The 173185-nt window shown below is 71.2% G+C and carries 147 protein-coding genes and 6 pseudogenes; 76 read left to right on the top strand and 77 right to left on the bottom strand.

Annotation, left to right across the window (positions count from 1 at the left end; all coding sequences use genetic code 11):
* From kdpB to kdpF, 3 genes are all read right to left on the bottom strand, one after another.
* A partial coding sequence (gene kdpB / locus M1E25_RS06545) for a potassium-transporting ATPase subunit KdpB (RefSeq protein ID WP_251411051.1) occupies positions 1-1556 on the bottom strand: 1556 nt, incomplete at its 3' end.
* Positions 1553-3241 (bottom strand): potassium-transporting ATPase subunit KdpA, encoded by a 1689-nt coding sequence (gene kdpA, locus M1E25_RS06540; protein ID WP_251411048.1) that lies wholly within the window; start codon positions 3239-3241, stop codon positions 1553-1555. The genes kdpB and kdpA, both read right to left, overlap by 4 nt.
* Before the next feature lie 5 nt (positions 3242-3246).
* Positions 3247-3336, bottom strand: coding sequence for a K(+)-transporting ATPase subunit F (gene kdpF / locus M1E25_RS06535; RefSeq protein ID WP_251411045.1), 90 nt, complete (start codon positions 3334-3336; stop codon positions 3247-3249).
* Positions 3337-3765: 429 nt separating this feature from the next.
* Between kdpF and M1E25_RS06530 the strand changes: the two genes are divergently transcribed.
* The gene (locus M1E25_RS06530; protein WP_251411043.1) at positions 3766-4803 is read left to right on the top strand and encodes a magnesium and cobalt transport protein CorA; all 1038 of its coding nucleotides are present in this window, start codon (positions 3766-3768) and stop codon (positions 4801-4803) included.
* Positions 4804-4852: 49 nt separating this feature from the next.
* Here the strand turns inward: M1E25_RS06530 and M1E25_RS06525 are convergent, their stop codons facing one another.
* Entirely contained in the window at positions 4853-5605 is a 753-nt protein-coding gene (locus tag M1E25_RS06525) for a DUF4118 domain-containing protein (RefSeq protein WP_251411040.1), read from the bottom strand.
* Positions 5606-5716: 111 nt separating this feature from the next.
* Positions 5717-6259 (bottom strand): GNAT family N-acetyltransferase, encoded by a 543-nt coding sequence (locus M1E25_RS06520; protein ID WP_372500534.1) that lies wholly within the window; start codon positions 6257-6259, stop codon positions 5717-5719.
* A gap of 195 nt (positions 6260-6454) precedes the next feature.
* Between M1E25_RS06520 and M1E25_RS06515 the strand changes: the two genes are divergently transcribed.
* Genes M1E25_RS06515 through M1E25_RS06500 form a run of 4 tightly spaced genes read left to right on the top strand, consistent with a single transcriptional unit; the run spans position 6455 to position 10904 of the window.
* Complete coding sequence (locus tag M1E25_RS06515) at positions 6455-8998, top strand: ATP-binding protein (RefSeq protein ID WP_251411034.1); 2544 nt, start codon at positions 6455-6457, stop codon at positions 8996-8998.
* A 56-nt stretch (positions 8999-9054) separates the two neighbouring features.
* A complete protein-coding gene (locus tag M1E25_RS06510; RefSeq protein WP_251411031.1) occupies positions 9055-9741 on the top strand; it encodes a response regulator in 687 nt (228 codons plus the stop codon).
* A gap of 32 nt (positions 9742-9773) precedes the next feature.
* The gene (locus M1E25_RS06505) at positions 9774-10172 is read left to right on the top strand and encodes an OB-fold nucleic acid binding domain-containing protein (protein ID WP_251411029.1); all 399 of its coding nucleotides are present in this window, start codon (positions 9774-9776) and stop codon (positions 10170-10172) included.
* A gap of 3 nt (positions 10173-10175) precedes the next feature.
* A complete protein-coding gene (locus tag M1E25_RS06500; protein WP_251411026.1) occupies positions 10176-10904 on the top strand; it encodes a DUF3159 domain-containing protein in 729 nt (242 codons plus the stop codon).
* Between the two features lie 74 nt (positions 10905-10978).
* Here M1E25_RS06500 and M1E25_RS06495 read toward each other — a convergent pair whose 3' ends face one another.
* From M1E25_RS06495 to M1E25_RS06485, 3 genes are read right to left on the bottom strand one after another with little or no spacing between them, the layout of a single operon-like run.
* Positions 10979-11656 (bottom strand): potassium channel family protein, encoded by a 678-nt coding sequence (locus tag M1E25_RS06495; RefSeq protein ID WP_251411023.1) that lies wholly within the window; start codon positions 11654-11656, stop codon positions 10979-10981.
* The gene (locus tag M1E25_RS06490) at positions 11653-12321 is read right to left on the bottom strand and encodes a potassium channel family protein (protein ID WP_251411020.1); all 669 of its coding nucleotides are present in this window, start codon (positions 12319-12321) and stop codon (positions 11653-11655) included. Before M1E25_RS06490 ends, M1E25_RS06495 begins: the two co-directional genes overlap by 4 nt.
* Positions 12322-12376: 55 nt before the next feature.
* Positions 12377-13966, bottom strand: a complete 1590-nt coding sequence (locus M1E25_RS06485; RefSeq protein WP_251411017.1) for an SDR family oxidoreductase — start codon at positions 13964-13966, stop codon at positions 12377-12379.
* An 87-nt stretch (positions 13967-14053) separates the two neighbouring features.
* On the opposite strand from M1E25_RS06485, the gene M1E25_RS06480 reads away from it, so the two are divergent.
* The 5 genes from M1E25_RS06480 (at position 14054) to M1E25_RS06460 (ending at position 19406) form a co-directional block, all read left to right on the top strand.
* Complete coding sequence (locus M1E25_RS06480) at positions 14054-16093, top strand: APC family permease (RefSeq protein WP_251411012.1); 2040 nt, start codon at positions 14054-14056, stop codon at positions 16091-16093.
* Positions 16094-16192: 99 nt separating this feature from the next.
* Positions 16193-17521, top strand: a complete 1329-nt coding sequence (locus tag M1E25_RS06475; protein WP_251411009.1) for a class I SAM-dependent RNA methyltransferase — start codon at positions 16193-16195, stop codon at positions 17519-17521.
* 456 nt (positions 17522-17977) lie between these two features.
* Entirely contained in the window at positions 17978-18244 is a 267-nt protein-coding gene (locus M1E25_RS06470) for a ribbon-helix-helix domain-containing protein (RefSeq protein WP_251411006.1), read from the top strand.
* Positions 18241-18684: a PIN domain-containing protein gene (locus M1E25_RS06465; protein WP_251411003.1), complete on the top strand. Its 444-nt coding sequence runs from the start codon at positions 18241-18243 to the stop codon at positions 18682-18684. The genes M1E25_RS06470 and M1E25_RS06465 overlap by 4 nt, the downstream gene beginning before the upstream one ends.
* A gap of 260 nt (positions 18685-18944) precedes the next feature.
* Complete coding sequence (locus M1E25_RS06460) at positions 18945-19406, top strand: hypothetical protein (protein ID WP_251411000.1); 462 nt, start codon at positions 18945-18947, stop codon at positions 19404-19406.
* 31 nt (positions 19407-19437) lie between these two features.
* Here the strand turns inward: M1E25_RS06460 and M1E25_RS06455 are convergent, their stop codons facing one another.
* Complete coding sequence (locus tag M1E25_RS06455) at positions 19438-20460, bottom strand: translation initiation factor 2 (protein WP_251410997.1); 1023 nt, start codon at positions 20458-20460, stop codon at positions 19438-19440.
* A 248-nt stretch (positions 20461-20708) separates the two neighbouring features.
* Here M1E25_RS06455 and M1E25_RS06450 point away from each other — a divergent pair, with 248 nt between their 5' ends.
* From M1E25_RS06450 to M1E25_RS06435, 4 genes are all read left to right on the top strand, one after another.
* Positions 20709-25037, top strand: coding sequence for an NACHT domain-containing protein (locus M1E25_RS06450; protein ID WP_251410993.1), 4329 nt, complete (start codon positions 20709-20711; stop codon positions 25035-25037).
* Positions 25034-26413, top strand: coding sequence for an esterase/lipase family protein (locus M1E25_RS06445; protein ID WP_251410990.1), 1380 nt, complete (start codon positions 25034-25036; stop codon positions 26411-26413). The genes M1E25_RS06450 and M1E25_RS06445 overlap by 4 nt, the downstream gene beginning before the upstream one ends.
* 205 nt (positions 26414-26618) lie before the next feature.
* Positions 26619-27083 carry a low molecular weight protein-tyrosine-phosphatase gene (locus tag M1E25_RS06440; protein WP_251410987.1) on the top strand — a complete coding sequence of 155 codons (465 nt, stop codon included), beginning with the start codon at positions 26619-26621 and terminating at the stop codon, positions 27081-27083.
* Positions 27080-27961 (top strand): fructosamine kinase family protein, encoded by an 882-nt coding sequence (locus M1E25_RS06435; protein WP_251410984.1) that lies wholly within the window; start codon positions 27080-27082, stop codon positions 27959-27961. The genes M1E25_RS06440 and M1E25_RS06435 overlap by 4 nt, the downstream gene beginning before the upstream one ends.
* A gap of 229 nt (positions 27962-28190) precedes the next feature.
* On the opposite strand, the gene M1E25_RS06430 is transcribed toward M1E25_RS06435, so the two are convergent.
* From M1E25_RS06430 to M1E25_RS06410, 5 genes are all read right to left on the bottom strand, one after another.
* A complete protein-coding gene (locus M1E25_RS06430) occupies positions 28191-28610 on the bottom strand; it encodes a PPOX class F420-dependent oxidoreductase (RefSeq protein WP_251410981.1) in 420 nt (139 codons plus the stop codon).
* A gap of 169 nt (positions 28611-28779) precedes the next feature.
* Positions 28780-29433: a LutC/YkgG family protein gene (locus M1E25_RS06425; RefSeq protein WP_251410978.1), complete on the bottom strand. Its 654-nt coding sequence runs from the start codon at positions 29431-29433 to the stop codon at positions 28780-28782.
* On the bottom strand, positions 29430-30905 hold the full coding sequence (locus tag M1E25_RS06420) for a lactate utilization protein B (RefSeq protein ID WP_251410975.1): 1476 nt from the start codon (positions 30903-30905) through the stop codon (positions 29430-29432). Before M1E25_RS06420 ends, M1E25_RS06425 begins: the two co-directional genes overlap by 4 nt.
* The gene (locus M1E25_RS06415; protein ID WP_251410972.1) at positions 30902-31654 is read right to left on the bottom strand and encodes a (Fe-S)-binding protein; all 753 of its coding nucleotides are present in this window, start codon (positions 31652-31654) and stop codon (positions 30902-30904) included. The genes M1E25_RS06420 and M1E25_RS06415 overlap by 4 nt, the downstream gene beginning before the upstream one ends.
* Before the next feature lie 156 nt (positions 31655-31810).
* On the bottom strand, positions 31811-33418 hold the full coding sequence (locus M1E25_RS06410; RefSeq protein ID WP_251410969.1) for a penicillin-binding transpeptidase domain-containing protein: 1608 nt from the start codon (positions 33416-33418) through the stop codon (positions 31811-31813).
* 348 nt (positions 33419-33766) lie between these two features.
* Between M1E25_RS06410 and M1E25_RS06405 the strand changes: the two genes are divergently transcribed.
* From M1E25_RS06405 to M1E25_RS06360, 10 genes are all read left to right on the top strand, one after another.
* A complete protein-coding gene (locus tag M1E25_RS06405; protein ID WP_251410966.1) occupies positions 33767-34969 on the top strand; it encodes a saccharopine dehydrogenase family protein in 1203 nt (400 codons plus the stop codon).
* A 153-nt stretch (positions 34970-35122) separates the two neighbouring features.
* On the top strand, positions 35123-36274 hold the full coding sequence (locus M1E25_RS06400; RefSeq protein WP_251410963.1) for an AAA family ATPase: 1152 nt from the start codon (positions 35123-35125) through the stop codon (positions 36272-36274).
* The gene (locus tag M1E25_RS06395) at positions 36271-36633 is read left to right on the top strand and encodes a nucleotide pyrophosphohydrolase (RefSeq protein WP_251410960.1); all 363 of its coding nucleotides are present in this window, start codon (positions 36271-36273) and stop codon (positions 36631-36633) included. Before M1E25_RS06400 ends, M1E25_RS06395 begins: the two co-directional genes overlap by 4 nt.
* 116 nt (positions 36634-36749) lie before the next feature.
* Positions 36750-37313: a DUF6099 family protein gene (locus M1E25_RS06390; protein WP_308290396.1), complete on the top strand. Its 564-nt coding sequence runs from the start codon at positions 36750-36752 to the stop codon at positions 37311-37313.
* 63 nt (positions 37314-37376) lie between these two features.
* On the top strand, positions 37377-38300 hold the full coding sequence (locus tag M1E25_RS06385; RefSeq protein WP_251410957.1) for an LLM class F420-dependent oxidoreductase: 924 nt from the start codon (positions 37377-37379) through the stop codon (positions 38298-38300).
* Between the two features lie 17 nt (positions 38301-38317).
* Positions 38318-39226: a homocysteine S-methyltransferase gene (gene mmuM, locus M1E25_RS06380; protein ID WP_251410955.1), complete on the top strand. Its 909-nt coding sequence runs from the start codon at positions 38318-38320 to the stop codon at positions 39224-39226.
* Between the two features lie 117 nt (positions 39227-39343).
* A complete protein-coding gene (locus M1E25_RS06375; protein ID WP_251410952.1) occupies positions 39344-40576 on the top strand; it encodes an arginine deiminase in 1233 nt (410 codons plus the stop codon).
* 59 nt (positions 40577-40635) lie between these two features.
* A complete protein-coding gene (argF, locus tag M1E25_RS06370; protein WP_251410949.1) occupies positions 40636-41640 on the top strand; it encodes an ornithine carbamoyltransferase in 1005 nt (334 codons plus the stop codon).
* 153 nt (positions 41641-41793) lie between these two features.
* Complete coding sequence (locus M1E25_RS06365; protein ID WP_251410946.1) at positions 41794-42621, top strand: enoyl-CoA hydratase family protein; 828 nt, start codon at positions 41794-41796, stop codon at positions 42619-42621.
* Positions 42618-44939, top strand: a complete 2322-nt coding sequence (locus tag M1E25_RS06360) for a bifunctional salicylyl-CoA 5-hydroxylase/oxidoreductase (RefSeq protein WP_251410943.1) — start codon at positions 42618-42620, stop codon at positions 44937-44939. The genes M1E25_RS06365 and M1E25_RS06360 overlap by 4 nt, the downstream gene beginning before the upstream one ends.
* A gap of 61 nt (positions 44940-45000) precedes the next feature.
* On the opposite strand, the gene M1E25_RS06355 is transcribed toward M1E25_RS06360, so the two are convergent.
* Complete coding sequence (locus M1E25_RS06355; protein WP_251410940.1) at positions 45001-46650, bottom strand: AMP-binding protein; 1650 nt, start codon at positions 46648-46650, stop codon at positions 45001-45003.
* Between the two features lie 116 nt (positions 46651-46766).
* Between M1E25_RS06355 and M1E25_RS06350 the strand changes: the two genes are divergently transcribed.
* The 3 genes and pseudogenes from M1E25_RS06350 to M1E25_RS25585 form a co-directional block, all read left to right on the top strand.
* Positions 46767-47894 carry an acyl-CoA dehydrogenase family protein gene (locus M1E25_RS06350; RefSeq protein ID WP_251410937.1) on the top strand — a complete coding sequence of 376 codons (1128 nt, stop codon included), beginning with the start codon at positions 46767-46769 and terminating at the stop codon, positions 47892-47894.
* Positions 47891-48304, top strand: a complete 414-nt coding sequence (locus tag M1E25_RS06345) for a RidA family protein (RefSeq protein ID WP_251410934.1) — start codon at positions 47891-47893, stop codon at positions 48302-48304. Before M1E25_RS06350 ends, M1E25_RS06345 begins: the two co-directional genes overlap by 4 nt.
* 89 nt (positions 48305-48393) lie before the next feature.
* Positions 48394-48858, top strand: a pseudogene (locus M1E25_RS25585) (Orn/Lys/Arg family decarboxylase); the annotation flags it as partial.
* Between the two features lie 34 nt (positions 48859-48892).
* Here M1E25_RS25585 and M1E25_RS06335 read toward each other — a convergent pair.
* The 3 genes from M1E25_RS06335 to M1E25_RS06325 form a co-directional block, all read right to left on the bottom strand.
* Positions 48893-49858, bottom strand: a complete 966-nt coding sequence (locus M1E25_RS06335) for an LLM class F420-dependent oxidoreductase (protein ID WP_251410931.1) — start codon at positions 49856-49858, stop codon at positions 48893-48895.
* A gap of 220 nt (positions 49859-50078) precedes the next feature.
* The gene (ligD, locus tag M1E25_RS06330) at positions 50079-51107 is read right to left on the bottom strand and encodes a non-homologous end-joining DNA ligase (protein WP_251410928.1); all 1029 of its coding nucleotides are present in this window, start codon (positions 51105-51107) and stop codon (positions 50079-50081) included.
* Between the two features lie 6 nt (positions 51108-51113).
* Positions 51114-51722, bottom strand: a complete 609-nt coding sequence (locus M1E25_RS06325) for a DNA polymerase ligase N-terminal domain-containing protein (protein ID WP_251410925.1) — start codon at positions 51720-51722, stop codon at positions 51114-51116.
* A 104-nt stretch (positions 51723-51826) separates the two neighbouring features.
* On the opposite strand from M1E25_RS06325, the pseudogene M1E25_RS06320 reads away from it, so the two are divergent.
* Positions 51827-52059, top strand: a pseudogene (locus tag M1E25_RS06320) (nitrate reductase); the annotation flags it as partial.
* A 59-nt stretch (positions 52060-52118) separates the two neighbouring features.
* On the opposite strand, the gene M1E25_RS06315 reads toward M1E25_RS06320, so the two are convergent.
* Together M1E25_RS06315 and M1E25_RS06310 are read right to left on the bottom strand one after the other, a co-directional pair.
* Positions 52119-53648, bottom strand: coding sequence for a UDP-N-acetylglucosamine 1-carboxyvinyltransferase (locus M1E25_RS06315; protein ID WP_251410922.1), 1530 nt, complete (start codon positions 53646-53648; stop codon positions 52119-52121).
* A gap of 256 nt (positions 53649-53904) precedes the next feature.
* The gene (locus tag M1E25_RS06310) at positions 53905-55341 is read right to left on the bottom strand and encodes a condensation domain-containing protein (RefSeq protein ID WP_251410919.1); all 1437 of its coding nucleotides are present in this window, start codon (positions 55339-55341) and stop codon (positions 53905-53907) included.
* 295 nt (positions 55342-55636) lie between these two features.
* Here M1E25_RS06310 and polX point away from each other — a divergent pair.
* Positions 55637-57366 (top strand): annotated as a pseudogene (gene polX / locus M1E25_RS06305) (DNA polymerase/3'-5' exonuclease PolX).
* Between the two features lie 21 nt (positions 57367-57387).
* On the opposite strand, the gene M1E25_RS06300 reads toward polX, so the two are convergent.
* Genes M1E25_RS06300 through M1E25_RS06290 form a run of 3 tightly spaced genes read right to left on the bottom strand, consistent with a single transcriptional unit; the run spans position 57388 to position 59914 of the window.
* Positions 57388-58038 carry a protein-L-isoaspartate(D-aspartate) O-methyltransferase gene (locus M1E25_RS06300; protein ID WP_251410916.1) on the bottom strand — a complete coding sequence of 217 codons (651 nt, stop codon included), beginning with the start codon at positions 58036-58038 and terminating at the stop codon, positions 57388-57390.
* Entirely contained in the window at positions 58022-59155 is a 1134-nt protein-coding gene (locus tag M1E25_RS06295; RefSeq protein WP_251410913.1) for a CapA family protein, read from the bottom strand. The genes M1E25_RS06300 and M1E25_RS06295 overlap by 17 nt, the downstream gene beginning before the upstream one ends.
* Positions 59156-59164: 9 nt before the next feature.
* Positions 59165-59914, bottom strand: coding sequence for a class I SAM-dependent DNA methyltransferase (locus M1E25_RS06290; RefSeq protein ID WP_251410910.1), 750 nt, complete (start codon positions 59912-59914; stop codon positions 59165-59167).
* Between the two features lie 289 nt (positions 59915-60203).
* Between M1E25_RS06290 and acnA the strand changes: the two genes are divergently transcribed.
* A complete protein-coding gene (gene acnA / locus M1E25_RS06285; RefSeq protein ID WP_308290394.1) occupies positions 60204-62927 on the top strand; it encodes an aconitate hydratase AcnA in 2724 nt (907 codons plus the stop codon).
* A gap of 338 nt (positions 62928-63265) precedes the next feature.
* Here the strand turns inward: acnA and M1E25_RS06280 are convergent, their stop codons facing one another.
* Positions 63266-64570: a phospholipase D-like domain-containing protein gene (locus tag M1E25_RS06280; RefSeq protein WP_251410904.1), complete on the bottom strand. Its 1305-nt coding sequence runs from the start codon at positions 64568-64570 to the stop codon at positions 63266-63268.
* A gap of 1348 nt (positions 64571-65918) precedes the next feature.
* On the opposite strand from M1E25_RS06280, the gene ngcE reads away from it, so the two are divergent.
* From ngcE to M1E25_RS06230, 10 genes are all read left to right on the top strand, one after another.
* Positions 65919-67337: an N-acetylglucosamine/diacetylchitobiose ABC transporter substrate-binding protein gene (gene ngcE / locus M1E25_RS06275; protein WP_251410901.1), complete on the top strand. Its 1419-nt coding sequence runs from the start codon at positions 65919-65921 to the stop codon at positions 67335-67337.
* Between the two features lie 47 nt (positions 67338-67384).
* Entirely contained in the window at positions 67385-68401 is a 1017-nt protein-coding gene (locus tag M1E25_RS06270) for a carbohydrate ABC transporter permease (protein WP_251410898.1), read from the top strand.
* A 22-nt stretch (positions 68402-68423) separates the two neighbouring features.
* The gene (locus M1E25_RS06265) at positions 68424-69350 is read left to right on the top strand and encodes a carbohydrate ABC transporter permease (RefSeq protein WP_372500533.1); all 927 of its coding nucleotides are present in this window, start codon (positions 68424-68426) and stop codon (positions 69348-69350) included.
* A 204-nt stretch (positions 69351-69554) separates the two neighbouring features.
* Entirely contained in the window at positions 69555-70754 is a 1200-nt protein-coding gene (locus M1E25_RS06260) for an ROK family transcriptional regulator (RefSeq protein ID WP_251411069.1), read from the top strand.
* A gap of 121 nt (positions 70755-70875) precedes the next feature.
* Positions 70876-71970, top strand: a complete 1095-nt coding sequence (locus M1E25_RS06255) for a sugar ABC transporter substrate-binding protein (protein WP_251410895.1) — start codon at positions 70876-70878, stop codon at positions 71968-71970.
* A gap of 172 nt (positions 71971-72142) precedes the next feature.
* The gene (locus tag M1E25_RS06250) at positions 72143-72931 is read left to right on the top strand and encodes an ATP-binding cassette domain-containing protein (RefSeq protein WP_251410892.1); all 789 of its coding nucleotides are present in this window, start codon (positions 72143-72145) and stop codon (positions 72929-72931) included.
* A complete protein-coding gene (locus tag M1E25_RS06245; protein WP_251410889.1) occupies positions 72928-74208 on the top strand; it encodes a sugar ABC transporter permease in 1281 nt (426 codons plus the stop codon). The genes M1E25_RS06250 and M1E25_RS06245 overlap by 4 nt, the downstream gene beginning before the upstream one ends.
* Before the next feature lie 190 nt (positions 74209-74398).
* Entirely contained in the window at positions 74399-76318 is a 1920-nt protein-coding gene (gene dxs, locus M1E25_RS06240) for a 1-deoxy-D-xylulose-5-phosphate synthase (RefSeq protein ID WP_251410887.1), read from the top strand.
* Between the two features lie 153 nt (positions 76319-76471).
* Positions 76472-78019: an amino acid permease gene (locus tag M1E25_RS06235; RefSeq protein WP_251410884.1), complete on the top strand. Its 1548-nt coding sequence runs from the start codon at positions 76472-76474 to the stop codon at positions 78017-78019.
* Between the two features lie 15 nt (positions 78020-78034).
* Entirely contained in the window at positions 78035-79576 is a 1542-nt protein-coding gene (locus M1E25_RS06230; RefSeq protein WP_251410881.1) for a glycosyltransferase family 39 protein, read from the top strand.
* 60 nt (positions 79577-79636) lie between these two features.
* Here the strand turns inward: M1E25_RS06230 and M1E25_RS06225 are convergent, their stop codons facing one another.
* The 5 genes from M1E25_RS06225 to M1E25_RS06205 all read right to left on the bottom strand — a co-directional run bounded on the left by M1E25_RS06225 (position 79637) and on the right by M1E25_RS06205 (position 86181).
* Positions 79637-81769 (bottom strand): 3-hydroxyacyl-CoA dehydrogenase NAD-binding domain-containing protein, encoded by a 2133-nt coding sequence (locus M1E25_RS06225; protein ID WP_251410878.1) that lies wholly within the window; start codon positions 81767-81769, stop codon positions 79637-79639.
* Positions 81766-82986, bottom strand: a complete 1221-nt coding sequence (locus tag M1E25_RS06220) for a thiolase family protein (protein ID WP_251410875.1) — start codon at positions 82984-82986, stop codon at positions 81766-81768. Before M1E25_RS06220 ends, M1E25_RS06225 begins: the two co-directional genes overlap by 4 nt.
* A 322-nt stretch (positions 82987-83308) precedes the next feature.
* Complete coding sequence (locus M1E25_RS06215; RefSeq protein ID WP_251410872.1) at positions 83309-84601, bottom strand: HRDC domain-containing protein; 1293 nt, start codon at positions 84599-84601, stop codon at positions 83309-83311.
* An 83-nt stretch (positions 84602-84684) separates the two neighbouring features.
* Positions 84685-85347, bottom strand: coding sequence for a LuxR C-terminal-related transcriptional regulator (locus M1E25_RS06210; protein ID WP_251410868.1), 663 nt, complete (start codon positions 85345-85347; stop codon positions 84685-84687).
* 192 nt (positions 85348-85539) lie between these two features.
* Positions 85540-86181, bottom strand: coding sequence for a DUF3000 domain-containing protein (locus M1E25_RS06205; RefSeq protein WP_251410866.1), 642 nt, complete (start codon positions 86179-86181; stop codon positions 85540-85542).
* Between the two features lie 90 nt (positions 86182-86271).
* Between M1E25_RS06205 and hemE the strand changes: the two genes are divergently transcribed.
* The gene (hemE, locus tag M1E25_RS06200) at positions 86272-87342 is read left to right on the top strand and encodes a uroporphyrinogen decarboxylase (protein ID WP_251410863.1); all 1071 of its coding nucleotides are present in this window, start codon (positions 86272-86274) and stop codon (positions 87340-87342) included.
* Between the two features lie 100 nt (positions 87343-87442).
* Here hemE and M1E25_RS06195 read toward each other — a convergent pair whose 3' ends face one another.
* Positions 87443-88819 (bottom strand): FAD-dependent oxidoreductase, encoded by a 1377-nt coding sequence (locus tag M1E25_RS06195; RefSeq protein ID WP_251411065.1) that lies wholly within the window; start codon positions 88817-88819, stop codon positions 87443-87445.
* Positions 88820-88889: 70 nt separating this feature from the next.
* Complete coding sequence (locus M1E25_RS06190; RefSeq protein ID WP_251410859.1) at positions 88890-89885, bottom strand: DUF4349 domain-containing protein; 996 nt, start codon at positions 89883-89885, stop codon at positions 88890-88892.
* Between the two features lie 143 nt (positions 89886-90028).
* Here M1E25_RS06190 and hemG point away from each other — a divergent pair, with 143 nt between their 5' ends.
* Both hemG and hemQ read left to right on the top strand, forming a co-directional pair.
* On the top strand, positions 90029-91507 hold the full coding sequence (hemG, locus tag M1E25_RS06185; protein WP_251410856.1) for a protoporphyrinogen oxidase: 1479 nt from the start codon (positions 90029-90031) through the stop codon (positions 91505-91507).
* A complete protein-coding gene (gene hemQ / locus M1E25_RS06180) occupies positions 91495-92220 on the top strand; it encodes a hydrogen peroxide-dependent heme synthase (protein ID WP_251410853.1) in 726 nt (241 codons plus the stop codon). Before hemG ends, hemQ begins: the two co-directional genes overlap by 13 nt.
* Before the next feature lie 102 nt (positions 92221-92322).
* Here the strand turns inward: hemQ and M1E25_RS06175 are convergent, their stop codons facing one another.
* From M1E25_RS06175 to M1E25_RS06155, 5 genes are all read right to left on the bottom strand, one after another.
* On the bottom strand, positions 92323-93975 hold the full coding sequence (locus M1E25_RS06175) for an alpha/beta hydrolase (protein WP_251410850.1): 1653 nt from the start codon (positions 93973-93975) through the stop codon (positions 92323-92325).
* Positions 93976-94100: 125 nt separating this feature from the next.
* Positions 94101-95411 carry an MbnB/TglH/ChrH family RiPP precursor modification enzyme gene (locus M1E25_RS06170; RefSeq protein WP_251410846.1) on the bottom strand — a complete coding sequence of 437 codons (1311 nt, stop codon included), beginning with the start codon at positions 95409-95411 and terminating at the stop codon, positions 94101-94103.
* Positions 95412-95546: 135 nt separating this feature from the next.
* Positions 95547-96281 carry a peptidyl-tRNA hydrolase gene (locus M1E25_RS06165; RefSeq protein WP_251410844.1) on the bottom strand — a complete coding sequence of 245 codons (735 nt, stop codon included), beginning with the start codon at positions 96279-96281 and terminating at the stop codon, positions 95547-95549.
* An 88-nt stretch (positions 96282-96369) separates the two neighbouring features.
* Positions 96370-97248 (bottom strand): PPK2 family polyphosphate kinase, encoded by an 879-nt coding sequence (locus tag M1E25_RS06160; RefSeq protein WP_251410841.1) that lies wholly within the window; start codon positions 97246-97248, stop codon positions 96370-96372.
* 254 nt (positions 97249-97502) lie between these two features.
* Positions 97503-98867, bottom strand: a complete 1365-nt coding sequence (locus M1E25_RS06155) for an alkaline phosphatase PhoX (RefSeq protein WP_251410838.1) — start codon at positions 98865-98867, stop codon at positions 97503-97505.
* 423 nt (positions 98868-99290) lie between these two features.
* Here M1E25_RS06155 and M1E25_RS06150 point away from each other — a divergent pair, with 423 nt between their 5' ends.
* Positions 99291-100589, top strand: a complete 1299-nt coding sequence (locus M1E25_RS06150; RefSeq protein WP_251410835.1) for an MFS transporter — start codon at positions 99291-99293, stop codon at positions 100587-100589.
* A gap of 94 nt (positions 100590-100683) precedes the next feature.
* Positions 100684-101478 (top strand): putative hydro-lyase, encoded by a 795-nt coding sequence (locus M1E25_RS06145; RefSeq protein ID WP_251410832.1) that lies wholly within the window; start codon positions 100684-100686, stop codon positions 101476-101478.
* Between the two features lie 55 nt (positions 101479-101533).
* Here M1E25_RS06145 and zapE read toward each other — a convergent pair whose 3' ends face one another.
* Positions 101534-102604 carry a cell division protein ZapE gene (gene zapE / locus M1E25_RS06140; protein WP_251411062.1) on the bottom strand — a complete coding sequence of 357 codons (1071 nt, stop codon included), beginning with the start codon at positions 102602-102604 and terminating at the stop codon, positions 101534-101536.
* A gap of 124 nt (positions 102605-102728) precedes the next feature.
* Here zapE and M1E25_RS06135 point away from each other — a divergent pair, with 124 nt between their 5' ends.
* The 4 genes from M1E25_RS06135 (at position 102729) to msrB (ending at position 106024) form a co-directional block, all read left to right on the top strand.
* The gene (locus M1E25_RS06135; protein ID WP_251410829.1) at positions 102729-103511 is read left to right on the top strand and encodes a pyrimidine reductase family protein; all 783 of its coding nucleotides are present in this window, start codon (positions 102729-102731) and stop codon (positions 103509-103511) included.
* 136 nt (positions 103512-103647) lie between these two features.
* Entirely contained in the window at positions 103648-104115 is a 468-nt protein-coding gene (locus M1E25_RS06130) for an indole-3-glycerol phosphate synthase (RefSeq protein WP_251410826.1), read from the top strand.
* Positions 104116-104189: 74 nt separating this feature from the next.
* Entirely contained in the window at positions 104190-105584 is a 1395-nt protein-coding gene (gene murC, locus M1E25_RS06125) for a UDP-N-acetylmuramate--L-alanine ligase (protein WP_251410823.1), read from the top strand.
* A 32-nt stretch (positions 105585-105616) separates the two neighbouring features.
* Positions 105617-106024: a peptide-methionine (R)-S-oxide reductase MsrB gene (gene msrB, locus M1E25_RS06120; protein WP_251410820.1), complete on the top strand. Its 408-nt coding sequence runs from the start codon at positions 105617-105619 to the stop codon at positions 106022-106024.
* 22 nt (positions 106025-106046) lie between these two features.
* On the opposite strand, the gene M1E25_RS06115 is transcribed toward msrB, so the two are convergent.
* On the bottom strand, positions 106047-106358 hold the full coding sequence (locus M1E25_RS06115; RefSeq protein WP_251411078.1) for a hypothetical protein: 312 nt from the start codon (positions 106356-106358) through the stop codon (positions 106047-106049).
* Between M1E25_RS06115 and M1E25_RS06110 the strand changes: the two are divergent.
* Positions 106279-106677, top strand: a pseudogene (locus M1E25_RS06110) (LysE family translocator); the annotation flags it as partial. The gene M1E25_RS06115 and the pseudogene M1E25_RS06110 sit on opposite strands and share 80 nt — an antisense overlap.
* A 119-nt stretch (positions 106678-106796) precedes the next feature.
* On the opposite strand, the gene M1E25_RS06105 reads toward M1E25_RS06110, so the two are convergent.
* Positions 106797-108302 carry a recombinase family protein gene (locus M1E25_RS06105; protein WP_251410817.1) on the bottom strand — a complete coding sequence of 502 codons (1506 nt, stop codon included), beginning with the start codon at positions 108300-108302 and terminating at the stop codon, positions 106797-106799.
* A 63-nt stretch (positions 108303-108365) separates the two neighbouring features.
* Here M1E25_RS06105 and M1E25_RS06100 point away from each other — a divergent pair.
* Positions 108366-108563 (top strand): annotated as a pseudogene (locus M1E25_RS06100) (LysE family translocator); the annotation flags it as partial.
* A gap of 58 nt (positions 108564-108621) precedes the next feature.
* Here M1E25_RS06100 and M1E25_RS06095 read toward each other — a convergent pair.
* The 3 genes from M1E25_RS06095 to M1E25_RS06085 all read right to left on the bottom strand — a co-directional run bounded on the left by M1E25_RS06095 (position 108622) and on the right by M1E25_RS06085 (position 112685).
* Positions 108622-110145 carry an ABC transporter substrate-binding protein gene (locus tag M1E25_RS06095; RefSeq protein WP_251410814.1) on the bottom strand — a complete coding sequence of 508 codons (1524 nt, stop codon included), beginning with the start codon at positions 110143-110145 and terminating at the stop codon, positions 108622-108624.
* A 63-nt stretch (positions 110146-110208) separates the two neighbouring features.
* Positions 110209-112329, bottom strand: coding sequence for a hypothetical protein (locus tag M1E25_RS06090; protein WP_251410811.1), 2121 nt, complete (start codon positions 112327-112329; stop codon positions 110209-110211).
* Between the two features lie 155 nt (positions 112330-112484).
* Positions 112485-112685: a hypothetical protein gene (locus M1E25_RS06085; RefSeq protein ID WP_251411075.1), complete on the bottom strand. Its 201-nt coding sequence runs from the start codon at positions 112683-112685 to the stop codon at positions 112485-112487.
* Positions 112686-112853: 168 nt separating this feature from the next.
* Between M1E25_RS06085 and M1E25_RS06080 the strand changes: the two genes are divergently transcribed.
* Positions 112854-113330, top strand: coding sequence for a hypothetical protein (locus M1E25_RS06080; protein ID WP_251410808.1), 477 nt, complete (start codon positions 112854-112856; stop codon positions 113328-113330).
* The gene (locus M1E25_RS06075; RefSeq protein WP_251410805.1) at positions 113330-113659 is read left to right on the top strand and encodes a winged helix-turn-helix domain-containing protein; all 330 of its coding nucleotides are present in this window, start codon (positions 113330-113332) and stop codon (positions 113657-113659) included. The genes M1E25_RS06080 and M1E25_RS06075 overlap by 1 nt, the downstream gene beginning before the upstream one ends.
* Before the next feature lie 128 nt (positions 113660-113787).
* Here M1E25_RS06075 and M1E25_RS06070 read toward each other — a convergent pair whose 3' ends face one another.
* Complete coding sequence (locus M1E25_RS06070; RefSeq protein ID WP_251410802.1) at positions 113788-114705, bottom strand: GNAT family N-acetyltransferase; 918 nt, start codon at positions 114703-114705, stop codon at positions 113788-113790.
* 267 nt (positions 114706-114972) lie between these two features.
* Here M1E25_RS06070 and M1E25_RS06065 point away from each other — a divergent pair, with 267 nt between their 5' ends.
* Positions 114973-115464: an SRPBCC family protein gene (locus M1E25_RS06065; protein ID WP_251410799.1), complete on the top strand. Its 492-nt coding sequence runs from the start codon at positions 114973-114975 to the stop codon at positions 115462-115464.
* Positions 115465-115521: 57 nt separating this feature from the next.
* On the opposite strand, the gene treY is transcribed toward M1E25_RS06065, so the two are convergent.
* The 4 genes and pseudogenes from treY to M1E25_RS06045 all read right to left on the bottom strand — a co-directional run.
* A complete protein-coding gene (gene treY / locus M1E25_RS06060; protein WP_251410795.1) occupies positions 115522-117960 on the bottom strand; it encodes a malto-oligosyltrehalose synthase in 2439 nt (812 codons plus the stop codon).
* Between the two features lie 110 nt (positions 117961-118070).
* The gene (glgX, locus tag M1E25_RS06055; RefSeq protein ID WP_251410793.1) at positions 118071-120188 is read right to left on the bottom strand and encodes a glycogen debranching protein GlgX; all 2118 of its coding nucleotides are present in this window, start codon (positions 120186-120188) and stop codon (positions 118071-118073) included.
* A gap of 373 nt (positions 120189-120561) precedes the next feature.
* Positions 120562-121101 carry a GNAT family N-acetyltransferase gene (locus M1E25_RS06050; protein WP_251410790.1) on the bottom strand — a complete coding sequence of 180 codons (540 nt, stop codon included), beginning with the start codon at positions 121099-121101 and terminating at the stop codon, positions 120562-120564.
* Between the two features lie 299 nt (positions 121102-121400).
* Positions 121401-122279, bottom strand: a pseudogene (locus tag M1E25_RS06045) (LysR family transcriptional regulator); the annotation flags it as partial.
* 98 nt (positions 122280-122377) lie between these two features.
* On the opposite strand from M1E25_RS06045, the gene M1E25_RS06040 reads away from it, so the two are divergent.
* Positions 122378-122743: a YybH family protein gene (locus M1E25_RS06040; protein ID WP_053711987.1), complete on the top strand. Its 366-nt coding sequence runs from the start codon at positions 122378-122380 to the stop codon at positions 122741-122743.
* Between the two features lie 81 nt (positions 122744-122824).
* Here the strand turns inward: M1E25_RS06040 and M1E25_RS06035 are convergent, their stop codons facing one another.
* Genes M1E25_RS06035 through M1E25_RS06025 form a run of 3 tightly spaced genes read right to left on the bottom strand, consistent with a single transcriptional unit; the run spans position 122825 to position 125689 of the window.
* Complete coding sequence (locus tag M1E25_RS06035) at positions 122825-124435, bottom strand: site-specific integrase (protein WP_251410786.1); 1611 nt, start codon at positions 124433-124435, stop codon at positions 122825-122827.
* Between the two features lie 4 nt (positions 124436-124439).
* Complete coding sequence (locus M1E25_RS06030; protein ID WP_251410783.1) at positions 124440-124772, bottom strand: helix-turn-helix domain-containing protein; 333 nt, start codon at positions 124770-124772, stop codon at positions 124440-124442.
* Positions 124769-125689, bottom strand: a complete 921-nt coding sequence (locus tag M1E25_RS06025) for a tyrosine-type recombinase/integrase (RefSeq protein ID WP_251410780.1) — start codon at positions 125687-125689, stop codon at positions 124769-124771. Before M1E25_RS06025 ends, M1E25_RS06030 begins: the two co-directional genes overlap by 4 nt.
* 538 nt (positions 125690-126227) lie before the next feature.
* Here M1E25_RS06025 and M1E25_RS06020 point away from each other — a divergent pair.
* Both M1E25_RS06020 and M1E25_RS06015 read left to right on the top strand, forming a co-directional pair.
* Positions 126228-127475 carry a DUF5919 domain-containing protein gene (locus M1E25_RS06020; protein ID WP_251410777.1) on the top strand — a complete coding sequence of 416 codons (1248 nt, stop codon included), beginning with the start codon at positions 126228-126230 and terminating at the stop codon, positions 127473-127475.
* 150 nt (positions 127476-127625) lie between these two features.
* The gene (locus tag M1E25_RS06015; RefSeq protein ID WP_251410774.1) at positions 127626-128348 is read left to right on the top strand and encodes a 3'-5' exonuclease; all 723 of its coding nucleotides are present in this window, start codon (positions 127626-127628) and stop codon (positions 128346-128348) included.
* Between the two features lie 43 nt (positions 128349-128391).
* Here M1E25_RS06015 and M1E25_RS06010 read toward each other — a convergent pair whose 3' ends face one another.
* Positions 128392-129318, bottom strand: a complete 927-nt coding sequence (locus M1E25_RS06010; RefSeq protein ID WP_251410771.1) for a phosphotransferase enzyme family protein — start codon at positions 129316-129318, stop codon at positions 128392-128394.
* A 320-nt stretch (positions 129319-129638) separates the two neighbouring features.
* Between M1E25_RS06010 and M1E25_RS06005 the strand changes: the two genes are divergently transcribed.
* Positions 129639-130625 (top strand): CDP-alcohol phosphatidyltransferase family protein, encoded by a 987-nt coding sequence (locus M1E25_RS06005; protein ID WP_251410768.1) that lies wholly within the window; start codon positions 129639-129641, stop codon positions 130623-130625.
* A 368-nt stretch (positions 130626-130993) separates the two neighbouring features.
* Positions 130994-132190, top strand: coding sequence for a S8 family peptidase (locus tag M1E25_RS06000; RefSeq protein ID WP_251410765.1), 1197 nt, complete (start codon positions 130994-130996; stop codon positions 132188-132190).
* A 155-nt stretch (positions 132191-132345) separates the two neighbouring features.
* On the opposite strand, the gene M1E25_RS05995 is transcribed toward M1E25_RS06000, so the two are convergent.
* The 3 genes from M1E25_RS05995 to M1E25_RS05985 form a co-directional block, all read right to left on the bottom strand.
* Positions 132346-132570, bottom strand: a complete 225-nt coding sequence (locus M1E25_RS05995; protein WP_251410762.1) for a helix-turn-helix domain-containing protein — start codon at positions 132568-132570, stop codon at positions 132346-132348.
* The gene (locus tag M1E25_RS05990; RefSeq protein ID WP_251410759.1) at positions 132570-133214 is read right to left on the bottom strand and encodes a DUF2975 domain-containing protein; all 645 of its coding nucleotides are present in this window, start codon (positions 133212-133214) and stop codon (positions 132570-132572) included. Before M1E25_RS05990 ends, M1E25_RS05995 begins: the two co-directional genes overlap by 1 nt.
* A 262-nt stretch (positions 133215-133476) precedes the next feature.
* A complete protein-coding gene (locus M1E25_RS05985; RefSeq protein ID WP_251410756.1) occupies positions 133477-134025 on the bottom strand; it encodes a GNAT family N-acetyltransferase in 549 nt (182 codons plus the stop codon).
* Positions 134026-134086: 61 nt separating this feature from the next.
* Here M1E25_RS05985 and M1E25_RS05980 point away from each other — a divergent pair, with 61 nt between their 5' ends.
* The 3 genes from M1E25_RS05980 (at position 134087) to M1E25_RS05970 (ending at position 136108) form a co-directional block, all read left to right on the top strand.
* Positions 134087-134629: a DUF1697 domain-containing protein gene (locus tag M1E25_RS05980; protein WP_251410753.1), complete on the top strand. Its 543-nt coding sequence runs from the start codon at positions 134087-134089 to the stop codon at positions 134627-134629.
* Between the two features lie 68 nt (positions 134630-134697).
* Positions 134698-135045 (top strand): transposase, encoded by a 348-nt coding sequence (locus M1E25_RS05975; RefSeq protein ID WP_372500532.1) that lies wholly within the window; start codon positions 134698-134700, stop codon positions 135043-135045.
* A 139-nt stretch (positions 135046-135184) separates the two neighbouring features.
* Positions 135185-136108, top strand: coding sequence for an aminoglycoside phosphotransferase family protein (locus tag M1E25_RS05970; protein WP_251410750.1), 924 nt, complete (start codon positions 135185-135187; stop codon positions 136106-136108).
* A 196-nt stretch (positions 136109-136304) separates the two neighbouring features.
* Here M1E25_RS05970 and M1E25_RS05965 read toward each other — a convergent pair whose 3' ends face one another.
* From M1E25_RS05965 to M1E25_RS05905, 14 genes are all read right to left on the bottom strand, one after another.
* The gene (locus M1E25_RS05965; RefSeq protein ID WP_251410747.1) at positions 136305-137114 is read right to left on the bottom strand and encodes an SAM-dependent methyltransferase; all 810 of its coding nucleotides are present in this window, start codon (positions 137112-137114) and stop codon (positions 136305-136307) included.
* A 242-nt stretch (positions 137115-137356) separates the two neighbouring features.
* The gene (locus M1E25_RS05960) at positions 137357-138109 is read right to left on the bottom strand and encodes a sirohydrochlorin chelatase (protein ID WP_251410744.1); all 753 of its coding nucleotides are present in this window, start codon (positions 138107-138109) and stop codon (positions 137357-137359) included.
* 13 nt (positions 138110-138122) lie between these two features.
* Positions 138123-139067 (bottom strand): ABC transporter permease, encoded by a 945-nt coding sequence (locus tag M1E25_RS05955; RefSeq protein WP_251410741.1) that lies wholly within the window; start codon positions 139065-139067, stop codon positions 138123-138125.
* Entirely contained in the window at positions 139054-139899 is an 846-nt protein-coding gene (locus M1E25_RS05950) for an ABC transporter ATP-binding protein (protein ID WP_251410739.1), read from the bottom strand. Before M1E25_RS05950 ends, M1E25_RS05955 begins: the two co-directional genes overlap by 14 nt.
* Positions 139900-139904: 5 nt before the next feature.
* Positions 139905-141077 (bottom strand): ABC transporter substrate-binding protein, encoded by a 1173-nt coding sequence (locus M1E25_RS05945; protein WP_372500531.1) that lies wholly within the window; start codon positions 141075-141077, stop codon positions 139905-139907.
* Positions 141078-141324: 247 nt separating this feature from the next.
* Complete coding sequence (locus tag M1E25_RS05940) at positions 141325-142656, bottom strand: sulfate adenylyltransferase subunit 1 (protein WP_251410736.1); 1332 nt, start codon at positions 142654-142656, stop codon at positions 141325-141327.
* Complete coding sequence (gene cysD, locus M1E25_RS05935; RefSeq protein WP_251410733.1) at positions 142656-143591, bottom strand: sulfate adenylyltransferase subunit CysD; 936 nt, start codon at positions 143589-143591, stop codon at positions 142656-142658. Before cysD ends, M1E25_RS05940 begins: the two co-directional genes overlap by 1 nt.
* On the bottom strand, positions 143588-144133 hold the full coding sequence (gene cysC / locus M1E25_RS05930; protein ID WP_251410730.1) for an adenylyl-sulfate kinase: 546 nt from the start codon (positions 144131-144133) through the stop codon (positions 143588-143590). The genes cysD and cysC overlap by 4 nt, the downstream gene beginning before the upstream one ends.
* 29 nt (positions 144134-144162) lie before the next feature.
* Positions 144163-144870: a phosphoadenylyl-sulfate reductase gene (locus M1E25_RS05925; RefSeq protein ID WP_251410727.1), complete on the bottom strand. Its 708-nt coding sequence runs from the start codon at positions 144868-144870 to the stop codon at positions 144163-144165.
* Positions 144867-145079 (bottom strand): hypothetical protein, encoded by a 213-nt coding sequence (locus M1E25_RS05920; RefSeq protein WP_251410723.1) that lies wholly within the window; start codon positions 145077-145079, stop codon positions 144867-144869. The genes M1E25_RS05925 and M1E25_RS05920 overlap by 4 nt, the downstream gene beginning before the upstream one ends.
* The gene (locus M1E25_RS05915) at positions 145076-146773 is read right to left on the bottom strand and encodes a nitrite/sulfite reductase (RefSeq protein WP_251410720.1); all 1698 of its coding nucleotides are present in this window, start codon (positions 146771-146773) and stop codon (positions 145076-145078) included. Before M1E25_RS05915 ends, M1E25_RS05920 begins: the two co-directional genes overlap by 4 nt.
* A 172-nt stretch (positions 146774-146945) precedes the next feature.
* On the bottom strand, positions 146946-147029 hold the full coding sequence (locus tag M1E25_RS25875) for a putative leader peptide (RefSeq protein ID WP_359331488.1): 84 nt from the start codon (positions 147027-147029) through the stop codon (positions 146946-146948).
* Positions 147030-147142: 113 nt separating this feature from the next.
* Positions 147143-147715, bottom strand: coding sequence for a GNAT family N-acetyltransferase (locus M1E25_RS05910; protein WP_251410717.1), 573 nt, complete (start codon positions 147713-147715; stop codon positions 147143-147145).
* A gap of 146 nt (positions 147716-147861) precedes the next feature.
* Positions 147862-149499, bottom strand: a complete 1638-nt coding sequence (locus M1E25_RS05905; RefSeq protein ID WP_251410714.1) for an acyl-CoA dehydrogenase family protein — start codon at positions 149497-149499, stop codon at positions 147862-147864.
* 18 nt (positions 149500-149517) lie between these two features.
* Between M1E25_RS05905 and M1E25_RS05900 the strand changes: the two genes are divergently transcribed.
* Together M1E25_RS05900 and rsgA are read left to right on the top strand one after the other, a co-directional pair.
* Positions 149518-150741, top strand: a complete 1224-nt coding sequence (locus tag M1E25_RS05900) for a YihY/virulence factor BrkB family protein (RefSeq protein ID WP_251410711.1) — start codon at positions 149518-149520, stop codon at positions 150739-150741.
* 402 nt (positions 150742-151143) lie between these two features.
* Positions 151144-152310, top strand: a complete 1167-nt coding sequence (gene rsgA / locus M1E25_RS05895) for a ribosome small subunit-dependent GTPase A (RefSeq protein WP_251410708.1) — start codon at positions 151144-151146, stop codon at positions 152308-152310.
* Between the two features lie 48 nt (positions 152311-152358).
* Here rsgA and M1E25_RS05890 read toward each other — a convergent pair whose 3' ends face one another.
* From M1E25_RS05890 to M1E25_RS05880, 3 genes are all read right to left on the bottom strand, one after another.
* Positions 152359-152661, bottom strand: coding sequence for a PNPOx family protein (locus M1E25_RS05890; protein ID WP_251410705.1), 303 nt, complete (start codon positions 152659-152661; stop codon positions 152359-152361).
* Positions 152662-152838: 177 nt separating this feature from the next.
* Positions 152839-153321 (bottom strand): DUF456 domain-containing protein, encoded by a 483-nt coding sequence (locus tag M1E25_RS05885; RefSeq protein WP_251410702.1) that lies wholly within the window; start codon positions 153319-153321, stop codon positions 152839-152841.
* 57 nt (positions 153322-153378) lie between these two features.
* Positions 153379-154377 (bottom strand): helix-turn-helix domain-containing protein, encoded by a 999-nt coding sequence (locus M1E25_RS05880; protein WP_251410700.1) that lies wholly within the window; start codon positions 154375-154377, stop codon positions 153379-153381.
* Between the two features lie 131 nt (positions 154378-154508).
* Between M1E25_RS05880 and M1E25_RS05875 the strand changes: the two genes are divergently transcribed.
* Together M1E25_RS05875 and M1E25_RS05870 are read left to right on the top strand one after the other, a co-directional pair.
* Entirely contained in the window at positions 154509-155726 is a 1218-nt protein-coding gene (locus M1E25_RS05875) for a protein phosphatase 2C domain-containing protein (RefSeq protein WP_251410697.1), read from the top strand.
* Between the two features lie 414 nt (positions 155727-156140).
* A complete protein-coding gene (locus M1E25_RS05870; RefSeq protein ID WP_251410694.1) occupies positions 156141-156530 on the top strand; it encodes an ATP-binding protein in 390 nt (129 codons plus the stop codon).
* A gap of 38 nt (positions 156531-156568) precedes the next feature.
* On the opposite strand, the gene M1E25_RS05865 is transcribed toward M1E25_RS05870, so the two are convergent.
* Entirely contained in the window at positions 156569-157627 is a 1059-nt protein-coding gene (locus M1E25_RS05865) for a DUF2637 domain-containing protein (RefSeq protein WP_251410691.1), read from the bottom strand.
* 425 nt (positions 157628-158052) lie between these two features.
* On the opposite strand from M1E25_RS05865, the gene M1E25_RS05860 reads away from it, so the two are divergent.
* Complete coding sequence (locus M1E25_RS05860; RefSeq protein ID WP_372500529.1) at positions 158053-158856, top strand: GntR family transcriptional regulator; 804 nt, start codon at positions 158053-158055, stop codon at positions 158854-158856.
* A gap of 92 nt (positions 158857-158948) precedes the next feature.
* Here the strand turns inward: M1E25_RS05860 and M1E25_RS05855 are convergent, their stop codons facing one another.
* Positions 158949-159686, bottom strand: coding sequence for a maleylpyruvate isomerase family mycothiol-dependent enzyme (locus M1E25_RS05855; protein WP_251410685.1), 738 nt, complete (start codon positions 159684-159686; stop codon positions 158949-158951).
* Positions 159687-159954: 268 nt separating this feature from the next.
* On the opposite strand from M1E25_RS05855, the gene M1E25_RS05850 reads away from it, so the two are divergent.
* The 4 genes from M1E25_RS05850 (at position 159955) to M1E25_RS05840 (ending at position 162291) form a co-directional block, all read left to right on the top strand.
* Positions 159955-160467, top strand: coding sequence for a hypothetical protein (locus M1E25_RS05850; protein WP_251410682.1), 513 nt, complete (start codon positions 159955-159957; stop codon positions 160465-160467).
* Positions 160468-160524: 57 nt separating this feature from the next.
* A complete protein-coding gene (locus M1E25_RS25580) occupies positions 160525-160647 on the top strand; it encodes a hypothetical protein (RefSeq protein ID WP_285830435.1) in 123 nt (40 codons plus the stop codon).
* A gap of 40 nt (positions 160648-160687) precedes the next feature.
* A complete protein-coding gene (locus M1E25_RS05845) occupies positions 160688-161440 on the top strand; it encodes an HAD family hydrolase (protein WP_251410679.1) in 753 nt (250 codons plus the stop codon).
* A gap of 281 nt (positions 161441-161721) precedes the next feature.
* Positions 161722-162291: a class I SAM-dependent methyltransferase gene (locus M1E25_RS05840; RefSeq protein WP_251410676.1), complete on the top strand. Its 570-nt coding sequence runs from the start codon at positions 161722-161724 to the stop codon at positions 162289-162291.
* A gap of 63 nt (positions 162292-162354) precedes the next feature.
* On the opposite strand, the gene M1E25_RS05835 is transcribed toward M1E25_RS05840, so the two are convergent.
* Together M1E25_RS05835 and M1E25_RS05830 are read right to left on the bottom strand one after the other, a co-directional pair.
* On the bottom strand, positions 162355-163143 hold the full coding sequence (locus tag M1E25_RS05835; protein ID WP_251410673.1) for a hypothetical protein: 789 nt from the start codon (positions 163141-163143) through the stop codon (positions 162355-162357).
* Positions 163144-163295: 152 nt separating this feature from the next.
* The gene (locus tag M1E25_RS05830) at positions 163296-165029 is read right to left on the bottom strand and encodes a PucR family transcriptional regulator (protein WP_251411057.1); all 1734 of its coding nucleotides are present in this window, start codon (positions 165027-165029) and stop codon (positions 163296-163298) included.
* Positions 165030-165263: 234 nt separating this feature from the next.
* On the opposite strand from M1E25_RS05830, the gene M1E25_RS05825 reads away from it, so the two are divergent.
* The 4 genes from M1E25_RS05825 (at position 165264) to M1E25_RS05810 (ending at position 170464) form a co-directional block, all read left to right on the top strand.
* A complete protein-coding gene (locus M1E25_RS05825; protein ID WP_251410669.1) occupies positions 165264-166163 on the top strand; it encodes an FAD binding domain-containing protein in 900 nt (299 codons plus the stop codon).
* Positions 166154-166768 (top strand): (2Fe-2S)-binding protein, encoded by a 615-nt coding sequence (locus M1E25_RS05820; protein ID WP_251410666.1) that lies wholly within the window; start codon positions 166154-166156, stop codon positions 166766-166768. The genes M1E25_RS05825 and M1E25_RS05820 overlap by 10 nt, the downstream gene beginning before the upstream one ends.
* A 3-nt stretch (positions 166769-166771) precedes the next feature.
* Positions 166772-169213 carry a xanthine dehydrogenase subunit D gene (gene pucD / locus M1E25_RS05815; RefSeq protein ID WP_251410662.1) on the top strand — a complete coding sequence of 814 codons (2442 nt, stop codon included), beginning with the start codon at positions 166772-166774 and terminating at the stop codon, positions 169211-169213.
* A 90-nt stretch (positions 169214-169303) separates the two neighbouring features.
* Positions 169304-170464, top strand: coding sequence for an XdhC family protein (locus M1E25_RS05810; protein WP_251410658.1), 1161 nt, complete (start codon positions 169304-169306; stop codon positions 170462-170464).
* A 14-nt stretch (positions 170465-170478) separates the two neighbouring features.
* On the opposite strand, the gene M1E25_RS05805 is transcribed toward M1E25_RS05810, so the two are convergent.
* Complete coding sequence (locus tag M1E25_RS05805; RefSeq protein ID WP_372500527.1) at positions 170479-171312, bottom strand: DUF1206 domain-containing protein; 834 nt, start codon at positions 171310-171312, stop codon at positions 170479-170481.
* Positions 171313-171548: 236 nt separating this feature from the next.
* Here M1E25_RS05805 and M1E25_RS05800 point away from each other — a divergent pair, with 236 nt between their 5' ends.
* A complete protein-coding gene (locus M1E25_RS05800; RefSeq protein WP_251410656.1) occupies positions 171549-171986 on the top strand; it encodes a nitroreductase family deazaflavin-dependent oxidoreductase in 438 nt (145 codons plus the stop codon).
* Between the two features lie 33 nt (positions 171987-172019).
* Here M1E25_RS05800 and M1E25_RS05795 read toward each other — a convergent pair whose 3' ends face one another.
* Positions 172020-172982: a serine hydrolase domain-containing protein gene (locus tag M1E25_RS05795; protein ID WP_251410653.1), complete on the bottom strand. Its 963-nt coding sequence runs from the start codon at positions 172980-172982 to the stop codon at positions 172020-172022.
* Between the last annotated feature and the right edge of the window lie 203 nt (positions 172983-173185).

The following is a 173185-nucleotide window of genomic DNA, read 5'->3' as shown; positions in this document are numbered from 1 at the left end:
TCGGCGAGGAAGTCGTCCACGCCCGCCTCGGTCGCGATGGCCCTCGCGGTGAGCGGGTTGTCACCCGTGATCATCACCGTCCGGATCCCCATGCGCCGCAGCTCGGCGAAGCGCTCCCGCATGCCCTCCTTGACCACGTCCTTGAGGTGGACGACTCCGAGGACCCGCGACCCGGTGCCGTCCTCGACGGCGACGAGCAGCGGGGTGCCACCGGCCTCGGAGATCCGGTGCGCGATCCGGTCGGCGTCGTCCGTGACGGTGCCGCCCCGCTCCCGGACCCACGTGACGACCGAGGCGGTGGCTCCCTTGCGGACTCGCCGGCCGTCCAGGTCCACCCCGGACATGCGGGTCTGCGCCGTGAACGGGATCCATTCGGCCTGTTCCAGCTCTCCCTCCCGGCGTTCCCGCAGGCCGTACCGCTCCTTGGCAAGGACGACGACCGAGCGGCCCTCGGGGGTCTCGTCCGCGAGGGAGGACAGCTGGGCGGCGTCAGCCAGTTCCTCCTCCGAGATGCCCCCGACAGGGACGAACTCGGCGGCCTCACGGTTGCCGAGCGTGATGGTCCCGGTCTTGTCCAGGAGCAGGGTGGAGACGTCACCGGCGGCCTCGACGGCCCGACCCGACATGGCCAGCACGTTGCGCTGCACCAGCCGGTCCATCCCGGCGATGCCGATCGCCGACAGGAGGGCGCCGATGGTGGTCGGGATGAGGCAGACCAGGAGAGCGGTCAGCACGATCAGCGACTGCTCCGCCTTCGCGTAGATCGCGAACGGCTGCAGGGTGACCACGGCGAGCAGGAAGACGATCGTCAGCGACGCGAGGAGGATGTTCAGCGCGATCTCGTTCGGCGTCTTCTGCCGACTCGCCCCCTCGACCAGCGCGATCATCCGGTCGATGAACGTCTCTCCCGGCTTGGTGGTGATCCTGACGACGATCCGGTCGGACAGCACCTTCGTCCCTCCGGTGACCGCGCTGCGGTCACCGCCGGACTCGCGGATCACCGGGGCCGACTCGCCGGTGATGGCGGACTCGTCGACCGACGCGACGCCTTCGACGACGTCACCGTCACCGGGGATCACGTCACCCGCCTCGCAGACGACCAGATCGCCGACGCGCAGCTCCGTGCCCGATATCCGTTCTTCGTCCGTGCCCCGCAGGCGGCGTGCCACCGCATCGGTCTTGGCCTTGCGCAGGGTGTTCGCCTGGGCCTTGCCCCGGCCCTCGGCGACGGCTTCCGCGAGGTTCGCGAAGATCACGGTCAGCCACAGCCAGGCCGTGATCACCCAGCCGAACCAGTCGGACGGGTCCGCGACCGCCAGCACGGTGGTGAGCACCGAGCCGATCTCCACGACGAACATCACGGGGGACTTGGCCATCACCCGCGGGTCGAACTTGCGAAGGGCATCGGGGAGGGACCTGGTCAACTGCTGGGGGTCGGACAGGCCGCCTCCCACCCGGCCGGGCCCGGGCCCGGTGGTCGACTCCTCGTGAGGAGCCCGGTTCGGGGCAACGGTGGACATGGTGTCCTCTTGCTTCTTCTTGACGTCGGTGGTCATGAGGCCAGCCCTTCCGCGATCGGCCCCAGGGCGAGTGCCGGGAAGTAGGTCAGGCCGGTGACGATGACGATCGTGCCGACCAGGAGTCCGGCGAAGAGCGGCTTCTCGGTGCGCAGGGTGCCGGCCGTTTCCGGCACCGGCTTCTGCCCGGCGAGGGAGCCGGCGAGGGCGAGCACGAAGACCATCGGGACGAAGCGGCCCAGCAACATGGCCAGGCCGATCGTGGTGTTGAACCACTGGGTGTCGGCGTTCAGGCCGGCGAAGGCGGAGCCGTTGTTGTTGGCGCCCGAGGTGAAGGCGTACAGCACGTCGGAGAAGCCGTGCGCCCCGCTGCCCCCGACCGCGTTCTGGGCCGTGTTGTAGATCGAGCCCGGCGGCGTCGGCAGCACCATGGACAGTCCGGTGAAGACGAGCACGAGCGCCGGGGTGACGAGGATGTAGCAGGCGGCGAGCTTGATCTCACGGGGGCCGAGCTTCTTGCCCAGGTACTCGGGCGTGCGGCCGACCATCAGACCCGCGGTGAACACGGCGACGATCGCCATGACGAGCATGCCGTAGAGGCCGGACCCCACTCCACCGGGTGCGATCTCACCGAGCATCATGCCCAGCATCGTGATGCTCCCGCCGAAACCGGTGTAGGAGGAGTGGAAGGAGTCCACCGCACCGGTCGAGGTCAGGGTCGTGGAGACCGCGAAAATCGACGAAGCGCCGATGCCGAACCGGGTCTCCTTGCCCTCCATCGCACCGCCGGCCGCCTCGAGCGCCGGACCACCGCCGTGGAACTCGGTCCACATCATCAGGCCGACGAAGGCGAGCCAGATCGTGCCCATGGTCGCGAGGATCGCGTACCCCTGCTTCACGCTGCCGACCATCCTGCCGAAGGTGCGGGTCAGCGCGAACGGGATCAGGAGGATCAGGAAGATCTCGAAGAGGTTGGTGAAGGCGTTCGGGTTCTCGAAGGGGTGCGAGGAGTTGGCGTTGAAATAGCCGCCGCCGTTGGTACCCAGCTCCTTGATGACCTCCTGCGAGGCCACCGCACCACCGTTGATCTGCTGCGGACCACCGGTGAGCGTGCCCACCTCGTGAATGCCCGCGAAGTTCTGGATCGCCCCGCAGGCGACCAGGACGAGCGCGCCGACGACCGAGATCGGGACCAGGATCCGGACGGTGCCCCGCACGAGGTCCGCCCAGAAGTTGCCCAGCTCACCGGTCCGTGAGCGGGCGAAGCCGCGCACCAGCGCGACGGCGACCGCCATGCCCGTCGCCGCCGAGACGAAGTTCTGTACCGCGAGGCCACCGGTCTGCACGACGTGGCCCATGGCCTGCTCGCCGTAGTACGACTGCCAGTTGGTGTTCGACACGAACGACGCCGCCGTGTTGAACGCCTGGTCCGGGTCGATCGACACGAATCCCAGCGAACCGGGCAGGCTTCCCTGCAGTCGCTGCAGCAGGGAGAGGAACAGGACGCCGATGACCGAGAAGGCAAGAACGCCGCGCAGGTAGGCGGGCCAACGCATCTCGGCACTCGGATTGGCGCCGATCGCGCGGTAGATCCACCGCTCGACGCGCAGATGCCTGGTCGAGGAGTAGACCCCGGCCATGTAGTCGCCGAGGGGCCGGTAGGCCAGCGCCAGCGCCGCGACGAGCGCGAGCAACTGGAGTACGCCGGAGAGGACAGGGCTCATGGTGCTCAGAACCTCTCCGGAAAGACGAGGGCGACGACCAGGTAACCCAGGAGGGCCACGGCCACGAGCAGGCCGACAATGTTCTCGATGCTCACAGCTTCGCCACCCCCTTGGCTATGAACGCCACCAGCGCGAAGACCGCGATCGTGGTGACGGCGAAGGCCACGTCGGCCACCGGATGCTCCTAAAACTCAGGGGACGTGAAGAAGCGCTCAATCGTGAGCGCCTTGGAAGGGAAACACCTGCGCCGGCGGTCGTTCGCGATCTTGACGCCTTCCTGACGGCGCAGCTCGCGGCATTGACGGATTCCTGACGGGGAGCCGCCCGGAGGAGGAGCCTCCATCGCAGCCGTGGGACTGCCACGGGCAGAGCGGGACACCTCGCCGGCCGGGCCGGCGGAGGCCTGCGTCGCAGCCGGCGGTGGCCATCCCGGTACGACGCCCCTGCGCGGAAACGATGAGCGCAGCGCCCCGGACCCCTGCACCATGAGGGGGAGCAGGACGCCGAACCGCTCAGAGGTGCACATGACGGACGACGCGCAACCACCCGGATCCGACGACCGGCTCGTCCCCGTCGTGGACTGCGCCCTGTACCGGCACGGTGAGCGCCGCCCCGGAGTCCTGCCCCTGAACGAGGCCATGGACGCGGTCCACGGCAGCTCCGACAGCTTCGTCTGGATCGGACTGAGGGAGCCGACCGCAGAACAGCTCCAAGTGGTCGCCGACGCCTTCGACCTGCACCCGCTTGCCGTGGAGGACGCCGTCCACGCGCATCAGCGCGCCAAGCTCGAGCGGTACGGGGGGACGCTGTTCCTCGTCATGAGGACCGCCGTCTACGTCGAGCACGACCGCCTCACCCCGACGGCCCAGGTGGTCTCGACCGGAGAGATCATGATCTTCGCCGGACCGGACTTCGTCGTGGTCGTCCGGCACGGCGACTCGCCGGACCTCCGGGACCTGCGCCGCCAGCTCGAAGGCAGGCCGGACCTGCTGGCCCACGGCCCCGCCGCCGTCATGCACGGCATCGCCGACACCGTCGTCGACCAGTACCTGAAGGTGATCGACGCCGTCGAATCGGACGTGGAACAGCTGGAGGCCGACGTGTTCTCACCGGAACGGACGGACGAGGCGGGCCGCATCTACCAGCTGAGACGCGAAGTGCTGGAACTGCGGCAGGCCGTGCTCCCGCTCACGCTGCCGCTGCGGAAACTGGCCGAGGGCCGCGTCCCCGGGGTCAGCCCGGAGATCGCCACCTACATGCGGGACGTGAACGACGGTCTGACCCAGGCGTCGGAGCGCATCACGGCTTTCGGTGACGTCCTCGACGGCGTGCTGGCGGCGGGCCTCGCCCGGCTCAGTGTCCAGCAGAACACCGATCTGCGCCGGATCAGCGCCTGGGCGGCGATCATCGCCGTTCCCACCATGATCGCCGGCATCTACGGCATGAACTTCGAGCACATGCCCGAACTGCACTGGACCTTCGGGTATCCCCTGGTCCTGATCGTCATCGTCATCGCCTGCGCCCTGATCCACCGGGCGTTCCGCCGGAACGGCTGGCTGTGAGGAACCTCTGCCGAGGCACGCCCCCGTCGCGGCCTTCCCGCCGTCCCTGTCAGCCACTGCTCGGCGCGGATTGCGCCGTATCCAGCGCCGCACCGGCCTGATCGGCCAGAGTCACGGCAACGAGGCGCGCCTCCAGCGACGGAACTGATCCGGGCGTGGGCCGGAGCATGAACCGCCCGTAGTAGTGCCCCTTGGCGGACGCGCGCAACTCGACCTCCTCCTCAGGCAGCCCGAGCCGGTCGACGTCCCACTCCATACGGCTCTTGACGACCCTGCCGTCCGGCTCGAGGCGGGGCGGGCGGCCCAGGAGGTTCCCGTACTCGAACCGGCAGCCGTTCAGGTGCAGCAGGCCGACGAGTTGATCTCTGACCTGGTCGACCACGGCGTCCGGCGACGTGGACGAGCGTGCGACCTGGGCTGTGTGGTGGATCTGGGCCAGGTAGTCCGCGTCGGTGATGGCGAGAACGTGGAGCCGCCTGGCCCGCGCGGCGAGCTGCGAGACGACGAGCCCCACGGCCAGCAGGAGGATGGCCGTACCGACGTCCGAGGACTTGGTGATGGCGAAGGTCTCGTAGGGCCGGGTGAGGAAGAAGTCGAACCAGAGAGCCGCCCCCAGTGCCGCGACAGCCCCCGCGAACAGGTGCCCGATGGCGGCCACGGCGACCACGACAACGACGAGAATGAGCGCCAGATTCGCGCTGGAGATGTCGGTCCGGAACGGGATGAGGGCTGCGGAGACCGCGATGGGAGCCACGACAGCCGCGAGGATCGCCATGCGATCCCTCGTGAGGTGGAACGCCATGACGCACCTCCTGCTCTCCTGTCTAGCAGGGGCGGCTTCGGCGCGCGACCCACCCTGTGCGGTGCGGAACGGCCCAGGGCGGCTTCGCCGTCCGGCGGGCCGCCACCGGTTTCACCACACGTCGCCGTCGCGCCACTCGCAGACCAGGACGCCCTTCGGGTCCACGGACGTCGGCAGCGCGAGGACGTGCACGCTCTCGTCGTCCTCGGGCGTCCGCTCCATCCCCGACGGCGTGAGCACACAGGTCCGGCCCTGCCAGCGCTGCCATCCGCGCGCCTCGTAGAACGCTCCCGAACCGCCGGCCGCCGACAGCGCGCCCAGCACGTAGGCACCGCGCACCACGGCCTCCAGCGCCGCCATCACGGACGCGCCGTGCCCCCGGCCCCGCCGGTCGGGACGGACCGCGACGCCCTCCAGGTAGCCCGTGCGCAGCGCCCGGCCGCCGTGCAGCAGCCGCCGCTGCACCACGGCCCCATGGGCGACCGGCTCGCCGGCCTCCCACACCACCGCGTGCACACCACCGAGCGTGTGGTCCCAGTCCGTATCCGTGAAACCACCGTCGAAGGCGGCGTCGAGCAGGGACCGGAGGGCCTTGAGCTCACCCTCGTCCAGCTGCGCGGTGTGCGCGGTACGTACCTCTGTCATATCGATCATCCTGGCAGCGGCGGCGGCCGGACACGAGGGTGCTGCACGCGGTTTCCCGCCCTCCACGGGGGCGAACAGGGCGGCCGGGCGTCAGGGTTGCGTCAAGACGTGTCCCGTCTGCCCGTTCCGCCCACCTGCGTCGGGATCAGCGGTCGTAGAGTCGAAGCGCGGACTTCAACGCTCCTCACCGAAGACAATGAGGCCATGGCACGCGGCAGGCTCAGGATCTACCTCGGCGCTGCGCCGGGCGTGGGCAAGACGTACGACATGCTGGCGGAGGCGCACCGCCGGGTGGGGCGGGGCACCGATTGCGTCGTCGCCGTCGTCGAGCACCACGGGCGGCCGCGCACCGAGGTGCTGCTGCACGGCCTCGAGACGGTGCCCCGCCGTGAGATCGTCCACCGCGGTGCCCGGTTCACCGAGATGGACGTCGACGCGGTGCTGGAGCGCCGCCCGGCCGTGGCCCTGGTCGACGAACTGGCCCACACGAACGTCCCCGGCTCCCGCAACGCCAAGCGCTGGCAGGACGTCGAGGAACTGCTGCGGGCGGGGGTCGACGTCATCTCCACCCTCAACATCCAGCACCTCGAATCGCTGGGCGACGTCGTCGAGTCCATAACGGGCGTCCGGCAGCGCGAGACCGTACCCGACGAGGTGGTGCGCCGCGCCGACCAGATCGAACTGGTCGACATGTCGCCCCAGGCGCTGCGCCGCCGCATGGCCCACGGCAACATCTACACACCGGACAAGGTCGACGCGGCGCTGTCGAACTACTTCCGGCCCGGCAACCTCACCGCCCTGCGCGAGCTGGCCCTGCTGTGGACCGCGGACCGCGTCGACGAGTACCTCCAGCAGTACCGCCGCGACCACCACATCAGCTCCACCTGGCAGGCCCGCGAACGGATCGTCGTCGGTGTCACCGGAGGCCCGGAGGGCCGGACCCTCATCCGCCGCGCCGCCCGGATGGCGGCCAAGGGGGCAGGCGGTGAGCTCCTGGCCGTGTACATATCCCGCAGCGACGGGCTCACCTCGGCCTCGCCCGACGAACTGGCCGTCCAGCGCACCCTGGCCGAGGACCTCGGCGGCACCTTCCACCACGTCGTCGGCGACGACGTGCCGGACGCACTGCTCGAGTTCGCCCGCGGCGTCAACGCCACCCAGATCGTCCTCGGCTCCAGCCGCCGCAAGGCCTGGCAGTACGTGTTCGGACCCGGGGTCGGCGCCACGGTGGCCCGCGACTCGGGCCCCGACCTCGACGTCCACATCGTCACGCACGAGGAGGCCGCCAAGGGCCGCGGCCTGCCGATCGCCCGGGGAGCCCGGCTGGGCCGTTCCCGGATCGTCGCCGGCTGGCTGGTCGGAGTGCTCGGTCCGGTCCTGCTGACGCTGCTGCTGACCGCCCTCAGCTCCGGTCCGGGGCTCGCCAACGACGTCCTGCTGTTCCTCACCCTGACCGTCGCCGCCGCCCTGCTCGGCGGCCTGCTGCCGGCCGTGGCCTCGGTCGTCGTCGGGACCCTGCTGCTCAACTACTACTTCACCCCGCCGGTACACACCTGGACCGTCTCCGACCCCGAGAACATCGTTGCCATCGCGATCTTCTTCGCGGTCGCCGTGGCGGTGGCCTCGGTCGTCGACCTCGCCGCCCGGCGCACTGCCCAGGCGGCGCGGCTGCGGGCGGAGTCCGAGATCCTTTCCTTCCTCGCCGGAAGCGTGCTGCGCGGGGAGACCAGCCTCGAGGCCCTGCTGGAGCGGGTACGCGAAACCTTCGCCATGGAGTCCGCCGCCCTGCTGGAGCGGGGAAGTGAGGTGGAGCCGTGGACCTGCACGGCAGGAGTCGGGTCCCGGCTGCTGCTGCGCCCCGAGGACGCGGACGTCGACATGCCCGTGGGCGACCGTATGGCTCTGGCCCTGAGCGGGAGAGTGCTGCCCGCCGAGGACCGGCGGGTGCTGGCCGCCTTCGCCGCCCAGGCCGCCGTGGTGCTCGACCGGCAGCGCCTCCTCGGCGAGGCCGAGCAGGCCCGTGAACTGGCGGAGGGCAACCGCATCCGCACCGCACTGCTGGCAGCCGTTTCCCACGACCTGCGCACGCCGCTCGCCGGCATCAAGGCCGCGGTGACGTCCCTGCGTTCCGGCGATGTCGCCTGGTCGCCGGAGGACGAGGCCGAGTTGCTCGCCACCGTCGAGGAGGGCGCCGACCGCCTGGACCACCTCGTCGGCAACCTCCTCGACATGTCCCGGCTGCAGACCGGAACCGTGACGCCGCTGATCCGCGAGGCGGACCTCGACGAGGTGGTGCCGATGGCGCTCGGCGGTGTCCCGGAGGGCAGTGTCGACCTCGACATCCCCGAGAACCTGCCCATGGTCGCCGTCGACCCGGGGCTGCTCGAGCGCTGCGTGGCCAACCTCGTCGAGAACGCGGTCAAGCACGGTCCGCAGGACGAGAGGGTCCTGGTCTCCGCCAGTGCCCTGGGCGAGCGCGTCGAGGTCCGGGTGGTGGACCGCGGCCCCGGCGTTCCCGACGACGCCAAGGAGCGGATCTTCGAGCCGTTCCAGCGATACGGGGACGCCCCGCGCGGTGCGGGCGTCGGACTGGGGCTCGCCGTGGCGCGCGGCTTCGCCGAGGCCATGGGCGGCACGCTCACGGCGGAGGACACCCCCGGCGGTGGAATGACCATGGTGCTCACGCTCCGGGCCGCGGACGGCCGCCCAGCGGCAGCTCCCGGACTGCCGGGCGCGGCGACCGCATGACGACCGCAGCCCCGCAGCTTCCGTACGCCGGTCGCCGGCGAGAGGACAGGACACACATGACCCGGGTTCTGGTGGTGGAGGACGACGCGCAGATCGTGCGCGCGCTCGTCATCAACCTCAAGGCGCGCAAGTACGAGGTGGACGCCGCCCCGGACGGCGCGACCGCTCTCGCCCTCGCCGCAGCCCGCCGGCCCGACGTCGTCCTCCTCGACCTGGGGCTTCCCGACATGGACGGAACCGAGGTCATCAAGGGGCTCCGCGGCTGGACCCCGGTGCCGATCCTGGTGCTGTCCGCCCGGCAGACCTCCGACGAGAAGGTCGAGGCACTCGACGCGGGTGCCGACGACTACGTCACCAAGCCGTTCGGCATGGACGAGCTGCTCGCCCGGCTGCGGGCCGCCGTCCGCCGGGCGACGCCGACCGGACCGGTGGACGGCACGGCGGTCGTCTCCACCGAGCGGTTCACCGTCGATCTGGCGGCGAGGAAGGTCCGCCTCCAGGACGGCCGTGACGTCCGCCTCACCCCGACCGAATGGCATCTGCTCGAGGTCCTGGTGCGCAATCCCGGCCGGCTGATCGGGCAGAAACAGCTTCTCCAGGAGGTCTGGGGACCCTCGTACGGGACCGAGACCAACTATCTCCGTGTGTACATGGCACAACTGCGGCGCAAGCTCGAGAGCGATCCGTCGCACCCGCAGCATTTCGTCACCGAGCCCGGCATGGGGTACCGCTTCGAGCAGTGATCCGCCCAGCCCCCTCCCGGTACGCTTCGTGTATGAGTGCAGTGTCCCGTCACGACAAGCCCACCGGTCGGTTCCGCCGGTTGCTCGACCGCCTCTCCAGCACCCAGGAGGAGCTGCACGCCGACGAGCTGCAGCAGGACGCACAGGCCTCGGGATGCACCCCGATCGGCGAGTGCCACGACCGCGAGATCGTGAAGGTGACCGGAACGCTGCGCACGGTGACCCTGCGGCCCCGCGCCGGCGTGCCCGCACTCGAGGCCGAGCTGTTCGACGGTTCGGCCGCCGTCGACGTGGTGTGGCTCGGACGGCGCTCCATCGTCGGCATCGAGCCCGGCCGTAAGATCGTGGTCTCCGGCCGCATGTCAATGAGTCATGGGCGCCGGCTGCTGTTCAACCCCAAATACGAACTCCGACCGCTCGGACAGGAGTAGCCGGTGACCTCTCCGGACCGCCAGACCGACCAGGACCAGGACGCACATTCGAGAACCGTCACCGAGGCCGCGCTCTTCGAAGCGTTCGGCGGCGTCCGGGGCATGGTGGAGACCACCGTCCCCGGCCTGGTGTTCGTCGCGATCTACACCGTGAACCGTGACATCCAGCCGGCGGCCATCGCCGCGCTCGCCCTGTCGCTGGTGCTGGGCATCGCCCGGGTGGTGAGCAAGGGAACGCTCAAGCACGCCTTCGGCGGCGTCTTCGGCGTCGCCATCGGCGCCGCCTTCGCGATGATGTCCGGGGACGCCAAGAACTTCTACCTGCCCGGGATGCTGTACACCCTCGGTCTCGCGGTGGCCTACACCGTGTCGGCCATGGCCGGCTGGCCGCTGCTCGGAGTCATCCTCGGGCCGCTGTTCAAGGAGAACCTCTCCTGGCGCACCCGCAACCCGGGCCGCCGGGTGGCGTACACCAAGGCCAGCTGGGCGTGGGGACTGATCCTGCTCGCCAAGTCGGCGATCCTCTTCCCGCTCTACTGGTGGGGCGACGCAACCCAGCTGGGGTGGGTCAAGGTGGCGCTCGGCATTCCGCCGTTCCTGCTCTGCGTCTACTTCACCTGGATCTTCCTCGCCAAGGCACCGCCGCCGATCGACGTCTTCGCCGAGATGGAGGCCGAGGAGACCGAACGCCTCGAGAAGGAACGAGCAGCGCAGACGGCCACGGCCGACTGACGGGACCGCACCCGCACGATCGACGGCGAGGGGGCCGGAACCCAACGGTTCCGGCCCCCTCGCCGTGTCCGTTCTCAGCGCTCGGTCTCCGCGCGCCGGGTCGAGAGCAGGTCCTCCAGCTCCTGTTCCCGCGCCTGCGCCGCGACGAACAGCAGCTCGTCACCGGCCTCCAGCGCGTCGTCCCGGTCGGGGGTCAGCACCCGTGTGCCGCGGATGATGGTGACCAGCGAGGTGTCGTCCGGCCACTGCACATCGCCGACCCGGGTCCCGGTCAGGGCCGCCTCCGGCGGTAGGGTCAGCTCGACGAGGTTGGCGTCGCCGTGGCTGAAGCGCAGCAGCCGCACCAGGTCGCCGACGCTCACCGCCTCCTCGACCAGGGCCGACATCAGGCGGGGCGTGGACACGGCCACATCGACCCCCCACGACTCGTTGAACAGCCACTCGTTCTTCGGGTTGTTCACCCGCGCCACGACCCGCGGGACCGCGTACTCGGTCTTCGCCAGCAGCGAGATGACCAGGTTGACCTTGTCGTCCCCGGTGGCAGCGATGACCACGTTGCAGCGCTGCAGCGCGGCCTCGTCGAGCGAGGTGATCTCACAGGCGTCGGCCAGCAGCCACTCCGCCTGCGGCACCCGTTCAACGGAGATCGCGGTGGGCGCCTTGTCGATCAGCAGCACCTCGTGCCCGTTCTCCAGCAGCTCGCCGGCGATCGAACGCCCGACCGCGCCGGCCCCTCCGATGGCGACCCTCATCGCTGCGCCTCCTCGGGGCCTTCGGCGAACGCCGCCTCGACCTTCTCCATGTCCTCGCTGCGCATCATGACGTGCACCAGATCGCCTTCCTGCAGCACGGTGTCCGCCGTCGGCAGCACTGCTTCGCCCAGTCGGGTGAGGAACGCCACGCGCACGCCCGTCTCCTCCTGCATCCGGCTGATCCGGTGGCCGACCCAGGCCGTCGAGATGTGCACCTCGGCCAGCTGCACCGCGCCGCTCGGGTCACGCCACAGGGCCTCGGCTCCGGACGGCAGCAGCCGGCGGAGCATCTGGTCGGCCGTCCAGCGCACGGTGGCGACCGTCGGGATGCCGAGCCGCTGGTACACCTCGGCGCGCCGGGGGTCGTAGATGCGCGCGGCCACGTTCTCCACGTCGAACATCTCTCGCGCCACGCGGGCGGCGATGATGTTGGAGTTGTCGCCGCTGCTGACCGCGGCGAAGGCACCGGCCTCCTCGATGCCGGCCTCGCGCAGGGTGTCCTGGTCGAAGCCGATGCCGGTCACCCGGCGCCCGCCGAACCCGGAGCCCAGGCGGCGGAAGGCGGTGGGGTCCTGGTCGATGACGGCGACCGTGTGACCTTGTTGCTCCAGCGTGTACGCGAGGGCCGAGCCCACGCGTCCGCAGCCCATGATCACGATGTGCATGAGGCCTTTACCTCGCACCTTCCCTGAGCGCTATGACCTGTGCCGGCACCGTTCATCATCCTTCCGGGCCCCGGGCGGGGCCGCTGCTGGTTCGTTCGTCGCCGGTAACGCTACCCGCCGCCGCCGCTCGCGGACCCACCGCGGTTGACTCCGCCGTGGCCGCGATCCTCCGGGCCATCCCGCCGAAGACGACCGAGTGGAACGGCGAGACGCCCCACCAGTACGCGTGCCCGGCGAGACCGTGCGGATGGAACAGCGCCCGCTGCCGCAGCAGGCTGCCGCCCCGGCCGTCCGGCTCGACCCGCAGCTCCAGCCACGCCAGACCCGGCAGCCGCATCTCCGCGCGGAGCCGGAGCAGCCGGCCGTGCTCGACCTCCTCCACCCGCCAGAAGTCGAGCGAGTCCCCTACCCGCAGGTGCTCCGCGTCCCGGCGGCCGCGCCGCAGTCCCACGCCGCCGACCAGCCGGTCGAGCCAGCCCCGTACCGCCCAGGCCAGCGGGAACGAGTACCAGCCGTTGTCCCCGCCGATGCCCTCCACAACGCTCCACAGCGCGGCGGGCGGCGCCGCGACGGACTGGTCGCGGAAGTCGGTGTACAGGCTGCCGCCCGACCAGTCCGGGTCGGTGGGCAGCGGATCGCTGGGCGCACCGGGCACCGACGCCGACGACCAGCGCGTCGCCACGTCCGCGTCCTTGATCCGCTGCAGGGCCAGGCTCAGCGCCCGGTCGATGCCGAGCAGCCCGCCCGGCGGATCCGGCACGTAGCGGGCGATGTCGTGCTCGCCGCACACCACCTCGTGCCGCAGCGACTCCGCCAGCGGCCGGGCGATCGAGCCCGGAACCGGTGTGACCAGGCCGACCCAGTGGCTCGACAGCCGTGGCGTGAGGACCGGCACGGGAAGGATCAGCCGCTTCGGCAGGTCCGCCACAGCGGCGTAGCGCTGCATCATGTCGCGGTAGGTCAGAACATCGGGGCCGCCGATGTCGAACGACCGGTTCGCGTCCGGGGGCAGCGTGGCGCAGCCCACCAGGTAGCGCAGTACGTCCCGGATGGCGACCGGCTGGATCGCCGTGCGCACCCAGCTCGGTGTGATCATCAGGGGCAGACGCTCGGTCAGGTAGCGCAGCATCTCGAACGAGGCCGAACCGGAACCGATGATCACGGCCGCCCTGAGGACGGCCGTCGGCACCCCCGACTCCTCCAGGATGCGGCCCACCTCGGCGCGCGACCGCAGATGGGGCGAGAGCTCGCGCTCGGGTACGCCGGCCGGTGTCAGACCGCCGAGGTAGACGATCCGCCGGACACCCGCCGCCTTGGCCTGCTCGCCGAACAGCCGGGCCGCCTCCCGGTCGGTCTCCTCGAACCCCTTCCCGGTGCCCAGGGCGTGCACGAGGTAGTAGGCGACGTCCACGCCGTTCAGGGCGTCGCGCAGCGACTCCGCGTCCGTGACGTCGCCGCGCGCCACCTCCGCCTGCCCCGACCACGGATGGTCGCGCAGCTTCTCGGGGGTCCGGGCGAGGCAGCGCACACGGTGCCCGGCCGACAGCAGTTCCGGGACGAGCCTGCCGCCGATGTATCCCGTCGCGCCGGTGACCAGGCACGTCAGCGGTCCGCTCTCCGCGACGGGTGAGGATGCGGTTGTCATGCCCCCATGCTGGCCCGGCGGGGCGCGCTGAGCCAGTGAGACAGGGCGGGTGGGCCCCGTGGATATCGAACGCTTACGATCCTCTGCGTGCCGAAACTGACCGACCTGCCCAAGCGGATCCTGATCGGGCGGGCGCTGCGCAGCGACCGTCTCGGGGAGACCCTGCTCCCGAAGCGGATCGCCCTTCCCGTCTTCGCGTCGGACCCGCTGTCCTCCGTGGCGTACGCACCGGGCGAGGTGCTGCTCGTCCTCTCGCTGGCGGGGGTGTCGGCCTACCACTTCAGCCCGTGGATCGCCGTCGCGGTCGTCGTCCTGATGTTCACGGTCGTCGCGTCGTACCGGCAGAACGTGCACGCCTATCCCAGCGGTGGCGGCGACTACGAGGTGGCCAACGTCAACCTGGGGCCCCGGGCCGGGCTGACGGTGGCCAGCGCCCTGCTGGTGGACTACGTCCTGACCGTGGCGGTGTCGATCTCCTCGGGCGTGGAGAACCTGGGCTCGGCCATCCCGTTCGTCGTGGAGCACAAGACGCTTTCCGCCGTCGCCATAATCGTGCTGCTCACGCTGATGAACCTGCGCGGTGTCAAGGAGTCCGGCAAGCTCTTCGCCATCCCGACCTACGTGTTCGTGGCCGGCGTCTTCCTCATGATCCTCTGGGGGGCGTACCGCGGGATCGTCCTCGGCGACTCGATGAAGGCCCCGACGGCCGACCTCGAGATCAAGACCGAGCACACCGGTCTCGCCGGCTTCGCGCTGCTGTTCCTGCTGCTGCGCGCCTTCTCCTCGGGCTGTGCGGCGCTCACGGGCGTCGAGGCGATCAGCAACGGCGTACCCGCCTTCCGCAAGCCCAAGAGCCGGAACGCGGCAACCACCCTGGCGATGATGGGCGCTCTGGCCGTCACGATGTTCTGCGGGATCATCGGGCTGGCGTTGGCCACGGACGTCAGGATGGCCGAGTTCCCCGCCCGCGACCTGCTGGACAACGGGGAACCGGTAGGCCCCGGGTACACCCAGAACCCGGTCATCTCCCAGGTTGCGGCAGCGGTGTTCGGCGACGGCTCGTTCCTCTTCGTGATCCTGGCCGCGGCCACCGCGCTGGTCCTGTTCCTCGCCGCCAACACGGCGTACAACGGCTTCCCGCTGCTCGGCTCGATCCTGGCCCAGGACCGCTACCTGCCGCGGCAACTGCACACCCGCGGCGACCGGCTCGCCTTCTCCAACGGCATCGTGCTGCTCGCCGGCGCCGCCGCCGTCCTGGTGGGGATCTACGGCGCCGACTCCACCCGGCTGATCCAGCTCTACATCGTCGGCGTCTTCGTGTCGTTCACGCTCAGCCAGACCGGCATGGTCCGGCACTGGAACCGTCACCTGGCGGTCGAGAAGGACCCGACCGAGCGTCGCCGGATGATGCGCTCCCGGGCGATCAACACCTTCGGCGCCTTCTTCACCGGCGTCGTCCTCGTGGTGGTCCTGCTGACCAAGTTCAGCCACGGTGCCTGGGTCGCCCTGCTCGGCATGGCCATCTTCTACGTCACCATGACCGCGATCCGCCGCCACTACGACGGGGTGTCCTCGGAACTGGCCGCCGCCGAGGAGGCGGACGACGGGGTGCGCCCGTCCCGGGTGCACTCCATCGTGCTGGTGTCAAAGATCCACAAACCGACCCTGCGGGCCCTGTCGTACGCGAAGCTGATGCGCTCCGACACCCTCGAAGCGATCAGCATCAACGTGGACCCGGCCGAGACCAGGGCGCTCCAGCAGGAGTGGAACCGGCGGCGCCTCGACGTCCCGCTCAAGGTCCTCGACTCGCCCTACCGGGAGATCACCCGGCCCGTCATCGACTACGTGAAGGGCCTGCGGCGCACCAGCCCGCGCGACGTGGTCAGCGTCTACATCCCCGAGTACGTGGTCGGCCACTGGTACGAGCACCTGCTGCACAACCAGAGCGCCCTGCGGCTCAAGGGCCGGCTGCTGTTCACCCCCGGCGTGATGGTCACCTCCGTCCCGTACCAGCTCGAGTCGTCCGAGTTGGCGAGGACGCGTGCGAAGCGGCGGGCGGAGTGGAACGCCCCCGGCTCGGTGCGCCGTGGCCCGGTCGGCCCGTCCGGCCGGGACAGGAGCGCGTAACCGGCTGGGGTTCGGGCGACGTAGACTGAACGGCTGCTGTCGGACCCGTACCGCGCAGCTCCCCGCGCCCCGCACCCCATGCTCAGGAGCACCTCCGCTGTGACAACCGAACCCACCCAGTCGCTGGTCGGCCAGGAGTACGAGGTCGAGGTCGGCGCCGTGGCGCACGGAGGCCACTGCGTCGCCCGGACCTCCGAGGGCCAGGTGCTGTTCGTCCGGCACACCCTGCCCGGGGAGCGCGTGGTCGCCCGGGTCACGGACGGCGAGGAGGGCGCCCGCTTCCTGCGCGCCGACGCGGTGCGGGTGCTGGAGGCGTCCCCGGACCGGGTCGAGGCCCCGTGCCCCTACTCGGGGCCGGGCCGCTGCGGGGGCTGCGACTGGCAGCACGCGGCACCCGGAGCCCAGCGGCGCCTCAAGGTCTCCGTCATCGCCGAGCAGCTCTCCCGGCTCGCCGGGCTCACCCCCGAGGAAGTCGGCTGGGACGGCACCGTCGAGCCCGTACCGGGCGACAAGGTCGCCAAGGGTGAGGTCCCGGCCTGGCGCACGCGCGTCCAGTACGCCGTGGACGACGAGGGCCGGGCCGGTCTGCGGCGCCACCGCTCGCACGAGGTCGAGCCGGTCGACCGGTGCCTGATCGCGGCACCGGGCGTCAGTGAGCTGGGCATCGAGCAGCGGCAGTGGCCGCAGATCGACACCGTCGAGGCCGTCGCGGCCACCGGCTCGAACGACCGCCAGGTCATCATCACGCCGAAGCCCGGCGGCCGGCTGCCCATCGTGGAGCTGGACAAGCCGGTCTCCCTGATGCGGGTCGACGAGAAGGACGGCGGGGTGCACCGGGTGCACGGGCGCCCCTTCGTACGGGAGCGGGCCGCGGGCCGGACCTGGCGGGTCGGCTCGGGCGGGTTCTGGCAGGTTCACACGAACGCCCCGGATCTGCTCGTCGAGGCCGTCATGCAGGGGCTCATGCCGCGCAAGGGGGATATGGCCCTCGATCTGTACTGCGGCGTCGGGCTGTTCGCGGGTGCGCTCGCGGAGCGGGTCGGCGACCAGGGGGCGGTGCTCGGCATCGAGTCGGGCAAGCGCGCGGCCGAGGACGCCCGCCACAACCTCCAGGACCTCGACCGGGTGCGCATCGAGCAGGGCAAGGTGGACCAGGTGCTGCCGCGCACCGGGATCACGGAGGCTGACCTCGTCGTACTGGACCCGCCCCGGGCCGGCGCAGGCAAGCGGACCGTCGAGCACGTCGCGGGCCTGGGTGCACGGCGCATCGCCTACGTCGCCTGCGACCCGGCCGCGCTGGCCCGCGACCTGAAGTACTTCCGCGAGGCCGGCTACCGGCCGCGCAAACTGCGGGCGTTCGATCTCTTTCCGATGACGCACCACGTGGAGTGCGTGGCGGTGCTCGAGCCAGCCGTGAAGGGATCCTGACCTGCGGGTTTGTAACTTGGGTGGCGCGCTCGACCTGTTTTCCTCCGCACAACGGCTCGAGCGGCCAGTGCGTCCATCGTGTATGCGCGGACCTGCGGCTCTGTAGCTGGGTGCGGTCTCGGCGGCCCGGGCGCCGTGGCATCGCTGAGAACTCTTGACGCTCAGATGACGCCCACTCAAGACGCACCACAGCATCATCTGCCCATGGCCGGGCGATACCAGCGCTGGGCATCCGTGAGGCCTTGCACCCGTCCTGCCCGCAGCCCTGTCCCTTGCCGCGCACGTCGACCCGACCTGCTCGCAACACCCGGCTCAACAACGTCGTCGCGTTGCCGAGGCTCTGGCGGTGCAAGAACGCCAGTCGTCGGCGGTGCGAGGCAGCCACCGTGCGTTCGTCGTGGAGTGTGCGGCCGCAACGGGCATACATCAATGTGGTACATAATCTAGCCTTGGTACATGTCTATGAAACGAACCAACGTCTACGCCGATCCGGAAGACCTCGCGATCATCAAGGAGGCCGCAAAGCGGCGCGGCATCAGCGAGGCCGAGATCATTCGGCAGGGCATCCATCTCGCGGCCATGGCCAACCGTGTCTGGGACGAACCGCTCTTCTCCCGCACCTTCCAGGGGGGAGGCCGCACCCCCAGTAGGCGTGAGGTGCGTGACACCGTGGCCGAAGCCGTGTGTCGCGAGACCGGGTCCGGGACCGGGACCGCTGCGTGATCATCGTCATCGCGGACACCTCCGGGCTCCTTGCGGCGCTCGACTCCGCCCATCCCGAGCATCAGGCGGCGAGCGAGGCGATCATGGCTGCCGGGCTTCTGGTGATGTCCCCGCTGCTGCTCGCGGAGATCGACCATGTCGCCACGCGCGAACTCGGCCGTGAAGCGGCGCTCAGTGCGGTCGACGACATCCGGCATTGGACGCGTCGAGGCCGTATCGCTCTGCCCCGGATCACGGAAGACCATCTGAGTGTCGCCCAGTCGGTGCGTGTCCGGTACCGCGACCTGGACCTGGACCTTGCGGATGCGGTGAACGTGGCTCTTGCTGCTGAGTACGACACCGACGCTGTACTCACGCTCGACCGTCGAGACTTCCGGGCCGTGTGCCCATGGGGCCGACACAAGGCGTTCCGGGTGCTGCCCGACGACCTTCCGATCTGATGTCGGACGGTGCCCCGGCCGTGTCGTCGATTCCGTCGGTCGTGACGCTCGTTTGACGCCTGCGGCACTCGTGGACTCTTCGGTAGGGCGGAAAAATCTGTCTGACCTGCAGTTTCTCGGATGCGATTCCGGCTGATCTCTTCCCGATGACCACACCGCGTGGAGTGCGCGGCGGTGCTCGAGCCGGTGAAAGGGGCGACTGACCCGCGGACTCCTCACCGGCTCCTCAGCCCGTGCTCCGGGTGCGAGGATGTCAAGTCGTGACAGGGACTTCGCTGGGGGGACGCATGGCCGAGGACGTTTCGGGGACCGTGGCGGAAGGCGAGCAGCGGGCAGTGGCTGAGCCCCTGCCCGGAGCACTCGTCGAGGAGATGGACAGGGAGATGCGAAGGTGGCGGATCGCCACCTTCAACTACGGTGTCACCTACTACGTCGGCCGGATTCTGCTCATTCTCACCAGCGCCGTGGTGGCAGCCGACCAGAACCTGGGGGACGGCCATGGAAGCTGGCTGATGGCGTGGGTCCCGGCCCTGGCACTGGTCGTCGCGGTGATGACAGCGGTGGACACCTGGCTGAAGCCGCAGCAGAAGTGGCGCGGCTTCATGGAGTCCCGGGACGCTCTTGCGGACCTGAGAATCCAGGCGGGCGGCCTGCCCGCTGATGAGGTGCGTGAGAAGTTCCTCGAGCTGCGCCGGCAGCACCGGGAGCGGAACATCTTCTGATGCGCAGCCCCGGTGCCACGGCCTGGCGGCACTACGTGCGGGCAGCGGACGTCGCGAGCCGCTCCACCGCCCGGCGCTCGGCGGCCTCGACGTCCAACCGGCCCGACCGGTCGCCGCCGCGCGCGATGACGGCGGCGCGGACCAGAGCCAGGTAGAAGAGGGCCGGTCCGCACGGTGTCCACTCGTCGGGCTTCTTCTGCAGGACGAAGTCGAGCACGTTGTCGGGATCGGCCGGGACGAATTCGAACCGGTCGTGCTCCCACTTGTCCTCGATGCCGCGGCTTCGGCGGGCCACGAGCTGGTCGGCCGTCAGGTCGGTGAGCACGGCCCGGTAGAAGGCGGCCCACTGGTGGTTGCGCACGTCGAGTGCGAAGACGAGCAGTTCGAGGTCGACCTCGTCCTCGTTCTGGACGGCGAGTTCCTCCCGGAGCGCACGACGGGCCACGGCGTGCAGGCTGATGGGGGATCCGTCCTCGGGGATGTCGTGGATGGCGGCGAGCCCTTCGTTGACCGAGGAGTTCCAGCGCACCTTGTTGTGGCCCTCCACCCGAACGCTTCGCCGTGCGAACACCATCTTCCGGTCGGGCCCCGTCTCCACCGCCACGTTGACGCCGAAGCTGCAAGAGAGGAACGCGGGCGCGGTCACCGGGTCGGCGTTCTCCAGGTACTGGGAGCGCAGGGTGGCGGGCTCCCCCTCGCGCAGCGGCTCGTCGAGGTTGACCGACGTGGCGAGGAAGTCGTAGTAGTCCGCATCGCACAGACCGATCTGCACCAAGGGCTCTTCGGTCTCGTCGCTCCGCGAGGCGATGATGCTCTCGACGGCGAAACGGGGGTTGTTCCAGGCGTACGGCTCGCCCGCTGCCTGTCGGCGCTGCATATCCGCCTCGATGTCCTCCCGCCACCGCTGGACCTCGACGGGAAGTTCCACCCGGCGGAGACCGGGTTCGTAAATGATCTGCACGTTCTCCTGCTGGATCGGGCGTGTGCCGTCCCCCTCGAAGATGTGGCAGTCCGTTACAAGATTTCCGATGACCATGCGGTCGCGCGGCTCCACGAGTCCTCCTCGGCCCGTTTCGAGTAACGTGAACAACACACTGGGTTGCGGTGCGGGAACGTCAGGTTTTCACAAACCGTCCTGTTGTGCGGCAGGGATGCGTGGCTGAACTCTGCGGAGGGGGAGTTCGGTTGGACCGGGGGCAGAAGCGTGACGGTGTGGTCGCGACCGTCGTTGTCGACAGGTACCGGGGTGACGCACGACGGTCCAGGGACCGCGTCCGGCTGCGGACGACGGCGTCACGTTTCGTGGAACAGGCCGTCCGGCTCGGGTTCGATGTTCCATCACTGGGCTTCAGCAGTACCGGCGGGGACGGCGGGGCGGAACTGTCCGCGGGACGCGAGCAGATCCGCGATCTGTTACTGCGGCTGAGGCAGCAGGCGGTGGACAGGAAGATTCTCTACTGGACCGGGCACGGCGAAGTGGTGTCCGGCGTCTTCTATCTCGCCTGTGAAGACAGTTACCAGAAGGGGGAGTTCGATCCCCGCCGGGCCGTTTCGGCCGAGGAACTGGTCTCCTGGCTCGCCGAGGACCCCACGGACACGCTTCTCGTCCTGGACGCCTGCTTCTCGGGCGAGGCGGTGCGCGAGGTCAGCCACCACGTCAAGGACGCACGGCTGCGAGCCGGTGTCGACGACGCGGAGGCCGGATTCGCCGTGGTCGCGACCGCCGGATCACGTCAGGAAGCGCTGGAGGGACACTGGGTCGACTGCCTGGAGCGGGTCCTTTCGGATCCGGAACAGGTCATCGACGGCAGTGTGCGGATCTTCCAACGGGAGAACGCCTTCGTTCCCTTCCAGCAGCTGATGAGCGCGATCAGGAGCCTGATCGACGATCAGGTCCCGTACTGGCAGGAGCCGCAGACGCTCCGCGCCTGGTTCCTGCCCAACCCGTACTGGTCCCCGCGGGCGCGGTCCGCGCTGCGCCCGCAGGACGACCGGTCATGGATCGGCAAGGAACTCGCCGGCGAGGAACTGCCGGTGTTCTCCGGCTCGGGCGAGAGCTGGCATCTGCGGGACTTCGCCTCGCGGCATCGGGTACTCGGCGACCTGATCAACTGGCTGCGCGTCCAGGAATCCGGGATGCTCACGGTCACGGGGGCATCCGGCGCGGGCAAGTCGACGCTCCTGGCGTATGTGGCGCATCTGACCGTCGAGCACTTCGTGTCCTCCCTCCCCGAGGACCGCCGCCCCCGGGTGCTGCCCGAACTCCGTTCGGTCAATGCCGCGCTCCACTGCCGCGGCAGGACACTGTCGACGCTGTGCGAGGAGCTGACCCGGGGCCTGACACCGCTCGGCCTGCACACGGCGGAGATCAAGCAGGGGTCCCCGCACAGCCTTGTGCAGGAGGTCGAGGCACTGGCCGAGCTCAAAGGCAGCCTCACACTGATGTTCGACGGGCTCGACGAGGCGGCGGCGGGGCATTCCTTCGACATCGCACGCGGTCTGCTCAACCCCCTCGCGGCCCTGCCCGGGGTGCGGGTGGTGGTCGCCACCCGGCCGAACGCCCGCCGCAGCCTTCCGGGTGATCTCCGCGCCGAAACACTGCTGGACGTGCTGCACTCCACCATCGTGATGGAGCTGGACCAGGAGGCCCGGACCGAGCAGGACATCGCCCGGCACGTCGAACGGCTGCTCGCCGAGGAGAACTCCCCCTACCGGCTGCCGCATGCGGCGCAGCAACGTGCCGCCGTCGCCCGGCAGATCGCGGCCGGCAGCAACGGCCTCTTTCTCGTGGCCACCCTGTGGGCCAGACATGTCGCCGAGCGACCGATGCCGTCGGACGCGGAGCAGCTGCGCAGGGAGCTACGCCAGGGGACGTCCGTCCTCGACGCCCTCCTGGCCGAGGAGCTGTTACGGCTCGACCCGCAGGACACCGCCCGGATCCGGGACTTCATGACCGCTCTCGCGCTGGCCCAGGGAGTCGGACTGCCCCAGCCCAGGGTGTGGCTGGCCGTGACCAACGCGGTGCGTGCTCCGGGGAGCAGGGAGTACGGGGAGGAGGACCTGCGCGACGTGATCCGCAGGGCCGCCGGCGTGACGATCACGAGGGATGTCGAGTCGGGTGAGGAGGTGTACCGCCTCCACCATCCCAGTTTCGGGGCCCATCTGCTCAGCGACGAGCTGGAGCAGCGGAGGATGCACCGGGCGATCCACCGGGCTCTGACTCCGCGCAGGGGCGAGGACTGGCGAACCACCGAAAACTATGTGAAGCACCACCTCACCGCGCATGCCGCACTGGGCGGGGACGACCTGCTCGCGGAGCTGGTGGACGACTGCCACTTCCTGGTCGCCGCATCGCCCGACGTCCTCGAGCCCCTGGTCGCCGCCCGGCTTTCGACCACCGCCCAGAGCGCGCTCTACCTGGGCGTGGCCGGGCACTTCCGCCGGCACCCGACGGAAGCGGCCAGATGGGCGATGCTCCGTGCCACCGCACTGGCCATGTTCTCGCGGGAGTTCCTCGCCGCCGTGCCGAAGCCGTCGTCCGTGTTCTGGGAGGACGTGTGGAGCAGTGCCGCACGGCTTCCCCTGCACAGGAGCTGGCCCGCCCCGCCGGGCGGGGCGCTCGCCGTGCACTGGGAGGCGCACGGCGACGGAATCATCCATGCGTCGGGCGCCGGTGAGGTCAAGTCGTGGACCGCGGAAGGACACGAGGTCCTGGGGAGGGACACCGGACCGGACACCTGGGCGGCTCCTCCACGGCAGCGGGGAGTGACGGCGTCGGGCCGGGGCGACAGCCGGGTGGTCGCCACGCATGACGGCCTGTGCGTGCGGATGTGGCACGGCAGCGGCAGGTACCCGGTGGAAGAGCTGTACTGGGGCGGGACTCCGGGCGCCGTCGACTCGGTGCGTTGGGGCAACGAGGTCCTGCTCGCCACCGTCGACGGTGACCGCCTGTGGCTGTGGCGGTGGGACAGCACCATGGAGTACTCCAGAGCCGAACTCCGCATGCACACCCTCGGCGTGCCGGTCCGCTGCGTTTCTCTCCTGGTGGCGGGCGGGAGGGCCGCCGTGGTGACCGGTGGGCCCACGGGGGTGAACGTGTGGGAGGTGCCCGGGCGGAAGACGATGAAGGAGCCGCTGCGTCGCGTCCGGTCACTGAGGGACGGCATCGAGTCGGTCATCGCGGTGTCGGCTCTGGTCCTGCCGGACGGTGGCGTGTCCGGGTCGGTGATCGGGGCGCTGGACGGTCGCGCGCTCCGTGCCTGGCGGATGGACGACCTCTTCCAGGGGGAGGCGCGCCCCCTGTTCAGCCCCGGCCCCGCGAGTGCCGGCCGTGCGGTCACCGTCGGGCGGGGCCCGCGTGGAGTGCTGACAGCGGTCGGGGAGGACGCCGCGGTCCGCATCTGGGATGAAAAGGGCGCGGAGTACGTTTCGTTGCCGTGCGATCACCATCACCAGTCCCTGGCGTTCGACCCTTCGGGGACAGGGCGTCTGGCGGTGGCGGACGAGACGCGGATCCGCGTCTGGGAGCCGCACGATGCACCGGCGGCGGGGGATGCGCCCGGCGCCCGCCACACCGGCCGGAGGGCGGTCGGCAGGACACGGCTGCGGGTAACGGGCGGAGGCCCCGGCGGAACCCTGCTGCTGAGCCGCTCGCAGGGCCCCGACGTGATGTTGAGCCTGCACTCCTCCGACGGGCAGACCGGCGAGGCGCTCCGGCTCGTGCACCCCGAGGAGGTGGAAGCGATCTCCGCGGCGAGGGTCGGTGACCGGTGGCTGACCGCGGCGGTCGGACGCAGGCGCGGTCAGCTCTGGACGCTCGGGCCGGGACTGGAACTGCTGGAGACCGAGAACTTCGTACTGCCGGGGCCGGCCGATCGACCGGTGCCTTCCCTGGCTCTCCACGCGACCGGAAAGGACCGGCTGCGGCTGCTGTGGCCGCACGGGCAGAGCGTGGTCACCTGGGAACGCGAGATGAAGGCCCGCGGTGCATGGGAGGAAGGGCGGACGTTCTGGATGGGAGCCGCCGGCGCCGTGCAGCGGATAGAGGCGGTGGGCCTTGCCTCTGGCCCCTCCTGGCTGTCGGCGTGGGGTGGCAACGCGGTACGGGTCTGGGACCTCACGGAGCCCGGGACGAAGCCGCAGCCGGTCAACGCCGTCAGGACCAGGGCAGTGGCCACGGGACTGTTGCAGCGCACGACGTCGCCGGTTCCGCTCATCGCGTTCACCACCGGGGAGACGGTGAAGTTCGCCGAGTGCGACGGGGGTTACGCCGTGCCGACCGTCCTGCCGCGGCAGTCCGGCGGAGCACTCGACGGTGTCGCTCTGGCGGGTCCGCCTCAGCGCCCTCTGCTCGTCGGCTGGAGCCGTGACTCCGGCCGCCTCAGGCTCTGGGACATCAGGCGGGAACGGGCCCTGGAGCCCGTGGAATCCCGGGGATACGACGTGACCGGCGTGGACTCGGCCTTCGACGGCGACGGCATCACCCTCATGGTCCAGGGCGTCGGCCAGAACAGTGTCCGCTGCGATCAGGTGTTCGTGCCATGGCCGGCCGGCCATCCGGTCTCCGGTCCCGAGGCCATCGGTCATCGGGTGGGGGAATCCGCTCGACGAGACATGAGGAGCGTCCTGTGAAGCACGATCTGGTCGTTCTCGTTCCGGGCATCATGGGCACGGCCCTGACCCGGAGCGGAGCCGATGTCTGGGATCTGACCCCGGAGGCGATGAGCGGACTCCTCCGGCCCGGGAGAACCAGGAAGATGCTCCAACTGCCCAAGGACATCGGGGACGACGACCCGGAGTCGCCGCACGCCCTGGAGTTGGGCGGCGTGATCCACGGGCCGCGTCTCCTTCCGGGGCTTGTCTCCAACATGGAATATCCGGACCTCCGCAGGCTGCTCGGCATCGAGGAGGAGCGATTCGCGGAGTTCCCCTACGACTGGCGCCTGAGCAACCGCAATTCGGCCGGGAAACTGAAACTCTTCGTCCAGGAGCGGTTGACCCGGTGGCAGGAGACGGCCGACCCCAAGCGGTTTCCGCGGGCCGGGGAGGCCAAGGTGATCTTCCTGTGCCGTTCCATGGGCGGTCTGGTGGTGCGGTACTACACCGAGGTGCTCGGGGGGTGGGAGCAGACCCGGTCGGTCGCCACGCTGGGCACGCCCTTCTCGGGGAGCGTCAAGGCGCTGCGGTTCCTGACCGGCCAGGTGCGGTGGGTGCCGAGCCCGTTCCGGGAGTGGATCCACGAGGTCTGCTCGACCTATCCCTCGCTCGGCCAGCTCATCCCCACCTACCGGGTGGTGGTCGACCCCCAGGAGGGCAGGTCCCGTCTCAAGGGGCAACCGGTCGAGGGGGTGGGCACCCGAATGATCGACGACTCCTTCGCCTTCTTCCAGGAGGTGCAGGACGCCATCGAGGAGAACGACGCGGTGCACGGGTCGAGGCGCTGCACGCTGGTTGCCCTGGGAGGCGACAAGCACCGGACCGACCAGGCGCTCTCCTTCTCGTCGGGGGGCAGGCCGAAGTTCCATCAGGACTTCTCGGATTCCGGGGATCCGGAAGACCGGGGTCTGCTGCTCCACGGTGACGGCACGGTGGCGGACTTCGCCCAGACGCCCCCCGAGTGGTCCGACACCGGTCAGACGGTGTGGCTCGACAGCAGGCATGCGGACCTCATCAACTCCGGGCACGCCCGCAAGCAGTTGAAGCGCATCTGCGATGGCCTCGCGCTGGCCGGGGTGCTGAGCGCCGGGGAACCCGTCGGAGTCGAGTTTCCCGACTTCGCACAGGCCGGAGAGCCCTTCGAGGTATGGGTGACGAACGCCGATCCCGCGATGGGACTGAGGGTCCGGCGTCTCGGCGGGGACGGCAGGTGTGTGTCCGACGAGGTGATGCAGCCGTCCGGAGGCGGGGGCTTCCGTGCCGAACTGCGTGCCGAATCCGGGCGCTGGACCCTGGAGGTCTACTCGAAGGCTCTCGGTTACTCATGCAGGGACGTGCTGCTGGTTGTCTAGCCGTCCCCGGCCGGCAGACGGACTTGCGCCGATGCGCGACCACCTGTGCGAGGTGCTCCCAGGGCCGCGAGGCCACGGCTCCGGCGCGCCGGGCGATGGCGGTTCTGCCAAAGCCGGGGATCGACGCCATTGCGCATGGGCACGCGCAGCGCGGGCAGGGCCGGGCGGGCCCGCCCGGCCCCGGCGCGGACGTACCCTCGTAGCCATGCACATCTGCTTCGTCTGCACCGGGAACATCTGCCGGTCGCCGTCCGCCGCGCTCGTCTTCGCCGAGCACCTGCGCCGGGCCGGGCTCGACGGCGACGTACGCGTCACCAGCGCCGGCATCGGCTCCTGGCACGTCGGCGGCCCCATCGACGAGCGGGCGGGCGAACTGCTGGCCCACCACGGCTACCCCGTCGAGCACGTCGCGGCTCAGGTCGGTACCGAGCACCTGGAAGCCGATCTGCTGCTGGCGATGGACCGCGGCCACGAGCAGGCGCTGCTCCGGCTGGTCGATTCCCCGTCCCGGGTCCGGATGCTGCGGTCCTTCGACCCGCACGCGACCGGCGACCTGGACGTGCCGGACCCGTACTACGGCGGCCCCGAGGGATTCGGCGAGGTGCTGGCCATGATCGAGGCCACGGTGCCGGGCCTGCTCACCTGGGCCCGCGAGAACGTGTGCGCATGACCAACCGCCCGGCAGCCGGAGACGCCGGAACCCCCGCCGGTGTGGCGGCCCGCCTCACCGGCCGGCCGGTGACCGGCGAACGTCCGCTGTCCCCGGCGCTCGCCGAAGTCACGCTCGACGACGGGCACCTGGTGATGGTCAAGCGCGCCGACGATCCCGGTGCGGCTCGGGCCGAGGCGGCGGGACTGCGCTGGCTGGCCGACGCCGGCACCGTCCGCGTCCCGACGGTGCAGGGGCACGACGACCACTGGCTGGTCACGGATCTGGTGCGGTCCGGCCCGCCGAGTACCGCAGCAGCCGTCCGGTTCGGACGGGACCTGGCCGCCCTGCACGCCGCGGGCGCGCCCGCGTTCGGCGCCCCGCCGCCCGGGGGGCTCGAGGACGCCTGGATCGGGCTCGCGCCCATGCGCAACGTGCCCGGCCCGGACTGGCCGCGCTGGTACGCCGGGCACCGGGTGCTCCCGTACCTGCGCCGCGCCGTCGACGACGGCATCGTCCGCGGCGCCGAGGCAGCCGTGGTCGAGCGTGCCTGTGAGCGGCTCCCCGAACTGGCCGGCCCCGCCGAGCCGCCGGCCCGCCTGCACGGCGATCTGTGGAACGGCAACGTGCTGTGGGGCGACGACGGACACGTCCGGCTGATCGATCCGGCCGCGCACGGCGGCCACCGGGAGACCGACCTGGCGATGCTGCGCCTCTTCGGCTGCCCGTACCTGGACCGGGTGATCGAGGGCTACCAGGACGGGGCGCCACTGGCGGACGGCTGGGCCGACCGCATCGGGCTGCACCAGCTCTTCCCGCTGTTGGTGCACGCGGTGCTGTTCGGCCGCTCCTACGCCGAGCAGGCGCTCACGGCGGCCCGGCGTACCCTGGCGCAGTGACCCCGGGACGGCTCGCACCGAGTCTTCCGGCACCGGGGGAGCCCCGGCGGAGCCCGCGCCGGAGAGACACCTGATGCGGCGGACGGGCGCGCGGGGGGACGGCCCGGACAGTGTCCGGTGAGCCACTTCCCGGCGGCCGGTGCGCAGTACGTCGTCCGGCAGTGCCCACCGGCCGGAGGACGGCCGGACGAACCGGCCGTCCTGTGAGGGGCCGGGGCCCCGGACGGGGTCAGCCCGCCTGGCTGCTGTCCTTCAGGGAGCCCCACCCGTGCCAGCGGTCGATCTCGATCCAGGCGCTGACGCGAGGGCGGTCCCGCTGCGGGTACGTCTTGCCCAGGTACTGGCGGGCGAGCCGGTCGATGTCGGTCAGGCCGTCGTCGTCCTTGAACTCGACGACGCGGCCGATGAGGCTGATGTGGGTGTACCAGTTGCCTTCGTCGAGCACGGTGAGCGTGACCCGGGGGTCGTTGCGCAGGTGCTGCAGCCGCTTGCGCCCCTCGTCCATGTTGACGAGGACCCGGCCGTCCTCCCAGAGGTACCAGGTGGCCGTGGACACGGGCTGACCGTCCGAGCGCAGGGTGGTGATGACGGCCGGGTTGGGCTTGACCAGCACGGTCACCGCGGATTCGGGAAGAGGTGGCCTGGACATCCTGGACTGCTCCTCAACTGTGTCGGCTGCTCGCCGTCCGTGCGGATGACGACCCGTCCAGCCTCACACATCCGTGGCGGGGGATCACGGTGGCGCACGCCCGGATGCGGTGACTGCGTGCAGGCGCCTCGGCCGGCTCCCCTGCTCGCCGCAGGAGCGGGCAGCCGGATCAGCCCGCGAGCAGGACGACTTCGAGGACGCGCGGACCGTGGACGCCCTCCACCCGGTCCAGTTCGATGTCACTGGTGGCGGACGGGCCGCTGATCCAGGTCAACGGACGGGTGGGGTCGAGCTGTTCGAGGGCCTGCGGCACCGAGTCCACCACCTGCTCGGGAACCCGTACGACACAGATGTGGTGGTCGGGCACGAGGGTGATTCGGCGGCGCCCCTGGCCCGCGCCTGCGTCCAGGACGAGCGTCCCGGTCTCGGCGACGGCCACCGCGCAGCCGGTGACGACGCTGTCGACCGCGTCGAGCCGGCGAGCCGTCACGTCCGGTGCGTCCGGCACCCGCTCCACGCCGTCCGCCACCGCCATCGCGAGCCAGCCTTCGGGCAGGCCCCCGGGAGCCACCACCGTGCGGGCACCCCGGTCGGCGAGGAGGCGTGCGACGAGTCCGGGCAGTTCGTCACCGGTGCAGTGGTGCACCAGCGCCCGGTAGTCCTCCAGGTTGTCGGCCAGCAGCGCGACGGTCCCGACGGCCGTCCGCTCGCCGTGGACACGCAGGTAGCTGCGCGGCACCGGGACATCCTGCGGCTGCTCGTCGTCGGGGACGTCCGCGAGCGCTTTGCGCACCCGGCTCAGCACCACGTCCTTGCTGCTCACGGGTTCCTCCCCTCGCCGCGGGTGCGTGCCCACCAGTCCCGGAAGGACTCGGCCGGCGCCGGGGGCAGGTCGCGCGAGTCCGTCCAGGCCCGGCCGGGACCGGGCATGCGCTTCGGGTGGAACCTGCGGCTACGGGACAGCGCACGTTGGCCCGCGCGCAGTGCACCGGGCCGGTCCAGCAGCCAGCGGGAGGCGCGCATCGCCGCGCGCTCGGCCGCGTGGCCCTTGGCAGGCTTGACCTTCACCCTGGTGCCGCGCCGCGTCACCTCGCCGCCCTCGGCGACCCGTTCCCGCAGATGGACGAGGACCTCCGGGATGTCGATGGCTACCGGGCACACCTCGTAGCAGGCGCCGCACAGGGTGGACGCGTAGGGCAGGGAGGCGTCCAATTCGCTGTCGGTGCCGCGTATCTGGGGCGTGAGGATCGCGCCGATCGGCCCCGGGTACGGGGAGCCGTATGCGTGACCGCCGGCCCGCTCGTACACCGGGCAGACGTTCAGGCACGCCGAGCAGCGGATGCAGCGCAGTGCCTGCCGGCCGACGGTGTCGGCCAGGGTGTCGGTGCGGCCGTTGTCGAGGAGCACGAGGTGGAACGTGCGGGGCCCGTCGTCGTCGGAGGTGCCCGTCCACATCGAGGTGTACGGATTCATGCGCTCCGCCGTGGACGAGCGGGGGAGAAGCTGCAGGAAGATCTCGAGGTCCTGCCAGGCCGGCACGATCTTCTCGATGCCGACGACGGAGATCAGTGTCTCGGGCAGGGTCAGGCACATCCGCCCGTTGCCCTCCGACTCGACGACGACCAGCGTCCCGGTCTCCGCGACGACGAAGTTGGCGCCGGAGATCCCCACCTTGGCGCGCAGGAACTTCTCGCGCAGATGCAGCCGGGCGGCCTCGGCGAGTTCGGCGGGGGTGTCGGTGAGACCGTCCGGTGCCGGGCGGCCCCAGTCGGCCATCCGGTCACGGAAGATCTCCCGGATCTCCGAGCGGTTGCGGTGGATCGCCGGCACGAGGATGTGGGAGGGGAGGTCGTCGCCGAGCTGGACGATGAGTTCGGCGAGGTCGGTCTCGCAGGCCGTGATGCCGGCCTCGGCGAGGGCGTCGTTGAGGCCGATCTCCTGCGTGGCCATGGACTTGACCTTGACGACCTCGGTCTCGCCGGTGGCCTGCACGAGCCCGGTGACGATCCGGTTGGCCTCGGCGGCGTCGGCCGCCCAGTGCACCTGACCGCCGGCCGCCGTCACCGCCGCCTCCACCTGCTCGAGATAGTGGTCGAGGTGGCGGAGGGTGCGGTTCTTGACGGCCGCGCCGGCCTCCCGGAGCCGGTCCCAGTCGGCGAGTTCGTCCACGGCCTTGGCCCGCTTGGCGCGAATGGTGTGGGTGGCGTGGCGCAGGTTGCCGCGCAGCGTCTTGTCCTGGGAGGAGAGGGCCGCCGCCCGGGGGAAGGCCGGCATCCCCAGATAGGTTCCGCTCATCGCACGTCCCCTTCGGTGCTCGCCAGGATCTCGGCGATGTGGACGGGGCGGACCGGTGACCCGAGCCGGGCCAGGGTGCCGCCGATGTGCATCAGGCAGGAGTTGTCCACCGTGCACACGGCCTGGGCGCCGGTCGTACCGATGCTGCGGGCCTTGTCGGCGCCCATGGCGGCGGAGACCGCCGGGTTCTTGACGGCGAAGGTGCCGCCGAAGCCGCAGCACTCCTCGGCGCCGGGCAGTTCGCGCAGCTCCAGCCCGCGGACGTTCTCCAGCAGGCGTCGCGGCCGGTCCCCGAGGCCGAGCATCCGCAGACCGTGGCAGGTCGGGTGGTAGGTGACGGCGTGCGGGTAGTACGCACCGACGTCCGTCACCTTCAGCACGTCGACGAGGAACTCCGTCAGTTCGTACGTCCGGGCCGCCGCGGCCGCAGCTGCTTCGGCCAGTTCGCCGTCCCGCCCCTCCTGCGCGGCCCTGTCGCCGACGCGCGGGTGGTTGTCGCGCACCATGGCCGCGCACGACCCGGAGGGGGTGACGATGTGGTCGTAGTCGCGGAACACGTCGGCGTAGCGACGCACCAACGGTTCACTCTCCCGGCGGTAGCCGGTGTTGAACTGGGGCTGGCCGCAGCAGCTCTGCGCCGCGGGAAATGCGACCTCGACGCCGAGCCGTTCGAGCAGGGTCACCACGGCCTGCCCGGTGCGCGGGTAGAGCGTGTCGTTGACACAGGTGACGAACAGGGCTACCCGCACACCGGCTCCCGCGGGCCGCTCGCTGCAGGGGCCCCGACCGGGTCCGTCGCCATGTGATCACCCATGAGCCCATGGTGCCGCAGGGGCCGCGTTTTGTGCAGGGGGAGGGGTGTCCGCAGGGCAGGGCGGCCCCCGTGACGCGGTCCGCCGAACGCGTCAGTCCGCGCCCAGCACCGCGGCGACCAGCGGCCCTGCCGCATCGCCGCCGTGTCCGCCCGACTGGACGACGGCCGCCGCCGCCAGGTCGTCCTGGAACGCGGTGAACCAGCTGTTGGCCTCGCCCTGCTGGTCCACCTCGGCCGAGCCCGTCTTGGCGCCCTTGTCGCCGCCGAGCCCGGACATGGCCCGGGCGCCCGTACCGCTCACGGCCGTCAGACGCATCATGTCCCTGAGTTGCCTGGCGACCTGGGGCGTCATCCGCCGTGCAGCCACGGCCAGTTGGCGTCCGTCCAGCGAAGGGTCCACGAGCACCGGCTGGTGGAAGACCCCCGACGCGGCGGTGGCGGTGACGGAGGCCATGTTGAGCGGGTTCATCGCGACCTGGCCCTGGCCTATGTACTCCGCGGCGGCCTCGCCGCCCGAGACCTCCGGGACACTGCCGTCGAAGGACGTCACGCCGGTCTTCCAGTCGAGACCGATCCCGAACACCTCCCGGGCGGTACGGGGCAGCGCCGCGTCGTCCCCCGTGTCGTCGATCAGCTTGATGAACGCCGTGTTGCAGGAGCGTGCGAAGGAGTCCGCGAAGCTGCGGCCGCTGGTGGAGAAGTGGTCCAGATTGCGGAAGGTCCTGCCCTGGTACATGACGGTCTTCGGGCACTCCGCCGTCCGGCCGGCGGCGGCCACCCCCTTCTCCATCAGCATGGCCGCCGTGACGATCTTCATCGTCGAGCCGGGGGCCAGCCTGCCCTCCATCGCCGCGTTGAACGCGTCCGTGCGGTGGTTCGCGACGGCCCTGATCTCTCCCGTGCTCGGCTGGATCGCCACCACCGACGACTGGGCGTAGCGGCGCACCGCCCGCTCGGCGGCCGCCTGTATCCGTGCGTCCACGGTGGTGCGCAGTCGGCCGGGTCTGCCCTGGGCGAGCGTCAGCAGGGTCCGGTGGGAGGCCGTGTCCGAGACGGTGCTCTCGATCTGTGTTGTGATGCCGGGCTTGCCGCCGGAGCGGTCCCCGTACCTCTCCCGCAGCGTGTCCAGCAGCGGTCCGAGCGACGGGTACTCCTTGCCTGTCAGCTCGACGCCGTTGCGGTCGACGGCTCGGATCGGCGGCGAGGCGGCCTCACCCGTCCGGATGCTCTCGCCCTTCTTCAACTCGGGGTGGATAACCGACGGTTGCCAGTCGACGAGCGCCCGGCCCGTCGTCACCCCGCGGACGATCCGCAGCGACGACGTGTACGACCACGGCTCGGTCTTCCCCCGATAGGAGACCTCCGCCCGGACGGTGTACCGCACGGTCGCACCGTTCGGCGTGCCCGGTTTGATCGTCGCCTTCGTCACGTGGGCGTCGGTGCGGTAGCCCGACAGCAGGACGCGTGCGTCCACCGCGTTGTCGGTGAGCTGCGCGGCGGCGTCCGCGTCCCCCTTCGCCCATGCGGCGAGGAACTTCGTCGCGGTGGTGCGGATCTCGTTCTCGTCCGGCGGTCCGGACTTCACCCGGGCCTGCGCCGCGCCACCGCTGAGCCCGTTCCAGATGTTGTACGCCCCGTAGCCGAGGCACCCCACCACGACCACGACCACTGCGCCGACGATGCCGGACTTCACCCGCATGTCCCCAGCCCTCCCCCTGAGCCACACTCCCCGTGAGCCGGACGATAACGGAATCCGGTGACAGGAGCGGTCGTCGTTACGAGAACGGGACGATGAGCATTCGAACGGGCAGATACCCGGCCGTATTCGACGGTGCCCGGTCCCGGCCACGTCCGGAGAGACGGCGTCCGGTGGTGCCCGTGCGGCATGCTGCACGGTTCGCTCACCCGTCCGGTCCAGACTGCGGGATGCCCGGTTGTCGCCCTCCTGGGTCCAGTGGATCATTCCGGTAGACCGCGCCGCCCGGCGTGCGCAGGCCACGATGGCGTCTGCCGCTGCCGGAACCCGAGAACGTAAGGACGGCACCGGATGAGGATTCTCCTGGTCGGAGCAGGCGGCGTCGGCAGCGCCGCAGTGGCGATCGCCGCCCGCCGGGGGTTCTTCGAGCACTTGGTGGTCGCCGACTACGTCCTGGAGCGGGCGCAGGATGCCGTCCGCGCCGTCGACGATCCGCGCTTCACGGCCGCCCGCGTCGACGCCTCCGACGAGGCCTCGGTGACCCGGCTGCTCACCGAGCACCGCTGCGACGTCCTGCTGAACGCGACCGATCCCCGGTTCGTCATGCCGCTGTTCCGTGCGGCTCTCACGGCGGGCAGCGACTACCTGGACATGGCGATGTCCCTGTCCAGGCCCCACCCGGAGCGCCCGTACGAGGAGTGCGGCGTCAAGCTCGGTGACGAACAGTTCGCCCTGGAGAACCAGTGGCGGGAGCTGGGCCGGCTCGCCCTGCTCGGGATCGGTGTAGAGCCGGGCCTGTCGGACGTCTTCGCACGGTACGCAGCCGACGAACTCTTCGACAGCATCGAGGAGATCGGCATCCGCGACGGAGCCGACCTGGAGGTCGAGGGGCTGGCTTTCGCCCCGTCGTTCTCGGTGTGGACCATGATCGAGGAGTGCCTGAACCCGCCTGTGATCTGGGAGGCGGGCCGCAGGTGGTTCACCACGCCTCCGTTCAGTGAGCCGGAGATCTTCGACTTCCCCGAGGGCATCGGCCCGCTCGAGTGCGTCAACGTCGAACACGAGGAGGTCATCCTGGTTCCGCGCCACCTGGACGTCGGGCGGGTCACCTTCAAGTACGGTCTGGGCAGCGAAGTCATCAACACCCTCAAGACTCTGCACCAGTTGGGCCTGGACCGGACGGACCCGGTCTCGGTCGGCGGTGTGGAGGTGTCCCCGCGCGACGTGGTGGCCGCCTGTCTGCCGGATCCGCTGACCCTCGGCGAACGCATGCACGGCAAGACCTGTGCGGGCACCTGGGTCAAGGGCGTCAAGGACGGCAGGCCGCGGGAGGTGTACCTCTACCATGTGGTCGACAACCAGTGGTCCATGAGCACGTACGGCTCCCAGGCCGTCGTGTGGCAGACCGCCGTCAACCCGGTGATCGCCCTGGAGCTGATGGCCGGGAAGGTGTGGGGCGGTGCGGGTGTGATGGGCCCCGAGGCCATGCCGCCGAAGCCGTTCCTCGACCTGCTCGTCGACTACGGATCGCCCTGGGGCATGCGGGAGCATTAGGGCGCACGGCGCAGCTCCGGACGCGTGCCCGGGTCCCGCCGGTCCGCGGTCCGGTGCCGGGTGCCGGGCCCGGAGCCGCGGCGTAACCCGATCGTGGGAACGGCGCACAGGCGTAACGGTTCGGCTCACCGGCCTCCGCCTACGGTCCGGCGCATGGATGCAACCAGCCCGAACACCCCCGGTCCCGTCCGCGTGCACCGCCCCTGTGTGACCGAACTGCGGCTCTCGGCTTACCGGTCGCACCGCGGGGCCGCGTTCCCGCTGGCGCCGGTGACCGTCTTCGCGGGGCCGAGCGGAAGCGGCAAGTCCGGTGCCCTGGAGGCGTTCGACTCCCTGGTACGTCTCTGCGGCGGCGACTCGCTCGGCGACGTCTTCCCGGATCCGTCGTCGTGCGTTCCGGAGCGGGCCCGCGCCGACGCCCAGGGCAGACGCGGGTTCCGCATCGGCTGCACCGTGGACGGCCCGGAGGGCGCCGTGCAGTTGGACGCCGCGATCCAGGCGGAGCCGGAGTTGCGCATCGTCGGCGAACGCCTCACCGCAGGCGGCCGGACCCTGCTGTCGACGGCACTGCGCGATCCCGGCCGGCGGACGGTACAGGCGGCCTGGCACACGGCGGGATCCGTCCCGGTGACGCGTGTTCCGCTGCCGGACGACCGGCTCGGGACGGCACTGCTGCCCTTACGGGTGGCGGGCCGTACCGACGGGGAACGGGAGGTGCTCGCGGCGGTGGAACAGGTCGTGGTGGCCCTGCGCTCGGTCTTCCCGTGCGACCCCCGGCCGTCGTCGATGCGGGCCCCGGTGCCGGTGGGGAAGGGCAGGCTGCTCCGGGACTGCTCGAACGTGGCGGACGTGCTGCGGCGCATCCGGGAAGAGTTCCCGATGCGTCACGCGGCCCTGGTCTCGGCACTCGGCGCGGGGTGCGCCGGGAGGGTCGACGACATCCGGGTGGAGGACCTCGCGGACGGCTCGGTCCGTGCGCTGCTGGACCGAGGGCCGCTCGGCGCCACACCCGCCGGACGGCTCGGTTCCGGCGAACTGCGCTACCTCGGGCTGGCGCTCGTCCTGCTGACCGGGCCGGGGGTACTGTCCATGGAGCCCGCGGCCGAGGTGCTGCCGGCCCGCCAGGCGCTGACGCTGCTGGCCGACGGGTTCGACCGGTCCCTCGATGCGCGGCAGGTGCGTGAACTGCTGGCGGTGGCCGTGCGCATGGGGGCGCGAGGCCATGTGCGGCTGGTGGGTGCGGCCCACGACGGCTCCGCCGCCGCGGCTGTCGACGGAGTGTCGGTGGTAGACCTGCGTCCGTGAATGAATCCGAGGAGCCGGCCCCCGGGGTCGCCGCGTTGCAGCGCAGACTGGCCGACTTCGCCGCCGCGCGTGACTGGCAGCCGTTCCACACCCCCAAGAACCTGGCGGCCGCGCTGAGCGTCGAGGCCTCGGAGCTGCTGGAGATCTTCCAATGGCTCACCCCCGGGGAATCGGGCCGGGTGATGGAGGACCCCGGAACGGCGGTGCGCGTCCGGGACGAGGTCGCCGACGTGCTGGCCTATCTGCTGCAGTTGTGCACCGTTCTCGGTGTCGACCCCCTCGCGGCGTTGACGGAGAAGATCGAGCGCAACGAGGAACGCTTCCCTCCACCCTCGAGGGGGTCTCACTCCATGGAGTGAGCAAGTTGTCCATTTTCCTCATCCTGTCCACAGATGTGCCCGTACCTCTGGCTTTTCCGTCCCGGAAATATCACGCTGGGTAGTGGAGTTTTCACGTGCGGTGAAGGGGTGGGTTGATGGAAGCGATGCGGCTGATCGAAGCCACTCGGTGCGCCCTGGTGCAGGCACGAGCCGCCGAGGATGTCGTGATCGAGGCGTTGCAGGTCCAGGCGCTGGCCGCGGCGGTCGGAGGCAGTCTCGCTGTCACGGGGCCGCCCGAGATGCGGGCGGACGTGCGGGGGCTGAGCGAGGCGGGGATGCGGGCGCACGAGGAGCTGCACCGTGGACTGGCCGGTGTGGGCGCGGTGCGCGCGGCGCAACTGTCCGAAGTGCAGGAACCGCGACGGGCGTTGACGGCTCTGTCGGCCCTGCTCGGAGAGGCGGGCGTGGCCCTGGTGGCCGTCGCCTGCTCCACGGAGGACGAGCGGATCTACTGGGAGTGCGTCGAGGCGATCGACACCGCGGACGAGTCCGGCGACCGGGTGCGGGCACTCCTGCGCAAGCTGGCTGCGAGGGACGGCCCACGGGAGGGGGTGCAGCCTGCGGGGGAGGACGCGCCGCAGGAGGGTTCCGGTCCTGATCCGGCGGCCGGTGGCGCCCGGAACGCCCAGGTCGGGGGCGGGCCGGTGGACGGGGGATAGCCGCAGCGGGGTGCGGTGGTGCGGGCCCCCGCCGGCCGGGTCGGGGAGGGGCAGTATGGAGGAATGGATCTGCGCATTTTCACCGAGCCCCAGCAGGGCGCCGACTACGACACCCTCCTCACCGTGGCGAAGGCGACGGAGGACCTGGGCTTCGATGCCTTCTTCCGCTCCGACCACTACCTCCGGATGGGGGGCGGGGACGGGCTGCCGGGCCCCACCGACGCATGGATCACTCTGGCCGGTCTTGCCCGTGAGACGAAGCGCATCCGCCTGGGCACCCTCATGTCGGCTGCCACGTTCCGGCTGCCGGGAGTGCTGGCGATCCAGGCGGCACAGGTCGACCGGATGTCCGGGGGGCGAGTCGAACTCGGCCTGGGGGCAGGGTGGTTCGAGGAGGAGCACCGCGCGTACGGCGTTCCGTTCCCGAAGGACAGGTTCGCCCGGCTCGAGGAGCAGCTGGCGGTCATCACCGGGCTCTGGGGCACGGCGCCGGGCGAGACTTTCGGCTACGAGGGCGAGCACTACCGGCTGGAGAAGTCCCCCGCTCTGCCCAAGCCGTACCAGTCCAGGGTGCCGGTGCTGATCGGCGGCCACGGTGCGGTCCGCACCCCGGCGCTCGCGGCGCGGTACGCGGACGAGTTCAACGTCCCGTTCGGCTCCCTCGAGGACACCGAGCGGCAGTTCGGACGGGTGCGAATGGCCGCAGAGGCCGGCGGACGACCCGCCGGTGAGCTCGTCTACTCCAACGCCCTGGTCACCTGCGTGGGCAGGAGCGACGCCGAGGTTGCCCGCCGGGCCGCCGCGATCGGCCGCGATGTGGCGGAGCTGAAGGCCAACGGCCTCGCGGGATCACCCGAGGAGGTCGTGGACAGGATCGGCCGTTACGCCGCCCTCGGCGCCTCCCGCATGTACCTCCAGATCCTCGACCTCCACGACCTGGACCACTTGGAGCTGATCTCCTCCCAGGTCCTCGGCCGGCTGGGCTGAGGGGGCGCGAACCGGCGATGCCCCGTCACGTCCCCTCCCTCTCCGACGCCCTCACGGCACGGGCCGTGGTCCTTGACGGCGGGCTGTCGAACCAGCTCGTCGACCAGGGCGCCGACCTGTCCGGTGAGCTCTGGTCGGCCCGGTTGCTGACGGAGGCCCCGGAAATGATCGAGGAAGCACATGCTGCCTACGTCCGTGCGGGCGCGCAGGTACTCATCACGGCGAGCTACCAGGCGACGTACGAGGGCTTCGCCCGGCGGGGGATCGGGCGTGCGGAGACCGGCCGGCTGCTGCGGCGCAGTGTGGAGCTGGCCCGGCGGGCCGCCGGAGCAGGGGAGGAGGTGTGGGTCGCGGCCTCGGTCGGCCCGTACGGCGCGATGCTCGCCGACGGCAGTGAGTACCGGGGCCGTTACGGGCTGACCGTGCGGGAGCTGGAGCGGTTCCACCTCCCGCGGATCGAGGCGCTCGCCGAAGCTGAGCCCGACGTCCTGGCGCTGGAGACCGTTCCCGACGCCACCGAGGCCGAGGCCATGCTGCGGGCTGCCGAGGGAACGGGTCTGCCGCTGTGGCTGTCGTTCACGGTGGCGAACGGAGCCACGCGTGCCGGACAGCCACTGGAGGAGGCGCTGGCACTGGTCCGCGGCAACGACCAGGTCATCGCCGCGGGCATCAACTGCTGTGATCCGGCCGATGCCGACTCCGCGGTCGCCGTCGCGGCGGACGTGACGGGCAAACCCGTCGTCGTCTATCCCAACAGCGGCGAGGTGTGGGACGCCCGGGCCAGAGCCTGGCGGGGCGGCACCGACTTCGATCCGGACCGTATCCACGCCTGGCAGGCGTCGGGCGCCCGGCTGATCGGGGGCTGTTGCCGGGTGGGCCCCGATGCCGTCCGCGAGCTGGCCCGGCGCATGTCGCCGGAAACCTGACCTTCCGCAGGGAACGGCGGGCTCGCGGAGACCGGCCGAGGTCACGGAAGGCCGCCCGGCGCACGGAATCTGCGTCCTTGCGCCGCGCGGACCGCTCTGATCGGCAAGGATGGAGGCATGGCGTTCCACGTGGATTCCGAGGCCGGGCGGCTCCGCCGCGTCATCCTGCACCGTCCGGACCTCGAGCTGAAGAGGCTCACACCGAGCAACAAGGACGCGTTGCTCTTCGACGACCTGCTGTGGGTGCGCCGCGCCCGCCAGGAGCACGACGGGTTCGCCGACGTGCTGCGCGACCGCGGCGTGGAGGTCCACCTGTTCGGAGATCTCCTCGCCGAGAGCCTCGCCGTTCCCCAGGCCCGCGCGCTGGTGCTGGACCGGGTCTTCGACGAGAAGGAGTACGGCCCGCTCGCCACTGGCCATCTGCGCGCGGCGTTCGAGGAGTTGCCCATCCCTCAGCTCGTCGAGGCACTGGTCGGCGGGATGACCAAGCGCGAGTTCCTGGAGGGCCATGCCGAGCCGACCTCGGTCCGTTTCCACGTGATGGACCTGGACGATTTCCTGCTGGCCCCACTGCCCAACCACCTCTTCACCCGCGACACCTCCGCCTGGGTCTACGACGGGGTGTCGATCAACGCCATGCGGTGGCCGGCCCGGCAGCGGGAGACCGTCCACTTCGAGGCCATCTACCGGCACCATCCGCTGTTCACGGGTGATCTCGCGGGCGACTTCCAGGTCTGGTCCGAGGGCCAGGAGGCCTACCCGTCGACGATCGAGGGCGGTGACGTGCTGGTCATCGGCAACGGTGCGGTCCTCATCGGCATGAGCGAGCGGACCACCCCGCAGGCGGTGGAGATGCTGGCGCGCGGCCTGTTCGACGCCGGTTCGGCTCGCACCATCGTGGCGCTCGACATGCCGAAGGGCCGTGCGTTCATGCACCTGGACACGGTGATGACCATGGTGGACGGGGACACGTTCACGCAGTACGCCGGCCTCGGGATGCTCCGCTCCTACACCATCGAGCCCGGTGCGGACCGCCAGGAGCTGAAGGTCACCGACCACCCGCCGGAGCACATGCACCGGGCGATCGCGGCGGCGCTCGGCCTGGACTCCATCCGGGTCCTCACCGCGACCCAGGACGTGCATGCCGCGGAGCGGGAGCAGTGGGACGACGGCTGCAACGTCCTCGCCGTTGAGCCCGGTGTGGTGATCGCCTACGAGCGGAACGCCACGACGAACACCTTCCTGCGCAAGCGCGGTATCGAGGTGATCGACATACCGGGGAGCGAGCTGGGGCGAGGCCGGGGAGGGCCGCGTTGCATGAGCTGTCCCGTCCAGCGTGATCCCGTATAAGAATACAAGGTCTCGTATATACTTCCGAGGTCCCCCATCATCGTGACCGAGGAGCCACCATGGCGATTGACCTCACGGGCCGCCACTTCCTCAAGGAGATCGACTTCACCGCCGAGGAGTTCCGTGGGCTCATCGGTCTGTCCGCAGAGCTGAAGGCCGCGAAGCGGGCGGGGAACGAGGTCAGGCGCCTCCAGGGGCGCAACATCGCGCTGGTCTTCGAGAAGACGTCCACCCGCACCCGCTGTGCCTTCGAGGTCGCGGCTGCCGATCAAGGTGCCTCGACCACCTATCTCGACCCGAGCGGGTCCCAGATCGGCCACAAGGAGTCGGTTCGGGACACCGCCCGGGTGCTCGGCCGGATGTTCGACGGCATCGAGTACCGGGGGCACAGCCACGAGACGGCCGAGGAACTCGCCGCCTACGCCGGAGTCCCGGTGTTCAACGGGCTGACCGACCGCTGGCACCCGACCCAGATGCTCGCCGACGTCCTCACCATGACCGAGCACGGCTCCGCCTCCCTCGACGAGACCGCGTTCGCCTACCTCGGCGACGCTCGCTACAACATGGGTAACTCGTACCTGGTCACCGGTGCACTGCTCGGCATGGACGTGCGGATCGTGGCGCCGAAGTGCCTGTGGCCCCAGGAGGACATCGTCGAGCGGGCCGAGGAACTCGCCGCCGCCAGCGGCGCACGGATCACGCTCACCGAGGACGTCGCCGAGGGCGTGCGCGGCGCCGGTTTCGTCGCCACCGACGTCTGGGTCTCCATGGGAGAGCCCAAGGAGGTGTGGGACGAGCGGATCGCGCTGCTCGGCCCCTACGCCGTGACCATGGACGTGCTGCGCGCCACCGGCCGCCCCGACGTCAAATTCCTGCACTGCCTGCCGGCGTTCCACGATCTCGGGACCGAGGTCGGGCGGGAGATCCACGCACGGCACGGCCTGAGCTCCCTCGAGGTGACGGACGAGGTCTTCGAGTCCGAGCACTCGGTGGTCTTCGACGAGGCCGAGAACCGGATGCACACCATCAAGGCGGTCCTGTTGGCGACCCTCGGCGCCGCCTGACCGCGCGTGGCGACAGGGCGGAGGAAGGGGCGGGGGAACAGGCGGACGCTCCACGGTCGTGCATCGCGTACTCGTGACGACAGTCACGCAGCAGTGATAGCTTCGCCGGGCAGCCAGGTACATCAGCCGTCCGGCTGGAGGAGGCCGAACTCCATGAGCCCGTTCACCGGTTCCACGCCCGCCACGGGGGAGTGGCAGCACATCCGCGTCACCCGGGACGAGGGCGTCGCCACCGTCACCCTCGCCCGCCCCGACAAGCTCAACGCCCTGACCTTCGGCGCCTACGCCGACCTGCGCGACCTGCTCGCCGAACTGTCCCGCGACCGGTCCGTCCGCGCGCTGGTCCTCAGCGGTGAGGGGCGGGGATTCTGCTCCGGCGGCGACGTCGACGAGATCATCGGCGAGACGATGTCGATGAACACGTCGGAGCTGCTGGACTTCAACCGGATGACCGGCCAGGTGGTGCGCGCCCTGCGCGAGTGCCCCTTCCCCGTCGTGGCCGCCGTGCACGGCGTCGCCGCCGGCGCAGGCGCGGTCCTCGCGCTCGCGGCCGACTTCCGGGTCGCGGATCCGTCCGCCCGTTTCGCCTTCCTCTTCACCAGGGTCGGGCTCTCCGGCGGCGACATGGGCGCCGCCTACCTGCTGCCCCGCGTGGTCGGCCTCGGCCACGCCACCCGGATCCTCATGCTCGGTGAACCCGTCCGCGCCCCCGAGGCCGAACGCATCGGACTCATCAGCGAACTCACCGACGAGGGCGAGGCCCAGAGCGCCGCGGCCGCGCTCGCCCGCCGCCTCGCCGACGGTCCGGCGCTCGCCCTCGCCCAGACCAAGGCGCTGCTCACCGCGGAACTCGACATGCCGCTCGCGGCAGCCGTCGAGATGGACGCCAACACCCAGGCGCTCCTGATGAACAGCGCGGACTACGCCGAGTTCCACGCGGCGTTCACCGAAAAGCGCGCCCCGAAGTGGCAGGGCCGGTGACCACCCCGCGGCCCCTGCGCGTCGCGGTCATCGGAGGCGGCCCGGGCGGCCTGTACGCCGCGGCGCTGCTCAAACGGCTCGACCCCACCCGCGACGTCACCGTCTGGGAACGCAACGCCCCCGACGACACGTTCGGTTTCGGCGTGGTGCTGTCCGACGAGACCCTCGGCGGCATCGAGGAAGCGGACCCCGTCGTCCACACCAGGCTCAGGGACGAGTTCGTCCGCTGGGACGCCATCGACATCGTGCACCGGGGTCGCACCCTGACCTCCGGTGGTCACGGCTTCTCCGCCCTCGGCCGCCGCCGGCTGCTGGCCGTCCTGCACGAGCGCTGCAGGGAACTCGGCGTGCGGCTGGAGTTCCGCACCGAGGCGCCCAGCGCCGCCGAACTCGCCGCCGACCACGACCTGGTGATCGCCGCCGACGGGGTGCACAGCGTGACCCGGCAGACCCACGCGGACGTCTTCCGTCCCCGGCCGGCCACCCACGCCTGCCGCTACATCTGGCTCGCCGCCGACTTCGCCTTCGACGCCTTCCGCTTCGACATCGCCGAGACCGAGCACGGCGTGATGCAGCTGCACGGCTACCCGTACACCCGCAGCGGCAGCGGCGAGGGGGCCACCGGCGAGAGCACCGTGATCGTCGAGATGCACGAGGACGTCTGGCGCAGCGCGGGATTCGACCGGTGCGACGAGCAGGAGTCCACCGAGCGCGGCGCGAAGATCTTCGCCGACGCCCTCGGCGGCCGGCCGCTGCGCGGCAACCGCTCCCAGTGGATCGCGTTCACGACCGTGGTCAACGAGCACTGGAGCCACGGCAACATCGTGCTGCTCGGCGACGCCGCCCACACCGCGCACTTCTCCATCGGCTCCGGCACCAAACTCGCCGTCGAGGACGCCCTGGCCCTCGCCGCCTGCATCGAGGAGCAGCCGGACATCCCGGCGGCGCTCGCCGCCTACGAGACGGAGCGGCGCCCGGTCGTCGAGTCGACCCAGCGGGCCGCCCGCGCCAGCCTCGAGTGGTTCGAGAATCTCGGAACCTACGTCGACCAGGCGCCCCACCAGTTCGCGTTCAACCTCCTCACCCGCAGCCGCCGCATCACCCACGACAACCTGCGGCTGCGCGACCGCGCCTTCACCGACACCGTCGAACGGGAGGTGCTGAGCGGCCGGGACGGCCTCCCGGCGGGCGTGCCGCCGATGTTCACCCCGTTCCGGCTGGGCAGGCTGAACCTGCGCAACCGTGTCGTGGTCTCACCGATGGACATGTACTCGGCTCTGGACGGCACCCCCGGCGACTTCCACCTCGTGCACCTGGGGGCGCGGGCCCTCGGCGGCGCCGGGCTGGTCATGACCGAGATGGTGTGCGTCAGCCCGGAGGGCCGGATCACCCCCGGCTGCGCGGGACTCTACGAGCCGGAGCACGAGGACGCCTGGCGCCGTATCGTCGGCTTCGCACACGACAGTTCGCCCGGCGTCGCGGTCGGTGTGCAGCTGGGGCACAGCGGACGCAAGGGCTCCACCCGGCTGATGTGGGAAGGCATCGACCAGCCGCTCACCGACGGCAACTGGCCGCTCGTCGCCGCCTCGCCGCTCCCCTACAGGCCGGGGGTCAACCAGGTGCCCCGGGAACTCGATCGGGCCGGACTCGCCGCGATCCGCGAGCAGTTCGTCCAGTCGGCGCACCGCGCGGCCCGCTGCGGCTTCGACCTGCTCGAACTCCATTGTGCGCACGGGTATCTGCTGTCCGGCTTCCTGTCTCCGCTCACCAACCACCGCACCGACGCCTACGGCGGTGACCTCGAGGGGCGGTTGCGCTACCCCCTCGAGGTGTTCGACGCGGTACGGCAGGTGTGGCCCGCGGACCGGCCGATGACCGTGCGGATCTCGGCCACCGACTGGGCGGACGGCGGGAACGGGGCCGAGGAGGCGGTGGAGATCGCGCGTGCCTTCGCCACTCACGGTGCGGACGCCATCGACGTCTCCACCGGTCAGGTGGTGCCCGAGGAACGCCCGGACTACGGCCGCTCCTACCAGACGCCGTTCGCCGACCGCATCCGCAACACCGTCGGTGTCCCCGTCATCGCGGTGGGGGCCATCTCCTCCTGGGACGACGTCAACTCCCTTATCCTGGCAGGCCGTGCCGACCTGTGCGCGCTGGCCCGGCCGCATCTGTACGACCCGCACTGGACCCTGCACGCCGCTGCCGAGCAGGACTACATCGGGCCGGGTGCTCCCTGGCCGCAGCAGTACCGGGCGGGCAGCCGCACCCCTCCGACCGGTCGCACGGACGCGCCGAAGCCGAGGCTCGCGTTGTAGAACGCCGGGGTTCTCCCGGGACGGCGGAACCGCTGCCCCCGGGAGGACCCCGTGTCGTCGATCAGGCCGGGGCGGCGGCGCCGGCCGCCCCCGGTTCGCCCTCCGCGGTCCGGAGCCGGAATCGCTGCAGTTTTCCGGTGGGCGTCCGGGGCAGTGCATCGAGGAAGACGATCTCGCGCGGGCACTTGTACGGGGCGATCACCGTCTTGACGAACTCCCGCAGGGCCTCGGCCGTGCCGGCGTCCCCGGGCACGCCCGGGCGCAGCACGGCGTAGGCCACGACCGCCATGCCGCGCCGCTCGTCGGGCCGGCCGACGACCGCCGCCTCGAGCACGTCGGGATGGCGCAGCAGGGCGTCCTCGACTTCGGGGCCCGCGATGTTGTAGCCGGCCGAGATGATCATGTCGTCGGCCCGGGCCACATACCGGAAATAGCCGTCGCTATCCCGGACATAGGTGTCGCCGGTCAGGTTCCATCGGTTCCGGACGTACTCGAGTTGCCGCTCGTCGGCGAGGTAGCGGCAACCCGTGGGGCCCTGCACGGCGAGCAGTCCCGGCTCGCCGTCGGGCACGGGGCTGCCGGACCGGTCCACGATGCGGGCGCGGAAGCCCGGCACCGGAATGCCGGTTGCGCCGGGCCGGATCGCCTCGTCGGCCGCCGAGATGAAGATGTGCAGCATCTCGGTGGCGCCGATGCCGTTGATGATCCGCAGGCCGGTGGCCTCGTGCCAGGCGCGCCAGGTCGCCTCGGGCAGGTTCTCCCCGGCGGAGACGCAACGCCGCAGCGAGGAAACGTCGTTGCCGTCGAGCACGTCGAGCATCGCTCGGTACGCCGTCGGCGCAGTGAACAGAACGGACACCCGGTGCTCGGCGATCGCGGGCAGCAACTGGCGCGGTCCCGCCTGCTCCAGCAGCAGCGTCGAGGCCCCCGCCCGCAGCGGAAAGATCACGAGCCCGCCCAGCCCGAACGTGAAGCCGAGCGGAGGACTGCCGGCGAACACGTCGTCGGGCTGCGGCCGGAGCACGTGCTGCGAGAACGTGTCGGCGATGGCGAGCACGTCCCGGTGGAAGTGCATGCACCCCTTGGGGCGCCCGGTGGTTCCCGAGGTGAAGGCGATCAGCGCCACGTCGTCCGCGGCGGTGTCAACGGCCCGGTAAGGGCCCCGCCCGGCCTGGGCCAGCCGGGTCAGGTCGTCGGGGGCGTCACCGCCGTACGCGGTGACCCGCAGCCCCGGCACCTCGGCCTTCGCCAGGTCGTCCACCGAGCGGATGTCGCACAGGGCGTGCCGCACCCGTGCGGTCTCGCAGATGCCGGCCAGTTCCTTCGGCCGCTGCGCGGCGAGCACGGTCACGGCCACGGCGCCGGCCTTCATCACCGCGAGCCAGCAGGCCGCGAGCCACGGGGTGGTGGGGCCGCGCAGCAGCACGCGGTTGCCCGGCACCACACCCAGGTCCGTGGTGAGGGCGTGTGCGATCCGGTCCACGCGCTCCAGCAACTCCCCGTAGGTCCAGGAAGGTCCGTCCGGCGAGTGGAGGGCGGGCCGGTCCGCGCCGAAGCGCTCCGCCGACCGGTCAAGCAGTTCGGCGCCGCAGTTGAGACGGTCCGGGTAGTCGAGTTCCGGAGTGTCGAAGACCAGTTCCGGCCACTGTTCGCGAGGCGGAAGGTTGTCCCGCGCGAAAGTGTCCACGTGAGCCGAAGGTGTGAGCTCCATGCGGATGCGCCCCTTTGCGCCGTCCTGGAAATGAGGTGGGTCCCGGCCGTGCGGTTGCGGTACGAGCGTAACGTGATGGTGACGACAGTCAACGGTCCGCGATAAGGAGGGGCTGGATGCCCGCATTCGCGCTGGACGCGGAGCAACGCTCATGGTGCGCACACGTGCGCGAACTGGCCGCGAAGCACCTTCGCCCGCTGGCCGAGGGGTCGGAACCGGGCCGGGTCAACCGCGCCCTGCTCGAAGCACTCGGCGAACTGGGCCTGCTGGAACGGGTCTTCCCCGCCGCCGGAGGGACGAGGGTCCCGGCGCTCGACCTCTGTCTGCTGCGCGAGTCCCTGGCGATGGAGTGCACCGAGGCCGAGACCGCGCTCGCCCTTCAGGGCCTCGGGACGTATCCCGTCGTCCAGTCGGGCACCCGGGAACAGCGGGAACGCTGGCTGCCGGAGGTCGTGGCGGGACGGGCCGTCGCCGCGTTCGCGCTGAGCGAGCCGGGTGCCGGTTCGGACGCCGCGGCGCTCGCGCTCGCCGCCGAACCGGACGGCGAGGGCTGGCGGTTGAGCGGTGAGAAGTGCTGGATCTCGAATGCGCCCGAGGCGGACTTCGCCACGGTCTTCGCGCGGACCGGGGAGGCGCCGGGGTCCCGGGGCGTCACCGCCTTCCTGGTCCCGGCCGACCGGCCGGGTCTGGGCGGCGAGCACCTGGACATGCTCAGCCCGCACCCCATCGGCACGCTGACCTTCGACGGCGTGCCCGTCACATCCACCGACGTGCTCGGCCGGCCCGGCGAGGGCTTCCGGGTCGCCATGCGTACGCTCGACCTCTTCCGCCCGAGCGTCGGGGCGTTCGCCGTCGGGATGGCACAGGCCGCGCTCGACGCGTCGATCGCCCATGCCGGTGTGCGGCAGGCGTTCGGCGGACCGCTCAAGGATCTGCAGGCAGTCGGTCACCGGCTCGCCGAGATGGCCACCCGGACCGAGGCCGCCCGACTGCTCGTCTATGCGGCGGCCGAGGCGTACGACAGCGGCTCTGCGGGTGTCGCCCGCAGTTCGGCGATGGCCAAGCTGCTCGCCACCGAGACGGCCCAGTACGTCGTCGACGCGGCGGTCCAACTGCACGGCGCCGCCGCGCTGGTGCGCGGACATCTCCTGGAGCACCTCTACCGCGAGGTCCGCGCGCCCCGCATCTACGAGGGCGCCACCGAGGTCCAGCGCACCATCATCGCAAAGGAGTTGTACCGGTGAAAAAGCCCTCCGCCCCGGTCGAGCGCGTGAATCCCCCGGAACTCGCGCCCGCGACCGGCTTCTCCCACGCGGTCGTCGCGACCGGCGGGCGCCTGGTCTTCCTGGCCGGCCAGACCTCGCTCGACGGGGAGGGCAAGGTCGTCGGGGACACCCTGCCCGAGCAGTTCGAGACAGCGCTGACCAACCTGTTGGCCGCCCTGCGTGCCGCGGGCGGCGAACCCGAGCACCTGGCCCGGGTCACCGTCTATCCCACCGACGTCGCCGATTACCGTTCGCACGTCGCCGAGTTGGGGCGGATCTGGCGGCGGCTGGCCGGGCGGGAGTACCCGGCCATGGCCGTCATCGGTGCGGTACGGCTCTGGGACGAACAGGCGATGGTGGAGATCGACGGAGTCGCCGTCCTGCCATGACGCCGGACGGCAGACGCCGCCCGCCGGGTGCCGGAGAGCCGCCGGTGGCGTCACCTCGGCTCTCCGTTCCGTTGCCACGACCCCTGTGCGGTCGGACACGTGCCGACTGGCTGCGCCGCCACCACGCGGTGGACATGCACCTGAGCGACCACCGGCGGATCAGCGCCCAGATCGCCCACGGCGACGACGACAGCACCGCGGGCCGGCTGCTGAGGGCGCTGGAGGACCTGGTGCGCCATGCACCGGATCTGCGCCCGGCTCCGAAGGTCCGTGTGCCGGACCCGGGAGGACTGCGACTCGAACAGGCCGCGCCGCCGCGTGACGCGTACTTCGCCCGCCACGAGGACGTCCCCCTCGACGCGGCGGAGGGCCGCGTCGCCGCCGTAATGATCACACCGTACCCGCCGGGCATCCCAGCAGTTCTGCCCGGTGAGCGGCTCACCGCACCGGTGCTCGAGTACTTGCGCTCCGGCGTCGACGCGGGGATGTACATCCCGGACGCCGCGGACAGCAGCCTGCGCACCGTGCGGGTCACGGCCGACGCGGCCCCCTGACCCCGTCGTCACCCGCCCGGCCGCCGGCCCGGGGTCAGAGTTCGCGGAGCGCGGGCAGGAGCTTGCGCTGTGACCAGTCGATGAAGGAGTCCTGGTGCGTCCCGCCGATCTGGACGAGCGCGACATCGGTGAACCCGGCCTCGGCGAACGGGCGGACGGCCTCCACGAACATGCCCACGTCGTCCCCGCAGGGGATGGCCTCGGCGACGTCCTCGCGGCGGACGTACTGCGTGGCGCCCGCGAATGCGGCGGTGCCGGGCAGCTCGGCGTTCACCTTCCACCCGCCGCCGAACCAGCGGAACTGGTCGTGGGCCCGCGCGACGGCGGCACGTCGATCGGGGTCGTAGCACACCGGCAGCTGCCCGATGCGGGGTTTGCCAGCGCCCCCGTGCGCGTCGAAGGCGGCGACGAGGTCGGCCCGGGGTTCGACGGCGATGAGCAGGTCGGCGAACCGTCCGGCCAGCGCGCAGGACTGTTCGCCGGACACGGCGACACCGATCGGCGGCGGCGTGTCCGGCAGATCCCACAGCTTGGCCGACTCGACGTCGAAGTGCCGGCCGCGGTGACGGACGTATCCGCCCCGGAAGAGGGCGCGGATGATCTCGCACGCCTCTGCCAGCATCTCGTGCCGGACGTCCACCGAGGGCCACCCCCCGCCCACGATGTGCTCGTTGAGGTTCTCCCCGGATCCCAGCCCCAGCCGGAACCTCCCCTCGCACAGCAACTGCATCGTCGCGGCCTTCTGGGCAACGACGGCAGGGTGGTAGCGGCGGGTCGGACAGGTCACGAAGGTCGTCAGCGGGATACGGGACGTGGCCTGCGCCGCGGCGCCCAGCACGCTCCACGCGTACGGGGAGTGCCCCTGCGAGTCCAGCCACGGGAAGGAGTGGTCGGAGGTGACGGTGAAGTCGAACCCCGCGGCCTCGGCCCGCACGGCGTGCCGCACCAGATCGCGGGGCCCGGCCTGTTCCGTCAGCATCGTGTAGCCGATCCGAACCATGGCAGCCGGGTGCCCTGCGGGCGCGGACGGAAACCGGCGCGTCCCGCCGGAGTGTGTCATGTGGTGCGGGGATGCCGGTGGGTGTGTCAGGCGCGCGTCACCTCGTCCAGCCTGTGGCGGGCGGGGCGCAGCGAATGTCCGGACGTCCTCGCGGGGAGGGGCGGGGCAGCGCGCCGCGGCCGTCGGCACATGTCCGTCTTCCCGGATCCCGGATGTTCATTCAGGATCGACCGCTTCCCTCCGGCCTCTCGCGTACGACGTCCTGCGGCCGCTTGTCGTCGCGCAGTCCGAGAAAGCGGGGGTGGCGCAGCAGGCCGTCCCGGGTCCACTCGGTGAAGCCGATCTCGGCGACGAGCCGCGGCCGTGCCCAGTGCACGCGGCGCTCGCGCACCGGATCCGCGAACGGGGACGCGGTCGTCTCCAGCGGGTCCAGAGCGGTGCGCAGCTCGCGCAGGGTCGCGGCCCGGAAGCCCGTGCCGACCTTGCCGGCGTAACGCAGCCGTCCCTGTTCGTAGTGCCCGAGCAGCAGGGCGCCCAGGCCCGTGCGGCTGCCCGTCGGCTCGGTCCAGCCGCCGACGACGAACTCCTGTCCGGCCGAGCAGTTGAGCTTCAGCCAGTCGTGGGACCGGCGCCGCACGTAACGGCCGTCCGCCCGCTTGGCGATCAACCCCTCCCAGCCCTTGGCGCACGCCTGTTCCAGCAGCTCGGGACCGCCTTCGTTGCGGTGCGGGGTCAGCCGTAGCGGTCCGTGGAAATCCAGCACCCGGCGCAGCAGCGACTTGCGGGTGCGCAGGGGGAGCCGGGTCAGGTCGACGCCGTCCAGACGCAGCAGGTCGAATACGTAGTAGGTGACGGCGACGCCGCTCGCCCGTGCCCGCGCCGGGTCCTCGATCTGCATGCGCTGCTGGAGCCGGGAGAAGTCGGTGCGGCCGCGGGAGATGGCCACGATCTCCCCGTCGACGGTGAAGCCGGAGCAGGCCTGGGCCGCGAGGGCGTCCAGAAGTTCGGGGTAGGAGCGATCCAGGGACCGGCCGCTGCGGGAGAGCAGGTGCGTGTTGGCGCCGTCGCGGACAGCGAGGGCACGGATGCCGTCGAGCTTGCGCTCGAAGATCCAGTTCTTGTCGAACGTCCGCCGGTCGCTGAGAACCGCGAGCATGGGGTTCCGCGCCGATTCCGCCGCATCCGGAGCCTCGAGCAGCAGCCGTTGCTGTTCGGGGGGCAGGGGGTCCAGGAGACCGTCCGCCGTCACGACGACTCAGCCCTCCTCGGCGGCGACCTGCCGCAGGGTGCGACCGGATTTCGCGGAGCGGGCGCGGGCCGGATCGGGGGTGCCGCGGCGTCCGGCGCGAGCGTCGTTCTCCTTGACCAGCAGCCACGACTCCCGGCCGGAGGAGGAGCCGCCCCCGCGGATGCGCGTCAGGGCGTATCCGCCGTGGAGCTTGCTCCCGTCCAGCCAGAACGAAAGGTGCCCCCTCCCCAGGGCCTGTGCCGCGGGCACCGGCGAGCCCTCGCGGTCGTGGGTGAGGATCCGGTAGGTGCCCTCGTCCCACACGATCGCCGTACCGGCGCCGTACTCGCCCACGGGGATGACGCCCTCGAACTCCCGGTACTCCAGCGGGTGGTCCTCGGTGGGGACGGCCAGCCGCTTGTCCCGGGGATCGTCGGACGGGCCCTTGGGCACCGACCAGGACTTGAGCACGCCGTCGGCCTCCAGGCGGAAGTCGAAGTGCAGCGTGCTCGCGTCGTGGATCTGCACCACGAAGGACGGGTTCTCGCCGAGGTCGGCGTTCCGGCCGCGCGGCTCCCGGGTGCGGGCGAAATCCCGCTTCTGCCGGTATTCCCGCAGGCTGTCCTTGCTGTTCACGGCGTACGTCCTCCCTCCGCGGGACCGGCGCGGCGCTGCCGTTGCGGGTACCCCCGCAGGCCGGCGGCACCCGCGCCCCGCCACAAGTGCCGGACGAGTCCACAGGTCGGCTGTTCCTCGAGGAGTCCTGCACCTGGCCGTACCGGCCCGCGCGGGTATCGGCACCCGCCACTTGGACGGGAACACCCTCTTGTGCACCTCCACTGCCGCCGAGGCGCTGAAGGAATCCTTCGGCGGCGACGGTCAGCCCGGCTCGTACGACGATTTCGACCATGCCGACGTCCTCGCGCTCGTCGGCCACAACATCGCGGAAACGCAGCCCGTACAGTGGATGCGCCCCTTCCTGCCCGCTGCATCGCAGGCAGGACGGAGTGCGGTGGTGGTTTCGACGGTGAGTCAGATGTCGCGGAACGTCTCGATCTGGGCGCCGACCGAGTTCAGCCGTTCCGCCAGCTCCTCGTAACCCCGGTTGATGACATAGACGTTGCGCAGCACCGAGGTGCCCTCCGCCGCCATCATGGCCAGCAGTACGACGACGGCCGGGCGCAGCGCCGGCGGGCACATCATCTCCGCCGCGCGCCAGCGGGTCGGGCCCTCCACCAGCACCCGGTGCGGGTCGAGGAGCTTGACGTTGGCGGCCAGCCGCGTCAGGTCGGTCAGGTAGATGGCGCGGTTGTCGTAGACCCAGTCGTGGATCAGGGTCGAGCCCTGGGCGGTGGCGGCGATGGCCGCGAAGAACGGCACGTTGTCGATGTTCAGCCCGGGGAAGGGCATCGGGTGGATCTTGTCGATCGGTGCCCGCAGCTTCGACGGCCGGACGGTGAGGTCGATCAGCCGGGTGCGTCCGTTGTTCGCCGGGTACTCGTCGCCGCGCTCGTGGTCGAGCCCCATCTCCTCGAGCACGGCCAGCTCGATCTCGAGGAACTCCACCGGAACACGGCGGATCGTCAGTTCGGACTCGGTGACCACGGCCGCGGCCAGCAGGCTCATCGCCTCGACCGGGTCCTCGGAGGGCGCGTAGTCGACATCCCTGTCGATCCGCGCGACGCCGTGGACGGTCAGGGTCGTCGAGCCCACGCCCTCGATCCGCACGCCCAGTTGCTCCAGGAAGAAGCACAGGTCCTGGACCATGTAGTTGGAGCTGGCGTTGCGGATGACGGTGACGCCGTCGTGCCGGGCGGCGGCGAGCAGCGCGTTCTCGGTGACGGTGTCGCCGCGTTCGGTCAGCACGATGGGACGGCTCGGTGAGATCCCGCGGTCGACCTGCGCGTGGTAGGTGCCGTCGGTGGCGGTGAGTTCGAGCCCGAAGTGCCGCAGCGCGGTCATGTGCGGTTCGACGGTGCGGGTTCCGAGGTCGCATCCGCCCGCGTACGGGATCCTGAAGCGGTCGGTGCGGTGCAGCAGCGGGCCCAGGAACATGATGACGCTGCGGGTCCGCCGGGCCGCCTCGGTGTCCATGGTGTCCAGGTCGAGCCGGTCCGGCGGGATGATCTCGAGGTCGTTGCCGTCGTTGATCCAGCGGGCGCGGACGCCGATGCTGCCGAGCACCTCGAGGATGCGGTAGACCTCCTCGATCCGGGCGACCCGGCGCAGCGTCGTGCGGCCGGAGTTGAGGAGTGACGCGCACAGCAGTGCCACGCACGCGTTCTTGCTGGTCTTGACGTCGATGCTGCCCGAAAGCCGGCGACCGCCGACCACGCGGAGATGCATGGGGCCGGAGTAGCCGAGGGAGACGATCTCGCTGTCCAAGGCTTCACCGATCCGGGCGATCATCTCAAGACTGATGTTCTGATTACCTCGCTCGATGCGGTTCACTGCGCTCTGACTCGTGTGCAGAGCATCGGCAAGCTGGGCCTGTGTCCAGCCTCGATGCTGACGGGCATCGCGGATGAGCTTACCGATTCGGGTGAGGTAGTCGTCTGCCATATGCGAGAGAATATCTCAAATATGAGATTCAAAGTATTCAACTCGTCTCGCTCGTAGGGCCGGTCGCTCCAGATTCGGCGCCGCGGCGACGCGCTGCAGGACGGGACGGCCCTGGTGGCCGTGGGCTTTTCTGCCCACGGGCCGTGCCCCCTCGGCCTTCTCGGGGCCCTCGGACGACCTCACCGCATTCGCCCGTTCGGGTCACCCCGACGGGGCGCCGGGCACAGCGGGCCGGCGCGGCAGCAGGGGGGCGGACTCACTCCCCGCCGCAGCCGCCCGCGGCAGCCTCCTCCGGCGCGATCCGGTACGCACCCGTCCTCGCGGTGGCCGTGAGCACCCGGCGCAGGTGCCGGACGAAGCGGGGAACGTTCTCCCGGCCCAGCCGGGTGTCGGGGAACCGGCAGGCCACGTAGACACCGTCGTGACCGCGGTTGATCCACATGCAGGCCTGGTCGCCGTACGAGGCCCGGCCGATCACGCACGCCTTCCACGCCTCCCAGGAGTCGGCTCCGGGGGCCACCCGCATATCGATGTAGGAGATGAAGGCGAACGGGTCCGGAGAGGTGATGGAGAGCGCCGGACCGAGGAATTCGCTCACCCGGAAGAACGGGACGTCGGCCATCGGCTTGGCCGCGCGCACCGCATCCTCGGCCGAGCGGACCGCCTCGTGGAACTCCTGGGCGCCCGAGAGATCGACGGTGATCGGGGCGACCCCGATGTACCAGCCCATCGATGCCACCCACTGGGCCTCGGACCTGGTGTGGAACGGGATGACGGACCGGTAGACCGGCTGGCGGCCCACCTCGCGGGCGACGATCCCGGCCGCCGCGAGCACACCCGAGAGAAACGTCCCCCCGCTCTTCCGGCACGCGGTGCCGAAGGCATCCGCGTCCGCCGCGTCCAGCAGCCACTCGCACAGGCTGCTCTGCCGGGGAAGCTCCTCGCCGTGCAGCACGCCCAGATCGAGCGGGAAGGAGGGCAGCCGGCCGCCGCACGCGTTCAGGAATCCGCGCCACCCGGCGACCGTCTCGTGGTCGTCGCCCACGGTGCCGGCCGACTCGCGCTCGCGGTGGCAGAAGTCGACGTAGCTTCCGACCGGGGGCAGTTCGGGCCCCCGGCCGGCCGCGGCGGCTTCGTAGAGTTCGACGACGTCGTACGTAGCCAGCGCCAGGGAGTAGGCGTCGATGTTGATGTGGTCGAAGGCGAGATAGACGGTCGCCGACTTCTCGCGCTCGATCACGACGAACGTGTAGTACGGCCACGCCAGCGGGTCCGTCGCCTTGCCGAAGCGTTCCTCGAGATGCGCGGTGACCTCGGCGGCGCTGCCCAGCAGCGGCCCGTCCGCCGCCTCGATGCAGATCGCGCCGGCGTCGAGTGTGAACCTTTCCAGCCTCTCGCCGCAGACCCGGAAGCCGCTGCGCAGCGTCTCGTGGCGGTCGATGAGCCGGAGGAACGCCGTCTCCAGCGCCGCCCGGTCGAGACGGCCGGCGATCTCGAAGGTCACCGCCAGCCAGGCCGGAATGTCGACGTGCAGCTCGCGCAGCACGAGCGCTGCTCTGAGGTGGGCCTCCTGGATGTGCGACGGAGGCCGGCTGTCGGGGCCGGAACGGTCTGCCGCTGCGACGGTGTCCGCGTGTACGCGCCACTCGACCGCCCGGCCGGGCAGCGCCTCGTGGTCGCGGATGTCCAGCATTCTGATGGCGGTGCTCCCTCCACGAGGGATCCGGACGGCCGGATCCCGGAGTCGCGCGCCGTTCCTCCGGAGGGATCGGGCACGAGACGTCACTGTAAGCCGCGCGGCGGCGAGCGCTCCGTAACACCACCGCCATGTGTCCGTGTCCCGTGGCGACACCGGGGCGGGCCTGCGGCCTGCCCGGCGCCCCGGTGCAGAGCGGTCGTGGCGGTGGGGCTCCCGGCGAACGAGTTCGCCGGGAGCCTCGCGCTCGCTCCTCGCGCCCGAACCGCGCACCGTTCCTAGAATTGAAGGCGTGGCCAGGCCCAACGAGGAGGTCGAGGCACTCCTGGAGGAGTACGCCGACCTCATCGCCATCACCCGGGGCGACGCTTACAAGGCGCGCGCCTACGAGAAGGCCGCCCGCGCGATCGGCGGGCACCCGGCCGACGTCTCCCACCTCGACGCCGCCGGCCTGCGCGAGATCCCCGGGGTGGGCAGGTCGATCGCCGACAAGGTCGTCGAGTACTTCCGCACCGGCGACATCACCGTGGTCGAGCAGGCCAGGGCGAGCATCCCCGCCGGCCTGCGCGAGCTCATCACGATCCCCACGCTGGGACCCAAGAAGGCGATGACCCTCTACGAGGATCTGCACATCTCCTCGGTCGACCAACTGGCCGACGCCATACGCGCCGAGAGGCTGCGCGGTCTGAAGGGGTTCGGCGAGAAGACCGAGGAGAACATCCTGCACGGCATCACGCTCATGCGTCAGGCGGGTGACCGGGTGGGGCTGGGGGCGGCCATGGAATCCGCCGAGGAGATCGTGGCCGAGCTCTCCGGCCTGTCCGGCTGCGAGCGCTGCACCTGTGCCGGTTCGCTGCGCCGCATGAAGGAGACCGTCGGCGACATCGATGTGCTCGTCGCGGCCGGCCGGTCGGCGCCCTTCATGGACGCGCTCACCGCGTTGCCCTCCACCGCCGAGGTCATCGCCCACGGCGGGAAGAAGACATCAGTCCGCGACGCGAAGGGGCTTCAGGTCGATCTTCGGGTGATTCCTCCGGAATCCTGGGGGGGGGCGGGCTCCAGTACTTCACCGGGTCGAAGGCGCACAACATCCGGACCCGCACGATCGCCGTCCACCGGGGACTGAAGCTGTCCGAGTACGGCCTGTTCGAGGCAGAGAGCGGGAAGCGGGTCGCCTCCACGACCGAGGAGGAGGTGTACGCCGGGCTCGGACTGCCGTGGATCCCGCCCACGCTGCGCGAGGACCGCGGCGAGGTCGAGGCCGCGGTGCGCGGTGAGCTGCCGGATGTCGTCGAGGAGGCGGACATCCGCGGCGACCTGCACACCCACACCGATCTCACCGACGGCCTCGCCCCGTTGGAGGACATGGTCCGCACCGCCGCGGAGCGCGGCTACCGCTACTACGCCGTCACCGACCACGCGCCGAACCTGTACATGCAGCGCATGACGGACGAGAAGATCCTCGCCCAGCGCGAGCGGGTGCGCGAGCTCGACGGCGCACACCACGGCATGCGCCTGCTGCACGGCACAGAGCTCAACATCGGACCGGACGGGGAGGTGGACTGGCCGGGGGAGTTCCTCGACGGTTTCGACATCTGCGTGGCCTCGGTCCACTCCCACTTCAATCTGAGCCGGAAGGCGATGACGCGACGGCTCGTACGCGCCTGCGAGAATCCCCATGTGAACGTCGTCGGCCACCCGACGACCCGGCTGATCGGCAGGCGGCACGGCCTCGACGCGGACTGGGACGAAGTCTTCGACGCCTGCGCCCGCACCGGCACCGCGCTCGAGGTCAACGCACAGCCCGACCGGCTCGACCTCGGGGGCGAGGACATTCTGAACGCCAAGCGGCGCGGCGCGAGGTTCGCCGTCAGCACCGACGCCCACTCCGTCATCCACCTCGGGTACCTGCGTTTCGGGATCGGCACGGCTCAGCGCGGCTGGCTGACCCCCGGCGACGTCATCAACACCTGGCCGCTGGCGCGGTTGCGCCGTTTCCTGCGGGACGGGCGTGCGCGCTGACCCCAGGTGCGGAGGCGGGACTCAGGTCCCGGTAGGGAAGCCGTACCGGCCGTGCAGACGGACGAAGCGGGCGGCGGTCAGGACATGTTCGTGCTCCAGGCCCCGAGCGGTGCGGCGGAAGCACACGACGTCCTCCTGGCCGCCGGGGCCCAGGGGCTGCACCAGCCGCCCGCCGACGCGCAACTGGTCGACCAACGGCGCCGGCACCTCCGGGAACGCCGCCGATACGATGACGGCGTCGTAGGGAGCGCGATCGGGCACGCCGCCGCTGCCGTCGCCGCTGCGCAACTCCACGTTGTGGACGCCGTGGCGGGTGAGGTTGAGCTGCGCCTGCCGGGCGAGATCCGCGTGCACCTCGACACTCACCACGTCCGCGGCCAGCTGTGCCAACAGGGCAGTCTGGAAACCGAGGCCGGTCCCCACTTCGAGGACGTGTTCGCTGCCCTCCAGGCCGAGGCTCTCGATCATCATCGCCGTCAGCGAGGGTTGTGTGGTGGTCTGGCCGTGCCCGATCGGGACGGGCACGTCGCGGTAGGCGGCCGCGGCCTCGTCCGGCGGCACGAAGCCTTCTCGCGGTGTCGCCCGAACGGCTCGGACGAGGCGCTCGTCCTCGATGCCGGCCGCTCGCAGCGCCCGTGCCAGGGCCTCGCGGGGATCAGCTGTTGCGTTCACGTACACCACCTCGGGCTGCTCGGAGCGTGAGCACACCGTCCGGTTCCCGGTCCACATGCGAGCCGAGGTCGCGGCCGATCCGGTCCAGGACACCGCGCAACCACTCGGCGTCCTCGTCCGAGGCGGCCACCAGCCGCATCCGGCGCGACTGCAGGGGCACCATCCGTACCCCGGGCGCGGTGCCGGGCCGCACGGTGACGCACCAGAGCAGGCGCAGGTCGTCGCGGTAGTGCTCGTGACCGGAGATGCCCTCGTAGTCGTCGACGAAGTCGCCGCAGCCGTAGAGAACGGTCCGGCCGCGGTGGATCTCGGCCGGGCGCGGATGGTGCGAGGAGTGGCCGAACACGACGTCCGCACCGCCGTCGGTGAGGGCGTGCGCGAAGCGGACCTCACCACGGGAGACGCGGTAACCCCAGTTGCCTCCCCAGTGGACGGAGACGATCACGACGTCCCCCGGCCGCCTCTCCCGACGGATGCGGTCGGTGATCGCTGACGCCGCGGCATCCGACGGCTCGGCGACGAAGTCCAGACCGGATCGGTCGTCGGTCGCCGCCCAGTCGTGCGGGACGCCGCTGGAAGGCATCGCGCAGGCGAACACGAGGACCCGGCCGCCACCGTCGAGGGGAACGACCGCGGGCCGTGCAGCCTCCGCGGCGTTCCGGCCGGCTCCGGCGGTCCTGAACCCGTGAGTGTGCAGCGCATCCAGCGTTTCCTCGAGTCCGCGACGGCCGAAGTCCAGGACGTGGTTGTTGGCCAGAACGCAGACATCGGGGTGGGCCGCCGCCAGGCAGGGCAGGTTGGCCGGGTTCATCCGGTAGTGCACGCCTTTGCCGGGCGCGAATGCGTCGTGCCGTGTGACGGAGGTTTCCAGGTTCAGCACCCTGACGTCCGGCGCCGTGGCGTCGAGCACCTGCAGGGCTTCGCCCCAGGGCCATGCGAAACCGGCCGGCCGGGGTACGCGGCCGTTGACCTTCTCCACCATCTCGACGTAGGCGCGGGCGTCCCGGACGTGCGATTCGCGCAGCTCCGCGTCACCGGGGTGCGGAAGGATCTGGTCCACGCCCCGGCCGAGCATGACGTCCCCGCAGAAGCACAGCGTGACATCGCTCTCGCCCATCTGCCCAGGTTAACGCCGGGGCCGGGAGGCTTCACCGGCCCGCGCGGCCCCGGACCGGGGCGTGGGAGGGCACCTGCGAGGGTGCTTGGCGAAGTCGCCGTCGGCGCCGGCCGGTGTGGCGGGGCGACGCGCGAAAAGGACCGCCCCTGGAATGCTCTCGTCGGGGTCGAGCAGCATGTGGGCCTCGACCGTGAACCCGGCATCGCGCAGCCGGGCCGCCACTTCGGCGGGCCGGCGGCGGTGGACGTGGACGTTCATCGGGTGACCGCCGTAGCCCTGTGTCTTCAGCCGGGACTCGTTGCCGGCGTGAAATCCGAGCAGCAGTGGTGCGCCGGGCCGCAGCACCCGCCAGAAGTGGCCGAAGACCGTGGGGACGGCAGCGTCGGGGATGTGGATCAACGACCAGGAAGCGAGCAGGCCGGCGACCGAAGCATCGGAGAGGCCGAGGTCCGTCATCGAGCCCACCTCGAACCGCAGGTGGGGGTGGTCACGCCGAGCGACGTCGATCATCACAGGGGAGAGGTCGATGCCGAAAGCATCCACACCCAGCTCATGGAGGTGAGCGGTGACGTGTCCGGGCCCGCAGCCCACGTCCGCCACCGGCCCGCCCCCGACGGCGTGCACCAGGTCTGCGAACAACGCCAGAGCCGCCCGAAGATACGGTGCCTCGGCCAGGGCGTCGCGTACGAGGGCGGCATAGTCGACCGCGACCGTGTCGTAGGAGGTCCGGGTCTCTGCCAGCCAGCGGTCCGCGTTCATGGCTGGCACAGTAACCGGCCGGGCACGGCTCGAACCGGGGGAAACGGATGGCGGACCGGAGCGTACTCGGGATGGGATCGGACCTTCGCTGCGAGAGATCACGGGTACCGGGCGAGCCTCGGAGGCAAGGATGTACTAGAGTTATCTCGACATCGAGATATCTGCGGAAGCGCGCACCGTCGCCACCACGGGTAAGGGCCACCTCAGTAAGCCTTGCCTCAGCGGATCGGCCGGACGCCGTGGCGGCAGGATCGTGGTAGTTACGCGCATATTGATGAAGGAGACTGTCGTGTCGGCGAACAGCTTCGACGCCCGCAGCACGCTGCGCGTGGGCGACGAGTCGTACGAGATTTTCCGGCTGGACAAGGTCGAGGGCGCCGCGCGCCTTCCCTACAGCCTGAAAGTGCTGCTGGAGAACCTGCTCCGCACCGAGGACGGCGCGAACATCACCGCCGACCACATCCGGGCCCTGGGCGACTGGGATGCGAGCGCGCAGCCGAGCCAGGAGATCCAGTTCACCCCGGCCCGCGTGATCATGCAGGACTTCACGGGCGTGCCCTGCGTGGTGGACCTCGCCACGATGCGCGAGGCCGTCAAGGCGCTGGGCGGCGACCCGGCGAAGATCAACCCGCTGGCACCGGCCGAACTGGTCATCGACCACTCCGTGATCGCCGACAAGTTCGGCACGCCGGACTCGTTCGCCCAGAACGTCGAGCTGGAGTACGGGCGCAACAAGGAGCGCTACCAGTTCCTGCGCTGGGGTCAGACCGCCTTCGACGAGTTCAAGGTCGTCCCGCCCGGCACCGGCATCGTCCACCAGGTCAACATCGAGCACCTGGCCCGCACCGTCATGGTCCGGAACGGTCAGGCCTACCCGGACACGCTCGTCGGCACCGACTCGCACACCACCATGGTCAACGGCCTGGGCGTGCTCGGCTGGGGCGTCGGCGGCATCGAGGCCGAGGCCGCGATGCTCGGCCAGCCGGTCTCCATGCTGATCCCGCGGGTCGTCGGCTTCAAGCTGACCGGTGAGCTGAAGCCCGGAACCACCGCCACCGACCTGGTGCTCACGATCACCGAGATGCTGCGCAAGCACGGCGTCGTCGGCAAGTTCGTCGAGTTCTACGGCGAGGGCGTCGCCGCCACCTCGCTCGCCAACCGCGCCACCATCGGCAACATGTCGCCGGAGTTCGGTTCCACCGCCGCGATCTTCCCGATCGACGACGAGACCATCAACTACCTGCGCCTGACCGGCCGTTCCGACCAGCAGCTCGCGCTCGTCGAGGCCTACGCCAAGGAGCAGGGCCTCTGGCTCGACCCGGCCGCCGAGCCCGACTTCTCCGAGAAGCTCGAGCTGGACCTGTCCACCGTCGTCCCGTCGATCGCCGGCCCGAAGCGCCCGCAGGACCGCATCGTCCTGGCCGAGGCCAAGCAGCAGTTCGAGCGGGACGTGCGCAACTACGTGTCCGACGCCGAGGACGCCGACGAGGCGGGCATCGAGTCCTTCCCGGCCTCCGACGCCCCGGCGGTCAGCAACGGCGCGCCGAGCAAGAAGGTCAAGGTCACCTCCCCCGACGGCACCGAGTACGAGATCGACCACGGCGCCGTCACCGTCGCCGCGATCACCTCCTGCACCAACACGTCGAACCCGTACGTCATGGTCGCCGCCGCCCTGGTGGCCAAGAAGGCGGTCGAGAAGGGCCTGAGCCGCAAGCCGTGGGTGAAGACCACGCTCGCCCCCGGGTCCAAGGTCGTCATGGACTACTACGACCGGGCCGGTCTGACGCCGTACCTCGACAAGATGGGCTTCAACCTCGTCGGCTACGGCTGCACCACCTGCATCGGCAACTCCGGTCCGCTTCCGGAGGAGGTCTCCAAGGCCGTCAACGACAACGACCTGGCCGTCACCTCGGTACTCTCCGGCAACCGCAACTTCGAGGGCCGGATCAACCCCGACGTCAAGATGAACTATCTGGCCTCCCCGCCGCTGGTCGTCGCGTACGCTATCGCCGGCTCCATGAGGACCGACATCACCACCGAGGCGCTCGGCACCGACTCCGATGGCCACCCGGTCTTCCTCAAGGACATCTGGCCGACCGAGGCCGAGGTCAACGAGGTCGTCGCCTCCGCGATCGGCCAGGACATGTTCTCCTCCTCCTACGAGGACGTCTTCGCCGGTGACGCCCAGTGGCAGTCGCTGCCGATCCCGACCGGTAACACCTTCGAGTGGGACGCCGAGTCCACCTACGTCCGCAAGCCCCCGTACTTCGAGGGCATGACGATGGACCCGGCCCCGGTCGAGGACATCGCCGGCGCCCGGGTGCTCGCCAAGCTCGGAGACTCGGTCACCACCGACCACATCTCCCCGGCCGGTGCGATCAAGGCCGACACTCCGGCCGGCAAGTACCTCACCGAGCACGGTGTGGAGCGTCGCGACTTCAACAGCTACGGCTCGCGCCGCGGGAACCACGAAGTCATGATCCGCGGCACGTTCGCCAACATCCGCCTGCGCAACCAGATCGCGCCGGGCACCGAGGGCGGTTACACCCGCGACTTCACCCAGCAGGACGGTCCGGTGTCGTTCATCTACGACGCCTCGCGCAACTACATGGCCGCCGGTACCCCGCTGGTCGTCCTCGCGGGCAAGGAGTACGGCTCCGGCTCGTCCCGTGACTGGGCGGCCAAGGGCACCGCGCTGCTCGGCGTCAAGGCCGTCATCGCGGAGTCGTACGAGCGCATCCACCGCTCGAACCTCATCGGCATGGGCGTTCTGCCGCTGCAGTTCCCCGAGGGCACCTCGGCCGAGTCCCTCGGCCTGACCGGCGAGGAGACCTTCTCCATCACCGGTGTTGCCGGCCTCAACGAGGGCGGCATCCCGGAGACCGTCAAGGTGACGACGGACAGCGGCGTCGAGTTCGACGCCAAGCTCCGCATCGACACCCCCGGCGAGGCGGACTACTACCGCAACGGCGGCATCCTGCAGTACGTGCTGCGCTCTCTGATCCGCAAGTAGGCGAACGGCTCCACCCGGACGGGCCGCACACCATTCGAGGTGTGCGGCCCGTCCGCGTCTCCGGTTCCGTCCGGCAGCCGTTCCCCGGCCCGGTGAGCCGTCCAGGAACACGAACACCTCGGTGGAAGCAGCCTTCTCACGGGCGAGGAAGCACAGCGCCGAGCCGGGCGGATCGACGCCGGCCGGGTGACGAGCACACGCAAGCTTCTGATGGACATGCGGTCTCGGTCGTGACCCCGTCCACCAGGAGCTTCTCCATGTCCGGATGCAGCCCACCCCGACTGTCCGCCGAATCGGCCGGGTCGGAAAGGCTCGCACACGGTCCGCACGGAGAATGCCTATTCCCGGGCTTGCCTCGGATCGATCGGAATCTCCCGAGCCGTATTCTCGGCGCGCTCCTCGGCGATCAACTGCCTTGCCGTGGTCCCGCAGCAGCGTTCGTACTGGTTCTGCCAGTCCGTCATGAACAAGTCGTAGGTGGACCGCCCGACCAGCCTCAGGTCCGACTCGTCGTTGTGCCAGATGCCGTTGCTCGTCCAGTTCGAGGAACCGACGAACACGATCCTGGAGTCGGCCGCCCCCGCGTAATTGCCGCTGACCATCATGTACTTGTTGTGCGTGTAGTGCAGGGCGTTGCCGTTGGCGTCGGTGCCGCGGCTGGTGTCGTGCACGTCGATGTTCGGCCGGTTCTTCAGGTAGTCCTGCACGCTGTCATCGACCATTCCGGCGGTGATCAGAATGTTGATCTTGACGCCGGTCCGGGCCAGGCTCACCAGCTTCTTCGGCAGCTCCAGATAGTTCCGGTCACCCGGCTTCCCGTGAGAGGTCCACTGGAACATGGCGATGTTGATCGTGGCCGGCGCCTTGATGTTGTCCAGGAAGTCGACCCAGGTGTCGCTCTTGCTGCGCGCCTTGGGCCACTGGTAGGAGTGCGGCGTGAGTTTCCTGGCGTCCTTGCCGCTGGTGGAGTTGTAGTAGTCGGGCGCCAACGGGCCCGGACCGCCCAATGCCCCCTTGGCCATGGCGGTGAAGTAGCGGACGTAGGAGTTGTACAGGGCGACGTTGCCCTTGACGGTGGCGCTGCTGTTCCACGCGGTGCTGACCTGGGCGGAGGTGGGGTTGGCGCTGCTGACGGTCACCGTCCTGTTCGCATCGGATCCGCCGCTGAGCATGTAGTACTTCGCGTGCAGGGAGGAGCCGCCGAAGTGGGACAGACAGCCGCCCGGGCACAGCGCGGCGAAGCTGGAGGCTCGCGGATCGTTGCCCAACTCGGTGACCATCGACTGCCAGGTCGTATTGTCGCTGTGGACGTCCATCAGCGCCTTGACGATGACTCCGCGCTGGTGGGCGGCGATCAGGGCGTTGGCGAAGTCCGGGCCCGGCTGTGCTTTGCCGATCGAGTACATGGCGACGCGTACGGTCTGCCCGCAGCCGGCGCTGTTGATCGACTCGATGATCGGGCCCATGATCTTCATCCGGGCGACGGGGTCCTCCGGGTCGCTGAAGCGCGGGCCCGGGCTGGACGTGAACGTCCGATGCTCGCAACTGAGCGGGGGCTTGGCCTTCTTGACCGCGGCCTGCGCCGTTGTCAGCGGCAGCATGGTGACGACCAGCGCGGTGATCAACGTGATCGTTCGCTTCATGGGCGGCCTTTCGGTGGGCTGTTGATGATGAAGAGTCGGGTCGCCACAAGGCCCACACGCGCGATGCCGCCGGAGGCGGGACCTCCTGCTGGGCCACCGATCGGCGCATCGCAGGATTCCTCGAGCAGGGTGGGCCAAGGGGCGTTGTTCTGCTGGTCGGCCGATGGACAGTCACCGTGGGGAGAGCGACGGCCGTCCGGCGTCGCGACCCCGTCCATGCCGTCGGGATGGCGCTCGTGCCCCTGCGGTCACCTGCCGCTGACACCTCCGCGGCCACGACTGCGGCGGCGCCTTCGCCCCCGGCAAAGCTGGGAAGGGCATACGAACTCTTTCGGGTTCGTGGATTTCGATTTCGCAGCGCGATCGCTCGCGCTGCGCCGAGACTGTCGCATCGATGGCGACAGCGGGATGACGAAACTTCAAGCCCCCGGAGTGTCCTGAAGATTGCCACGAGCGCCGATGGCGAGCGGCGCCTGCACCCCCCACTTCCCTTGCAGCGGACCGACGGGCAAGTGCCGAGCAGGCGCGCTCACAACTCGAACCGGCCCACTCTTCCTTCGGAAGATTACCACGTGAGCTTCACGTAAACTCTACAATCGCCCTAAGTGGGGATACCGAGGCTTTCCAGCCCGGTTGAGCCGCAAGTCCGTCGGCGCGGAACGCTGAGTGCTGAGTGTGGCGTGGGGCCACTGAGATCCAGATGGTTCTGACGGTGGAGAAGCTGCTGTTGGTCGTCGAGGCTGCAACCCCCCCGACCGGGCGATGGGTTGCCGGCCGTGGCCCGGCCACCTGACCCGATCGGGGCCGAGCGGCTCGTGCTCCGGCACGTCGAGGGACGCGTACGGGGATGGGCAAGGGCAGCTGCGCTGCGCGCTGCTCGACCAGGTCGGAAATGCCTCGCTCCCGGGCTTCCGGCGTTCCGACCCGAGGTGAGCCGTCGGCGAGGCGGGTTCCGGCGCTAGAAGCGATGCGCGAGCCACCTGAGGCCCAGGAACCGTGCGGAGCAAGCTGTTTCCGGTCCGTTGCCCGCCGGGGGAATTCCGGTGAGGTCTCAACTCGGGAAAGACTGCAGCCCAAACCTGTATTCGATGTTGCCCAGGTCGCGAGAAGTGGACTATACCTGTCGGCGTCCGAGCGGCCGCGCGACTGGGCCGTGGACCCGGGGGGAGATCGGGGGCGGGACGGCAGGGGCTCATGGTGTCCACTGCCGCGCCGGCCCGGCCCGAACCGGAGCACCAGGCACTACGCAGCTTCAAATGACCGCGGTGGCGGGGCCCTTCGCCGGAGGCGACTTCAGTCCGGGCGACCGGTACACCGCCTGAGTCCTGGAGAGGGCGAGGACTTGAGCATGGGATCCACCTCCGAATTCGGCCGTCGTGATCTGATCAAGAAGGCCGCGGCACTCGGCCTCGTTACTGTTCCGGCGATGAGCGCCCTCAGTGCGTGCGCCACGTCCGGTGGCGACGACCGGAAGGTCGAGAAGGGAAAGAAGACCGATTCCAATCCGTTCGGCGTGAACGAGAAGGCCGGATTGGAAGTGGTCATCTTCGACGGCGGCTTCGGCACGCAGTACGCCAAGGACGCGGCGAAGGACTACGAGAAGAAGTACGGCGCGGTCAAACTCAAGGCGACCCAGGACATTCAGCCGCTGCTCCAGCCACGGATGGTCGGCGGCACCCCGCCGGACCTGGTGGACAACTCCGGTGCCAAGGCGATGGACGCCGCGACCCTCATCGCCAAGGGCCAGATCGCCGATCTGACGCCGCTCCTCGACGCACCGTCGTACGACGATCCGGACAAGAAGGTCCGTGACATCCTCGTGCCCGGCACCATCGAGATGGGCCAGTACGGCGATGACAAGTGCTACCGCCTGAACTACGCGTTCACCACCTACGGTGTCTGGTATTCGAAGAAGACCCTCGAGGACAACGGCTGGGAGTATCCCAAGACCTGGGACGAGATGCTCGCCCTCTGCGCGAAGGCGAAGAAGAAGGGCATCGCGGGCTGGACGTACGCGGGCAAGTACCCGTACTACATCGCGTTCGCCCTGTACCCGTTCATCGCCAAGATCGGCGGTAGTGACGTCATCAAGGCGATCGACAACCTCGAGCCGAACGCCTGGAAGCACGACGCCGTCCTGAAGGCCTTCGAGGCCTACTACGAGCTGGAGGCCAAGGGGTACATCCTCAAGGGCACCCCCGGCCTGGATCACATTCAGTCGCAGACGCAGTGGACCAAGGGCAAGGCCCTGTTCATCCCCAACGGTTCCTGGGTGGAGAACGAGGCCAAGGCCACCACACCGAAGGACTTCGAGGTGACGATGGCGCCGCCGTCGAGCCTCGACTCCTCCGACAAGATGCCGTTCGAGACCATCTGGGCGAAGGCGGACGAGCCGTTCATCGTGCCGAAGCAGGCCAAGAACGTCGAGGGCGGCCTGGAAATGCTGCGCGTCATGCTCAGCAAGAAGGCCGCGCAGAATTTCGCCGAGCTGGTCTCGTCGCTGACCTGTGTCCAGGGTGCCACCGACGGCATGGACCTGCCGCCCGGCCTCGCGTCGTCGAGCCAGGCCCTGAAGGACGCCGGCGACAACGTGGTCAATCCCCGTATCCGGGACTGGTACCAGACCCTGGACAAGGAGAAGATCGGCGGCATCCTCGCCGAGATGATGGCGGGCCGCATGAAGCCCAAGGAGGCCGTCTCGGCCATCCAGAAGGCGGCCGACGAGACGGCCAAGGACGACTCGATCAAGAAGTACAAGCACAGCTGACGGCTGGGGTCCGGTCGGTCGGAGGACGAACATGGAACGGGGCGGGCATGGCGACTGACAGCCGTGTAGTGGCCGATGAGACCACGGCAGGTACGGCGAAGGGTCCGGGTGTCGGCGGCTTCGCCGCCTCCCGGCACTACCGGACCTTTGTCAAGTACCGCTTCATTGCGGGCTTCCTGGCGTTTCCGCTGGCCTTGTACGGTGTCTTCGTCATCTCGCCCTTCTTCCAGACGTTCTACTACTCGTTGACCGACTGGACCGGTTACAGCAGCGACTTCGCGTTCATCGGCCTCGACAACTTCGGCAGGCTGCTCGAGGACGGTCTGTTCTGGAAGGCGCTGGGCCACAACCTGGTCCTGCTCGTCTGCCTGCCGCTGCTGGCCCTCGGGCTCGGCCTGTTCTTCGCCTTCATGCTCAACGTCGGCGGTCGCCACGCCCGTGGCGAGGCTGCCGCCGGCGTCCGCGGGTCCCACATCTACAAGATTGTTTACTTCTTCCCGCAGGTGCTGTCCGTCGCCATCATCGCGGTCCTGTGGGGCAACATCTACAACCCGCAGGGCGGACTGCTCAACGGCGTGCTGAACGCGGTCGGCCTGTCCTCGCTCGAGCAGAACTGGCTGGGCGACCCCGGACTGGCCCTCTCGTGCGTGCTTGCGGTGATGGTGTGGGCGAACGTGGGCTTCTACGTGGTGCTGTTCTCGGCCGCCATGGGCTCGATCCCCCGGGACATCTACGAGGCCGTGCTGCTCGACGGCGCGAGCCGGATGACCACCTTCTTCCGGATCACCCTCCCGTTGATCCGGGACACCGTTCAGACCGGCTGGGTCTACGCGGGCATCATGGCGCTCGAGACGTGCTTCGCCTACGTCCACATCATGACGGTCAACCAGGGCGGACCGAATTACTCCACCCTGGTGCTTCCCGTCTACCTCTACAACAAGGCGTTCCGTGACGGGCAGGCCGGCTACGCCACCGCTGTCGGTGTCGCGTTGCTCCTGGTCACCATGCTGTTCGCAGTGGTGGCGATGGGGCTGGGCCGTCGTCGCGACCGCATCGAGTTCTGACGTGAGCGGGGAGAACGCAACGATGAGCACCGCACAGCCGGCCGAGATGTCCGGTACCACCCCGGCGGGAGTCCCGGCGGCGTCGCGCGCCTCCGCGGGCAGGTCCCCGGGCTCCCGGAGCGAAGGCCGGACCCTCGGCGTCTTCTCGCAGGGGTTCCTCGTCCTGTGGGCTTGCATGGCCGCAGGCCCCCTGCTCTGGGCAGCCATGAGCTCGCTCAAGACCGACGGGCAGATCCTGGAGAGCCCGTGGTCGCTGCCCACCTCGCTGAACTGGGAAAACTGGGTCCGCGCATGGAACGGCGCCCACATCGGCGAGTACACCCTGAACTCGCTGGTCGTGGTGATCCCGTCGGTGCTCGGCACGATGCTGCTGGGCTCGATGACCGCCTACGTCCTGGCGCGTTTCGAGTTCCCCGGCAACCGTTTCATCTATTACCTGTTCGTCGGGGGGATGACCTTCCCGGTCATCATGGCGATCGTGCCGCTGTTCTTCGTGATGAAGAACCTCTCCCTGCTCAGCACGCCGCATGGCCTGATCCTGGCCTACATCGCCTACTCGCTGCCGTTCACCACGTTCTTCATGACGGCGTTCTTCCGCACCCTGCCCGGTGCCATCGCCGAGGCGGCCATGATCGACGGGGCTTCGCACGCACGGGTCTTCTTCCAGGTCATGCTGCCCATGGCCAAGCCGGGGCTGGTGAGCATCGGCATCTTCAACTTTCTGGGTCAGTGGAACCAGTACCTGCTGCCGATCGCCCTGAACACCGAGGACCCCGACAAGGCCCTCCTCACGCAGGGCCTGGCGACCCTCGCGGTGAGCCAGGGGTACAAGGGCGACTGGTCGGGGCTGTTCGCGGGTCTGACCATCGCGACGCTTCCCGTGCTGGTCGTCTACACCGTCTTCCAGCGCCAGGTCCAGGCGGGACTGACGTCCGGCGCCCTGAAGTAGCGGTGCCCGGTCTTCCGGCGAGGCGGCCCCGACGGGGCCGCCTCGTTCGCCGCGGGGAGGCGTTCGACGAACGAATGGCTCGTCGCGACCCCTTGACGCGAGACAGTCTGTACGGCTGAGCTTAGAGTTCACATGTTGTAGACGGCGGGCCACACCGGGGCCCGGATGCGTCGTTTCTGGCCTGCTGGGAGTGATCAGACCGTGGTGGAGACTCCGGGATCGCAGTCGTCCCTGCACCGGGCCAACCTGGAGCGGGTCGTGCGCGCGGTACGGCTCGTCGGCTCGCTCACCCAGGCGGAGATCGCCCGCGCCACCGGGCTGTCGGCGGCGACGGTCTCGAACATCGTCCGTGAGCTCAAGGACCGCGGAACGGTCGAGGTCACCCCCACGTCGGCCGGCGGGCGGCGCGCCCGGAGCGTGTCGCTCAGCGGTGACGCCGGCGTCGTCGTCGGCGTCGACTTCGGCCATGCCCACCTGCGGGTCGCGGTCGGGAACCTCGCCCACCACGTGCTCGCCGAGGAGGCCGAGCCGCTGGATGTCGACGCCTCCGCCGCGCAGGGCTTCGACCGGGCGGAACGCCTGGTCAAACGACTGGTGGCGAGCACGGGCGCGGGAGCGGAGAAGGTCATCGGCGTCGGCCTCGGCGTCCCCGGGCCGATCGACGTGGAGACCGGCACGCTCGGCTCAACCGCCATCCTGCCGGGGTGGACCGGCATCAACCCGCGCGAGGAGCTCGCCGGCCGGCTCGGCGTTCCGGTGTACGTCGACAACGACGCCAACCTGGGCGCGCTCGGCGAGCTGGTCTGGGGCAGCGGTCGCGGCGTCAAGGACCTCGCGTACATCAAGGTCGCCAGTGGTGTCGGTGCCGGCCTGGTGATCAACGGCCGCATCTACCGGGGCCCCGGGGGGACCGCCGGAGAGATCGGGCACATCACGCTTGACGAGTCGGGGCCGGTGTGCCGCTGCGGCAACCGGGGCTGCCTCGAGACGTTCACCGCCGCGCGGTACGTCCTCGGGCTGTTGCAGGCCAGTCACGGTGCGGATCTCACCATGGAGCGCGTCGTCTCCCTCGCCCGTGAGGGAGACCCCGGCTGCAGGCGGGTCGTCGGCGACGTGGGTCGGCACATCGGCAGCGGCGTCGCGAACCTGTGCAACCTGCTGAACCCGAGCCGCGTGGTGCTCGGCGGCGACCTCGCGGACGCCGGGGAACTCGTCCTCGGTCCGATCCGCGATTCGGTCGCGCGCTACGCGATCCCCAGCGCCGCCCGCAGGCTCTCGGTGGTCCCCGGGGCGCTGGGTGGACGGGCCGAGGTACTCGGTGCACTCGCTCTGGTGCTCAGCGAGATGGGGGACTCGACCCTGCTCGACGGATCCCTTCGCGGGAAGACTCCTGCATTCATTTAGATAACGAATGGCACCGTTGCCGTCTCGATGACGTTTTACTTCTTGACGTGCCGTGCGGGGCCGAGTTGACTGCCAGCCACCTCGGCCGCAGGGGCGCGGCCTCGTCTGGGAGGTTTCACTCATGAACGCAACGATGCGTCGAGTCGTCATCGGTACGGCCGCGGTCTCGATGGCGCTGTCCGTAGCCGCCTGCGGCAAGGCCGGCAGCGACAACGCCGGCGACGGCGGAAGCGACAACAAGACCATCGGGCTTCTCCTTCCGGAGAACAAGACCACGCGCTACGAGACGTTCGACCGGCCGTTGATCGAGGGGAAGATCAAGTCCCTCTGCAAGGACTGCAAGGTCGCCTACAACAACGCCAGCCAGGACGCCGAGACGCAGAAGAAGCAGTTCGACGCCCTGATCACCAAGGGCGTCAAGGTGATCATCCTGGACGCGGTCGACGCCACCGCCACCCGGACCTGGGTCGACGCCGCGGCCGCCAAGGGCGTCAAGGTCGTCGCCTACGACCGGCTCGCCGAGGGCGACGTCTCCGCGTACGTCTCCTACGACAACGAGAAGATCGGTGAACTCCAGGGCCAGGGCGTGCTCGAAGCCCTCGGCGACAAGGCCGCCGACAGCCGTCTCGTGATGATCAACGGCTCGCCGACCGACCCGAACGCCGGCCTCTTCAAGAAGGGCGCGCACACGGTCCTCGACGGCAAGGTCAAGAAGATCGTCTACGAGCAGGACATCCCGGACTGGTCGCCGGACGAGGCCAACAAGAAGATGGCCGCCGCCATCAGCTCCCTCGGCAAGGACGGATTCGACGCCGTCTACTCGGCGAACGACGGCATGGCGGGCGGTATCGCCACCGCCCTCAAGTCGGCCGGTGTGAAGGGCGTTCCGGTGGGCGGCCAGGACGCCGAACTCGCCGGGCTGCAGCGGATCCTGGCCGGCACGCAGTCCTTCACCGTCTACAAGGGCATCAAGCCCGAGGCGGAGACCACCGCCGAGATCGCGGTGAAGCTGCTGAACGGCGACGACCCTGCCTCGCTCACCCCGCAGAAAGCCGACAGCAAGAGCGAGAAGGGCATCCCGACCAAGCTCTACACCGCGACGATCGTGACCAAGGACAACATCAAGGACACGATCATCAAGGACAAGGTCTACACCGCGGACCAGATCTGCACGAAGGACTTCGCCGACGCCTGCAAGAAGGCCGGCATCAAGTAGTCCCGCCGCGGGATCCCGGGCAGGTCCGGGATCCCGCCCGGCCGGCCCATCCGGCCCGTCCCGCCGGAACCCCGGCAGCTGTCCGGCCTCCTTTACCCGGGCAACTGCCGCGGGCCACCAACCCGTTCACCGCGCGCGGCGCGGTACCCCCGCCGGTCAGGCGGTGAAGGAGATGATTCACGTGTCCGCTGCGCCCGTGCTGGCGTTGCGCGGGGTCTCCAAACGGTTCGGCGCCGTCCAGGCGCTCACCGATGTCGATCTGGAGATCCGTGCCGGAGAAGTAGTCGCCCTCGTCGGCGACAACGGTGCCGGGAAGTCGACGCTCGTCAAGACGGTGGCGGGGGTCCACCCCATCGATGACGGAACCGTCGAGTGGAAAGGCCGGCCGGTCGAGATCAATCGGCCGCACGACGCCCAAGACCTCGGCATCGCGACCGTCTACCAGGACCTCGCGCTCTGCGACAACCTCGACGTCGTCGCCAACCTCTTCCTGGGGCGCGAGCTGCGCCGCGGCGGGGTCATCGACGAGGTCGCCATGGAGAAGCGCGCCAAGGAACTGCTGGACACCCTGTCCATCCGGATCCCCAGCGTCCGCATCCCGATCGCCTCGCTGTCCGGCGGTCAGCGCCAGGTCGTGGCCATCGCCCGCGCCCTCATCGGCGAGCCCGAGGTCGTCATCCTCGACGAGCCGACCGCGGCCCTCGGAGTCGAACAGACCGCCCAGGTCCTGGACCTGGTGGAACGGCTGCGCGAGCGAGGCCTCGGCGTGATTCTCATCAGCCACAACATGGCCGATGTGAAGGCCGTCGCCGACACGGTCGCCGTCCTGCGGCTCGGACGGAACAACGGCGTCTTCCCCGTGAAGGAGACCAGCCACGAGGAGATCATCGCCGCGATCACCGGGGCCACGGACAACGCCGTGACCCGTCGTCAGCAGCGCACCGCGGAGGCGGCATCATGACCGACACCGTCAAGAAGACGGACACCCCGCCGGCCCTCGACGACAGCGCCGCCCCCGCCCCGGTCACCGATCCCCGGCTGCTCGTCCGCGAACAGGGCTTCCGCGGCTACGTCACCGAGTTCAAGCGCAAGGTCCGCGGCGGAGAACTGGGCTCCATACCGGTGGTCCTCGGGCTGATCCTGATCGCCGTGATCTTCCAGTCGCAGGACAGCAGCTTCCTGTCCCCCGACAACCTCAGCAACATCGGCATCTACATCGCCGGCCCCGGGATCATGGCCGTAGGCGTCGTGTTCGTCCTGCTGCTCGGCGAGATAGACCTGTCCGTGGGGTCGGTCGCGGGCGTCGGTGCTGCCGTGTGGGCCGTACTGAGCACCGTGCACGGGATCGACGACGGCGTTGCGGTGCTGTGCGCCGTCGCCGCCGGTGCGGCGATCGGAACCGTCCACGGCTTCTTCTTCGCAAAGGTCGGGGTCCCCGCGTTCGTCGTGACCCTCGCCGGTTTCCTGGGCTGGAGCGGCCTGCAGATCTGGCTGATGGGCTCCGAGGGCACCATCAACACGCCCCGCGGCAGCCTGGTGGAGCAGCTCACCAACTTCTTCTTCGACGACATCGCCGCCGCCTACGGACTGGCGCTCGTGGCGGTGCTCGGCTACCTCGCGTCGATGCTGCTCGACAGCAGGCGCCGCAGGGAGGCGTCCCTGCCGTACCGACCGCTCAGCGAGGTCGCCCTGCGTACCGGCCTGCTCGCACTGGTCGCCTTCACCGCCGCCTACCAGCTCAACCAGGCCCGCGGGCTGCCGCTCGCCCTGGTGATCTTCCTCGCGGTGCTGGTGATCGCCGACTTCGTCTCCCGGCGGACCTCATACGGTCGGCAGATCTTCGCCTGCGGCGGCAGCACCGAAGCGGCCCGCCGGGCCGGTATCAACGTGGAGCGCGTGCGGATCACCGTTTTCATGATCGCCGGCACGCTGGCTGTCGTGGGCGGCCTGTTCATCGCCAGCCAGTCCGGTGGCGCGACGAAGAGCCTCGGGGCCGGAAACGTCCTGATGAACGTGATCGCCGCGGCCGTCATCGGAGGCACCAGCCTCTTCGGAGGCCGCGGAAAGATCTGGTCCGCCCTGCTCGGCATGCTGGTGATCCAGTCGATCATGCAGGGTCTGAACCTGCTGGGCATGGCCAGTGAGATCCAGTACATGATCACCGGTGCCGTCCTGCTCGCGGCCGTGGTCCTGGACTCGGTCTCGCGCCGGACCCAGAAGACGGCCGGCCGGGCCTGACCCGTACGACGTGTGCCCGGCGTGGGTCCTCCCGCGCCGGGCACACGTCCGTCCCGGCAGGTTCCCCGCCGGGGCTGAGCCGTTTGCGTGACATACATCGCACGGCCCGCCCGCCGGGCCCACGAGCGGAACACTAGACTCGGCGGACCGGCAAGTTCGTTTGGCGAAGCTCGACAGCAAGGAGGCACGGGTGGCGCTGCTGACCCGCATCAGGGGACCGCGCGATCTGGACCGGCTGGGCCCGGAGCAGCTGGAGCAGCTGGCCGGCGAGATCCGGACCTTCCTCGTCGACGCCGTGTCGAAGACCGGGGGCCACCTCGGACCCAACCTCGGTGTCGTCGAACTGACCATCGCTCTGCACCGCGTCTTCCACTCGCCCCAGGACAAGGTGCTCTTCGACACCGGCCACCAGAGCTACGTCCACAAGCTGCTCACGGGGCGTCAGGACTTCTCGAAGCTCAAGGGCAAGGGCGGCCTGTCGGGCTACCCGTCGCGCGCCGAGTCCGAGCACGACGTCATCGAGAACAGCCACGCCTCCACCGTGCTCGGCTGGGCGGACGGCCTGGCCAAGGCCAACGAGGTGCTGCGCCGCAACGACCACGTCGTCGCGGTCATCGGCGACGGCGCGCTCACCGGTGGCATGGCCTGGGAGGCACTCAACAACATCGCCGACGCCAAGGACCGTCCGCTCGTCATCGTCGTCAACGACAACGAGCGCTCCTACGCGCCCACCATCGGCGGTCTCGCCAACCACCTGGCCACGCTCCGCACCACCGACGGCTACGAGCGTTTCCTCGCCCGCGGCAAGGAGATGCTGCTGAACCGCACCCCCGTGGTCGGCAAACCGCTGTACGAGACGCTGCACGGCGCCAAGAAGGGCCTCAAGGACTTCATCGCCCCGCAGGGCATGTTCGAGGACCTCGGCCTGAAGTACGTCGGTCCGATCGACGGCCACGACATCGAGGCGCTGGAGTCCGCGCTGCAGCGCGCCAAGCGCTTCGGCGGTCCGGTCATCGTCCACTGCCTCACCCAGAAGGGCCGCGGCTACCAGCCCGCCGAGCAGGACGAGGCCGACCGTTTCCACGGCATCGGCAAGATCCACCCCGACACCGGCCTGCCGATCGCGGCCTCCGGCGCGGACTGGACCTCGGTCTTCAGCGAGGAGATGGTCGCACTCGGCCGGGAGCGCGAGGACATCGTCGCCATCACCGCAGCGATGATGCAGCCCGTGGGCCTCCAGGAGTTCGCCGACGAGTTCCCGGACCGCGTCTACGACGTGGGCATCGCCGAGCAGCACGCCGCCGTCTCCGCGGCCGGGCTGGCCACCGGCGGTCTGCACCCCGTCTTCGCCGTCTACGCCACCTTCCTCAACCGCGCCTTCGACCAGGTGCTGATGGACGTGGCCCTGCACAGGTGCGGGGTGACGTTCGTGCTCGATCGCGCCGGGGTCACCGGCACCGACGGCGCCTCGCACAACGGCATGTGGGACATGTCGATCCTGCAGGTCGTCCCGGGCCTGCGGATCGCTGCCCCGCGCGACGCCGACCAGGTGCGCGCCCAGTTGCGCGAGGCGGTCCGGGTCGACGACGCCCCCACGGTCGTGCGCTACTCCAAGGGCGCGGTCGGCCCGGCCGTCGAGGCGGTGGGCCGGATCGGCGGCATGGACGTCCTCAGCCGTCCGTCCGAGGGCACCCGTCCCGACGTCCTCCTGGTCTCGGTGGGCGCGCTCGCCCCGATGTGCCTGGAGATCGCCGATCTTCTCGACAAGCAGGGCTTCTCCACGACCGTGGTCGACCCGCGCTGGGTGAAGCCGGTCGACGAGCAGCTGCCCGCGCTCGCCGAGCAGCACCGCGTGGTGGTCACCGTCGAGGACAACATCCGTACCGGAGGCGTCGGTTCGGCGATCGCCCAGGCACTGCGGGACGCGGGCGTGGACGTGCCGCTGCGTGACTTCGGCATCCCGGAGCGGTTCCTCGACCATGCCAGCCGCAAGGAGATCCTCGCCGAGATCGGGCTGACCGCCCCGGACATCGCCCGGCAGATCACCGGGCTGGTCTCCAAGCTCGACGGCCGTTACGACAAGGAGCCCGCCGAGGCGGCGCGCGACTGACGTCGCATCCGCGTACTGCGCACCGGGCCGGTCGGATTCCCTCTCGAGGGTGGTCCGACCGGCCCATTCGTGGTTCCGGTCGGGCATCTGATCGGGTGAATCCCCGGGCCCGCTGCTGTGTGCGGACCCGGACGCACCTCCGCTGCGAGAACGATGACGCGGACGAAGACGCGTGGAGGTACGCCGGTGAGCATCGAGGACGACGCGAGCAGCCGATCCGGAGGCTGGCTCCGGACCAAGTCGGTCGAGCAGTCCATCAAGGACACCGAGGAGCCCGAGCACGCGCTGCGCCGGTCGCTCTCCGCCCTCGACCTCACGGTCTTCGGCGTCGGCGTCATCATCGGCACCGGCATCTTCGTCCTCACCGGTGCCGTGGCCAAGGAGAACGCAGGCCCGGCCACCGCGCTCGCGTTCGTCGTCGCAGGCATCGTGTGCGCTCTCGCCGCCCTCTGCTATGCCGAGTTCGCCTCCACCGTGCCCGTAGCCGGATCGGCGTACACGTTCTCCTACGCGTCCCTGGGAGAGCTTGCCGCCTGGATCATCGGCTGGGACCTGATCCTCGAGTTCGCGCTGGGCACCGCGGTGGTGGCCGTCGGCTGGTCGGGATACATCAGATCGCTGATGGACAACATCGGCTGGAGTCTTCCGCAGGCCCTGTCGGGTACCAGCGACGAGACAGGCTTCGGGTTCGATCTCCTCGCGTTCCTGCTGGTGCTGCTGCTGACCGGCATCCTCGTCGCGGGCATGAAGCTGTCCGCACGGGTCACCCAGGTCGTCGTCGCCATCAAGGTGACCGTCGTGCTGATCGTCATCGTCGCCGGTGCCTTCTTCATCGACAGCGCCAACTACGACCCGTTCGTCCCTCCGGCCAAGGGAACCGTCGAGGGGGCCGGGCTCCAGGCCCCGCTCATCCAGCTGATGTTCGGCTACGAGCCGACGAACTTCGGCGTGCAGGGCATCTTCACCGCCGCAGCCGTGGTCTTCTTCGCCTTCATCGGCTTCGACATCGTGGCGACGGCCGCGGAGGAGACCCGGAATCCGCAGCGCGACATGCCCCGCGGCATCCTCGGCTCGCTGTTCATCTGCACCGCGCTCTACGTGGCGGTGTCCATCGTCGTGACCGGCATGCAGAAGTACACCGAGCTCAGCGTCGACGCACCGCTCGCCGACGCCTTCAAGGCCACCGGGCACCCCTTCTACGCCGGTGTCATCAGCTTCGGCGCCGCGGTCGGCCTCACCACGGTGTGCCTGATCCTGCTGCTCGGGCAGACCCGGGTGTTCTTCGCCATGAGCCGCGACGGGCTGCTCCCGCGCTTCTTCTCCCGCGTGCACCCCCGGTTCGGCACGCCCTACCGCTCGACCATCCTGCTCGGCGGGATCATCGCCGTCATCGCGGGATTCACCAGCATCTCGGAACTGGCGGCCCTGGTGAACATCGGCACGCTCTTCGCGTTCGTCGTGGTGGCCGTCGGCGTCGTCATCCTGCGTCGCACCCGTCCGGAGCTGCCCCGGGCGTTCCGCACTCCGCTGGTGCCGCTGCTGCCCGCTCTCTCCGTCCTCGCCTCGCTCTGGCTGATGATCAACCTCCCGGCCGAGACCTGGGTGCGGTTCGGGATCTGGATGGTCATCGGCGTCCTTCTCTACTTCGTCTACGGGCGCAGCCACAGTCGGCTGAACCCACCGGCCGGGATCCACCGGTAACCCGGGCCGGAGGCCATGTCAGCGCCGCCTCTGCGCACCGTCACGACCCGAACGCCGGCGTCGGTCGCCGTTCCCGCCCCGCGTCCCGCCGTCCCGCGGCCGGCCGGGCGCCCTGCTTCCGGCGGGCGGCTCCGCTGGTCCCGGCTGCTGCCCCTCCTGGCCGCGGTGGCCCTGCTGACCCGGCTGCCGTCCTTCTTGCGGCAGGTGTGGAGCCCGGACGAGGGGTATCTCGCGACCCAGGCCCGGATGCTCGCCGCGGGGGGATCCCTGTACGACACGGTGGTCGACCGGAAGCCGCCCCTGCTTCCCTGGCTGTACCAGGGCGCGTTCGCGCTCTTCGGCGACGACTCGCTGCTGCCGCTGCGCGTTGCCGCGGTGTTCGCCCAGTTCGCCACTGCGGCACTGCTCGCGGCCGTCGCCCTGCACCGGTGGGGACCGCGGGCGGGCTGGGCTGCCGGGGTGCTGTTCCTGCTGGTCTCACTCGGTCTCAACCCGCAGGACACGCAGGCCGCGACGTTCGAGGTGTTCATACTTCCGTTCACCGTAGCGGCCGTCCGGTGCGCGGAACGCCGTCACTGGGCGGCTGCCGGGCTCTGTGTGGCAGCCGCCGCGCTCACCAAGCAGACCGGCGGGGCCGTGCTGCTTCCGGTGCTCTGGCTGCTCTGGCGGCAGACGGCTCCCGGGCGCCGTGCGCCGGCCGTCCGGCGGACAGCCTGCGGCCTGGTGCTTCCCGTGCTGGGCGCAGCGCTCGCCACCGAGCCGTCCGGCTTTCTGTTCTGGACCGTCACGGGCTCCGGGGAGTACGCCTCGTTCACCGGCTCGGAGATGCACGTGCTGCTGCGGGCCGTGGCCAGCGCCATGCTGCTGTCCGGCGCCGCGATCGGGCTTCTCGCGGCCCTGGCCGAGGCGGGCCGCCGGGCCTCCTCCGGCTGCCCGGCGGCCGGGGGGCGCGCTCCCGACCTGTGGCTGTGGCTGGTGGCGTCGGCGGTGGCCGTGGCGGCGGGCTTCCACTTCTTCGGCCACTACTACCTCCAGCTGGTCCCCCCGCTGGTCCTCCTCGGGACGGCCGCACTGGCCGCGCTGCCGCCCGTTCGCGCCGTCCGGAGAGCCCTGACGACTGTCGTCCCGTGTCTGGCCTTCCTCGTCTGGGGCCTGCTCGCGCCGCGGCCGGAGCTCGATCACGCGCGGCAGGTCGCGGCGGCGGTGCGGGCGCGCACGCCGGCCGGGGCGCGGGTGTTCATCTGGGGGATGCACCCCGAGCAGTACTGGCTGGCCGGGCGCACCCCCGCCAGCCGTTATCTGACGGCCGGTCTGCTCACCAACTTCAGTGGCGGCCGGGACGGTCCCCGGGTGGGCGAGAAGTACGCGGTGCGCGGCGGCTGGGCAGCCTTCCACGAGGAAATGCGCACCGGGCCACCCGAGTTGATCGTCGACGACTCGCGGGGCAAGCCCTACGCACCGGAGCGTGTGCCGCCCCTGAGGTCGTTGCTGCGGGCCCGCTACGAGCCGGTCGCCACGGTGGACGGGGCGGTTCTCTACGGGCCCCGGAAGGGCTGACCGGCGCAGCGGCGCCCGCCCTCCCCGAGGGGAGGACGGGCGCCGGTGTCCGAGGGAGGGTCAGGCGGACGGGACGCTCGCGACGCCCTGTTCCAGGAACCGCTTGCCGTTGACCCGCTCGGAGACTCCCTCACGGTCCAGGTACGGCGTGATGCCACCCAGGTGGAACGGCCAGCCGGCGCCGGTGATCAGGCACAGGTCGATGTCCTGTGCCTCGGCGACGACGCCCTCGTCGAGCATCAGGCCGATCTCCTGGGCGACGGCGTCGAGGACGCGGTCGCGCGCCTGCTCCTCCGTCAGAGCGGAGTCGCCCTGCTGCATGAGGGCCGCGACCTCGGGGTCGAGCTCGGGCTTCCCGGAGTCGTGGACGAAGAAGCCGCGCTTGCCCGCCTTGACGACGGCTGCCAGGTTCGCGGACACCGTGAAGCGGTCCGGGAACGCGCGGTTGAGCGTCTCCGACACGTGCAGCGCGACGGCCGGACCGACCAGCTCCAGCAGCTGGAGCGGCGACATCGGCAGGCCGAGCGGCTCGATCGCCTTCTCCGCGGTGGCAATCGGGGTGCCCTCGTCGATGACGTTCTGGATCTCGCCCATGAAGCGGGTCAGGATCCGGTTCACGACGAACGCCGGGGCGTCCTTGCACAGCACCGCGGTCTTCTTCAGCTTCTTCGCGACGGTGAAGGCCGTGGCCAGCGAGGCGTCGTCGGTCTTCTCGCCGCGCACGATCTCCAGCAGCGGGAGGATCGCGACCGGGTTGAAGAAGTGGAAGCCGACGACCCGCTCCGGGTGCTCGAGCTTCGAGGCCATCTCGGTGACGGACAGCGAGGAGGTGTTGGTGGCGAGGATCGCGTGGGCCGGGACGACTTCCTCGAGCTCCGCGAACACCTTCTGCTTGACGCCCATCTCCTCGAAGACGGCCTCGATGACGAAGTCCGCGTCGGCGAAGGCCACGGCCTTGTCGAGCGAGCCCGTGACCAGTGCCTTGAGGCGGTTGGCCTTGTCCTGGTTGACACGGCCCTTGAGCAGCAGCTTGTCGATCTCCTCGTGGACGTAGCCCACGCCCTTGTCGACGCGCTCCTGGTCGATGTCGGTGAGCACCACCGGCACCTCGAGGCGGCGCACGAACAGCATCGCCAGCTGCGAGGCCATCAGACCGGCGCCCACGACGCCCACCTTGCCGACCGGGCGGGCCAGGCTCTTGTCCGGAGCGCCGGCGGGCCGCTTGGCGCGCTTCTGCACCAGGTTGAAGGCGTAGATGCCGCTGCGCAGCTCGCCGCCCATGATCAGGTCCGCGAGGGCCCGGTCCTCGGCGTCGAAGCCGGCTCGCAGGTCGCCGTTCCTGGCCTGGGCGATGATGTCCAGGGCCCGGTAGGCGGCCGGGGCGGCGCCGTGCACCTTGGCATCGGCGATCGCCTTGCCGCGGGCGACGGCCTGCTCCCAGCCCTCACCGCGGTCGATCTCGGGGCGGGAGACCTCGATTTCGCCGCGCAGCACGGCCGATGTCCAGATCAGCGACTGCTCGAGGAAGTCGGCGCCCTCGAAGAGCGCGTCGGCGATCCCGAGTTCGAAGACCTTCTTGCCCTTGAGCTGCCGGTTCTGGTTGAGCGAGTTCTCGATGATCACGCTGACCGCGCGGTCGGCGCCGATCAGGTTCGGCAGGATCGCGCAGCCGCCCCAGCCCGGGACCAGGCCCAGGAAGACCTCGGGGAGGGAGAAGGCCGGCAGCGCGGCCGAGACGGTGCGGTAGGTGCAGTGCAGGCCGGCCTCGACGCCGCCGCCCATCGCCGCGCCGTTGTAGTAGGCGAACGTCGGCACGGCGAGCGAGGACAGACGCTTGAAGACGTCGTGGCCGCCCTTGCCGATGGCCAGCGCCTCCTCGTGGCGCTTCAGCAGCTCGACGCCCTTGAGGTCGGCGCCGACGGCGAAGATGAACGGCTTGCCGGTGAGGCCGACGCCGACGATTCCGCCCTCGGCGGCCTCCTTCTCGACCTGGTCGATAGCGGCGTTGAGGTTCGCCAGCGACTGCGGGCCGAAGGTGGTCGGCTTGGTGTGGTCGAAGCCGTTGTCCAGGGTGATGAGCGCGAAGCGCCCGGCGCCCTGGGGGAGGTCGAGGTGGCGTACGTGCGCCTGGGTCACGACCTCGTCGGGGAACAGCTCGGCCGCCCCCTTGAGAAGCTCTGCGGTCGTCGTCACTTGCTGCCTCCGTCGAAGTGCGGGTTCTCCCAGATCACGGTGCCGCCCATGCCGAAGCCGACGCACATGGTGGTCAGGCCGTAGCGGACGTGCGGCTGCTCCTCGAACTGCCGTGCCAGCTGCGTCATCAGGCGCACACCGGAGGATGCCAGCGGGTGGCCGAAGGCGATGGCGCCGCCGTACTGGTTGACGCGCGGGTCGTCGTCGGCGATGCCGTAGTGGTCGAGCAGGGCGAGCACCTGGACGGCGAACGCCTCGTTGATCTCGAACAGGCCGATGTCGTCGATGGTCAGGCCGGCCTGGGCCAGGGCCCTCTCGGTCGCCGGTACCGGGCCGACGCCCATGACCTCGGGCTCGACTCCGGCGAAGGAGTAGGCCACCAGACGCATCTTCACCGGCAGGCCGAGCTCTCGTGCCACGTCCTCGGCAGCGATGAGCGAGGCGGTGGCGCCGTCGTTGAGGCCGGCGGCGTTGCCCGCGGTCACCCGGCCGGCGGTGCGGAACGGCGTCTTGAGGCCGGCCAGGCTTTCCAGGGTGGTGCCCGGACGCATCGGCTCGTCGGCGGTGGCCAGGCCCCAGCCCGTCTCGCCCGCCTCGGGGCTGGTGCGGCGCACGGAGATCGGGACCAGGTCGGACTGGATCTTCCCGTCGGCGTAGGCCTTGGCGGCCTTCTCCTGGCTGCGCACGGCGAACTCGTCGGCGCGCTGCTTCGTCAGGTGCGGGAACCGGTCGTGCAGGTTCTCCGCGGTCATGCCCATGAACATCGCCGACTCGTCGACGAGCTTCTCCGACACGAAGCGCGGGTTGGGGTCGACGCCTTCACCCATCGGGTGGCGCCCCATGTGCTCGACGCCACCGGCGACCACGACGTCGTACGCGCCGAAGGCGATGGAGCCGGCCGTGGTCGTCACGGCGGTCATCGCGCCCGCGCACATGCGGTCGATGGAGTAGCCGGGAACCGACTGGGGCAGGCCCGCGAGGATGCTCGCGGTGCGGCCGAGGGTCAGGCCCTGGTCGCCGATCTGTGTCGTGGCGGCGAGGGCGACCTCGTCGATGCGCTCCGGCGGCAGGTCGGGGTTGCGGCGCAGCAGCTCACGGATGCACTTGACGACGAGGTCGTCGGCACGGGTCTCGTGGTAGATGCCCTTCGGGCCCGCCTTGCCGAACGGGGTGCGGACGCCGTCGACGAAGACGACGTCCCTAGCGGTACGAGGCACGTTGGCTCTCCTCCTGATGCGGAACGGGCACTGCACAGGGCCCACCGCGGGATTGCCCACGGCGGCGGCTCCTCCGTCATGCTACTTGTGGGTAACCAAGCTGCCCAGTCCTGACGCCGGGAGCGGTGCAGATCACATGGCAAAGCCTGCCGGGCGGCGCCGCCTCACGGGGGCCGCAACGGCGGGTGGCGCGAGGATTCCGCCGGGTCGCGTGACGGAGGGCCCGGCGGGCGGGCGCGGTGCGGTGCCCGACCGGTGCGGACGCAGTGCGGTCGGTGCGGACGCGGCGGCGAGCCGTCGCTTGGGCCGGTGCCGTGAGCCGTCAGTCCGACGTCGCCGTCAGCGCCCCGGCCAGCAGCGTGGACGTCTGCTCGACCTGCCAGGGGCGTGCGCCGTGCGCAGTGAGGAAGGCGGCGACCGCCTCGGTGCCGGGCTCGGCCGGGGGCTCCCAGCACAGCCGGCGCACCGTGTCGGGGGTGATCAGGTTCTCCTGCGGCAGGTTCAGCTGCTCGGCCAGGCCCGACACGGCGGCGCGTGCGGCGGACAGGCGGGCCGCCGCCACCGGATCCTTGTCGGCCCAGGCGCGCGGGGGCGGCGGGCCACCGGCCGGCGGCCCCGGCTGGGGCAGCTCTGACTCGGGCAGGGCACGCGCCCGGTCGATCGCCGACTGCCACTGCTCCAGCTGCCGGCGGCCGGTGCGCCCGAACCCGGGGAGGGAGGCGAGGGCCTGGACGTTCGCCGGGACGGACAGGGCCGCCTCGACGACGGCCGCGTCTCCCAGGACCTTGCCGGGGGAGACGTCCCGTCGCTGGGCGATGCGGTCGCGGACCGTCCACAGCTCCCGCACCACGGCCATCTGCCGGCGCCTGCGGATCTTGTGCATGCCGGAGGTCCGGCGCCAGGGGTCCTTGCGCGGCGCCGGGGGCGGGGTGCTCGCCACGGCTTCGAACTCCTGGAGGGCCCATTCGAGCTTGCCCTGCTCCCGGAGCTCCTCCTCGAGCGCATGGCGCAGGTCGATGAGCAGTTCGACGTCGAGAGCGGCGTAGCGCAGCCATGGTTCGGGCAGTGGCCGAGTGGACCAGTCGACCGCCGAGTGGCCCTTCTCGAGGGCGTAGCCGAGGACGTTCTCCACCATTGCGCCGAGGCCCACCCGGGCGAAGCCGGCGAGCCGGCCTGCCAGCTCGGTGTCGAAGAGACGGGTGGGGATCATGCCTATGTCCCGCAGGCAGGGCAGGTCCTGGCTCGCGGCGTGCAGTACCCACTCGGCGTCCGCGACGGCCCGGCCGAGCGCGGAGAAGTCGGGGCAGCCGACGGGGTCGATCAGGGCGCTGCCCGCACCGGCACGGCGCAGCTGGACGAGATAGGCGCGCTGGCCGTAGCGGTACCCCGAGGCGCGTTCGGCGTCCACGGCCAGCGGGCCGGTGCCCGCGGCGAAGTCCTCGACCAGTGCCTGGAAGTCCTCCGCTGTGGAGGTCACCGGGGGGATGCCCTCACGCGGCTCGAGCAGGGGGACCGGCGCCGGACGGTCGGATTCCGCAACGTCGGCGGTCGATGTCGCGGTCCCTCCGGAGGCTCGCAGTGTCGTCTCGGCTGCGGTTTCTTGGGCGTCGGTCACGCGTCAAGGGTATCGGTGCACGCAATGTGCCCGCCGACGGAAACGTTCCGTCGGCGGGCACCGGGCTCGAAGAGGGGGAGGATTCAGTGGATGATTCCGGTCCGCAGGGCGACGGCCACCATGCCCGCGCGGTCGCCGGTGCCGAGCTTGCGGGCGATCCGGGCGAGGTGGCTCTTCACCGTCAGGGCCGAGAGCCCCATGGAGACGCCGATGGCCTTGTTGGACTGGCCCTCCGCCACCAGCCGCAGCACCTCGACCTCCCGGCCGGACAGCTCGCGGTAGGCGCCCGGGTGGCCGGGGACACCCGGAGGCCGGCGCTGCATACGGGCTGCGGCGGCTCCGACCGGTGTGTGTCCGGGCCGGCCGGGGAGGCCGATGTTGGTCCGCGTCCCGGTGACGACGTACCCCTTGACGCCGCCGGCCAGAGCGTTGCGGACGGCGCCGATGTCGTCGGCTGCCGAGAGGGCGAGGCCGTTGGGCCAGCCTGCTGCCCTGGTCTCCGAGAGCAGGGTGAGGCCCGACCCGTCGGGCAGGTGGACATCGGCGACGCAGATGTCCCGGGGGTTGCCGACTCGGGGACGGGCCTCCGCGATCGACGACGCCTCGATCACGTCACGCACCCCGAGGGCCCACAGATGGCGGGTCACGGTGGAGCGGACGCGGGGGTCGGCCACGACCACCATGGCCGTCGGCTTGTTCGGGCGGTAGGCGACCAGGCTTGCGGGCTGCTCGAGGAGAACGGACACCAGGCCTCCTGGGGAGTGGCGTGACGGGGGCCGACCAGTGGGAAAGTCGGGGCGATCCGTACGGGAAGGTTTAATGACTCCTTCGGCAGCATCCTGTTGAGCCTTTAGGCAATGATCACGAATTGATGAGAGACATTTCGGGCAAATAGGACGCACGAGCGATCGCTGGGGACAGGTGTGTGACCCGCTTGGTCAGCGGGGCTGCGGCCCGCGCCGCTGGCGCAGGGACAGCACTGCCGCATCTCCGGAGTCCGCCGGCGGGAGCCCCGCGATCTGGCAGATCAGCTCGCACCAGGCGGTCAGGTGGGCCGCGGTGTCCGGCACCCCTCCGGGGCCCTCGGCCGGCGTCCAGGAGGCGCGGATCTCGATCTGGGTCGCGGGCGTGCGCGACGCCAGTGCTCCGAAGTAGTGCGATCCGGCCAGGGTCACCGTCGCGCTCGGTTCGCCGTGCTCGACTCCCCGGGACTCGAACGCTCCGGTCAGCCACGACCAGCACACCTCTGGCAGCAGCGGGTCTGCCGCCATTTCGGGCTCCAGCTCCGCCCGCACCAGCGTGACCAGGCGGAACGTCCCGTTCCATGCCTCGTGCCCATCGGGAGCGTGGAGGAGGACCAGCCGGCCGTCGGAGAGGTCCTCGCCGTCCTGGACGACAGCCGCCTCGAGCGCGTGGGTGAAGGGGGCGAGCCGCTGAGGCGGGCGGGTCGCCTCGACTTCGACCTCCGGCCGCAGCTGGGCGCCGTGCAGCGCCTCCACCGCACGCCGGAAGGGCAGCGGCGTGTCCTCGGCACCGTTCAGCATGTCCCCGCCGTCCCCGTGTTCTCGAGCCCCAGCCATGCCGGGAAGACTAGGCGGAACGGGCGCGCGCCGGGGGGAGGGACACCCGGGTGGACGCAGCCTGTCGGCCGCGCGTGCGAAGATTCTGGCGTGAGTGCCAACGACCGCCCCACGGGCCGACCGCAGACCAGTCCCGCAGCCGACTCGGTGTTTCTGAAGGCCTGCCGGCGGGAGCCCGTACCACACACCCCCGTGTGGTTCATGCGCCAGGCCGGGCGTTCGCTCCCGGAGTACCTCAAGGTGCGCGAGGGGATCGCCATGCTCGACTCCTGCATGCGCCCCGACCTCGTCACCGAGATCACGATGCAGCCGGTGCGCCGCCACAACGTCGATGCCGCCATCTTCTTCAGCGACATCGTCGTCCCGCTCAAGGCGATCGGGATCGACCTCGACATCAAGCCGGGTGTGGGGCCGGTGGTCGACCGGCCCGTCCGGACGCGCGCAGACCTCGAACGGCTCCGGCCGCTGGAGCCGGACGACGTCACGTACGTGACCGAGGCCGTCGGCATGCTGGTCCAGGAACTCGGCACCACCCCGCTCATCGGGTTCGCCGGGGCGCCGTTCACCCTGGCCAGCTATCTCGTCGAGGGCGGTCCGTCGCGCCACCACGAGCACACCAAGGCGATGATGTACGGCGACCCCGGGTTGTGGGCCGACCTGCTCGACCGGCTCGCGGGAATCACTTCAGCCTTCCTGAACGTGCAGATCGAGGCGGGCGCCTCCGCAGTCCAGCTGTTCGACTCGTGGGTCGGGGCACTGTCGCCCGCCGACTACCGCCGCTCGGTCATGCCGGCGTCGGCCAAGGTCTTCGATGCGGTGGCCGGCCGCGGTGTTCCCCGGTTCCACTTCGGGGTCGGCACCGGCGAGCTTCTCGGTCTCATGGGTGAGGCGGGCGCGGACGTCGTCGGCGTCGACTGGCGGGTGCCCCTCGACGAGGCAGCCCGCCGGATCGGTCCCGGCAAGGCCCTGCAGGGCAACCTCGACCCGGCCGTCCTGTTCGCGCCCCGCGAGGCCGTCGAGGCGAAGGCTCGTGAGGTGCTCGATGCCGCGAGCGGACTGCCCGGTCACATCTTCAACCTCGGCCACGGCGTGCTGCCGGCCACCGACCCGGACGCACTCACCCGGCTCGTCGCGTACGTGCACGAGCAGACCGCTCGTTAGGTCCTGTCCGGCAAGGAACGCCGTCCGCCGTGAGGCGGGGCCGGGGGCCGGGGCGTGCAGACCGTCGTCTCCATGAGCGCAACCGGGGAATGAAGCCGGCTCAGTCCGCGGACTCCAGGGCCGCCACCGCCTTGCGGGCGGCCACCTGAACCGGATCCCACACCGGCGAGAACGGCGGTGCGTACCCCAGGTCCAGGACTGTCATCTGCTGCACCGTCATCCCCGCCATGAGGGCGACGGCCGCGACGTCCACCCGCTTCCCGGCGCCCTCGCGGCCGACGATCTGCACCCCGAGCAGGCGCCCGGTCCCGCGTTCGGCCAGCATCCTCACCGTCATCGGCCGCGCCCCGGGGAAGTACCCGGCCCGGCTGGTCGACTCGGCCGTCACGACGGCGAAGCGGAACCCCGCGGCCTCGGCCTCGTCCTCCAACAGTCCGGTGCGGGCGATCTCCAGATCGCAGACCTTGCTGACGGCCGTGCCCACCACGCCCGGGAACGTCAGCCGGCCGCCGCCGATGTTCACACCGATGGTCCGGCCGTGCTTGTTCGCATGGGTGCCCAGGGCGACGTGCCGGGGCCGGCCCGAGACCAGGTCCAGCACCTCCACGCAGTCGCCGCCCGCCCAGACGTGCTCGTGACCGCGCACCCGCATCGACGGGTCGGTCAGCAGGCCGCCCGACGCGCCGAGCGGCAGGCCGGCGGCCTCCGCCAGGGACGTCTCCGGCCGCACCCCGAGACCCAGGACGACCACGTCCGCCGGATACTCCCGCTCGCCGGTCGCAACCGCGCACACCCGTCCGTCCTCACCGGTGACGATCCGGGTGACCTCGGTCCCGGTCACCGTCTCGATGCCCATCCCGGACATCGCATCGCGCACGAGAGCGCCCATGGAGGGGTCGAGCGTCGGCATCGGCTGGGGCCCGCGCTCCAGGACGGTCACCGCGCAGCCCCGGTTCAACAGGGCCTCGGCCATCTCGATGCCGATGTACCCGGCACCCACGACCACCGCTCGCCGCGGCGTCACGCCGTACCCCTCGAGGGCGTCGAAGAGCGCCTGCCCGTCGTCCAGGCTCTGCACCCCGTGCACGCCGGGGGCGTCGATGCCGGGCAGCGCGGGCCGCAGCGGGCGGGCGCCGGTGGCCAGCACGAGATCGTCGTAACCCGTCCACCGCCCGGGCCCGGCAGGGCGATCACCGACGCCGCGGAACCGCACGCGCCGGCCCTCGAGGTCGATCTCCGTCACCTCGGTGCGCGTCCGCACGTCGATGCCACGCGAACGGTGCTCATCGGGCGTACGGGCCACCAGCGCATCCGGCCCGTCGACCTCGCCGCCGACCCAGTACGGGATGCCGCACGCCGAGTACGACGTGAACGTTCCGCGCTCGAAAGCCACGATCTCCAGCTCGTCCGGTCCCCGGAGCCTGCGGGCCTGCGACGCGGCGGACATGCCCGCCGCGTCACCGCCGATGACCACCATGCGCCGTGCCGTCAAGGTCCCGCTCCCTCCGCAGCCTTGGCGCCCAACGCTACGGGAACGGGACGGGCCGTCACCTCTGCGCGGGCTCCTCGTCCGCGGCGCGCCCCTCGCCGTGGGCGGCGGGCCCGGGGACGGCGGGCGGGAACCCGCCGTGTCCGCCGCCCGTCCGCCCGCGCGTCGGGCGCCGGGGCAGCCGGTCGCGCACGACCCGCCACAGCGCGTAGAGCACCCCGCCCGCCGCGGCGAACGGCAGGATCGCCCCGAGGACGATCGCGACCCACCGCACCGTGGTCAGGAACGCCTGCCAGCCCCCGGCCAGAGCGTCGAGGAAGGTCGGCTCGCCGTCGTCCTGCGCGACGGCCGTTTCCGAGAGCAGCAGCGTGACGGTCGCCATGCCGGTCCGCTCCTTCAGCGACGCCTGCTGCGCCTGCAACGCCTCCAGGTCGGCCTGACGGGAGTTCAGCTCCCCCTCGAGGAGCACCACGTCCTCCAGTTCCGTGGCCCGGCCCATCAGCTTGCGCACCCGTTCCACGCTGGCCTTCTGCGAGCGGATCCGGCTCTCGACGTCGACCACCCGGTCGGTGACGTCCTTCGCGTCCACCTTCCGTCGCAGCACCGTGCCGCTGCCCGCAAGGTCGCCCAGGGTCTGCTCGTAGGAGTCCTGCGGCACACGCAGCACCATCCGGGAGCGCTCGTGGCCGTCCCGGTCGCGGTCGGTCGTCTCATCGCCGACGTAACCCCCCGCCTTCTCCGCCGCGGTGCGCGCGTCCTCCGCCGCCTCGGGCACCGACTTCACCCGCACGGTCAGAGATGCGGTACGGATGATGTGCGCGACGACCGGTTTCGGCGCCTTCGCGACGGCCGGTTCGCCGGCCCGCTGCTTCGCGTCACCACCCGCGGCGTTCCCGCCCCGCTGCGCGGACTCGGCCCGGTCCTGGCCCACGGCGGACTTGTCCGCGCTCGCATCGGGCGCCCCGCACCCGGTCGTCCCGAGTGCGAGCACCAGGACCGTGGCCGCCAGTGCGGCGGCGGGCCGCCACCGCGCGCCGGATGAACGATTCGACATGGTTCCCCCCTGTGGGCCGATGTGTGTCCGGCCGTTGGACGGTCGGCCGCCCGTCCTGGTTGCCCCTTCACCATCGCGGAAGGGTCACGATCCGGGCGATGGGCGACGGACACTGCCGTGTCCGGGTCTGAGACAGTGGTGCCATGGACGGGACGGACATCCGAGGCGGCCATGTGGTCGTCGTCGGAGGGGGTATCGCGGGGCTCGCGGCCGCGCACCGGCTGCTCGACGGCGGCGCTCGGGTGACGCTGCTCGAAGCCTCGGAGCGGCTCGGCGGGAAACTCCTGCCGGGGGAGATCGCGGGCGTTCCCGTCGACCTCGGCGCAGAGTCCATGCTCGCCAGACGGCCCGAAGGCGTGGACCTCGCCCGCGCGGTCGGGCTGGGGGACAGCCTGCAGCCGCCCGCCACCGCGAGCGCGTCCCTGTGGACCCGGGGCGCTCTGCGGCCGATGCCCAAGGGCCACCTGATGGGCGTGCCCGGTGACCCGGCCCTGCTGGCCGCCTCCGGGGTCGTCTCGCCGGCAGGTCTGGAGCGCATCGAACAGGACCGCGAACTCCCGCGCACGCCCGTGCGGGAGGACGTCGCCGTCGGCGAGTACGTGGCGGCCCGACTCGGCCGGGAGGTCGTCGACCGGCTCGTCGAACCCCTCCTCGGAGGGGTCTACGCGGGCGACTCCTACCGGATCTCGATGCGAGCGGCCGTCCCCCAGCTGTTCGACGCCGCCCGGGAGCACCGCTCACTGATCGAGGGTGTGCGGGCCGTCCAGCAGCGGGCGGCCGGGCACCGGCAGGACGGGCCCGTCTTCATGGGCATCGCCGGCGGTATCGGCCGGCTCCCGCTCGCCGTCGCCGAGTCGGTGCGTGCCGCCGGGGCGGACATCCGCCTGGGCTGCGCCGTGCGGGACGTGCGGCGGACGGCATCGGGCTGGGCCGTGTCGGCCGGTGACCTCGTGGTCGAGGCGGACGCGGTGGTCGTAGCGGCGCCCGCGGACGCCGCCTGCCGGCTGCTGGCCGGCGTGTCGCCCGGCGCGGCGGACCGGCTGGCCTCCGTCGAGTACGCCTCGATGGCCCTGGTGACCCTCGCCTTCCGCCGCCCGGACCTGCCGGGCCTGCCGGACGGCAGCGGTTTCCTGGTGCCGCCGGCCGACGGCCGCACGATCAAGGCGTCCACGTTCTCCAGCCGCAAGTGGGCCTGGGTGGCCGACGCCGATCCCGGCCTGTTCGTCCTGCGCACCTCGGTCGGCAGGTTCGGGGACGACAAGGACCTGGAACGGGACGACGCCGACCTGATCCGGCTCTCCCTCGACGACCTCCACGACGCCGTGGGTCTGAGCGCCGCCCCGGTCGCCGGCCGGGTGACGCGCTGGACGGGCGGACTGCCGCAGTACCCGGTGGGCCACCTCGACCGGGTGGCGGACATCCGGGGCCGGCTGGACGAGCTCCCGGGGCTGCGGGTGTGCGGCGCCGCCTATGACGGGGTCGGCATCCCGGCGTGCATTGCGAGCGCCCGTCGGGCGGCGGACGACATCCTCGGGGACCTCGGGCGGGACCGGCGCCGGGTCGACCGTGACCCCACCCTGGCTCGGGGCACCGGTGGGCAGGGGCGAGAATGGACAGCATGACTGGTGCTCCTGAAAAGATCCCGAACGCGGGCAAGAAGGCCCGTGACCTGAACGACGTCGTCCGCTACACGCTGTGGTCGGTCTTCCGGCTGCGGGACGTGCTGCCGGAGGACCGCACCGGTTTCGCCGGTGAGGTGGAGGAGCTGTTCGAGCAGCTCGCCGCGAAGGACGTCACCGTGCGCGGCACCTACGACGTGTCCGGGCTCCGGGCCGACGCCGACGTCATGATCTGGTGGCACTCCGAGACGGCCGACGCGCTGCAGGAGGCGTACAACCGCTTCCGCCGCACCCGGCTCGGGCGGGCGCTGGAGCCCGTGTGGTCGAACATGGCGCTGCACCGCCCCGCCGAGTTCAACAAGTCGCACATCCCGGCGTTCCTGGCCGACGAGGAACCGCGCCAGTACGTCTGCGTCTACCCCTTCATCCGGTCCTACGACTGGTACCTGCTGCCCGACGAGGACCGCCGTCGCATGCTCGCCGACCACGGCAAGATGGCGCGCGGCTTCCCCGACGTCCGCGCCAACACCGTCGCCTCGTTCGCGCTCGGCGACTACGAGTGGCTGCTGGCGTTCGAGGCCGACGAACTGCACCGGATCGTCGATCTGATGCGCCATCTGCGGGCATCCGAAGCGCGGCTGCACGTACGGGAAGAGGTGCCGTTCTACACCGGCCGCCGCAAGCCGTTGACGGAGCTGGTGGCCGGTCTGGCCTGAGTCCGGCTGGTGCCGTCCGCGGCCGGGCGGCGGTCGGCCCGGGGCCCGTTGCCGTGCCCGCCGCGGGACGACGGCAGGGTACGGGCGGCCGAGGCCCTCCTGCTACTCCTGCGGAGCGGCCTCGGGCGAGGCCGTCGGCGCACTCTTCGGCGGGGTCTCCCGGGAGGCGTCCGGCGCCGCCGGCTTCACCGCCTCGGGCCGGGGCTCGTCGTGCGGCTCGCACACCGCCCCGGGGCCCGGCACCGTGCCGCGCAGGAGATAGGTCTCCAGGTGCCGGTTGACGCATGCGTTCTCACCGCCCGCGATGCCGTGCGTACCGGCCTTCCGTTCGGTGACGAGGGACGACCCGTACAGCCGCGCGTGCAGGGACAGCGCACCGGCGTAGGGGGTGGCCGCGTCGCGCTGGGCGGCCAGGATCAGCACCGGCGGCAGCTCGCCGGGCGATGTCCGCACGTCGAGCGGGCGCTGCCGAGGCGCGGGCCAGTGGGCGCACGGCAGATTCATCCAGGCGTTGTCCCAGGTCTCGAACGGGGCGACGCCGGCCAGCATCGTGTTGTCCCGGTCCCACACCCGCCAGTCGCGGGGCCAGGCGGCGTCGTTGCACTCGACCGCCGTGTAGACGGCGTTGCTGTTCTCCGCCGCGGTCGCGTCCTGCGGCCTGGGGGCGGCCAGGGATACCAGGGGATCCGGGTCGTCCCGTCGCAGGTACGCGGACAGTGCCGCCGCCCGCTCCGCCCACGCCCCGTCGTAATAGCCGGTCTCGAGGAAAGCGGCGTGCAGCTGTGCCGAGCCCACCGTGCCGCCGGCCGGCTCGCGTTCGAGCCGCCGGCGAGCCTCGGTGTAGCTGCGCTGGACCTCCTCGGGGGTCCGGCCGAGCCGGTACGTGGCGTCGTGCCGGGCCACCCAGACCCGCCAGTCCTCCCAGCGTCCCTCGAAGGCGAGGGACTGCAGGAGGTTGTCCCGGTACCAGATCTTGCGCGGATCGGGGTCGACCGGGCTGTCCAGGACCATCCGCCGCACATGGCGGGGGAACAACTCGGCGTAGAGCGCGCCCAGATAGGTGCCGTAGGAGGAACCGAGGTAGGTGAGCCGCTGCTCGCCGAGGGCCGCCCGGATCACATCGAGGTCACGGGCGTTGTTCAGCGACGTGTAGTGGCGCAGGGACGGACCGGTCTTCTCCGCGCAGCCGCGGGCGTACTTCTCCGCCTGCTGCCGGAGGGCCGGCTTCTGCGCCTCCGTGGGATGCACCGGGACGTTCACCGGCGCTTTGGTGAACTCCTCGGGATCCTGGCAGGACAGGGGTGCCGACCGGCCGACGCCGCGGGGCGCGTAGCCGATGAAGTCGTAGGCGCGGGCGGTGCTGCGCCACTCCGGTGCCTCGGTGTAGAGGGGGAAGTCCATGCTGGAACCTCCCGGGCCGCCCGGGTTGTGCACCAGGGCTCCCTGGTGTTCGGTGGAACCGCCCGTGGCGTCGGCTTTGCTGACGGTCAATGAGATCGTCCCACCATCGGGACGCCGGTAGTCCAGCGGCACGGTGACGGTGCCGCAGGTGACGGACGACGGCAGGTTCTCCACCTCGGGGCAGGGGCCGAAGTCGATGCCGGCGGAGGCCGCCCGGGCCGCTGCTGCTGCGACTCCCTGTGCCTCGGCGACGCCGCGCGGGTCCGGCGGTGCGATGGTGCCGCCCGCCGGGGACGTCCCCAGGGCGGCGAGGATCAGCGAGCCGATGGTGCCGTACAGCGCTACTGCTCTCACAGGCCGTCCCTTCGCTGACTATCCGACAAAAAGAATGATTTGCACGTATTTCAGCGGAGTAAAGCAAGTGAGGGAATGTCGGTCCGATTGCCCCGCACACGGGTGACCCGGTCAGGAAGGCGCGCTCACCGCGAGAGGAACCGCCTCAGGACCTGTCCCGCACGCCCGCCCGGCAGGGGGGCGGGGCCCGAACGCTCACGCCACCAGAGCCGGATGCGGCGCAATGCGTCCGGGTCCGCAACCGGAGGGCCCGCCAGCAGGTGAGCTGCGAAGTCGAGCGCGTCGCGACGGTAACCGCCCGTCATCGGACGGCCGCGCGCGTAACCGGCGAAGGCCCGCCGGTAGCCGGACCCGAGGATCCCGGCGAGCTCCGGCGCCACCTTGGCCACAACATCGGCGCGCTTGGCAGCCAGTGCCCGGCTCTGGATGCGCAACTGCGCCCGGTCGAACCCCTCGGGCTGCGGCGTGCCCGCCACCAGCGCGGACAGCAGGGCGCCCTGCGCGAGCCCGAGCCGCAGCCGCGTCGCGTCGCCGGCGGTCCTCTCGGTGGATGCAACCTCGGCACCGGCCTCCCGGAGCGCCGTACGACGCGGGGCCGCGCACGGACGCCCCCGGTCGTCGGCCATCACGGCCCGGATCGCCTCGAGTTCACCGGCCAGCTCGCCGGCCGGAGGGAAGGCGTCGTCCCGCTCCAGCAGTACGCCGGGCGGTTCCGTGCGCGAGCAGAGGTCTGCCAGGACGTCGAGCACCGCCGAGGGCACCGGATGCGCATGTGTGTCGTGCCACACGCCGTCCCGCTCGACACCGCCTGCCACGTGCACGTACGCAATGGCCTCCGGCGGGAGTTCGGCGAGCGCGCCGGCGGGGTCCTCACCGCGGTTGACCCGGTTCGTGTGCAGGTTCGCCACGTCGATCAGCAGTCGCACACCGGTGCGCTCCACCAGTTCCGCCAGGAACCGGCCCTCCGTCAACTCCTCGTCCGGCCAGGAGAAAAGGGCCGCAATGTTCTCCAGGGCCAGCGGCACGGGCAGTGCCTCCTGCGCGATGCGCACGTTCTCGCACAGCACGTCGAGGGCGTCCCGGGTGCGCGGCACCGGCAGCAGATGACCCGCCTCGAGCCGGGCCGATGCCGTCAGCGCCCCGCCGGAACGGACGAACGCGAGGTGCTCGGTGACCAGCGGCGACCCCAGCGCCCCGGCCAGCTCCGCGAGCGCGGCGAGCCGGCCCGGGTCCGGCCGCTCCGCCCCGCCCAGCCCCAGCGACACCCCGTGCGGGACGACCACCGTGCCGCGCTCGCGCAGGCGCAGCAGGGACTCGGGGAGATGGCCCGGGCAGACGTTCTCGGCGACCACCTCGACCCAGTCGACGCCGGGCAGCTGCTCGACCGTGTCCGCGATCTCCGGCCGCCATCCGATCCCCGTACCCAGACGGTCCATGGCGCGTCTCCTCCCCGTCGTCCGCCGTACGGACTGTCAGGGTGATGACCCATCTGGCCCCGGCCAACCCCGCAGTCCGGAGTTCAGAGCTCGATTTGAGCTTCGTACCGGAAAGAGCCGGGGCAACGGCCGGGCTCAGTGACGGGCGTCCCGGCGGCGCAGCGCCGGATGGTCGGCGACGACCGTGCACGAGCCGGCGGCGATCTCGGTGAAGCCCGCGTCCCGGACCACCGGCAGGCCGCTGCCGGCCAGCCGGTCCCAGCGGTCGCGGCCGGCGGTCCGCACCGACAGGGCGAACCCCGACGCGCGCCAGGCGGCCCGTTCCCCCTCGGCCAGACCCCACCAGGCCAGCTGTGCACCGTGTCCGGCCTGCGCCATCGCCTTGCCCGCCGACATGGCGACGGACGGGTTGAGCCACAGCACCGGGGAGTCCGGTTCCGGTTCGCCGGGTGGCTCGGGATCGTCGAGTTCGGTGCCCGAGACCTGGAGTTTCGCCAGGTCCTTCGGCCATCCGTCCAGCGGAACCGGAGGGAACACCCGGACCTCGGCCGTCCGCCCGGTGACGGTGATGCCGTCGAGCGCCTCCGCCCGCCGCCACTCCGCTCCGCGGGCCCGGCGCACCACCTTGCGGATGCGCGCGTCCTCCCAGTCGCGGACCGCTACCGCCCATGCCCCGTCCACGGCCGTCGACCGCTCGTCGGACAGCAGGCTCAGCACCGCCCGGGCCGCGGTCTCCAGCGCGTCCGTGAGGGCGGGCGGCGCGGCGCGTTCGATGCGGGCCACCAGCGGCAGCACGTACTGCGGCGCGGTGTCGCGGTCGGCCGCGCGGTGCGCCGGGACGGACCCGGCGCCGGTCTCCGAGCTGTTCACCTGGAATCTCCGAGGATGCCCCGGCCTTCAGGCCGGGGAGGAATCGGACGGGCCCAAGTCTGCCAGCGGCACGGCAGAGGGCAGGGCATCAGCCGGTGGCCAGCCTGGCCCGGTAGACCTCCGGGTCGAAACGGGCCGGCGGGTACCGCGGGTCCATCTCCTCGAGCTGTTCCAGGAGCAGCCTGCTCACGGCCCAGTTGCGGTACCACTTGCGGTCGGCGGGCACGACGTACCAGGGCGCGGCGACGGTCGAGCAGCGCTCCAGCATGGCCTCGTAGGCATCGCGGTAGTGGTCCCACAGCTCGCGCTCCTCGACGTCGCCCGGGTCGAACTTCCAGTGCTTGGACGGGTCGTCGAGCCGCCGCAGCAACCGCCTGCGCTGCTCGGCGTGGCTGATGTGCAGGAACACCTTGACGAAGGCCACGCCGTCGTCGGTCAGCGCCTGCTCGAAGCGGTTGATCTCCGCGTACCGCGCGCTCCACTCCCCGGCCGGGACCAGCTCCCGGACCCGGGCGATGAGCACGTCCTCGTAGTGCGAGCGGTCGAAGATGCCGATCTCCCCGGGCCGGGGCAGCGCCCGCTCGATCCGCCACAGGAAGTGGTGTCTCCGCTCCTCGTCCGTCGGGGCTTTGAACGCGGTGATCCGGCACCCGGCCGGGTTGAGCATGCCGATCACGTGCTTGACCGTGCCGCCCTTGCCCGAGGTGTCCGTGCCCTGGAGCACGAGCAGCAGCCTGCGGCGGTCACCGGCCGTGGCCGCCGCATAGAGGCGTTCCTGGAGGGAGGCGAGGCGCTTTCCGGTCGCCAGGGCTTCCTCGCGCGCCTTCACCTTGTCCGGCGGGCCACCGGGCGTGGCAGCGGGATCGTACGAGCTGAGGTCGACCGGACTGCCGCCGGGCGGGATGCGCAGCTGCTCCCGCAGGCCTCGCGGAAGGCCGGACCGCTCCCCGTCTCGCTTCCTCGCCACCGGCGCCCCTTCCCGTGCAGTTGTGCCCCGATCCTGCGCGGGATCGGGGCACAGCGCTACCGGAGACCGGGGCCGGGGCCTAAGGCGTGTTGTGAAAGTCCCGTCTGGCTCGCGGCGCCTGGCACGCACATCCGCTGCGTTGTCGAATCGTCCGAGTAGCCCACTACGAGGCCGGCTCTCCGCCTTGCGGCTGCACGCACCAGACGCCGCCAGCCCCGCCCCAGGGGCGGACGACGCTACTTTCACAACAAGCCTTAACGCCAGGGGCCGGTGACGGCGAACGTGGTTCCCGGCGTGTAGCAGTTCACGTACATGGTGTCCCCGTCCGGGGAGAACGTCACGCCTGCGAACTCGCCCCACGCGGGCTCCTCCGGAGTGCCGATGTTCTGTCGTCCGCGGGCCATGGGGTAGACCTTGCCGCGTCGGGTCAGTCCGAAAACGTGCTGCGCGCCCTCGCCGTCCTCGCAGAGCATGAGGCCGCCGCCGGGGGCCAGCGTGATGTTGTCGGGCTCCTCGCCGGGCATCTGCACGTCGGTGTCCGGGCCGAAGACGATGACGAGGGTGAGCCGCTTGCGTTCCGGGTCGTAGCGCCAGACCTGTCCGTAGTGGTCGGCGGCCGAGCCATCGGCGCTCTTGGCGAAGCTGGAGACGAAGTACACGCACGACCCGCCCCAGTAACAGCCCTCGAGCTTCTGCGCGTGCGTGATGCCGCCGGGACCGAAGTCCTGGAAACGGATCGCGGTCTCCTTGGCGAGCGGGTCCGGGACGTCCACCCATTCGATGCCGTCGAACGAGGCGCCGGTCTCCTGGACCGCCGAGAGGTCGGCGACCCCGGGCACCCGCATGGCCTGGAGGGTGCCGCCGGCGTGCAGTGAGCCCGAACCGCCGAGCGGCCTCTTCGGCAGGAACCGGTAGAAGAGACCGAACGGGCGCTCGAAGGCGTCCTCGGTCTCGTAGACGATGCCGCGGCGCGGGTCGATCGCGATGGCCTCGTGCTGGAAGCGGCCCATGGCCTCGAGCGGCACCGGCCGGGTGCGGCGGGCGTCGTACGGGTCGACCTCGAAGATGAAGCCGTGGTCCTTGGTGTACCCGTTGGTTCCGGCCTTGTCTTCGGTTTCCTCGCAGGTGAGCCAGGTGTTCCACGGGGTGGGGCCGCCGGCGCAGTTGGTCGAGGTGCCCGCGATGGCCACCCGTTCGTGGAGCACGCGGTTGTGCTTGTCGAGTTCGAGTGCGGTGCAGCCGCCCATGCCCATCGGGTCGTACGTGAGGCCGCTGACGGCCGGCACCCGGATCTTCGCCGTCGGCCGGTTCTCGTGGTTGCGGACCAGGTTCACACCGCCGTTTCTGCCACGGAAGGCGGCCATGCCGTCGTGGTTGCTCGGGACCCGTCCCTCGCCGGAGCGGAGCGGGTCGCCCTCGCGCGAGAGAACCCGGTAGCGGAAGCCCTTGGGGAGATCGAGGAGGCCCTCGGGGTCGGGGACGAGGGGGCCGTAGCCCTCCCGGCCCACCTCCAGGGCCGAGGCCGTCCCTGCGAACAGTTCGGAGACGCTGCCGGCGAAGGCGATACCCGCCCCCAGTGCGCCGGATCGTGCCAGGACTTGACGTCGTGTCGCAGACATAGGGGCAACTCCGTGTTGGCGGACAGGAGATGTGACCTGCTTGTCGTATCACGGGCGGAGCCCGGCGGGAACCACGCGCGCCCGCGGGCCGTGCCCGGGACCCGACCGGGCGGCCCCGGAGCGGTGCCGTGGGTTGCCCGGCCGGACGACGGTGTGTCGCGCTTCACGCTATCCGCACCCCTTGGGCGGGTACGGCGATGTGCCGGGGCTCCGCTCGGAGCCGGCCCGCCCTCGACGGTTCCGACCGGGGCGGGGGAACGCCACCCGTGGTTCGGCGACGAACCAACGATCGCGCCCCTTGAAGGATCGTTGAACGATCCTCTAACTTGTGGCGAGCGCCGGGCGGCCCCTGTCCCCGGCCGTCCCTACGGCGTCCTCCCCGCAATTGCGATCGCGGCGCACTCCCCGTTCTGCGAGGTGCAGATGAGCACAACCCCCCCGACCCGGGTCACCACAACAGAGGAAGCCCAGGCCGGCGCCGCACCGGGTGGCGGCGGTGCCATGGGCTGGTACCGGGATCTGGGCCCGCGCGGACGCCGTGCCTTCGGCGGCGCTTTCGGCGGCTACGCCCTCGACTCCTACGACTTCTTCACACTGCCCCTCGGCATGGTCGCGATCGCGGCCTACTTCTCGCTCGACTCCGGGCAGACCGGCATGCTGGCCACGGTCACGCTGGTCGTCTCCGCCATCGGAGGTGCCGTCGCCGGCGTCCTCGCCGACCGCATCGGCCGCGTGAAGGCCCTGATGATCACGGTGATCACCTATGCGGTGTTCACCGTCGCCTGCGGGTTCGCACCGAACTACGAGGCGCTGCTGGTCTTCCGCGCCCTGCAGGGCCTGGGCTTCGGCGGCGAATGGGCCGTCGGCGCCATCCTGGTCGCCGAGTACGCCTCGGCCAAGAACCGCGGCCGCACCCTCGGCGTCATCCAGAGCTCGTGGGCCGTGGGCTGGGCGCTCGCCGTGATCGTCTACACCGTGGCCTTCCAGTTCCTCGACCCGGACGTCGCCTGGCGGGTGCTCTTCTTCACCGGCGCACTCCCCGCGCTGCTCATCGTCTGGATACGCCGCAGCGTCACCGACGCCCCGCAGAGCGTCGAGCGCCGGCAGGAGAGCTCGCAGAAGGGCTCCTTCACCGCGATCTTCAAGCGGGAGCACCTGCGCATCACCCTGTTCGGCGTCCTGCTGTCGACCGGTGTGCAGGGCGGCTACTACACCCTCGCCACCTGGGTGCCGACCTACCTGAAGACCGAGCGCGGCCTCAGCGTCGTCGGCACCGGCAGCTACCTGGTGTTCCTGATCTCCGGTGCCTTCATCGGCTACCTGGCCGGCGGCTACCTCACCGACAAGCTGGGCCGGAAGAACAACATCCTGCTGTTCGCGTTCCTCTCGGCTCTCTGCATCGTGGGGTACACGAACATCCCGACCGGGGCGGACACCCTGGTCCTGGTGCTCGGATTCCCGCTCGGCTTCTGCATGTCGGCGATCTTCAGCGGATTCGGCTCGTTCCTCAGCGAGCTCTACCCGACGGCCGTGCGCGGCACCGGTCAGGGCTTCACGTACAACACCGGTCGCGCCGTGGGGGCGTTCTTCCCGGCGCTGGTCGGCTTCATGGCCGCCACCTGGGGTGTCGGTGGCGCCCTGGTGTTCGGAGCCATCGGCTACGGCATCGCGGCCCTCGCGCTCATCGGTCTCCCCGAGACCCGTGGTCGCGAACTGGTCTGACGCCCGCGTCGCAGAGCGCAGCACCCCTCGTCCGGGCCGGTCCGCGTACCGGCCCGGACGAGCCCGTTCCCGGCCCCGAACAGGACGGATCACCATGTCCCTCACCTCCACCCCCGCGGACCTCGGCCCGCGCGAGGCCCGCGAGCACTTCCGGTCGGGTGCCGACGTACATACGGCCGGCTGGGCGCCGGGACGCACGCAGGCGAACCTCATCTCCGTACCCGCGGACTGGGCGTACGAGGTGCTGCTGTTCTGCCAGCGCAACCCGAAGCCGTGCCCGGTCCTGGACGTGACCGACGCCGGGGCGTGGACGACTCCGCTGGCGCCCGGCGCCGACCTGCGCACCGACATCCCGCGCTACCGCGTGTGGAAGGACGGTGAGCTGGCCGCCGAGCCCTCCGAGGTGACCGGTCTGTGGCGGTCCGACCTGGTCTCGTTCCTCATCGGGTGCAGCTTCACCTTCGAGGCGGAGCTAGCCGCCGCAGGCGTGCCGGTGCGCCACGTCGACCAGGGGCGCAACGTCCCCATGTACGTGACCGACCGCGCGTGCCGGGTGGCGGGACGCCTGCACGGACCGATGGTCGTCTCGATGCGGCCCGTCCCGGCGGAGCTGGTGGACCGGGCCCGGCAGGTGACCGGCCTGTTGCCCGCCGTGCACGGCGCCCCCGTGCACGCCGGCGACCCTGCTGACCTCGGCATCGGCGACCTCGGCCGGCCGGACTTCGGCGACCGCGTCGGCCTGCACCCGGGGGACGTACCGGTCTTCTGGGCGTGCGGGGTGACGCCGCAGGCCGCCGTGATGGCCTCACGGCCGCCGTTCGCGATCACGCACGCGCCCGGGCGGATGTTCGTGACGGACGTGCCGGACGCGCACTACCGCGTGGGGTGACGCCGGGGCCCGGCTGCCCGCACCACCCGTCCGGCGGTGCGGGCGGGCGGTGCCGTCAGGAGGCGACGAGGGAGCCCGCGTCGCGCGCCAGGGCCGTCAGCCGCGAGATGGCCCGGAAGTACTTCTTGCGGTAGCCGCCCTTCAGCATGTCCTCGCCGAACAGCCGGTCGAAGGGCAGGCCCGAGGCGAGCACCGGCACCTCGCGGTCGTACAGCCGGTCCGCCAGGACGACCAGCCGCAGCGCGGTGGACTGGTCCGGCACCGGGCCGACCCCGGTCAGGCAGACCGCCCGGACGCCGTCGCACAGCGCCCCGTAGCGGCTGGGGTGCACCCGCGACAGGTGGTCGAGCAGCGCGGGGAAGTCGTCCAGCGAGGCGCCCTCGGTGCGGTGCGCGGCCCGGGCGACCTCGTCCGCGGAGAAGGGCGCCGGAGCCTCCGGCAGACCGCGGTGACGGTAGTCGTCGCCGTCGATGCGCAGCGGCCGGAAGTGCGCCGAGAGGCCCTGGATCTCCCGCAGGAAGTCGGCGGCGGCGAAGCGGCCCTCGCCGAGCTTGCCGGGCAGGGTGTTGGAAGTGGCGGCGAGCGCCACGCCGGCCTCCACCAGGCGGCTGAGCAGCGACGACACCAGAACCGTGTCACCGGGGTCGTCCAGCTCGAACTCGTCGATGCACAGCAGCCGGTGGTCCTTGAGGGTGTCGACCGTCTGCCGGAACCCGAGGGCGCCGACGAGGTTCGTCAGCTCCACGAACGTGCCGAACGCCTTGCGCTCGGGGGCCGCGGGCGTCGCGTGCCACAGCGATGCGAGCAGGTGGGTCTTCCCGACGCCGTACCCGCCGTCCAGGTAGACGCCCCGGGGGCCGGCCGGGGCGGCGGGCCCGCGCCGGAACCAGCGGCGGCGGGAGCCGCCTGCTGCGCCCGCGCCGTCGAGCCCGGCGGCGAAGCCGCTCAGCACCTGCACGGCTTCGGCCTGGCTGGGCTGCGCCGGGTCCGGCACGTAGGTCTCGAAGCGGACCGAGTCGAAGCGCGGCGGCGGCACCATCTCGGCGACCAGCCGGTCGGCCGGTACGCGGGGCTCGCGGGAGCACAGCGAGGCCGGACCGGGCCGGCCGTTCGCGGAACCGTTCACCGGGCCGTTCGCGGACGCGGGGACGTGCGGGGAGGAACTGGAGGAGGACACAGGCGTTCAGGGTAGTCCCTTGCCTGCCGGGACCGACCGCCGCGGCCGGCACCCCCGTGCCAGACTGCACCCCATGCGACGCCTGTACCCCGCCCCCGGAGCGGCCGCGCCCGACCTGGCCGAGGACCGCCAATGGGGCCTCGACGAACTGGCCGACGCCTACGCCTACCCGGCGCCCGAGGCGGACGGCGGCTGGTGGCTGCGCGCCAACATGGTGTCCTCGCTCGACGGCGCCGCCCATCACGAGGGCCGCTCGCAGCCGCTGTCCTCGGACGCCGACATGCGCGTCTTCGGGGTGCTGCGCGGGCTGGCCGACGTGGTCGTGGTCGGCGCGGAGACCGTCCGGCAGGAGGGTTACCGCCCCGCCCGGGTGCGGGAGGCATTCGCCGCCCGGCGGGCGGAGACCGGGCAGACACCGGCCCCGGCCATCGCCGTGGTTACCGCGAGCCTGGACCTGGACTTCTCGCTCCCGCTGTTCCAGGAGCCCGCGGCGACCACCCTGGTGCTCACCGGCGCCCGCGCGCCGGCCGACCGGGTCCGTGCGGCCGAAGCCGCGCCGGGGACCGAGGTGGTGATCGCCGGAGAGCGTGCGGGCGCCGATCCGGCGGCGGTCGTCCGGCTGCTCGCCGAGCGCGGGCTGACCCGTCAGCTGACGGAGGGCGGGCCGCGGCTGCTCGGGCAGTTCGTGGCGGCCGGGGTCCTGGACGAGCTGTGTCTGACCCTGGCGCCCGTCCTGACGTCCGGGACGGCGCCCCGGATCGTGGACGGCCCGTCGCCCGCCGTGCCGGAACGATTCGCCCTGCGATCGCTACTGGAGGAGGACGGGTTCCTCTTCAGCCGCTACGGCCGGGACTGACGGGAGACGACCGGGTCGGAATTTGTAGTTCCGGTTCGCCTCGGCCGGGCACACTGGGATGTGCAGCCCCCGTGCGACAGCGGGGCGGAATGTTTCTGCAGGGTCCGCGCGGCCCGCCGGAAGAAGGGTTCCTGCCGTGTTCACGACCGTTCTCATGATCGAGAAACCGCTGGTGCCCACCGATGTGGAACTCCTCACCACACTGCACGGCGACGACCAGGTGTCCTTCGTCGTCCTGATGCAGCCCCACGGCGACCAGGACCGGCTGCTGCGCGCCCTCGACGACGTCGCGCTCGGCAACCTGGACGAAGCCGTCCACGAGGGCGACGAGCCGGAGGGCAACGCTGCACTGCAGCCGGCCGAGCGGGCCCTCAACCACTCGATCGAGGCGTTGCGGGCCGCCGGCAGCCAGGCCGTCGGCCAGATCGTCGAGAAGCACCCGCTGGACCTGCTGCGCAAGGTCGTCGAGCAGACCGAGGCCGACGAGGTGATCGTGCTGACCGCGCCGCACCTGGTCGAGGAGTTCTTCCACCGGGACTGGACGTCGCGCGCCCGGCACAAGGTCGGCGTCCCCGTGCTCAAGCTGTACGCCCACTCCGAATAGGCTGGGGGTCTGCCCGTCCGGGCAGCAGCCGCCCGCCCCGCGCGGCCGGACACCACCGACCTGGGAGAAACCGCATGCCACCGGCCGTCCCGTCCGCCATGGAACGACCTCACTTCATCGGCATCGGCGGCGCCGGGATGTCGGGCATCGCGAAGATCCTCGCCATGCGCGGCGCCCGGGTCGCGGGCAGCGACGCCCGGGAGTCCGCCACCGCGGAGGCGCTGCGCGGCCTCGGGGTCACCGTGCACGTCGGGCACGCCGCCGAGCACCTCGCGGACGACGCCGGCTGCGTCGTGGTCTCCAGCGCCATCCGCCCGGACAACCCCGAGATCGCCAAGGCCACGGAACTCGGGATTCCGGTGGTTCACCGGTCCGACGCCCTCGCCGCGCTCATGGACGGCAGGCGGCCGCTCGCCGTCGCCGGCACCCACGGCAAGACGACGACCACCTCGATGCTCGCGGTCGGCCTCGGCGCACTCGGCCTCGACCCGTCCTACGCCATCGGCGGCGACCTCGACGGCCCCGGGTCCAATGCCCGGCACGGCGACGGCGAGATCTTCGTCGCCGAGGCCGACGAGAGCGACCGGAGCTTCCACAAGTACGCGCCCGAGGTCGCGATCATCCTCAACGTGGAGCTCGACCACCACGCCAACTACGCCTCGATGGACGAGATCCACGAGTCCTTCGAGACCTTCGTCGGCCGGGTGCGCCCCGGGGGAACCCTGGTGGTGTCCGCCGACCACCCCGGCGCCCGCGACCTGACCGGCCGTGTCCGGGGCCGCGACGGCCTGCGCGTGGTGACCTACGGCGAGTCCGACGACGCCGACGTCCGCATCCTCAAGATCAACCCGCGCGGCCTCACCAGCGAGGTCACCGTGGTTCTGGACGGCCGGACGATCACCTTCGCCGTCTCCGTGCCGGGCCGCCACTACGCCTCCAACGCCGTAGCTGCCCTGGTTGCCGGACACGCCCTCGGAGTCCCGGCCCACAACCTGGCATCGGCGCTGGGCACGTACACCGGCGTCAAGCGCCGACTGCAGCTCAAGGGCACGGCCCGGGACGTCCAGGTCATCGACTCCTACGCGCACCACCCCACGGAGATCGCCGCCGATCTCGAGGCAATCCGGGGCGGAGCGGACGGGGGGCGGGTCCTCGTGGTCTTCCAGCCGCACCTGTTCAGCCGCACCCAGGAACTGGGCACCGAGATGGGCGAGGCGCTCACGCTGGCCGACGCGTCCGTCGTCCTCGACATCTACCCGGCCCGCGAGGACCCGGTCCCCGGCGTCACCAGCGCGCTGATCATCGACGCCGCTGCGGCGAAGGGCGCCGACGTCCGCGCGGAGCACGCCATGGACGCCGTCCCCGACGTGATCGCGGGAATGGCGAAGCCGGGCGATCTCGTTCTCACCATGGGAGCCGGTGACGTGACCGAGCTCGGTCCGCGCATCCTGGCCCGGCTTGACAGCTGAGACCGGAAAGAACCGAGAGGGGAGCCACGGGGATGGGCTACGAAGTCGAGAAGACGGACGATCAGTGGCGCGCGGAGTTGTCCCCGGAGGAATACCGGGTGCTCCGGAAGGCGGGCACCGAGCCGGCCTTCCGGGGTGAGTACACCGACACGACCGCGCCCGGTGTCTACTCCTGCCGGGCCTGCGGCGCTGAGCTGTTCCGTTCGGACACCAAGTTCGCCTCGCACTGCGGCTGGCCGTCCTTCTACGACCCGAAGGACTCGGATGCCGTCGAGCTGATCGAGGACCGGACGTTCGGCATGGTCCGCACCGAGGTCCGCTGCGCGCGCTGCGGATCGCACCTCGGTCACGTCTTCGAGGGCGAGGGCTATCCGACCCCGACGGACCAGCGGTACTGCATCAACTCCGTCTCCCTGCGGCTCGCACCCGACGGAGGCTGACGGAGGACCGTCCGGGCGGGCGTCAGTCCCCGTGATACAGGCGGTCCACGTCGACGAGCCGCACGGTCGCGTCGTCCGCGGCCGTACGGCGCAGATCGTCGGTGAAGCCCGCGGCGCTGTAGCACTGCAGACGGGTGGTGGGCAGCGTGGCCTCCCGGGCTGCCGGCAGTGAGCGGATGTGCCGGAGCCGTTCCAGTTGCTCAGACCGGGATATGCAGTTGCACGGGCACGCGCGTGACCGGAGCATGACGCCCATGCCCAGCACCCTGCTGCCCTTTCTGGGCGCCTGCCTGCTGACCGCCGCCTCGCCCGGGCCGAGCACCGTGCTGATCATCCGTCACTCGCTGGCGAGCAGGCGCGCCGGAATGATGACGGTGCTCGGCAACGAGACCGGCGTCTTCGTCTGGGGAGTGGTCGCGGCGTTCGGGCTCACTGCCCTCCTCGCCGCCTCACAGCTGGCCTACGACGTGATGCGCGTGGCCGGAGCGGTCGTGCTGATCACGTTCGGCGTCCAGGCCCTGCGTTCCGCCTGGCGGAAGCGGACAGCCGCGACGGGCCCGGAGACGCCGGAACCGCCCGCGGCCCGGGTGACGTCCGCCCGCGCCTACCGGGCCGGTCTGCTGATGAACCTCGCCAACCCCAAGGCGGCGGTCGGTGGCCCTGGCGGCGGAGTGCAACGTGGCCCAGGCCACCACCACGAAGGCCGTAGCCCAGCTCCGCCGAGAGGGACAGATCCGGACCGTGCTGGGTCTGGGGAGCTTCGTGGCGTAGCTCAGTCCACATCGGCCGCCACCGCCTCCATCCCCTCCACGATGGGCTCCAGGTGGCCCCAGTCCACGGAGCACCGGTCGGCGAGCGGCACCCGTGCGCGCTTCACGACGGGACGGGAGATAGCGAACCGGACCCCGGAGTCACGGAGCCACGTCCCCCGCTCCTCCGGCGACCACCGGGCCCAGGCGTCGTCCAGGTACTCCCCGGACGGGACGTACCGCCAGCCGGACTCCACGGCGGGGGTCGACTCCAGAGCCTTCAGGTCGGCCTCCGCTTCGGCGTATCGGCGGCGGAAGTCAGCCGTGCCCTCCGGCGTCGAGTAGAGCCCTGCCCGCCGGTCGTCCATCAACTCCGTCATGAAGGCCGTCAGCCGCTCCCTGTCGGCCGTGGAGTCGGTCCCGCCTACCCACTCCCGGGTCCCGTGCTGGGCCCCTCCCAGGGCCTTCAGGACGGCCCCCTGGACGTGCTCCTCGGCGTCCACGATCCGCACGGTTACGACGTCGTGGCGATCCTTGCCAGTGCCCAGGCACTTGAACATCGGGGACGTGGACCGGTACCCGGACGACGCGTGCATGTTCCGACCGCACGTCCCGCACGTGACCACGGCGTAGAGCCAGTGCTTCCCGGCGGGGGCGGCCTTCCCGGTCTGAGCAGGGAGAGCCGCGACGACCCGGGCACGTTCCGTCTCCGTCAGGACCGGCTCCCACATGATGTCTGGAGCGGCCCCGTCCCGGCGTAGACGGCCCGTGAGCGGGTCCATGGCGTGGCCCACGATGGACGGGTGCCCCAGGACATCCCGGATGGCGGACGACGACCAGGCGGCTGGCTTCGGGTTCGGACGGACGGACGTGTGGACCCTGGGCGACGGGACGCCACGGTCCTGGAGATCACGCGCAATCGCTGTGATGCCCTCCCCGGCGACGATCCGCCGGGCCACCTCCCGGATGATCTCCGCCGCTACGGCGTCGCGCACCAGCACCTTCCCGGTCCCGTCCGGGTGCGGAGCCACGGTCAGCCCGTACGGGATCCTCCCGCCGGTCCAGCGTCCCGTCTTCTGGAGCTGCCGACGGGTGGCGGAGACCCGGGAGCGGACCTGTTCCCTCTCGAACTCAGCGAACACCGCCAGGAGATGAGCGAGTAGACGGCCCTCCGCCGTGGACAGGTCGATACCGTCCCGGACGGTGGCGATAGCCACGCCTGCCTCTGTGGCGACCTGGGCCAACTCCAGGAACCGAAGGGTGGAGCGGGCCAGCCGGTCCAGCTTCCAGGCCAACACGACATCCCCAGGCTGCCACTGGGACATGAGACGGCCGAAGGCGGGACGGGAGGCAGGCTCAATCGCACCCGACACCCCGTCATCGGAGAACTCCAGGACCGGCACCCCCGGCCATCGGCTGGCGGCGTGGTCCCTGCCTTCGGTGAGCTGACGGGAGACGGACGTGGACTCTTCGGCGGAGCGGCTGACACGGGCGTAGAGGAGGACCCGGGTGGGTTTCATGGTCTGCATGATGCTGAGTAGTCTAAGGTAGTCCAGAGCGGAACGGGATGTCTTTCCTGCCGCAGTTGCGCGGGATCCGCCCAGTTGCCGACCATGATCGCGCTGGCTGCAACGTGGGCGGTGCTGGAGATCGGCTACTACGGCCTCTACGTCTGGTTCGTGGCCCGGATGAAGCGGATCCTGGGCCGCGCCGCGGTCCGCCGCCGGCTCGACGGGATCTCGGGTCTGGTGCGGCTGGCCCTCGGCGTCCGGCTGGCGCTCGAGAGCTGATCCGGGCGGAGCGGCCGGTCGCCCCGGTCGCCGTCCCCGGCCGGGCCGCACGGCGGTCTCAGCCGGCCAGGTCCTTCCTGGTGAGAGGGTCGCCTCCGTTGGCCGACACGGCGACGGTGCGCACGATGCCGTCCGAGCCGATCTCGATGACCGGTACGGCCTTGCGCTCCGGCGAGCCGTCGTTCTGCAACGAGATCAGCCCGCTCGCACCCGCCACCGCGTGGACGCCGTGCAGGGACTTCCACCGCTGGATCATCATCGAACCGTTGACCTTCTGGTCCGCAGCCGTTCCGCCCTCCAGCCGGATGGCGGAGACCGCCGTCGTCAGAGCGTCGTGGCCCATGATGGCCTGCCCGTCGTCGAGCCGGTCGTTCCTGAAGAACTTCCGGTAGCTCCCCTTCTCCCCGAACGCGCCATCGGTCGGGTAGGCGTTCTCGGCCAGCTCCCACGCGCCGGGGTGCGCCAGCCCGGTGTAGAGCAGCTCGACGTTGCCGTCCCGGAGGGTCTCCAGGATCTCGTCGAACCCCCGGGCCTGCGGGGACTGGGAGACGTCGTCGCCGGCGAAGACGGTCAGCGGCCGGTCGTTGCAGATCCGTGTCCGCAGCGGGGCCAGGAACTTGGGCAGGTCGACCCCGCGCCCCGCGAAATAGACGACATCGGGCTTGTAGGTGCACAGATTGGCCATCAGGGCCTTGAAGGTGGTCGCCGAACCGGCCTGGGACGAGTCGTACTGCTCGACGCGGGCGAATCGCCGCTTCTTCGGCAGGGCCTTGAGGAACGCCTGGCTCAGCGTCCGGGTGTACTGGTCGTCCGGCTTCGAGTCCTGGACCACCAGCACCCGCTTGTCCGCGTATTCCTTGCTCTGCAGGAACGCCGCCGCAGCGGCCGCCTCGTCCGAGTTGGTGGGTGCCACCCGGACGAGCCCCTCGACCTCGTCGAAGGTGTCGGCCGTCAGGACGGCACCCACCGCACCCAGTCCGAGCCCCCCGTCCGCCGCGGGCTTCGTGATGGTCCCGACCATCTCCTTGGTCGCGTTCGTGCTGGTGCCCAGGCCGGCGACCGCGACGATGCGGTCCGCCTCGGTGCGCTTGCGGATCTCGTCCAGCGCCGCCGACCGCTGCTCGGTGCTGCTTCCGCTGTTGCCCAGCAGCAGCTTGATCCGCGGCACGTCGCCGTTGCCGAAGTGGTGGTTCGCGTCGTACTGGGCGGCGTACGCGCCCTGGAGCTCGTGCCGCAGGGAGTCGACGGTGTTGGAGTCCTTCTCGTCCGGCATCATCGGCATGAGGTAGACGACGCTGACGTACGCGGTGCCGTGCTTCGCCTCCTCCTGCTCGACGGACCGGTTCTCCTTGAGTATCAGCTCGGAGATCTTGCCGAGGTTCTGTGTGAAGTGGTACTCCCCGTCGGTCACGCCGACGCACTGCCCGTCCGCGCCCACCCGCCGCACCCCGTCGGCGCACGAGGTGCTGAACAGCCACCACAGCAGTCCGCCCGCCAGGGCGATCAGCGATGCGCCGAACACCGCGTTCCACGGCCAGCGGGCCCACAAGGGGCGCTGCCGCACCCAGGATCCGTCAGTCACGGCGGCTGTCTCCTTCGTCGGTTCTGTCGGGTCGGGCCGGTCCGGAACGCGGCCGGCGCGGGATCAGTCCGCAAAGCGCGCGGCCTCGTCCAGCAGGGTGTCTGCGTCGGAATCGGCCGCCATGGCCAGCTGACGGAACATGGTCCCGATCTTGAAGTTCAGCTCGGGCGCTCCCGGGGGGAGCCGGTTGCGCGGGTCGCCGGCCAGCCACAGCGCCGCGCAGAGCTCGGCGAGCGGCCTGCTCGTCGTCCGGTCCGCGAACGCCGCTGGGGCATGACGGAGCGCCAGTTCGCGGGCTTCGTGGTGCGGCGTGTCGTCGGACAGCTGGGACCGGTACAGGGGGGCCGCGGTGACGTGGTACAACTCGCGCAGCCAGGGCCGCAGATCCGGGCCGGAGAGGCCTGCCGCGAAGTACTCGACGACGGCGTCCAGTTCGTCCAGCGCCAGCCGGTGGTAGAGCGTGTCGAGCGGCTGCTCGTGGCGATGGTGCCAGTCACGCAGCGTGCGGTGCGTGGTCTGCCAGTCCTCCAGCGAGCCCAGTGGACCGGACATCCGGTCGAGCAGCAGGAGCCGCAGCCACGGGTGCAGCACCGGACGGCCGTCGTACGTGGTGTCCGTCGCGGCCTCCGCCCCGCCGGGCGCCGGCCGCAGATAGCCCGAGGGCCCACGGCCGCCGCGGGTGTGGGCGTCTTCCGCTACCGGGTGGGTGAGCCAGAGCCGATGGCGCAGCTCGCGGATCACCGTGTCGCGGGCGTGCTCCGGCTGATCGCCGAGCAATCCGCAGTTGATCGCCGCCTTCGGGGTACGCGCCGCTGCGATCCGCATCGCCGCCAGCCGCTGGTCGTCCGTCAGGCCGCCGAGGAGATAGTCGTGGATGAGGAACGGGAGCTGCTGCCGGGGCCCGTCGTTGTCGGCGCTGTCCGGGCCCGGACCGTCGGAAGCGTCCGTTCCGTCGGCCGAGGCGTCCAGCAGACCGCGCAGGTCGTGGGAGTCCGGATGGCGTTCGGCGAGCCGGGCGATGGCCGCGTGCAGCTGCCGCACGCTCCACGGGTGACCGTAGGTGAGGCGGTGGACCAGTGGCGTGCTGTGGGCGAGCAGGCCGGTATCCGGCCGCCCGGTCCGCCGGGCGTTCTGCGTCTCGAACCGGGCGGCCTCCAGCGACACCTCCACCCGGTCCAGGTCACGCAGTCGCACCGGGTACCACCACTCCGACGGCGGCTCCCCGGCGCGGGCTCTCCACCGGGCGTGACACGCCGCCCCGGCCGTCTCCAGGTGCTGGTCGTCGGGGCCGCCGTCGCACGGGCCCGGTATCGCCTGCGCGGTGGCACTGGTGGCGACGATCAGCAGCGGGTCGAAAATCCTCGATCGGGCCGCTTCCGTGCGCAGCCGCAGCATGACCTTCAGGAACTCCGTGCCGCCGTGGCCGTGGTCGATGTTGTCCAGCAGCGCGAGGCAGTTCTGCTCGTGCCGGCCGCGGGTGAACCCGGCACGCGCGTCGTCGAGGAAGGCCCCGCACAGCCGCCGGTCGACGTACTCCCGGTCCGAGGCATTGCCACCGCGGCTGCGCCGGTTGAGCTCGACGAGCTCCTCGATGGCGTCGTTGCCCGCGACCCCGCCGGACGATCCGTAGGAAGCGAGCGCGCGGTTGAGGAACGCGCTGGCCGGCATGTGCTCGAACCCCCGGAGCAGGATGCCCACGATGATGTCGATGCCGGGGACGGGGGAGAGGCCCAGCACGTCGACGAGACCGGCGATGTTCTCGCCCGCCTCGGCCGCCGATCCGCTCCGGGCCCGTCGCAGCGCGCGCCGCAGTTCTCGGACCGCCTGCTTGCGGTCGGTCAGGGACAGTTCGGGCTGGACGGCGAGCAGGCCGATGAGGAGCCGGGGGAAGCGCAGCGGCCGGATGCCGGGGTGCCGGCGGGACAGCAGGAAGGCCAGATGCAGCGCTGCTTCGTGCGGTCGCTGGTCGGCGGCCTCGGCGAAGTCGATCCGGGCGACGGGTGTTCCCCGGGTGACGCTCTCCAAGTGCTCCAGCGCGAACGTCTTGCCGCTGCCGGGGCGGCCGAGCAGCGTGACCACGGGCAGCGGACGGTCGGGCTCGCCGGGGGGCCGCAGCCAGCACTCGTGGACCAGCGAGGCCACCTCGGCAAGTCCGGCGGGCGCGGCACTCGTCGCCTGCGACACTCTGGTCCCCCTCTTCGCCGTGATCCGGGCGCCACGGATGCTCCCCGAACGGTTCGGGCGAGCCGCAAGGTCAGCATGGTGTCACGTAACTCACATGGGTGATAAGAGAATTGGGGTAGCCAGTGATCACCGCCGTGCATGCCGCCCGGCCGGGGTCAGCGGTGGCCGGGCGGCATGCACGGCGCTCGGACGAGGCTGGTCCGTTCCTGGACGACCGGGTGTCCGGCCCGTGTGAACGCCGTGAACATCGGGTGGTTGTGCTGATCGGTCGCAGCGGCGACGGTGACGGCTCCTTCGGCGGCGAACTGGTGGGTGCACCCGGTGACAGCGGGACTCCCCTCGGGGGGCTTCTTCACCGGGTGCGTTCCGGGTGCCGGCGTACCTGTTGCCCGCTCCGCCGTGGTCGCGCCCGTCTGTGCCCCGGCCGCTGCGCAGTGCCGCCCCGCATCAAGTCACTTTCCTCCAAGGAAAGAAAGGGTTATACTTTCCTCACAGGAAAGTTCTGGGACGACGAGGAGCCACCCATGATTCCTGATGACGCGCAGGATTCGCTCGACACCATCCGCCGCCTCCAGAGCCGCAGCATCGACGAGTACGTCGATCACGGCTTCGCCCGCCCCTACGTGCTCCTTTCGGCGTTGGCGGTGTTCGTCATGTTCGCCTCGTTCGACCTGTCCGGCCCGTGGAGCACCTTCGCCGTCGCGCTCGGGCTCGGTCTGGCCGCAGCGGTGTCCTGGGTCTGGCAGCGGCGGGCCCGTGTCCACCGGAAACCCACCGGCCTGGAATTGCTGTACTACCTGGCCGCGGCGATCGTCTTCCTCGCGGCCTGTGTGGCGTTCCAGGTCGCCGCGGCGGTCGCCGCCCTGAAGCTCGGCATGCCCGCGCACCACACGGTCGCCGCCGCCGCAACGGCCCTCGCGGTCGTGGCCACGGCCCGCCCCGCCCGGAAGGTCCTCAAGGCAGTTGCCCGGCGCGCGGTCACGGGAGCGAAAAGCAGCTGATGGACCCGGATTTCGATGAGTTCCTGCACGTCCCGGCCCGGCTGTCGATTCTCGCGCTGCTGGCCCCGGCCGACCGGGTGGACTTCGGCTTCCTGCGAGACACGATCGGAACGAGCGACTCGGCTCTGTCCAAACACCTCTCCGCCTTGGCCGGCGCCGGGTACGTCTCCCTGCACAAGAGCCGGGACCAGGGAGCCCGGCGCACCCACGTCACTCTCACCCCGCAAGGCAGACGGGCGTTCCGACGACATGCCATGGCCCTCGAGAGAATCGTCGCCAGTGCACACGCGCCCCGGGAAGAACCCGGGCCGACCGACCGTTCGCGCTGAACGGCCGGACGGACTGCGATGCCAGGGCCGCCACGCTCCGGCAGGAAGAAGGCGAATGATGGTCGTCCGGTCGCAGTCGTGCACGCCGCCCGGCCGGGGTCAGCGGTGGCGGGGCGGCGTGACGGCACTCAGACGAGGTTGATCCGTTCCTGGACGACCGGGTATCCGGCCCGTGCGAACGCCGCGACCATCGGGTGGTTGTGCTGATCGGTCGCGGCGGCGATGGTGGTGGCTCCTTCGGCGGCGAGCTGGTGGGTGCACTCGGCGAGCAGTTCGTACGCGTAGCCGTTGCCGCGGTGTTCCGGCAGCACCCCGATGAAGCCGACGCAGGCGCCCGCGGAGTTCAGCGCCGGTACCTGGATCCCCGCGACGCGGCCGTCCGGCGTGTGGGCGAGCCGCCACCAGGAACGCGGCGACGGCAGCCGGGAGAGCAGGTCGAGCTCCTCCCGGGCGGCGGCCTCTTCGCCGTGCTCGTGGGCGGTGTGCCGGGTGTGGGCGTCCAGGCTGCCGTGGCCGACGCGGCGCAGGACGTCCAGGACGACCTCGTCGTCCGGCTCGGGGCGGAAGTCGAGCCGGCCCGGCCGGTCCGGCAGCCCGTGGCCGACTGTCCATTCGTAGCGGAAACGTTCGACGAGGAGCTTCATCCCGGCGGCCTCGGCCGCGTCGATCCTCGCCTGCGCGGCCGCGCGGACCGCAGGCAGGTCGCGCCAACCCGGAGGAACCAGCAGGTCGTACTCGGCGTACAGCGGCGCGGTGCGCAGCAGTTCGGTGGCTGTCGCCGCCTCGCCGTCGGCGAAGTCGAACCAGTCGAGTGCGTGGGGCTCCTGATCGCCGGGTGCGCCCCACCAGGCGGCGCGGGCGACGACCCTGCCCTCGCGCAGGGCGACCCAGGTCCAGTCCGGACGGTACTCGCCGCCCTGCCGGCGGGTCGCGTAGGTGCGGCCGACGAGGGTGCGACCGACGAGCCCGGGGTCGGGCAGCGTGTGGAAGAGGAATGCGTCGCTTTCGGTCAGAGCGCGGACGACCGTAGCGGTCGGTGCTGTCATGAGGGGTATCTCCTGAAGGAGGCAGGCGCTCCCGTTCAGCAGCGGGACGCCCGGTGGTCGGGGCGGGAGCGCAGGGTCGGCTGGATGAACACGGCTCTCGCCTCCTCTCACATCACGGGCGTCGACGGCAGGTTAGCCGGGCGCGCTCGGCCGGCGCCATCGTTTTTGCCGCCGGGGCCAGGGGTGCTGCCGGGTCCGGTGGCTGGCCGGGGAGGGATGCGTGAAGGCGGCCCGCCGAGGGGCGACCTGGGCCGAGGATGGGATGCTATGGCCGTTCTGAACATCCACGAACGTGCGCTCCCGGTGCCGGTGGCGGAGGCAGGCGCGCTCATCGACACCCTCGCCGGTGACGACGACCTGCTCTGGCCGGCCGGGCGCTGGCCCGCGATGCGCCTGGACGGTCCGCTGGAGGTGGGGGCACGCGGTGGGCACGGGCCGGTCCGCTACCGGGTGATCGCCGCGGTCCCCTCTCGCTGGGTGCGCTTCTCCTTCACGCGGCCCGTGGGCTTCCACGGTTTCCACGAGTTCGCCGTGTTCGACGCCACCGGCGGGTCGACGCTGCGGCACACCCTCGCCATGCGTACCCGCGGCCTCGCGCGTCTGCAGTGGCCGCTGCTCTACCGCCCGCTGCACGACGCGCTGCTGGAGGACTGCCTGGACCTGGCGGAACGCCGCCTCGCCGGGCGGACGTCGTACCCGGCCCGGTGGAGCCCGACGGTACGGATGCTGCGAGCCCTGGCGTCGGCGGGGCTCCGATGAACCGGTCGAGGCGAGCGTCGTGTTGCGCAGGCGGAGAGCAGATCCGGCCGCCGGCGCTCAGGCCCGGTCCGCGGCGAGCCGGGTCAGCAGGACGGCGGGGGCCGAGGCGAACAGCTCGGCCGTCCGCACCGGCCCGCCGTTGCGGGTGCGTCCGCCCATGCGGTCCCGCCATGTGCCCTGCGGCAGTTCGAGGACCGTGTTCCGCCAGCCGCCGGCCCGCGTCAGCCGCAGGGACAGCCGGGTGACCGCGGTGACCGCCGCGCCTCCCCGGCAGAACGCCACGCAGTGCTCCGCGGCCGGGCCTCGGGCCGTCAGCGGTGCGTAGTTCCCTGCCGCTCCGAACAGGTCCGGACGTTCCCGGCGCAACCTCAGTGCCTCGGCGGTGAGCCGGAGTTTGTCCTCTGCCGGGCCCTGCGGCGTGCCGCCCTCGTCGAGCCGGGCCAGGACGTCCGGCCGGAACCGGGGCGGCCTGCGGTTGTCGGGGTCGACCAGTGCCCGGAACTCCTCCTCGCTGCCCTGGTAGAGGTCCGGTACGCCCGGCACGGTGAGGTGGAGCAGCGCTGTCCCGAGGACGTTGGCGCGGACGTGCGTCTCCACCGTTCGTCCGTAGGCGGCGACCGCTGCGTACGGGGGGCCGCACGGACCGGCCTCGGCGAAGTGCGCCACCGCCTCCTCGTAGGCCGGTTCGGGATCCGTCCAGGAGGTGTGCAGCTCCGCCTCGCGCGCCGCCTTGAGCAGGGCGGGCACCACCCGCTCCGGGTCGGGGACGCCCAGCCCGAGGACCGTCTGCCAGGCGGTCCAGGCCAGGTGCGGATCGGGGGCTGGCCGGCCCGCCCGGGCCGTCTCCTTCGTCACCCGTTCCACCAGGTCGGCCCAGTCCTGCGGTGCCTCGGTCAGCACTGCGAGTCGGGCCCGGACGTCCGCGCTGCGCTTGGTGTCGTGCGTGGAAAGGACGGTCCCGGTGGCCGGCCAGGCCCGACGGATGCGGGCGCAGAAGGAGTGGAACGTGCCGGGGCTCACCGCCGGGCGGCCGGGGTCCCCGCCGACCTCACCGGCCGAGACCAGCGGCGTGTACCGGTAGAAGGCCTTGTCCTCCGCCGACTTGGCGCGCACGGCCGACGCGGTCTGCGCGAAGCGGAGGCAGAACGCCCGGTGGTCGGCGGAGCCCCCGAGCCCGCCGAGTGCGAGTGCGAGCACCACGTGAACCGCATCCGCCTCCTCCGGTACGGGGAAGGCGCTCCGCGCCTCTGCCGCTGCCCCCTCCAGCAGGGCCCGGTCGCCGTCGGGGGCCGGACGGCCCGGGGAGACGTACGGCCGGTAGACCGGGATACGGGCCAGCAGTTCGCAGACGGCTGTGCGCAGCGCCCACGGAGCATGGTCGCGCAGTGCGGGGGTACGCCGGCAGATCCGCTCCGCCGTGCGGGACAGGAAGGCGACCTCGGAGGCGAGTTCGTGCGTCACCACGCGCCGGACGGCCTCCCGCAGCGTGGCGTCCCAGTCCCCGCCGCGCTCGGCCGCCACCCCGGTGAAGGCCCGGTAGCGTGCGGCGAGTTCGCCCGCACCGGCCGGATCGAGGAAGAGGCCGTCGATGTGGCGCAGGGTGTCGTATCCGGTGGTTCCGGCGACCGGCCAGGCGGCGGGCAGCACTTCGCCGTCGGTGAGGATCTTTTCCACCACGGTCCACCGGGGCCCGCCGGCTTCCTCGCGGATCCGGCGGTCCAGCGTGCGCAGATAACCGCCGGGATCGGCGAGACCGTCCGGATGGTCGATGCGCAGCCCGTCGACGACTCCCTCGGCCACCAGCCGGAGCAGCAGGCCATGGGTGGACTCGAACACCTCGGGGTCCTCCACGCGGAGCCCGATGAGCCCGGAGACGGTGAAGAACCTGCGGTGGTTGAGCTCCGTCCGGGCGAGCCGCCACCAGCCGAGCCGGTACCACTGGGCGTCGAGCAGGTCCGGGAGCGGCAGGGTCTCGGTGCCGGGGCGCAGCGGGAGGACGTGATCGTGGTAGCGCAGCACCGCGCCGTCGCGGGTGAGGTGCATGAGTTCGCCGCCGAGCCGGCCGCGGAGGACGGGGAGCAGCACCTGTCCCGGAGCGTCGTCCGTCGCGCGGGCGTTCCAGTCGATGTCGAACCAGCGGGCGTAACGGGAGCGGGGTCCGTCCCGGAGCACCTCCCACAGCGGCCGGTTCAGGCTGAGCGGAACGGGCACCGCCATGTGGTTGGGGACGATGTCCACGACGATGCCGAGACCGTGCCGCCGGGCCGTGTACGCCAGGTGCCGCAGGCCGTCTTCGCCGCCCAGCTCCGCGCGGACCGTGTCGTGGGAGGTCACGTCGTACCCGTGCGCGGAGCCGGGGACGGCCTCGAGCACGGGGGAGAGGTGCAGATGGGAGACGCCGAGTGCGGCGAGGTGCGGCACGGCCCGGGCCGCGTGCGCGAAGGTGAAGTCCGGCTGGAGCTGGAGCCGGTACGTCGCGGTGGGAGCAGCGGTCACGGGACGGACCGCATCGGGCGTCGCGGGCGGGTGCGTGCCCGTCGTGGCCGGTTCCGTCCGTGGGGCCGGCGTATCGGGGTGATGCCACGGTGCCGGGCCGCGGGGGTGCGTCACCGGGGGCGGCGCAGCACCGTGAGGCTGTGGTGCGTCAGGGTCAGCCGGTCACCCGCCTTGACCCAGCGTCCCGCGCCCGGCTCGACGCCCTCCGGGACGGCGGTGTCGACGATCGTCTGCCACTGCAGGCCGTGTCCGGCGGGCACGGTGAACGCGGTTTCCTCCGGTCCGGCGTTGAACAGCAGCAGGAAGGAGTCGTCGGTGATCCGCTCGCCGCGTGGGCCGGGTTCGGAGATCGCGCGGCCGTTGAGGAAGACGGTGAGGGACCGGGCGTGGACGGCTTGCCAGTCCTGCTGTGTCATCTCCTCTCCGTCGGGGGTGAACCAGGCGATGTCGGAGAGGTCGTCGTGCGTGCCCTCGACCGGGCGGCCGTGGAAGAAGCGCCGGCGTCGGAAGACCGGGTGGTCACGGCGCAGCCAGACCATGGTCCGGGTGAACTTCAGGAAGGACCGGTCGTCGTCGGGACCGGTCGGCCAGTGCACCCACGACAACTCGCCGTCCTGGCAGTAGGCGTTGTTGTTGCCGTGCTGCGTCCGGCCGAACTCGTCGCCGTGGCTGATCATCGGTACGCCCTGGGAGAGCATCAGCGTCGCGATGAAGTTGCGGCGCTGGCGTGCCCGCAGGGCCAGCACGTCCGGGTCGTCGGTCGGCCCTTCGGCTCCGCAGTTCCAGGACCGGTTGTGGCTCTCGCCGTCCCGGTTGCCCTCGCCGTTGGCGTCGTTGTGCTTGCCGTCGTACGACACCAGGTCGGTGAGCGTGAATCCGTCGTGGCAGGTGACGAAGTTGATCGAGGCCAGCGGGCGCCGGCCGTCGTCCTGGTAGAGGTCGGAGGAGCCGGTCAGGCGGGAGGCGAACTCGGCCAGGGTGCGCGGTTCGCCGCGCCAGAGATCGCGCACGGTGTCGCGGTACATGCCGTTCCACTCGGTCCACAACGGCGGGAAGTTGCCTACCTGGTAGCCGCCCTCGCCGACGTCCCAGGGCTCGGCGATCAGCTTCACTCGGCTGACCACGGGATCCTGCTGCACCAGGTCGAAGAAGGACGAGAGCCGGTCCACCTCGTGGAACTGGCGGGCGAGGGTGGCGGCGAGGTCGAAGCGGAAGCCGTCGACGTGCATCTCGGTGACCCAGTAGCGCAGCGAGTCCATGATGAGTTGGAGTACCTGCGGGCTGCGCATGAGCAGGGAGTTCCCGGTGCCCGTGGTGTCCATGTAGTAGCGGGGGTCCTCGGTCAGCCGGTAGTACGAGGTGTTGTCGAGTCCCCGGAAGGACAGCGTCGGCCCCAGGTGGTTGCCCTCGGCCGTGTGGTTGTAGACCACGTCCAGGATCACCTCGATCCCGGCCTGATGGAGGGCCCGGACCGCGGACTTGAACTCGAGCACCTGCTGTCCCCGGTCGCCCCATGAGGCGTAGGCGTTGTGCGGGGCGAAGAAACCGATGGTGTTGTAGCCCCAGTAGTTCGCCAGGCCCGCGTCGGCGAGCCGGTGATCGGTGACGAACTGGTGCACGGGCATCAACTCGAGTGCGGTCACACCGAGTTCGGTCAGATGTTCGAGAACGGCGGGGTGGGCGAGGGCCGCGTACGTGCCGCGCAGCTCGTCGGGCAGCGCCGGATGGAGCATCGTCAGGCCCTTGACGTGCGCCTCGTACAGGACCGTGCGGTGGTAGTCGGTGCGCGGCGGCCGGTCGTCGCCCCAGTCGAAGTAGGGGTTCACCACCACGGACGCCATGGTGCGCGGCGCGGAGTCGAGGTCGTTGCGGTGGCCGGGACGGTCGAAATGGTAGCCGTAGACCGCCTCGTTCCAGTCGATCGTGCCGCTCATGGCCTTCGCGTACGGGTCGAGCAGCAGCTTCGCGGAGTTGCACCGCTGCCCGTACTCGGGCGCGTACGGGCCGTGCACCCGGAAGCCGTAGCGCTGACCGGGCATGATGCCCGGCAGGTAGGCGTGCCGCACGAAGGCGTCGGACTCCCGCAGCTCGACGGCCGTCTCGGAGCCGTCCTCGTGCAGCAGGCACAGCTCGATGCGCTCCGCGGCCTCGGAGAAGACCGCGAAGTTGGTGCCGGCGCCGTCGTACGTCGCACCGAGCGGATACGCCTGTCCCGGCCAGACCTGCATGTCGTCGACTCTTCCGTTTCCGTCCCGGGTCCCGCGGGGCCGGGGAGCCCCGGCCGAACAGGAACCTTCTCCACATCGGGTCAATCGGGAAGATCTTCCTCGAAAACCGGCGAATCTCCTACGGCAACGCTCCGCCCGGCGGGTGAGCCGGCCGGCGCCGGAGGCGTCACCGGTGAGTGGCCGAGGTTCGGAGTGCGCTGCTGATCGATCTCGGTCGGGCAGCATCCCGTCCGGCCGTTCCGGTGGGTTTCTGCTCCGTGCCGCAGGGTCGCCCGTCACGAACCGGTCCGCCCCGGTTTCGCGCAGAGCGACACGACATCAAGGAGGGGGACGTGCCCCGGTGCTGCCCGCTCGAGGGCCCACACCCTTGGGCTCAAGCGGAAGGCGTGACCGCGGGCCGCAGGCCGAGCCACTGCTCGGCGTCCCAGGCCCGGAACCGCTCGACCTCGGTGAACCCCAGCTTTGCCGCGAGGCGCATCGAGCCGACGTTGGCGGTCTGGGTGGTGAGCACGACCGGCTCGCCGGGAAGGAGGCCGTCGAACCAGTCCAGTGCGGCCGCGCACGCCTCGGCGGCGTATCCGAATCCCCACGCCCGCGGCAGGAACAGGTAGCCGAGATCGGCCTTCCCCTCAGCAGCCGGGCGACGGTGCCCCGTCGCTCTCCTGAGCAGGATCTGGCCGATCATCGCCCCGTCGAGAGTAACGACGAAACTCCCGGGCCACCGCTCGGGCACCCCGGGCATCTCGCGCTCGAGTTCGTCACGCGGCCGGGGGCCGCCGAGGTAGGTGTGCACCTCCGGCGACGCCAGCAGTTCGATGAATGCCGCACGGTCCCGTGCCTCGGGCTCGCGGAGCACGAGCCTCTCGGTCCTGATCGGATCAGGCGGCCAGGCGATGGGCCCCAGGTCTGACATGCGCGCAGGCTAACAGCCCGAGAAGCGCTGGAAACAGGTTCCCCGTCACCCGGTACACGCTCTACAACCACATCCCGGACCTGCGCGAGTTCCCCGCCGGCACCGCCCCCGCCTGCTCGAAGTGTCCCGCAGCAGGCGGACCGAGAAAGATCGATCTCAGCGGCGCTTCCGTACCGCAACTGCTCGCACCCGGTGAGGCTCGCGAGTTCGCGAAAACTGAAGGCACTTCGGTGGAACTCAAGGTCTGTCGCCCTGATGTCAGGGGTAGGCCCGTGGGTTCGCGGTGAAGTCGCGGGGTCGGGCTTGGTGAATGCTTGTCGGCTGTGCACAAGCAGTTCGCGCATCCCCGGGCTGTGCGTGTTCTTCCAGATCAGGGCGAGCAATGCGGGTGTATCGACATCATCGATGGTGCGGGCGGTGAGCCGGTCGCGGTAGCTCGCGGCCATGGAGTCGCTGAGGACGGCGACGGCGAGCCCGCGGGCGGCGAGGTCGGCAATGGCGTCCGCGGCGCTGGCCTGCAGAGTGATCGCGGGTTGGAGGCTCTGTGCAGCGCAGGCTTGGTCAAATACCGTGCGCAGGCCGGTGCCGGGCGGCATGCACACGATCGGGTAGGCGATCAGGTCGCGCAGGGTGACCCGCCGCTGTTTCGCCAAAGGGTGCCCGGCCGGGACTGCCGCGACGAGCCGCTCGCTGATGATGGTTAGCGCGTCCAGCCCGTCGGGGGTGGCGGTTGCTGCCCCGATGAGTGCCAGGTCGACGGTGCCGGTGCGCACCCCCTCGATGAGCCGGTCGGAGCTGTCCTCCAGCAGCGAGATCTCCACACCGGGATGTGCCTGGTGGAACGCGGCGAGGGCGTCGAACAGCGGGGTGAGGGTGCAGCCGATGACCATCCCGACGGTGAGGTGCCCCCGGATCAGGTCGGTCACCTCGCCCACCGCCTGGCCGACTGCCCCAGCGGCGGCGAGTGCGGCGCGGGCGTGTTCGAGTGCGGCCTTTCCCGCGACGGTGAGGGTGACGGTGCGGGCCGACCGGTCGAACAGCTCGGCTCCGAGTTCCCGTTCCAGCTGGCGGATCTGGGCGCTGACGCCGGACTGGCTGATGTGCACCCGCTCGGCTGCCCGGGTGAAGTTCTGCTCCTCGGCGACCGCGACGAAGTATTCCAGCTGCCTCAGTTCCATGACTGCGGATTCTAGTTTCCAGAAGATTCATCCGTTGGAATTCTGGCCAGTCGGCGGCCACGCTGGGAAGCATCGAAGCCCGACGTCAGGAGGAATTCGTGCCGGAGTACGAGAAGGCCATGCGGCCCGAGGACATCACCCGCTTGTTCGTCGAACGATCCAACGCCGGTGACGCGGCCGGGGTCGCCGCACTTTACGAAGAGGGTGCGGTGATGGCCTACCCACCCGGCGACCAGACGGTGGGCCGGGAGGCGATTCGTGCACTGTGGGAGAAGGTGCTGGCCAACCGTCCCCGTTTCGAGCAGGAACAACCGCTGCCGACGCTGATCAGTGGCGACATCGCCCTCACCTCGACTCCTCCGAAGGACGGGGCCGGTGCCCGGGCGCAGGTCGTCCGGCGCCAGCCTGATGGAAGCTGGCTGCGCCTGCTCGACCAGCCCGAGTTCGTCCCACCCACTCGCTGATCCCTCGCCTCCGTGAGTTCGCGGAACTGAAGGCTGTTGGGCGAAGCCCCGAGAGGTCGGTGCCCCCAGTGTGGGAGTTGCTCAGTCGGTTCGTGGTGAAGTTGCGGGGTCGGCTTCCAGGTGCCGTTCCATGAGAGCGCGAGCGGAGTTCGCGTAGCGGATCGCAGTCTTCTCGTCGAGGCCGAAGATCTCCGCGAGGTGGAGAGGGTCGGGGCCTTTGACCATGGCCTCTTCGAGTTGGCGGTCGACGCGGAGCCGCTCCAGGGTCGCGTCCTGTCCGCGCATCGGAGCGCTGATCCAGTGGTTGCTGGCGCGGCCAGTCGTGTTGGCGGTCTGGTTGTTGATCAGCAGGTGGAGGTTCGCTGTGTTCGGCCATCGGCTGCGTCGGTGCTCCAGCCAGTCCAGCAGCAGCTTCATGGTGAGGTCGTCGAGCGGGCGGACGCGTCCGGCGATGGTCAGCCGGCGGTTGCCGAGGTCGGCATCGTCGAGCATGAGGTTGGCGATCTGAGCGACCCGGGCGGCGTGGACCGCCGCGAGGGCGAGGATGAGCCGCGTCGCCGGGGCGGTGGCCGCCGCGACGGAGCGGTCGACCTGTTCGGGGAAGAGCGGTTGCAGCACGGCGTACTCGTATTGCCCGACCTTGATCCGGCTGGTGGGATTGCGGAAGATCAGTCCGTTCCGCTTGGCCCAGGAGAACAGCGAGCGCAGGGCGACGAGTTGCTCGTGTCGCTGATGGCCGTGCAGTGTCTTGATGTAGGTGAGGACGTCGGCGCGGGTCACTTCCCGCAGGTGGTCGTATCGGTTCGACCATTCCAGCAGGGCCGGGCGAACCCGGTTGAGGTAGAGCCAGACCGTGCCCTGTCGTCGCGGGAGACTGCGGGGGCCGCCGTTGCGCAGGATGTGGGTCCAGCGCTCGGCCTCCGAGCGGATGCCGGGTTCGAGACCCTCCAGCCTCTCGGCGAGCCAGCGTTCGAAGGAGGGTTCGCTGTCGTCCTCGAAGATCCCCATCTCTTCCAGGACCGTGACGGTGTGGCCGACCGGCAGGTCCAGGGCCCGCAGCCGGGCGAAGATCTCCGTGTGCCGGATGACATCGCCCTCGACGTAGCCGGTGAGGACGAGGGCCAGGCCGCGGTTGACGGCGAACCGGATGTTGCGCCCCCAGCCGCGGGCCTCGGCGAGCCGGTGGGCGAGGTACTTCGCCCAGGCCAGCCACGGGCTGGCCAGGTCGGAGTCGGCCAGGGCGAGCCGACTGTAGTCACGAGGGATCTGCTCGAACAGCGGCGGCTGCCGCGAGCCGGGATCCGGGCGCCGGGCCGGTGCAGGCGGCGGCTTGCGCGGGGCTCCCCGCCGTCCTCCGCGCCGCCGTGCCGAGGGCGTCGGCCGTCTGCGGTAGTGCATGCCGACGAAAAACAGCTGGTGGTGTCGGACGGCGGCGAGCCGGCCCCGCACGTCCGTCTCGTCCGTGAGCTGGCCGGCGACAGCCTTCGCGCTGAGGCGGGCCTGGCACCAGCACAGGCGGCAGTAGTTCCACTTCAGCGGCTGGATGCGGCGGCAGCCGGTGCATGCGGCCGCATCGTGGCCGCGGCCAAACATGTAGCAGGTGGGGCAGAGGCGGCCGCTGAAGTTTCCCCAGGCCAGGCAGCTGTCGCAGGAGTCGGTGGGCTTGACGTAGCCCTTCGGGAACCGTGCCACCGGCTCACTCCGGCGGCAGCGACCGGCCGCCCCGGCGCCTGGGGACCACCGCTCGTGTGGCGGTCCCCGCACCAACCGCGGCCCGTTCCGTCCCCTCCGCCTGCCCCGGGCGGCGGACCTTTTCCGGCTCGGGGATCAGCAGGTCGCCGATCTCGCAGCCAAGGACCACGCAGATGACGTCCAGGTCCTCCAGCTTGAGCGAGACCGGCTGGCCGGACCACAGCCCGGACATCTTCCCAGCCGAGATCACCAACCCGTGCTCGGCCAGGCTCCGCTGGAGCTCGGACGCCTTCCAGATACCCTTGTTCGCGGCCGTCAGCCGCAGGTTCCACCTCATCGGATCAGCCCTTCCAGCCGCTTCGGGGTCCGCTCGGTCCCGGCGACCCAGGCGTCCTCGACCCGGGTCTGCTGCACGTGGACGTATCGCATCGTCGTGGCGATCCATGAATGTCCGAGGACTTCCTGGATCGCGATCAGGTCGAGTCCGCCGAGATAGAGCTCCGACGCGCAAAAGTGCCGCAGGACGTGCGGCGTGAGCTTGTCGCCCCAGCCGGGCAGGTGAAATTTCGCCGCCTCGGCGAGCCCGCCTCGCAGGGCGTCGTCGCCGACCCGGCGGGCGGATCCGTCGGCGTTCTTCCGTTCCGAAGGGAACAGCGGGGCGCCGGGGCGGGCGTGGTCGTCGTCGAACTGGCCCCACACGTCCTCGATGAACCACCGCAGCGTTCGATCGGCGCCGTTGATCAGCGGAACCATCCGCTCACGCGGGCCCGAGCCGCGGGCGCCCTTGCCATGGCGGACGTGGAGCTTGCCGAACCGGCCCAAATCCCACTTGATGTCCGCCAGGTCGAGCTTGCACGCCTCACTGACCCGCAGGCCGACCTGGGACATCAGCTTCGAAGCAGTGTAATTTCGGGCAGTAGGGGCGAACTTGCGGCAACTCGCCAACTCGCCGCCCCAGCCGGTGAACAGCGTCCCGACATCCGGTTCGGTAGGCGAGATCCGCAGCTGGGCGTCCTTCGAGCCGCGCGGCCGGTTCATCTCGTCGATCGGGCACTCGACCACCCGGCCAGTCTTCCGGTGCAGCTCGACCTTGTGCCGCAGCTCCGGGAACAGGAAGTACGTCGTCAGCGCCTGCGACCGGGCCAGCCGGGTGCCGCTGGGCGAGTTCCGCAGCACCTTCCCGAAGTACGCGTCGGCGTCAGCCAGCTCCATGTCCCACAGCGGTCGGCCGAACCAGCTCCTGATCTGCTCCAAGTGCCCGACGTCTCCGCGGATCGTGCCATCCGCCAAGCCCGCTGAGACCCGCGCGAGAACGAACCAGCACGTCGGTCTCGAACCGCTCCAGCTCCTCCGCTGACGCAGGCGCCCAGTGATCACGCAGGTCCCGTACGACCGCCAGCGCCGCCAACCCGAGCCTCCTTGCCTTCGTTCCGACTGCGGATCGGTCGGACAAAGTGAGAACGCTTCAAGAACCCCGAAGTTACGTCACAGAGCCGCAGTGCACCCGAAGGAGGAAGAACCTCCTGGCCACAGGGTTAGGGACTCAGCCGAGCCCAGGAGAACTCACGGGATGTCGCACACACCCCGGCGCGCAGGGCGCCCGTGCAGCTGCGGGTTCCGGGACGACGAGGTAGTTGTTTTCGGCCGTATTCCGTTCATATCCGCCTCCGAGCGTCAACCATGCAGCTGCGAAAGGAGAGTTGGTGGAGAGCTGAACCATTGAGGGTGCAGCGGGCTCGGCCCGCGCAGTAGGCTTCCTTGATCAGCACAGGGGGCGGAAGGCGGTATGCACGTGGGCTCGGGAGGGCTGGAGCTACCCCCCGGTGAGGGCGGAGGGGAAGGGGGCTCCGCGGATATTCCGCCCGGTGCGGTGTCCCTGGCGCAGCCGGTGGAAATCGGTGCGGAACTGGACTGGGGGGCGGAGGCATGGGACGAGGTGCGCACCCGCGCCCGCCGCGCCGGCCGGGCCTACATCTGGCTGAATCTTGTCGAACAGCGGCTGCGGGCGGTCGTCGCCGGAGTGCTCCGCCCCGTGTACGAACCCGTGCACGGTGAGGACTGGGTGGTCGCCGCCGCCGGACCGGCCGGGCACGAATGGGTGCAGCGGGCGGTGGCGGTGCGCGAGGTCAGCCGGCGCAAGGGGTACCTGCTCGACCCGGCGGACGACAACGTGCTCAGCTTCCTCACCCTCCCCCAGTTGCGGGAACTGCTCGTCCAGCACTGGCCGTGCTTCGAGCCGTACCTCGACGACCGGCGCGACCTCGAACTCGCCCTCGACGAACTCGAGGTGAGCCGCAACGTCGTCTCCCGGAACCGGGCCCTTTCCCAGGTGGCGCTCGACCAGGCCGAGCGGGCCGCCACCCGCCTCCTCGAGATCCTGGGCAGCAGTTCGCGGACCCCGTCGGCCGACCGGCTTCCCGTCGATGCAGTGGAGGACCTGGTCGGAGACCGGTACGCGGACGTCGTCGGGGTGCATCCCGACCGGGTGCGGCTCCAGCGCCAGCTGCCGGCCGAGGACCTCTTCGGGGGCGCCCGGCGGCTCGACGCCATCGGCACAGGGCTGAACCTGCTCGTCCAGAACTTCTCCGGACGGCGCCTGGTGCGGCTCGCCGAGTCCGGCTGCCGGACCCGGCTGCTCTTCCTCAATCCGGCGAGCAGCGCCGTGCGGCGTCGCGAGCGTGAACTCAACCTCCGAAAAGGCGAGTTGAGCCGCTCGGTCGAGACGAACATCATGCACATGCGCCGAGTCCGCGACCGGTTGCGCGCTCCCCTCGACCAGGGCGGCGGCAGCTTCGAGATCCGCGTCTTCGACGAGACGCCGCGCTTCGCCGCCTACCTGGTGAACGGGGACCGCGCCGGCGGCCTGGCCGTCGTCCAGTCCTATCTCCGGCGGGCCCGCGGGATGGAGTCCCCGGTGTTCGTCCTGCGGTCACAGCGCCGTGACCTGGTGCACGGCGAAGGAGGGGGCGAGCCCGGTCTGTTCGAGACGTACCGGGAGGAGTTCGAGACCATCTGGGGCGATTCCCGGCCGGTGTCCTGATCGCGGCGCGCGGCAGGGACCGGTCTTCCGCAAGGCGGTGCCCCCGGGGGCGGGGCGCCGGCCGAAGAGGCACGGCCCGGGTGTCAGTGGTGCGTGCGAGGGTGTGACGCATTCAGGGGGAACGCACCACAAGAGCAGAGGAGCGCCGATATGGCCTGGTACCGGGAGCGGCTGACCGGTTTCGATCTGGAGACCACCGGGACGGATGTCGAGAACGACCGCATCGTCACCGCGGCGCTCGTCACCCTGGCGTCCGACGGCACCGCGCACGCCATGCGCCGCTGGCTGCTCGATCCCGGCGTCGACATTCCCGAGGGCGCGGGCGCCATCCACGGGATCTCCACCGAACAGGCCCGTGCGCACGGCATCCCGGCGCCGGACGGCATAGCACAGATCGCCGAAGCGGTTGCCGCGACGCTGCAAGGTGGCGAACCACTGGTCGTCATGAACGCCCGTTACGACCTGACGCTCCTCGACCGCGAGTGCCGGCGGCACGGCGTGCCGCCGCTCTCGGACCGCCTGGGCGAGGATCCCTTCCCAGTGATCGACCCGCTGGTCCTGGACAAGCACGTGGACCGCTACCGCAAGGGCCGGCGCAACCTGCAGGTCCTGTGTGCGCACTACGGCGTCCGGCTCGACACCGCGCACGAGGCGGGCGCCGACGCCGTGGCCGCCGCCCGGGTGGCCCGTAGCCTCGGGGAGCACCACCCGGCGATCGGCATTGCCGACCTGCGCGAACTCCACAAACTGCAGATCTGGGCCGCCGCCGACCAGGCCGCATCCTTCCAGCAGTACCTGCGCGAGACCACGGACCCGGCGGCCCGGATCGAACCGGCCTGGCCGCTGGTGCCCTACCAGCGCTGCCCGGTCTGACGCCGCCCGGAGGGCAGGCGCCGGGCCCCGCGGCCCCGGTGGGTCAGAAGGGGTACCAACGCACGTGGGTGTCCCCGTCGCGCAGTGAGCCGACGCGCCGCCGGAACTCGGCGAGCGCTGCCGGATTGCCCGGTGCGTTCTGGGCGACCCAGGCGCAGCTCGCGGTCTCACGGGCACCGCGCAGCAGGGCGAAACCGTCCCACTCGCGGACGTCCCAGCCGTAACCGCCGGTGAAGGCCGCGTACTGCTCGGCGGGCATCCCGTACCGGTCCAGGCCGAGGGCCATCACCACGAGGTCGTGCTCGCGCAGGTCCGACGAGAAGGTCTCCAGGTCGACGAGCACCGGGCCGTCGGGGCCGACGTGTACATTGCGCAGCAGAGCGTCCCCGTGGATCGGCCCCGGTGGCAGACGGGGGGTCAGCTCGGCGATGCCCGCGGCGATGTCGTCGCGGCGGGCGCGCAGGTAGTCCACGTCCGCCGGATCGACGGCCCCGCCGGCCAGCCGCAGCCAGCGTTCGACGCCGCCCAGCAGATCACGTCGCGGCAGTGGGAACGGGGGCGGGGCCAAGGCGTGCACGAGCCGCAGCAGACCGGCCAGATCGGCCCCGCCCGCCGGGCGGACGGACCGGGGCTGCTGCTCCCAGAAGGTCACCGTCCGGCCCTCGACCGCCATCGGCCCGTCCGTGCCGAAGCGCCGGTCGGGACGGACCGCGGGCACCTCGGCCGAGGCCAGCCACTCGGCGACCTGCAACTCCCGCCCCGCCCGGTCCCAGTACGCGAGGTCGCGTGAGATCCGCACCACCAGGGACAGGTCGTCCAGAGCGAAGACCGCGTTCTCGCCGAGCGCCAGCAGCCGCGCCCCGACGGCTCCCGACCCGAACGGCGGCACCGCGGCCGCCAGTACTGCGCGGGCCCGTTCCTCGGTGAGCGGGGCGACAGCCGCCTCCCCGCCCGGTTCCTGCTGTGCCACGTGTCCCTGCTCCCGCGGTGTCGCCGTGTTCGTCCAGCGCCGTCCCACCGGGCGCCGGCACGGCCATTCTCCCAGCAGCCGGGAGCGGGGTCGCCCTGCAAGCGGCAATCGTGGCGGAGGGCGGGGCCGGTCCGGGCGGCCGACCTCGTCGAGGCCGCACGCGCCGGAATGGGCGGCGCCGCCCTGAAGATGAGGCAAGGGCATTGACACGGACAACCTGAAAGACCGTTACCCAAGAGTAAAGGTTGTGCGCCCTGCCTCTGGATTCCTGTTGTTCACCCTCCTCAACATGGGGTGACCAGCCGAAAGAGGGAGAGAGCATGGCCGGCGACATACCACCCCTTGCGGAGGTACGCAGGATCACCGAGAAGAAGCGCGACGCCTGGTGGACCGTGCTGCTCGTCGATCCTGTCGCCACTCCGCTGGTCCGCTGGACCGCTCTGCGGGCACCGGGTGTCACCCCGAACGGGATCACCTGGTTCGCCCTGTTCCTCGGGCTCGCGGCGGCGGGCTGCTTCGCGTCGGGAAGCCCGGGGTGGCTGCTGGCGGGCGCGGCGCTCTACCACGCGAGCTTCGTCCTGGACTGCATGGACGGCAAGCTCGCCCGGCTGACCGGGACCGGCTCGGTGTTCGGTGCCTGGCTGGACTACGTCTTCGACCGGGTCCGCGTACTGGCCTGCGCCGTGGCGCTGATGGGCGGCCAGTTCGTCCGTACCGGGGACGTCGTCCACCTCTGGCTCGCGCTGGCCGTCGTCTTCCTCGACATGCTGCGCTACATCGACGCCCTGCAGATCTTCAAGATCCGTCACGGGATGCGCGCCCAGATCAAGGCGAGGGTGCGCGAGGCGCGGCGGGCCGAGGACATCGGGGAACTCGCCTTCATGGAAGACCTGCTGAGGAGCAATCCCGAGGCCGATCTCGACGCGGACCGAACTGTCGCCGACCCGGCCCCCGGGTCGGGCACGGCCGAGGAGGCCGAGCCCGGGCCCCGCCCCTTGGCGCCCGTCCTGTCGCTGCGCGGTGGCGGGAACGTGGTCGACCTGCACGAGGAGTTCCGGCACCGCTTTCCCTGGTACATCCGATTCCGTTCGCTGCTGCTCCGGCGCCGTATCCGTACGCACCTGGTCAGCGGGATCGAGTTCCAGATGGCCGTGTTCATCGTCGCCCCCGCGCTGGACGCGGTGATACCGGTGACCGTGGGGGCCGGGGCGCTGCTGCTGTTGTTCGAACTCGCGATCATCTACAAACTGTTGCTCTCCACCCGGGACTTCGGCCGGGCGATGAAGTCCTTCGAGCGGGCTGCCTGACGACATCGGCCGGTCCGCCGCGGCGGACCGGCCGATGTCGTGTCCGGGACCGCGGGCGGGCGTGGCCGTCTCCGCTCGCGGGGGAGTGCGTGGGGGTGGCGATCCGGGCACGCCGTCGTGCATCCCGGTTTGCCCGGAAAGGCCGTAGCTACTGGTCGGTTGACCTAACGCTCAAGTAACTTGTCTGTTTTTGTTGTTTCTTGTTCTTAAGAAGTCTTGAGGTGTCTGTAACGGCTCGCGCGGACCGTTGAATTCGACCGGTGGAGCGGCCAGGGTTTCGAGCACCCGGACCGCAGGTCTTCCTGTGGGACGGGGCGATTGCAACAACGCTTCAACCCCCCACACAGCACACGAGGAGACTTCTCTTCATGGCCAACCACAAGCGTTCCAGCAAGCGTTCGATGTTCCTGGGGATATCCGCGGCGGTGGCGGTCACCGCCGGCGCCACCCTGCTGACGCTCCCCGCGGGCGCCGCACCCGCCGAGGGCAAGGTCTACGGGACCCATGCCGAGACCGCCATCGCCGGCAGCTACATCGTCATGCTCGACCGGAAGACCGACAAGAAGGACCTGGCGCAGGAGTACGGCGGAAAGCTCCGCAAGAGCTACAACTCATCCGTCAACGGCTTCTCCGCCTCCGGCCTCACCGAGAGCGAGGCCGAACGGCTCGCTGCCGACCCGGCCGTCGACAAGGTCGTCCAGAACAAGAAGTTCAGCATCAACGCCACCCAGGACGCTCCTCCGTCCTGGGGTCTGGACCGGATCGACCAGGAGGACACCGCCGGGGACAAGAAGTACACCTACCCCGACAGCGGCGGCGAGGGCGTCACGGCCTACGTGATCGACACCGGAGTCCGCATCACCCACCAGGACTTCGAGGGCCGTGCCACCCACGGGTTCGACGCCGTCGACGGCGACGACTCGGCGGACGACGGCAACGGGCACGGCACCCACGTGGCCGGCACCATCGCAGGTGCCGCCCACGGCGTCGCGAAGAAGGCCGAGATCGTGGCCGTCCGGGTGCTCGACGACCAGGGCTCCGGCACCACCGAGCAGGTCGTCGCCGGCATCGACTGGGTGACGCAGAACCACCAGGGCCCGTCCGTTGCCAACATGAGCCTCGGCGGCGGCGCCGACGAGGCGCTCGACGCGGCCGTGCAGAAGGCCATCGCCTCCGGCGTGACCTTCGGTGTCGCGGCCGGCAACGAGTCGGCCGACGCGGGCCAGGGCTCCCCGGCGCGGGTGCCGGAAGCCATCACCGTCGCCTCCAGCACCATCGACGACCAGCAGTCCGACTTCTCGAACTTCGGCAGCGTCGTCGACCTCTACGCGCCCGGCTCGGACATCACGTCGGCCTGGAACGACAGCGACACCGGGACCAAGACCATCTCCGGCACCTCGATGGCCACCCCGCACGTCGTCGGGGCCGCCGCCGTCTACCTGGCCGGCCATCAGGACGCCACGCCGCAGCAGGTGGCGACCGCGCTGACCGAGGGCGCGACCGCCGACAAGATCAGCAACCCCTCCGAGGGCACCGCGAACAAGCTGCTGAAGGTCGTGGAGTAACCGCACCGGCTCGGTTCACCGGCCGTCGCGCTCACCCCTCGGGGCGCGGCGGCCGGCTGCGTGCCGTCGGGGCGTGCGAGCACCGCGTACGCGCTCCCCGCATCTGGAGGCAGTGAACGACGATCGGGCCCAGGACGTTCTTGCGGTGGGAACGGTCAGTCTTGACGGATGCTGAGCAGGTCGCCGGGCCGGCAGTTCAGCTCACGGCAGATCGCGGTGAGGGTGGAGAAGCGGATCGCCTTCGCCCGGTCGTTCTTGAGAACGGAGAGGTTGACCACGGTCACCCCGACCCTGGCCGCCAGTTCGGACAGGGTCATGCCGCGCTCGGCCAGCAGTCGGCCCAGGTGGACCTGGACCCGGTGCTCCTCCTCCGGTGGCATCAGACCAACCCCTCGGTATCGGCGCGCAGCTTCGTTCCGCGACGGAAGACTTCTCCCAGCGCCAGGACGAGGAAGGCCAGCAGTACGTACTCGCCGGTGAAGGTGACCGAGAACGGGACCTGTTCGGCCATAGGGGTGCCGCGCAACAGCATTTTCGTGGTGAGGGCCGGCAGCACCGGGGCCAGGACGGCCTGCACCAGCACCGTGAGTCCTATGGCGCTCAGGTGTCGGGCGTTCATCGGCACGAAGACGTCGCCGCCGCGCAGGGTCCGGGCCATCCTGAGAAGGAGGGCCAGGATGAGGAGCAGGAGCAGGCTGCCGACGATCTCCGGCAGGGCGAGCAGCAGGCGCTGCCCCAGGTCGGGGTCGGCGAAGACGAGATCCGCCCGGTGGTTGCCGGTGAGGGTCATGCCGTAGCCCGACACCGCGTCGGTCATGGTTCCCGGTACCCGGGTCGCCGCCTCGGCCTCAACCTCCCGGGTGTCCATCGGATCCATCAGGCCGGCCACTCCGAGGGTCGGAAGCAGCACCCCGAAGACGCCGACCAGCAGGACGGCGAGGCCCAGAGCTGCCTGCAGCAGCCGGCTGTCGGTCTGGCTCCACCAGGACTTGGCACCCATGGTCTCCCCCGTCCACTTCGGCATACGTATCGTTTATCGATAATATCGATAAACGATAGACTTCTTGTCAAGGGGATGCACCTGAGCAGCGAGCCGGTTCACACGGAAATTGCCGGCCATGGCTGGAGAGAAGGTTCACCCGGGCTGTAGACCGTCCGTCGATCCGGTCGCAAGACCACGCAGTTCGTCCCTACGCCGGCCGGCTGACGGATGAGCGCGGTGGCCTGGGACGACCCGCAGCGGAGGTCGGGCGGCCTGCCCGACCCCCTGCCGAAGCCGATGGGGTTCAGGTGCCCACGCCGTGTTCCGTTCCTGCGCTTCCGGGAGGGCCGGCGATCCGGGTCCGGGTCAGCACCCGGGTCGTACTGCCGTCGTCCTCGGCGATGTCCCGGACGTGTGCGAAGCCGATGCGTGTCAGCAGGGCCAGCGACGCCGTGTTCTGCGCTGCGACGGTGGCGTGCACCGTGTCCGCGCCGAGTTCCCGGAACCCGTACCCGACGAGGGCCTCGGCCAGTTCCGTGCCCAGACCCCGACCGTGGGCGTCCGGCACCAGGGCGTAGACGAGTTCGTAGCCGTCAACCGCATCGGTCCGCTTGATCTCCGCATGGCCCACCACCCTGCTGCCCCGGCGCACGGCCCACACGTCGAACAGCCCCTGCGCGTACACCTTCGAGAAGACCCGTCCGAAGAGGGCCCGGTCCTCCGCCTCGGACTGCGGTCCGTCGCCCATCCAGCGGGAGACCCGTTCGTCCTGGAACAGCGCGACGAAGTCCTCCTCGTCGGCGGGCGTGTACGGGGTCAGCAGCAGCCGGGAAGTGCGCAGTTCGGGGGGCACACCGACGGACGGTAGCCACGGCAGGCCCGCCGGGCAACGGGATTGCCACTAGGGTGAGTTCGTGACGACATATGCGGCCTTCCTGCGCGGCGTCAATGTGGGTGGGCACAACAAGGTGCCGATGGCCGCGCTGCGCGACCTGCTGAGCGGCCTCGGGTACGCCGACGTCCGCACCCTGCTCCAGAGCGGCAACGCCGTCTTCACGAGCACGGGGACCGACGCCTCCGCGATCGCCCTCGAACTGGAACGGGCCGTCGCGGACCGGTTCGGGTTCGACGTCCGCTGCACCGTGCGCACGGCCGCCGAGCTGCGTGCCGTCGCTGACCGTTGCCCCTTCCGCCCGGACGGTCATGACCCGGCCAAGCTCACCGTCACCTTCCTCGCCGGGCCGGCCGACCCCACGACCTGGGACCGGATCGACCCTGCTGCGTACGGGCCGGACGAGTTCCGGCTCGGGGAGCGGGAGATCTACGCCTACACTCCCGGCGGCCTCGGCCGGAGCAAGCTCATGCCGGTGATCGACCGGACCGGCCGGAACCTCGGTGCCACCACCCGGAACTGGAACACCGTCACCAAACTGATCGCGATGGCCGGGGACGGCTGACGGCGTCACCGGCGCAGATCCGGGCGGCCCTTCCGCACCGACCCACCGGGCCGTGCGCCCACCGGGCCGTGCGCCCGGTGGGACATCGCCGGAGGGCGGTCGAAGCACACGGCCTTTCATTGGGCACGATCACCACCGGCGGAAACCGCAACGACGTCACCCAACTGATCCCGCTGAGCGAGGCCGTCCCGCAGATTCGCGGCAAGTGCGGGCGACCGCTGCGGCGCCCGCGGCACCTCTACGCCGATCGCGGCTACGACGACGAAACCTACCGCGACCAGGTCCGGGTGCGGCGGATCACCCTGCACATCGCCCGGCGCGGTACCGAATATGGCTCCGGCCTCGGCCTCCACCGCTGGGTTGTGGAAGGCGTGCTCACGCTGCTGCATCGGTTCCGCCGCCTGCGCATCCGCTGAGAGACCCGCGACGACATCCACCACGTCCTCATCATCCTGGGCTGCGCCACCATCTGCTGGCGACGACTGAAGTGCTCACCCTGATCCAACTCGTAAATCGGTGGTCGCATAACCGACGGCTGTGGCAGGCTCCGTCTCTATGCCTGACGCCAAGGCCACCAAACTGCACGATGACGAAGTGGACATCGATGCCTCGCTGGCCGCGAGCTTGGTGGCCGACCAGTTCCCGCAGTGGGGCGGGCTGCAGGTTCGGCTGGTCGCCTCGTCGGGCACGGACAACGTGACGTTTCGCATGGGTACGGACCTGGCCGTACGCCTTCCGCGCACCGCATGGGCGCAAGGCCAGGTGGAGAAGGACCTGACGTGGCTGCCACGTCTTGCTCCCGCGCTGCCCTTGGCCATCCCCGAACCACTCGCCCTTGGGACACCGAACGAGGGCTACCCCTTCACCTGGGGTGTCTACCGTTGGCTGGACGGAACCCCCTTCCGGCACGATCAGCTGGCCGACCCGTCGGCTGCGGCGCGGGAACTGGCCGAGTTCGTCAACCGCCTGCAGGCAATCGACGCGACCGGAGCTCCACTTCCGCCGGATGATCCGTTCAGCCGTGGCACACCGCTGGCACCGCGTGACGAACTCTTCCGCGCGGCGCTCGAGGAGCTTCAAGACGAGTTCGACACCGGCCTGGTGCTCGCGGCATGGGAAACCTCGCTCGCGGTGGGCGCGTGGGACGGGCCGCCGCGGTGGATCCACGGAGACCTCCTGCCGGGCAACGTACTGGCGGCCGACGGCCGACTCACCGCAGTCATCGACTTCGCCACCGCACGCGCCGCCGACCCCGCCGGTGACCTGCTACCCGCCTGGTACCTGTTCAACGGCGAGTCACGCCGCGCGTTCCGCAACGTACTGGAGATCGACGAGCTCGCCTGGGTGCGCGCCCGCGGCTGGGCGCTGTCCCTGGAAATGATTGCGCTTCCCTATTACCGAGTTCGCAATCCGGCGGCAGTGCGCAACGCCCCCAGCCTCATCGCCGAGCTTCTGGCCGACTTCGCCGCGGAGCAGTAGGCCGCAACGAGTCTGCCATTATCCCATCTGGCAAGCAGCCACGGTACCTGCGCATCGACCTGGCCAGCCGCCGGTTCACCTTGTCACCCGTCCTTGGGCCCCGAACCCGGCTGCCCTCCTGCGCGGCCTGCGGCCCTCGCCTCGCGGCCCGGCCGGACCGGGCGAGGTCCCGGCCGTCCCGACCGCCGGATGTCCTTCAGTTCTTCCGGCCCACCGCGCCGAACTGGGCGACCTCCGGGCCGTTCTCGTCGTCCGGCCCCGGACGCCACCGCGCGCACGACACGATGCCCGGCTCCAGGATCTCCAGCGAACCGAAGAAGCCGGCCACCTCGTCCCTGGTGCGGGCCCTGATCGGGGGCTTCGCGTTCTCGTTCCAGAACCGCATGGCCTCCGCGTTCGCCTCGCCGCCGAGCTCCAGTGTGGGGTGCGTGAGGGCCAGGTGGCTGCCAGGGGCGAGCGGTTCCAGCAGACGGTCGACGATTCCCTGCGCCTCCTCCGTGTCCAGCACGAAGTTGAGGATGCCCAGCATCATCAGGGCGACCGGCCGGTCGAAGTCGAGCGTCCGGGCCGCGTGCTCCAGGATGAGGTCCGGGTCGTGCGCATCGGCGTCGACGTAGTCCGTGGCTCCCTCCGGCGAGGTCGTCAGCAGACTGCGGGCGTGCGCCAGCACGATGGGATCGTTGTCGACGTAGACGATCCGGGACTCCGGGGCCACCCGCTGCGCTATCTGGTGGGTGTTGTCCGCCGTCGGAAGGCCGGTGCCGACGTCGAGGAACTGACGGATCCCCGCCTCGCGCGCGAGGTGGGAGACGACCCGGCCGAGGAAGGACCGGTCCGCCCGCGCCACGTCCCCGATGCTGGGGTACATGCCCGTGACGTGGTCGCCGACCTTGCGGTCGACGACGTAGTTGTCCTTGCCGCCGAGCCAGTAGTTCCAGACCCGGGCGTTGTGCGCGACGCCCTGGCTCCTGGCGGCCTGCTCCGCGTATCCGCTGCTCCCGGTCACGTCCGCTCCTCGGTTCCGCGGCGCGAGCCCTGCCCGACCCGGGCGCCGTCAACTCCCCCCGCGTTCCGGCCGGTTGAACACCGGAACATCGGACCGCGGCCTCTTGATCGCGGAGTCTAGACCGCCCGGGCCGCCGCCGGAACCGGATCGGGCGCCCGGGCACACCGCCGGCCGGCCCGGCAACAAGGCCCTGCGCGCGGCCGGAGACGGAACCGGCGGCGCAACGGCCGCTGACCAAGCCGTCAGGCGGCGGACGCCAGCGGTCGCCGGCCCGCCGCGCTGTCGTAGCGCAGCAAAAGAAGCTGGGCCACCTCGGGAGCCGGTCCGAGGACATCGGCGACGACGTCCGCCCCCGCCTCTCGGGCGCCGTCGAAGATCCGGTCCGGGAGCCGGCCGGGCGCGATGACGTACGGCGCCACGGCGACCCGTCCCGCGCCCTCGGCGCGCAGGGCCCGTACCGCGTCCTCGGTACGGGGTGGAGCGGCGGAGGCGAACGCAGGCCGCGCGGCGCACCATCCGGTACGCCGCCACTCCCGCGCGATGTCAGCGATCACTGCGATCGCCTCCGGGTCGGAGGAGCCCGCCGAGGCCAGCACGACCCCGGTCGAGCCGCGGTCGCCGGGCCCGACCCCGGCTTCGGTGAGCCGCCGCTCCAGGGCGGCGGTCAGCAGGCCGGACGGGCCGAGCACGTCCGCCTGGCGGATGGTGAGCCACGGACGCAGCGCCCGGGCCGCGTCCAGGACAGTCGGCACGTCGGTCTTGGCGTGGAAGGCCCGGGTCAACAGCAGGGGCAGGGCGACGACGTCACGCACGCCCTCCGCAGCGAGCCGGTCCAGCACCTGTGGAACGCCCGGCGCGCAGAAGTCCAGGAACGCGGTCTCCACGCGCAGCCCCGGCCGCAGCGCGCGCACCTTCTCGGTGAGCGCGGTGACGGTCGCGGCGTGCCGGGGGTCGCGGCTGCCGTGGGCGACGACGAGCAGAGTGGGAGCGTTCATCGGAATCAGCCGTTCACCCGGCGTTGCCCAGCAGTCCGCGGCTGCGCAGCACCCGCCGCTCGAGCGGGGCGAACAGCAGCAGCTCGATGCCGATGCCGACGATCAGGACGAGCAGGATCGCCGCGAGGACGAGCGACATGTCCTGGAGTTCACGGGCCTGCTCCAGGAGCCGGCCGAGGCCGATGCCGAGCTCGGGGGAGCCGGCGATGAGTTCGGCGGCCATCAGCGAACGCCACGAGAACGCCCAGCCCTGCTTGAGCCCGGCGATGTACCCGGGCAGCGCGGCCGGCAGCAGGATGTGCCGGATGCCCCGCAGCCCGGTCGCCCCGATGGTGCGGCCCGCGCGCAGGAACAGCGGGGGCACCCGGTCGACCCCGGACACCAGGCCGTTCGCGATGGACGGCACGGCGCCCAGCAGCACCACCGTGTAGATGGTGGCGTCGGTGAGCCCGAACCAGATGATCGCCGCCGGAACCCAGGCCACGGACGGCAGTGACTGCAGGCCCGACAGGACGGGTCCGATCGCGGCCCGGACCGGCCGGACCCGGGCGACGAGCAGCCCGAGCGGGGTGCCGATCAGCACGGAGGCGGCGAAGCCCAGGGCACCCCGGGAGATGCTCGTCCACACGTAGGACAGGAGGGTGCCCTCCAGCCACATGTCGCGGAGTGCGCCCGCGACGTCCAGCGGGCCCGGGAGCTGGTAGCTCTCCTTGAGTTCGAAGTGGTGGGCGAGCTGCCACAGGACCAGGACCAGGACGACCGCGACGAGCGGGGGCACGGCCTTCTGCAGGAGCATCCTCCCCAGCGGGGTACGCGCGACGGGACGGGTCTCGAGGGCGTCCAGTCCGGCCTCGAGACCGGCGAGCGCGTCCGGTGACCCGGTCGTCCCGGTGTCGACGGTCGGTCCGGGCCCGCCCGGGCCGGCGTTCCCGGTGACCCGGGTGTCAGTGCTGGCCATGGCGGCGGATCTCCCCCCTCAGCTGCTCGGTGATCTCCACGGACAGGTCGGCCACCGCCGCGTCCTCGATGCGGCGTGGCTGCGGGATGTCGACCGACCACTCGCGGGCGATCCGTCCGGGTCGGGAGGACAGCAGCACCACGCGCTGGGCCAGGCGCACGGCCTCCCGGACGTTGTGGGTGACGAAGAGGACCGACAGGTTCGTCTCGCGCCAGATGCGGGTGAGTTCGTCGTGCAGCACGTCGCGGGTGATCGCGTCGAGGGCGGCGAACGGCTCGTCCATCAGCAGCAGGCCGCTGTCCTGGGCGAGCGCACGGGCCATGGCGACCCGCTGACGCATACCACCGGACAGCTCGTGCACGCGCTTGCCGTGCGCCTCCTTGAGCCGCACCAGCTCCAGCAGACGTTCGGCCTCCTCGCGGCGCTCGGCGCGCGGCACTCCGCGCATCCGCAGGGCCAGTTCGACGTTCCTGCCCGCGGTCAGCCACGGGAAGAGGGCGTGCTCCTGGAACATCAGCGCCGGACGGCAGTGCCCCGTGGTCTCGATGGTGCCGCTGGTGGGCCGGTCGAGTCCGGCGACCAGGTTCAGCAGCGTCGACTTGCCGCATCCCGAGGCGCCCAGGAGGCAGACGAACTCACCGGGGGCGACGTCCAGCGAGACGTCGTCCAGTACCTGCTGCCGGGCACCGTGCCGGCCGAAGCTCTTCGACACGTGGTCGAGCCGGGCGGCGTAGGGGACGGAGACGTCGGTGCCGTCGGCGTCGACGGTGTGGTCTGCGTTGTCTGCGTCATCCGGGCTGTTCTCGGTGTTCCTGATGAGTGCGGTGGCCATCGGTGTCACCTCCTGGGGGCGCGGGATTCGTGCGGTCGCGCGGGGCCGGTTGCCCAGGACGCGCCGAGTCCGGCGTCGTCGGCCGGCGGCCTGCCCGCGTCCTGCAGAACCTTGTTGAGCAGCCTCAGGTCGTAGATGCCCCTGAGATCGGGCTTGTCGAGGAGACCGACGCGAGCGGCGTGCGCGGCCTGGGTCCTGAGTGTCGCGGCCAGCGGGTCGTCGGTGACCTCGGTGGAGCGGAACGCCCGGTCCAGCACCTTCGTCGGCAGTGGCTTGCCGACCAGCTTCTCCAGCTGTGCGTTGACGGCCCGCTTCGCCTCGTCCGGGTGCTTCCCGATCCATGCGTTGGTCTTCACGGACCCGCGCAGCACCGCCTCGACCACGTCGGGGTGGGCCTTCAGGAACGTCGGTGAGACGACCAGGTTCGTGTTGACGAACCGGCCGTCCTTCCACTGCGTCCGCTCGTCGACCAGGACCCTGCCGCCGCGGGCGACCAGCTGGGAGGCGGTGGGCTCGGGCACCCAGGCGCCGTCGATGCTGCCCTGCTCGAAGGCGGCAGGCGTCACCTTGTTCTCGGTGCGGGCCACGGTGACGTCGCCCTCGCCGGTCCTCGCATCGACCCGGTAGCCCTTGCCGGCCAGGTAGTCGAGCAACGCCACGTCCTGGGTGTTGCCCAGCTGCGGGGTGGCGATCGTCCGCCCCTTCAGGTCACCGACGTTCTTGATCCGCTTCGGGTTCACGACCAGGGAGGCTCCGCCGGAGGCCGAGCCCGAGACGATGCGCAGCGCCTTCCCGCCGGACCGGGCCCAGCCGTTCACCGCGGGCGACGGGCCGAGCCAGGCCATGTCGACGGCGTCCGAGTTGAGGGCCTCGACCGCCGACGGGCCGGCGTTGAACACCTGCGGCTTCACCGCGGTGCCGCCCAGTTCCCTCTGGACGATGCCCGTCTCCATCCCCGCCAGCGCCGTGGCATGGGTGGTGTTGGCGAAGTAGCCGATCCGCACGTCGTCGGCGGAGAGTTTCGCGCCCTTCGCCTCGACGGGCGTGACGTCGGTCTGTGCGGCCCGCGACCCGTAGCCGCAGGCGCCCAGCGCGGTGATCAGCAGCGGCAGGACGCCGACGGCCGCGGCGAACCGGCGGCCGGCGCGGTGTACGCGGGTGGTGCGATCGGCAGGCAACGGAGGTGGTTTCCCCTCATCGGGGCCGGACCTGCACGCCGTGCGGCGCGTCCGGCTGGGCGGGGAGCCCCTCCCGGCACTGTCAGGGGGAGGCTCGTCGGAGCGGAGAGCGGGGCCGCGCATGTACGCGGGCCCGCCACGGCATCAGCCCGCACATCGGCCCACTCCGCCCTGCCCGCTGCCGAGGGCGCCGCTGCCCACCCGGCCGCCCTCCTTCGCGAAGGTCGAGAACACGTCCCCGGCCATGTCAGAAGTCCCAGCCGTCGTCGTCCGCCGGGGTCTCCACGGTGACGGGGGACGCGAACGCGGCGCCCGCCATGCCGGCCGTCAGTGTGGAACCGTCGGCCGGGTCGATCAGCAGGAAGGAACCGGTCCGCCGCGACTCGGCGTAGGCGTCGAGTGCCAGTGGCTCGGCCGTGCGCACGACCACCCGGCCGATGTCGTTGGCCACCAGCTCGCCCGGCGCGGGGTGCTGCGAGAGGTCGTCCAGCGTCAGCCGGGACGGGATGTCCTTGACGATCGCCTTCACCGTGCGCGTGGTGTGCTTCAGCAGGACCCGGTCACCCGGCTTCAGCGGCCGGTCGTGCAGGTGGCACACCGTCGCCTCGACGTCCTGAGAGGGCACCGGCGCCGACCCCGCGGGGGCGATGACGTCGCCGCGGGAGATGTCCAGGTCGTCCGCGAGACGCACCGTCACCGACTGCGGGAACCAGGCGCTGTCCACCGGCTCGCCGAGCGCGTCGATGCCCTCGATCGTGCTGGTCAGCCCGGAGGGGAGCACGGTCATCCGGTCGCCGACACGGAGCACGCCCGAGGCGATCTGGCCCGCGTAGCCGCGGTAGTCAGGGTGCTCGGCGGTCTGCGGCCGGATGACGCACTGCACCGGCAACCGGGCGGGGTCCTCGGACGGATCCGAGTCGACGACCACCGTCTCCAGGTGCTCCAGCACCGTGGGGCCGCCGTACCAGTCCATGTTCGCCGAGGGGGTCACCACGTTGTCCCCGGCCAGCGCGGAGATCGGGATCGTGGTGATCCCGGGGACGCCCAGGGACGCCGCGTAGGCGGTGAACTCCTCCGCGATCGCGGCGAAGACGGGCTCCGCGTAGTCCACGAGGTCCATCTTGTTGACCGCCAGCACGACGTGCGGCACACGCAGCAGGGCGGCCACGGCCGCGTGCCGGCGGGTCTGCTCGACCACGCCGTTGCGCGCGTCCACCAGTACCACGGCCAGCTGTGCGGTGGAGGCGCCGGTGACCATGTTGCGGGTGTACTGCACGTGCCCCGGGGTGTCGGCCAGGATGAAGCGGCGCCGGGGGGTGGCGAAGTAGCGGTACGCCACGTCGATGGTGATGCCCTGCTCGCGCTCGGCGCGCAGACCGTCGGTGAGCAGCGCGAGGTCGGGCGCCTCCTGGCCGCGGCGGCGGGAGGCCAGCTCGACCGCCTCCAGCTGGTCGCTCAGCACGGACTTGGAGTCGTGCAGCAGGCGGCCCACCAGGGTGGACTTGCCGTCGTCGACAGAGCCCGCGGTGGCGAATCGCAGCAGCGAGGTCATCGAGGTCCCGGACAGGATCGGACTCATCAGAAGTACCCCTCGCGCTTGCGGTCCTCCATGGCGGCCTCGGACAGCTTGTCGTCGGCCCGGGTCGCTCCCCGCTCGGTGAGCCGGGAGGCGGCGATTTCGGTGATGACCTGCTCGACCGTCTCGGCATCGGATTCGACCGCCCCGGTGCAGGACATGTCGCCCACCGTCCGGTAGCGGACCTTGCGGGTCTCGATCCGCTCGCCGTCCTTCGGGCCGCCCCACTCGCCCGGGGCCAGCCACATGCCGCTGCGGGCGAACACCTCGCGCTCGTGCGCGTAGTAGATCGACGGCAGCTCTATCCGCTCCCGGGCGATGTACTGCCAGACGTCCAGCTCGGTCCAGTTGGACAGCGGGAAGACGCGGACGTGCTCGCCCGGGGAGTGCCGCCCGTTGTACAGCTGCCACAGCTCGGGTCGCTGCCGGCGCGGGTCCCAGCCGCCGAACTCGTCGCGCAGGGAGAACACGCGCTCCTTGGCGCGGGCCTTCTCCTCGTCGCGCCGGCCGCCGCCGAAGACGGCGTCGAAGCGGTTCCGCTCGATGGCGTCGAGCAGCGGGGCGGTCTGCAGCGGGTTGCGGGTGCCGTCGGGGCGCTCGCGGAGCTTCCCGGCGTCGATGAACTCCTGCACCGAGGCGACGTGCAACTGCAGCCCGTGCCGGGCGACCGTGCGGTCGCGGTAGTCGAGGACCTCGGGGAAGTTGTGCCCGGTGTCGACGTGCAGTAGTGCGAACGGGACCGGCGCGGGCGCGAACGCCTTCAGCGCCAGGTGCAGCATGAGGATCGAGTCCTTGCCGCCCGAGAAGAGGATCACCGGTCGCTCGAACTCACCGGCAACCTCGCGGAAGATGTGCACCGCCTCGGACTCCAGGGCGTCCAGGTGGCCGAGCGCGTACGGGTTGTCGGTGGTGTCGCCGGTCTTCGTAACCGTCGTCATGCCAGTCCCTTCTCGGTCAGCAACGCGTGTAGTTCCGCAGCGGATTCGGCCGCGCTCTGCTCGTGCGCCCGGATCCTCAGGTCCGGTGCCTCGGGAGCCTCGTACGGGTCGTCCACTCCGGTCAGACCGGACAGTTCGCCCGCGGCCTGTTTCGCGTACAGGCCCTTCACGTCGCGCTCGGAGCACACGTCGACCGGAGTGGCGACGTGCACCTCCAGGTATCGGGTGCCCTCGGCGCGGTGACGCCCGGCGACTGCGGCCCGGCTGTCGGCGTAGGGCGCGATCACCGGGACGAGGGCCTTCACACCGTGGGAAGCGAGCAGTTCGGCGACGAAGCCGATCCGCTGCACGTTCGTGTGCCGGTCCTCGCGGGTGAACCCGAGCCCGGACGACAGGAATGCGCGGATCTCGTCCCCGTCCAGAACCTCGACCCGGTGCCCGTCCCCCCGCAGCCGCTCCGCGAGTGTGTGGGCGATCGTCGTCTTGCCCGCGCTCGGCAGCCCGGTGAGCCAGACCGTCGCGCCGGTCTCCGTCACGCTCATGTCCCCTGCCTCATTCACTCGAACCGTCATCAGCCGTGCAGCCCGCACTCGGTCTTGCTGTTGCCGGCCCAGCGGCCGGCCCGTACGTCCTCACCCTCGAGCACCCGGCGGGTGCACGGTGCACAGCCGACGGAGGCGTAGCCGTCCGAGAGCAGCGGGTTGATCAGGACCCCGTGCTCGGTGATGTAGGCGTCCACATCTTGCTGTGTCCAATGGGCAATTGGGGAGACCTTGACTTTCTGCCGTTTCTGGTCCCAGCCGATCACGGGGGTGTCGGCGCGAGTCGGTGACTCGTCCCGGCGCAGGCCGGTGGCCCACGCGTCGTATCCGGTCAGGCCCTCCTCGAGCGGCTGGACTTTGCGCATGGCGCAGCACAGGTCGGGGTTGCGGTCGTGCAGCTTCGGCCCGTGTTCGGCGTCCTGCTCGGCCACGGTCCGCCGCGGGGTGAGGGTGATGACGTTGACGTCCATCGCCTCGGCCACCGCGTCACGGGTGCCGATGGTCTCCGGGAAGTGGTAGCCGGTGTCGAGGAACACCACGTCCACGCCCGGAAGGACGCGGGAAGCGAGGTGTGCCACGACGGCGTCCTCCATGGAGGAGGTGACGCAGAACCGGCTGCCGAAGGTGCCGGCGGACCAGCGGAGGATGTCCAGGGCGGAGGCGTCCTCCAGGTCGCGGCCCGCCTGCTCGGCGAGTTCGCGGAGTCCGTCCGTGTGCCCGTGCGGTGCGGTGGTCACGAGGTGGCACGTCCTTCCGTGTCGCCGCTGTCGCTGCTGCTCTCCTCGGCGTCGTTGCGCCGCACACCGCGGGACAGCAGCCCGAGGAAGGACAGGCGGAAGGCGCGGTTGCAGTCGCCGCACTCCCAGGCCCCGTGACCCTCCTCGGAGGGGCGCAGGTTCTCCTCGCCGCAGTACGGGCAGTGGAAGGGTGCTGCGCGCTCGCTCACGTGAGGTCCTCCTCGCCGGCTCGCGCGGTCCACGCGGCGAAGCGCTCGCCGGGCTCGCGCTGCTCCTGGAAGCGCCGCAGGACCCGCTCGACGTAGTCGGGCAGTTCGTCGGCGGTGACCTTCAGTCCGCGGACCTTGCGGCCGAACCCGGCCTGGAGCCCGAGGGCGCCGCCGAGGTGCACCTGGTAGCCCTCGACCTGCTCGCCCTCGGCGTTCAGCATCAGCTGGCCCTTGAGGCCGATGTCCGCGGTCTGGATGCGGGCGCAGGCGTTGGGGCAGCCGTTGAGGTTGATGGTGAGCGGTTCGTCGAACTCCGGCATGCGGCGCTCGAGTTCCTCGATCAGGGCGGCGCCCCGGCCCTTGGTCTCGACGATGGCGAGCTTGCAGAACTCGATTCCGGTGCAGGCCATGGTGCCGCGGCGGAACGGGGACGGGTTCACCTGGAAGCCGAGGTTTTCGAGCCCGTCGACGAGGGCGTCGACGCGCTCCTGCGCCACGTCGAGGATGATCATCTTCTGTTCGACGGTGGTCGCCAGCCGGTCGCAGCCGTGGGTGGCGGCCAGCTCGGCGATCTTGGTGAGCGTGGCGCCGTCGACCCGGCCGACACGCGGCGCGAAACCGACGTAGTAGCGGCCGTCGTTCTGCCGGTGGACGCCGATGTGGTCGCGCCAGCGCGAGACGGGCTCCTCGGGAGCGGGGCCGTCGACGAGCTTGCGCTCCAGGTACTCGTCCTCGAGGACCTGGCGGAACTTCTCCGGACCCCAGTCGGCCACCAGGAACTTGAGCCGGGCGCGGGTGCGCAGCCGCCGGTAGCCGTAGTCGCGGAAGATGCCCACGACCCCGGCCCAGACCTCGGCCACCTCGTCCAGGGGCACCCAGGTGCCCAGCCGCTCGGCCAGCCGCGGGTTGGTCGACAGGCCGCCGCCGACCCAGAGGTCGAACCCGGGGCCGTGCTCGGGGTGGACGACGCCGACGAACGCGACGTCGTTGATCTCGTGCACGACGTCCTGGACGGGGGACCCGGAGACCGCGGTCTTGAACTTGCGCGGCAGGTTGGAGAACTCCTTGCTGCCGATGTAACGGTCGTGGATCTCCCGGACGGCGGGCGTCCCGTCGATGATCTCGTCCGCGGCGATTCCGGCCACCGGGGAGCCGATGATGACGCGGGGGCAGTCGCCGCACGCTTCTGTCGTGGACAGTCCGACGGCCTCGAGCTTCTCCCAGATGGCGGGCACGTCCTCGATGCGCACCCAGTGCAGCTGGACGTTCTGGCGGTCGGTGATGTCGGCGGTGCCGCGTGCGTACTGCTCGGACACCTCGCCGATGGCGCGCAGCTGGGCGACCGACAGCCGCCCGCCGTCGATGCGCACGCGCATCATGAAGTAGCGGTCGTCCAGCTCCTCCGGCTCCAGAACGGCCGTCTTGCCGCCGTCGATCCCGGGCTTGCGCTGGGTGTAGAGCCCCCACCAGCGCATGCGGCCGCGCAGGTCGGCGGGGTCGATGGAGTCGAAACCGCGCTGGGAGTAGATCGTCTCGATGCGTGTCCGCACATGGAGACCGTCATCGTCCTTCTTGACCTGCTCGTTGCCGTTGAGCGGGGTGAAGTGTCCGACGGCCCATTGGCCCTCGCCGCGGTGGCGTCCGGCTTTGCGGCGGCTTTTGGCAGCGTTTGCGGGTTCGGAGGTGGCGGCCATGGCGGTGTGTCCTTCGGGGCGACTCGGGGGCGGATGGAGCAGCTGCGAACCCCTGGAACCTGCCGGGTGCGCGCATGCGGAAGCAGCGCGCGGCCGGGCGCAGGAAAGAGACCAAGGGGTGCTCACACGCCCGCGACGACGGGGGCGGCGAGATGCAGGCGTGCTGGGACTGTCAGCCCGCCGAACAGATCGCGCTGGACATACGGCCCAGGTCGACGTGACGCCGACTCACCAGGGCGATTCCAGCTCGAGACATGACGGAAGCGTGGCACGAGGATCTCGGGGGAGTCCACCGACATCCATTATTCGGACGAGAATGTCCCACGATGCGGGACAGTGTGGCGTGGGCCACGCGGGGGCTGCCCGGGATCAGAAGGCCCCCGGCCACGGGCCCGCAGCCGCGGGGCCCCCCTCCTCGTCCTCCTCCTCGGTTCGAGTGTCGAAGATCCGGAAGCCGCGGCGCCGGTAGTTGTCCAGCGCGTACGGGCCGTCCTTGCTGCACGTGTGCACCCACACCCGTGTGGTCGTCGCCCGCCCTTCCCAGCGGTCGGCCAGGTCCCACGCCCGCGCGGTGCCGGTGCTCAGCAGCAGGCCACCGATGCCGCGCCCGCGGAAGGCCGGCAGCAGACCGAAGTAGCTGATCTCCACGACGCCCCCGGGCTGCGCGTCCAGCTCGATGTACCCGGCCGGGGTGCCACGGTCGTAAGCCACCCACGTCTCGGTGCCCGGGCGCTCGAGGAACTCCTGCCACCGCGTGTACGGCCATCCCAGCCGGTCCGTCCAGCGGACGTCCCCTCCCACGGCTGTGTAGAGGAAGCGGCTGAACTCGGGGGAGGGGACCTCGGCGCGGCTGATCCGGGCGATGTCCCCCGCGACGTCCGCCGGGGTCAGGTCTGCGGGCGAGGTCTGCTCCAGGGACCAGGTGGTCACGGTGATGTTCATGCCGGAGAGCCAATCATGCGGTCCCGCCTGCCGGACGCCCCGTCCGCGCTGCGGGACGGGACCTCCAGTGCTCGCCTGCACCCGCAGGACGGCCCGGAGGGCGGCCGGCCGGTGCGCACCGCCCTCCGGGAACGTGAATGCGGAACTCAGATCTTCACGCGGGCCCGCTCCACGACCGCCCCGAGATCGAGCGTGTGCGGCAGGGTGCCGAACGCCCCGCCCCAGTCCCGCCCCAGGCGGGAGGCGCAGAACGCGTCGGCGACAGCCGGGGGCGCGAAGCGGACGAGCAGCGAACCCTGGAGGACCAGTGCCATCCGCTCGACCAGGCGCCGGGCCCGTCCCTCCAGCCCCTCCAGGTCGGAGAGCTCGGTCAGCAGGTCCTTGACCGCTGCATCCAGCCGGTGATCGGCGCCCCGGGCCCTCCCGATCTCCTCGAGGAAGGCGTTGACGGACGCCGGATCGCGCTGCATCGCCCGCAGCACGTCGAGCGCCTGGACGTTGCCGGAACCCTCCCAGATCGAGTTCAGCGGCGCCTCACGCAGCAGCCTGGGCATGCCGGACTCCTCCACGTATCCGTTGCCGCCCAGGCATTCCAGCGCCTCGGCGGCGAGCGGAGCGCACCGCTTGGTCACCCAGTACTTCGCCGCCGGCACGGCCAGCCGCAGCAGCTTGCGGTCGGCCTCGCCGCCCGAGTCGTAGGCGGCGGCGAGCCGCAGCGCCAGCGTCGTGGCGGCTTCCGACTCCAGGGCCAGGTCGGCCAGCACGTTCTGCATCAGCGGCTTGTCGATCAGCAGCCCGCCGAAGGCGCTGCGGTGGGCAGTGTGGTGCACCGCCTGCGCGACCGCCTGACGCATGATGGCTGCCGACCCGATCACGCAGTCGAGCCGGGTCGCCGCGACCATCTCGATGATGGTGGCGACCCCACGGCCCTCCTCGCCGAGCCGACGGGCCCAGGTCGAGCCGTCGAACTCGACCTCCGAGGACGCGTTGGCGTGGTTGCCGAGCTTGTCCTTCAGCCGCTGGATCCGGAAGGTGTTGCGGGTCCCGTCCGGGAGCACCCGGGGGAGCAGGAAGCAGGTCAGCCCGCCCGGCGCCTGCGCCAGCACCAGGAAGCCGTCCGACATGGGCGCCGAGCAGAACCACTTGTGCCCGGTCAGCGCGTACGTGCCCTCCTCGGCGAGCGGTTCGGCGCGGGTGGTGTTGGCCCGGACGTCGGACCCGCCCTGCTTCTCGGTCATGCCCATGCCGAAGATGGCGCCCGGCTTGCCGCCCGGCGCGAGCAGCTCCGGTTCGTAGGCGTTCGAGGTCAGCCGCGGCTCCCACTCGGCGGCGATCGCCGGGTCCGCGCGGAGCGCCGGCACCGCCGCGTGCGTCATCGACAGCGGGCAGGCGTGCCCCTGCTCGGTCTGCGTCCACACCAGGAAACCGGCGGCGCGCCGCACATGCCCGTCCGGCCGCGCCCAGGCGCCGGTCAGATGCGCCGAGACCGCGTGCCCGAGGAGCCGGTGCCAGGCCGGATGGAACTCGACCTCGTCGATCCGGTTGCCGTACCGGTCGTGGGTCCGCAGCACCGGAGGGTTCTCGTTCGCCAGCCGGCCCCACTCCTGAGCCTGGGCGGAGCCGGCCGCCCGGCCCAGTTCACCCAGCTCCCCGCGCACCTCCGACAGACGCTCGGGGGCGATGTGCCGGGCCACGCTCTCGGCGAGCGCGGCGTCCTCGGTGAAGGCGTCGTATCCGGTCAGCGGCGGAGGCTGATTGGTCACGGTGTGTGTCGTCGGTGCCATGGCAGATACGTTAAGGAGGTGAGACCAGCCGAGTCATCCCCCGAACGGACCGGAGGGCGCCTGCGCCGAGCACGCGCCCTCTACCCGCACGTGTCCAAGCGGCGGGTGGCATGGCTCCTGCTCAAGGACACCGTCAACTCCTGCATCGAGTACCGGATACTCGGGCTCGCGGCCGAGGCGGCCTTCTTCACCCTGCTCTCCCTGCCGCCGCTGCTGCTCGGCCTGATCGGTCTGCTCGGCTACCTCGACGCCTGGACCGGCACCGACACCATCGAGAGCATCCGGCAGAACATCCTCAACGCCTCCGGCGCGGTGCTCTCCGACCGGGGTGTGCATCAGATCGCCCAGCCCCTGCTGGACGACGTCATTCGCGGCGGGCGGCCGGACGTCATCTCGCTCGGGTTCGCCTTCGCCCTCTGGTCGGGCTCCCGGGCCGTCAACGTGTTCATCGACACGATCACCGTGATGTACGGCCTGGACGGACAGCGCGGGATCGTGAAGACCCGGCTGCTCGCCTTCGTGCTGTACCTCGCGGCGCTGGTGATAGGCGCCGTGGCCCTGCCGCTCATGGTCGCCGGGCCGAACGCGGTCATGGAGATCGTGCCCGGGAGCGAGAACGTCGTCCGCGTCCTGTACTGGCCGGTCGTCCTCGTACTGTCCGTGGTCTTCCTCACCACCCTCTACCACGTGTCCGTCCCGGTCCGCTCGCCCTGGGTGGAGGACATCCCGGGAGCGCTGGTGGCCCTCGGGATGTGGGTTCTCGGCAGCTTCCTGCTGCGCATCTACCTCACCCACACCGTCGAGGGCCCCACGATCTACGGATCCCTCGCCGCCCCGGTCGCCGTCCTGCTGTGGATCGGTGTGTCGGCCTTCGCGGTTCTGGTCGGGGCGGCGGTCAACGCCGCTCTGGACCGGGTGTGGCCCTCCGTCGCCACGGCCGCGGCCCGGGAGGCGGGACTCCGCGCACGGGAGGCAGCGGCCGCGAAGGTCGTGGCCCAGGCCGCCGCCGAGCGCGCCGCGCTGAGCCGGGACGGGGTCCCTGCGGACCTGCACCCCAGTGGCCCGGAATCCGCGGCCTCGGAGGACGATCCGGGTCCCGAACCGCCCTCGGAGTTCCCGGAGCGCTGGGCCCGGTTCCTGCCGCCGGACGACATCAAGGCCCGGTTGCAGCCCCGGCGGGAGCGGGACTCGGAAGGCCGGCCGGCCGGATCCGGCGGCCCGGGAACCCGGAAATCCGGCTGAGGCCGCCGCCGAGGTACCGCGGAGGGCGGCATCCGCTCGCCCGGATCAGCACGGCGGACCAGGGCGACGAGCGGTTGCGGGAGCCGGAGCTGAGCCCGCGACGCAGGCCCCGGCCGACGGGCACGACGGGTCCTGCCGTGCCGAGCCGGAGAAAACCGTTGGCCCCCTGCCGCGACTCGGCTAGGTTCGGCTCGACCCGGGTGGCGCCGTGCCGCCGGGAGCCCGAGTGATGAGGAGGTGGGGACCGATGACTGCCGTCACGGCGAGCTCCGCCCGCACCCAGACGACCACTGACCTCACCTGCGCGGTCTCCGGCTGACCTTCTCTTTCGATTCCCTCCCAGGACTCCGCACCACCGCGCCGCCGGGACCGCCCCTTCCGAAGGGCTTCCCCTTGTCACGCATGTCCGCTCAGCCGGATCCCTCGGATTCGGCCTTCCTTTCCCCTTCCTCCTCGCTGCCCGGCGAATCCCCGGATCCGCACCCCCTGGCCCGCTACGGCTGGGACGCCGGACGGGACGCCGAGTTCGCCCCCCACGCCGCGAAGGGCCTCGTGCCCGGACGTGTCACCCGGGTCGACCGCGGTCTCTGCGACGTCCTCGTCCCCGCCGCGGACGAGGCCGGGACGGTGGCCGTCCGCGCCGACACGTCCCTGGTCACCCCGCGTGACCCGATGCGGATCGTGTGCACCGGCGACTGGGCGGCGGTCGACCCGGCCGGCGAACAGCCGATCGTGCGAGCGCGGCTGCCGCGCCGGACGGCGTTCGTCCGGTCCGGTTCCTCCAAGCGCTCCGATGCCCAGGTGCTGGCGGCCAACGTCGATCACGCGGTGATCGCCGTGTCCCTCGCCGTGGAGCTCGACCTCGCCCGGGTGGAGCGCTTTCTGGCGCTCGCCTGGGAGAGCGGAGCCCAGCCGCTCGTCGCACTCACCAAGTCCGACCTGGTGCCCGACGCGGCCGGCGTCGCGCATCTCGTCGCGGACACCGAGGCGTCCGCACCGGGAGTGCTCGTCCTGCCCGTCAGCGCCACCACGGGTGACGGAATCGACGCGCTGGCGGCGGCCGTCGGCACCGGCACCACCGTTCTGCTCGGGCAGTCCGGTGCCGGAAAGTCCACGCTCGCCAACGCGCTCGTCGGCGAGGACGTCCAGCGGGTGCAGGCGACCCGGGACACCGACGCCAAGGGACGTCACACCACCACCACGCGGACGATGCTGCCGCTGCCCGGTGGCGGCGTGCTCATCGACACCCCCGGCCTGCGCGGGGTGGGCCTGTTCGACGCCGACACCGGGGTTGCCCAGGTCTTCGCCGAGATCGAGTCCCTGGCGGAGGAGTGCCGTTTCCACGACTGCGGGCACGGGGTGGAACCCGGCTGCGCGGTCCGCGACGCCGTCGAGAACGGAACCCTCGCCCAGCGTCGCCTGGAGAGCTTCCGCAAGCTCCAGCGGGAGAACCAATGGATCGCTGCGCGGACGGACGCCCGGCTCCGCGCCGAGATCCGCCGCGACTGGAAGCAGAAGCAGGCCACCGGGCGGCACATGATGGAGCGCAAGCGCGGCAAGCACATGTAGCCGTGCGCCCGCCCCGGGCGCAGCCGTGACCGCCGGATCCTCCGGCGGTCACGGCTGCCCGGGCGTCGGCGACATGACGCCGGGGCCGTGCTCGGCCTGCTCCGGAGGCTGCGGCCCGGTCCAGGCCCAGCTGGTGATCCGGCGCGGGTGGATCCGGATCACCTCATCGCTGACGAACGTGCCGGGGCCGTGCGTGCCGGTGGCCGGGTCCGCCTCGCCCCGGACGTCGACGCCGCGCACCCGCCGGAGGCTGGTGCTCACCAGGTCGTCCACGTCCGGCGCCACGTGCGGATCGGCCCGGAGGTTCCGCCACTTCTTGGTGGTGCCCGGCGAGCGTCCCCCGATCGGCACCGTTCCGCTCGGCGGAGTCGGAGTCGTCAGAGCCCAGGTTCACCGCAGACATGGCGCCGGGCATCGGGAACAGGTCCCGGCCGTCATCGGCCGCGGGACCTGCTCCCCGGACCCCCGCGGCCCGGCCCCGGACCCCCGCGGCCCGGGTCCGGACCCAACCCGGCCGAGGCGGGGTACTCAGGAGGCGAGGACGGCCCCCATCCAGGCCCCGACGACCAGCAGGCAGAGGAACAGCTCGATCAGTACGCCGTAGCCGATCGCCCGCATGGTGATCCGGATGGACGTCCACGCCTCGCCGTGACCGCCGAGTCGCATCCGTTCCGCGACGTAGAGCCCGACGACGAATCCCAGCACGCCGCCGACCACCGGAACGACGAAGAAGCCGCCGATCGCCACCATCCCGGCGAGGAACAGGGTCCGCAACGGCGCCGCCGCCTCCTTGCGGCGTCTGCGGGGCAGCAGCCACTTCAGCGGCTGGTCCAGCAGCAGCAGTGCGGTCGCGCCCATCAGCACCCACCAGGCAAGCGCCGTCCGCTCGGTCATCGACCACCACAGCACCCCGGACCAGACGACCAGCGGGCCCGGCACCCCGGGCGTCAGCACCCCCAGCAGGCCGAGCAGCATCACCAGACCGACGGCGATCAGCTGCCACGTCCCCATGTCACCAGCCTGCGACAGGCCGCCTCTCCACGCGTCCCGGAGGCCTCCCGGGCCCGGTCAGGGGCGGTGACCGTCGTTGCGGACCACCCAACCGCGCTCGTGCGCGTGCCAGCCGAGCTGCAACCGGGTCGACGACTCCGTCAGCTCCATGAGGTTCTTGACCCGCCGTTGCACGGTGCGCAGGCCCAGGTCGAGGTGCTTGGCGACGCTGGCGTCGGTCAGCCCCGCCAGCAGCAGCGAGAGGATCTCCAGGTCGGTGGCGTCCGGCCCGTCCGGCTGCTCCTCGCGCGGCACCCCGGTGCCGTCGGCCCGCAGTGGCAGCGCCTGCCGCCAGACACCCTCGAAGAGACCGACGAGGGATTCCAGGAGGCCGCTGGCGTGCACCATCAGCGCAGCGGGTTCGGTGGCACGCCGGGTGAGCGGAACCATCGCGAGCGACCGGTCGGCGATCACCAGCTTCGTCGGCACCCGGTCCACCACGCGCACCTCCTCGTCCCGGCCGAGGGCATCCGAGACCTGCGCGAGGCCGGTCGGCCCGTTCAGCACCTCGCGTTCGATGACGACCCGGTAGCGGACACCGCGCTCGACCGCCTGTTCCTCGGCGTGATTCTCCACCCCGGTGACGGCCGCCGGCCGGTCGGTGACCAGACCGCAGACCTCCCGCGCGGCGCCCAGCTGGAGCTGGAGGAATCGGTGGGCCACCGCGCTCGCGCCCGTCACCACCTCGACCAGGTCGTGGGCGGCGGGTTCCGAGGCCACGGCGCTGTACTCGTCGGCGAGTGCGGCCGCCGACTGCTCGGCCCGTTCCAGTTCGTGCCGCCGGCGGGTGACCAGGGCGCCGAGCGCGACCGCGGGCGGAGCCGCGACCCAGCGGCCGGGCCGGGCCGACGACCGGGCGGCGAGCCCCTGCCGTTCCAGCAGCCGCAAGGTCCGGACGACCTGCTCCTCGGGGACCGCCATCCGGCGGGCGAGTTCGGGCACCTCGGCCGCGCCGAGCCCGATCAGCGTGCGGTAGACGGATTCCTGGCACTCGTCCAGCCCAACGGCGCTCAGCATGTGGTGCCCTCCCCGGCCCCGGACGACAGCGCCCCGTCGACAGGTCAAGTCGGCGATCGGACGCTTCTGTTGACGATGACGCCCTTCGCGGTTCGCCTTCCCGCAAACGCCCCGGGAGGGACAATATGCGTATGACGCAGCAGGGGGAACGGCGCGGCGCAGGTGAGGACGACTGGTGGGGTGAACTCTACGGCGGGGGGCCGCGGGACGCCGGACCGAGCGGGGCGGACGACTCCGTGGACGGCCGGTTCGACTCGGCGGCCCGGGTGGTCGGTGCACCACCGGGACATCCTCCCCGTCCACCGTCGCCGCGCCGACCGGAGCGGAGCATGTCCCCGGGCGAACGGCGGCAGCAGACGGCCGAGGAAGGGGAGTGGTGGGTCGGCGGTCCGGTGAGCCCGCTCCCGCGGGACCCGGCTCCCGACCCCGCCCCCGAGGGATGGCCGGAGCCGAACTGGCTGCCGCACCGGATGGGGACGACCCGATCGGAGCCGGCGGAGCCCCCGGCGGGGACGGGCGGCGCCGACGTCCTGCAGGCCGCCGACCCGGGACGGATCGGTGAACTGGTGCCGGACACCGTGCTGGACGGCGGCCGGCACGGCGACCTCACACTGCGCGCCGCCTCCCAGCGCGGTGAGGAAGCCCGCCGGCAGGGTGGACCACGGGGCGATGCTCTGCTCACGGCGCGGTTCGGGACCGGCCGGCACGCACTGCTGCTGATCGCCACGGCCGCCCCGGCGCCCGGCACCGGAAACGACCGGGTTGCCGGCCCGCCTCCCGGACACCACACGGCGGCACAGGAGGTGTGTCGCCGCATCGCCGAAGCCGTGGGCCGCAACCGGGCCGCGCTCGTCCAGGACCTGGCGGCCGGCCGGCACCGCGAGGTGAGATCCGGACTGCGCCGGCTCACCGATCGCCTGGGGCAGCGACCGTCCACGGGGTTCGGTCCGGAACGGGCTCTGCCGACACCGGAGCTGCGCTGTCTGCTGGTGCCGGCCGACCCGGGCTGCCCCGGCCGGGTCTTCTTCGGGACCGGCCGGACCGGGCTGTTCCGGCTGCGCGACGGCTGTTGGCAGGCGCTCGACCCCGACGGCCCGCCCGAGGGGACGACGCCGGCCGACGACGTGTTCGCCTTCCGGGTCTGCCGGGCCCGTCCGCGTGACGTGCTGCTGCTCTGCGGCCCGGGCCCGGCCGCAGCGATGCAGGGCGACCCCGCTCTCGCCGGGGAGCTGGCCCGGCGCTGGGCCCACGGCCCGCCGCGGGAGCCGTCCGCGTTCCTCGACGACCTGCGGCTCCGGGCTGCGGCACACCGGGGGGACCGGACAGCGGCAGCGGTCTGGGAGACGTGACCCGGCCGTGCCGGGGCCGGCGGGGGTCGCCCGTGACGCAGGCACACGCTGTGCGCCCGGGCCGGCGGACGTGTCCTCAGCCCGCCCGTCCCCCCGGAAAACGGTGCCGGGAAGACCGGTCAGCTGCCCCGCCGCCCTCCCGTATCTCTTTCCGGATTCCCCGGCCACCCCCACGCCGCCGGCGGACGGTGCGGGCGAATCCGGGCAACGTGCCACGCATCCGACCCCGCACGGGCGGGAATGCATCTCTGTGGGCCGGTTCGGTGCGCACGGGCGCAGCCGAGGGCCGACGGGGTGACGGGGTTGACGGGCGGAGTGGATGTGCAGCAGCGCACGGACATCGGATCCAGCGGCGGGCGCCGGGCTTCGTCGGAGCCACCGGAGGGGGCTTTCCCGCAAGCGGGACTCAAACGCATGCTGCGCAGTGCGGACATGACCGCGGTCGCCGATGTCCGCAGGGCATTGCGCGAACTGCTGACCAGTCGGTCCTGGGGCGGATCCGGCGGCTGCGACACCGCCGAACTGCTCACCAGTGAGATCGTCACCAACGCGCTGGTGCACACCAACCGGGGCGCCGAGGTGACGGCGACGCTGCTCGACGGGTTCACCGCGAGCGCCTCCGACCTGCTCCGGGTCGAGGTACGGGACTTCGTTGCCCGACCGCCGCGGATGCGCGTGACCGACTGCAACGGCACGCACGGAAGGGGCCTGATGCTTGTTCAGACCCTGGCCGATGAGTGGGGCGTGCGTTCGCAAGGAGCAGGCAAGGTGGTCTGGTTCGAGCTGTACGGCGGTCCCGCCTGAGCCGTCCGGGGACTGGGCTTCCGGCGCCCGCCCGGCGCTCAACCGTACTGCCGCTCCAGGTCCTTCAGCTTCTGCTCGAGGGAGTCGAGCCGCGGAATGGTGAGCGTGTGCTCGTCCTCCTCGCCGCGTGCGCCGCTCGAGTGCCGCTGTCCGCTGCCGAGGGGGCCGGGGCGGTCGCGGCCGGCGGAGGCGTGCAGGGACGGGTTCGCCCCGCTCGTCACGGCCACGGCCCCCGCTATCGCAGGATCCGCACCGGCCTGGGCGGGGATCTGCTCCGCCTCCGGTCGGCCGTCGCGGTCCCGGCTCCACGCGCGGTCGCGGCGGTTGAGCGCCTTGATGCGGGCGCGATCCAGCTTCTCCTGCTCGCGGCGGTTGCGGCGTTCCTCCTCCCGCTTGCGCCGGTCCTCGCGGACCTCCTCCACGGCCTCGTCCAGCGTGCGCACGCCTTCCAGCAGCATGAGCGACCAGGCGCCGAAGGTCTCCCGCGGTGCCCGCAGCCAGCGCACGATGCGAATCTGCGGCAGTGGCCGGGGCACGAGTCCCTGCTCGCGCAGCGCGGCACGTCGGGTCTGCTTCAGCGCCCGGTCGAAGAGCACCGCCGCGGAGAGCGACATGCCCGCGAAGAACTGCGGGGCGCCTGCGTGGTCCAGGCCGCGCGGTGCGTGCACCCAGTTGAACCAGGCGGCCGCACCGGCGAACGTCCACACCAGCAGGCGTGAGCCGAGCGCCGCGTCCCCGTGACTGGCCTCGCGGACGGCCAGCACCGAGCAGAACATTGCGGCGCCGTCGAGCCCGAAGGGCACCAGGTACTCCCAGCCGCCACTGAGGTTGAGGTTCTGCCGGCCGAACCCGACGAGCCCGTGGAAGGAGAGGGCCGCGGCAACGGCCGCGCAGCAGAAGAGCAGGACGTACGAGGCGCTGCCGTACACGGCCTCCTTGCGGCGCCGGCGTTCCTCGCTGCGTTCCCAGGAGTCGACCGGTGCGTCCTCGTCCGGCTTGCGCCGCCCGCGGACGACGAGCACGACCGCCACCAGGAGGCCGGCGGCCAGGACCGCAGCGGGGAGCACCCAGCCCGGCGTTATGTCGGCAAAATTCATCCGGTGCACCTTGTCTCGCTTCCGCCGTGTTCGGTGGCGTACGGCCTGTGTCGCGCCATCCTGGCCGAGCGCCCCGGCGCGCCAGGGGGATTCGGGACAAGAGAACGCCAACGAGGGCGCTGTGCAGTCGAATGAGAAGGAAATGCGTCGAACTGCTTTGTGAATCATGATCGTTGCGTTCGAATGCGGTGCGACGGCGGGGCCTCGCGGCGCCCCCGCCCGAGCGGGTCACGGCACGGAGCGAACCGGGTCCGTCGAGGTGCGGTCGGTGCGGTGGTCCGAGGTTCGGAGAACGGCGTGGTTGCGGCGGCCGAGGCTGCACCTGCGGCAGTTCGCGGGGTGGCGGTCCGGAGTGATCGTCTCCACCGAGATTGGAACTCGCGTGCGAGCCCTCTATTCTCCTCGGGACGTGGAGGAGGAGTCGGATGGAGCGTGCCGGTGTGCAGTCTGTGACGCGCCCGGACGGGACGCGCGGACCCGGCCGCCCGACGGCCGGTCCGGTGGTCGCCGACGCTCCCTCCGGAAGTGAGAACGCTCACGGCGGAGCTACCGTCTCCGGCGGCCGCGTCGCCCCCGGCCGGCCGGGGACCCCGCGGAAATCCCTGCAGCGTCACTCCGTACGCGCCCAGGTTCTCGATGCCCTGCGCACCGCGCTCGTCGGGGGTGAACTGACCCCCGGTGCCGTCTACTCCGCCCCCGCACTCGCCGAACAGTACGGCGTCTCGGCCACCCCGATCCGCGAGGCCATGCAGCAGCTGGCGCGCGAGGGGGCCGTCGAGGTCGTCCCCAACCGGGGTTTCCGGGTGTCCGAACGCAGCGCTCGTGACCAGGCCGAACTGGCCGAGGTCCGGGCACTCCTCGAAGTGCCGGTCATGCTCGGCCTGGCCCGCACCGTACCCGCCGAGCAGTGGGAGGAACTGCGGCCGCTGGCTGCTGCCACCGTGGCGGCTGCCGCGACGGGCGACCGGGTGGCGTACGCCGAGGCCGATCGGGCGTTCCATCGCGCACTCCTGGATTTGTCCGGGAACAGGCAACTTGCCCTGGTCGGTGACGAACTGCATCGGCGCGCCCAGTTCCCACCCGGAGCGAGCGCCGTCGCCAGCGCCGCGGATCTCCTGGCCGACGCGACGGAACACACCGCCCTGCTCGATGCCCTGGCCGTCCGGGACCTCGCGGTCGTCGAGCAGCTGGTGCGCGAGCACTTCGCCGGAGCCCGGCCGACCCGCTGAGCCCCTCGGTGCAGCACGAGCCGGACCGGCCGCAGGGCTCGGACCCGGTGCGCACCGACGGCCCCGACACGTGACGGCCGGGCCGGCGCCGATCAGTCCGCAGTCGGCCAGGACAGGAGCCGCTTGACCTGCTCCGGGTCGCCCTCGGTCCGCAGCGAGCCCGCCGGGACCCTGCCGTAGAGGGCCAGCAGCAGATCGCTCGCCGACCCGTGGACCCGGGCGTCCGCCGCAGCGAGGGCGCCGTCCTCGGGGGTGAGCAGGGCCGCGCCGTCCGGACCGAGGTCCAACAGCCACGACGTCCCCTCGCCGGCGTACAGGGCAAGCCGGGCCGGCGCGTACGGCCACGGCCCCAAGGAGCCCAGCCACACCTCGATGAACTCGCTGATGGCGTCCGCAGCGATCCCGGCAGGCAGCGGCTCGGTCCGGCCCACCGTCTCCTGGGCGTCCCGAGCGTGCACGGCGGCCTCTTGAACCTGGTGACGGGCCACCGCTCCGGCGGTGGCCGGCTTGCCCCACCACGTCCAGCAGCCGGCCTCCGGACCGGCCGTCCGCAACGCATCCACCAGCAGTGCCGTGGCCTCCTCAGCACCGGACTCCGGTTCGCGTTGCGCCGCCGGCCCGGTGTCCGGCCGGCGGTCGCTCGGCCCCGAGGCGACGACGGCGGCCCAGAAACGCTGGACCTGGGTGATGTGCGTGATCAGATCGCCGAGCGTCCATTCCGGGCAGCCGGGTACCCGGAGATCGAGGTCGGCTCCCGCGGCCGCGGCACGCAGGGCGGCGGATCTTTCCTCGATGAGCGTCAGCAGATCGGTGAACTGAGGTGTCGTCATGCCGTCAGGTGTACACCGCACCACTGACACCGCGGGACCCTTCGGGCGCGGATCCCGGCGGTCCGGTGTGAAGCCGGCCCCATCCGGCCGGTCCGGGCCCCTTCTCCCCTTTCCTTCCGGCCGCAGAAGGGGCAGAGTGCGTCGGTAGGCTTGCTCCCCGATCGTGCCCCGCCGCATCCGCGCCGTCGGCCACCCAGGCCGCCCCGGGGGCGGGCGTCGCGTCGGGTCGTCAGGGTGGCGGCTGCAATGCCCAACCGGAGGAGTCGGTGTGAGGGTCAGGAACGGGGTTATCGCGTTGGTGCTGACGGCCGCCCTCGGCGTGACGGTGGCCGGTTGCGGCAGCGCGGGGGCCGACGGCAAGGGCGGGCCCCCGTCGAGTGATCGGCCCCGCAGCTCCTCGCCCGCCTCCCCCTCGGCCGGCCAGGACCGGAAGAAGCCCTCCCCGGTTCTCGTCGACATGGTCGTCAGCGGCGGCTTCGCCGGGCGGCACCAGCAGGTCAGGGTGCACGAGGACGGCACGTACACCACCCTCGACAAGAAGAAGGACGGTCCCAAGGGCGAGCTCGACACGGAGAAGCTGGGCGCGCTGCGCCAGGCGCTCGACTCCGCCGACTTCGACAAGCTGCCCCGGCGCACCGTCGACGAGGACGGGCGCGACATGCTCGTCTACGTGGTGGTGTACGACCACGTCACCGTGATGACCGACCGCTCCACGCCGATCGAGCCTCTGGACGACGTCATCGACAAGCTGTCGGACCTGCTCACGGAACCCTCCTCCTGAGCCCTCTGCGGGCCGGGCCCGGAGTCCGGGCCGCGCCGCCGGGCGAAGGACCCGACCATGTCGGGCATCAAGTCCTCCCGGCTCGAGCGGGGGCGCATCGTGGAGTTCCGGGGCGCGACCGGTGCGCACGTCCTGTTGCCGCCGGGCCGGTCCCGCCCCGAGGAGATCCCCGCTCCGTGATCCGGCCCCGCGTGCGGGGCCGGCCCGGCAGGATGGCCGCATGACGACGTCACATCCCGTACTCGGTCCCGAGGGGCCGATACGCCCCACCGCTGCGTCCCCCGACCCGGCCCCGATCAGGGCCGTGCTCTTCGACTTCTCCGGCACCCTTCTCCAGATCCGCTCGTACGCCGAGCGCATCCACGCGGTCCTGGGGGAGCAGACGGCCGATGCGGAGGTGGACCGGCTCCTCGTGGGCCTCGAAGCGGGCCTGGCCGACCCCGAGGTGATCCGGGCGCAGCAGGGCCGGGACGTGTCCGCGCGGGCCCACCGGCATGCGTTCACCACCTGGTACGCCTCCGTGCCCGCCCTCGCCCCGCACGCCGATGCGCTCTACGACCAGCTGCGGACGCCGCACCACTGGATGCCGTACGCCGACACCGAGGAGACACTCGGCCGGCTGGCGCACGAGGGGGTGGCGATCGGCGTCGTGAGCGACATCGGCTGGCAGCTCCCCCCGACCTTCGCCCACCACGGCCTGGACCGGCATGTCTCGGCGTGGGTCCACTCCTACGAGCACGGCACCGAGAAGCCGGATCCGCTGCTGTTCGACCTGGCCTGCGGCAAGCTCTGCGCGGCCCCCCAGGAGACCCTGATGGTGGGGGACAACCCGTACAAGGACGGGGGAGCGGCGGGTGCCGGCCTGCGCTCGTACGTGCTGCCGGCCGGTGCCACACCCGGCTGCCGCCGCGGACTCGACGCCGTGCTGAGCCTGGTCCGGGACAGCAGGCGGGAGTCCCGTCCGTCACGATGAGAGGGACGGACCGGCCACGGGACGGGAGGCCGCCATGGCCGCAGCACCTTCGGCACCCGGCTCGACCCGGCCGGGCGGACACTACGGTGAGGACGCCTTCGAGTCCGGAGCCGCGGGGGAGGCGCGACAGATCGACCACGGAGCCCTGACCTAGGACCCGGTCACCCGCGCACGCCTGCCGGCACTCGGGCCGCTCCCGGCCTGCGGCGCCTGGATGTCGGGGCCGGCACCGGCACGATCGCCCGCCGGCTCGCCGAGGAGATCGGGGCCAGGTCGTCGCCGTGGACCGCGGCACCGGGTTCCTCGCCGGGGCGGCCGGGCCGCGGCTGACCGTCCTTGAAGGCGACGTTTCCTCACCCGCCTTCGCTTCCGGGCGCTTCGACCTGGTGCACGCCCGTTTCCTGCTCATGCACCTGCGGGGCCGCGCCGAGGTGATGCGGCGGCTCGCCGCGGCCGTGGCCCCGGGCGGAGTACTGGTGCTGAGCGACGCGATCGACCTCACCACCGAAGACGCGCCCGACTCGGACGACCGCTCCGCCATGCTCGCCATGTGGCAGGCCCTGCGCGGCACCATCGGCACGGACAACCGCTGGGTGCCGGAGTCCCCGGGGCTTCTGCACGCCGCGGGGCTGACGGACATCGGGGCCGAGGTCCACGTCCCGCCGCTGACGGCGGACGAGCCCATCGCCCGGTTCTGGCCGGACACCTGGGCGCGGATCCGGCCGTCCATGCCGGCCACCGGCCTGGTCACGGACGAGGGCATCGACGCGGCGGTGCGGGCGCTCGGCTCCCGGTCCTTCGCCGGGATGTCCCCGGGCATGATCACCGCGTGGGGCCGACGGCCGGCGTGACGCATTCGAACCGCGTTCCGCGGCCGGGCAGTGCGGACGGCCCCGCCCGGCGCGCCTCCCTGCTCAGCCCGCCTGCTCGGCGGGATCCGCCGGTTTCAGCTGGTCGGCCAGCCAGGCCGGCACTCCGAGCAGGCGGACGAGGCGGTGTGCCTCGGCCCGCAGCCGTGTCGCCTCCGGTTCCGACTCCACGGCGGCCAGTGCGGTCAGGGCCGGGGCCACACCGATGAGGTAGCCCAGCTCCTCCCGGATGCGCAGCGACTCGGCGAAGCCCCGCCGTGCCTCGGCGAGGTCGCCGTCCTCCTCGGCCATGGCCGCGAGATGCCGCCAGGTGAAGGACCGCAGCAGATCGTTGCCGTGTGCCGTCGCGCCCGCGTGGGCCCGGGTGAAGGCGGCCTGAGCGCCGGCCGGGTCGTGGGCCACGTGCTGCGCGAGCAGTCCGCGGCGGAAGTCCAGGACCGGACGGTGGGCGGATCCCGGCGGCAAGAGTGCCGCGGCGCGGCCGAGGGCGGAACGGGCCTCGTCGGCCCGGTCCCGAACGCCGAACAGGGTCGACGCATAGGCGAGATGACCGCGTTCGCAGGCGGCGGCGCCGCGTTCGTCGTCGGTGCGCACCAGGGCCTCGGCGGCGCGCAGCGCGGTTTCTGCGGCTGCCCAGCCGGAACCGGTGAACAGGCACGCCTCGATCAGCACCGCGGTCCGCTGCAGCGCGGCTGCCGGCTCGGTTGCGGCGGACGGGTCGAGCAGGGCGGCCGCGTCGGACCAGCAGCCGCGCGAGCGCAACCGCCAGACCGCATCCTGCAGCGGATCACTCCTCCGACCCGTGCCGGAACCCGCCGAACCAGAACCTGACATGGCGGTGTCCGCCACATTTCCTCCCCGAGCGCGCCATCGAGCCGGAAGCCGTTGCCGAATCTCAACACGAATTGTGCTGTGCGGCCAAGGGTCTGAGTGAATGAATTCACAAACTGGCCGGGCGTAGCGCCGGGTTCACGCCATCGGGTGGCTCAGCCCATGCGCAGGGCGAGGAAGAAGTCCACCTTGTCCTCGAGCCGCGACAGGTCACGGCCGGTCAGCTGCTCGATGCGGCCGACCCGGTAGCGCAGGGTGTTGACGTGCAGGTGCAGCCGGGCGGCGCACCGGGTCCAGGAGCCGTCGCAGTCGAGGAACGCCTCCAGGGTCGCGACGAGCCCGGCGCGGTGCCGCCGGTCGTAGTCCCGGAGCGGGTCGAGGAGCCGGGCGGTGAACGCCCGGCGGACGTCGTCGGGGACGAACGGGAGCAGCAGCACGTGGGAGGCGAGCTCCTGGTGGCCCGCAGCGCAGACCCGTTCGGGGCGTGCGGCGGCCACCCGCCGGGCGTGGCGGGCCTCCTCGAGAGCCCCGCGCAGCCCCTCGGCGGAGTGGACGGCGGCGCTGACGCCGAGGGTCAGCCGTCCGTCCTCGCCCAGCCCACGGCTCAGGGCCCGGTTGCAGCCGGCGAGCAGGTCGTCGGCCCGCAGTTCCCCGGCCCGCAGCCCGGTGCCGGCGTCGGCAGCCGTCGTTCCGGCCGTGGCGTCCCGGCCTTCCGTCGCGGAGTCCGGAGTCCGGGCGGGCAACGGGACCAGGGCCACCGCCTCCCCGTGGTGGTGGGTCACCGCCGCCGGGTCCGTAGGCCCTGCGGTCCCCGGGCCGCCCGGTCCGGCGTCCACCAGGATCTCCTCCAGCAGCGCCTGCGCGAGCGGGCCGTCGCCGTGCCGGTCGTCCTGCCATCCGATGCGGGCCACCACGATCTGCCAGGACGGTGCACCGACCGTCCCCGGCAGCAGGACGGGGGCGGCCACCCGCAGCCGGGCCTCCAGCTCGGCCGCGGGAGCGCCCGCCTGGACCAGTTCGAACACCTCGTGGGCAAGGCCCCGCCGCACCGTCCGGCCGGTGTCCCGGCGGTCCCGCTCGACGGCGATCAGCTGGGTGACCCCGTGCAGCAGGTCGAGCCGTTCGGCGGGCCAGTCACCGGCATCCGCCTCGACGGCCAGCACCCAGTCGGACAGTGACGGGCTGCGGGTGTCCTCGCCCGGTACGTCGCCCCCGCGCCGGATCGGGAAGAGCGAGTGCACGGTGTCGCGCACCACGGTCCGGTGCGGTCCCGGCCGGCCCTCGCGCGCGGCCGCGAGATGTTCCCCCGCCAGAGCGGCACGTACAGCGGAGGGCAGATCGCCGGACCCCGGCAGTCCGGGTCCGGCGATCTGCCGGCCGGTGGGTGACAGCAGCCAGGCCCTCAGGTCGAGGTCACTGCCGAGCAGATCGAGGACGACCTCCGGTCCGCCGCCCGCGGGACCCGGCGCCATCAGCCTGCGGTGCCGCTCCACGACCGCCGCCAGGTCGCCGGCGCGCTCACCCGAGACCTGGCGCACCACGTGCTCCGTGATCTCGGCGAACGACACGGCCTCGTTGACCGCCAGCAGCGGAAGCCCGTGCCGGGCGCAGGCCTCCACCAGGTCGTCCGGCACACAGCCGAGCTCCGCCTCTCCGGCGGCCAGGCCGGTGACTCCGGACTCGGTCAGGAGCCGCACGAAGCGCTCCGAGTCGGCCGGCTCGCGGCGCCAGGCGAGACCACTGAGCACCAGCTCCCCGCCGGACAGATAGCGGCTCGGGTCGCGCAGATCAGTGGTCATGACCCCACGTACGGTGCGGTCCAGTTCGCTCTCTCCGCCGAGGAGCCGCAGGCCCAGGGCCCCGGTCTCCAGGAGTGCGCGCAGCCGCATCGGATCGTCCACCGATCTGTCGTTGGGAAAGGGATCACCGACCGGCACCGGCGGGAACACCGAGGTGATCGCCCGGTCTTCGTTCGAATCTACAAGACGCGGCGGGCGGCCGACCAACCCCTTCATGCTTTCGGTGACTGCACCGAGTGGCCCACGGTTCGGTGTACTGGAGGCGCGTCGTGTACAGGACATGAAAGCTGCCAGCACTCTCACACCTACAGAAGAGAACACGCCATGGACTTCCTGCGCCCCGCCGGCTGGGAGGAGGCGCTCGCCGCGAAGGCCGAGCACCCCACCGCCGTGCCCATCGCGGGTGGTACGGACCTGATGGTCGAGATCAACTTCGACCACCGCCGGCCCGAGTACCTGATGGACCTGAACCGCATCGTCGAGCTGGGCGAGTGGGAGGTCGGCGAGGACACCGTGCGGCTCGGGCCCTCTGTGCCCTACAGCAGGATCATGGAGCACCTGCGGGCGGAGCTCCCCGGACTGGCTCTCGCCTCCCACACCGTCGCATCCCCGCAGATCCGCAACCGCGGCGGCGTGGGCGGCAACCTCGGCACCGCATCCCCGGCCGGCGACGCCCATCCCGCGCTGCTCGCGGCCGGCGCCGAGGTCGAGGTCGAGTCCGTACGCGGCAGCCGCCGGATCCCGATCGACGACTTCTACACCGGGGTCAAGCGCAACGCCCTCGCCGAGGACGAACTCATCAAGTGGATCCACATCAGGAAGGCCGACGGGCCGCAGCAGTTCTCCAAGGTCGGCACCCGTAACGCCATGGTCATCGCGGTGTGCGCCTTCGGTCTCGCGCTGCACCCCGCGACCCGCACCGTGCGGACGGGTATCGGCTCCGCCGCCCCCACGCCCGTCCGGGCCCGCGAGGCCGAGGAGTTCCTCACCGCGGCCCTCGACGAGGGCGGGTGCTGGGAGAACGGCAGAGCCGTCCCGCCCGCCGTCGCCCGGCAGTTCGCCGAACTGGCCGCCGGCGCCTGCAACCCCATCGACGATGTCCGTGGCAGTGCGAAGTACCGGCGGCACGCCGTCACGGTGATGGCCCGTCGGACTCTCGGCTGGACCTGGGACGAATTCCGCGGTGTTCGCCGCGACGACAACGGGAGTGCCCGATGCGCGTGAACCTCACCGTCAACGGCCGTCCGCAGCAGGCCGACGACGTCTGGGAGGGCGAGAGCCTGCTGTACGTCCTGCGCGAGCGCCTAGGGCTGCCGGGTTCGAAGAACGCCTGCGAGCAGGGCGAGTGCGGGTCCTGCACGGTCCGGCTGGACGGGGTGCCGGTGTGTTCCTGCCTCGTCGCCGCCGGTCAGGCCGAGGGCCGGGACGTCGTCACCGTCGAGGGCCTGGCCGTTCACGCCGAGCAGCGTGCCGCGGGCGCCTGCGGCACGGGCACCTGCGGCACCGGACTCGACGAGGCCCGCCGGTGGCAGGCCCTGCCGCCGCCCGCAGAAGGCGCCCCAGCCGCACAGCCGGGGCAGCCGGTCGCGCTCGCCCCCATCCAGCAGGCGTTCATCGACGCCGGCGCCGTCCAGTGCGGCTTCTGCACTCCGGGTCTCCTCGTCGCCGCCGACGAACTGCTCGAGCGCAACGCCGACCCGTCCGATGCCGACATCCGCGAAGCGCTCTCCGGCAATTTGTGCCGCTGCACGGGCTACGAGAAGATCCTGGACGCGGTCCGCCTCGCGGCTGCCCGCGCCCAGGCGGCCACGGCCGGGCAGGGGGCCTGAACCATGCACACCACCGACACCACGACCGCCCGGGACACCACGACCGCCCGGGACACCACGGTCACCCGCGCACCCGGACCGGCCCCCGCCGGCCTGACCCAGAACAGCGCCGTCCGGGGCGGCATCGGCGAGTCCACGCTCCGCCCGGACGGAACCCTCAAGGTCACCGGTGAGTTCGCTTACGCCTCCGACCTCTGGCACGAGGACATGCTGTGGGGCTTCACCCTCCGCAGCCCGCACGCCCACGCCCGGATCACCTCGGTCGACGTCTCCGAGGCGCTGCGCACGCCCGGCGTGTACGCCGTCATGACCCACGACGACCTGCCGGCAGCCACCCGGTACGGCCTGGAGTTCACCGACACCCCGGTCCTCGCCGACGGTGTCGTGCGCTACCACGGTGAACCGGTGGCCCTCGTGGCCGCCGACCACCCGGAGACCGCCCGCCGGGCCGCCGCCAGGATCCACGTCGACTACGATCCGCTGCCCCTCGTCGTGGACGAGGCGACCGCGCTCGCCGACGACGCCCCCGTACTGCACCCGGATCGCGACGACCATCACGCGCCCTACGTCCCGCACCCGAACATGGTGCACCGGCAGCCGATCAAGCGCGGCGACGTGGCCGCGGCCGAAGCCCTCGCGGACGTCGTCGTCAGCGGCGAGTACGAGGTGGGCATGCAGGACCAGGCCTTCCTCGGCCCGGAGTCCGGGCTCGCGGTGCCGGCCGAGGACGGCGGCGTCGACCTCTACATCGCCACCCAGTGGCTGCACGCCGACCTGCGCCAGATCGCCCCCGTCCTCGGCCTGCCCGAGGACAAGGTGCGGATGACGCTCTCCGGCGTCGGCGGTGCCTTCGGCGGGCGCGAGGACCTGTCCATGCAGGCCCACGCCTGCCTGCTGGCACTGCGGACCGGCAAGCCCGTCAAGATCGTCTACAACCGCTTCGAGTCCTTCTTCGGGCACGTTCACCGGCACCCCGCCAAGCTCTGGTACGAGCACGGGGCGACTCGCGACGGCCGGCTCGTCCACCTGAAAGCCCGCATCGTGCTGGACGGCGGCGCCTACGCCTCCTCGTCCGCGGCCGTGGTCGGCAACGCCGCCTCCCTGTCCGTCGGCCCCTACGCCGTCGACAACGTGGACGTCGAGGCCGTCGCCCTCTACACCAACAACCCGCCGTGCGGCGCCATGCGCGGCTTCGGCGCCGTCCAGGCGTGCTTCGCCTACGAGGCGCAGATGGACAAGGTCGCCGCCGAACTCGGCATGGACCCCGTCGAGTTCCGGCAACTCAACGCCATGACGCAGGGCACCGCCATGCCCACCGGCCAGGTCGTGGACTCGCCCGCTCCCGTCGCCGAACTGCTGCGCCGGGTCAAGGCGATGCCGATGCCGCCCGCGCGGCAGTGGGAGAGCGCCGGGGAGGGGGCCGACATCCGGGCCCTGCCGGGCGGGCTGTCCAACACCACGCACGGCGAGGGCGTCGTGCGCGGTGTCGGCTACGCGGTCGGCATCAAGAACGTCGGCTTCTCCGAGGGTTTCGACGACTACTCGACGGCCCGGGTGCGGCTCGAGAGCGTCGGCGGGGAGCCCGTGGCCACCGTCCACACCGCCATGGCCGAGGTCGGGCAGGGCGGCGTGACCGTGCACGCCCAGATCGCCCGCACCGAACTCGGCGTCACCCAGGTGACCATCCATCCGGCCGACACCCGGGTCGGTTCCGCCGGATCCACCTCGGCCTCCCGGCAGACCTACGTCACGGGCGGCGCGGTGAAGAACTCCTGCGAAGCCGTCCGCGAACGCGTCCTGGAGATGGGCCGCCGCAAGTTCGGCAGCCACCACCCGGCCTGGGCGACCGCCGAACTCCGGCTGGAGGGCGGCAAGGTCGTCACCGACGGCGGTGAGGCGCTCGCCGGCCTGGCGGACGTCCTCGAGGACGAGGCCATCGACATCGAACTCGAGTGGCGGCACCGCCCCACGCAGGCACTGGACCGGCAGACCGGGCAGGGCTTCGGCCACGTCCAGTACTCGTTCGCCGCCCACCGCGCGGTGGTCGAGGTCGACACCGAGCTCGGCCTCGTCAAGGTGATCGAACTGGCTTGTGCCCAGGACGTCGGCAAGGCTCTCAACCCGTTGTCCGTGATCGGCCAGATCCAGGGCGGCACCACCCAGGGCCTGGGCCTCGCCGTCATGGAGGAGATCGTCGTCGCGGAGGACGGACGGGTCCGCAACCCCTCCTTCACCGACTACCTGATCCCCACCATCCTCGACACCCCGTCCATCCCGGTGGACGTGCTCGAGCTGGCCGACGACAACGCCCCCTACGGACTGCGCGGCGTGGGGGAGGCGCCCACCCTGTCCTCGACCCCGGCCGTGGTCGCGGCCGTCCGGGACGCCACCGGGCTGGCGCTCAGCCGGGTCCCCGTCCGCCCCGAACACATCACCGGCACCTGAGGTCGGCCCGGGCGGCAGGGCGGACCACCAGGATGCCCCTGTCGCCAGGGCCGACCGGACGTGCCGCACCACACGAGCAGAGGTGACCCGATGCTGGACATCGCCGAGGAACTGGACCGGTGGTGCGAGCAGGGCCGCGACTTCGCCGTCGCCACCGTGGTGGCGGTCGACGGCAGCGCACCGCGGGAGCCCGGCGCCGCGCTCGCCGTCGACACTGAAGGAACGGCCGTCGGATCGGTCTCCGGAGGCTGCGTCGAGGGCGCGGTGTACGACCTGTGCCGGGATGCCCTCACCACGGGGAACATCCTGCGCGAACGCTTCGGCTACTCCGACGAGGACGCCTTCGCCGTTGGCCTGACCTGCGGCGGGGCCATCGACGTTCTGGTCACCCCGGTCTCCGCCGGGCGCGCCCCGGAGTCCGGTTCGCAGACGATCGCAGCCGCGCTCGCAGCGGTCGCCCGCGATCGCCGGCGCCCGGTGGCCCTCGCGCGGATCGTCCGGGGGCCCGACGACCTTCTCGGCGGAGCCCTGCTGGTGCGGTCCGACGGCAACTGGACCGGAAGTCTCGGCGGCGATCCGGCGCTGGACCGCACCGCAGCCGCAGAGGCCCGCGCCCTGCTCGACGCCGGGCGCACCGCGACGGTCGGGATCGGGGCGGAGGGCAGCCGCTGCGGTGAGCCAGTGGACCTGCTCGTCGAGGCACGCGTGCCACCGCCCCGGATGGTGGTCTTCGGGGCGATCGACTTCGCCGCGGCACTGGTGCGGGTCGGCAAGTTCCTCGGCCACCACGTGACCGTGTGCGACGCGCGCCCGGTCTTCGCCACCGCCCGGCGCTTCCCGGAGGCCGACGAGGTCGTCGTCGACTGGCCGCACCGCTACCTGGAGTCGCAGTGCTTCGACAGTCGCACGGTCCTGTGCGTGCTGACCCACGACGCCAAGTTCGACGTGCCGCTGCTCGAGCGCGCCCTGCGGCTGCCCGTTGCCTACGTCGGAGCCATGGGGTCGCGGCGCACGCACCTCGAGCGGCTGGAGCGGCTGCGGGAGGCGGGCCTGGGCGACCACGAGCTGGCACGCCTGCGTTCACCGATAGGCCTGGACCTCGGTGCCCGCACCCCCGAGGAGACGGCCGTGTCGATCGCCGCGGAGATCGTCGCGAGCCGGCGGGGCGGCTCCGGTCTGCCGCTGCTCGGCGCCCACACCCCGATCCACCACGACAGCCCGGTGGCCGGGCCCCTGGGGCCGGTCGCCTGAGACACGCAACGTCTTCAGACCCTGCGCCACCGGGCCATGGCGAACGAGAAGATGCCGAACAGCCCGAGGCCGGCCGCCACCACGGACAGCAGCAGCGGGCCCGCGGACGTGTCGGCCAGGGCGCGCAGCGTGTCGTCGAGTCCCTTCGCCTCGTCCGGGTCGAGTTGTACGGCCGCCCGGACCGCGTACACGCCCGCCGCAGCGAAGACGATGCCGCGGCTCGCGCCCCCGCAGACCCCGAGCAGGTCGACGATCCGGCGGGTCCGCGCCGACATCGCGCCGGTCATCAGATGCTTGCGGTACTTGCGCATCACGGCTCGCACCGCGATCCATCCGCCGGCTCCCGTCAGCGCCAGCCCGGCGGCGCCCACGAGCCACTGGCCCGCGAACAGGTCGAGGACCATGGCCGTCACGCCCCTCGACTGCTTGTCGCTGGATCCGCTGTCCTGCTCACCGGCGGCGAACGCGAGCACCGAGAACGAGATCACCGAGTAGAGGACGAACCGCGCCCCGGCCATCAGCCGTTTCGTCGGTTTGCGTCCGTCCGGTCCCGCCGATCCCACCAGGACCTCGGAGAGCCGCCACAGCGCCATCCCGGCCAGCCCGACGCCGACCGCCCACACCAGTGCCTCGCCCAGCGGCTGCTGCGCGAGCTCCTGCAGCACTCCGCCCCGGTCCGCCTGCTCGCTGCCCTCGCCGAAGGAGATCCCGAGCGCGAGGACGCCGACGAGCAGGTAGATCAACCCGCGGGCGGCCAGCCCCCAGCGGGCCGCGGCCTCGACCACCGGGTGGTTCGCCCCTCTGACCGCTGTCCGCATGCCCTGCTGGACCATTGCCGATGCGTCCATGGCCCGCCCACCCCTTCCCGGTACCGACGGACCACGCGGCGCGGGTCCCATCAGCGTTTTCCCGGCCACGGGAGACGGAAACCGCAGGACACGGCGCTACCGCGCGGCGCACGCGCCACGCGGTCCGGGAACACACGGACGGACGGACGGCGGCGGTGTGTGAGCCTGGGGACCGGCCGGAGGTCCCGAGCCCGGCCGGTACGGACAGCCGGTACTGCACACGCGGAGGAAACGACATGACGGAGCGTCGGCAATCGGTCCAGCAGAGCCCCGCGGACTGGGTGGCCCGGCAGGCCGAACTGTACGAGGAGTCCGGCGGTACCGAGGGCACCACGATGCGGGGCGCCCCGTGCCTGCTCATGGACTACCGGGGACGGCGCACCGGTGACTGGCGCCGGACCGTGCTGATCTTCGGCCGGGACGGCGAGGACTACCTGGTCGTGGCCTCCAACGGCGGCGCCGACAACCACCCCCTCTGGTACCTGAACCTGGAGAGCGACCCGCGGGTACGGCTCCGGGTGCTCACCGAGCGGTTCGACGCGCGGGCCGAGACGCTCGGCCACGAGGAGAAGCAGCGGGTGTGGCCGCACCTCGTCGAGGTGTTCCCGCCGTACGCCGACTACCAGCGGGGGACCTCCCGGGACATTCCGGTGGTGCGACTGCGCCGGGTCTGAGCCCGGGGCCCGACGGGACCCGGACGTCGGGGCTCACGCGGGCCCGACGGCGGCCGGCACGATCTGCCGAAGCAGGCCGTCGATGTCGGACTCCTCGTCGTTGCAGAGGATCGCGACGGTCACGTCGAAGGCGGGCAGCCATGCGAGGAAGGACTGGTAGCCGGGGTTGTCGCCGGTGTGGAAGCGAGCCACGTGACCGCACAGGGTGCCCAGCGCGTAGCCGTAGCCGTAGGTGTCGGCGACGGCCGGCCCGTCGGTGCCCCAGGCGCCGGCCATGGACGCGTTCGGTGTCACCATCGTCGCGCGCGAGGGCAGCGTGAGGACCTCGCCGGCATTGAACGCGGCCGTGTACCGGGTCAGGTCGTGGACGGTCGACCAGAGGTCGCCGGTGCCGGGCGTGGCCGCGAACTCCGGGTTGTCCACGCGCTGTTGCCCGCGATGGCCGTGCGACGCCGTCGCCGGAGCCTCGCCGGCGCACGTCGACGTCATGCCGAGCGGCCGCAGGACCCGCTCGGTGAGGAATTCTGCGTACGCCTGCCCGCTCACGCGCTCGACGACCCGGGCAGCCAGGAGGTACCCCGGCGAGCTGTAGCGCCACGTCCTGCCGGGTGGGGTGCGCAGCGGCACCTCCGAGAACCGTTCGAGGAATGTGCCGGCGTCACCGGGACGGGTGATGTCGAATCCGGGAAGTTCCTGCCAGTGCCCCAGGCCCGATGTGTGCGACAGCAGGTGGTGCAGCGTCAACGCGCCCCAGTGTTCGGGGCAGTCGGCCAGCCAATGGCCGATCGGGGTGCTGAGTGAGACCTCTCTCGCCTCCACCAGGAGCATTGCCGCGGCGGCCGTGAACTGCTTGCTGACGGAGGCGATCTGTAAGGGCGTGTCCGTCGTGCACTCCACCCCGGCCCCGATGTCCGAGAAACCGCCGGAAGCCCGGAACACAACGGATTCCTCGCGAGTCACCAGGACGGCACCGGAAAAGTTGTCAATCTTGTCCACGCAGCAACCGTAGGTCCCGGGACCACGGCTGGGAATGCCCCCGTCGGCCATCGCAGGACGGCGGAAACTGGCCCGGGCAGGTCGTCGGGGTACCGGGAGCCAGGACCCCGCGGCCGCCGTCCGCAGGTCCCGAGCAGATCGTCCCCGTTCGGGGGTTAGTAGCTGGTCGCTCTTAAGTCAACTCTAGCCTCGCCGTTTCGGTT

This window comes from Streptomyces meridianus, from assembly GCF_023703325.1.
In the GTDB taxonomy this organism is placed as follows: domain Bacteria; phylum Actinomycetota; class Actinomycetes; order Streptomycetales; family Streptomycetaceae; genus Streptomyces; species Streptomyces meridianus.
This window is presented reverse-complemented; position numbering and strand designations above follow the sequence as displayed.

What these genes read in the sequence shown, in the direction of transcription:
- M1E25_RS06485 (WP_251411017.1), bottom strand. Translation starts at nt 13,966, where the DNA reads ATGACAACCGCATCCTCACCCGTCGCGGAGAGCGGACCGCTGACGTGC.
- M1E25_RS06440 (WP_251410987.1), top strand. Translation starts at nt 26,619, where the DNA reads ATGCACATCTGCTTCGTCTGCACCGGGAACATCTGCCGGTCGCCGTCC.
- M1E25_RS06420 (WP_251410975.1), bottom strand. Translation starts at nt 30,905, where the DNA reads ATGAGCGGAACCTATCTGGGGATGCCGGCCTTCCCCCGGGCGGCGGCC.
- M1E25_RS05820 (WP_251410666.1), top strand. Translation starts at nt 166,154, where the DNA reads ATGCGCGTGAACCTCACCGTCAACGGCCGTCCGCAGCAGGCCGACGAC.
- M1E25_RS05970 (WP_251410750.1), top strand. Translation starts at nt 135,185, where the DNA reads ATGCCTGACGCCAAGGCCACCAAACTGCACGATGACGAAGTGGACATC.
- M1E25_RS05810 (WP_251410658.1), top strand. Translation starts at nt 169,304, where the DNA reads ATGCTGGACATCGCCGAGGAACTGGACCGGTGGTGCGAGCAGGGCCGC.
- M1E25_RS06115 (WP_251411078.1), bottom strand. Translation starts at nt 106,358, where the DNA reads ATGATCAGCACGGTGCTCGGCCCGGGCGAGGCGGCGGTCAGCAGGCAG.
- M1E25_RS06030 (WP_251410783.1), bottom strand. Translation starts at nt 124,772, where the DNA reads ATGAGGTGGAACCTGCGGCTGACGGCCGCGAACAAGGGTATCTGGAAG.
- cysD (WP_251410733.1), bottom strand. Translation starts at nt 143,591, where the DNA reads ATGACGACGGTTACGAAGACCGGCGACACCACCGACAACCCGTACGCG.
- M1E25_RS06390 (WP_308290396.1), top strand. Translation starts at nt 36,750, where the DNA reads ATGGAAGCGATGCGGCTGATCGAAGCCACTCGGTGCGCCCTGGTGCAG.
- M1E25_RS06080 (WP_251410808.1), top strand. Translation starts at nt 112,854, where the DNA reads ATGATTCCTGATGACGCGCAGGATTCGCTCGACACCATCCGCCGCCTC.
- M1E25_RS05910 (WP_251410717.1), bottom strand. Translation starts at nt 147,715, where the DNA reads ATGAACATCACCGTGACCACCTGGTCCCTGGAGCAGACCTCGCCCGCA.
- M1E25_RS05880 (WP_251410700.1), bottom strand. Translation starts at nt 154,377, where the DNA reads ATGCTGAGCGCCGTTGGGCTGGACGAGTGCCAGGAATCCGTCTACCGC.
- M1E25_RS06190 (WP_251410859.1), bottom strand. Translation starts at nt 89,885, where the DNA reads ATGTCGAATCGTTCATCCGGCGCGCGGTGGCGGCCCGCCGCCGCACTG.
- M1E25_RS06270 (WP_251410898.1), top strand. Translation starts at nt 67,385, where the DNA reads ATGGCGACTGACAGCCGTGTAGTGGCCGATGAGACCACGGCAGGTACG.
- M1E25_RS06005 (WP_251410768.1), top strand. Translation starts at nt 129,639, where the DNA reads ATGGCCGGCGACATACCACCCCTTGCGGAGGTACGCAGGATCACCGAG.
- M1E25_RS05855 (WP_251410685.1), bottom strand. Translation starts at nt 159,686, where the DNA reads ATGACGACACCTCAGTTCACCGATCTGCTGACGCTCATCGAGGAAAGA.
- M1E25_RS06070 (WP_251410802.1), bottom strand. Translation starts at nt 114,705, where the DNA reads ATGACAGCACCGACCGCTACGGTCGTCCGCGCTCTGACCGAAAGCGAC.
- hemQ (WP_251410853.1), top strand. Translation starts at nt 91,495, where the DNA reads ATGGACAGCATGACTGGTGCTCCTGAAAAGATCCCGAACGCGGGCAAG.
- M1E25_RS05905 (WP_251410714.1), bottom strand. Translation starts at nt 149,499, where the DNA reads ATGGCACCGACGACACACACCGTGACCAATCAGCCTCCGCCGCTGACC.
- M1E25_RS05865 (WP_251410691.1), bottom strand. Translation starts at nt 157,627, where the DNA reads ATGAATTTTGCCGACATAACGCCGGGCTGGGTGCTCCCCGCTGCGGTC.
- M1E25_RS06050 (WP_251410790.1), bottom strand. Translation starts at nt 121,101, where the DNA reads ATGTCAGACCTGGGGCCCATCGCCTGGCCGCCTGATCCGATCAGGACC.
- M1E25_RS05990 (WP_251410759.1), bottom strand. Translation starts at nt 133,214, where the DNA reads ATGCCGAAGTGGACGGGGGAGACCATGGGTGCCAAGTCCTGGTGGAGC.
- M1E25_RS05955 (WP_251410741.1), bottom strand. Translation starts at nt 139,067, where the DNA reads ATGGCCAGCACTGACACCCGGGTCACCGGGAACGCCGGCCCGGGCGGG.
- M1E25_RS06375 (WP_251410952.1), top strand. Translation starts at nt 39,344, where the DNA reads ATGGCGTTCCACGTGGATTCCGAGGCCGGGCGGCTCCGCCGCGTCATC.
- M1E25_RS06195 (WP_251411065.1), bottom strand. Translation starts at nt 88,819, where the DNA reads ATGGTGGTCATCGGCGGTGACGCGGCGGGCATGTCCGCCGCGTCGCAG.
- msrB (WP_251410820.1), top strand. Translation starts at nt 105,617, where the DNA reads ATGGGCTACGAAGTCGAGAAGACGGACGATCAGTGGCGCGCGGAGTTG.
- M1E25_RS05995 (WP_251410762.1), bottom strand. Translation starts at nt 132,570, where the DNA reads ATGCCACCGGAGGAGGAGCACCGGGTCCAGGTCCACCTGGGCCGACTG.
- M1E25_RS06435 (WP_251410984.1), top strand. Translation starts at nt 27,080, where the DNA reads ATGACCAACCGCCCGGCAGCCGGAGACGCCGGAACCCCCGCCGGTGTG.
- M1E25_RS06430 (WP_251410981.1), bottom strand. Translation starts at nt 28,610, where the DNA reads ATGTCCAGGCCACCTCTTCCCGAATCCGCGGTGACCGTGCTGGTCAAG.
- M1E25_RS06515 (WP_251411034.1), top strand. Translation starts at nt 6,455, where the DNA reads ATGGCACGCGGCAGGCTCAGGATCTACCTCGGCGCTGCGCCGGGCGTG.
- M1E25_RS06245 (WP_251410889.1), top strand. Translation starts at nt 72,928, where the DNA reads ATGACCGACACCGTCAAGAAGACGGACACCCCGCCGGCCCTCGACGAC.
- M1E25_RS06255 (WP_251410895.1), top strand. Translation starts at nt 70,876, where the DNA reads ATGAACGCAACGATGCGTCGAGTCGTCATCGGTACGGCCGCGGTCTCG.
- M1E25_RS06295 (WP_251410913.1), bottom strand. Translation starts at nt 59,155, where the DNA reads ATGGGCGAGAGCGATGTCACGCTGTGCTTCTGCGGGGACGTCATGCTC.
- M1E25_RS06235 (WP_251410884.1), top strand. Translation starts at nt 76,472, where the DNA reads ATGACGCGGACGAAGACGCGTGGAGGTACGCCGGTGAGCATCGAGGAC.
- M1E25_RS06230 (WP_251410881.1), top strand. Translation starts at nt 78,035, where the DNA reads ATGTCAGCGCCGCCTCTGCGCACCGTCACGACCCGAACGCCGGCGTCG.
- M1E25_RS06205 (WP_251410866.1), bottom strand. Translation starts at nt 86,181, where the DNA reads ATGGCTGGGGCTCGAGAACACGGGGACGGCGGGGACATGCTGAACGGT.
- M1E25_RS25875 (WP_359331488.1), bottom strand. Translation starts at nt 147,029, where the DNA reads ATGTCTCGAGCTGGAATCGCCCTGGTGAGTCGGCGTCACGTCGACCTG.
- M1E25_RS06145 (WP_251410832.1), top strand. Translation starts at nt 100,684, where the DNA reads ATGTCCCTCACCTCCACCCCCGCGGACCTCGGCCCGCGCGAGGCCCGC.
- M1E25_RS06470 (WP_251411006.1), top strand. Translation starts at nt 17,978, where the DNA reads ATGTCTATGAAACGAACCAACGTCTACGCCGATCCGGAAGACCTCGCG.
- M1E25_RS06410 (WP_251410969.1), bottom strand. Translation starts at nt 33,418, where the DNA reads ATGCGGGTGAAGTCCGGCATCGTCGGCGCAGTGGTCGTGGTCGTGGTG.
- M1E25_RS05845 (WP_251410679.1), top strand. Translation starts at nt 160,688, where the DNA reads ATGACGACGTCACATCCCGTACTCGGTCCCGAGGGGCCGATACGCCCC.
- M1E25_RS05960 (WP_251410744.1), bottom strand. Translation starts at nt 138,109, where the DNA reads ATGAACGCTCCCACTCTGCTCGTCGTCGCCCACGGCAGCCGCGACCCC.
- M1E25_RS06520 (WP_372500534.1), bottom strand. Translation starts at nt 6,259, where the DNA reads ATGATCGATATGACAGAGGTACGTACCGCGCACACCGCGCAGCTGGAC.
- M1E25_RS06350 (WP_251410937.1), top strand. Translation starts at nt 46,767, where the DNA reads ATGCCCGCATTCGCGCTGGACGCGGAGCAACGCTCATGGTGCGCACAC.
- kdpA (WP_251411048.1), bottom strand. Translation starts at nt 3,241, where the DNA reads ATGAGCCCTGTCCTCTCCGGCGTACTCCAGTTGCTCGCGCTCGTCGCG.
- M1E25_RS05870 (WP_251410694.1), top strand. Translation starts at nt 156,141, where the DNA reads ATGCTGCGCAGTGCGGACATGACCGCGGTCGCCGATGTCCGCAGGGCA.
- M1E25_RS06355 (WP_251410940.1), bottom strand. Translation starts at nt 46,650, where the DNA reads ATGGAGCTCACACCTTCGGCTCACGTGGACACTTTCGCGCGGGACAAC.
- M1E25_RS06495 (WP_251411023.1), bottom strand. Translation starts at nt 11,656, where the DNA reads ATGAGGGTCGCCATCGGAGGGGCCGGCGCGGTCGGGCGTTCGATCGCC.
- M1E25_RS06310 (WP_251410919.1), bottom strand. Translation starts at nt 55,341, where the DNA reads ATGCTGGACATCCGCGACCACGAGGCGCTGCCCGGCCGGGCGGTCGAG.
- M1E25_RS06510 (WP_251411031.1), top strand. Translation starts at nt 9,055, where the DNA reads ATGACCCGGGTTCTGGTGGTGGAGGACGACGCGCAGATCGTGCGCGCG.
- M1E25_RS06490 (WP_251411020.1), bottom strand. Translation starts at nt 12,321, where the DNA reads ATGCACATCGTGATCATGGGCTGCGGACGCGTGGGCTCGGCCCTCGCG.
- M1E25_RS06000 (WP_251410765.1), top strand. Translation starts at nt 130,994, where the DNA reads ATGGCCAACCACAAGCGTTCCAGCAAGCGTTCGATGTTCCTGGGGATA.
- M1E25_RS25580 (WP_285830435.1), top strand. Translation starts at nt 160,525, where the DNA reads ATGTCGGGCATCAAGTCCTCCCGGCTCGAGCGGGGGCGCATCGTGGAG.
- M1E25_RS05915 (WP_251410720.1), bottom strand. Translation starts at nt 146,773, where the DNA reads ATGGCCGCCACCTCCGAACCCGCAAACGCTGCCAAAAGCCGCCGCAAA.
- hemG (WP_251410856.1), top strand. Translation starts at nt 90,029, where the DNA reads ATGGACGGGACGGACATCCGAGGCGGCCATGTGGTCGTCGTCGGAGGG.
- M1E25_RS06065 (WP_251410799.1), top strand. Translation starts at nt 114,973, where the DNA reads ATGGCCGTTCTGAACATCCACGAACGTGCGCTCCCGGTGCCGGTGGCG.
- pucD (WP_251410662.1), top strand. Translation starts at nt 166,772, where the DNA reads ATGCACACCACCGACACCACGACCGCCCGGGACACCACGACCGCCCGG.
- M1E25_RS05800 (WP_251410656.1), top strand. Translation starts at nt 171,549, where the DNA reads ATGACGGAGCGTCGGCAATCGGTCCAGCAGAGCCCCGCGGACTGGGTG.
- M1E25_RS05875 (WP_251410697.1), top strand. Translation starts at nt 154,509, where the DNA reads ATGACGCAGCAGGGGGAACGGCGCGGCGCAGGTGAGGACGACTGGTGG.
- M1E25_RS05830 (WP_251411057.1), bottom strand. Translation starts at nt 165,029, where the DNA reads ATGCGGCTGCGCGCACTCCTGGAGACCGGGGCCCTGGGCCTGCGGCTC.
- M1E25_RS05885 (WP_251410702.1), bottom strand. Translation starts at nt 153,321, where the DNA reads ATGGGGACGTGGCAGCTGATCGCCGTCGGTCTGGTGATGCTGCTCGGC.
- glgX (WP_251410793.1), bottom strand. Translation starts at nt 120,188, where the DNA reads ATGCAGGTCTGGCCGGGACAGGCGTATCCGCTCGGTGCGACGTACGAC.
- M1E25_RS05940 (WP_251410736.1), bottom strand. Translation starts at nt 142,656, where the DNA reads ATGAGTCCGATCCTGTCCGGGACCTCGATGACCTCGCTGCTGCGATTC.
- murC (WP_251410823.1), top strand. Translation starts at nt 104,190, where the DNA reads ATGCCACCGGCCGTCCCGTCCGCCATGGAACGACCTCACTTCATCGGC.
- M1E25_RS06075 (WP_251410805.1), top strand. Translation starts at nt 113,330, where the DNA reads ATGGACCCGGATTTCGATGAGTTCCTGCACGTCCCGGCCCGGCTGTCG.
- M1E25_RS05805 (WP_372500527.1), bottom strand. Translation starts at nt 171,312, where the DNA reads ATGGACGCATCGGCAATGGTCCAGCAGGGCATGCGGACAGCGGTCAGA.
- cysC (WP_251410730.1), bottom strand. Translation starts at nt 144,133, where the DNA reads ATGAGCGTGACGGAGACCGGCGCGACGGTCTGGCTCACCGGGCTGCCG.
- M1E25_RS06265 (WP_372500533.1), top strand. Translation starts at nt 68,424, where the DNA reads ATGAGCACCGCACAGCCGGCCGAGATGTCCGGTACCACCCCGGCGGGA.
- M1E25_RS06505 (WP_251411029.1), top strand. Translation starts at nt 9,774, where the DNA reads ATGAGTGCAGTGTCCCGTCACGACAAGCCCACCGGTCGGTTCCGCCGG.
- M1E25_RS05950 (WP_251410739.1), bottom strand. Translation starts at nt 139,899, where the DNA reads ATGGCCACCGCACTCATCAGGAACACCGAGAACAGCCCGGATGACGCA.
- M1E25_RS06405 (WP_251410966.1), top strand. Translation starts at nt 33,767, where the DNA reads ATGAGGATTCTCCTGGTCGGAGCAGGCGGCGTCGGCAGCGCCGCAGTG.
- M1E25_RS06365 (WP_251410946.1), top strand. Translation starts at nt 41,794, where the DNA reads ATGAGCCCGTTCACCGGTTCCACGCCCGCCACGGGGGAGTGGCAGCAC.
- M1E25_RS06385 (WP_251410957.1), top strand. Translation starts at nt 37,377, where the DNA reads ATGGATCTGCGCATTTTCACCGAGCCCCAGCAGGGCGCCGACTACGAC.
- rsgA (WP_251410708.1), top strand. Translation starts at nt 151,144, where the DNA reads ATGTCCGCTCAGCCGGATCCCTCGGATTCGGCCTTCCTTTCCCCTTCC.
- M1E25_RS06105 (WP_251410817.1), bottom strand. Translation starts at nt 108,302, where the DNA reads ATGCAGACCATGAAACCCACCCGGGTCCTCCTCTACGCCCGTGTCAGC.
- mmuM (WP_251410955.1), top strand. Translation starts at nt 38,318, where the DNA reads ATGCCCCGTCACGTCCCCTCCCTCTCCGACGCCCTCACGGCACGGGCC.
- M1E25_RS06280 (WP_251410904.1), bottom strand. Translation starts at nt 64,570, where the DNA reads ATGAAGCGAACGATCACGTTGATCACCGCGCTGGTCGTCACCATGCTG.
- argF (WP_251410949.1), top strand. Translation starts at nt 40,636, where the DNA reads ATGGCGATTGACCTCACGGGCCGCCACTTCCTCAAGGAGATCGACTTC.
- M1E25_RS06135 (WP_251410829.1), top strand. Translation starts at nt 102,729, where the DNA reads ATGCGACGCCTGTACCCCGCCCCCGGAGCGGCCGCGCCCGACCTGGCC.
- M1E25_RS06155 (WP_251410838.1), bottom strand. Translation starts at nt 98,867, where the DNA reads ATGTCTGCGACACGACGTCAAGTCCTGGCACGATCCGGCGCACTGGGG.
- M1E25_RS06015 (WP_251410774.1), top strand. Translation starts at nt 127,626, where the DNA reads ATGGCCTGGTACCGGGAGCGGCTGACCGGTTTCGATCTGGAGACCACC.
- M1E25_RS06400 (WP_251410963.1), top strand. Translation starts at nt 35,123, where the DNA reads ATGGATGCAACCAGCCCGAACACCCCCGGTCCCGTCCGCGTGCACCGC.
- M1E25_RS06150 (WP_251410835.1), top strand. Translation starts at nt 99,291, where the DNA reads ATGAGCACAACCCCCCCGACCCGGGTCACCACAACAGAGGAAGCCCAG.
- M1E25_RS06170 (WP_251410846.1), bottom strand. Translation starts at nt 95,411, where the DNA reads ATGGACCGTCTGGGTACGGGGATCGGATGGCGGCCGGAGATCGCGGAC.
- ngcE (WP_251410901.1), top strand. Translation starts at nt 65,919, where the DNA reads ATGGGATCCACCTCCGAATTCGGCCGTCGTGATCTGATCAAGAAGGCC.
- M1E25_RS06530 (WP_251411043.1), top strand. Translation starts at nt 3,766, where the DNA reads ATGACGGACGACGCGCAACCACCCGGATCCGACGACCGGCTCGTCCCC.
- M1E25_RS06525 (WP_251411040.1), bottom strand. Translation starts at nt 5,605, where the DNA reads ATGGCGTTCCACCTCACGAGGGATCGCATGGCGATCCTCGCGGCTGTC.
- M1E25_RS05860 (WP_372500529.1), top strand. Translation starts at nt 158,053, where the DNA reads ATGGAGCGTGCCGGTGTGCAGTCTGTGACGCGCCCGGACGGGACGCGC.
- M1E25_RS06335 (WP_251410931.1), bottom strand. Translation starts at nt 49,858, where the DNA reads ATGGTTCGGATCGGCTACACGATGCTGACGGAACAGGCCGGGCCCCGC.
- M1E25_RS05835 (WP_251410673.1), bottom strand. Translation starts at nt 163,143, where the DNA reads ATGTCAGGTTCTGGTTCGGCGGGTTCCGGCACGGGTCGGAGGAGTGAT.
- M1E25_RS06315 (WP_251410922.1), bottom strand. Translation starts at nt 53,648, where the DNA reads ATGGCAGACGACTACCTCACCCGAATCGGTAAGCTCATCCGCGATGCC.
- M1E25_RS05825 (WP_251410669.1), top strand. Translation starts at nt 165,264, where the DNA reads ATGGACTTCCTGCGCCCCGCCGGCTGGGAGGAGGCGCTCGCCGCGAAG.
- M1E25_RS06290 (WP_251410910.1), bottom strand. Translation starts at nt 59,914, where the DNA reads ATGAACGCGGACCGCTGGCTGGCAGAGACCCGGACCTCCTACGACACG.
- M1E25_RS06250 (WP_251410892.1), top strand. Translation starts at nt 72,143, where the DNA reads ATGATTCACGTGTCCGCTGCGCCCGTGCTGGCGTTGCGCGGGGTCTCC.